This is a genomic window from Aliivibrio wodanis, assembly GCF_052920805.1.
In genome coordinates, this window is sequence record NZ_JBREXA010000001.1 from 519,043 (window position 1) to 749,728 (window position 230,686).

At 37.3% G+C, this 230,686-nt stretch carries 198 protein-coding genes, 2 tRNA genes and 6 pseudogenes (1 of these 206 cut by a window edge); 65 read left to right on the top strand and 141 right to left on the bottom strand.

Translation table 11 applies throughout. From position 1 onward, the window contains the following. Positions 1-1,850: 1,850 nt before the first annotated feature. From ACU5DF_RS02525 to ACU5DF_RS02540, 4 genes are all read right to left on the bottom strand, one after another. Positions 1,851-2,516, bottom strand: coding sequence for a hypothetical protein (locus ACU5DF_RS02525; RefSeq protein ID WP_446711649.1), 666 nt, complete (start codon positions 2,514-2,516; stop codon positions 1,851-1,853). Positions 2,517-2,651: 135 nt separating this feature from the next. Beyond that, positions 2,652-3,293 (bottom strand): hypothetical protein, encoded by a 642-nt coding sequence (locus tag ACU5DF_RS02530; RefSeq protein ID WP_446711650.1) that lies wholly within the window; start codon positions 3,291-3,293, stop codon positions 2,652-2,654. Between the two features lie 142 nt (positions 3,294-3,435). Beyond that, on the bottom strand, positions 3,436-3,972 hold the full coding sequence (locus tag ACU5DF_RS02535; RefSeq protein WP_446711651.1) for a nucleotidyltransferase family protein: 537 nt from the start codon (positions 3,970-3,972) through the stop codon (positions 3,436-3,438). Between the two features lie 137 nt (positions 3,973-4,109). Next, a complete protein-coding gene (locus ACU5DF_RS02540; RefSeq protein ID WP_446711652.1) occupies positions 4,110-4,670 on the bottom strand; it encodes a hypothetical protein in 561 nt (186 codons plus the stop codon). Between the two features lie 279 nt (positions 4,671-4,949). Here ACU5DF_RS02540 and ACU5DF_RS02545 point away from each other — a divergent pair, with 279 nt between their 5' ends. Further along, a complete protein-coding gene (locus ACU5DF_RS02545) occupies positions 4,950-5,555 on the top strand; it encodes a hypothetical protein (RefSeq protein ID WP_446711653.1) in 606 nt (201 codons plus the stop codon). Positions 5,556-5,751: 196 nt separating this feature from the next. Here the strand turns inward: ACU5DF_RS02545 and ACU5DF_RS02550 are convergent, their stop codons facing one another. From ACU5DF_RS02550 to ACU5DF_RS02575, 6 genes are all read right to left on the bottom strand, one after another. Then, on the bottom strand, positions 5,752-6,606 hold the full coding sequence (locus ACU5DF_RS02550; protein ID WP_446711654.1) for a hypothetical protein: 855 nt from the start codon (positions 6,604-6,606) through the stop codon (positions 5,752-5,754). A 734-nt stretch (positions 6,607-7,340) separates the two neighbouring features. Further along, on the bottom strand, positions 7,341-7,817 hold the full coding sequence (locus ACU5DF_RS02555) for an HAD family hydrolase (RefSeq protein ID WP_446711601.1): 477 nt from the start codon (positions 7,815-7,817) through the stop codon (positions 7,341-7,343). Positions 7,818-8,537: 720 nt separating this feature from the next. Continuing rightward, complete coding sequence (locus ACU5DF_RS02560) at positions 8,538-9,233, bottom strand: hypothetical protein (RefSeq protein WP_446711655.1); 696 nt, start codon at positions 9,231-9,233, stop codon at positions 8,538-8,540. A gap of 154 nt (positions 9,234-9,387) precedes the next feature. Continuing rightward, positions 9,388-10,131 carry a carbon-nitrogen hydrolase family protein gene (locus ACU5DF_RS02565; RefSeq protein WP_446711656.1) on the bottom strand — a complete coding sequence of 248 codons (744 nt, stop codon included), beginning with the start codon at positions 10,129-10,131 and terminating at the stop codon, positions 9,388-9,390. Between the two features lie 154 nt (positions 10,132-10,285). Beyond that, entirely contained in the window at positions 10,286-11,077 is a 792-nt protein-coding gene (locus tag ACU5DF_RS02570) for an FRG domain-containing protein (RefSeq protein ID WP_446711657.1), read from the bottom strand. Positions 11,078-11,804: 727 nt separating this feature from the next. After that, complete coding sequence (locus ACU5DF_RS02575; protein WP_069582157.1) at positions 11,805-12,251, bottom strand: hypothetical protein; 447 nt, start codon at positions 12,249-12,251, stop codon at positions 11,805-11,807. Positions 12,252-14,008: 1,757 nt separating this feature from the next. On the opposite strand from ACU5DF_RS02575, the gene ACU5DF_RS02580 reads away from it, so the two are divergent. Beyond that, positions 14,009-14,965, top strand: a complete 957-nt coding sequence (locus ACU5DF_RS02580) for an IS30 family transposase (protein WP_446711658.1) — start codon at positions 14,009-14,011, stop codon at positions 14,963-14,965. Here ACU5DF_RS02580 and ACU5DF_RS02585 read toward each other — a convergent pair. The 37 genes from ACU5DF_RS02585 to ACU5DF_RS02765 form a co-directional block, all read right to left on the bottom strand. Then, positions 14,955-16,082 carry a DNA/RNA helicase domain-containing protein gene (locus ACU5DF_RS02585; RefSeq protein WP_446711659.1) on the bottom strand — a complete coding sequence of 376 codons (1,128 nt, stop codon included), beginning with the start codon at positions 16,080-16,082 and terminating at the stop codon, positions 14,955-14,957. The two genes, ACU5DF_RS02580 and ACU5DF_RS02585, sit on opposite strands and share 11 nt — an antisense overlap. A gap of 231 nt (positions 16,083-16,313) precedes the next feature. Continuing rightward, positions 16,314-17,228 (bottom strand): hypothetical protein, encoded by a 915-nt coding sequence (locus tag ACU5DF_RS02590; RefSeq protein WP_446711660.1) that lies wholly within the window; start codon positions 17,226-17,228, stop codon positions 16,314-16,316. A gap of 812 nt (positions 17,229-18,040) precedes the next feature. Further along, positions 18,041-18,418: a hypothetical protein gene (locus tag ACU5DF_RS02595; protein WP_446711661.1), complete on the bottom strand. Its 378-nt coding sequence runs from the start codon at positions 18,416-18,418 to the stop codon at positions 18,041-18,043. 177 nt (positions 18,419-18,595) lie between these two features. After that, positions 18,596-18,937, bottom strand: coding sequence for a hypothetical protein (locus ACU5DF_RS02600; protein WP_446711662.1), 342 nt, complete (start codon positions 18,935-18,937; stop codon positions 18,596-18,598). Between the two features lie 169 nt (positions 18,938-19,106). Further along, complete coding sequence (locus tag ACU5DF_RS02605; RefSeq protein ID WP_446711663.1) at positions 19,107-19,589, bottom strand: tetratricopeptide repeat protein; 483 nt, start codon at positions 19,587-19,589, stop codon at positions 19,107-19,109. A gap of 232 nt (positions 19,590-19,821) precedes the next feature. After that, the gene (locus ACU5DF_RS02610; protein ID WP_446711664.1) at positions 19,822-20,040 is read right to left on the bottom strand and encodes a hypothetical protein; all 219 of its coding nucleotides are present in this window, start codon (positions 20,038-20,040) and stop codon (positions 19,822-19,824) included. A 249-nt stretch (positions 20,041-20,289) separates the two neighbouring features. Then, positions 20,290-20,820, bottom strand: coding sequence for a GNAT family N-acetyltransferase (locus ACU5DF_RS02615; protein ID WP_012551863.1), 531 nt, complete (start codon positions 20,818-20,820; stop codon positions 20,290-20,292). Then, positions 20,817-21,086, bottom strand: a complete 270-nt coding sequence (locus ACU5DF_RS02620) for a type II toxin-antitoxin system TacA family antitoxin (RefSeq protein ID WP_005423939.1) — start codon at positions 21,084-21,086, stop codon at positions 20,817-20,819. The genes ACU5DF_RS02615 and ACU5DF_RS02620 overlap by 4 nt, the downstream gene beginning before the upstream one ends. A gap of 245 nt (positions 21,087-21,331) precedes the next feature. Next, on the bottom strand, positions 21,332-21,742 hold the full coding sequence (locus tag ACU5DF_RS02625) for a VOC family protein (RefSeq protein WP_446711665.1): 411 nt from the start codon (positions 21,740-21,742) through the stop codon (positions 21,332-21,334). Between the two features lie 190 nt (positions 21,743-21,932). Beyond that, complete coding sequence (locus tag ACU5DF_RS02630; protein ID WP_446711666.1) at positions 21,933-22,970, bottom strand: hypothetical protein; 1,038 nt, start codon at positions 22,968-22,970, stop codon at positions 21,933-21,935. Between the two features lie 155 nt (positions 22,971-23,125). Beyond that, positions 23,126-23,590, bottom strand: a complete 465-nt coding sequence (locus tag ACU5DF_RS02635) for an ASCH domain-containing protein (RefSeq protein WP_446711667.1) — start codon at positions 23,588-23,590, stop codon at positions 23,126-23,128. A 154-nt stretch (positions 23,591-23,744) separates the two neighbouring features. Continuing rightward, positions 23,745-24,047, bottom strand: coding sequence for a helix-turn-helix domain-containing protein (locus tag ACU5DF_RS02640; protein ID WP_017020976.1), 303 nt, complete (start codon positions 24,045-24,047; stop codon positions 23,745-23,747). A 4-nt stretch (positions 24,048-24,051) separates the two neighbouring features. Then, positions 24,052-24,396 (bottom strand): type II toxin-antitoxin system RelE/ParE family toxin, encoded by a 345-nt coding sequence (locus ACU5DF_RS02645; RefSeq protein WP_017020975.1) that lies wholly within the window; start codon positions 24,394-24,396, stop codon positions 24,052-24,054. 199 nt (positions 24,397-24,595) lie between these two features. Beyond that, positions 24,596-24,874: a hypothetical protein gene (locus ACU5DF_RS02650; protein ID WP_446711668.1), complete on the bottom strand. Its 279-nt coding sequence runs from the start codon at positions 24,872-24,874 to the stop codon at positions 24,596-24,598. Positions 24,875-24,923: 49 nt separating this feature from the next. Next, positions 24,924-25,148, bottom strand: coding sequence for a hypothetical protein (locus ACU5DF_RS02655; protein ID WP_446711669.1), 225 nt, complete (start codon positions 25,146-25,148; stop codon positions 24,924-24,926). 156 nt (positions 25,149-25,304) lie between these two features. Beyond that, positions 25,305-26,387, bottom strand: a complete 1,083-nt coding sequence (locus ACU5DF_RS02660) for a PIN domain-containing protein (protein WP_446711670.1) — start codon at positions 26,385-26,387, stop codon at positions 25,305-25,307. Then, positions 26,384-27,561, bottom strand: a protein-coding gene (locus tag ACU5DF_RS02665; protein WP_446711485.1) for an IS3 family transposase whose coding sequence is annotated in 2 segments (ribosomal slippage) — positions 26,384-27,294 and positions 27,294-27,561 — 1,179 coding nt in all. Because the reading frame shifts where the segments join, the coding sequence is not laid out codon by codon here. Before ACU5DF_RS02665 ends, ACU5DF_RS02660 begins: the two co-directional genes overlap by 4 nt. 378 nt (positions 27,562-27,939) lie before the next feature. Continuing rightward, entirely contained in the window at positions 27,940-28,356 is a 417-nt protein-coding gene (locus ACU5DF_RS02670; RefSeq protein WP_446711671.1) for a PD-(D/E)XK nuclease superfamily protein, read from the bottom strand. A 12-nt stretch (positions 28,357-28,368) separates the two neighbouring features. Then, positions 28,369-28,578, bottom strand: coding sequence for a DUF3892 domain-containing protein (locus ACU5DF_RS02675; RefSeq protein ID WP_446711672.1), 210 nt, complete (start codon positions 28,576-28,578; stop codon positions 28,369-28,371). A gap of 232 nt (positions 28,579-28,810) precedes the next feature. Continuing rightward, entirely contained in the window at positions 28,811-29,623 is an 813-nt protein-coding gene (locus tag ACU5DF_RS02680) for an abortive infection family protein (RefSeq protein WP_446711673.1), read from the bottom strand. A 133-nt stretch (positions 29,624-29,756) separates the two neighbouring features. Then, positions 29,757-30,227 carry a GNAT family N-acetyltransferase gene (locus ACU5DF_RS02685; RefSeq protein WP_065611809.1) on the bottom strand — a complete coding sequence of 157 codons (471 nt, stop codon included), beginning with the start codon at positions 30,225-30,227 and terminating at the stop codon, positions 29,757-29,759. Positions 30,228-30,370: 143 nt separating this feature from the next. Beyond that, the gene (locus tag ACU5DF_RS02690; protein WP_105063943.1) at positions 30,371-30,946 is read right to left on the bottom strand and encodes a class I SAM-dependent methyltransferase; all 576 of its coding nucleotides are present in this window, start codon (positions 30,944-30,946) and stop codon (positions 30,371-30,373) included. Between the two features lie 138 nt (positions 30,947-31,084). Next, positions 31,085-31,687, bottom strand: coding sequence for a putative adenosine monophosphate-protein transferase Fic (locus ACU5DF_RS02695; RefSeq protein WP_446711674.1), 603 nt, complete (start codon positions 31,685-31,687; stop codon positions 31,085-31,087). Continuing rightward, on the bottom strand, positions 31,680-32,135 hold the full coding sequence (locus tag ACU5DF_RS02700; RefSeq protein WP_446711675.1) for a YhfG family protein: 456 nt from the start codon (positions 32,133-32,135) through the stop codon (positions 31,680-31,682). Before ACU5DF_RS02700 ends, ACU5DF_RS02695 begins: the two co-directional genes overlap by 8 nt. 777 nt (positions 32,136-32,912) lie before the next feature. After that, a complete protein-coding gene (locus tag ACU5DF_RS02705; RefSeq protein WP_446711609.1) occupies positions 32,913-33,449 on the bottom strand; it encodes a hypothetical protein in 537 nt (178 codons plus the stop codon). Between the two features lie 156 nt (positions 33,450-33,605). Next, the gene (locus ACU5DF_RS02710) at positions 33,606-34,121 is read right to left on the bottom strand and encodes a ClbS/DfsB family four-helix bundle protein (protein WP_446711676.1); all 516 of its coding nucleotides are present in this window, start codon (positions 34,119-34,121) and stop codon (positions 33,606-33,608) included. A 144-nt stretch (positions 34,122-34,265) separates the two neighbouring features. After that, positions 34,266-34,955: a hypothetical protein gene (locus ACU5DF_RS02715; protein ID WP_446711677.1), complete on the bottom strand. Its 690-nt coding sequence runs from the start codon at positions 34,953-34,955 to the stop codon at positions 34,266-34,268. A 152-nt stretch (positions 34,956-35,107) separates the two neighbouring features. Continuing rightward, positions 35,108-35,572 carry an ASCH domain-containing protein gene (locus tag ACU5DF_RS02720; protein WP_446711678.1) on the bottom strand — a complete coding sequence of 155 codons (465 nt, stop codon included), beginning with the start codon at positions 35,570-35,572 and terminating at the stop codon, positions 35,108-35,110. Positions 35,573-35,730: 158 nt separating this feature from the next. Further along, a complete protein-coding gene (locus ACU5DF_RS02725) occupies positions 35,731-36,141 on the bottom strand; it encodes a VOC family protein (RefSeq protein ID WP_446708297.1) in 411 nt (136 codons plus the stop codon). A gap of 769 nt (positions 36,142-36,910) precedes the next feature. Then, a complete protein-coding gene (locus ACU5DF_RS02730; RefSeq protein ID WP_446711679.1) occupies positions 36,911-37,198 on the bottom strand; it encodes a type II toxin-antitoxin system RelE family toxin in 288 nt (95 codons plus the stop codon). After that, positions 37,188-37,439 (bottom strand): type II toxin-antitoxin system Phd/YefM family antitoxin, encoded by a 252-nt coding sequence (locus tag ACU5DF_RS02735; protein WP_045103946.1) that lies wholly within the window; start codon positions 37,437-37,439, stop codon positions 37,188-37,190. The genes ACU5DF_RS02730 and ACU5DF_RS02735 overlap by 11 nt, the downstream gene beginning before the upstream one ends. 779 nt (positions 37,440-38,218) lie before the next feature. Next, complete coding sequence (locus ACU5DF_RS02740; protein WP_446711592.1) at positions 38,219-38,647, bottom strand: helix-turn-helix domain-containing protein; 429 nt, start codon at positions 38,645-38,647, stop codon at positions 38,219-38,221. Continuing rightward, on the bottom strand, positions 38,644-38,955 hold the full coding sequence (locus tag ACU5DF_RS02745; protein WP_045103960.1) for a type II toxin-antitoxin system HigB family toxin: 312 nt from the start codon (positions 38,953-38,955) through the stop codon (positions 38,644-38,646). The genes ACU5DF_RS02740 and ACU5DF_RS02745 overlap by 4 nt, the downstream gene beginning before the upstream one ends. 206 nt (positions 38,956-39,161) lie before the next feature. Then, entirely contained in the window at positions 39,162-40,994 is a 1,833-nt protein-coding gene (locus tag ACU5DF_RS02750) for an ATP-dependent nuclease (RefSeq protein WP_446711680.1), read from the bottom strand. A 1,316-nt stretch (positions 40,995-42,310) separates the two neighbouring features. Further along, a complete protein-coding gene (locus tag ACU5DF_RS02755) occupies positions 42,311-42,847 on the bottom strand; it encodes a nucleotidyltransferase family protein (RefSeq protein WP_446711681.1) in 537 nt (178 codons plus the stop codon). Positions 42,848-42,980: 133 nt separating this feature from the next. Then, entirely contained in the window at positions 42,981-43,730 is a 750-nt protein-coding gene (locus ACU5DF_RS02760) for a GNAT family N-acetyltransferase (RefSeq protein WP_446711682.1), read from the bottom strand. A gap of 153 nt (positions 43,731-43,883) precedes the next feature. Next, positions 43,884-44,354, bottom strand: coding sequence for a GNAT family N-acetyltransferase (locus tag ACU5DF_RS02765; protein ID WP_065611809.1), 471 nt, complete (start codon positions 44,352-44,354; stop codon positions 43,884-43,886). Positions 44,355-44,954: 600 nt separating this feature from the next. On the opposite strand from ACU5DF_RS02765, the gene ACU5DF_RS02770 reads away from it, so the two are divergent. Continuing rightward, the gene (locus ACU5DF_RS02770; RefSeq protein WP_446711606.1) at positions 44,955-45,911 is read left to right on the top strand and encodes an IS30 family transposase; all 957 of its coding nucleotides are present in this window, start codon (positions 44,955-44,957) and stop codon (positions 45,909-45,911) included. On the opposite strand, the gene ACU5DF_RS02775 is transcribed toward ACU5DF_RS02770, so the two are convergent. From ACU5DF_RS02775 to ACU5DF_RS02880, 22 genes are all read right to left on the bottom strand, one after another. Next, positions 45,873-46,367, bottom strand: coding sequence for a hypothetical protein (locus tag ACU5DF_RS02775; protein ID WP_446711683.1), 495 nt, complete (start codon positions 46,365-46,367; stop codon positions 45,873-45,875). The genes ACU5DF_RS02770 and ACU5DF_RS02775 overlap by 39 nt on opposite strands. A 174-nt stretch (positions 46,368-46,541) precedes the next feature. Beyond that, entirely contained in the window at positions 46,542-46,997 is a 456-nt protein-coding gene (locus ACU5DF_RS02780) for a GNAT family N-acetyltransferase (protein ID WP_446711684.1), read from the bottom strand. Between the two features lie 169 nt (positions 46,998-47,166). Further along, positions 47,167-47,448: a hypothetical protein gene (locus tag ACU5DF_RS02785; protein ID WP_446711685.1), complete on the bottom strand. Its 282-nt coding sequence runs from the start codon at positions 47,446-47,448 to the stop codon at positions 47,167-47,169. A 17-nt stretch (positions 47,449-47,465) separates the two neighbouring features. Continuing rightward, the gene (locus ACU5DF_RS02790) at positions 47,466-47,768 is read right to left on the bottom strand and encodes a hypothetical protein (RefSeq protein WP_446711686.1); all 303 of its coding nucleotides are present in this window, start codon (positions 47,766-47,768) and stop codon (positions 47,466-47,468) included. Positions 47,769-47,962: 194 nt separating this feature from the next. Then, on the bottom strand, positions 47,963-48,883 hold the full coding sequence (locus ACU5DF_RS02795; protein ID WP_446711687.1) for a hypothetical protein: 921 nt from the start codon (positions 48,881-48,883) through the stop codon (positions 47,963-47,965). A 1,309-nt stretch (positions 48,884-50,192) separates the two neighbouring features. Then, positions 50,193-50,657 (bottom strand): ASCH domain-containing protein, encoded by a 465-nt coding sequence (locus ACU5DF_RS02800; RefSeq protein WP_446711688.1) that lies wholly within the window; start codon positions 50,655-50,657, stop codon positions 50,193-50,195. Between the two features lie 145 nt (positions 50,658-50,802). Further along, positions 50,803-51,279, bottom strand: coding sequence for an HAD family hydrolase (locus ACU5DF_RS02805; protein WP_105063936.1), 477 nt, complete (start codon positions 51,277-51,279; stop codon positions 50,803-50,805). A gap of 141 nt (positions 51,280-51,420) precedes the next feature. Then, entirely contained in the window at positions 51,421-52,074 is a 654-nt protein-coding gene (locus tag ACU5DF_RS02810; protein WP_130046448.1) for a hypothetical protein, read from the bottom strand. Positions 52,075-52,296: 222 nt separating this feature from the next. Next, the gene (locus ACU5DF_RS02815; RefSeq protein ID WP_446711689.1) at positions 52,297-53,043 is read right to left on the bottom strand and encodes an SLATT domain-containing protein; all 747 of its coding nucleotides are present in this window, start codon (positions 53,041-53,043) and stop codon (positions 52,297-52,299) included. 221 nt (positions 53,044-53,264) lie between these two features. Continuing rightward, positions 53,265-54,329: a hypothetical protein gene (locus ACU5DF_RS02820; RefSeq protein WP_446711690.1), complete on the bottom strand. Its 1,065-nt coding sequence runs from the start codon at positions 54,327-54,329 to the stop codon at positions 53,265-53,267. A gap of 254 nt (positions 54,330-54,583) precedes the next feature. Next, positions 54,584-54,934, bottom strand: a complete 351-nt coding sequence (locus ACU5DF_RS02825) for a hypothetical protein (RefSeq protein WP_023604650.1) — start codon at positions 54,932-54,934, stop codon at positions 54,584-54,586. Positions 54,935-55,107: 173 nt separating this feature from the next. Continuing rightward, positions 55,108-55,563 (bottom strand): GNAT family N-acetyltransferase, encoded by a 456-nt coding sequence (locus ACU5DF_RS02830; RefSeq protein WP_023604652.1) that lies wholly within the window; start codon positions 55,561-55,563, stop codon positions 55,108-55,110. A 189-nt stretch (positions 55,564-55,752) separates the two neighbouring features. Then, positions 55,753-56,967 carry a serine/threonine-protein kinase gene (locus ACU5DF_RS02835; protein WP_446711691.1) on the bottom strand — a complete coding sequence of 405 codons (1,215 nt, stop codon included), beginning with the start codon at positions 56,965-56,967 and terminating at the stop codon, positions 55,753-55,755. Positions 56,968-57,114: 147 nt separating this feature from the next. Then, positions 57,115-57,762: a hypothetical protein gene (locus ACU5DF_RS02840; protein ID WP_446711692.1), complete on the bottom strand. Its 648-nt coding sequence runs from the start codon at positions 57,760-57,762 to the stop codon at positions 57,115-57,117. Between the two features lie 910 nt (positions 57,763-58,672). Then, entirely contained in the window at positions 58,673-59,818 is a 1,146-nt protein-coding gene (locus ACU5DF_RS02845; RefSeq protein ID WP_446711599.1) for an IS91 family transposase, read from the bottom strand. Between the two features lie 207 nt (positions 59,819-60,025). Next, positions 60,026-60,754, bottom strand: coding sequence for a hypothetical protein (locus ACU5DF_RS02850; protein ID WP_446711693.1), 729 nt, complete (start codon positions 60,752-60,754; stop codon positions 60,026-60,028). 134 nt (positions 60,755-60,888) lie between these two features. After that, positions 60,889-61,497 (bottom strand): FRG domain-containing protein, encoded by a 609-nt coding sequence (locus ACU5DF_RS02855; protein ID WP_446712468.1) that lies wholly within the window; start codon positions 61,495-61,497, stop codon positions 60,889-60,891. 229 nt (positions 61,498-61,726) lie between these two features. Next, positions 61,727-62,464: a phospholipase D-like domain-containing protein gene (locus tag ACU5DF_RS02860; protein ID WP_446711694.1), complete on the bottom strand. Its 738-nt coding sequence runs from the start codon at positions 62,462-62,464 to the stop codon at positions 61,727-61,729. 147 nt (positions 62,465-62,611) lie between these two features. Continuing rightward, positions 62,612-62,836, bottom strand: a complete 225-nt coding sequence (locus ACU5DF_RS02865; RefSeq protein ID WP_107295918.1) for a DUF2188 domain-containing protein — start codon at positions 62,834-62,836, stop codon at positions 62,612-62,614. A gap of 2 nt (positions 62,837-62,838) precedes the next feature. Further along, positions 62,839-62,976 (bottom strand): zinc ribbon-containing protein, encoded by a 138-nt coding sequence (locus ACU5DF_RS02870; RefSeq protein WP_446711695.1) that lies wholly within the window; start codon positions 62,974-62,976, stop codon positions 62,839-62,841. Positions 62,977-63,275: 299 nt separating this feature from the next. Further along, positions 63,276-63,512 (bottom strand): hypothetical protein, encoded by a 237-nt coding sequence (locus tag ACU5DF_RS02875; RefSeq protein ID WP_446711696.1) that lies wholly within the window; start codon positions 63,510-63,512, stop codon positions 63,276-63,278. 394 nt (positions 63,513-63,906) lie between these two features. Beyond that, positions 63,907-65,052 (bottom strand): IS91 family transposase, encoded by a 1,146-nt coding sequence (locus ACU5DF_RS02880; RefSeq protein ID WP_446711599.1) that lies wholly within the window; start codon positions 65,050-65,052, stop codon positions 63,907-63,909. A gap of 292 nt (positions 65,053-65,344) precedes the next feature. Between ACU5DF_RS02880 and ACU5DF_RS02885 the strand changes: the two genes are divergently transcribed. Together ACU5DF_RS02885 and ACU5DF_RS02890 are read left to right on the top strand one after the other, a co-directional pair. Beyond that, positions 65,345-65,641 (top strand): hypothetical protein, encoded by a 297-nt coding sequence (locus ACU5DF_RS02885; RefSeq protein WP_446711697.1) that lies wholly within the window; start codon positions 65,345-65,347, stop codon positions 65,639-65,641. A gap of 314 nt (positions 65,642-65,955) precedes the next feature. Further along, positions 65,956-66,939, top strand: coding sequence for an integron integrase (locus tag ACU5DF_RS02890; protein ID WP_446711698.1), 984 nt, complete (start codon positions 65,956-65,958; stop codon positions 66,937-66,939). Between the two features lie 7 nt (positions 66,940-66,946). Here ACU5DF_RS02890 and ACU5DF_RS02895 read toward each other — a convergent pair whose 3' ends face one another. Genes ACU5DF_RS02895 through ACU5DF_RS02905 form a run of 3 tightly spaced genes read right to left on the bottom strand, consistent with a single transcriptional unit; the run spans position 66,947 to position 68,394 of the window. Continuing rightward, the gene (locus tag ACU5DF_RS02895; protein WP_099047783.1) at positions 66,947-67,120 is read right to left on the bottom strand and encodes a hypothetical protein; all 174 of its coding nucleotides are present in this window, start codon (positions 67,118-67,120) and stop codon (positions 66,947-66,949) included. A 2-nt stretch (positions 67,121-67,122) separates the two neighbouring features. Continuing rightward, positions 67,123-67,947, bottom strand: coding sequence for an HDOD domain-containing protein (locus ACU5DF_RS02900; protein ID WP_045103810.1), 825 nt, complete (start codon positions 67,945-67,947; stop codon positions 67,123-67,125). 21 nt (positions 67,948-67,968) lie between these two features. Next, a complete protein-coding gene (locus ACU5DF_RS02905; protein WP_045103809.1) occupies positions 67,969-68,394 on the bottom strand; it encodes a hotdog fold thioesterase in 426 nt (141 codons plus the stop codon). A gap of 146 nt (positions 68,395-68,540) precedes the next feature. Here ACU5DF_RS02905 and ACU5DF_RS02910 point away from each other — a divergent pair, with 146 nt between their 5' ends. Continuing rightward, a complete protein-coding gene (locus tag ACU5DF_RS02910; RefSeq protein WP_045103808.1) occupies positions 68,541-69,248 on the top strand; it encodes a DUF445 domain-containing protein in 708 nt (235 codons plus the stop codon). Between the two features lie 79 nt (positions 69,249-69,327). Here ACU5DF_RS02910 and ACU5DF_RS02915 read toward each other — a convergent pair whose 3' ends face one another. After that, a complete protein-coding gene (locus ACU5DF_RS02915; RefSeq protein WP_045103807.1) occupies positions 69,328-69,528 on the bottom strand; it encodes a hypothetical protein in 201 nt (66 codons plus the stop codon). Between the two features lie 78 nt (positions 69,529-69,606). Continuing rightward, positions 69,607-71,517, bottom strand: coding sequence for a methyl-accepting chemotaxis protein (locus ACU5DF_RS02920; protein ID WP_446711699.1), 1,911 nt, complete (start codon positions 71,515-71,517; stop codon positions 69,607-69,609). 193 nt (positions 71,518-71,710) lie between these two features. Here ACU5DF_RS02920 and ACU5DF_RS02925 point away from each other — a divergent pair, with 193 nt between their 5' ends. From ACU5DF_RS02925 to tkt, 8 genes are all read left to right on the top strand, one after another. Continuing rightward, positions 71,711-72,667, top strand: coding sequence for an AAA family ATPase (locus ACU5DF_RS02925; RefSeq protein ID WP_446711700.1), 957 nt, complete (start codon positions 71,711-71,713; stop codon positions 72,665-72,667). Between the two features lie 15 nt (positions 72,668-72,682). After that, positions 72,683-73,654 carry a DUF58 domain-containing protein gene (locus ACU5DF_RS02930; protein WP_446711701.1) on the top strand — a complete coding sequence of 324 codons (972 nt, stop codon included), beginning with the start codon at positions 72,683-72,685 and terminating at the stop codon, positions 73,652-73,654. Beyond that, positions 73,654-74,184, top strand: a complete 531-nt coding sequence (locus ACU5DF_RS02935; RefSeq protein ID WP_446711702.1) for a DUF4381 domain-containing protein — start codon at positions 73,654-73,656, stop codon at positions 74,182-74,184. Before ACU5DF_RS02930 ends, ACU5DF_RS02935 begins: the two co-directional genes overlap by 1 nt. After that, the gene (locus tag ACU5DF_RS02940; RefSeq protein ID WP_446711703.1) at positions 74,177-75,142 is read left to right on the top strand and encodes a vWA domain-containing protein; all 966 of its coding nucleotides are present in this window, start codon (positions 74,177-74,179) and stop codon (positions 75,140-75,142) included. Before ACU5DF_RS02935 ends, ACU5DF_RS02940 begins: the two co-directional genes overlap by 8 nt. Next, complete coding sequence (locus ACU5DF_RS02945; RefSeq protein WP_446711704.1) at positions 75,135-77,030, top strand: vWA domain-containing protein; 1,896 nt, start codon at positions 75,135-75,137, stop codon at positions 77,028-77,030. The genes ACU5DF_RS02940 and ACU5DF_RS02945 overlap by 8 nt, the downstream gene beginning before the upstream one ends. Positions 77,031-77,095: 65 nt before the next feature. Then, positions 77,096-78,727, top strand: coding sequence for a BatD family protein (locus ACU5DF_RS02950; RefSeq protein ID WP_446711705.1), 1,632 nt, complete (start codon positions 77,096-77,098; stop codon positions 78,725-78,727). Between the two features lie 394 nt (positions 78,728-79,121). Continuing rightward, complete coding sequence (gene tal / locus ACU5DF_RS02955) at positions 79,122-80,072, top strand: transaldolase (protein ID WP_446711706.1); 951 nt, start codon at positions 79,122-79,124, stop codon at positions 80,070-80,072. A gap of 204 nt (positions 80,073-80,276) precedes the next feature. Then, positions 80,277-82,268 (top strand): transketolase, encoded by a 1,992-nt coding sequence (tkt, locus tag ACU5DF_RS02960; RefSeq protein ID WP_446711707.1) that lies wholly within the window; start codon positions 80,277-80,279, stop codon positions 82,266-82,268. Positions 82,269-82,414: 146 nt separating this feature from the next. On the opposite strand, the gene ACU5DF_RS02965 is transcribed toward tkt, so the two are convergent. Next, positions 82,415-83,197, bottom strand: a complete 783-nt coding sequence (locus ACU5DF_RS02965) for a helix-turn-helix domain-containing protein (protein WP_446711708.1) — start codon at positions 83,195-83,197, stop codon at positions 82,415-82,417. 253 nt (positions 83,198-83,450) lie between these two features. Between ACU5DF_RS02965 and ACU5DF_RS02970 the strand changes: the two genes are divergently transcribed. The 5 genes and pseudogenes from ACU5DF_RS02970 (at position 83,451) to ACU5DF_RS02990 (ending at position 91,624) form a co-directional block, all read left to right on the top strand. Next, on the top strand, positions 83,451-84,320 hold the full coding sequence (locus ACU5DF_RS02970; protein WP_446711709.1) for a hypothetical protein: 870 nt from the start codon (positions 83,451-83,453) through the stop codon (positions 84,318-84,320). A gap of 51 nt (positions 84,321-84,371) precedes the next feature. Then, positions 84,372-88,457, top strand: coding sequence for a zinc metalloprotease (locus ACU5DF_RS02975; RefSeq protein WP_446711710.1), 4,086 nt, complete (start codon positions 84,372-84,374; stop codon positions 88,455-88,457). 96 nt (positions 88,458-88,553) lie between these two features. Next, positions 88,554-89,060 carry a helix-turn-helix domain-containing protein gene (locus ACU5DF_RS02980; RefSeq protein WP_446711711.1) on the top strand — a complete coding sequence of 169 codons (507 nt, stop codon included), beginning with the start codon at positions 88,554-88,556 and terminating at the stop codon, positions 89,058-89,060. Then, a pseudogene (locus tag ACU5DF_RS02985) lies at positions 89,024-89,902 on the top strand (IS3 family transposase); the annotation flags it as partial. The gene ACU5DF_RS02980 and the pseudogene ACU5DF_RS02985, both read left to right, overlap by 37 nt. 544 nt (positions 89,903-90,446) lie before the next feature. Beyond that, a protein-coding gene (locus ACU5DF_RS02990; protein WP_446711485.1) for an IS3 family transposase occupies positions 90,447-91,624 on the top strand; the annotation gives its coding sequence in 2 pieces (ribosomal slippage) (positions 90,447-90,714 and positions 90,714-91,624; 1,179 coding nt in all). A 126-nt stretch (positions 91,625-91,750) separates the two neighbouring features. Here ACU5DF_RS02990 and ACU5DF_RS02995 read toward each other — a convergent pair. From ACU5DF_RS02995 to ACU5DF_RS03005, 3 genes are read right to left on the bottom strand one after another with little or no spacing between them, the layout of a single operon-like run. Then, entirely contained in the window at positions 91,751-92,197 is a 447-nt protein-coding gene (locus tag ACU5DF_RS02995) for a hypothetical protein (protein ID WP_446711712.1), read from the bottom strand. Further along, on the bottom strand, positions 92,198-92,515 hold the full coding sequence (locus ACU5DF_RS03000) for an STAS-like domain-containing protein (RefSeq protein WP_446711713.1): 318 nt from the start codon (positions 92,513-92,515) through the stop codon (positions 92,198-92,200). It lies immediately after the preceding gene. Then, the gene (locus ACU5DF_RS03005) at positions 92,512-93,636 is read right to left on the bottom strand and encodes a hypothetical protein (protein ID WP_446711714.1); all 1,125 of its coding nucleotides are present in this window, start codon (positions 93,634-93,636) and stop codon (positions 92,512-92,514) included. The genes ACU5DF_RS03000 and ACU5DF_RS03005 overlap by 4 nt, the downstream gene beginning before the upstream one ends. Positions 93,637-93,850: 214 nt before the next feature. Here ACU5DF_RS03005 and ACU5DF_RS03010 point away from each other — a divergent pair. Further along, positions 93,851-94,544: pseudogene (locus ACU5DF_RS03010) on the top strand (phage integrase); the annotation flags it as partial. Between the two features lie 160 nt (positions 94,545-94,704). Here the strand turns inward: ACU5DF_RS03010 and ACU5DF_RS03015 are convergent. After that, positions 94,705-95,748 carry a GMP reductase gene (locus tag ACU5DF_RS03015; RefSeq protein WP_446711715.1) on the bottom strand — a complete coding sequence of 348 codons (1,044 nt, stop codon included), beginning with the start codon at positions 95,746-95,748 and terminating at the stop codon, positions 94,705-94,707. Between the two features lie 461 nt (positions 95,749-96,209). Between ACU5DF_RS03015 and ACU5DF_RS03020 the strand changes: the two are divergent. Next, a pseudogene (locus tag ACU5DF_RS03020) lies at positions 96,210-97,515 on the top strand (inosine/guanosine kinase). An 86-nt stretch (positions 97,516-97,601) separates the two neighbouring features. Here the strand turns inward: ACU5DF_RS03020 and ACU5DF_RS03025 are convergent. Then, positions 97,602-97,880 (bottom strand): peptidylprolyl isomerase, encoded by a 279-nt coding sequence (locus ACU5DF_RS03025; protein WP_045103769.1) that lies wholly within the window; start codon positions 97,878-97,880, stop codon positions 97,602-97,604. Between the two features lie 142 nt (positions 97,881-98,022). Here ACU5DF_RS03025 and ACU5DF_RS03030 point away from each other — a divergent pair, with 142 nt between their 5' ends. Continuing rightward, entirely contained in the window at positions 98,023-98,922 is a 900-nt protein-coding gene (locus ACU5DF_RS03030) for a chemotaxis protein (RefSeq protein WP_045103768.1), read from the top strand. Positions 98,923-99,018: 96 nt separating this feature from the next. Here ACU5DF_RS03030 and ACU5DF_RS03035 read toward each other — a convergent pair whose 3' ends face one another. The 3 genes from ACU5DF_RS03035 to ACU5DF_RS03045 form a co-directional block, all read right to left on the bottom strand. Further along, positions 99,019-99,702 carry a MaoC family dehydratase gene (locus ACU5DF_RS03035; protein WP_045103767.1) on the bottom strand — a complete coding sequence of 228 codons (684 nt, stop codon included), beginning with the start codon at positions 99,700-99,702 and terminating at the stop codon, positions 99,019-99,021. Positions 99,703-100,042: 340 nt separating this feature from the next. Further along, positions 100,043-101,161: a glycine cleavage system aminomethyltransferase GcvT gene (gcvT, locus tag ACU5DF_RS03040; RefSeq protein WP_446711716.1), complete on the bottom strand. Its 1,119-nt coding sequence runs from the start codon at positions 101,159-101,161 to the stop codon at positions 100,043-100,045. A 97-nt stretch (positions 101,162-101,258) separates the two neighbouring features. After that, the gene (locus tag ACU5DF_RS03045; protein ID WP_446712469.1) at positions 101,259-101,867 is read right to left on the bottom strand and encodes a helix-turn-helix domain-containing protein; all 609 of its coding nucleotides are present in this window, start codon (positions 101,865-101,867) and stop codon (positions 101,259-101,261) included. A gap of 344 nt (positions 101,868-102,211) precedes the next feature. Here ACU5DF_RS03045 and gcvH point away from each other — a divergent pair, with 344 nt between their 5' ends. Then, positions 102,212-102,592, top strand: coding sequence for a glycine cleavage system protein GcvH (gene gcvH, locus ACU5DF_RS03050; protein WP_045103764.1), 381 nt, complete (start codon positions 102,212-102,214; stop codon positions 102,590-102,592). A 23-nt stretch (positions 102,593-102,615) separates the two neighbouring features. Further along, positions 102,616-105,483: an aminomethyl-transferring glycine dehydrogenase gene (gene gcvP, locus ACU5DF_RS03055; RefSeq protein ID WP_446711717.1), complete on the top strand. Its 2,868-nt coding sequence runs from the start codon at positions 102,616-102,618 to the stop codon at positions 105,481-105,483. 264 nt (positions 105,484-105,747) lie between these two features. Here gcvP and ACU5DF_RS03060 read toward each other — a convergent pair whose 3' ends face one another. From ACU5DF_RS03060 to ACU5DF_RS03085, 6 genes are all read right to left on the bottom strand, one after another. After that, complete coding sequence (locus ACU5DF_RS03060) at positions 105,748-106,416, bottom strand: YjfK family protein (RefSeq protein ID WP_446711718.1); 669 nt, start codon at positions 106,414-106,416, stop codon at positions 105,748-105,750. A gap of 30 nt (positions 106,417-106,446) precedes the next feature. Continuing rightward, positions 106,447-107,130: a PspA/IM30 family protein gene (locus ACU5DF_RS03065; protein WP_045103762.1), complete on the bottom strand. Its 684-nt coding sequence runs from the start codon at positions 107,128-107,130 to the stop codon at positions 106,447-106,449. A 2-nt stretch (positions 107,131-107,132) separates the two neighbouring features. Then, complete coding sequence (locus ACU5DF_RS03070; protein WP_446711719.1) at positions 107,133-107,528, bottom strand: DUF2170 family protein; 396 nt, start codon at positions 107,526-107,528, stop codon at positions 107,133-107,135. Between the two features lie 80 nt (positions 107,529-107,608). Further along, positions 107,609-108,778: a glutathionylspermidine synthase family protein gene (locus tag ACU5DF_RS03075; protein WP_446711720.1), complete on the bottom strand. Its 1,170-nt coding sequence runs from the start codon at positions 108,776-108,778 to the stop codon at positions 107,609-107,611. Continuing rightward, on the bottom strand, positions 108,779-109,588 hold the full coding sequence (locus ACU5DF_RS03080) for a DUF1190 domain-containing protein (RefSeq protein WP_446711721.1): 810 nt from the start codon (positions 109,586-109,588) through the stop codon (positions 108,779-108,781). It lies immediately after the preceding gene. A 6-nt stretch (positions 109,589-109,594) separates the two neighbouring features. Next, on the bottom strand, positions 109,595-110,011 hold the full coding sequence (locus tag ACU5DF_RS03085) for a DUF350 domain-containing protein (protein ID WP_045103758.1): 417 nt from the start codon (positions 110,009-110,011) through the stop codon (positions 109,595-109,597). Positions 110,012-110,404: 393 nt separating this feature from the next. Here ACU5DF_RS03085 and ACU5DF_RS03090 point away from each other — a divergent pair, with 393 nt between their 5' ends. Both ACU5DF_RS03090 and pbpC read left to right on the top strand, forming a co-directional pair. Beyond that, complete coding sequence (locus tag ACU5DF_RS03090) at positions 110,405-115,192, top strand: alpha-2-macroglobulin family protein (protein ID WP_446711722.1); 4,788 nt, start codon at positions 110,405-110,407, stop codon at positions 115,190-115,192. Between the two features lie 31 nt (positions 115,193-115,223). After that, positions 115,224-117,425 carry a penicillin-binding protein 1C gene (gene pbpC, locus ACU5DF_RS03095; protein ID WP_446711723.1) on the top strand — a complete coding sequence of 734 codons (2,202 nt, stop codon included), beginning with the start codon at positions 115,224-115,226 and terminating at the stop codon, positions 117,423-117,425. A 30-nt stretch (positions 117,426-117,455) separates the two neighbouring features. Here pbpC and ACU5DF_RS03100 read toward each other — a convergent pair whose 3' ends face one another. Then, positions 117,456-118,556: a carbohydrate porin gene (locus ACU5DF_RS03100; RefSeq protein WP_446711724.1), complete on the bottom strand. Its 1,101-nt coding sequence runs from the start codon at positions 118,554-118,556 to the stop codon at positions 117,456-117,458. Between the two features lie 357 nt (positions 118,557-118,913). Here ACU5DF_RS03100 and ACU5DF_RS03105 point away from each other — a divergent pair, with 357 nt between their 5' ends. Both ACU5DF_RS03105 and ACU5DF_RS03110 read left to right on the top strand, forming a co-directional pair. After that, positions 118,914-120,899: a methyl-accepting chemotaxis protein gene (locus tag ACU5DF_RS03105; protein WP_446711725.1), complete on the top strand. Its 1,986-nt coding sequence runs from the start codon at positions 118,914-118,916 to the stop codon at positions 120,897-120,899. Positions 120,900-121,345: 446 nt separating this feature from the next. Continuing rightward, a complete protein-coding gene (locus tag ACU5DF_RS03110) occupies positions 121,346-122,671 on the top strand; it encodes a hypothetical protein (protein ID WP_446711726.1) in 1,326 nt (441 codons plus the stop codon). A gap of 223 nt (positions 122,672-122,894) precedes the next feature. Here ACU5DF_RS03110 and ACU5DF_RS03115 read toward each other — a convergent pair whose 3' ends face one another. The 3 genes from ACU5DF_RS03115 to ACU5DF_RS03125 form a co-directional block, all read right to left on the bottom strand. Further along, the gene (locus tag ACU5DF_RS03115) at positions 122,895-123,767 is read right to left on the bottom strand and encodes an EamA family transporter (RefSeq protein ID WP_446711727.1); all 873 of its coding nucleotides are present in this window, start codon (positions 123,765-123,767) and stop codon (positions 122,895-122,897) included. Positions 123,768-124,020: 253 nt separating this feature from the next. Beyond that, positions 124,021-124,095: transfer RNA gene (locus tag ACU5DF_RS03120), tRNA-Gly, on the bottom strand. A gap of 138 nt (positions 124,096-124,233) precedes the next feature. Beyond that, the gene (locus tag ACU5DF_RS03125; protein WP_045103752.1) at positions 124,234-124,434 is read right to left on the bottom strand and encodes an alternative ribosome-rescue factor A; all 201 of its coding nucleotides are present in this window, start codon (positions 124,432-124,434) and stop codon (positions 124,234-124,236) included. Positions 124,435-124,629: 195 nt separating this feature from the next. On the opposite strand from ACU5DF_RS03125, the gene pyrC reads away from it, so the two are divergent. Both pyrC and ACU5DF_RS03135 read left to right on the top strand, forming a co-directional pair. Beyond that, a complete protein-coding gene (pyrC, locus tag ACU5DF_RS03130; protein ID WP_045103751.1) occupies positions 124,630-125,658 on the top strand; it encodes a dihydroorotase in 1,029 nt (342 codons plus the stop codon). Positions 125,659-126,092: 434 nt separating this feature from the next. Beyond that, positions 126,093-126,419, top strand: coding sequence for a hypothetical protein (locus ACU5DF_RS03135; RefSeq protein WP_446711728.1), 327 nt, complete (start codon positions 126,093-126,095; stop codon positions 126,417-126,419). Between the two features lie 98 nt (positions 126,420-126,517). Here ACU5DF_RS03135 and ACU5DF_RS03140 read toward each other — a convergent pair whose 3' ends face one another. Together ACU5DF_RS03140 and ACU5DF_RS03145 are read right to left on the bottom strand one after the other, a co-directional pair. After that, positions 126,518-126,739 (bottom strand): DUF3820 family protein, encoded by a 222-nt coding sequence (locus tag ACU5DF_RS03140; RefSeq protein ID WP_446711729.1) that lies wholly within the window; start codon positions 126,737-126,739, stop codon positions 126,518-126,520. Then, positions 126,729-127,256, bottom strand: a complete 528-nt coding sequence (locus ACU5DF_RS03145) for an NUDIX hydrolase (protein ID WP_446711730.1) — start codon at positions 127,254-127,256, stop codon at positions 126,729-126,731. Before ACU5DF_RS03145 ends, ACU5DF_RS03140 begins: the two co-directional genes overlap by 11 nt. Before the next feature lie 221 nt (positions 127,257-127,477). Between ACU5DF_RS03145 and ACU5DF_RS03150 the strand changes: the two genes are divergently transcribed. From ACU5DF_RS03150 to ACU5DF_RS03185, 8 genes are all read left to right on the top strand, one after another. After that, complete coding sequence (locus tag ACU5DF_RS03150) at positions 127,478-127,933, top strand: c-type cytochrome (RefSeq protein ID WP_446711731.1); 456 nt, start codon at positions 127,478-127,480, stop codon at positions 127,931-127,933. Between the two features lie 14 nt (positions 127,934-127,947). Then, a complete protein-coding gene (locus ACU5DF_RS03155) occupies positions 127,948-128,598 on the top strand; it encodes a cytochrome b/b6 domain-containing protein (RefSeq protein WP_446711732.1) in 651 nt (216 codons plus the stop codon). A 17-nt stretch (positions 128,599-128,615) separates the two neighbouring features. Next, positions 128,616-129,689 (top strand): mechanosensitive ion channel family protein, encoded by a 1,074-nt coding sequence (locus ACU5DF_RS03160; protein WP_446711733.1) that lies wholly within the window; start codon positions 128,616-128,618, stop codon positions 129,687-129,689. A gap of 303 nt (positions 129,690-129,992) precedes the next feature. After that, positions 129,993-130,703, top strand: coding sequence for a purine-nucleoside phosphorylase (gene deoD, locus ACU5DF_RS03165; RefSeq protein ID WP_045103745.1), 711 nt, complete (start codon positions 129,993-129,995; stop codon positions 130,701-130,703). A gap of 54 nt (positions 130,704-130,757) precedes the next feature. Then, positions 130,758-132,227: a transposase gene (locus ACU5DF_RS03170; RefSeq protein WP_446711734.1), complete on the top strand. Its 1,470-nt coding sequence runs from the start codon at positions 130,758-130,760 to the stop codon at positions 132,225-132,227. Between the two features lie 8 nt (positions 132,228-132,235). After that, on the top strand, positions 132,236-133,216 hold the full coding sequence (locus ACU5DF_RS03175; RefSeq protein WP_045103743.1) for a sugar-binding transcriptional regulator: 981 nt from the start codon (positions 132,236-132,238) through the stop codon (positions 133,214-133,216). Positions 133,217-133,350: 134 nt separating this feature from the next. Continuing rightward, positions 133,351-134,817: an ATP-dependent transcriptional regulator gene (locus tag ACU5DF_RS03180; RefSeq protein WP_446711735.1), complete on the top strand. Its 1,467-nt coding sequence runs from the start codon at positions 133,351-133,353 to the stop codon at positions 134,815-134,817. Next, positions 134,810-136,393 carry a GGDEF domain-containing protein gene (locus tag ACU5DF_RS03185; RefSeq protein ID WP_446711736.1) on the top strand — a complete coding sequence of 528 codons (1,584 nt, stop codon included), beginning with the start codon at positions 134,810-134,812 and terminating at the stop codon, positions 136,391-136,393. Before ACU5DF_RS03180 ends, ACU5DF_RS03185 begins: the two co-directional genes overlap by 8 nt. 108 nt (positions 136,394-136,501) lie before the next feature. Here ACU5DF_RS03185 and ACU5DF_RS03190 read toward each other — a convergent pair whose 3' ends face one another. From ACU5DF_RS03190 to ACU5DF_RS03200, 3 genes are all read right to left on the bottom strand, one after another. Next, entirely contained in the window at positions 136,502-136,660 is a 159-nt protein-coding gene (locus ACU5DF_RS03190; protein ID WP_446711737.1) for a hypothetical protein, read from the bottom strand. A 191-nt stretch (positions 136,661-136,851) separates the two neighbouring features. After that, complete coding sequence (locus ACU5DF_RS03195) at positions 136,852-137,109, bottom strand: hypothetical protein (protein WP_446711738.1); 258 nt, start codon at positions 137,107-137,109, stop codon at positions 136,852-136,854. Positions 137,110-137,504: 395 nt separating this feature from the next. Next, positions 137,505-139,247, bottom strand: a complete 1,743-nt coding sequence (locus ACU5DF_RS03200) for a bifunctional metallophosphatase/5'-nucleotidase (RefSeq protein ID WP_446711739.1) — start codon at positions 139,245-139,247, stop codon at positions 137,505-137,507. A 117-nt stretch (positions 139,248-139,364) separates the two neighbouring features. Here ACU5DF_RS03200 and ACU5DF_RS03205 point away from each other — a divergent pair, with 117 nt between their 5' ends. Together ACU5DF_RS03205 and ACU5DF_RS03210 are read left to right on the top strand one after the other, a co-directional pair. After that, entirely contained in the window at positions 139,365-141,743 is a 2,379-nt protein-coding gene (locus ACU5DF_RS03205; protein ID WP_446711740.1) for an EAL domain-containing protein, read from the top strand. An 83-nt stretch (positions 141,744-141,826) separates the two neighbouring features. After that, entirely contained in the window at positions 141,827-143,455 is a 1,629-nt protein-coding gene (locus tag ACU5DF_RS03210) for an ATP-dependent endonuclease (RefSeq protein ID WP_446711741.1), read from the top strand. A gap of 58 nt (positions 143,456-143,513) precedes the next feature. Here ACU5DF_RS03210 and ACU5DF_RS03215 read toward each other — a convergent pair whose 3' ends face one another. After that, entirely contained in the window at positions 143,514-145,487 is a 1,974-nt protein-coding gene (locus tag ACU5DF_RS03215) for a methyl-accepting chemotaxis protein (protein ID WP_446711742.1), read from the bottom strand. Between the two features lie 146 nt (positions 145,488-145,633). Further along, the gene (aroG, locus tag ACU5DF_RS03220; RefSeq protein WP_446711743.1) at positions 145,634-146,686 is read right to left on the bottom strand and encodes a 3-deoxy-7-phosphoheptulonate synthase AroG; all 1,053 of its coding nucleotides are present in this window, start codon (positions 146,684-146,686) and stop codon (positions 145,634-145,636) included. 252 nt (positions 146,687-146,938) lie between these two features. Here aroG and ACU5DF_RS03225 point away from each other — a divergent pair, with 252 nt between their 5' ends. From ACU5DF_RS03225 to ACU5DF_RS03240, 4 genes and pseudogenes are all read left to right on the top strand, one after another. Next, entirely contained in the window at positions 146,939-147,685 is a 747-nt protein-coding gene (locus tag ACU5DF_RS03225) for an amino acid ABC transporter ATP-binding protein (protein ID WP_446711744.1), read from the top strand. A 4-nt stretch (positions 147,686-147,689) separates the two neighbouring features. Next, positions 147,690-148,484: an amino acid ABC transporter permease gene (locus ACU5DF_RS03230; protein WP_446711745.1), complete on the top strand. Its 795-nt coding sequence runs from the start codon at positions 147,690-147,692 to the stop codon at positions 148,482-148,484. Positions 148,485-148,577: 93 nt separating this feature from the next. After that, a pseudogene (locus ACU5DF_RS03235) lies at positions 148,578-149,309 on the top strand (transporter substrate-binding domain-containing protein); the annotation flags it as partial. 5 nt (positions 149,310-149,314) lie between these two features. After that, positions 149,315-150,190 (top strand): amino acid ABC transporter permease, encoded by an 876-nt coding sequence (locus tag ACU5DF_RS03240; RefSeq protein ID WP_446711746.1) that lies wholly within the window; start codon positions 149,315-149,317, stop codon positions 150,188-150,190. Between the two features lie 147 nt (positions 150,191-150,337). Here ACU5DF_RS03240 and ACU5DF_RS03245 read toward each other — a convergent pair whose 3' ends face one another. The 4 genes from ACU5DF_RS03245 to ACU5DF_RS03260 form a co-directional block, all read right to left on the bottom strand. Next, a complete protein-coding gene (locus tag ACU5DF_RS03245; protein ID WP_446711747.1) occupies positions 150,338-152,203 on the bottom strand; it encodes a methyl-accepting chemotaxis protein in 1,866 nt (621 codons plus the stop codon). A 202-nt stretch (positions 152,204-152,405) separates the two neighbouring features. Continuing rightward, positions 152,406-154,268, bottom strand: a complete 1,863-nt coding sequence (locus tag ACU5DF_RS03250; protein ID WP_446711748.1) for a methyl-accepting chemotaxis protein — start codon at positions 154,266-154,268, stop codon at positions 152,406-152,408. Positions 154,269-154,491: 223 nt separating this feature from the next. Then, positions 154,492-155,172 (bottom strand): hypothetical protein, encoded by a 681-nt coding sequence (locus tag ACU5DF_RS03255; protein ID WP_446711749.1) that lies wholly within the window; start codon positions 155,170-155,172, stop codon positions 154,492-154,494. Between the two features lie 95 nt (positions 155,173-155,267). Next, complete coding sequence (locus ACU5DF_RS03260; RefSeq protein ID WP_446711750.1) at positions 155,268-156,173, bottom strand: LysR substrate-binding domain-containing protein; 906 nt, start codon at positions 156,171-156,173, stop codon at positions 155,268-155,270. A 203-nt stretch (positions 156,174-156,376) separates the two neighbouring features. Between ACU5DF_RS03260 and focA the strand changes: the two genes are divergently transcribed. After that, a complete protein-coding gene (gene focA / locus ACU5DF_RS03265; protein WP_446711751.1) occupies positions 156,377-157,846 on the top strand; it encodes a formate transporter FocA in 1,470 nt (489 codons plus the stop codon). Positions 157,847-157,959: 113 nt separating this feature from the next. On the opposite strand, the gene ACU5DF_RS03270 is transcribed toward focA, so the two are convergent. The 3 genes from ACU5DF_RS03270 to ACU5DF_RS03280 are packed head-to-tail and all read right to left on the bottom strand — an operon-like array spanning position 157,960 to position 161,070. Then, positions 157,960-158,370: a type 2 periplasmic-binding domain-containing protein gene (locus ACU5DF_RS03270; RefSeq protein ID WP_446711752.1), complete on the bottom strand. Its 411-nt coding sequence runs from the start codon at positions 158,368-158,370 to the stop codon at positions 157,960-157,962. Positions 158,371-158,381: 11 nt separating this feature from the next. Continuing rightward, entirely contained in the window at positions 158,382-159,545 is a 1,164-nt protein-coding gene (locus tag ACU5DF_RS03275) for a hypothetical protein (RefSeq protein ID WP_446711753.1), read from the bottom strand. 58 nt (positions 159,546-159,603) lie between these two features. Further along, complete coding sequence (locus ACU5DF_RS03280) at positions 159,604-161,070, bottom strand: methyl-accepting chemotaxis protein (RefSeq protein ID WP_446712470.1); 1,467 nt, start codon at positions 161,068-161,070, stop codon at positions 159,604-159,606. Between the two features lie 381 nt (positions 161,071-161,451). On the opposite strand from ACU5DF_RS03280, the gene ACU5DF_RS03285 reads away from it, so the two are divergent. Together ACU5DF_RS03285 and ACU5DF_RS03290 are read left to right on the top strand one after the other, a co-directional pair. Continuing rightward, complete coding sequence (locus ACU5DF_RS03285) at positions 161,452-162,510, top strand: diguanylate cyclase domain-containing protein (protein ID WP_446711754.1); 1,059 nt, start codon at positions 161,452-161,454, stop codon at positions 162,508-162,510. Further along, the gene (locus ACU5DF_RS03290) at positions 162,473-163,075 is read left to right on the top strand and encodes an EAL domain-containing protein (protein WP_446711755.1); all 603 of its coding nucleotides are present in this window, start codon (positions 162,473-162,475) and stop codon (positions 163,073-163,075) included. The genes ACU5DF_RS03285 and ACU5DF_RS03290 overlap by 38 nt, the downstream gene beginning before the upstream one ends. Positions 163,076-163,143: 68 nt before the next feature. Here the strand turns inward: ACU5DF_RS03290 and speG are convergent, their stop codons facing one another. Together speG and ACU5DF_RS03300 are read right to left on the bottom strand one after the other, a co-directional pair. After that, positions 163,144-163,680, bottom strand: a complete 537-nt coding sequence (gene speG / locus ACU5DF_RS03295) for a spermidine N1-acetyltransferase (protein ID WP_446711756.1) — start codon at positions 163,678-163,680, stop codon at positions 163,144-163,146. 273 nt (positions 163,681-163,953) lie between these two features. Beyond that, on the bottom strand, positions 163,954-165,879 hold the full coding sequence (locus ACU5DF_RS03300; protein WP_446711757.1) for a DEAD/DEAH box helicase: 1,926 nt from the start codon (positions 165,877-165,879) through the stop codon (positions 163,954-163,956). 326 nt (positions 165,880-166,205) lie between these two features. Between ACU5DF_RS03300 and ACU5DF_RS03305 the strand changes: the two genes are divergently transcribed. Beyond that, on the top strand, positions 166,206-168,266 hold the full coding sequence (locus tag ACU5DF_RS03305) for an exoribonuclease II (RefSeq protein ID WP_446711758.1): 2,061 nt from the start codon (positions 166,206-166,208) through the stop codon (positions 168,264-168,266). 109 nt (positions 168,267-168,375) lie between these two features. Here the strand turns inward: ACU5DF_RS03305 and ACU5DF_RS03310 are convergent, their stop codons facing one another. After that, a complete protein-coding gene (locus ACU5DF_RS03310) occupies positions 168,376-168,738 on the bottom strand; it encodes a late competence development ComFB family protein (RefSeq protein ID WP_446711759.1) in 363 nt (120 codons plus the stop codon). 148 nt (positions 168,739-168,886) lie between these two features. Here ACU5DF_RS03310 and ACU5DF_RS03315 point away from each other — a divergent pair, with 148 nt between their 5' ends. From ACU5DF_RS03315 to ACU5DF_RS03335, 5 genes and pseudogenes are all read left to right on the top strand, one after another. Beyond that, positions 168,887-170,119, top strand: a complete 1,233-nt coding sequence (locus tag ACU5DF_RS03315; protein ID WP_045103721.1) for a GGDEF domain-containing protein — start codon at positions 168,887-168,889, stop codon at positions 170,117-170,119. A gap of 173 nt (positions 170,120-170,292) precedes the next feature. After that, the gene (locus ACU5DF_RS03320) at positions 170,293-170,673 is read left to right on the top strand and encodes a DUF3302 domain-containing protein (protein WP_446711760.1); all 381 of its coding nucleotides are present in this window, start codon (positions 170,293-170,295) and stop codon (positions 170,671-170,673) included. Further along, positions 170,673-171,803: an HlyD family secretion protein gene (locus ACU5DF_RS03325; RefSeq protein ID WP_446711761.1), complete on the top strand. Its 1,131-nt coding sequence runs from the start codon at positions 170,673-170,675 to the stop codon at positions 171,801-171,803. Before ACU5DF_RS03320 ends, ACU5DF_RS03325 begins: the two co-directional genes overlap by 1 nt. Before the next feature lie 190 nt (positions 171,804-171,993). After that, positions 171,994-173,599, top strand: a pseudogene (locus tag ACU5DF_RS03330) (BCCT family transporter). A 328-nt stretch (positions 173,600-173,927) separates the two neighbouring features. Then, complete coding sequence (locus ACU5DF_RS03335; RefSeq protein WP_446711762.1) at positions 173,928-176,054, top strand: methyl-accepting chemotaxis protein; 2,127 nt, start codon at positions 173,928-173,930, stop codon at positions 176,052-176,054. Between the two features lie 83 nt (positions 176,055-176,137). Here the strand turns inward: ACU5DF_RS03335 and ACU5DF_RS03340 are convergent, their stop codons facing one another. From ACU5DF_RS03340 to ACU5DF_RS03350, 3 genes are all read right to left on the bottom strand, one after another. Beyond that, positions 176,138-177,394: a DEAD/DEAH box helicase gene (locus ACU5DF_RS03340; protein ID WP_446711763.1), complete on the bottom strand. Its 1,257-nt coding sequence runs from the start codon at positions 177,392-177,394 to the stop codon at positions 176,138-176,140. 124 nt (positions 177,395-177,518) lie between these two features. Then, complete coding sequence (locus ACU5DF_RS03345) at positions 177,519-180,689, bottom strand: HD domain-containing phosphohydrolase (protein WP_446711764.1); 3,171 nt, start codon at positions 180,687-180,689, stop codon at positions 177,519-177,521. A gap of 138 nt (positions 180,690-180,827) precedes the next feature. Further along, on the bottom strand, positions 180,828-183,998 hold the full coding sequence (locus ACU5DF_RS03350) for an HD domain-containing phosphohydrolase (RefSeq protein ID WP_446711765.1): 3,171 nt from the start codon (positions 183,996-183,998) through the stop codon (positions 180,828-180,830). Between the two features lie 287 nt (positions 183,999-184,285). On the opposite strand from ACU5DF_RS03350, the gene ACU5DF_RS03355 reads away from it, so the two are divergent. Then, positions 184,286-184,376, top strand: a tRNA-Ser gene (locus tag ACU5DF_RS03355). A 202-nt stretch (positions 184,377-184,578) separates the two neighbouring features. Here ACU5DF_RS03355 and ACU5DF_RS03360 read toward each other — a convergent pair. The 11 genes from ACU5DF_RS03360 to ACU5DF_RS03410 form a co-directional block, all read right to left on the bottom strand. Continuing rightward, positions 184,579-186,447 (bottom strand): GmrSD restriction endonuclease domain-containing protein, encoded by a 1,869-nt coding sequence (locus ACU5DF_RS03360; protein ID WP_446711766.1) that lies wholly within the window; start codon positions 186,445-186,447, stop codon positions 184,579-184,581. After that, positions 186,440-187,765: a DUF262 domain-containing protein gene (locus ACU5DF_RS03365; RefSeq protein WP_446711767.1), complete on the bottom strand. Its 1,326-nt coding sequence runs from the start codon at positions 187,763-187,765 to the stop codon at positions 186,440-186,442. Before ACU5DF_RS03365 ends, ACU5DF_RS03360 begins: the two co-directional genes overlap by 8 nt. Positions 187,766-187,855: 90 nt before the next feature. Further along, positions 187,856-189,604, bottom strand: a complete 1,749-nt coding sequence (locus tag ACU5DF_RS03370; RefSeq protein ID WP_446711768.1) for a restriction endonuclease subunit S — start codon at positions 189,602-189,604, stop codon at positions 187,856-187,858. Further along, entirely contained in the window at positions 189,604-191,100 is a 1,497-nt protein-coding gene (locus tag ACU5DF_RS03375; protein ID WP_446711769.1) for an N-6 DNA methylase, read from the bottom strand. Before ACU5DF_RS03375 ends, ACU5DF_RS03370 begins: the two co-directional genes overlap by 1 nt. A 90-nt stretch (positions 191,101-191,190) precedes the next feature. Next, positions 191,191-192,183, bottom strand: coding sequence for an Abi family protein (locus ACU5DF_RS03380; RefSeq protein WP_446711770.1), 993 nt, complete (start codon positions 192,181-192,183; stop codon positions 191,191-191,193). Between the two features lie 176 nt (positions 192,184-192,359). Beyond that, positions 192,360-194,807 (bottom strand): EcoAI/FtnUII family type I restriction enzme subunit R, encoded by a 2,448-nt coding sequence (hsdR, locus tag ACU5DF_RS03385; protein WP_446711771.1) that lies wholly within the window; start codon positions 194,805-194,807, stop codon positions 192,360-192,362. Between the two features lie 248 nt (positions 194,808-195,055). Further along, on the bottom strand, positions 195,056-196,321 hold the full coding sequence (locus ACU5DF_RS03390; protein WP_446711772.1) for a mechanosensitive ion channel family protein: 1,266 nt from the start codon (positions 196,319-196,321) through the stop codon (positions 195,056-195,058). 173 nt (positions 196,322-196,494) lie between these two features. Beyond that, the gene (locus tag ACU5DF_RS03395) at positions 196,495-198,924 is read right to left on the bottom strand and encodes a GH92 family glycosyl hydrolase (RefSeq protein WP_446711773.1); all 2,430 of its coding nucleotides are present in this window, start codon (positions 198,922-198,924) and stop codon (positions 196,495-196,497) included. 55 nt (positions 198,925-198,979) lie between these two features. Then, a complete protein-coding gene (locus ACU5DF_RS03400; protein WP_446711774.1) occupies positions 198,980-200,380 on the bottom strand; it encodes a PTS fructose transporter subunit IIBC in 1,401 nt (466 codons plus the stop codon). Positions 200,381-200,403: 23 nt separating this feature from the next. Next, entirely contained in the window at positions 200,404-200,835 is a 432-nt protein-coding gene (locus ACU5DF_RS03405) for a PTS sugar transporter subunit IIA (RefSeq protein WP_446711775.1), read from the bottom strand. A gap of 522 nt (positions 200,836-201,357) precedes the next feature. Further along, a complete protein-coding gene (locus ACU5DF_RS03410) occupies positions 201,358-202,212 on the bottom strand; it encodes a helix-turn-helix transcriptional regulator (RefSeq protein ID WP_446711776.1) in 855 nt (284 codons plus the stop codon). Between the two features lie 299 nt (positions 202,213-202,511). On the opposite strand from ACU5DF_RS03410, the gene ACU5DF_RS03415 reads away from it, so the two are divergent. Both ACU5DF_RS03415 and manA read left to right on the top strand, forming a co-directional pair. Then, on the top strand, positions 202,512-204,413 hold the full coding sequence (locus ACU5DF_RS03415; RefSeq protein ID WP_446711777.1) for a PTS fructose transporter subunit IIABC: 1,902 nt from the start codon (positions 202,512-202,514) through the stop codon (positions 204,411-204,413). Positions 204,414-204,509: 96 nt separating this feature from the next. Beyond that, positions 204,510-205,709 (top strand): mannose-6-phosphate isomerase, class I, encoded by a 1,200-nt coding sequence (manA, locus tag ACU5DF_RS03420; RefSeq protein ID WP_446711778.1) that lies wholly within the window; start codon positions 204,510-204,512, stop codon positions 205,707-205,709. Between the two features lie 80 nt (positions 205,710-205,789). Here manA and ACU5DF_RS03425 read toward each other — a convergent pair whose 3' ends face one another. Beyond that, entirely contained in the window at positions 205,790-206,575 is a 786-nt protein-coding gene (locus ACU5DF_RS03425; RefSeq protein WP_446711779.1) for a PTS sugar transporter subunit IIA, read from the bottom strand. Further along, positions 206,575-206,874 carry a PTS fructose transporter subunit IIB gene (locus tag ACU5DF_RS03430; protein WP_446711780.1) on the bottom strand — a complete coding sequence of 100 codons (300 nt, stop codon included), beginning with the start codon at positions 206,872-206,874 and terminating at the stop codon, positions 206,575-206,577. The genes ACU5DF_RS03425 and ACU5DF_RS03430 overlap by 1 nt, the downstream gene beginning before the upstream one ends. A gap of 247 nt (positions 206,875-207,121) precedes the next feature. On the opposite strand from ACU5DF_RS03430, the gene ACU5DF_RS03435 reads away from it, so the two are divergent. After that, entirely contained in the window at positions 207,122-209,011 is a 1,890-nt protein-coding gene (locus ACU5DF_RS03435) for a fructose-specific PTS transporter subunit EIIC (RefSeq protein WP_446712471.1), read from the top strand. Positions 209,012-209,019: 8 nt separating this feature from the next. Here ACU5DF_RS03435 and ACU5DF_RS03440 read toward each other — a convergent pair whose 3' ends face one another. The 5 genes from ACU5DF_RS03440 to ACU5DF_RS03460 all read right to left on the bottom strand — a co-directional run bounded on the left by ACU5DF_RS03440 (position 209,020) and on the right by ACU5DF_RS03460 (position 215,638). Continuing rightward, positions 209,020-210,021 carry a hypothetical protein gene (locus tag ACU5DF_RS03440; RefSeq protein WP_446711781.1) on the bottom strand — a complete coding sequence of 334 codons (1,002 nt, stop codon included), beginning with the start codon at positions 210,019-210,021 and terminating at the stop codon, positions 209,020-209,022. Then, entirely contained in the window at positions 210,021-210,572 is a 552-nt protein-coding gene (locus ACU5DF_RS03445; protein WP_446711782.1) for a hypothetical protein, read from the bottom strand. Before ACU5DF_RS03445 ends, ACU5DF_RS03440 begins: the two co-directional genes overlap by 1 nt. Positions 210,573-210,582: 10 nt before the next feature. Beyond that, on the bottom strand, positions 210,583-211,890 hold the full coding sequence (locus ACU5DF_RS03450; protein WP_446711783.1) for an anaerobic sulfatase maturase: 1,308 nt from the start codon (positions 211,888-211,890) through the stop codon (positions 210,583-210,585). 223 nt (positions 211,891-212,113) lie between these two features. Then, a complete protein-coding gene (locus ACU5DF_RS03455; protein WP_446711784.1) occupies positions 212,114-213,985 on the bottom strand; it encodes a methyl-accepting chemotaxis protein in 1,872 nt (623 codons plus the stop codon). A gap of 75 nt (positions 213,986-214,060) precedes the next feature. Continuing rightward, entirely contained in the window at positions 214,061-215,638 is a 1,578-nt protein-coding gene (locus ACU5DF_RS03460) for an arylsulfatase (protein ID WP_446711785.1), read from the bottom strand. Positions 215,639-215,903: 265 nt separating this feature from the next. On the opposite strand from ACU5DF_RS03460, the gene ACU5DF_RS03465 reads away from it, so the two are divergent. The 4 genes from ACU5DF_RS03465 to ACU5DF_RS03480 all read left to right on the top strand — a co-directional run bounded on the left by ACU5DF_RS03465 (position 215,904) and on the right by ACU5DF_RS03480 (position 219,765). Beyond that, the gene (locus tag ACU5DF_RS03465; RefSeq protein ID WP_446711786.1) at positions 215,904-216,683 is read left to right on the top strand and encodes a response regulator transcription factor; all 780 of its coding nucleotides are present in this window, start codon (positions 215,904-215,906) and stop codon (positions 216,681-216,683) included. Positions 216,684-216,845: 162 nt separating this feature from the next. Next, positions 216,846-217,169 carry an MFS transporter gene (locus ACU5DF_RS03470; protein WP_446711787.1) on the top strand — a complete coding sequence of 108 codons (324 nt, stop codon included), beginning with the start codon at positions 216,846-216,848 and terminating at the stop codon, positions 217,167-217,169. A 2-nt stretch (positions 217,170-217,171) separates the two neighbouring features. Continuing rightward, on the top strand, positions 217,172-218,395 hold the full coding sequence (locus ACU5DF_RS03475; RefSeq protein ID WP_446711788.1) for an HlyD family secretion protein: 1,224 nt from the start codon (positions 217,172-217,174) through the stop codon (positions 218,393-218,395). A gap of 212 nt (positions 218,396-218,607) precedes the next feature. Beyond that, on the top strand, positions 218,608-219,765 hold the full coding sequence (locus ACU5DF_RS03480; protein WP_446711789.1) for an OmpP1/FadL family transporter: 1,158 nt from the start codon (positions 218,608-218,610) through the stop codon (positions 219,763-219,765). A gap of 60 nt (positions 219,766-219,825) precedes the next feature. Here the strand turns inward: ACU5DF_RS03480 and ACU5DF_RS03485 are convergent, their stop codons facing one another. Together ACU5DF_RS03485 and ACU5DF_RS03490 are read right to left on the bottom strand one after the other, a co-directional pair. Beyond that, positions 219,826-220,452, bottom strand: coding sequence for a hypothetical protein (locus tag ACU5DF_RS03485; protein ID WP_446711790.1), 627 nt, complete (start codon positions 220,450-220,452; stop codon positions 219,826-219,828). Positions 220,453-220,468: 16 nt separating this feature from the next. After that, positions 220,469-220,618, bottom strand: coding sequence for a hypothetical protein (locus tag ACU5DF_RS03490; RefSeq protein WP_446711791.1), 150 nt, complete (start codon positions 220,616-220,618; stop codon positions 220,469-220,471). A gap of 137 nt (positions 220,619-220,755) precedes the next feature. Between ACU5DF_RS03490 and ACU5DF_RS03495 the strand changes: the two genes are divergently transcribed. The 3 genes from ACU5DF_RS03495 to ACU5DF_RS03505 all read left to right on the top strand — a co-directional run bounded on the left by ACU5DF_RS03495 (position 220,756) and on the right by ACU5DF_RS03505 (position 222,744). After that, complete coding sequence (locus tag ACU5DF_RS03495; RefSeq protein WP_446711792.1) at positions 220,756-221,718, top strand: LysR family transcriptional regulator; 963 nt, start codon at positions 220,756-220,758, stop codon at positions 221,716-221,718. 86 nt (positions 221,719-221,804) lie between these two features. Further along, the gene (locus ACU5DF_RS03500) at positions 221,805-222,479 is read left to right on the top strand and encodes a DUF3187 family protein (RefSeq protein ID WP_446711793.1); all 675 of its coding nucleotides are present in this window, start codon (positions 221,805-221,807) and stop codon (positions 222,477-222,479) included. Next, the gene (locus ACU5DF_RS03505; protein WP_446711794.1) at positions 222,460-222,744 is read left to right on the top strand and encodes a DUF3187 family protein; all 285 of its coding nucleotides are present in this window, start codon (positions 222,460-222,462) and stop codon (positions 222,742-222,744) included. Before ACU5DF_RS03500 ends, ACU5DF_RS03505 begins: the two co-directional genes overlap by 20 nt. Before the next feature lie 10 nt (positions 222,745-222,754). Here the strand turns inward: ACU5DF_RS03505 and ACU5DF_RS03510 are convergent, their stop codons facing one another. The 8 genes and pseudogenes from ACU5DF_RS03510 to ACU5DF_RS03545 all read right to left on the bottom strand — a co-directional run bounded on the left by ACU5DF_RS03510 (position 222,755) and on the right by ACU5DF_RS03545 (position 230,070). Further along, positions 222,755-223,657: a histone deacetylase family protein gene (locus ACU5DF_RS03510; protein ID WP_446711795.1), complete on the bottom strand. Its 903-nt coding sequence runs from the start codon at positions 223,655-223,657 to the stop codon at positions 222,755-222,757. 91 nt (positions 223,658-223,748) lie between these two features. Further along, the gene (brnQ, locus tag ACU5DF_RS03515) at positions 223,749-225,065 is read right to left on the bottom strand and encodes a branched-chain amino acid transport system II carrier protein (protein WP_446711796.1); all 1,317 of its coding nucleotides are present in this window, start codon (positions 225,063-225,065) and stop codon (positions 223,749-223,751) included. A gap of 327 nt (positions 225,066-225,392) precedes the next feature. Then, the gene (locus ACU5DF_RS03520) at positions 225,393-226,889 is read right to left on the bottom strand and encodes a serine hydrolase domain-containing protein (protein WP_446711797.1); all 1,497 of its coding nucleotides are present in this window, start codon (positions 226,887-226,889) and stop codon (positions 225,393-225,395) included. Between the two features lie 275 nt (positions 226,890-227,164). Continuing rightward, a complete protein-coding gene (locus ACU5DF_RS03525; protein ID WP_446711798.1) occupies positions 227,165-227,701 on the bottom strand; it encodes a DUF924 family protein in 537 nt (178 codons plus the stop codon). 33 nt (positions 227,702-227,734) lie between these two features. Next, positions 227,735-228,497, bottom strand: a pseudogene (locus tag ACU5DF_RS03530) (ribonuclease H1 domain-containing protein). A 13-nt stretch (positions 228,498-228,510) separates the two neighbouring features. Further along, positions 228,511-228,936 (bottom strand): GNAT family N-acetyltransferase, encoded by a 426-nt coding sequence (locus tag ACU5DF_RS03535; protein WP_446711799.1) that lies wholly within the window; start codon positions 228,934-228,936, stop codon positions 228,511-228,513. 63 nt (positions 228,937-228,999) lie between these two features. Further along, positions 229,000-229,500: a GNAT family N-acetyltransferase gene (locus ACU5DF_RS03540; protein ID WP_446711800.1), complete on the bottom strand. Its 501-nt coding sequence runs from the start codon at positions 229,498-229,500 to the stop codon at positions 229,000-229,002. 162 nt (positions 229,501-229,662) lie between these two features. After that, a complete protein-coding gene (locus ACU5DF_RS03545; RefSeq protein ID WP_446711801.1) occupies positions 229,663-230,070 on the bottom strand; it encodes a DUF6010 family protein in 408 nt (135 codons plus the stop codon). Positions 230,071-230,510: 440 nt separating this feature from the next. Between ACU5DF_RS03545 and ACU5DF_RS03550 the strand changes: the two genes are divergently transcribed. Then, positions 230,511-230,686: the 5' portion of a hypothetical protein gene (locus tag ACU5DF_RS03550; protein ID WP_446711802.1), read on the top strand. 88 nt of this gene lie beyond the right edge of the window; 176 of the gene's 264 nt are visible here — the first part of the coding sequence; its start codon is at positions 230,511-230,513; its stop codon lies beyond the right edge, outside the window.

The following is a 230,686-nucleotide window of genomic DNA, read 5'->3' on the forward strand; positions in this document are numbered from 1 at the left end:
TTTTTCGCTTTGTACAGTTAACGCCGCAATAACACGTGCGAAAGACCGACTTACAAAACCAATTATACTCTAAACCGCGAATGCCGAGTGTAATAGCATCGTGTTGATTGCTTTGTTATACGAGCCTTGCTTTCGCTCCGATTAACTTGGTAAAGAACTGATTTACCAAGATTTACTGTAAACTGAGTTTAATTAGACTGGCTCAATTAAGCGAGCAAAATATCCAATCAACAGTAATAACTGTGAAACGAAACAATCCCTTTTTCTTACACCATTTGAACGATTTGGTTTCAGCCAGTTTGGAACTGATAAACCAAATATCATTGCCACAATTTGGATTGAAAATTCTACGAGGAAAACACTAATGCTGACTAAAATGAGGTATAACCAAAGAACAATTGAAGCGTAAATTAGCTGCTGAAACGCCTGAATTTAGGGCAATAATAGCTCAATGCCGAACCTGATAAAACGAACACAAAAAGGAAACAAAGAAGAAGGAAAACCACCCTACTTTCACGCCTAAAAAACTAATGGTTCAATCGCTAAACTGAACCAAAAAACTGCATTCTCAGAGTTCGTATAACGCTGGCATAACACGTTTATTACCATGCAAACCAACCTGAATTAACCACCTTAATCACAAAACCCAAGGCAAACCCAGAACGCCGAATGTAATAAATCGTGTTGATGCGATTGTTGTGCGTGCTTACTTTCGGCTTGGCTAGCTTGGTAAAGAACTGTCCTGCCAAGATTTTCTAAGCTCTGATTCTAATTTACCGAGAGTAATTAAGCGAACAAAATGTTCTTAAAATGCGAGATAAAGTAAATGGAAAGCAGATACATTTCCCACGCCATTTGAACGGCTTGGTTTCAACAAATTTGGCACTGATAAACCAAATATCCTAACCACAATTGGGATTGAAAATGCTGAGAGGAAACACTGATGCAGACTAAAATGAGGCATAACCAAAGAACAATTGAAGCGTAAAAATGCCTCTGAAACGCCTGAACTTGTGGAAATAAGGGCTAATTTGCCGAACCTGATGAAATGGAAAGCAAAAGGCAACAAAGAAGAAATTTACGCTTACTAAGCCGAAACTACGAAAGCCGCGATCCTTTTGATGAACCGTGCAAAAAATTTCGGACTCAGTACGCACAACGCTGGCATAACACGTTTATTACCATGCAGACCAACCTGAATTTTACCACCTTAATCACGAAACCCAAGGCAAACCCAGAACGCCGAATGTAATAAATCGTGTTGATGCGATTGTTGTGCGTGCTTACTTTCGGCTTGGCTGACTTGGAAAAGAACTGCCCTGCCAAGATTTTCTAAGCCCTAATTCTAATTTACCAATAGTAATTAAGCGAACAAAATGTTCTTAAATTGCGAGATAAAGTGAATGGAAAACAGATACATTTTTTACGCCATTTGAACGACTTAGTTTCAGCAGATTTGGAACTGATAAACCAAATATCCTTGCCACAATTGGGATTGAAAATGCTACGAGCAAAACACTGATGCAGAATAAAATGAGGCATAACCAAATAACAATTGAAGCGTAAATTAGCCTCTGAAACGCCTGAACTTAGGTAAATAAGGGCTAATTTGCCGAACCTGATAATACGAAAACCAAAAGGCAACAAAGAAGAAATTTACGCTTACTAAGCCGAAACTACGAAAGCCGCGATCCTTTTGATGAACCGTGCAAAAAATTTCGGACTCAGTACGCACAACGCCTGCATAACACGTTTACTACTATGCAATTATACTCAAAATTGACGCCTTAAAACGAGAAACACCCGACAACCTGAGATGCCGAGTGTAGTAAATCGTGTTGATGCATTTGTTATAAATCTCTTTTAAATAGAAACTTAAAATAAAATTCACGGGCAGCCATGTTGGTAATATCCAAGTTACCATTACATAACTCGGCTTTAGCCATGTCGATTGCATTAAAAACTAGCTCTTTGAGTTTTTGGAGATTTATCAACGTGAGATATGGGGTTAGATCATTTTGATATTGCCCATTCCATGGAGTAGCAGGGAAAGTTAAAAGGTTGGTTGCAGTTGGATCTGTTCTAAAGATTACATGAGTTCGACCGTTTTGACTATGGCTAATCAAGCTACCATCATGCAGTAAACCATTACGTAACGTAACTAAAGATTCAATTTCAGCTCTATTACAGTTCGAGAAATAGCTCAGTGCTCGTTTTATACCATTTTGATAGGTACAGTTCTGCTGTTGAATAGCATACAAATTACCTAATTGATCCAATATCGAGAAAGATACCATCATTGGTACATATTGATTAGTCCGCACATTGTTAAACGAAGCTGACAAGGATTCTTTAAGGTCGTATAAGCTAGAACTCACCCAACCGTCCTTTACACGATGTCGCGCGTATCTTACATCTAAATGAAAGTAAGCCAGTTCAGTTAACGATAATTGGCTTACGAATTTTAACTCAAAATACTCATCTTGCTCTATAGGGCTCATTTGATTATATAACACGATACCTCCGAGATTTATAACGCCTGCATAACACGTTTGCTACGATACAGGCTTAGCTGAATTTTACTGCCTTAATCACTGAAACTAAAGGCAAACTGACAACGCCGAGTGTAGCAAATCGTGTTGATGCATTTGTTAGTTGCGTACTTGAATTGTACTTTCAAACTCTGACACTTTTAGTGACAACTCAGAAATTAACCTTGGTTGCAAGATTCGGATACCACTTTGATTTGAAAAGCCAATTCTCATATGTGGATCTCGAAATTGAACATACATGGATACAATTTTCTCGCGTTTAGACTTTATATCGTTGTACGCTATCCGCCTTTTCTCATCGCTATCATGATAAAACTCATACTTGTCGTATAACCTCTCAAAATCCGACCATGCTTGCCTTTCATTATCGTAGAAATGACCTACATTCGCCGAAATAACATTAGCTGTATATAAACCAGCCTCGGTTGAAATTTCTTTGAACAATAATTGAGCATCCCTATCCCACTTCCTGAGAGATAATTTTAAATCAACAGCGGCGTCACTTATCTTTGGTTTTAGCCAATCATGTCTTGCCAGCATCAAGAAACCTAAAGTTGCTAGCGTCACCACCGCTGAAACCATATTAGAAATGGCTATTAACATAGTAAGTGCGTTTGTTACTCCAGTACCATCAAAATATGGCCATGCTCCACCGTATACATAACCAGCCCCGAGAGCTGCTACCATCGATAATAACCAAACGATCAAAATTATCGCGTATTCTATTCTAATTTTTCTCACAAATTCTCCACGTAAATAAGCAACTAACGCCGCAATAACACGTTTACTACGACACAGACTTAGCTGAATTTTACCGCCTTAATCACTGAAACTAAAGACAAACCCACAACGCCGAATGTAGTAAATCGTGTTGATTGCTTTGTTATAACGCAGTTCTCAATTTAGACCAATGACCTAGCCAACCTTTCGACGTTACACGGTCACTGAAGATTTCTAAAGAACGCTTAGGATTATGTGTAACCTGCAAATTAAACAACGATTCAAAGCCAAAAGCAGAAATACATTCGTATTTACCATTGTCTAATTTTCGTATGGCTACCGCTGTTTCTTTTTCTGGCCAATAACTCATTGCATCGATAATACTTAAATACGGTTTATCGCCATTTCGTTTGTGCATAATTGCTTGATTACGCACTTCCAAATTCAATTCTGGCATCAATGCAGAAAGCTGAGATTCGATTATTTTGTAGTTTTCAGGATTAGATTCAGTTTCATCGAAATAAACAACATCAACGTCATTCAAAGGCGTAAATACTGATTTCTGATGCAAATGGTCCCACACCAAATTTCGGACGAAACCAGCGGCTAAATAGCAATGAGGTAAATTGAGTTGTAGAACACAATCAAGAGCCTTAACTCTCAATTCATCTTTCTCAATTAATGTGATGATTCTATCCATATCCACCCTGCGTTATAACGCCTGCATAACACGTTTGCTACTATGCAGATTAAGCTCAAATTTACCACTAAATACGGTAAACCAAAAGAAACCTAGAATGCCGAATGTAGCAAATCGTGTTGATGCATTTGTTATATTTAATTTCCATTGAAAAACTCATAGAAGAACTTCTCTATGATATTGCAAGCATATTCTGAAAAACCTCTTTTTAGTATTATCTTGTATCCAACGAGTTCGATGTAACTAGAATGCCTAATATAACCGAGCAATGCAGTGTTACCGCTTTTTACAACGCCATTATTATGAACAAGAGCATTTCTTATCTGCTGGATTTTTTCAATCTCTTTCCACGTAGGATTTTGCGCAGGAAAATTTAGCTTTAAAACTTTTACTAAATAGATTCTGGCTCTTTCGATTAAGTTCGTGCTCACTAAATCAGTTAATACAATATCACTATCGCTGTATCTTGAGCCTGCCTGACACAGAAAATTAAGACTATTCTCTAAAGTCAAGTAAAGACTAATTAAGCTAGATGTTCGCTGGAGTTGAGGGAATGTATGCTTAGTTTGTTCGATTCTGAAACGTTCCGACTCCAGAAAATCATCTTTTTCCATATAAGACATCCCAGCCACTTCTGAATTCAGCTGAGAATCAAGATCTACGGTCTCTTGAGCTAAATAATCCTCAATTTTCAACATCAACGCTCTTTGATGCTGAAGATTAATCTCTATATGTATCTGTTCAAATATGAATTTTCTCACGGAACCTCTTATTAAATATAACGCCTGCATAACACGTTTGCTACGATACAGACCTAGCTGAATTTTACTACCTTAATCACTGAAACTAAAGGCAAACTGACAATGCCGAGTGTAGCAAATCGTGTTGATGCGATTGTTAAGCTGCAAATACCCACTTGAATATCAGCCCAAATGGTATGCCATACCCATAATTCAATTTGTTTAGGAAATTATGCCATGAGCTTTTTTGCATCACTAGCCGCAGAACTTGTAACTAACGTTTTATCTGATGAAAAAACTAGAAACGATTTGATTCAAGGTAGTAAAAATATTTTTGCTTCAATTTTTGATGAAGATGAAAATGGTGAACTAGATGAAGGTGAATTAGATAATTACATATATGCTGAATTATGTGATATAGCAATGCTAGGTCATGTAGCTCTAATCTCAAGCGAACCAAGTCAATTTATTGAAGACTATGCTATTGGAAGCATAGATGGAAAGCTTGATGATGACGGTACCTTTACTAGCACTTTTATTGAAAATAATGGCCTATCAGGTAGAAAATTGAAAAAAATGCTTAGTGAAGCGTTTGATGAACCTGACTCTATCAACGATATTGTAGAATTTTCAGAACATTTTGAACTTGAAGAACATTACTATCGTATGGCATCTAGATTGGTTATGTTTAATGCTATTGACCGTGACGAGTTAAATTCAGATGAAACGGCTTTCCTTAATCAAACAGCTAAATCATTTGGATTATCAAGATTAGAAGTTAGCTCAATAAATAGAGAATTACTCTTAGAAGCTAAAGAATGGAAAAAAGAAAACGAAGTATAAACCACCTCTGATAAAGGCTAGTAAATTAACTAGCCTTTGCGGCTTAACGCCTGCATAACACGTTTGCTACCATGCAGATTAAGCCCAAATTTACCACTTAATACGGTAAACTCAAAGAAACCTAGAATGCCGAATGTAGCAAATCGTGTTGATGCATTTGTTATGTTTCTTTTCAGCCACCGATTACCATGAAGTTTTATTTCCAATAGCACATAGGATCTTTTTGTCCCCATAATGCATGATTTATAACTCGATATGACCCATTCCCATGACTAGTTATCATTTTTTTAATAGCTTCAGGCATTTCAGATAAATACTTTTCTTCTTGGAAAAATAAGGCGTTACTAGTGCTTGTTACTTGATTTGAAAATAAAGTGATATAGGTATCCTCACCATTGCCCTCTTTATTATTAGAGTAAACAAAAGAATCAAAACCATTATTTAAAGCCCATGATTTAAGTTTAAACGTAAAATCCAGCCAAACAATTTCTTGATATTGAGCTTGATTAAAATCCTCTCCGACTGCTTTTGAGCGGAATTTCCGTTTTTTAAACTCCGCTTCAAAAAACTTATTACCTAGATATCGACGCTTAATATTCTTAATATCTTTTAGAGACATAATACTTAATATCTGCGGCGGATAAATAACCGAAGAAAATGGGTAAAAAAGCTTTTGAATATCTTCGGTCTGGGATGAAGTTAGTTGCTTTGTATCCACAACTTGTGGCCCAGCACTACCAATTGGATCATCCCCCCATAAATCAAGCAATCTGAGGGGGTTCTTAACTGCAATAGAATACTCCGAAATAGAAAATGTTTTCGCATAATCACAGAAAGATAGCAAATGCTCATTAAGCGTTTGAGATGCAATAATTTTACCTTTTCGATCGTGTACATTTACTGAAAGATCAGGGTTAAACGAACACATGGCTTGATGGGCAAACATCCCTTCAATTCTCTCAGCAGCAGCTACTGATGATATACCTAAGTGCTTTAGAATAAAGCTTCTATTTTTGACATTTATTCTGTCAGCATTGTAAACATTAACCATAAAACCTCTAATACCAAAATTAATTGAACTACATATTGAATAGAAAAAGCAACATAACGCCGCAATAACACGTGCGAAAGACCAACTTACAAAACCAATTATACTTCAAACCGCGAATGCCGAATGTAAATAGCATCGTGTTGATTGCTTTGTTATACGAGCCTTGCTTTCGCTCCGATAAACTTGGTAAAGAACTGATTTACCAAGATTTGCTGTAAAACGATTTTAATTAGACTAGTTCAATTAAGCGAGCAAAATATCATTTCAACGGCAATAACTGTGAAACGAAACAATCCCTTTTTCTTACACCATTTGTACGAATTGGTTTCAGCAAGTTTGGAACTGATAAACCAAATATCCTAACCACAATTGGGATTGAAAATGCTGAGAGCAAAACACTGATGCAGACTAAAATGAGGTATAACCAAAGAACAATTGAAGCGTAAATTAGCCGCTGAAACGCCTGAATTTGGGGCAATAATCGTTCAATGCCGAACCTGATGAAACGAATACCAAAAGGCAACAAAGAAAAAGGAAAACCACCCTACTTTCACACCTAAAAAAACTAATGGTTCAATCGCTGAACTGAACCAAAAAACTGCATTCTCAGAGTTCGTATAACGCCTGCATAACACGTTTGCTACTATGCAGACTAAGCCTAAATTTACCACTTAATATAGTAAACTCAAAGAAACCTTGAATGCCGAATGTAGCAAATCGTGTTGATGCGATTGTTATATGCTTAACTCATGAAGCTGAGAGATCGTTCTAAAATTGGAGTGACTTTCTTTTTCCAAACCTCGATAGTTAAACCAAACCGCATTTAAACCAGCCTCAATCGCTGAAATAACGTCTTTTTCAAGTGAATCACCAACCATTGTAAGTTGACTAGGTTCAACACCTAACTTATTCGCTATTCTTTGATAAAATTCAGAACTGTTTTTTGATAAACCAAGATTTGATTTACAGAAATAGCCTGAAATGAATTGAGACAACCCGACTCGTTCAAATGCCAATTCAATATCCTGAACACTGGAATCATCAGCACCAGTTGCAACATAAAGTAAATGTCCTTTTTGGGATAACGAAGCTAACATTTCAGAAGCACCATCTACGGCCTGAACTGTTTCCCAATCACACATTTTTCCTAGAGTATTTGGAAAGTCGACCATTAAAGTGTCACCCCAATCGAACAGATAAGCTTTTTTCATAATGCCTCCTTGCATATAACGCCTGCATAACACGTTTGCTACGATACAGACTTAGCTGAATTTTAACGCCTTAATCACTGAAACTAAAGGCAAACTGACAACGCCGAATGTAGCAAATCGTGTTGATGCATTTGTTACACGATCTTTGTCAACGCTTCCATTAACTTGGTAAAGAATTGATTTACCAAGATTTACTGTAAATTGAGTTTAATTAGACTGGCTCAATTAAGCGAGCAAAATATCATTTCAACGGCAATAACTGTGAAACGAAACAATCCTTTTTCTTACACCATTTGTACAACATGGTTTCAGCCAGTTTTGAGCTGATAAACCAAATATCCCAACAACAATTGGGATTGAAAATGCTGTGAGCAAAACACTGATGCAAACTGAAATGAGGCAAAACAAAGAACAATTGAAGCCTGAATTGGTTTCTGAAACCCATGAACTTTTGGCAATAATGGTCAATTGCCGAACCTGCTAAAACGAATATTAAAAGGCAACCAAGAAAAAGGAAATCCAGCCTACTTTCACGCCTAAAAAACTAACGGCTCAATCGCTGAACTGAGCCAAAAAACTGCGATCTTAGAGTTCGTGTAACGCCTGCATAACACGTTTGCTACCATGCAGGCCTAGCTGAATTTTAATGCCTTAATCACTGAAACTAAAGGCAAACCGACAATGCCGAGTGTAGCAAATCGTGTTGATGCATTTGTTATGTCACGATATCTGAATTTTTCCCAATTTGTTCAGTGCACTATGTAATAGACTAATTGCTGATTCAGATAATTCAATTGATGCGACTGTTGATGATTTCAAATCACCTATTATTTTAGGGAACCTAGTTTCCATGTCTTTTTCGAAATCTTGATATGTGTCGTAGTCGCCAAGTTCGGTAAATACATTTTGATAATCATCAGAATGGAAGTCTGACCTTTCGTTTATAACCGCAATGGCTTTCGTATATTGCTCTTCAGCTCTAAATGCTTCAAACAAATCTAGCTCATTGGTCAAAATTAGGAATGAAAGGCTATCGTAGTTAATATTACCTTCGGTCATTTCTATATGTTGCAACGGTTTCATTTTGTACCAAGAATGGAAGTCGTGCTTCCATTCTTTTAAATGCCCGTTATAAAGCTCCTTCATTCGATGCAACTTTCTATTCAAAACAAAACGAGCTAGCATCAGGCTAGTTTCATTATTTTTTCTTTCTCTTTCGGCATCTAGCCTTCGATTGAACCTAAATGCCAATAGTGCACCAAGCATTACGCCAAGTACGTTTGTAGCAAAACTCAAAAAGTAATCCCACGTTTTTGGAATCACTGCATTTTGGATAGCCAAGGACGAAAAATACCATAAAGCAAGTAACAACAAGCCAAATAATGCACCATAGATATAGTCTCTATAATCTTTCACACTTTCTCCTAGTGACATAACGCCTGCATAACACGTTTGCTACGATACAGACTTACCTGAATTTTACTGCCTTAATCACTGAAACTAAAGGCAAACTGACAACGCCAAGTGTAGCAAATCGTGTTGATGCATTTGTTATAACACTTACGCCTACTTATCTAATTACTAACTCGTGAGTAGTTGTATCGAATACGCCAATACAATTTTTATCGAAGGGCAATTGAGCAATAATATCACCATGACTTGAGATTACCTTACTACCACCTAACCCATTATCATTGGGGTTATTCAAAGAATTAGGCCAATTACATTGAATAACCATAGCAGAAAGTGATTGAGCTATCTTTTTTGAACCCGCGTCATAATTTGTACTTTCATCATTTATTGACGATTCAGCTTCCCCAATATAACTTGGCCATAGAATGTAAGATAGCGATTGACTTGATAATTGCTCAATAACCCAATTAACATCGCTTGCCTCACGGCACAAATAAGAACTGAACGTTCCTAGTGGATGTTCCAAAACACTACGTTTATCGCCAGATTCAAAAAATGTGCACTCACTTGGAGTTAGCCCTACTTTTCGCCAAACTATCGCTAAAGTGCCCTGCTTATTTATAGCAGCATACGCATTATAAACCTTATTATTTTCATTTAATGGGTAGCCGATAAAAACCAATGTATGTGATAGTTGGCATTGAATTGAAATTTCATTCAGTGCATTTTCGACCAAATGCTGCTGTGCCTGATTTTTAATATCTCGATGGAAGCCAGTAATTGCCAGTTCAGGAAACACAAGAACATCCAAATCATGATTCTTGGTAACGATATTACAAATCGTTTTTGTGTTCCCCTCAACAGTCCAATCCATGGGCATTTGAGCTATACCTACTTTCAACGAGTACCTCACTAACTATAAAAAATGAACCAGTGTTATAACGCCTGCATAACACGTTTATTACTATGCCAACCAACCTGAATTAACCGCCTTAATCACAAAACCCAAGACAAACCCAGAACGCCGAGTGTAATAAATCGTGTTGATGCGATTGTTAGCCTACTTTATCCGCGAATACTCTCATAATTCTTTTTGATAGAGCACCCAAATCTTGATAAATATGATCTTCTCTAATTCCAATAGTAAATAATGATTCTTGAATATTCTTTCGAGTATTTTTTCCATTAATTTCAATTTTCACCATTTGATCTGTAGTCTGAGAATCAATCATATACTTATCAATTGGTTTACTTATATCGCCATGAACAGTAAAGCCACCCTGCTGAGATGCTATACGCTTATTACTAGGCCTTACAAACAAAGCAATTGGTTCGTCGGGTAACTCACTTTCTTCCGACTTTAAAGGAATTGGTAAATAACGATCTAGCTCAAAAACATTTATATCTTCTAAGTTTTCAGAAAATATCATATTTTCTGCCCCCTGAGTAACCTCATTAAATATATGAGGATTTAACACCCATACAACCCTTCTCTCTCTTTCTTCATCTTGCTCAAGGGCAAAAAATAACGCTGTAAGTGGAGATAAAGACCAATCTAATAATCTTGTAGGCAAACCATAATGTTGCATTAATGCATACGTTTCAAAACTAGTAAGTTGACTTATATCTTGATATAAAACACTACCAGATAAAAATTCATCAACCATATCACGGTGAACTTCTTCATCTATATTTCGCCATTTAATTCCCGGAACTAATTCATAGCTATCGTCTGATATACCTCTGTACCATACATCAGAAGAATGACAGTCAAAGGTTTTTGACACCCTTTCTACAACTTCAATATATTCACTTAATGTTTTAACTTCTATTGTTTCTATAGACAAGTTCTATTCCTCAAAATCTAAACCACTGCTTGTGGGCTAACGCCGCAATAACACGTGCGAACGCCTTAATAACCAAACCAATTACACTCCAAACCGCGAATGCCGAATGTAAATAGCATCGTGTTGATTGCTTTGTTATACGAGCCTTGCTTTCGCTCCAATTAACTTGGTAAAGAACTGATTTACCAAGATTTGCTGTAAAACGATTCTAATTAGACTGGCTCAATTAAGCGAGCAAAATATCCATTCACCGCCAATAACTGTGAAACGAAACAATCCTTTTTTCTTACACCATTTGTACGACTTGGTTTCAGCCAGTTTGGAACTGATAAACCAAATATCCTAACCACAATTGGGATTGAACATGCTGAGAGCAAAACACTAATGCAGGCTAAAATGAGGCATAACCAAAGAACAATTGAAGCGTAAATTAGCCGCTGAAACGCCTGAATTTAGGGCAATAATAGCTCAATGCCGAACCTGATGAAACGAACACCAAAAGGCAACAAAGAAAAAGGAAAACCACCCTACTTTCACACCTAAAAAGCTAATGGTTCAATCGCTAAACTGAACCAAAAAACTGCATTCTCAGAGTTCGTATAACGCCGCAATAACACGTTTATTACTACGACGACTTAGCTGAATTTCACTGCCTTAAACACTGAAACCAAAGGCAAACCTACAACGCCGAATGTAATAAATCGTGTTGATTGCTTTGTTATAACGATTACGCTGTAGCTTCCATTTTACCTACCACTTTGATTAACACTCTTGGTATTGCTGATTGATTTAAACTACCTGCGTCGAAAACATGAGATTTGACACTTTGAAATAAACAATGAAAATCACTCTGTTTAGTGAAAATTACGCGAGGTAAATTATATCCCTTCTCGTTAAATTGGTCTGCTGTAATATCAATAAGGTAGCCATCACAAATAAGCCATGCATGAGATTGATTTGGGTTATCTCCAAGCCCAACACCACAAACATAGGTTGAACTTTTATTATGATACTTACTTATATAAAGAGCCAATAAATCTGTGGCATCTCCGCAACAACCTCTTGGAAATCCAGAAGAATGATAAAAACTAGACATTGAATCAAAATCTGACTTTTCAAATGAATCTAAAACATCACGGATCGTATTAATTTCTAATTTTAATTGTTCATCCATTAGGAGCCTCCTTACTCAAACAACGTTATAACGCCGCAATAACACGTGCGAACGCCTTAATTACCAAACCAATTACACTCCAAACCGCGAATGCCGAGTGTAAATAGCATCGTGTTGATTGCTTTGTTATACGAGCCTTACTTTCGCTCCGTTTAAATTGGTAAAGAACTGATTTACCAAGATTTACTGTAAACTGAGTTTAATTAGACTGGCTCAATTAAGCGAGCAAAATATCATTTCAACGACAATAACTGTGAAACGAAACAATCCTTTTTTCTTACACCATTTGTACGATTTGGTTTCAACAAGTTTGGAACTGATAAACCAAATATCCTAACCACAATTGGGATTGAAAATTCTACGAGGAAAACACTGATACAGGCTAAAATGAGGCATAACCAAAGAACAATTGAAGCGTAAATTAGTTTCTGAAACGCCTGAATTTGGGGCAATAATAGTTCAATGCCGAACCTGATGAAACGAACAGCAAAAGGCAACAAAGAAAAAGGAAAACCACCCTACTTTCACACCTAAAAAACTAATGGTTCAATCGCAGGACTGAACCAAAAAACTGCATTCTCAGAGTTCGTATAACGCTGGCATAACACGTTTATTACCATGCAGACCAACCTGAATTTTACCGCCTGAATCACTAAACCCAAGACAAACCCAGAACGCCGAATGTAATAAATCGTGTTGATGCGATTGTTGTGCGTGCTTACTTTCGGCTTGGCCAACTTGGTAAAGAACTGCCCTGCCAAGATTTTCTAAGCCCTGATTCTAATTTACCGGTAGTAATTAAGCGAACAAAATGTTCTTAAATTGCGAGATAAAGTGAATGGAAAACAGATATATTTTTCACTCCATTTGAACGACTTGATTTCAGCCAGTTTGGAACTGATAAACTAAATATCCTTGCCACAATTGGGATTGACTATGCTACGAGCAAAACACTGATGCAAACTAAAATGAGGCATAGCCAAAGAACAATTGAAGCGTGAAATAGCTTCTGAAACGCCTGAACTTGGGGAAATAAGGGCTAATTTGCCGAACCTGATGAAATGGAAACCAAAAGGCAACAAAGAAGAAAAGAACGCTTACTAAGCCGAAACTACGAAAGCCGCGATCCTTTTGATGAACCGTGCAAAAAATTTCGGACTCAGTACGCACAACGCCGCAATAACACGTTTATTACTACGACGACTTAGCTGAATTTTACTGCCTTAAACACCGAAACCAAAGACAAACCTACAACGCCGAATGTAATAAATCGTGTTGATTGCTTTGTTAGTTGCCTTTAGCGCCTAGCTCAAAATAGATAAACATCTATTCAGCACTTGTTTATTTCCTATTATTACCAACTTTAACCTCTTTCTAGTGCGAGTGATATTTTGAAATAGCATCTTGACTGAATCATAGTAAGTCCTAGATTTATAAGTCAACATACCATTAATGTCGTAAGAGAAATACTCATCGATAACAACAGCAACATTATCGAATTCTTGACCAATTACTTTATGAGAACTTTTGCTATACACGTCTGAATATGATTCATGATGCTCTTTATTATATTGTGATGGTGTTAGCCTCAGAACTTCCCATCCTTCATTACCAATTAATCGGATATAATCTTTAACAGTGGGTAAATCAGTAAAGTAATCCCTAGATCCCAAGAATAACCGACACACTTTGGTATAGATTAGAGAGTCAGTTGCCTATAAGCTTCAAGCTCTCACACAATCAACTAAGGTAATCCCATGGGACACCAATATAAGCAACTGACACTGGGTGAAAGATACCAGATCGAAGCTTGGAATACACACAGTATTTCTGCTCGTGAAATAGGACAAAAATTAAAACGGAGCAACGGCTCCATTTCAAGGGAGTTACGACGTTGTCCTGCTGGAAGTTATTGTGCCGAGCAAGCGCATAGGCATGCTTTTCAAAAAAGAACACTTTCAATTAAGCACACAAAATGCAACAAAAAGAATAAGAAAATAATTCAAATATACCTGCAACTTGGTTGGAGTCCCGAGCAGATATCTGGACGAATGCGTAAAGAAAAAATAGAAAATACAATATGTTGCAGTACGATTTACAATATAGTCAAAAGAGAGTGTTGGCAAAGGATGCTTGCTCGAAAAGGTAAAAAATACAAACAGCGTAAAGGTGTAGAAGCTGGCGCAAGACTAATTCCCAACCGCACTGATATCTCTCTTCGGCCTACTATTGTTGACGATAACTCAGAGATTGGTCACTGGGAAGGTGATACTGTTTATGGTCAAGATGGGTATTTAGTCACGATGGTAGAGCGAGTATCTAAGCTATTAGTTACCTGCAAAGTACGTAGCAAGTCCAAAAAAGCAGTCACTCGTGGGATAAATCGCATGATGAAGCCCTTTAAAGGGCTTTGCAAAACAATCACATTTGATAATGGCGGAGAGTTTGCGGGTCATGCTAAGATAGCTAAGCATCTGAGCTGTGACATTTATTTTGCTAAACCTTACCATTCCTGGCAACGAGGTTTGAATGAAAATACCAATGGTTTACTAAGGCGTTTTTTCCCAAAGGGAATGGCCATTGGAGAACTTGCTGCAAAAGAGATTAAACAGGCAGAGTTTTTGATTAATTCGAGACCTAGAAAGGCATTAAATTTTCTGAGTCCGAGTGAGTTTTTAAACGGTAAGCGTGTGTCGGTTATTGTTACGATCTAGCATCAAAGTCGACATTACCACAATTTTCAAAAGCAACATCTGTCCTTCTACTATTAAATAATACTTTGATAAAGCTAGCTATTTCCTTGTTTGTTCTTATTTTATCCGACAGTTTAAACTTAACAATACCACTGATAGCATTGATTTTACTTTCAATATCCGCTAATCGCTCCTTAGTAGATAGAGTTTGTTGCTTATCATACGAAAGTATACAAGATGTATTACTAGCTCTTGCATCAATAACTAGTTGTTCTAATTGATTAACATATATTCTTTGCGTTTCATCAATTACAACCAAATCTACATTAGATAGGTCATAGTTTCTAAAGCTCTTAATTGGAATAATATTCCAACCTAATTGAATTAACCTATGGTGCCCTTCATTTAATTGCCCGCAATGTACTATTAACGTACTCTTGTTATTTTTCAAACACTTAACTACATCATATGTCAAAAGTGTTTTACCAGTTCCAGGGCCACCATTAATTGAAATAAATGCCGCAATGTCTTTAGTAACTAGACTGACAACTTGTGTTCTAATATCCTCTTGCTGATTAGTAAGAAAATACTGACTATTAATAAATTTCTCCGTAGAGTTAAACGGAGAAACCAAATAATCAGATGGATTAAATAAAGAGTCAGGATTATCAAGACTCATTAGATTCTGATTAGTTAACAATTGTGTCAACAAAGAAAAATCCACTACTTCCAATTCATCATTATTATCAAGTTTATAAAGTTCGTTCTTTTGGACGACATATGTAAAATTATGTACAACCTTATTAATGTGGCTTAGATAATATTTATTTCTTACTAATTGTGTTTTAATTTTATCTTCTGTACTGTTACTTTTTAGTTCGATATTTATAGTGTAATTACTACCAAATCTAAGTAAATCAAACTCTTTACTAATATGCTGTATTTTATACCCTACATAGAAGTTATTAAATATATTAACGAAAGGTAGTATTTCATGCATGTTTAATGCTAAATGTCTAAGATCATCAACCTCATTATTTTTGATGTCTATACCGTAATGTTTGATATAAGCGCTATATTCAGTAGGCTCAAGGTTCGAATGGGCTTGGACAAGAGATATTATGTTTATACTTTTCATTATATTATACCTAGCGATTGACATTGCATTCAATTTAAACCGATGAAACTTTATAGTCCATCATTTTAGGGGTTACACTTCGCGAAATTTTCAGTTGGCAACTAACGCCTGCATAACACGTTTACTACTATGCAATCATACTTAATATTAACGCCTTAAAACGAGAAACACCCGGCAAACTGAGATGCCGAGTGTAGTAAATCGTGTTGATGCATTTGTTATACGCAATAATCATAATTTCTTAATTAGTTCCCCAATTATTGGTCTATATTTATTAGATATTGATGCATATGTTCCCCATTCATTAAGCATTATAAATGGCTTCTTATCTTCACCCCATTCAACAGCACCATAGAACATAATGAATCTTCCAAGGCAAGTTTCGTTAAAACCTTTTCGCTCATCCCATTCTTTATTTGTATACAAATATAAACTCTTGCCATTATTACATTCAATTTTTGTTCTATTACTCAAGGCTTGTCTATGAAAAGATAACATCTTGCCATAAAATAATTTTGGGTTATTACTAATATTTCTTTTAATTAATTTTGTATAATACAAAAGATCTTTTAATGGTAAAGTTACAGACATATTGGGGAATGTGAAACCAACATTTAACAACTTATCTATATTCCAACATATAAATTGCACAGTTTCGATATTGGAACCTTTTTTAACTTTGTTACCCATATAACGAGGTAAAGGAACCTCACTTATATCCCCTTCTGGGTCGTGATTTACGCCATCATAAGTAATTTGTTTGTTGCTATCCATTAACTTTTCTGGCGGAACTTCAGCCCATGATTTTACTGTTTTAAATTGTAGATCTTCTTCAGTTTCACTAGTCAATTCATCATTAAGGTAATTTAAGCCTTGTTTTTTGATTGTATGATAGGGACACGGTATATGTTTGAAACTTGGTAAGTGTTTGTAATGTGCTTTTTGATTTTTTTTATTTATATTTTTTTTGCTTGGTGATCTCGATAAAGGAGTAAAGCACTTAGGGCAATAAATAGATCCTTGCATAAACTGTTTATAATCTTCAGGAGTCACATCAGATGAGCCAACTTTTAATAAAATTTCATTCGTACCATACCTCCACTGACTATTAAAAATTGCATACGTAATACTTGATTTTCCGCCCATATTATCCTCATATATACAGACCAATTCTTTGATTAAATTACCACTTAAAAGTATAGCAAACTGTAGCCTAGATCAATTAATGATAACCTGAATATAAAATTGCGTATAACGCTGGCATAACACGTTTATTACTATACAAACCAACCTGAATTTTACCGCCTTAATCACAAAACCTAAGACAAACCCAGAACGCCGAATGTAATAAATCGTGTTGATGCGATTGTTGTGCGTGCTTACTTTCGGCTTGGCTAGCTTGATAAAGAACTGCCCTGCCAACATTTTCTAATGTCCTGATTCTAATTTACCGATAGCAATTAAGCGAACAAAATGTTCTTAAATTGCGAGATAAAGTAAATGGAAAACAGATACATTTTTTACACCATTTGAACGGCTTGGTTTCAGCAAGTTTGGAACTGATAAACCAAATATCCTTGCCACAACTGGGATTGAAAATACTACGGGGAAAACACTGATGCAGGCTAAAATGAGGCATAACCAAAGAACCATTGAAGCGTAAAATAGCTTCTGAAACGCCTGAAATTAGGGAAATAAAGGCTAGTTTGCCGAACCTGATGATACGAAAGCAAAAAGGCAACAAAGAAGAAAGGAACGCTTACTAAGCCGAAACTACAAAAGCCACGATCCTATTGACGAACCGTGCAAAAAATTTCGGACTCAGTACGCACAACGCCGCAATAACACGTTTATTACTACGACGATTTAGCTGAATTTTACTGCCTTAAACACCAAAACCAAAGACAAACCTACAACGCCGAATGTAATAAATCGTGTTGATTGCTTTGTTATACCAATTATTCCAACAAGTACGTTGGTGGTTCCATCATCAATGATTCCACAACTTCAAATGCAGCTTGTTTCTCTGAAAATGTAGCCTCTTCTGCCATACCTCGTAGGATAGTGTCTCTTTCTGCCGCAGATACAATTACCGTGGGGAAAATTGCGTCCAAAATAGTAGAAGAAAACATGTATCCACTAGACTTTTTTATATAATAGAAATCATATAGTTTCGCAAGAGTTAACAATTCTTTCACTGCGGAACCCAATCGGTTCTTTACTGCAAATCCATTTAAGCGAGCATAGTCCCCCATTGTCATTAAATTAGGTGAACCTCTTTCACTTTCAATTACTTGCCCAAATTCATCCCAACTAATAAACTTAATTCTATTCATAATATTCCTTATTTAAAGTTATCCGATTATTGGTATAACGCCTGCATAACACGTTTGCTACGATACAGACCTAGTTAAATTTTAACGCCTTAATCACTGAAACTAAAGACAAACTGACAACGCCGAGTGTAGCAAATCGTGTTGATGCATTTGTTATGTGCTAATTTTAGCTCCGAGCTACTCTTCAAATAGATCCATTTCTTGGTTAACGAAATCCATTATTTGATCATAGGTAAACTCATCTATTTTCCCTGCTATCACGAAACAAATTAGATAAGATGATACGAAATGGAACTTATAATGAAGTTTAGAGTTAGGATTATATAACCTATCAGACTTAACCTGTTCATCAATTTCATGATTCATAGCCTCAAACAATGAGCTATTATTCATATGATTGCGCTTTGAGTAGAAAAGTGATGCTAACTGATATAGATTTTCTTGTGGTATATCGTCATTTGAAATAGCTTTCAGTGCTTCACTTAATGCTTCTTTTACCTCTATTAGCCACTTTTCCATATATCATTTCTCCATACTTTCCTAATTTGCACATAACGCCTGCATAACACGTTTGCTACGATACAGACCTAGCTGAATTTTACTACCTTAATCACTGAAACTAAAGGCAAACTGACAACGCCGAGTGTAGCAAATCGTGTTGATGCATTTGTTATAAGCGTCTTTCGTCTTACCACTTTTTATCCAAATCCTTCGCATACAATAAAATAGCTCGCTGATATTCTTTAATTGCATCACTATTTGTTGTTGAAATTAAAAGTTCAAGTAACAAAGAAGTGGCTTCTCTATGCCGACCTAAATTATATAAACACATGGCGTAAAAAGGTTTTACTTCTATTGAATCTGGGTATTCAATCATCGTTTGTTCGAAATAACTCAATGCTTCAGAGTAATTACCAAGACTTCGATAAGTACTAGCTAAGCCAAATAAAGCATCAAAGCGTTCTATTGACGACAACGTACCTGTTAACGATAATAAATAATGCTCAATAGCTTCTTGCTCTTTACCTTCATTATCATATGACCAAGCTATATGTAGGAGAGCTTTCGCTGCGTAGTTTTCATTTTTTAATAACGTTTTCAGCAAAGTACGAGATTCTTGATACTTAGCTTCTTTTCGTAAATCAGTTGCTTGTTTGATAGTTGCTTCCATAATTCCCTCTAAGCTTATAACGCCTGCATAACACGTTTACTACTATGCAATCATACTTGAAATTGACGCCTTAAAACGAGAAACACTCGGCAAACTGAGATTGCCGAGTGTAGTAAATCGTGTTGATGCATTTGTTATGTTTTGATTATCAGCAAATTGAAATGACAAACTCTGCTAATTTGTCTTAATACTTAGTATTAATTATCTTCATTTTTAACCGTAAAATATTTAGTTAAATAACTAAATGCACATGCTTTCCACCAGCCTTGATAATTCTAAGCAGACTATCTGTAGATTTACCCTCTAAATTTCTAAATGTAACAACGTTGCCAGCTAAGGTAGCTACTTTGGCTATTCTAAGAATGCTTTCTGTCGATTTCCCTTTAGCGTCAACACTTAAATTTCCACCAGCCTTTACAAGTCGCATTATACTTTCCGTTGATTTACTCATAAGTTCCTCCTAAGAACAAATATAAAAACTAATAACGCTTATTCGTTACCCCTAAAGAGTTAGGGCGAGTGCTGTAATTTTCAACCCATACAGTACGATTCTTGTGAAAAACATAACGCCGCAATAACACGTTTACTACGACACAGACTTAGCTGAATTTTATCGCCTTAATCACTGAAATTAAAGACAAACCTAGAACGCCGAATGTAGTAAATCGTGTTGATTGCTTTGTTATATTCACTCTTACGTCTAAGTGAATAACTGACCGACTGTTTTCATTGGAATGAACATTCTTACACGACCATTGATTTCACAAAGAACCTCGAAACCATATTTTGCGTAGAATGACTCCGCTTGTTCAGTTAAACAATCAACAACAATGGCATAAGCTCTCATGTGAGAGTTAATTTCCCAAAGATATTCTAGGGCTTTGATTAAGCTAACTTTACCTAACCCGCTCCCATGAAATTCTTTATGGACTGCCAGTTGAGCTAAAAGAAAAACAGGGATTGGATAGCGCGGTAATTTTTTAGCCATCGCTTGTGGCAACGTATCACGGCTAATTGAACTTGGTGCGATACTATAAAACGAACAAATTGGATATTTTTGATTTGGCAGTGGCACAGAAGCAGGCAAAACCATAGTGCGGCTGATACCTGCTTGCATATGTTTAGCTGCTTGAGTTTGGATAAAATCATTTAACTCTTTTTCACCGCAGTCAAATGATGCTCTATCGTGTTGTGATTTATCCAATTCTTTGAAAGTCTTGGAATAACTCACTTAAACTCACCACTTTTAGTAAATGCAGCGGCTTCAAGTAATGCTTTATTCGGAGCTTTAGCCTCGTCACAAGCAATCATGAATTGGTCAAATACATTTGCTTCAACAGTGATACTTTCATGCTCAGAAATCACCTGTGTTGAATCTTCGTCCATTAAACGAACAACATATTCAGTTAAGCTTTTTAAACCAAGCAAAGCTGATGCCTTCTCAGCCTTAGCTTTGATTTCTTCATCCAAGCGGATATCAAGTCTTGCAGTAGCCATAAAACCTCCAATCGTACGGAGTAATTCCGTAATTAACCTGAGTATAAGATTTAAACAACCAAAGTGCAACTTGTACGGAGTTAGTACGGATTTAATTTTTAAGCTTTGTGAATATAACGCCTGCATAACACGTTTGCTACCATGCAGATTAAGCCTAAATTTACCACTTAATACAGTAAACTCAAAGAAACCTAGAATGCCGAATGTAGCAAATCGTGTTGATGCATTTGTTATATGCTACAGACTTAGTTAGCTTGATTTAACTGCAATAAGTCCCATTTTGTACCGTATAAGTCTTTAAATACAACAACTGTGCCGTATTCTTCAACACGTGGCTCTTCAGTAAACTCGACACCTTGAGCTTTCATAAACTCATAGTCACGCCAGAAATCATTAGTTTGAAGAAATAAGAAAACACGACCGCCAGCTTGATTGCCAACTGATTTTAATTGGTCATCATTACTTGCTTGAGCCAATAGCAAATTTGTTCCTGTTGAATTAGGTGGAGATATTTGAACCCAACGTTTACCACCGCCTAAATCAGTATCTTCGACAAGCTCAAATTGTAGTTTTTGGGTATAAAATTCAATTGCATCATCATAATTTTCAACAACTAAGGCGATGTTACCAATTCTTTGTTCGATGGGCTTATTCATTTCTGGCTCACTACAGTTCAAAAGTAGAATTCTACCCTATTTAGCTCATAAACTCATTTTTGCATATAACGCCTGCATAACACGTTTGCTACTATGCAGACCTAGCTGAATTTTACTGCCTTAATCACTGAAACTAAAGGCAAACCGACAACGCCGAGTGTAGCAAATCGTGTTGATGCATTTGTTATATTTACTTATCATATTCCCAATATGTGGTCCGTGAAACCAAAGAGCCATCATTATGATCCGACTCTAATGTTTTAGTCTCCAAATTGTAAACATTATGAGTAACCTCATAGGAATCTAATTCCTCTTCACTTAATGGATGTTCTGCGAATGGATTATAATAAATATGCAAACCATCTAAATGCGTTTCTTCATACACTCGTTTTTCAGATAATTGATCAATATAACCAAACCAACCATCACCACACTTATAGCGTCTTGATGATACGGTACAGTTATTAGTAAAGTCACTTTGAACTAATGCCTTACTAAATGTTGCTGTCGTTGAAAAAATGACAGCACTAATCTCTTTGAATTTATCGCTAGTAAAAATACCAAGATCTAATTTAGTACCATTTTCTTTTTGCACCTTATCAACTTTTACATTTGAAAATGTAACATTTCCATTTGAATCATTACCATCTATTTTTGGAGCATCACAACCATACAATACTCGATTTATTGCTTGATTATTTTGCCGAGCAAAACCCGGTTGCTCAAATGGTGCAATCGCTAAAATAAAAGGATTACCTTTAACGTGTGATTCTTTCCCGTAATTTTTTAGATACTTTTTATATTTAAAATCAATTGCATTCAACATTCTAATTGATGCATATTCTAGTATCTCATTTCTTGGTTTATTTAAATGTTTGCGTAATACTTCATTAGAAGCCCATTCTGGTTCGTCTTTTTCAGCATGATTGGCTGTAACGGCTTCAATATTTAAGTAGCTTCCCTTTAAGGTTTTAACAGTAAAATCTGGGCTAGCTTGTGAAAAATCAACTTGCATCCCATATTCTTTAAAACATTGATACAAATACAATTCCCAAAACGATGAGTTAAATGTCGTTTGAAATTCTTCAACTAACTTCTCATCTCTATCGACAAAACCTTCAGCCCAAGAATTAATCGTCGCTCGTATAGCCTTTGATGAATTTAGTTGAAGAATTTTAAAATGAGGATGAAGTCTATCCTCAGAAAATATAGGTGTAAAAAGATCCACAAATAATACCTCTTAATTTAATTGTAAATATAACGCCTGCATAACACGTTTGCTACCATGCAGATTAAGCCTAAATTTACCACTTAATACGGTAAACCCAAAGAAACCTAGAATGCCGAATGTAGCAAATCGTGTTGATGCATTTGTTATATTGCCTATTGATAAACGACATGAAATCGTTCCAATACAAGAACCATGTCCTCACTAGGCTCAATATTAAACTCTAAACATTCAGCACCAAAGAAACGCCAATGAGCTTCACGCCACCATGTTAATGAACGGTCGCCCTCGCCTTCTGCATGAGCGAACTCAGCCGTAACTTCGTTATATTGACACATTTCAACTGAATCAATTTCAATGATACAAATTGGTTTTCCATTCCAATCAACAACCACTTGTAAATGACCAACGGTTGGCATTGGTTCTTCACCTGATTCATACCAAATATTTAAGCTACAAGTTGCTGTCTTTTGACCAATTCGGATTAATTCCGCACATAAATTGGCATTATGCTCATCAGCACAGAAATAGTCTGAACTAAATGATTGATACTTGTTACGCTCAATTTCAGAAAGTGAGCTTAGATACTGATCCAAGTAGATTTGAGACTGTTCTTCCATGAAATCCTCTTAACTATTTTCGCAATATAACGCCTGCATAACACGTTTACTACTATGCAATTATACTTAAAATTGACGCCTTAAAACGAGAAATACCCGACAACCTGAGATGCCGAGTGTAGTAAATCGTGTTGATGCATTTGTTATAAGTACATCACACCGCAAAACCAAAGTGACTACCATCTGACATTTCAACATCAAGACGTAACTTGCCACCCGTTGCTTCAATATATTTTTTTAGTGATGACAATTTAATATCTTGCCCTACTTTTTCCATACCAGAAATAGTCGGTTGTTTTACACCCATAGCTAGAGCTAATTCATTCTGAGTTAAAGCCGCTCTTTCACGTAACTCTGCTAAATGAATGTTTAATAACATTTCTGTTGCCAATTCTTGAGCTTGAGCAACAACTTCTGGCTTTTCATTCGCCATTATTTCTTGAAGTGTACGAGCCATATTATTACCCTCTATTATTCAAATGAGCTTGAAATTCTTGATCTGCTATTGGGATCATCTGTTTGTAAAAACGTTTTTCATTACCGCCTTTGTTACCAGCACATAATAAAATACCTTTACGCTCAGGATCGAAAGCAAAAAATGCTCTCAATGGATCACCGTTACTTTGAACACGAAGCTCTTTCATATTTGTAAACTTCGAGCCATAAACAGTATCAGCGTAAGGTCTAGAAAGATGCGGACCTTTATTTTGAAGTAACAACATACCTGCGATCACATTTGCACGTTCTGAATCGTTTAGTGAATCAAACCATTCATCAAATGTATCCGTAGTAATAACTTCCCACATAATAACTCCCTACAACCTTAATATAGGCTACATATTATATAGGATCAAACCTATGATCAAGTATTGATGCAAATTTGTACTTATAACGCCTGCATAACACGTTTGCTACCATGCAAATTAAGCCCAAATTTACCACTAAACACGGTAAACCCAAAGAAACCTAGAATGCCGAATGTAGCAAATCGTGTTGATGCGATTGTTAGGCGATACTTTCAAAACCAGTTGTACGTAAAAGTTCCCAGAAGGATTGATGAAGTGACTTTAAAGATTCACGTAATACGTCTAAACTAACATTATTTTCAAGCTCAATAATAGCACAACCTTCGCTTTCAATTGCTTCCTTAACAATTTCAAAATTATTAATTTCTTCTACAAATGCAGATACATAAGAATCGTAATTTTCGTTCTCCGGCATAAATGGGCAATCAATGCCAATATCTGATTCATTAATCGGTCTTAAGCCTAACTTATATTTCATTTTATTACCTTGTAATCTATTTAAGTATTAAGAAGATAGTTGATCTAATTTACAAAAGTGTACATTCTGAATATTTCAACTTCAAACTTTTCTCTATCGATATTCGAACTTCATCTTTTGTCATTCCTATTTCTGCGGAAGAACAGTTTATTTTCCGACCTTTATCCAGTGCTTCGCATACCCGAGCTGTAATATTGGTGTCATCATTCATTGGTCCGGAAATAGAAAATTTTCCCTGTTCAATGTCTGTTACTACTACATAAAATGACTTCATATATACCTCTATGATAAAAATTTACGATTTCGCCTAACGCCTGCATAACACGTTTACTACTATACAATTATACTTAAAATTGACGCCTTAAAATGAGAAACACCCGACAACCTGAGATGCCGAGTGTAGTAAATCGTGTTGATGCATTTGTTAGCTTTATCTAAGCAACACGTCATCAATACGAATTTGTTCAACACTTTCATCTGTTAAATTAAGAACACCACTACCTGTAAAGTATGTTCTCGGATACCTGTACACAAACGTAATATCATCGTCAATTTCAACAGCAGAGCCGATAAATACTTCATTTATACCTGACTTATTTACAATATAATCGCTAGTATTTAGCGAAAACTCTAATGTACAACGTCTTAAATTAAAAGAATATTCAAATGCTATCTTGTCATCATCAATTTTGAAACACCTAAAAACTGATGGATCTTCCATCCCTTCCCAAACCTCAAACCGTGAAGACTTCATAATATCAAGATAATCAGTTCTCCAATTAGAATCAGAAAATATTTCTTTTATCGTATTAATTTCTAGATTATTCATAAAGCTAGTAGCAAAACTTTCGAATTCCTCTTCAATAATTTCGCCATATCTTTCCTCTAATTCATCGCTATCTTCATGAACAAAACCATGTAATGCTTCATTTACATTTTCCCCAATAAATAATTTTAGTGAATTATATGCTTTAAAGTTATTGTTTAAGCTTAATTCTTCGAGATCGTCCAACAGATCTTTATGAAGTTCGAAATTCTCGCCATTTTTAACAAAAAAATCTGAAGAATTATTTGTTATTAACACGATGTCGTCTGGCACTGTATTTTCTGACAAATAATTTATCAAAGAATGCCAAATAACAGCATCACGATAACCTTTTTCATTTTCTCTAAAAGGTCGTTTTATAAGGATAGCTTTTTTAACTAGCTTTTCATTATCGACACTTTCACATGAAATTGTTCTAAAATTAGGGAAGTTGTTACGAATAATTGTTTCAAAATCATAAGAATCACTTGGGAGTTGACTCATATCAATGGTGAAATGTGACTCTGTAAACTGGCCTACTTTACTTGCTAAATGCTCCAACTCTTTTTTTGTTTTTTCTAATTCTCTTTTAAACTTATTTTCAGTCTCTTTTATAACAACGTCAGAAACAAGTAAGGTACAATCAGTGTTTAACACATAATTTGAAAGAAGCTGAAAGTGAGCACCTCTAAGCATTGTAGTGGTCAAGTAAAACTGGCCACCGTTTTATATTCTAACCAATATTGTTGCTCTGCAAGGTTAGGTGGTAATCCATCATTGTGCTGATGAGGCCTGATATTACTGAAGTAACCAATTATATATTTGGTTATTGAATGTTTTGCTTCAGCAAAACTTTTATATCCATTCTTAGGAACCCATTCACTTTTTAAACTTCTAAAGAATCTTTCCATTGGACTATTATCCCAGCAATTACCACGACGACTCATGCTTTGAGTTATTTGATATTGCCATAATTTTTGCCTGAACTTTAAACTTGTATAGTGGCAACCTTGATCGCTATGGAACATGACATTTGATGGTTTTCCTCGTAATTCATACGCTATTGAAAGTGCTTTCGCTGTAAGGTTACTATCAGGTGAAAGTGACAATGACCAACCAATCGGTTTTCGTGAAAATAGGTCAATAACAACAGCTAAATAAGCCCACCTTGTACCAATCCAAATGTAAGTGACATCACCACACCAAATTTGATTTGGTTGCTTAACGTCAAATTGTCGTTTCAATAAATTAGGGGCAATAATACTCTCATGATCCGCTTTCTTATAATTATGCTTCGGTATTTGCGTGCTTACTAAATTAAGCAATTTCATTAACTTAGTCGCACGATAGCGGCTAAGTGGTATCCCTCTTTGGGATACCATTTTTGCTATACTTCTCGCCCCAGCAGAGCCATTACTAATGCGATGTACTTCTTTAACTTCTGAGTATAGCTCTAATAATTCACCGTCAATATTTCTTGGTTTTGCCTTCCAATACTTATAACTACTCCGATGAATACCAAAGGTTTCACAAAGAATGCTTATACTGTGGCTCTGCCTGAGTTTATCTATTAATGCGAATTGTTCAGTGAGTCTGACATCAACAGAGCCGTAGCCTTTTTTAGTATTTCATTATGCTCCTCGAGACGAGCAAGTTTCTTTTTTAACTCGCGAATTTCTATTTGTTCGGGAGTGATGGGAGATGCCGCTGGCATCACTCCACTTAACTCATCTTTTAGCTGCTGAACCCACTTAGTCATCGCGGATTTACTTACGTTCATAACCTGGGAAGCTTCAGTAATTGAGTATCCTTGCTCAATGACTAACTGAGCGGCTTCTAACTTGTATGTTGCGCTATAGTTCTTTCTTGGACGTTTTGTCATTATGTACACCTATTTAATTCTGAAATGATTATATCATTTCTAATTAGGTGGCCAAATTCACTATGCCACTACACATCCAATTATTAAAAAATATGTTTGTATCAATAAAAATTTTCATAACACCTCTTTAAGAGAAATTTCCACAAAAGTAAGGATAGAGCTAACGCCTGCATAACACGTTTGCTACCATGCAAATTGAGCCTAAATTTACCACTTAATACGGTAAACTCAAAGAAACCTAGAATGCCGAGTGTAGCAAATCGTGTTGATGCGATTGTTAGCTTGATTTTTCTTATAGCTAGGCTTAACGGGTATACTTATTTATATATAAAGTGGATTCAAATATAAATTAAATCCACTTAGTTAAAGTATGTTAGATTATACTAACTCTCCAGCGGTTATATCAGCCAAAAAGTCTTCTAGTGTATTAACGTCCATTGCTAATAATTTCGGCGCTTGCTTTTTTTGACCATTCAAAAAATCAATTGCACGCCTAACTAACTTATCTCCGCCACATACTACCCAATAACGCTCATAGTCAGTACGAGCAGCATCTAGAACGGTATAACCTAATTTTTCAATTGCAGTGCCACCAACTTCTTGCCATTTGGCCATAACTTGAATACGTTCAGTCGCTGTATACAAGATAAAATGTGCAGTATCATTTTTATCATCAATTAAACTAGGATACTTAATTGAACGTTGGTAAGTCATTGGATGTTGATTGCTTGATTGAGCAAAGCCATAGCTTTCTATGATATTAGTAATATCACTTAATAGATCATTTCTAGACATTCTAACCTCACATTACTTATTCACGTTATTAGAGTTTTGTGAGTCAGGATTTGCACGCACATAATCTTCACCATTAATATGAACAACATGATGCCTTGGATGTTGTCCATTACGTGTTTCCTGAACTAGAGTCCCACGATTCACAACTCCTCGGCCAGCAATTGTGTACGAATCATTTTCACCGTTACTACCATCATTATTACCACGAATGTTCTTAGCCATAAAAACCTCAACTGATTTAAAAGTGAGACAACCATAGTCTCACAAATAGATATGGTGTTAATTTGTACCAAAATCAAGATGAGATGTAACTTTTGATGAAAAATTGAGCTAACGCCTGCATAACACGTTTGCTACCATGCAGATTAAGCCTAAATTTACCACTTAATACGGTAAACCAAAAGAAATCTAGAACGCCGAATGTAGCAAATCGTGTTGATGCGATTGTTAGGTGTTATTCACCCATTTTTTCCATAATAAATGTCACTACACTATGAGCTACATTTACAGCTAAACGAGCTTCCGATACTGAGATTTGAGGCGGGGAAATCCCTCTCCCATGAGCAGAACCTATATGTGATCTAAACGCACCTACTCCATCAATAATTGATGTTATACCTGTTAATATTTTATTTTGGTCATCGCTCAGTTGTACATCTGAATTTAAAGCCAAATCTTGTCGGACAGTTTTCCATAAAGGAGCAATGTTCATTTTCCTTGGCATTTCCAGTGAACGAGTTTCAATATAATATTTTAAAACAGCCTCGATAATTGAACTAGCAGCTGTAACTGATGCATGAGGATCAGTATTTATATTACGTAAAGCACGCTCAAACTCTTTTTCAACGGAAGAAAAATCACCTGCTTTTAGGTATTGCTCTAGTGTTTTTGTTATAACCGTCGAACCGGATTTTACAATATAACCATTCGTCTGATAGGTAAGCTGATTCTTTTCTAACGAGCTAATAATCCTAGCCTTACCTTCTTTTAATTCATCGACCTCATTAGCAAACAATGATCTAGATGTAACTTCAGCGTCCATGTAAGCCTGAATAACACCGCCAAGAACAATAAAACCGTCAACCGCAGGGTCGTCATTGCATCTTCGCAACCAAGCTGCACATTTTTTCTCACAGTTACCTTCAGGTACATCTCCAGGTGCACCAAACTCCATAAACAAACTTTCTATTTTGCTATGACTGTAATAATGTTTAGCAATAACACTAGAAACAGCCCCTATAACTGAATTAGGGATAATATTTTTCACATTTCCTCCTTTACACCTAACGCCTGCATAACACGTTTGCTACCATGCAGATTAAGCCTAAATTTACCACTTAACGCGGTAAACTCAAAGAAACCTAGAATGCCGAATGTAGCAAATCGTGTTGATGCATTTGTTATGAGAATGTCTCACCCAGTGTGCACGACATAAATTGGCTGTGTGGATCTGGTTTGTAATCGGCAAAGGGATCACAATATTGAAAACCAAATTTTTCATAGAGATTACGAGCTGGTTTGAAGAACTCTTGTGAACCGGTTTCCAAGCTAATTTTCTTATAACCCCTATCCGATGAAACATTTAATACATGATTGAGAAGAAGCGTACCTACACCCAAATTTCGCGCATGATTAGAGGTTCTCATTGATTTCAGTTCCGCATGGTTTGAATCCAATTCCTTAATTGCTGCACAACCTAATAACTGCTCACCTTTCCAGCAGCTAAAGAACGTAATCTCAGGTACTTTTAGAGCGCTGACATCTAATGCGTGCACACTTTCAGGAGGAGACGTTGCATACATATCTTCCAGGTGTTCTTTTAATAACTGAACAACTTCACCGCCATTCAAATCATCTATTTTGATATCCATATTTAAAATTATCCCTTAATTCTCATAACGCCGCAATAACACGTTTACTACGACACAGACTTAGTTGAATTTTACTGCCTTAATCACTGAAACTAAAGACAAACCTACAACGCCGAATGTAGTAAATCGTGTTGATTGCTTTGTTATATGATTTTTCTAACCACTACGTGACAAGCTTTACTATTATGCCCTGTCATCGTTTGATTATTAACAATAATAGACTTTTCTAGTACAGACCCATCAACTATATTTTCAATTTCAGCTTGAGATCCGTGCCACATTGGAACCCCAACACCAGAAGTAAAAAAAACACTTTCATCAGAGCAAAATTCAGCTAAATAAATGACTCCATTTGGTTTTAAAATTCTTAGTAGCTCAGAAACAACATTTACCCTAGCTTGCTCTTCTGGAATGCACGTAAAAACGGCACATGTAACAATAGCATCAAAGGAAGAATCAGAAAAAGGAAGCGGTGAACCTTTTGAGTAGTTCAGCTCTAGATGCGGGAATTCATTGTTCCCACGATTAATCATTTCCAATGAAGAATCAACACCACAAATACTTTTATAACCTAAGTCATAGAGCTCATTAGTTACTCTTCCATACCCACAACCAAAATCAAGAACTTGGCTAGAATATGGAACTGTATTAATAAGTAACTCGCTGATTAATTGAAGATTAAACTCAACGTTACCAGCAACATCATCCCAATTACTCAAAGATTTCTCCTTAAATCATATAACGCCTGCATAACACGTTTGCTACGATACAGACCTAGCTGACTTTTACTGCCTTAATCACTAAAACTAAAGGCAAACTGACAACGCCGAGTGTAGCAAATCGTGTTGATGCGATTGTTAACTGCGCTTTTCAGCTTTAGTTACACAAACAGAAAACAGCTCTTTCATTGGCACATAATTACAATGATAACCATGGATATTTGCAGATACCCATTGCTCAGACGTAATGCCAAAAAAATTAATATTGTAACCACAATTAATTGCAATGTACTCAAACAACAAACGCTGAGCACGACCATTACCTTCTCGAAATGGATGTAGAACGTTAATGTCGCAATAATACTCAGCTAATTTAGTTAGAAATTCATCGTATGAAAGGTCAACTAAATACTTATCTTTTTCTAACATTGAAAACAGATTATTCGCTTCTTTTTCAATCCTAGCTACATTACAGAAACGTGTATTTCCCTTTGAAATATCAATCGTTCTTAGTTCGCCTGCCCATTCAAATAGATCGGAGAACAAAATGTGATGAATTGAACGCAGGTAGCTGAAATCGTAAGGAGGTAATTGAAACTCCACATACATTGCAGCTAACGTTGTTAAATCACGTTCAGCAGCCTCTAATACTGCTTCATTGCTGATATTGAGCTTATTAACAAGAACCGTACTATTTTCGTAAGTATAAGGATCTTGAGTTGTCCCATATTTATCAACCATTGAGCGCCTCTAACGAATTTACGTTTGAGTATTTGTTTAACAGAATTTGACGTTGTTCTTCTTTGTCGAGTGATAAGTCGAAACCACTGGCAACATAATGTCCCTCTAAACGCATACTTTCTTTAAAGTTATCCATTTTGACTTGCTCGAAATAGGCATGTTTTTCTTCGTAAGAAGAAAGCATTGAATTACTTGGCATAACTAAATCAATGTCATTAAGTTGAGATTGAATCGCTTTCCCTGACTCAAAAACGCCCCAGCTATTAATAGAAAAACGGAAGGTTCGCCCTTGGCGCTCTCTTTCAATATTTAAGCCTAAATTTTCAACTAATGAGTTAACTACGGATTGTACTTTACGTTCAGAGATCCCAGTTGCAGCCACGATAGCTTGAGTATTTGGAGATTCCAATCGTGTCATTGCAGCTAAAACTAATAATTCGTACTTCATGCTTACCTCGCACATTTATGCGGAAATAATATTAGTCTACTACTCAAAGAGAATGATTACCATATTTGAAAGCTAAATTAACAAAGAAGCAGTTAACGCTGGCATAACACGTTTATTACCATGCAGACCAACCTGAATTTTACCGCCTTAATCACTAAACCCAAGGCAAACCCAGAACGCCGAATGTAATAAATCGTGTTGATGCGATTGTTGTGCGTGCTTACTTTCGGCTTGGTCAACTTGGTAAAGAACTGCCCTGCCAAGATTTTCTAAGCCCTGATTCTAATTTACCGATAGCAATTAAGCGAACAAAATGTTCTTAAATTGCGAGATAAAGTAAATGGAAGACAGATACATTTTTTACGCCATTTGAACGGCTTGGTTTCAGCTAGTTTGGAACTGATAAACCAAATATCCTAACCACAATTGGGATTGGAAATGCTGCGAGCAAAACACTGATGCAAACTAAAATGAGGCATAACCAAAGAACAATTGAAGCGTAAAATAGCCGCTGAAACGCCTGAACTTAGGGAAATAAGGGCTAATTTGCCGAACCTGATAATACGGAAACCAAAAGGCAATAAAGAAGAAAGGAATGCTTACTAAGCCGAAACTACAAAAGCCTCGATCCTATTGACGAACCGTGCAAAAAATTTCGGACTCAGTACGCACAACGCCGCAATAACACGTGCGAAAGACCGACTAACAAAACCAATTATACTCTAAACCGCGAATGCCGAATGTAAATAGCATCGTGTTGATTGCTTTGTTATGTGCTTATGTAGACATATTCCACATTATTGCACAAACACCAAGTACCCAGCTAAAAGAAGTTAGTGTTCTCAAAACTAGCTGGTAATTATATTCATTGTCTCTTTTGTCATAGTGATCAACCACTATCGAAATTAGAGATAAGCCAAAACAAATAAAAGCCCCAAGCATAATCAACGCAGATTCATCTTTTAGTAAAACACCATCACTTCTCTTACCCGGTATATACAACCCATTCACGTAAACTCCGTATACACCATATAAAAAGAATAATAATGCTATTGATATAAAAGTTATTCTCAAATGTTTCGGTAATTCATTAGGTTTGTAATTTTTACCTGGAATAAACCTTAACTCCTTACCGTATCCATCAATATAATTATTATTTTTCAATACAAAGATAACTGTTCTTTCTTCTTCCTTTGTATAATAACCAGTACCAATTCTTGAAAATAACTTTTTGGCCGCTTGCTTTGATACTTCCAATCGCCCAGAATATAAAATCTGTCTTTGTTCTACATAAATAAACAATGAACTTAGCATGTTAACTTTCCATATTTTTTGCACATAACGCCTGCATAACACGTTTGCTACGATACAGACTTAACTGAATTTTACCGCCTTAATCACTGAAACTAAAGGCAAACTGACAACGCCGAGTGTAGCAAATCGTGTTGATGCATTTGTTATGTGAATTGCCTAATTGATCCCATGAGTCTTTTTAAAGCGTCTTACTTTTGTTCTCATATTTTTCATTGGTGACGACGTATTAAATTGGATCATTCGTCCTAACGTCCATTGCTCATACCACAGGATTTCATATAAAGCATAATTATCAAGGCTATTAATTAGATCTAAAATTTCTTTAGTTGTCGATTTAAACTCAAGCTGTAAATCAACGAAATCCCAATCTTTATAATGAGCTTGGAAGCTTTGAGCTAATTCACCTAGTTGATTCCATTTATAACCGGTTTCAGGGAAATCTACAGGCTTTCCATCTGATTTTAGCTGATACCATTTAAGAACAAGCTTACCCCAACCTATTAAATATGAAAGAGTATCGCAAACACTAACTTTTGTATTTTTTACGTTTCCTTCAATTTCCAAATCACGAGATAACTCCAATGGAATAGATTGATAATCAACTAATAATTTAGATGAAATAGAGCTAATCGCATCAACTAACTCATCTTTATTTTTTGGGACTGAGGACATTTTAGACTCCATTCACATAACGCCGCAATAACACGTTTATTACTACGACGCCTTAGCCGAATTTTACTGCCTTAAACACCTAAACCAAAGACAAACCTACAACGCCGAATGTAATAAATCGTGTTGATTGCTTTGTTATACAAATTACAGCTCATTCTTCAGGTTGAAGTAACTGAACGTTTTCTCAAGAGTAAAGGTTAGAGCACCATTTTTAGTAAGTAATCCTACTCTGTCGCCATTCCTAACAATGATGATGCCAGTATACTCAACGCCATTAACTGAAACCGATATACATTTGTTATTCCAATAAAGATTATCTTTTACGCATAATTGCTTATAGTTACCCATTTGTTTTTGAGCTACCGCCTCTCCATGCTCAAATGCGATTGAGGGAAGAAAAACCCAAATAAGGACAAAAAGACTGAATAGCCAAACTGCTACCATAAATGCATATGAGCCAATCATAGAAATGAATAAATTGTCTTTTAAAGATTTTTCACTGTTAGTTTTTTCAATTTCTATGTCATTGCTAGATCTAGGGTAGTACATGCTAAATAAGACACTAAAAAATAAAACAATTGCTATCATAATAAACTGTAAGGGACTTATTCCAAGAACTCCTAAAAATTTTGTTCCTAGGTCTTGGCTAGCAAAGTAAGCCCATAAAGCAGTATCCCCCCAATCAATCGGAAATAAATAGTATTCAAGGCCGTGGCCTTCAATAAAGCCTTCATAATATCCTAAGCCGTATAACTGTACTGCCTTCGCAAACAAACCTGTACCAAAAATAGCTAATAAAGTTGCCTTTATTGAAGCAAATACCTCTAACTTCATTATTTCCTCATTATTCCAATTTGTATAACGCCTGCATAACACGTTTGCTACGATACAGACTTAGCTGAATTTTACTGCCTTAATCACTGAAAATAAAGACAAACTGACAACGCCGAGTGTAGCAAATCGTGTTGATGCATTTGTTATATTGCCTATTGATAAACGACATGAAATCGTTCCAATACAAGAACCATGTTCTCATTAGGCTGAATATTTAACTCTGAACATTCAGCAGCAAAGAAACGCCAATGAGCTTCACGCCACCATTTTAATGAACGGTCGCCCTCACCTTCTGCATGAGCAAACTCAGCCGTCACTTCGTTATATTTACACGTTTCAACTGAATCAATTTCAATGATACAAATTGGTTTCCTATTCCAATCAACGACCACTTGCAAGTGACCAACGGTTGGCATTGGTTCTTCACCAGTTTCGTACCAAAAATTTAAACTACAAGTCGCTGTCTTTTGACCAATTCGGATTAATTCAGCACATAAATTGGCATTATGCTCATCAGAACAGAAATAGTCTGAACTGAATGATTGATACTTGTTACGCTCAATTTCAGAAAGTGAGCTTAGATACTGATCCAAGTAGAGTTGAGACTGTTCTTCCATGAAATCCTCTTAACTATTTTCGCAATATAACGCCTGCATAACACGTTTACTACTATGCAATTATACTTAAAATTGACGCCTTAAAACGAGAAACACCCGACAACCTGAGATGCCGAGTGTAGTAAATCGTGTTGATGCGATTGTTATATGCTACAGACTTAGTTAGCTTGATTTAGCTGCAACAAGTCCCATTTTGTACCGTATAAGTCTTTAAATACAACAACTGTACCGTACTCTTCAATACGCGGCTCTTCAGTAAATTCGACACCTTGAGCTTTCATAAACTCATAGTCACGCCAGAAGTCATTGGTTTGAAGAAATAAGAAAACACGACCACCCGCTTGATTGCCAACTGATTTTAATTGATCTTCATTACTTGCTTGAGCCAATAGTAAATTTGTACCCGTTGAATTAGGTGGAGATATTTGAACCCAACGCTTACCACCGCCTAAATCCGTATCTTCGATAAGCTCAAATTGAAGTTTTTTAGTATAAAATTCAATTGCATCATCATAATTTTCAACAACTAAGGCGATGTTACCAATTCTTTGTTCGATGGGCTTATTCATTTGTGGCTCACTACAGTTCAAAAGTGGAATTCTACCCTATTTAGCTCATAAACTCATTTTTGCATATAACGCTGGCATAACACGTTTATTACCATGCAGACCAACCTGAATTAACCGCCTTAATCACGAAACCCAAGGCAAACCCAGAACGCCGAGTGTAATAAATCGTGTTGATGCGATTGTTGTGCGTGCTTACTTTCGGCTTGGCTAGCTTGGTAAAGAACTGCCCTACCAAGATTTTCTAAGCCCTGATTCTAATTTACCGATAGCAATTAAGCGAACAAAATATCCTTAAATTGCGAGATAAAGTAAATGGAAAACAGATACATTTTTTACACCATTTGAACGGCTTGGTTTCAGCTAGTTTGGAACTAATAAACCAAATATCCTAACCACAATTGGGATTGAAAATGCTGCGAATAAAACACTGATACAAACTAAAATGAGGCATAACCAAAGAACCATTGAAGCGTAAAATAGCCTCTGAAACGCCTGAATTTAGGGAAATAAGGGAAAATTTGCCGAACCTGATGAAATGAAAACCAAAAGGCAACAAAGAAGAAATTTACGCTTACTAGGCCGAAACTACGAAAGCCTCGGCTCTATTGATGAACCGTGCAAAAAATTTCGGACTCAGTACGCACAACGCCTGCATAACACGTTTGCTACCATGCAGACCTAGCTGAACTTTACTGCCTTAATCACTGAAACTAAAGGCAAACTGACAACGCCGAGTGTAGCAAATCGTGTTGATGCATTTGTTATACGGCTAACTATAGCGCGAGGCTAACTTCTTATAAACTGCATCTTTGTCCCTTTTACCAATAGCTAGGACATAAACAACAATTTCATCATCAATGACTTCATAAGCTAAACGATAGCCTGCTGTACGTAATTTGATTTTATAGACTGAATCATAACCGCGTAATTTTGATGCCGGTACATGAGGATTTTCGAGACGCTCAATTAACTTCTTTTTAAACTGGCTTTTGATCGGCGGAGCTAATTTGCTCCACTCTTTTTGTGCTGCCGGTAGGAATTTTAATTTATAAGTCATCGATATTTACTTCCACAGCATCTGATAAATCAAGTCTGCGGCTTTCAACAAGCTGAGATAGCTCGTAATCATCTAACATATCCATTAGAAATTCGTAAGTTTCAGCAGGAACTAGGTAAGCCGCTGGTTTATTGTGATTTAAAATAGCTATAGCAGAGCCATCAGCTTCGTTCAAAAGAGCTGTAGGATTTTTCTTTAACTCTGAAATACTTGCTGAACAATCAGCTAGAACTTGTCTCATAACGCCACCAAATTAGTATTAAATTAAGAGCTAATTTTAGACCTTTTTAATGTGAACTGCTACTTTTTTCTTTTTGCCGTATAACGCCTGCATAACACGTTTGCTACTATACAGACCTAGCTGAATTTTAACGCCTTAATCACTGAAACTAAAGGCAAACTGACAACGCCGAATGTAGCAAATCGTGTTGATGCATTTGTTACACGATCTTTGTCAACGCTTCTATTAACTTGGTAAAGAATTGATTTACCAAGATTTACTGTAAACTGAGTTTAATTAGACTGGCTCAATTAAGCGAGCAACATATCCAATCAACAGCAATAACTGTGAAACGAAACAATCCTTTTTCTTACTCCATTTGTACGACTTGGTTTCAGCCAGTTTGGTGCTGATAAACCAAATATCCTCGCCACAATTGGGATTGAAATATTGAAAGTAAAACACTGACGCAGGATAAAATGAGGCAAAATCATGAACAATTGAAGCCTGAATTGGTTTCTGAAACCCATGAACTTTTGGTAATAATAGTCAATTGCCGAACCTGATGAAATGAAAACTAAAAGGCAACAAAGAAAAAGGAAATCCACCCTACTTTTACGCCTAAAAAACTAACGACTCAATCGCTGAACTGAGCCAAAAAACTGCGATCTTAGAGTTCGTGTAACGCCGCAATAACACGTTTACTACGACACAGACTTAACTGAATTTTACCGCCTTAATCACTGAAATTAAAGGCAAACCCACAACGCCGAATGTAGTAAATCGTGTTGATTGCTTTGTTAAACGCAGCCAAAAAACAATGCAGGGCTGATATTATATTTAGATGAAATGGCTTGAATATGCTCTTTTGTTAGTTTGCGAGAACCGTTAAGGATCATTGAAACCAAGCTTTTACCACCAATTACATCTTTTAGGTCATCAGCTTTAAGTTGATATTGATCCATTAATACACGCAGTGTTGCTACTCCATCATCTAAATTCTCAATACGAGCATTAAACTCTGCAAATTCATCTGCACGCTCTTCCCAGCGCTCAATAGATACTTCCAAAACCTCAATTAATGGTTTGTAAATATCGTATTCTTCAATAAGATCTTCCATTAACTCCAAGGCTTCAGCATATTCTTCCTCTGTTGAAATATGACCAACAAAACTAGCCATTGAAAATAATTGTAATGCTGTTGATTTAACTTGATTAAAATTTTTCATTTCGACTCCTTTGCGTATTTGGCGCATAACTTGTCATATTCAGCGTGAGGAACAATATGCTTAACAAACATTCTATTATCTCGAAATTCGATAAAGGTCATTAATCGTAAATTATTCCCACCGATATCAAGAACATACCATTTATCTTTATACTTAAAGTTATCTAAGCTTGGGTAAACATTTTTCATATCCAGTGGATTTGAAAAGTTATTATTTTTTAATGATTTATATAGCGCATCAATTGCCGCAGCATCATTCGGATATTTTTTCGCTGCATCACTAAATGGTTTTCTTGATATTACGTGCATAAACACCTCTAAGTTCACTATATGTGAATATAGCACCTACAAACCAAGTTCACAAGCTGTGAATTTACAAAGAAGCGTTTAACGCCTGCATAACACGTTTGCTACCATGCAGATTAAGTTCAAATTTACCACTTAACACGGTAAACCTAAAGAAACCTACGATGCCGAATGTAGCAAATCGTGTTGATGCATTTGTTATATCACATCTATTGTGGTTCTAGGATTGTTATGGATTCCAGACGTTGGGTCACAGCATCTGACAGTTCTGATATATCACTCCACGGCATAGCCCCTGAAGGCAACTCAACGCCATTTATTTGCAGTATTCCATCAAGCAATTGTTTAACTAACTGATACTTTTCTTCATCTGCTTTTAGGTTATTCATACAGTTTTCTGGCTTGTCACTAGCAACTGTTTCAGAAAAATAAGCATCTTCAAAATTCACTATAGATGCAACAACTCGCGCATGCTCCACCATTTGGTCTGAAATCTTTGTGTTATTAGTCCATGCTGGATTTGCCATTATGAAACTATCGTAAACTACAGCACCATCGACACTTTTCTTTTTATTTTTTCTTTTAGATAGGCACGTTTGAACATCGGTATCATGCAGAACATAATATTTATTCTTGAAATGATTAAGTACTTTCATCATAGAAGCAACGGTAACCTTACCTCGAGCCCTAATGATATTTAAATCGTGATATTCATTATTGCCTTCACTAAGTTCCTTGGCTTTGATGTAATTAAACGCAGAGTATTCTGTATCTCCTTCAACCACCAATGTTCTGCCACCAAAAAATGCTTGCGAAATATGAGAGTCAAACAAATTCATTAGCTTTAAGTTCTCTTTGTCATCCTCATCGAGTTGAGCTTCATCTGGACGATACAAAGTTGTAGTTTGTATTGCATTATATTCATCTTTGTCTACGCGAATGACTGTCGTGTGATCCTTAGTCAAGTCAATAAAGTTTGGAGAATGAGTTGCGATCATAACTTGCCAATTTTCACTATCTGGCAATGAATAAAGTACATCTCGTGCATTCTCTATAGCTGTTGGATGTAAGCTAACCTCAGGCTCATCTAAAAGTAGTACATGGGCTGTATTTTGCCCCAGTGACTCATGTTGTGACTTTGCTTTTGCAGTAACTTTCTTAGCTTTCATTCCTTTATCAGCTAGTAACTTGAGAATTGTCCAAAGTGCAGTTCTTCGACTACCACTACCTTGTTTTTCTAATGGAAATTTCTCACCACCTATTGAGCCCATTTCAACGTTGAACTCATCACCGAGTAAAGTGATTGATATTGGAGTACTGCTCTCTGGAGAGGATATTTTCAGCTCATGATTAGGGAATATTTTTCCAATGATTTCATTTGCGCTAACTTCAAGAGCGCTAACATTTTCTCGTTGAGACACTTTAGTTTGATCTCTTAATGACTTTAGGTCAGCTAGCACAGACTCATACTTAGTGAGCTCGTCTTCTTCGTTTTCTTTGTAGCTCTTGATATTGTTCTCTAATAGACTTTTAAGTAATGACTTAATCGCTAGTGCTTGAACTTCAGGATCATCAAATGTGTTTACACGGTGGGGTTTAGGTCTTTTAGATTTAGCTAAATTGTTCATCCCCCATGGCATCGTTTCATCATCGCCATTCTGAGCCCAACGCCCAAGGCTAACGTTGTGGCCAACTCTTGTTGGCTCGCGGTTGGTAGCATTCCAAATCCATTTTTCTTTAATTAAAATACTTCCATCTTCTTGTACATCACACCATTCATCACCCGGCTTATTTTCTTCTGTACACACCGTATGAACATGGATTTCTGGGTGATTGTCAGCTGCGACTTGCTTATTGTGAAAATCATCTTGCTCAAGCTTTAGAGAATCTGTTACCGCTTCATACGCACGAAGTATTGTGCTTTTACCAGCATTATTAGCTCCTACTAAAACAACAATATCATCAATCTCGACTTCTAATTGCTGACTCCCTATACACCCAAAATTCTTAATAACTAGCTTTTTAATTTTTGGAACTGACATGAATTACCTCGATTGTTATTATTTTTCGCCAAGTGATATAACGCCTGCATAACACGTTTGCTACTATACAGACCTAGCTGAATTTTAACGCCTTAATCACTGAAACTAAAGGCAAACTGACAACGCCGAATGTAGCAAATCGTGTTGATGCATTTGTTACACGATCTTTGTCAACGCTTCTATTAACTTGGTAAAGAATTGATTTACCAAGATTTACTGTAAACTGAGTTTAATTAGACTGGCTCAATTAAGCGAGCAACATATCCAATCAACAGCAATAACTGTGAAACGAAACAATCCTTTTTCTTACTCCATTTGTACGACTTGGTTTCAGCCAGTTTGGTGCTGATAAACCAAATATCCTCGCCACAATTGGGATTGAAATATTGAAAGTAAAACACTGACGCAGGATAAAATGAGGCAAAATCATGAACAATTGAAGCCTGAATTGGTTTCTGAAACCCATGAACTTTTGGTAATAATAGTCAATTGCCGAACCTGATGAAATGAAAACTAAAAGGCAACAAAGAAAAAGGAAATCCACCCTACTTTTACGCCTAAAAAACTAACGACTCAATCGCTGAACTGAGCCAAAAAACTGCGATCTTAGAGTTCGTGTAACGCCTGCATAACACGTTTGCTACGATACAGACTTAACTGAATTTTACTGCCTTAATCACTGAAATTAAAGACAAACTGACAACGCCGAGTGTAGCAAATCGTGTTGATGCATTTGTTACACGATCTTTGTCAACGCTTCTATTAACTTGGTAAAGAATTGATTTACCAAGATTTACTGTAAACTGAGTTTAATTAGACTGGCTCAATTAAGCGAGCAAAATATCCAATCAACAGCAATAACTGTGAAACGAAATAATCCTTTTTCTTACACCATTTGTACGACTTGGTTTCAGCAACTTTTTAGCTGAAAAACCAAATATCCTAACCACAATTGGGATTGAAAATGCTGAGAGGAAAACACTGATGCAGATTAAAATGAGGCATAACCAAAGAACAATTGAAGCGTAAATTAGTCGCTGAAACGCCTGAATTTGGGGCAATAATAGTTCAATGCCAAACCTGATGAAACGAACATCAAAAGGGAACAAAGAAAAAGGAAAACCACCCTACTTTCACGCCTAAAAAATTAACGGCTCAATCGCTGAACTGAGCCAAAAAACTGCGATCTTAGAGTTCGTGTAACGCCGCAATAACACGTTTGCTACGATGCAGATTAAGCTCAAATTTACCACTTAATACGGTAAACTCAAAGAAACCTAGAATGCCGAATGTAGCAAATCGTGTTGATGCATTTGTTATAACGCAGTTCTCAATTTAAACCAATGACTCAGCCAACCTTTCGACGTTACACGGTCACTGAAAATTTCTAAAGAACGCTTCGGATTATGTGTAATCTGCAAATTAAACAACGATTCAAAGCCAAAAGCAGAAATACATTCATATTTACCATTTCCTAATTTTCGTATGGCTACCGCTGTTTCTTTTTCTGGCCAATAACTCATTGCGTCGATAATACTTAAATACGGTTTATCACCATTTCTTTTGTGCATGATTGCTTGATTACGCACTTCCCAGTTCAATTCTGGCATCAATACAGAAAGCTGAGATTCGATTAGTTTGTAGTTTTCAGGATTAGATTCAGTTTCATCGAAATAAATAACATCAACGTCATTCAAAGGCGTTGATACTGATTTCTGATGCAAATGATCCCACACCAAATTTCGGACGAAACCAGCAGCTAAATAGCAATGAGGTAAATTGAGTTGTAGAACACAATCAAGAGCCTTAACTCTCAATCCATCTTTCTCAATTAATGTGATGATTCTATTCATATCCACCCTGCGTTATAACGCCTGCATAACACGTTTGCTACGAGACAGACCTAGCTGAATTTTACTACCTTAATCACTGAAACTAAAGGCAAACTGACAACGCCGAGTGTAGCAAATCGTGTTGATGCATTTGTTAACTGTGTTCAAAAGTATATGGCGTAGTTTTCGTAATAAATTGAAAACCATGCTTTTCTATAATTGGCTTACTCATATTGGAAGCATCAATAATTAAATATTGAACATCACGTTTCATAGCATCATCAATTCGCTTATGTAAAAGATTCGAGTAATAGCCTTTACCTCTATATTCCTTGAGTGTACTACCGCCCCAAATCCCTGCAAATGGACTATTTGAGGTATAAACAATCCATCCTGACGCAACTGGTAATGCGCTTTCGTAAACTACATATATCGTTAAATCATCTGGTGCTAATTTTTTCGCATTGATAAGTTGAGCTAATTGCCCACTAAAATCCCCGCCCCATACTTGTTCTTGTACAGAAATAGCATCTTTTATCCCTTGTTCATCAATTACTTCTACACATACGTTATTATTAATACTCACCATAGGTAAAGTATTTAAACTAAGAGCCATAAAGGATTCAGATTCACCCTTTTCAAACCCATGAGATATCAATTTTTCACCAATATTAATTGGTAAATCTGTATCATAAGTTTTCCATTCAAACGACAAACCAAGCTCAGTAAAGTAAGTAATTTCACTTTCAATGGCCCTGTCTACATTTTCATCATTCAGTTCAGAGAATGAGATAAAACTACCATATTGGGTATCTGAAACAAATTTCACCAACTCAGGCGTAACAATTTTTGTATAACCACCAAGAGAGCTTCCCTTTCGTTCGTATTTATTATAAATACGCATAACTTCCTGTATATTCATATTTCCCTCGAAACAGTTAACGCCTGCATAACACGTTTGCTACGATACAGACTTAGCTGAATTTTAACGCCTTAATCACTGAAACTAAAGGCAAACTGACAACGCAGAATGTAGCAAATCGTGTTGATGCATTTGTTATGAGAATGTCTCACCCAGTGTGCACGACATAAATTGGCTGTGTGGATCTGGTTTGTAATCGGCAAAGGGATCACAATATTGAAAACCAAATTTTTCATAGAGATTACGAGCTGGTTTGAAGAACTCTTGTGAACCGGTTTCCAAGCTAATTTTCTTATAACCCCTATCCGATGAAACATTTAATACATGATTGAGAAGAAGCGTACCTACACCCAAATTTCGCGCATGATTAGAGGTTCTCATTGATTTCAGTTCCGCATGGTTTGAATCCAATTCCTTAATTGCTGCACAACCTAATAACTGCTCACCTTTCCAGCAGCTAAAGAACGTAATTTCAGGTACTTTTAGAGCGCTGACATCTAATGCGTGCACACTTTCAGGAGGAGACGTTGCATACATATCTTCCAGGTGTTCTTTTAATAACTGAACAACTTCACCGCCATTCAAATCATCTATTTTGATATCCATATTTAAAATTATCCCTTAATTCTCATAACGCCTGCATAACACGTTTACTACTATACAATCATACTTGAAATTGACGCCTTAAAACGAGAAACACCCAGCAAACTGAGATGCCGAGTGTAGTAAATCGTGTTGATGCATTTGTTATATGCCTGCACTCACCTAAGCAATGATTCAAAAAACTCAGATATGATAGAAAACCTAGCTGAAAAAACACAATAAATGAACAATGACAAATTCAACATAACAGGAATAGACAAGTCAAATGTATCTTTATTACTTAGCAACAAGGTAAAGTAGTTTCTAATAGTACGAATTCCAATTAAAAGCCTAAACCATACACTTTTAATTTTACGAGATACAAAAATTGGTTCTTCATCATCAACAACAAATAGAGACATCCCCCATTTATCTTGTATTTCTTTTTTTCTGAGGGTTATCTCATCAATAGTATACTGAGGATGTTCGGAATAAACTATCTCGCCAAAAGAGTAATCTCTAGTAAATCCTAGATCCCAAGAATAACCGACACACTTTGGTATAGATTAGAGAGTCAGTTGCCTATAAGCTTCAAGCTCTCACACAATCAACTAAGGTAACCACATGGGACACCAATATAAGCAACTGACACTAAGTGAAAGATACCAGATTGAAGCTTGGAATACACATAGTATTTCTGCTCGGGAAATAGGACAAAAATTAAAACGGAGCAATGGCTCCATTTCAAGGGAATTACGACGCTGTCCTGTTGGAAGTTATTCTGCCGAGCAAGCGCATAAACATGCTTTTCAAAAAAGAACACTTTCAATTAAGCACACAAAGTGTGGCCAAAAGAATAAGAAAATAATTCAAATATACCTACAACTTGGTTGGAGCCCAGAGCAAATATCTGGACGAATGCATAAAGAAAAAATAGAAAATACAATATGTTGCAGTACTATTTACAATGTAGTTAAAAGAGAGCATTGGCAAAGAATGCTTGCTCGAAAAGGTAAAAAATACAAACAGCGTAAAGGTGTAGAAGCTGGAGCAAGACTAATTCCCAACCGTGCTGATATCTCTCTCCGGCCTGCTATTGTTGACGATAACTCAGAAATTGGCCACTGGGAAGGTGATACTGTTTATGGTCAAGATGGGTATTTAGTCACTATGGTAGAGCGAGTATCTAAGCTATTAGTTACTTGCAAAGTACGTAGCAAGTCTAAAAAAGCAGTCACTCGTGGGATAAATCGCATGATGAAGCCCTTTAAAGAACTTTGCAAAACAATCACATTTGATAATGGCGGAGAGTTTGCAGGTCATGCTAAGATAGCTAAGCATCTGAACTGTGAAATTTATTTTGCTAAACCTTACCATTCCTGGCAACGAGGTTTGAATGAAAATACCAATGGTTTACTAAGGCGTTTTTTCCCAAAGGGAATGGCCATTGGAGAACTTGCTGCAAAAGAGGTTAAACAGGCAGAGTTTTTGATTAATTCGAGACCTAGAAAGGCATTAAATTTTCTGAGTCCGAGTGAGTTTTTAAGCGGTAAGCGTGTGTCGGTTATTGTTACGATCTAGCAATTTAATTTCAAAATTAGCCATTAGTTCAGCTCCTTGAGAACCGTATTCTTCACCATAATCAAAATGTTTAATTAAAATACTAGGTAATGATTCCGAATCATCTAAAACCTCTATTTGATGGCTTAGATTTTTTGCATAAATCGTATTATCTATGAAAGACTTCCCAGCAGAACTTTTTAAAAATAGACAAATAGCCCTAAAATACGACTCTTTAAATGGACGAATATTGTGAAGCATATATCTGTATATTGTAAAAGTGACAAGCCCCCAATATAAATATGAAAACCTGTCAGTATTCGGAAAGTTTATTGATGGCAACCAAGGAATCGCTATCTCAGTACTTGTTAAGTCAACTCCAACAACGGTATGAATCAGGCCAATACAAAATAATGTAAGTAGCCCTTTAGAAGAGTTTGTAAATGTAGGGTCTGTGATTTTATCAATTGGATTCATATAATTACTTCTACTTTATGGGACAATGGCATATAACGCCTGCATAACACGTTTGCTACAATGCATACTTAGCTGAATTTTAACGCCTTAATCACTAAAACTAAAGGCAAACTGACAACGCCGAGTGTAGCAAATCGTGTTGATGCATTTGTTATATTTTTATCTAACCTAGTGCTAGAAACTTAAAATCAATTCTCGTTCACGACCATCGATAAGGCTACCTGATAATCGAAAACCCAAACTTTCATAGAACCCTAATGGGCTATTTTCACTTGAAACAATACTCGTTGTTAATTGCGATGTTCCAAATTGATTTTTTAACTCAATCAATAACAGCTCAATTGAGCGCTTACCTAATCCAAAACCTTGATACTTTGCATCAATCATAAAACGCCAGAGATAATACTTATTTTTATTTGGTTTGGCATCAACCATAACGAAACCAATGGCTATATCATTAAGATAAATACCTTTGAACCAAGCACTTTCAGAAAATGAAGCTTCAGCAATAGAAATGGCATTTGAATCTACATGATTAACCTGCTCAGGTTTAACTGAAAGTAAGCATACAGCATAAAAGCTATCCTTAGTTAAATCTCGTAAATTCAAACTGTTAGTATCAATTTTCATAAGTAATCCATTACCATTTCAAAATTTCGTGGAAAAATATAACGCCGCAATAACACGTTTACTACGACATAGACTTAGCTGAATTTTAACGCCTTAATCACTGAAACTAAAGGCAAACCTACAGTGCCGAATGTAGTAAATCGTGTTGATTGCTTTGTTATGTGCATTATTAGCTATTTAGAAATCCTATAATTGCATATATAAAGTAGATAGCAATTACTAAAACAGCAATGACTACTGCAATATTCACTATCCAATGAGAAAGTAAAGGGCTGATAACACTAACAGCAAAACCAATTACAGCGATAAAGGCTGAGACTACTAGATATGACAATGGATGTTTTTTTAAGAAACCAATTCTTTGCCACCCTACAACCATATACTCATTAATAATAGAAATAAGCCCTAATACAACTAAAAAAGCCACTACATAACCTAAAATAGCTAACATGATAACCTCTTAAATTCTTACCACTTAGGCTTCTTTACTTTGCTTGTAAAACCTAGAAACTTTCCAACTGTAGATAGTGGACCGAGTTGGCTTGTACAATCTGGGCAGTAAAAGTCGTCCCATATATCTCCCCAGCGAGCTAAATCATCACAGCCTGGGCTATAACAGACCAACACTTGTTTATCACAACTTTTCTCACCACAGCGATAAATGTTCCTCCGAGGAGGTACATTTCTTTCAGCAAGATAAGCATGCGTTTGTTTCTTACACCAAGGACACTCACCTTTAGGTAAAATATCTTCATCAGAACTATTTTTCATAGGATCACCAAAATAAACCAGAACACATAGAAAATAGCATACTATAAGTTATTTTGCACGCTTAGGCACATAACGCCTGCATAACACGTTTGCTACGATACAGACCTAGCCGAATTTTAACGCCTTAATCACTGAAACTAAAGGCAAACTGACAACGCCGAGTGTAGCAAATCGTGTTGATGCATTTGTTATGTTTATGTATCCACCCGAATGTCACCACAAATAAGATAACGATATACTGATATTAAAGCGTCAAAAAGGTCGTAACAATCATCAGCTACTACAGGAGCATGAGGAAACTCTCCAAACCTTGATGAAGGATGAAATGCCATTATTCGTCTTTCATAGTAATCTTGAAAATACCTTTCTGGACCATCAATATCAAATACATTTGATATGTATTGAGATGCGTCCTTTGATGATGGACTTGGATTTCCACATTCTTTTAATTTTCGTTGAACTAATGAAAATGATGCGTCCATTGATATGAAAGTTGAATTAATTGCTTCTTCAAGAAGATATGAGTAACACATTAACATTGAGCTTCTCAGCAATGTTGCTAATGCTCGCATTAATAAATTATCAAGAATATTGATCTCAACATATATGTTATTTTGAATAGTCTTATTAATACTCTTTTCTATAAACCTGTAATTCACTTTTTTATCAAAATCAGGGAGCTTAATAGAACTATGTACATGATAAGGGTTTTGAGTAACAAACTTGTTACCTTTATGTTCATGTTCCATATCTTGAGCACTAAAGGCAGATCTAAATAATGAATAAACAGATTTAATGCAATCTTCACTGACATTTATCGTATTTAGTTTGATGTAATGAACATTTGGGTGAGGATGGAATAAATACATACCTTGGTCATTACTAAGCAGAATAGATGACAGAAGTTTAATTTCATTTAGATTAAGCCAAGCCACCTCTGAATATTCTATTTCGACGCTGTCAATTGGCGTCAAAATAAAGCATAAATCCGAACCAAAATATGCAATAGAATCACTATGTATTAACACATCCTTTGGATACAGACCTAAAGGAGAAAGCAATCTAACTGTATGAGTGGCTAAATTCCTATTTTGATACTCTAACTCTTCAAACACGTAATTCTCCAAAATAAACATAACGCCTGCATAACACGTTTGCTACCATGCAGATTAAGTCTAAATTTACCACTTAACACTGTAAACTCAAAGAAAACTAGAATGCCGAATGTAGCAAATCGTGTTGATGCATTTGTTACACGATCTTTGTCAATGCTTCCATTAACTTGGTAAAGAATTGATTTACCAAGATTTACTGTAAACTGAGTTTAATTAGACTGGCTCAATTAAGCGAGCAAAATATCCAATCAACAGCAATAACTGTGAAACGAAACAATCCTTTTTCTTACACCATTTGTACGACCTGGTTTCAGCCAGTTTTTAGCTGAAAAACCAAATATCCTCGCCACAATTTGGATTGAAAATATTGCGAGTAAAACACTGATGCAGGATAAAATGAGGCAAAACCATGAACAATTGAAGCGTGAATTGGTTTCTGAAATCCATGAACTTTTGGCAATAATGGTCAATTGCCGAACCTGATGAAACGAATATTGAAAGGCAACAAAGAAAAAGGAAATCCACCCTACTTTCACGCCTAAAAAACTAACGGCTCAATCGCTGAACTGAGCCAAAAAACTGCAATCTTGAGAGTTCGTGTAACGCCTGCATAACACGTTTGCTACGATACAGACTTACCTGAATTTTACTGCCTTAACCACTGAAACTAAAGACAAACTGACAACGCCGAGTGTAGCAAATCGTGTTGATGCATTTGTTACACGATCTTTGTCAACGCTTCCATTAACTTGGTAAAGAATTGATTTGCCAAGATTTACTGTAAACTGAGTTTAATTAGACTCGCCAAATTAAGCGAGCAAAATATCCAATCAGCGACAATAACTGTGAAATGAAACAATCCCTTTTTCTTACACTATTTGTACGATTTGGTTTCAGCAAGTTTTGAGCTGATAAACCAAATATCCTCGCCCAATTGGGATTGAAAATACTACGAGCAAAACACTGATGCAAACTTAAATGAGGCATAACCAAAGAATAATTGAAGCGTAAATTAGCCGCTGAAACGCCTGAATTTAGGACAATAATAGTTCAATGCCGAACCTGACGAAATGAAAACCAAAAGGTAACAAAGAAAAAGGAAATCCACCCTACTTTCACGCCTAAAAAATTAACGGTTCAATCGCTGAACTGAGCCAAAAAACTGCGTTCTTAGAGTTCGTGTAACGCCGCAATAACACGTTTATTACTACGACGACTTAGCTGAATTTTACCGCCTTAAACACCTAAACCAAAGACAAACCTACAACGCCGAATGTAATAAATCGTGTTGATTGCTTTGTTATATTGCCTATTGATAAACGACATGAAATCGTTCCAATACAAGAACCATGTCCTCATTAGGCTTAATATTTAACTCTGAACATTCAGCAGCAAAGAAACTCCAATGAGCTTCACGCCACCATTTTAATGAACGGTCGCCCTCGCCTTCTGCATGAGCAAACTCAGCCGTAACTTCGTTATATTTACACGTTTCAACTGAATCAATTTCAATGATACAAATTGGTTTCCCATTCCAATCAACGACTACTTGTAAATGACCAACGGTTGGCATTGGTTCTTCACCAGATTCATACCAAACATTTAAGCTACAAGTTGCTGTCTTTTGACCAATTCGGATTAATTCTGCGCATAAATTGGCATTATGCTCATCAGCACAGAAATAGTCTGAACTGAATGATTGATACTTTTCACGTTCAATTTCAGAAAGTGAGCTTAGATACTGATCCAAGTAGATTTGAGACTGTTCTTCCATGAAATCCTCTTAACTATTTTCGCAATATAACGCCTGCATAACACGTTTGCTACGATGCAGACTTAGCTGAATTTTAACGCCTTAATCACTGAAACTAAAGGCAAACTGACAACGCCGAATGTAGCAAATCGTGTTGATGCATTTGTTATATGCTTAACTCATGAAGCTGAGAGATCGTCCTAAAATTGGAATGACTTTCTTTTTCCAAACCTCGATGGTTAAACCAAATCGCATTTAAACCAGCCTCTATCGCTGAAATAACGTCTTTTTCAAGTGAGTCACCAACCATTGTAAGTTGACTCGGTTCAGCACCTAACTTATTCGCTATTCTTTGATAAAATTCAGAACTGCCTTTTGATAAACCAAGATTTGATTTACAGAAATAGCCTGAAATGAATTGAGACAACCCGACTCGTTCAAATGCCAACTCAATATCCTGAACACTGGAATCATCAGCACCAGTTGCCACATAAAGCAAATGTCCTTTCTGAGATAACGAAGCTAACATTTCCGAAGCACCATCTACGGCTTGAACGGTTTCCCAATCACACATTTTTCCTGGAGCATTTGGAAAGTCGACCATTAAAGTGTCACCCCAATCGAACAGATAAGCTTTTCTCATAATGCCTCCTTGCATATAACGCCTGCATAACACGTTTGCTACTATGCAGATTAAGCCTAAATTTACCACTTAATGCGGTAAACCAAAAGAAACCTAGAACGCCGAATGTAGCAAATCGTGTTGATGCGATTGTTAGCTGTATTAATAGTACCACTTTACTCTTGAAACATTAGTAACTTGATTATCTATTAGCTTGATAGCTGCTCTTATATCGACGGTTCTTGTCATTGTAATGATAGCAATTGCGCCAAGTATTAAAGCGACTAACAATATGAAAAGCATCCAAACAATATTGAACGTAATAAAATGTACTTCAAACAATTCATTTACTTTAAAGTAATCAAAAACACCTAATATTAAGGTCAATGATGACACTGACGTTATTATATACAACGCTAAACTTTTAATTTGATACGAATACCTTTCTACTTTTTGTTTTCTTTTTGAACGATACTTCTCTTTAAGATCAAACCTTCCTGAGCTAATTTCGAGATATTTTTTTCCATCCTTGAACAACTCAATCGACTCTGATGGATTCAACTGAGTAAGAAGCGTCTCTATTATTTCAAATTTCACTTTAACCTTAAAAATTGAATAAAATAGATGTTCAACAACAAGGCGGTTAGCTATGTTAGATGGACTCGCCATACATGAATGCAGTAACTCAATATTACGAATTTTGAAATATCGTCCGGAATAAAGCCGCTCACTTAAATATTGTAATATCGGTAATATACTAACCAAAAATGCTATTAATGCGACATAGTCAAAATGCTGCATGAAACCTTCGAACATTATTAACTTCCCTTAATATAGCTAACGCCTGCATAACACGTTTACTACCAAACAATTATACTCAAAATTGACTCCCTAAAACGAGAAACACCCGACAACCTGAGATGCCGAGTGTAGTAAATCGTGTTGATGCATTTGTTAGCTGTATTTAAAAGTTTACACGATAATGCTAAATATCCGCTATAATAGACTAGAACAAAACTGACTAACTCAGATTAGTAACTACTGCTTAGGAGTTACATTTTCAATAACCTTATTGGCCTCTTGAGAGAGCACGCTTGTGAATATCTCCGTTACCCCTAAAATATCTGCAATAAAAGCAATTTCAAACAAAATCATCAATGTAGGTATAATATATGGCAATGAATAAAGCAAATATGCCTTGCCCAAAGTAAATACCCTTATAATCCCCGTCAAATCGAAGTCAGAACGAGACTCTAAGATAGTAAAAAGATAGTCAGCACGTCGATGATTTTCTGGTTCTGTTGAAATAACATGATAATCAGCGTGATATTTTTCTAGATCAACACTTATCCCCCCCATTTCCAATTCATTGATATCTCGCCTTAACTTTCGAATCAGTTCCTTTAACTGAATACCACATTCATCTAAAGACTCAGCGCGTAATTCATATTTCGCGGTGCCATTTACAACAGAATAAACAAGTACTGCAACAGCCAAGAAAATTTGAATGATACTAAGCACTGAATTGCTATAAGGTAGCGGTAAGCCTGAGCTTTGATACAAAGGGATGAAAATCAAACCCAAAGATAGAAATGTCGTAGTTAAAAAAGAATAACTACTTACACCTTTAAGCCTATCTGCGGCATTGAAGCGACACTTACTAGTAACTCTGATACTCTTTAATAGTTTTTTTGCTGGTTCTTTTTCTTGAGCTTCTAGCGGTTGCATGGAAAAAAACCAACGAAATGGCTTAATAATACAAACTGTAAAGAATTCGTCTAACAAACTGATAACCTTATTGAATTTAGTATTCATTAATTATATCAGCACAATGAATGCATTGAAATCCACTTATACAGCTAACGCCTGCATAACACGTTTGCTACTATGCAGATCAAGCCTAAATTTACCACTTAACACGGTGAACTCAAAGAAACCTAGAATGCCGAATGTAGCAAATCGTGTTGATGCATTTGTTATGTGCAAATCACCAACTACCATTTTAACTATTTTTGTGGAAATAATTCGAAAAGAATAACTTCTAACGATGACAACTCTAATAAGAAGGTGTTCTTTTGAGTTGTTTTTAATAGAATGGAATCATGTCCAGATAGATGACTATACCTTTTATCTAAGTGCTGTCCAAAAGACTCCTCAAGTCTAATTAAACACTCCTCTAACAAAGTAACTTCCTTTGCCAGAATTTCTAACAAAGTAAAATATTTTGCCAATATAACTGTCATTTTAGTCAATACAAGTTCACGCATAGCTCTAATAGTTTCCTTTTGCTGTGGTGAGTTATGACTAGATACATTATAAATAGAATATTGACTTTCAAAGTCAGCTTTTATTCCATCAAGACTATCAATATTAGTGTTTATGATTTTTCTTATGTTGCTTGAATGTAATTCTCTACAAAAATTACCAATACACTCATTGATGATAACTTGATCGTAATCCTTTTTGTTTTCTTTAAATTCAGGACTCGATATTATTTTTTGAGAAAAAACACCTAAGTCTAAGCTAATTTCAAGCTTACTTGTAACATCTTGTTTAGATAAACATAAATAGTGAAACAGTTGATACAAGTCTTGAGCACCAAGTTTATGTATCTCGTTAGTTATTTTTGACGTAAAAATGTGACTATTGGAAACATGGCGTTCTTTTTTGAACATTTTTAACCAACTTGAAAATACTTGATCTTCTTTTTTGGTTTTATATGCTATTTCTAGTAGCTGATAAATGGTGTTGAATTCATTAGACTTATCAACACGATGCTGGCTTAATATAAATATTAATCCATTATATTTATCTATTTGATTGTTAGCTTCAACTGTTTCTTCTTTTCGGTCAAGATTATCCTGACGTTTACTAAGTTTAGAGTTTTGATATATAAGTAAAATCAATGTAACAAAACCACTTATCGACGCTAACCAAGTGCCATAGTTACCAAATTCACTTGTTGTTGTAAAAAATGACTCGGTTAAGGCTTGATCTGAAAACCGACCGAGAAAAAAGAAACCAAATAAAATACCAACAACACCACACAAAAAGCTAACCAGATATAGCACTACAACCTCAACTCAAAATACAATCAACCAAAGACTCTTATATTAAAGCAACCTATAAGTACAACCAAATGATTATTCTAGCAAGGTTAACGTTCACAATTAGCACATAACGCCGCAATAACACGTTTGCTACGGCACAGACTTAGCTGAATTTTACCGCCTTAATCACTGAAACTAAAGGCAAACCGACAACGCCGAATGTAGTAAATCGTGTTGATTGCTTTGTTATACCCGTACTAAAATCGCCCTCAAAACTAGGAAGTAACCAATAATAAAATACTACCTAAGAATGCTGGTATTCCTGAGATAAACATAACCAAACCAAACTGATAATTCAGCCTTTTTTGTTCATGAAAATCAGACTCAAAATCATGATTAGAAACCATTTTCATTGTTTTATTTGAAGCTGGGTCTTGCGCCCAATTACGACTTTGGCTATTTCCATCCCAAGTTAATCTAGCTATTCCCCAGATAATAATCACGATAAAGAATAGAAAATCCATCAAACTTGTTGAGTTGAAAAAGGCTACATATTTGGAAAGAATGAATACGATTAAAGCCGCTAATAGATTAGTAATAACAACCACTTTCAACAGATTTAGCATAGATATTCTTCCTCAATTGACCTTTTAGGGTATAACGCCTGCATAACACGTTTGCTACGATACAGACCTAGCTGAATTTTAACGCCTTAATCACTGAAATTAAAGGCAAACTGACAACGCCGAGTGTAGCAAATCGTGTTGATGCATTTGTTATATTTTTATCTAACCTAGTGCTAGAAACTTAAAATCAACTCTCGTTCACGACCATCGATAAGGCTACCTGATAATCGAAAACCTAAACTTTCATAGAACCTTAATGGGCTATTTTCACTTGAAACAACACTCGTTGTTAATTTCGATGCTCCAAATTGATTTTTTAACTCAATCAATAACAGCTCAATTGAACGCTTACCTAATCCAAAACCTTGATACTTTGCATCAATCATAAAACGCCAGAGATAATACTTATTTTCATTTGGTTTGACATCAACCATAACGAAACCAATGGCTATATCGTTAAGATAAATACCTTTGAACCAAGCACTTTCAGAAAATGAAGCTTCAGCAATAGAAATGGCATTTGAATCTACATGATTAACCTGCTCAGGTTTAACTGAAAGTAAGCATACTGCATAAAAGCTATCCTTAGTTAAATCTCGTAAATTCAAACTGTTAGTATCAATTTCCATAAGTAATCCATTACCATTTCAAAATTTCGTGGAAAAATATAACGCCTGCATAACACGTTTGCTACCATGTAGATTAAGCTCAAATTTACCACTTAATACGGTAAAATCAAAGAAACCTGGAATGCCGAATGTAGCAAATCGTGTTGATGCGATTGTTAGTATCGCAACTTGAAGAGCTAATTTTAATCGCTAAAACGGAATATCATCATCAAATTCCTGTTGAGGTATAACTTTTGCCTGTTGCCCCCAAACTGGCTGCACGACTTGTTGTGGTAACTGAAGTACTTTACTTTTACATTTTTTGCATCCCTCACTTGTACTTTTACCCATATCAAATTTTGTCAAATAGGAACCACATTTTTCACATTCAGGAACTTTAAATAACTCCTCACCACAACCTCCGCAATATGGTGTATTTGCTATAGGGTAACCGCAAACACATTGATAAATTAATTTATTCCCACAAGCGGTACAGTGAATATCAGTACATTCCTCGATAAAATAAGCTCCTTTATAGTACCCATTCTCAGACCATTCAGCATGAGAGCATTTTTGATTATTACAAAGAGCTTTACTTGGGTGATTATTAATTGACTGACTTATACCTGAGCAGCTTTGCAATTCGCGAAGGAATTCACTTGCGCTAGAATAACGATCTTCCTTTTTATATTCACATGCTTTCGTTATTACTTTTTTAAGAGTAAAAGAAACTGAAAATTCAGGTTTATCAAACATCAATATCGATGGAACACCAGTTAATAATTTACATAAAACAAATCCAAGTGAATAAATATCAGAGCATTCATCAACATTTTTCATATTTTGGCCTTGCTCTGGTGACATATATTCAGCAGAGCCTAAATGATCACCAGTTCTAGTTGAACGAGTAAAATTTTTCACGCCCAACGATGAAAAACCAATCGAAAAATCAATTAAGTAAGCATGACCTGATTTAGAAAGCATTATATTCGACGGTTTTATATCTCTATGGATAATGCCTTTAGAGTGCACAAGAGCTAAAGCTTCTAAGATTTGGCAGGCAATATTGATCACTTGCTCTTGTTTTAATGCCCCATTTTTATAAATATAATCTTCAAGATTTGAACCATCAATATATTCCATCACTGTATATGGAATTGTCCGCTCACCATCGATGATTTCACCATTAGTTAATACATATGGAATAGATGGATGTTGAATTTCAGCAAGAATAAATGCTTCTCTTTTAAACCTTTTGCGAAGATCTTCATTATTTATATTAAAAATGCTATCAAAAAATTTGACGGCAACAAATCGTTCAAGTGAATATTGGCGTGCTTTTTTAGTCTTACCCGATAACCCAGAACCTATATCTTCAAGCAATTCAAATCCATGTCGCTTTAGATGATTTTTATAAATACTCAATTTCTACCTCTGGATTAATTTTGCGATACTAACGCCGCAATAACACGTTTACTACGACACAGACTTAGCTGAATTTTACCGCCTTAATCACTGAAACTAAAGGCAAACCTAGAACGCCGAATGTAGTAAATCGTGTTGATTGCTTTGTTAAATTTCTACGTGCTTTAGTGTATATCTAAAATCTGCCGCAGTTTTCCAACCAAGTAACTCAATAAAATGGGTAGCTAGATTCTGTGGTAAATGCTGCCCATTGTAAAAATCAAGATGAACGTTTGGTTTATATAAATGCTTATTTTCAATTAATTTATGAATAATTTCCTTTGTAGGTCTACGTAAATTCTCACCTTCCTCTAGGTGATTATAATGATTTCTACCTGCATAAATAATTAATCCCGAAGGAATATCTCGAATTAATTCACCAACAGCAAGCTTATTGACTTTAGGTGTAAAATTAGAAAAATGAAGACATTCCTTTTCATTTTCAGAATACAATTCAAAACCTTTGCATGCTATTTGAAGCAAAGAGCCATCAATTATGGATAATGCAAATTGCTCATTAGCTAAAGCTTCTAAGGCTTGAGATGACCTAGTGAAATGTTCTTTTATTGCCGGTTTATTTTCCCAAACATTCCTATCTCTATCAACCACATCTCTAGGGTTATGCCTATTAAAACAAAATATTGGAGGAAGCGATTCTGTAAATAATTGGCCTATTAGCTCTTGATAATCCATACGAGCTTCAAGCAACCTAATCACCGCGCTATCTACTGCGTCTAAATATGTATTTATTGTCATATATTCTCACCTAGAAATTTAACGCTGGCATAACACGTTTATTACTATGCAAACCGACCTGAATTAACCGCCTTAATCACAAAACTAAAGGCAAACCCAGAACGCCGAATGTAATAAATCGTGTTGATGCGATTGTTGTGCGTGCTTACTTTCGGCTTGGCAAACTTGGTAAAGAACTGCCCTGCCAAGATTTTCTATGCCCTGATTCTAATTTACCGGTAGTAATTAAGCGAACAAAATGTTCTTAAATTGCGAGATAAAGTGAATGGAAATCAGATACATTTTTTACACCATTTGAACGATTTGATTTCAGCAAGTTTGGAGCTGATAAACTAAATACACTCGCCACAATTGGGATTGAAAATGCTGTGAGGAAAACACTGATGCAAACTAAAATGAGGCATAACCAAAGAACAATTGAAGCGTAAAATAGCTTCTGAAACGCCTGAACTTAGGGAAATAAGGGCTAATTTGCCGAACCTGATAATACGAAAACCAAAAGGCAACAAAGAAGAAAGGAACGCTTACTAAGCCAAAACTACGAAGGCCGCGATCCTTTTGATGAACCGTACAAAAAATTTCGGACTCAGTACGCACAACGCCTAGAATAATGCGTGCAAACGACGGATTAATAGCGCTAAATATACTTTAAACCGCGAATGCCGAAGGTTACAGCATCGCATTGATTCGATTGTTAAATTTGCCGATTGTGATGTGGTTGCAGCAGCTGTTAAATTTTCCGAGCAAGCCTGCGCCGATGTCTTTGTGATTTCTATATACTAAAACAAGAAAAAACACACTTTTCACAATCTAAAAAAACATCCCATTTCAAGCATATAAACCAACTAACACACGATAACTGGAACAGCTTGCAGCAGCAAGCTTTCTACACGAAATAGAATAATCCCTATCACATTTTCGATGAAAAAATAAATTCACCGTTTATCACTCTGAATCGAGCTAATACCGTAACCTTGCCTCCGCATTCATCGCAACATGGCACTTGCCCTTTGCTTTCCGCGTATTCTCGCCATAATAAAGGACTAATGTCCTTTATCCGCTCTTGGCCAAGATACTGTCGAGCTTTATTCAACCTCTCTCTACATCGATTATGATACAAACCAACAAAGTGATATTGCTGTTTTTTCGGTATCGCTATATGACTCAATATACGCTCAATAAATTGATTAGGCTTTAGCCTAAGCATTTCTGTTTTCTTTGTTTGATGAGACTTATACCTAACTCGCACTTCCTTGCTTGATACATGCATAATTTGACTGTTTTTTATGGCTCCGCCACGGACATATCTCGCTAAATATTTAACGACTCCAGCGCCATGGGAATACGGTTTGGTACAATGAACTACCCAATCAAAAACGCCCCATTTATTAAAAAGATTAAGTATATTTTGCTTAGAAAGTGATTCAGGGTAATTTAACTCTCCTTTATTCATTGCTGCGCGTAGCGCTGCAATGAACTTACCGCGAAAGAGCTTCATCATAACTCTTGCAGGAAATAGAATACTTTTTTGGGGCTCAACCCAACCGTCATTGCCTAATCCACCATGGGTAACCAAACAATGAATATGAGGATGGAAAGTTAGGTTTCGGGCCCAAGTATGTAGGGCCAAAACACACCCAACCTTAGCACCTAGAAATCGCTCATCCGCGCTTAATATTTGAATCGTTTTACGAACAGAATCAAACAGTGTTTGCTGACATAACGCCCTATTATATCTCCATATTTCATGTAACTCATGCGGAAGAGTAAATACCCAATGATGATGAGAAGTATCTAAAATAAACGAATCTACTTTTTTAAGCCATTGCTCTCTTTTGAGAGCACCACACTGTGGGCAACTTCGATGCCCACAGCTGTTGTACCAATAACCATTGAGATGACCATTATCACAATACAGCGCATGACCTCCCATCGACGAAGTTCGACAAGATGAAAGCCGACTGATCCCCTTAAGTTGATATAAAGGTAGTCGATGGTTCTTCGAATATGATTCAAACCTTTTTTGCAAAAAGGTTTGAACTGTATGTTTACTCATACAGTAAACATAGTAAATCTAACCAGAAAGGAGATGTTTAAGAAGGAGAATTACGAGGCAGCGCACTCTTCGAGCTTGCTCGGCAGATTTAACGCCTGCATAACACGTTTGCTACGAAACAGACTTAGCTGAATTTTAACGCCTTAATCACTGAAACTAAAGGCAAACTGACGACGCCGAGTGTAGCAAATCGTGTTGATGCGATTGTTAGTAGCTTATATCACAGAACACTGCCAAATCTTCTTTTATAGAATCATCAAGATACTTTCGAGGAGCAATGAATTCCTTTTGGTTTTCCTGAAATTTCCGAGAACGAAAATAATGAATCCAATTTGATGTAGAATAGCGAGAGCCAAGTCCCATTAAAGGTAATAAAAACTCAGGTTCTTTAACTTTAACAAAATGCTGCAAACGAAGTTCCACTTTATCGTGATAATGGCCTTCAATAATTTTCATTAAAACTTTAGCCGCAGAAGCTTGAGTAGTTTTATTACCAATAACCCCAGAATTTTTAAGTGTTAGAATTCTCAAATCAGTATAAAAATACTCAATATCTAGAACAGTGTCCCTAACCGTAAATATTTTTAAAATAACGCCGCCACTAATTCCCGTTCCGTCCATACCTCCCCAAAAAGAAACATCATTAATCTCATGTTCAGTTGGTCTTAACAGCCCCTTACTAACAAACCAACTTTTAGTTGTAGCTTCTGAATTCTTAGATTTAACTTGAAGCTTCTTGGAAACCATCTCAGTATCCAAAATCAAATCGTAGCCGTTATGATCAACATCTACCTCATATGCCATTAAATATGAACCATCAATTGCAGCTGCGAGTTGCAAATCAAAGGTTAGACGCTTCATTAACAAAGATTCTCGACCTTTTGTATGTCGTGGTTCTGACATAAATTCACTTAACCGATTAGGGAATACGTCCATTATGACCTCCTGAGCTACTAACGCCTGCATAACACGTTTACTACTATGCAATTATACTTAAAATTGACGCCTTAAAATGAGAAACACCCGACAACCTGAGATGCCGAGTGTAGTAAATCGTGTTGATGCATTTGTTATGTGAATTTTTGATTTATATATGCACACAACCCTGATAAATCAGGAAACAAAGTACTCTTATTTATCCCACATCGGTCTAAATTTTCTAATAAGTTCTTTTTGATTTCTTTCGGAATACGATATTCCAATAAATTAGAATCTTCAAGTTCCTCTAACGGAATAAACCTTTGTTGCTCTTCATCGTAATTGTGTAGAGTGAACCAACCATGCTGAGCTGTAACACGTTCATTGGAAAAACTAGGTTGGTAAATACACACATGAGGTTGCTCAAATGGTGATTTAGATTTATCCGGTAATGCTCCAAAATCTGCTGAAAATAAATAAACATATGAATCTTCATCAATACTATTGTCACAAGCAAACCAAAGTGCGACTAAAGGGTTTGAAGTCCAATCTAAACATCTTGTTTTTAAATCAAAATGTTGTGCTTTAATTAATAAATTCCATTCATTGTGATCATTTTCAGATAACTTGCTAGAACCAAGTAATAATAATTGCTCTAGCATTTTTTTTTCATTGCCTGTTGTATTCACATGACTATCTTTACGAGCAATACTAGGTAAAAGATTACGATACTTTTGTTTGCCCCCGAAATAGAACTTTATTCCCCATCAAAGGAGCAATTTCCATTGCAGAAACATATTCACCAAAGCTTCTAATATCTATAACACTAATCATTAATTTTACCTGTAACTTAAGGATTCCACTTATTCACATAACGCCTGCATAACACGTTTGCTACTATGCAAACCAAGCTGAATTTTAACGCCTTAATCACTGAAACTAAAGGCAAACTGACAACGCCGAGTGTAGCAAATCGTGTTGATGCATTTGTTATACGAATTTATACTGTTGAACTAACTTTATAAACTCTTGGGAATAATCATCTGCTAGCTTGGTGCTGTATGATATATTTAGAGTTTCTCTATTACTTGTTGCAGCTCGATTCGTCCAATTATATGAACCTTGCAGAACTACCCTAAAATCAACTATACAAAACTTATGGTGCATTAATTGCCTTTTGGGATCAACTGCTATGAGTTCTATAAATGGATTTAGATAATTACCGATACGATCATTCTTTGAATCTTTGCTCATAACTACACGAACATTAAGCCCTTGCTTTACTTTTTTCACTAGTGCATCAGCTAGATCTCTATCAGTAAACCAAGCAACCGCAACCCAAATAGAAAATTTTGCAGATTCAATTACTTCTAAAAGCTTTTCTTTGTGACCTATAAAATACTGTTCTGAAAGCAAGTCTTCACTCCGATAAAATCCAGATTCAGGATTATCAGCGATTTCATATAGATGATCGATTAATGCAAATACACTTGTTTTTAGTTCTCGAGCCTCCCACATATGGCGTACATTCGTATTGATATTATCTGCATCAGCAAGTAACGCTGCATTGGGAACACGCTTTACACTGTACAAAAATCGATTAACAACCTGAACAAAGTCTCTAACGTGACTTTCTTGAACATTTAAAAAATCATCTTCGCTACAGCTATCAAAAGGAAATTCAACGACTTCATTTGCTAGGTTAAAAATTTTCTGATCTATTTTCATACTCATCACTTATTTTATTCGTATAACGCCTGCATAACACGTTTACTACTATGCAATTATACTTAAAATTGACGCCTTAAAATGAGAAACACCCGACAACCTGAGATGCCGAGTGTAGTAAATCGTGTTGATGCGATTGTTAAGTGTTTATCCCTTAGGTGGATATGGATCATTCCCATGACTATCTTTGATAGCTATTTTACCGTCTTTATTATGAATCACTAATTCTGATTGTTGATTCTGGCTAATTGTTCTTGCACGATCAACTGCTTCTTTTTTAGTGCCAAAATGACCTGAAGATCGTTGTCCTCCACTCTGTTTAATATCCCAACCACCTTCAGCATTTGAAACTACATGAGTACTTTTTGTCATTGCTAACCCTTTCTATATTCAGTATGAGCACATTTAGGGCAAGGAGGAAGTGTGTCGGAGTGATCATCTAAATCGACTCTTTGACCACATTTCTTACAATAGTAAGTACCTTTACCAGGTTTTTCACCAGTTGTTGCCATAATTTAATTCTCCGTATTTAAATTAATAATATTAACCACATTAAAATAGCGGTTAATATTATTATGCGCTTAAATATAGATTGGTTTTGAGATGGAAGTCTTAGAACTAAACAGACACTTAACGCCTGCATAACACGTTTGCTACGATACAGACCTAGCTGAATTTTACTGCCTTAATCACTGAAACTAAAGACAAACTGGCAACGCCGAGTGTAGCAAATCGTGTTGATGCATTTGTTATAAGCACATACTGAACGTGTAATTTAAGCTTAAATCTTTACCAATTACAAAAATTCGGTTCATAAACGTAATGATACTTCATTCAATAATGTGGCCGTGTATGCATCCCAATCAACACCTTTACCTTCAACAAAATACTCAACTAATTGTTCTTTCAAATCGTGATCAGCTTCAGGCAGCATCGCATCGATAAAATCTAATAACTCTTGCTCACGATATATTAAAGGAAAGCCTTCAGATTTAAAATATTCAATTTTTTCTACGATATCTTTATGTTTTGTATGTGATAATTTCATATTCTGCTCAATGCTATATCAAAAGGTATTTTTAACTCGAATTCATTTTTCTGGCAAGTTTAAATGCAATTGGGTGCTTATAACGCCTAGAATAATGCGTGCAAACGACGGATTAATAGCGCTAAATATACTTTAAACCGCGAATGCCGAAGGTTACAGCATCGCATTGATTCGATTGTTAAATTTGCCGATTGTGATGTGGTTGCAGCAGCTGTTAAATTTTCCGAGCAAGCCTGCGCCGATGTCTTTGTGATTTCTATATACTAAAACAAGAAAAAACACACTTTTCACAATCTAAAAAAACATCCCATTTCAAGCATATAAACCAACTAACACACGATAACTGGAACAGCTTGCAGCAGCAAGCTTTCTACACGAAATAGAATAATCCCTATCACATTTTCGATGAAAAAATAAATTCACCGTTTATCACTCTGAATCGAGCTAATACCGTAACCTTGCCTCCGCATTCATCGCAACATGGCACTTGCCCTTTGCTTTCCGCGTATTCTCGCCATAATAAAGGACTAATGTCCTTTATCCGCTCTTGGCCAAGATACTGTCGAGCTTTATTCAACCTCTCTCTACATCGATTATGATACAAACCAACAAAGTGATATTGCTGTTTTTTCGGTATCGCTATATGACTCAATATACGCTCAATAAATTGATTAGGCTTTAGCCTAAGCATTTCTGTTTTCTTTGTTTGATGAGACTTATACCTAACTCGCACTTCCTTGCTTGATACATGCATAATTTGACTGTTTTTTATGGCTCCGCCACGGACATATCTCGCTAAATATTTAACGACTCCAGCGCCATGGGAATACGGTTTGGTACAATGAACTACCCAATCAAAAACGCCCCATTTATTAAAAAGATTAAGTATATTTTGCTTAGAAAGTGATTCAGGGTAATTTAACTCTCCTTTATTCATTGCTGCGCGTAGCGCTGCAATGAACTTACCGCGAAAGAGCTTCATCATAACTCTTGCAGGAAATAGAATACTTTTTTGGGGCTCAACCCAACCGTCATTGCCTAATCCACCATGGGTAACCAAACAATGAATATGAGGATGGAAAGTTAGGTTTCGGGCCCAAGTATGTAGGGCCAAAACACACCCAACCTTAGCACCTAGAAATCGCTCATCCGCGCTTAATATTTGAATCGTTTTACGAACAGAATCAAACAGTGTTTGCTGACATAACGCCCTATTATATCTCCATATTTCATGTAACTCATGCGGAAGAGTAAATACCCAATGATGATGAGAAGTATCTAAAATAAACGAATCTACTTTTTTAAGCCATTGCTCTCTTTTGAGAGCACCACACTGTGGGCAACTTCGATGCCCACAGCTGTTGTACCAATAACCATTGAGATGACCATTATCACAATACAGCGCATGACCTCCCATCGACGAAGTTCGACAAGATGAAAGCCGACTGATCCCCTTAAGTTGATATAAAGGTAGTCGATGGTTCTTCGAATATGATTCAAACCTTTTTTGCAAAAAGGTTTGAACTGTATGTTTACTCATACAGTAAACATAGTAAATCTAACCAGAAAGGAGATGTTTAAGAAGGAGAATTACGAGGCAGCGCACTCTTCGAGCTTGCTCGGCAGATTTAACGCCTGCATAACACGTTTACTACTATACAGATCAAGCTGAATTTTACCGCCATAAACACCGAAACTAAAGACAAACCTACAATGCCGAATGTAGTAAATCGTGTTGATGCGATTGTTATGTTGCATAGTTAAAATGTAAGTATCTACGAAATTGGAACCTGTTATAATGCGCGCCTCAACATTTTCATTAAAGAGTTCCTATGCGAGATTTCATAAACGGTATCTTTTGGTTAACTAGTATTGCTTATGGTGCAACCATCTTTTCGGTGCCATATGTCGGTGTCTATTTAACCTATGTTGCAGTTCCTATTATTGTTATTTCAGGTTTAATTTTATGGCTAACTCGAAACAGTAAAGTCGATGTAAATGCATTACGATCTCAAATAAACCATCTTGAACAGACATTGGATACTGTTATAGAGCAATCTCACATTTTATCTCAAGAAAATACAAAACTACGTGAAGAAATGGAAGAACTCAAGAAAACAGCTCTTTAAACAGCTACCCACGGCAACATAACATTTTATTGTACCTACCAAATTCGTAATTTCTACCGAATATATCTCAATACCTATAATTCACGATATTTTACTTAAAAACCAATACACTAACAGTTAAATCTCATATAACCTTAACTAAATATATCGAAGTAGTTCGTATATCCCATTTTTTATACATATTTTATGTAACTGATTCATTTAACAATTCCATTAATTTTATAGACTCATTACAAATATACGAACTAACATTGCTACGTCAACTTAATCGATTACAATTTAATCACATTCACTCAAAACATTAATCATTGCTTATGGATATCCCTATAAATATAAAACCAAACTCTCAACGTTTCATTGATAAAATACGTATTTTTATGCGCTCGAGGTTATTAGCTTACAACACTGAAAAACAATATATCTACTGGATAGGATGCTTCATTCGCCATAATAATTACAGTTCAAAAGAAGATATAAATGCCTTCGACATCCCTGATTATCTCGATCATCTTGTCGTAAAACAAAATGTTTCTCCAAATACTCAGAAAGTAGCACTCAATGCACTTATTTTTCTTTGTCGAGAATTCTTGCAACAATCAGTTGCCCATTTAGACTTTAAACGATCCAAAAAAGCCACAAAGTTACCAACTGTCTTTACTCATAGTGAAGCCGTCTCTGTAATAAATGAACTAACTCATCCAATAAAATTAATCGCACAACTCATGTATGGTAGTGGACTACGAATTAACGAAGCGTTAAAACTTAGGGTTGATGATATCGATCTAATCCATAAAATCATCACCGTACGTAATGGAAAGGGAAATAAGGACCGAACAACAATTTTACCTGAAAGTATAATTCCAGAGCTTAAAACTCAACTAGCCTTTGTAAAGCAGCAACACAAAATGGATGCCATCAATGGCGATGATGAAGTTTACCTTCCCTTTGCGATTGCAGAAAAATACCCCAACCGCGCAAGGAGTTATGGTTGGCAATATCTATTTCCATCGAAACAATTAAGTAAAGATCCACGTTCAGGGAAACGTCGTCGCCACCACATATTAGATCGAAGTGTTCAAAAGCAAGTAACGAAAGCTATTAAAAATGTTGATATCGATAAAAAGGCCAGCAGTCATACCTTCCGGCACAGCTTTGCAACAAGAATTTTAGAACGAGGTGGAGATCTACGAACAATACAAGAGTTACTGGGTCATTCTGATATCAAAACAACCCAGATTTACACACATGTTATTGGTTTACACTTCTCAGGAACAAAAAGTCCACTTGATTTTGATTAAATCATGACTACATTTCATATTGGCGATGCTTTAGTGAATAAAAGATAGCTTTTATCGCTTTCGCCAAAAAAAACACAGCAAGTACAACAAAAAGTTTGCTGACCATAAAATCTGTAATTAAATAAGAAACAATAACACAAAACGCACCAATAAGTGCCGATAGCATCCACTCTTTTTGCATGCTTAAATCACCAATCGAGCCATTTCAGCACCCGCACCTCTGACTGCCTCAATATGCTCTATAATCGAAGTATCTACTTGTAATATCTCAGCTTCAATTTGTTCAGATAACCATACAGATTTAGCATCCATAGTCGATAAGCTATCCCAATCACGATTAATCGCGTTAGCTAAACGTACTGTAGCTGCTAATGGCGAGTAAATATTATCGACTTTAGGCTCAAACTGCTCAGAAATCGCAAAAACTAACTCTTCAGAAAAAGACCAGCTCTCTGCTAATTTAGCACCAAGATCAGCACTGTCTGTACCAATAGTTGAACGCTGCGCAATTACTTTAGATATACCCGCTTCTATTTTTTCAAAAATAGTCGGTACTTGCTCTGCCATAACAGTGTAAATCATCAAGTCACCGATATTATGCAACATGCCTGCTGTAAATGCGGAGTTCGGATTAACATCACAGCTTTGTGCAATCGCTTTACTTAATACAGCGACTTCAAATGTCTCTTGCCAAAACTCTTCTAGATCAATAACTTCAACATAAGGGAATGCACTTACCAAAGAAGAGGCTATAATTAATGTCTTTAATGGTTCTAAACCTAATCGTACAACCGCTTGATCAACTGAAGAAACGCCCTTACCACGAGAAAAATGCGCAGAGTTAGCCAAACGAATAACACGAGCACTAACTACTTGTTCCATAGAAATAGTACGAGCAAGTTCTTGCAACTCTACTTCGGGATCATTTACCAGCTCCATCATTTCTCGGATCACTTTAGGGATCCTTGGTAGCTCATGAGCGTGGCTTAAAATTTCATTCTGTTCCATGTTCTTCTCCACAACGAGTCATTACTTTTTTTGTTTCATCACTGCAACAGTAAAGCGGCAGGTACAAACTAAACGTTCTCGTTGATCTTTAATATCAATTAGCCAAACCTGAGTAGTTGCACCTAAATGCATTGGTTTTGCTGTAGCGTAAACAGTACCTTTTCGTACTGCTCGAATATGATTAGCATTAATATCTAACCCGACACAATATTTTGTTTCATCAACACACCAATTAGCCGCAATAGAAGCAACAGATTCAGCCAATGCAACAGAAGCTCCTCCGTGTAGCATTCCTAATGGTTGATGAACTACTGAGCTTACAGGCATTGATGCGGTAATGGAATCCTCATTATAGTGACAATACTCAATATTTAATGCTTCCATCAATGTATTTCGTGATGTGGCGTTTAATATTGCCAAATCCATCGGACGCTTCCAAATACTCATCATCTACCTCTAATGTGCTAACTTACTTGTGTCTGAGCTCAGTTTACACTCAACAAAGCAGATCAAAAACACATTTTCACTTGTTGTCTGCTTTTAGTAGCTGATAAACTTCGCAAAATTTTTATTCTCTATTTCGTAGGCTTGATATGTTAAATAAAAGCATGATCACTAATCTAATCTCACTACTCTTGTTAGCTGTTGGTTATTATATGCAACAAAATATACTGTACTCTATTGGCTTATTTGCTTTTTCTGGCGCATTAACAAACTGGCTTGCTATTCATATGTTATTTGAGAAGGTTCCTGGCTTATATGGCTCTGGTGTTATTCCTGCTCGATTTGAAGAGTTTAAAGCAAGTATCAAGCATTTAATGATGGAACAATTTTTCACAAAATCAAACGTAGATAAATTTCTGTCTAAAGAGATGGCTTCGGCAACCAATATCAATCTTGAGCCTGTAATTGAGAAAATAGATCTCTCTCCTGCCTTTGACTCTTTAGTTGAAGTGATCATGAACTCTCAATTTGGTGGCATGTTAGCAATGATGGGCGGCAGTGAAGCGATTCAACCAATGCGTGAACCTTTTATTGAAAAGATGAAAATATCGATCACTGAAATCAGTCAACAAGATCAGTTTAAGAACGCACTAAAAGAAGAATTAGAAAGCCCTGAGATGATGGATGATATTCAAGTCACTATCGAGGAGATCATTGACCAACGTTTGAACGAGCTTACACCTAAGTTAGTCAAAGAGATGGTTCAGGATATGATTAAAAAACATCTTGGATGGCTTGTTGTTTGGGGCGGTATCTTTGGTGGTGTGATTGGTCTTCTATCTACTCTAGTACAGTAATTCCAAACTACAAATATAAAAATGCCAGCAGTTCAATTAAAGTGCTGGCATTTTATTAGATAAAACATACATTCAACAATTAGTGAATTGGCGCTTCATCGTCTGTATTGAATTTACCAAAATGCGCTTCAAGAATTTCAGGTGTCAATTCACCCGCTTCTTCAAGGCGCTTAAGCTCTGCAACAATGGCTTTTTGCTCTTCAATTGAAGGCAGTGCCACTTCTGGTTTATCTGATTCTTGTTGAACCATGTCTTGTAAATCTTTTTCAACATCACTCATGATTATTTTCCAATTCATTAAAACAATTGAGGCGATTCTACAAGAGATCGCCTCAAAAGGTAAACCTAAAGCCGCAAGTTATACTTTAAATGCACCAACTAATTGATCTAATCGCTGTGAAAGTGCATTCAATTGCTGGCTTGAATCTGCCAACTCTTGTGCTGTAGCCGTGGTTAACTCATTAATACCATTGATCTCTTCAATATTTTGATTAATGGTGTACACCACGGTTGATTGCTCTTCTGTTGCGGTTGCTACTTGCGTATTCATGTCTGAAATATCAGTAATACTTAATGCGATACCTGCTAGAACGTCCGTTGCCGTGTCTGCTGATTTAACACCACGAGCGGTTACTGCATGACTTGCTTCCATTGCGGTTACGGCATTTTTTGCTTCGGTTTGCAGTTGATCAATCATTTTCTGAATTTCATCAGTAGATTCAGACGTACGACTTGCTAGTTGGCGAACTTCATCAGCCACCACAGCAAATCCTCGACCATGCTCACCTGCACGTGCAGCTTCAATCGCCGCATTCAGTGCTAACAAATTCGTTTGGTCAGAAATACCACGAATAACATCAAGGATAGAACCGATATCCTGTGTGGTACCAGCAAGCTGTTCAACAACATGACTCACTTGAACCAAGTCACCTTCAAGTTGCATAATAGCATCACGAGATTCAATTACCGTTTGACGTCCATTTTGTGTACTACCTTCGGCATTACTTGCTGATTGGGCAGCACTCGCGGCGTTAGAGGCGATCTCATGGATGGTTGAACCCATTTGGTTGATAGCAGTTACCACTTGCAGAGTTTGATCACGTTGCATTTCACTATTATCACGAGTCGATGTTGCTTTTAATGCGACATGCTCAGCTGTTGTATGCAGTACATGACCAGTTTCAACCACTTCTGATACAGTGTTGTGAATTTTCTCTACAAAGCTGTTAAAGCCTTTTGAAAGCTCTGCAATTTCATCATTGCCTTTAATTTCGATACGATGAGTTAAGTCTCCCTCACCTTCACCTAATTCACGAAAACGGCAAGCTAGTTCGTTTATCTTGCTAGTAATAGAACCCGCACCCCAAATTGCTAACGTAATAAAGATAGCAATAATCACCATGATTGACATGATGATTTCTTCTGTTGAACTATGTAAGCTTTCAAATACTTCATCTACAGGCACTTCAGCAACGATGAACCACTCCATTGACGGAATGTAATGCGATGCAATAAAGATCTCTTGACCATCTTTCATTATACGGCTCAAGTTAAATTCTTGCTTAGTAAGTAATGCCGATGCCTCAGCGCCAACCACATCACGAATAGATTGCTTACCCATAATACTGTTATTTTTATGGATTTTGATGTCACCATTACCATCCATTAAATAAACAAAGCCTGTTTTTTCAATCGTAAAACCATTTAACAATGACACCATATCATCAAGCGATTTAGAAAAACCAGCCATTGCAGTACCATTTAATTGCTGAAAATTCACAAACAGTTTCACATCACCATTTTGTTCTGTGAATACATTCAGCATACGCTCAGGGCCGCTTTGGGTAAAACCAAAGAACCAACCATCTTGCTGCTGAGTTAACTGACGTAAAAATCCATCTTGATTCCAATAATTCGCATTATTACGGTTAGCTACTGACGCATCATTCAATTGGTGTTGTTGCTTTAATTGCTTAAGTTGTGCAATAAGAATAGTTTGATCTTCCGGAGAGATTGTTGGGTCAGAAATGGCGTCAATGATGAAAGGGTTATTTGCCATTTGTTCAGCAGCAGAAGAAATCACAGCGACTTCAGCATCGACCTCTCCCCCAATTTGTTTAAGAATAGTTGGTAGTTCAAGGGTGGTTAACCGCTCATCTAAAGTTTCGAAAGCTTTGGTTTGGGCAACAATACCCACAAGTGAAGTAGATGCAATAATCGCAATCACGATCCCTGCAACCAGTTTTTGTTTTATTGTTAGATTTATCATATTAATTCCACAGATTTAAATAGACATTTTATGTATCGATAATAAGCATAATAGCTTTAATAAATAGTTACAAATTTATTCATCATTTAGATAGTTGAATTATCTCAATTAACCCTCACTTATTAAGGAACTAATGTGATTTTCATCAGTCACAAAGAAATAATTACTAAGTAATCCAGAAAATGGGTGATATATGCCAGCGTTAAAAATCCAACAGTTACAAACTTATCTTGAATCTCAAGTCATTGGTCAACCTGCGCTTGTTAAGCAGTTATTGATTGCTTTGCTTGCCGATGGTCATATTTTAGTTGAAGGCCCCCCGGGCTTGGCTAAGACTCGCGCAGTAAAAATCCTTGCTGACTCTATCGAAGGAGATTTCCACCGCATTCAATTCACGCCAGATCTATTGCCTTCAGACTTAACGGGAACGGATATTTATCGCCAAGAAACTGGAGAATTTACCTTCCAGCCGGGTCCTATTTTTAACTCATTGGTTTTAGCTGATGAGATCAACCGTGCGCCAGCCAAAGTACAAGCCGCAATGTTAGAAGCGATGGCCGAAAAACAAATTTCAGCGGGTCGTAAAACGTACCAATTACCTGATCTTTTCTTGGTAATGGCAACACAGAACCCGATTGAACAAGAAGGGACATACCCTCTACCAGAAGCGCAACTTGACCGTTTCTTAATGCATTTGGATGTTGATTACCCAGGCGCAGAAGATGAATTAGCTATCCTGCGTTTAAACCGTGGTGAAGCTTTAGGTGAGCAAGCAGTAAAACCTCAGCCCCTAGCGCAAAGTGAAATTTTTGCCGCGCGTAAAGAAGTGCTGTCTATTTATATGGCACCTGAGATTGAGCAATACATTATCCGCATTACGATGGCAACCCGTAAGCCAGAGCAATATTGCCCTGAGTTAGCTAAACAATTAGAGATGGGCGTGAGTCCTCGTGCCACATTAGCGCTTGATCGCTGTGCTCGCGCTCATGCATGGTTAGCAGGTCGTGATTTTGTTAGTCCTGAAGATGTGCAAGCGATGGCCTACCCTGTTTTACGTCACCGTCTGTTATTGAGTTTCCAAGCGCAAGCAGAAGGCACAACGGCAAATAAAGTGGTTGAACGATTATTACAAATGGTTGCGGCTTCTTAGTCGTAAAATAAAGTTATGAATAAGATGACTCTCTCACTACCACCACACAGTAATGGCGTAACATTGTCACTTAATGAATTGGTTCACTATAAGAATCATTCATTACAGTGGCTACCGCCTGCACAATCGGTGTGGTCAAAAATGAATGGCAGCCACCAAAGCCGACAAAAAGGTCGCGGTATGGATTTCTCAGAAGTACGTCAATACCAACCGGGCGATGATATTCGCTCGATTGATTGGCGCGTTACTGCACGTACAGGCAAAACCCACACTAAACTCTACAGTGAAGAGCGTGAGCAACCGACCATGCTCTTTGTCGATGTCAGTGACACCATGCGTTTTGGGTCTCAACTGCTGTTTAAATCAGTTCAGGCCGCGCATTTTGCTAGCCTACTCAGTTGGATAACGTTGACCGCAAAAGATCGTGTCGGTGGAATTATCTTTGATGGTATTTCAACGCTCGATTGCAAGCCCTCTTCTCGCCAGAAGGTAGTGTTACAATTTCTTCAAAAAATCATTGAGAAACATAACACCAATAGTAACTCTGAACCTCAGGATACAGCGCAACAAGTCAGCTCGTTTGTTAAAGGGTTAAGCCAGTTGCAGCGTTTATGTCCTAAAGGCAGTGAGATTGTGATTATCAGCGATTTTTATGCTCTGACCGATGAGTGTAAGGCGATCTTCAGTCAGCTAAGTAAACATAATCGTATTCAATTTGTGATGATAAGTGATCCTCTAGAGCAAGGCTCAACGCGTTTTAATGGTTCTGAATATGTATCAGACAACAAGCGTTCTGCGTGGCTTGATTTCTCTTCATCGTCTACAAAAAAAGCGTTAGAACAACAAGCCAATCTTCATAAAGCGTATGTACAGAATATGGCGATGCAGCTGGGGATTAAATTACACAGTTTGTCTTCAGGCTTGCCACTATTATCGCAACTGACGTCTTCACAAGATCCATCACAACAAGATAAAGGAGTCATGTAATGTCTTTATCTTCAGCCCAACAAGCACCAGCAAGTAACATATTGCCATTGGCGGATATTCATTTACCTGCTGCGCCATCGTGGGGATTATCTCTACAAGGTTATGGTTTGGTTATTGGGTTACTACTACTTACTGCAGCTATTGTGTGGTTTATTCTCCGTAAGCGAAAACAAGGTGCACTTAAGCGTTTGGCACTCAAGCAATTAGCGAACTTAGCACCACAACAAACCAGTGACATTGCGCGATTATTAAAACAAGCGGCATTGAGTCATTTCCCTCGTGAACGCATTGCCTCACTTCATGGTTTAGCGTGGTGGCATTTTGTTGAACAACAGCTACCTGTGAAAAAACAAGCCAATGTCCATTTCTCATCTCGTTCTGACATGTTAGAACAAGCTTTGTATGGACAGCAGCCTTTATCAGAAACCAATCAACAACGTTTCTATGATGATGTGCGTTATTGGTTATCTCATGCTTTGCCTGCAAAAAAAGTAACAATGGCAACAACACAAGGAAATCAAAATGCTTGAATTCGTTTGGTGGTGGGCATGGTTTTTACTGCCTATTCCCTTCCTGTTTTACTTTTTTGTGCCTGAAAAAGACGTAGGTACAGCGATTCATCTTCCTCGACTGCCAGAGCAAGGGGAATATAAGCAACCGAATAAACGCATTAATATCGGTTTATTGTCTGTCGCTTGGCTGTTATTGATTACCGCGTTAGCTCGTCCGGTGTGGTATGGCGATCCGGTTGATATTCAGCCTGAACACCGTGACATGATGTTAGTGGTCGATTTGTCTGGCTCAATGGCGGAAGAAGACATGAAAACCGAGAATGGGGATTTTGTTGATCGCTTAACCGCGGTTAAAAAAGTCGTGTCTGATTTTATTGACGAGCGTAAAGGCGATCGTCTTGGTTTAGTACTGTTTGGTGATCACGCTTATCTACAAACCCCGCTCACCTTTGATAGAAAAACAGTTGAAGAACAACTGGATCGTACTGTCCTAGGCTTAGTTGGGCAAATGACCGCAATGGGTGAAGGCTTAGGGTTAGCTACCAAAACCTTTATCGAAAGCAATGCCCCGCAACGAACCATTATTTTATTAAGTGATGGCGGCAATACTGCCGGTGTATTAGAGCCATTAGAAGCAGCGCAACTTGCCAAAGACAATAACGCCAAGATTTATACGGTTGGTATTGGGGCTGGTGAAATGCAGGTTCGTGGTTTCTTTGGTAATCAAACCGTCAATACCGCGCGTGATTTGGATGAGAAAACCTTGACTGAAATCGCAACAATGACGGGCGGGCAATATTTCCGCGCACGTAACGCCGATGAGTTAGCGCAGATCTACCAAACCATCGACAAACTAGAGCCCATTACTCAAGCAACACAAACGTGGCGACCACATGAAGAGTGGTTCCGCTATCCGTTAATGGGATATCTATTTTTCTTCTTTATTATTGTGGGAGTAAGAAAGCGTCATGGCTAATTTTACTTTTCTATATCCACTGTGGTTCTTAGCCCTTATCCCTCTTGGGATATTGGTGCTTATTCAACGTAAAAACAAAAACACCACAGGGTTGATCGCTCCGCACATTGCCAAACAATTGGGAATGACTCAAAAAACACAAGGCAATGGCTTTACCCTTGGACTTGTATTAGCGTGGTTATGTGTGACTACCGCCCTCGCGGGGCCAAGTTTTGGTTATAAAGACTCACCGAGTTTTCAGCTCTCTGGTGCGCGAGTACTCGTGATGGATATGTCTCGATCAGTGTATGCGACCGACGTAAAACCTAATCGCCTAACCCAGGAGAAATACAAAGCGAAAGATCTACTGCCCTATTGGAAAGAAGGCATGACTGGCTTAGTTGCTTATGGCGCTGACAGTTACTTAGTGAGCCCACTAACTGAAGATAGCCAAACGCTCAATAACTTAATCACTAACCTATCACCAGAGATCATGCCTTATAAAGGTAAAGGCAGTAACTTGTTAGCCGCGGTTGAACAAAGTATTGAGATGATGAAAAAATCAGGCCATCAACAAGGTGACATTATTGTTTTGACTGATGGGATCTCAAATCAACAGCTAGATAAAGTGATAAGCCGCGTTAAAGGCACCAAATGGCGTATCAGTTTATTAGGTATAGGAACTAAAAATGGCGCTCCAATTGAATTGCCTTCTGGTCAGTTGTTAACAAACGCTTCAGGTAAAACGGTTGTGGCGACTTTAGATTCCGATCCTCTAGTAACACTGGCGCAAGCAACCAATGGTGTGGCTCAGCTTATTCAATCGGATAACAGTGATATTGAAACTATTGCTCGCTTAACTAAAACGCCATTAGAGCAAGTAACACAAAACAGTGATACACAAGTGAACAGTCGTGCCAATCATGGCTATTGGCTACTCTTCCCATTAGTGTTGTTTTCATTGCTGTCTTTTAGAAAAGGAATGTTCTTAGCATTATTGTTGGTGTTATTGCCTGTCGATAAGTCCATGGCAAGTACTGATATATCAAGCCACTTACTTTCTGATGATTACACAGCGCATCAACAATTTGAGCAAAAGGACTATAAGGCAGCAAGCGAGCAGTTCAAATCCAAACAATGGAAAGGAGCCGCTCAATATAAGGCGGGAGATTATAAAGGGGCTATTGAGAGCCTAACGGGTCTTGAAGATACTCAATCACAATATAATCTTGCTAATGCCTTGGCGCAAAATGGTCAACTGGAAGAAGCAAAAGAGAAGTATGAGTCTTTATTAAAAACTGCCCCTGATATGAAAGATGCGAAGAAGAATCTTGATGTCGTCAATAAAGCGCTAGAGCAAAAACAGCAACAGCAACAGCAACAGCAACAGCAAGACGATAAGAATAAACAATCGGATCAAAATAAAGACGACAAGCAAGATAAAAAACAGGATAAACAAAACCAAGAGAATAAAGATAGCAAAGAAGGCTCTGAGCAATCTTCAGATTCAAAAGACTCACCATCTCAAGATCCACAGCAGGATCAGCAGAAAAATGAATCTCAATCTGATGATAAAGCAGAGTCTGATAAACAAGATAAGTCAGAGGCTTCTTCTCAAGAACAGCAACAAAAAGATCAAGCTAAAAAGGAACAAGAGAAGAAAGACAAAGAGCAAGCCGCACAAGCTCGTGATGAGAAAGATAAGCAACCTAAATCGGACGAAGAAAAAGAGCGACAAGCTCAAATGCAATCACAACAAGCAAAAGCCGACAGTGACGCAATTAAAACCGATCCTCGTTTACAAAAGTTAGAACAATCAGGCGCAAAAGAAGATGAACTGCTGCGTGCCCTATTGTATCTCCAAGCAAAACAACAAGAAGCACCACAAGCTTCTGAGAATGAATGGTAATTTAAATGAGTATAAGACAAACCAGTCCCTACTCTACTGTAAAGAGTTCGACAATGAAGGTTTCTATGAAAAAGACAGCGCTAATAAAAAAAGTGTTCCTATTCGCTACCTTATGCGTTAGTGGTATTTCGGCAAGTTACGCGCAAGCCATTGCGACAGTGAGTAAAAACCAGATCACTGAAAACGAAGTGATTCAATTAATGGTCTCTGTTGATAAAAATGCAGATCAAAGCAAGTTCGACCCAAGCCAACTCGCGCCTGATTTTCGCAGTGGCCAAGTCAGCTTTGGCAGCTCTCGCTCATTAATCAATGGTGATTATAATGTACAGAGCCAGTGGACTGTAACTATTACTCCAACCAAAATGGGCACGTTAACCATTCCTAGTATGAATGTCGCTGGTGAGCAAACTAACCCAATAACGATTCGTGTGACTAAAGACGCGACCGCGCCAAAAAGCAGCGATGTCATTAAAGTAAGCGGCTCGCTAACTAAAGATGAATTGTATGAAGGTGAGACCGCTCAATTTGATGCCAAAATTGCTATCTTTGCCGATATTCGTCGTTTAAAAGATCCTAACATCATCACGCCGCAAGGTACTGGTATTGAGTTCTCCCCTATTGGTGAAAGCAAACAGTATCAAACCGTGATTGATGGCTTGCAAGCTACTGTCGTTGAACAAGCTTTCAGCGTCAGTGCAAGCCAAGCAGGTAAATTACATTTTGATGGCTTAGCCTTCACTGGAGGATTAGTGCAAACCGAACGTTATGGTCGCAGCACGAAACTGATCCCATTAAACATCAATCCTAAACAGTATCAATTAATGGTACTAGCAAAACCTGCTGATTTCACAGGGACTTGGTTACCGACTACGGATTTAAAACTAGGACAACAATGGCTAGTTGATGGGAAGCCATTATCTGATACTACAATAGAAGCAGGTACTGCCATTACTCGTCAAATAACGCTAATGATGGCTGATGTCCCACCAGAGAAATTACCAAAGCTTGATATTGATTATCCTAAGTCAGTTCGTATGTACGATGAGAAACCTGTAATAGGTAAAGATAGCCAAGGCAATAGCGTGATGACAATTAAACAAGTGATCATTCCTCATAGCAGTGGTTCGGTAAAATTACCTGCGGTTTCAATTCAATGGTGGAACAGTAAAACACGACAATCTGAAGTAGCAAAATTAGATTCATTGGCACTAACGGTGACACCAAGCACTCAAATTAGTGAGCAAAAGATCGACCACCAATCAAATGCGCAGACAGAAACCATAGAAAAACGTGAAGTTGATCATGGTTTTTGGCCATATACAACGCTAGTTTTTGCTCTTTTGTGGTTATTGACTGCTTTTGGTTGGTGGTCAAGTCGTGCAAACGCTCATAAGGGAAGCACGCTACATAATAATCGTCCAAAGGTATTAAACAATGACAGTAAAGCGTTAATTATTGCATTAAATAATAACAATACAATTTTTGCTCATCAGATCTTAGCAGACCATAATCAGCAGTGGATGCAGCAAGGTATTGATGTTGTTAGAGTTAAAGAGTTAATCACTCAACTAAGCCAGCAACAATATGCTGAAAATAAGGGTGATTACTCTACAAAACAAATCATTAGTACTATAGAAAAGATACTTAAAGTACCTACTTATTTTCCTACTCACAACGCTGAACTTGAAAGATTATAACGGTTTTTATTTTCAGTTATATTAATTAAATAGGGATGGCACGCTCTCAATACCATCCCTATTTTTATCTTGCTCAAACACAATTTTCTATTTTCCAAATCTAACTCTACGTCTTGCTCTACCTACTCTGCTTTATTCTCCATAAAAATTAAGCCAATGCTCATTTTAGTTAATGGTTTGCGCAAACGATCCCCCTCAAATATTCACATGAAAATCCAGCAATTCTCACACTATTGTCGATTTACCATTGACATATTGGTCAGAAAACTCAATTATCACCCTATCAAATGTTCACTACCATCGCATTTGCTCAGTATCATCTGAAACGGTGGCAGCGAGACGAACTTTAAATGAAGATGCTTATACAAGCATGTGATCAGTAAGGGTAAGTAGTATGACAACTAAATTAGAACAACTTCGTAAACTAACAACAGTAGTAGCAGACACTGGTGATATTGAAGCAATCGCAAAATACACTCCAGAAGATGCAACCACTAACCCTTCTCTAATTTTAAAAGCAGCTCAAATCGCAGAATACGCTCCACTGATTGATGCTTCTATTGAATACGCAAAAGCGCAAAGCACTGACAAAGCACAACAAGTTCAAGATACGTGCGACATGCTTGCTGTTAGCATCGGTAAAGAAATCCTTAAAGTCGTTCCAGGTCGTATCTCTACTGAAGTAGACGCTTGTCTTTCTTACGACACTGAAGGCAGCATTGCAAAAGCGCGCCAACTTATCAAAATGTACAACGATGCTGGTATTACTAACGATCGTATTCTTATTAAACTGGCGTCAACGTGGGAAGGTATCCGCGCTGCTGAAGTTTTAGAAAAAGAAGGCATCAACTGTAACCTAACGCTTCTATTCTCTTTCGCTCAAGCGCGTGCATGTGCTGAAGCTGGCGTGTTCTTAATCTCTCCTTTTGTTGGTCGCATCATGGACTGGTATAAAGCAAAAGAAGGTCGTGATTTTGAAGCAAGTGAAGATCCAGGTGTTATCTCTGTTGCTGGTATCTACAACTACTACAAAGAACATGGCTACAACACGGTAGTAATGGGCGCAAGCTTCCGTAACATCGGTGAGATCCTTGAGCTTGCGGGTTGTGACCGTCTAACTATCAGCCCTAACCTACTTCAAGAGCTTGAAGAAGCAACTGGCGAAGTGGTTGAAAAACTGATTGATACTAACGGCAATAAAGAACGTCCTGCAGCTATGACTCACGCTGAGTTCTTATGGGATCACAACCAAGACCCAATGGCTGTTGAGAAACTGGCTGAAGGCATCCGTAACTTTGCGGTTGACCAAGGTAAGCTAGAAGACATGATCGCTGCTAAGCTATAAAACTAGAAACTAGAAACTAGAAACTAGAACGCTTCGCTACTATAAGAGCAAAAGCAATCACGTTATAAGTAACACTCTCAACGTGCGTATTCCATGCTCTTATAGTTTCTAGAAGCGAAGCGTCTATAGTTTCTAGCTCATCACCATATTCAAATCGGGTTGAACCTCTCAACCCTTCATTTTCAAATATTCGAGTTAATCATTATGAATCGTAAACATTTAGCAAATGCTATTCGTGCTCTAAGCATGGACGGCGTACAACAAGCAAACTCTGGTCACCCTGGCGCACCAATGGGCATGGCTGACATCGCTGAAGTTCTTTGGCGTTCACACCTAAACCATAACCCTGCAAACCCTGAGTGGGCTGATCGCGACCGTTTTATTCTTTCTAACGGTCACGGCTCTATGCTGATTTATTCTCTGCTTCACCTAGCAGGTTATGAATTACCAATTGAAGAGCTGAGAAACTTCCGTCAACTGCATTCAAAAACTCCAGGTCACCCTGAGTACGGTTACGCACCGGGTATCGAAACAACAACAGGTCCATTAGGCCAAGGCATCACCAATGCCGTTGGTATGGCAATGGCTGAAAAAGCACTTGCTGCACAGTTCAACAAAGAAGGTCACGACATCGTTGACCACTACACTTATGCATTCATGGGTGATGGTTGTCTGATGGAAGGTATCTCTCACGAGTCATGCTCTCTAGCAGGTACATTAGGTCTTGGTAAGCTGGTTGCTTTCTGGGATGACAACGGTATCTCTATCGATGGTGAAGTGGAAGGTTGGTTCTCTGACGACACACCTAAACGTTTTGAAGCATACGGCTGGCACGTAATTCCGGCTGTAGATGGTCACGATGCTGATGCAATCAATGCAGCAATCATCGCAGCTAAAGCAGATCCTCGCCCTACTCTGATTTGTACTAAAACTATCATTGGTTTTGGTTCTCCAAACAAACAAGGTACACATGACTGTCACGGTGCTCCACTAGGCGCTGAAGAAATTAAAGCAGCGAAAGCACAATTAGGTTGGGAGCACGACGCATTTGAAATTCCGCAAGAAGTTTACGCAGAATGGGACGCGAAAGAAGCAGGCGCAACTAAGGAAGCGTCGTGGAACGAGAAATTTGCAGCTTATGAAGCAGCATACCCAGAGCTTGCAGCCGAGTTTACTCGCCGCGTAAACGGTGATTTACCAAAAGAGTGGGAAGAAAAAGCATCGGCAATCATTGCTGATCTTCAAGCTAACCCTGCAAACATCGCATCACGTAAGGCATCTCAAAATGCACTAGAAGCATTTGGTGCTATGCTACCTGAGTTTATGGGCGGCTCTGCTGACCTTGCACCTTCTAACCTAACTATGTGGTCTGGTTCTAAGTCGCTTGAAGCTACTGACTTCTCTGGTAACTACATTCACTACGGTGTGCGTGAATTTGGTATGACAGCTATCATGAACGGTATCGCTCTGCACGGTGGTTTCGTACCATACGGCGCAACGTTCCTAATGTTCATGGAATACGCTCGTAACGCTATGCGTATGGCTGCTCTGATGAAAATTCAGAATATCCAAGTCTACACACACGATTCTATCGGTCTTGGCGAAGATGGTCCTACTCACCAACCGGTTGAGCAAGTCGCTTCTCTACGTCTAACACCAAACATGAGCACATGGCGTCCATGTGACCAAGTTGAATCTGCAGTTGCTTGGAAACTAGCAATTGAACGTCGTGATGGTCCATCAGCACTTATCTTCTCTCGTCAAAATCTTGCACAACAAGAGCGTGATGCAGAGCAAGTGGCTAACATCGCTAAAGGTGGCTACATTCTTAAAGATTGTGAAGGCCAACCTGAGCTTATTTTCATTGCTACTGGTTCTGAAGTTCAATTAGCGGTTGAAGCGGCAGCTCAACTAACAGCAGAAGGCAAAGCGGTACGTGTTGTATCAATGCCAGCAACTGATGCATTTGATAAGCAAGATGAAGCTTACCGTGAATCAGTACTTCCATCAGCAGTAACAAAGCGTGTTGCTATTGAAGCGGGCATTGCTGACTTCTGGTTCAAGTATGTTGGTTTAAACGGCAAGATCATCGGTATGACAACGTTTGGCGAATCAGCACCAGCTGACGAGCTATTCAAAATGTTTGGTTTCACTACTGAAAATGCAGTGAAAACAGCAAAAGAGCTTTTAGCTTAATTGTTAATACTCAAGCCAGAGTCTTAAATATCTAAAACTCTGGTAACAAAAAAGCCTCATCTTCGTTTCATTGAAGATGAGGCTTTTTTAGATCTCTAATTCTATATATCTTGAACTCTGTCTAAATATTATTATTTTAAATGAAATTATTTATCTAAATCATTATTTATTGATTCATATAGCTCTTTTAAAAGAGTTGAATCTATATTAATCAAGCCATCAGAGAGATGTATATAATTACCTTTAGTCACATTTAGTAAAATATTCTTTCTAATACTTTCACTATCTTTAGATTCTTTATTTTGAAAATGAAAATGCTGAACTTTTTCATAGACCATTTCTGATATTTGATCTATTTGCTCTTGTGTTAAACAAACACGAGACATTCCTACTTCAGGTCTAGATACTTGCTCTAACACTTCAACTCGTAATTTCTCGGTAAATAGGCTGTCTAACTTAGAACCTTCAAAGAAGGTGTAATATGGTGGCGTAAGAAAGAAGGGAACCCCATCAGAGCGCAATTCTAAAATCCCCATTATTTCTAATGATCTCAAATAGATATAAACACTTTGTTCGGTTAAATCATTCTCTAACGCAACCTCATCAATGGGACGCCCTTTCACATGTATTTCGTAGAAAAAATCGTACAAGTATGGATGATTAAAAAAAACCTCATCCAACACCTCTGTACGAGTTCCCTCTTCACGATTATAGATATCTTTCGCAATTTGAGACAACTCTTCTAGACTTGTATTTAATACTGTTGCATATTCCATTAATTTATCGATACCAATCGAATTACTATGAAAATGGCGCTTCAATGTTGATATTGGTACATTTACTTTTAATGACAATTCATTATAAGTAAGATCATTTTCTTTTAATTTCACACGTAATGCATTTAATAATAAACTCGCACAAAATCCCATAACTACTTCCTTGCTATTACTTCATTTTTAAGCTTCAACGTTACTTTATATCATTCTTAATTACCAGTTCAGTTTCACTTTTTGACGTCAATGAACTCACAATTTAAAACCAAACTATCAACAGAACTATAAACTATTGCAGAGAATTGCATCAAAGGTTACAAATATGTTGCAACGTCAATATTGTGACGAATAATAAAAAGAACGCTATCTTGCTCATGATGAGTATTTACCATTAACATGGAAGTCATTTATGCGTACCAGAACATTTACAAAGTCAATGCTATCTAGCTTTATTGCTTGTACTTTTGCACTAGCACAATATGCGCACGCAGAAGACAATAGTGATACAGAAGCAGTAGAAAAAATAGAAGCAACAGAAAATAGTGACACAGAAATCGAGAGTAATTGGAGTGGCTCATTATCTCTTGGTTATGATAGTAACTTTTTCTCATCATCAGATTATCGTTCAAGCCGAGCGATCTCTACGCATGGTTCTCTCTATTACTCTATTGCTGATAACTACTCCCTTTATGCGAGCACCGGGGGTTATCGTACCTTACAAAGAGCAGAAGGCTTTTACTCTACAGACACTGTTGTAGGTTTATCGCGTTCATCATTATTTACTTTTGGTGAAACTGGGAAAGTATCAATCAGTGGGCAATTCTCATTACCTACATCAGAGTCATCACAAGACGCTCATTTAAACACAGCATTTCGGGTACAAACTCCAATCTCGTTCAAACTTGCTGATGTCGGCATTACCGTCGCACCAAGAATAAGAAAAAACTTTCATGAATATACGACTTCACCATCAGGTAATGTCAATACCTCGTGGGGTCTCTCTCTTCTCCTTGCTGCTAACTATTCTTATGGTGATGCATTCTTCTCTGCATCAGCATTAGGTGGAACAACCGTAAATTATAACAACCGTTGGGCAGATGGATACAGTTACGGAGGCAGCCTTAGCTCAGGCTATAACCTAAGTGATGCACTCTCTATTTCATTAACACTTGCAACATCAGGTCTTTACACAGATGCAGCCCAAGGCACATTAGGAAGCTTCGATCTCTTTGATGATGCGAAAGCAACCTATTCACTTGGCATGACTTACTCCTTTTAGGGATATAAAAAATACTAATCTACATAAGTAGAACAACAGGATGTGAACAATATGATATTTAGAAAACTTTCTTTAGCCGCGGCGATTACCGCTACTTTAGCTGGCTGTGCGCCAGATGAACAAGAGTATGATGCTCTGGATAAGGACCTTACGGAAGTTCAGGTTCAAGATCTTCGCCTTGATGGACGTTGGTTTTATGCACCAACTACAGGTGCAGCACCTCGCTTTGCCGTTACCCAATTTCCATTTCTACAGGGCATGGGACGCTACGTTGAATTATGTTTCTCTAATGAGGGGCTAGAGGTTCGTGGTTATGATAATAATAACCCTGAGCTAGTACTTCCAAAAGACAAGCAAGGTTTCTGTTTACCTCAAGATGAAAACAACATAGGCTCTGATGATCAGGTAAACTTCCCCCACGTAATGACTATTCCTGGTAGCTACGCAAAATACCAGTGTCGTGAAGATAGCTACGGCGACTGTACAAATGTTGAAGAAAAAGATTCTGATCCAAACCTTGATAATACTACCTTTAGACAGAATACTCACTTCACTCCAGATCCAGCATCAACTCTTGTTAGTGACCTAAATTGGGATGAATTATACGGAACAAAAGATGGTCTAAACCCTCAAGGGGATCCAGAAGTTATCTCATGGGATTTCGATCCTGTTAGCGGTGTTTTGAACTTTGAATTAGAGCAAACCTTTGCAATCGACTTTGATAAGCTATCACGCTATATGGATTGGTCTGCAATGGAAGAAGAGATGGCGAAAGGCTCATTTAAAGCTCGCTTCTTCTACTCATTGGTTCATGAAAGTCATTTAGCATCTGAAGATTATCAACCAATTTTATATCCTGTTAATGATGAAAATGATATCGGTTTCTTCACGACGACAACAAAGAAAAAAGATCCAATTACTAACAAGTATGATTCAGTTACCTATTTAAATCGTTTTAATCCAAATAAAGAAACAATCAAATACTACTTGTCAGATAACTTTTTTGAAGAGAAAAATAAGCTCTTCTTAGACTCAACGATTAATACAATCAACAAAATGAACGATACATTGCGCTTACTTGAGCCTAATTCAAGTAAACCTATGTTAGAGATTGCGAATAAAAGCGAAGCCCTTGGTATCCATGCCGGTGATTTGCGCTATAACGTAATCAACCTTGTTGATGAGCCTCTAGATAATGGTTTATTAGGTTATGGGCCATCTATTGCGAGCCCTGTTACTGGGGAAATCATCAAAGCGCACGTAAACCAATACGCAGGGGTTGCCCGTACTGGTGTTCCTTATTATTGGGACAACATGGCTCGTTTATACAACCGTGGTCAACTAGAGCTTAACGGTCTTGATTCTGACGCTACTCCAAGTGTAGCTTCTCGTGTAGAGCTACAAACCAATAAGAATGTATCTGAAAATCTACAAGCGAATCACTCTGAGCATAATCATGCAACGACCTCTGTAAGCGAGCAAGATGTAGTTCAATTTTTAGCACAACAAAGTCTACAAAATAAATTGAAAACAGCACCAACACAACTTGGTGATGTGCATGATGAAATGGGATTAGAAGAAATTGTACGTGCTGAAGAAGAACGTATCGCTTTCTGGAGTGAAAATAACGTCTACCCTATCGAAGCATCGTGGGTGTCTTCATCAAGTAAAGCGGTAATTGACAACTTACCACTGACTGATGAAGGTTACTTCACAAACATTACCGATCCTGAAACAGGAGTAGTCACAAAAACGCTAAAACCATGGGCTCTACTGCCTGATAACCTACAAGCTATTGCAGCAGATGCGATTACAGTAACAACTTATGCAAATACACTAGTTCACGAACTTGGTCATAACGTAGGTTTACGTCATAACTTTAAAGGCTCAAATGATATTGATAACTACTTATCAAAAGAGCAATCTAAACTTCTTGGATTAAGTAATGTTCCTGCATATAGCTCAACAATGGATTACGCACCAAGCATGCTTGATGAGATCCCAACATGGGGCCTATACGATCTAGCTGCATTTAAATTTGCTTACGCTCGTAAACTTGATCTTGTTGAAGCTTCACCTATGAGTACCGAACAGCAAGCAGCTGAAGGTGGTGAAGCCGCTTATGCTGATTCATTCTACAGCAAATATGGAGCAACAGCAGAAAACGAATCTCTTATGGTTTGTGCTGAGCAATCACCAGTACTTGATGACCAAGGGCAGCCAACAGGTCAATCAAACTATACTTGTGACTTCTCTCGTTTAGATACAGCGGCACTTAATGGTGATCCTCTTGCTGAACACGGTGTACTTTACTATCTAGATGACATTCTTGGTTTTACTCGTAAAGCTTATGGTTTCTGTACCGATGGTAACGTTTCTTTAAACAGTGATTGTAACCGTTTTGATGAAGGGACTAACCTACAAGAAATTGCAACCTATAAATGGCAGCAGTATCTTGACAGTTACGACTCTAGAAATGCGGGATTATACCGTGACGGTACTTACAACTCTGATTACCCTTCATATATCATTCGTCGATTCAGAGAAATGAATACGATTCGTGACATGATTGAAGATAATGAGCGTATTGATCAGTTGTTCCATGACTATGGTGATGCCTCTTCATCAGATAAACCAACTGAGTTCTTACATCAAATAGCTTCAAACCCAAGTACTTGTGTTTACTCTGAAGATCGCGAATTAACGGCGAGTAATTCATGGTTATGTGATTATGCGTATGGCTCTAAAAAAGCATCAGAGTTTTTCTTAGATGTTTTAAGAACTCCTGAATCTCAGTGTATTATTACTGACCGAACTGGTGCAATGCGTAGTATTTCTCTTGGTGAGACGTTAAGTGCTCAAAGCTATAAGATCCCAAGTGATTACGATATTACACGTGCTGATTGTTTTGATGATGTAGCAAAACCAATTATCGAATCATTACACGGAGCTACTGCTATCCACGCAAGCTCAATTAACTCTAAGTTCTTAAACTCAGTAGGCTCATTTGACCCTGCAAACCCATACTCAAATGCAGTTTCGATACTTGGTATGTGGCCTGATAAAGGCTTGGCAAGTTACCAGTTAGCTCGTCGTTATTCATTACGTTACACAGATGAAGGCGCGTTTGCTTCACTACTAGACTTACCGGGTGTGAAGGCAGAATACGATGCAATCATGGCTCATTTAGTTGCCAAAGAGCCACTTGTTAATGCTGTAGATTTTGTAGACAGCACAGGTGCAGCTTATGAACCAACGATTGATGTAAACTTACATGTCACTCAACTGGTTGAGGCATTGCCACCACTGCCACGAGGTATCTTAAACTTTTATGGTTTAACTACATCAGCACGTACAGACATGTCAAACATGATCTTATCAATGGGTACAAAGCAAATGGTAACGGCAGATTACATTTTTGCTGAAACAGCACTGAAGCAAAGAAACAGCTTATCTAAGCAACTTGACCGTTATAACCTATTACAAGGAGATGCATTCAACGTTTCTTTAGAGGGTATTAGCTACAAAATCAATAAAGATAATGTACTAGCAAATCGTGTTGCTTCTAAGTTGTTTACTAGTGATGGATATGATGCAAAAGTAGCACTAGATAACACAACTAGTGACGCTCTTGATAGTATCTTAGTCGCATGGCAACCTGTTGCAGGCTATAAGTCTACGTTCCATACACCAATCCTAGCTCTTGATGCTCCTTTAGTTGAAGTTATTGTAAATTCATATAAAGCACAATTAACCTCAGGAGCAGTAGATGTAAGCGATGGCTTAAGTAATGATGAGTTTAATATCGTAATTAGTGGTGTATTAGCTCAAGATGGTGTTGTTTATGATAGCGTAAGCGGTACGGTAACTTACAATAATGGTAAGGTTCACCAAACTAGTGATGTAATTAATATTATTGATTATACTATGGCATATGTAAACGCTGGTTTAGATACGACACTACTTGCTGTTAGTTATGATTTCTATAACGGCTACACTAATGCAGATGCGTCAAATAAATTTGCATGGAGCCTTTCTCATGGAATGATTAAAGCATACCTTTCAGGTGATTACACAAATATGGTTGGCGAGCACTACGATACACTTCGTAAGCTACCAGTTAAAAACGTGTACTAATTTTTAGAACCTGAAAATAATCACGCAATGAACAAAGCCAGCTTAATTTGAACTGACCCCCAATAATTGGACAACCAATTACTGAGGGTCTTTTTTATGTCCAAATATAGTCGTGAGCTAAAACTAATTATTGCTAAGCAGTGCTTAGTTAGTCGTACATCAATTCAATTATCTAAAGAATATTCGATATCTGCTCGTCAGATACGATATTGGACTCAAGTATTTTCTATCCATGGTAAAAACTCATTTTTACCAACTACACATGCCGATAATGCCAAAACAAAATTACAAGCATTGAAATTAATGTGGACTAACAGTTGGTCTCTCACTCACACTAGTGCAGTATTAAACTTATCCTCCCCTGGCACGCTATCAGTCTGGCTTAAAACATATAATGAAGCGGGGTTTAAGGGACTCAAGAATAGCAATATAGGAAGGCCTTCAATGAAATCATTATCCAATACTACACAAAAATCAGATGACGAAATGACCATTGAAGAGCTAAGAGAAGAGTTAAGTTATTTACGAACAGAGAATGCTGTTCTAAAAAAGTTCGAAGAGCTGAAACAGAAAAAACGCCAACAAACAAAGAAAAAGCGTTAATTGTTTTAGCTCTCAAAGCTAATTACCCTTTAAAATATTTACTTCGTATCACCAGTTTGGCAAAAAGTGTCTTCTATTATCAGGCTCAAATAAGTAGAAGGCCTGATACTTATGAGCATGAGTTAGAGATGATTGAGTCTATCTACCATGAACATAAAGGACGTTATGGCTATCGACGGATCCATTTAGCTATGCGAAGAAAAGGTGTAGAGCTGAATCATAAAACAGTACAAAGGCTGATGGCGCAACTAAACCTAAAATCTATAGTAAGACCCAAAAAATATCGTTCTTATCGAGGAGAGGTGGGTAAATCAGTCCCAAATGTACTTGAAAGGGATTTTAGTGCTACGAAACCAGATGAGAAATGGGTAACCGATGTAACAGAATTTAAAGTTAACGGACAAAAAGTTTACCTATCGCCAGTGGTTGATTTATTCAATCAAGAAGTTATCGCTTATAAAGTGACAAAGAATGCACGTTTACCGCTAGTCACGGATATGCTTAAAGAAGCAATAGGCAAACTAAGTAAGGGCTCGAAGCCAATTTTACACAGTGATCAAGGTTGGCAATATCGACATAAGACTTATCAACAGGAACTTGTAAAGCATAGGCTTCAACAAAGTATGTCTAGAAAAGGAAACTGCTTAGATAATGCAGTAGCTGAAAATTTCTTTGGTTTACTTAAAACTGAAATGTATCATGGATACATCTTCAAGGATGCAGATGAGTTAATAGAAAAGATCGAAGAATATATCGAGTATTACAATACGAAGCGGATTAAGGTAAAACTAAAAGGCCTGACTCCGATAGAATATCGAAACCAGGCCTTACAAGCCGCTTAACTAAAATGTCCAACTTAACGGGGTCACTTCAATTGCTGGCTTTTTTTGTTTTATGTCGCAGGAAGATTAAAGCTGCATTTCAATCAAATTTGCTAATAGAGTTTCACGAGGCTTTTTTATTTCTTAATGATAAATAATCCTTATCGTTGCTAGTTTTTAAGCGTACGAACAGTAATTTCAGAATATTTGGAATACTCCTGATACGTCATAAATGGAACTGGAACAACGACTTGAAATGACAAAGGGTTATTCATGGTGGTATCCTTTTGGGTTACTGAATACTTATTAATGCTAACAAAAACCGTGACATCTCATTTCATGATCTTCCAGAAAAAGCACTTGAAGAAAAAGAACAAGATATAGGTAAAATTTTAGATACTATGGTGGTTCGTTCTTCCGATATAAAAGATGAACGTAAATTCTTTGAAACTGATTCAGGGGCAATTAAAGATAAAGTGAAGTTTTGTGATATGTAGTGGCATAGTGAATTTGGCCACCTAATTAGAAATGATATAATCATTTCAGAATTAAATAGGTGTACATAATGACAAAACGTCCAAGAAAGAACTATAGCGCAACATACAAGTTAGAAGCCGCTCAGTTAGTCATTGAGCAAGGATACTCAATTACTGAAGCTTCCCAGGTTATGAACGTAAGTAAATCCGCGATGACTAAGTGGGTTCAGCAGCTAAAAGATGAGTTAAGTGGAGTGATGCCAGCGGCATCTCCCATCACTCCCGAACAAATAGAAATTCGCGAGTTAAAAAAGAAACTTGCTCGTCTCGAGGAGCATAATGAAATACTAAAAAAGGCTACGGCTCTGTTGATGTCAGACTCACTGAACAATTCGCATTAATAGATAAACTCAGGCAGAGCCACAGTATAAGCATTCTTTGTGAAACCTTTGGTATTCATCGGAGTAGTTATAAGTATTGGAAGGCAAAACCAAGAAATATTGACGGTGAATTATTAGAGCTATACTCAGAAGTTAAAGAAGTACATCGCATTAGTAATGGCTCTGCTGGGGCGAGAAGTATAGCAAAAATGGTATCCCAAAGAGGGATACCACTTAGCCGCTATCGTGCGACTAAGTTAATGAAATTGCTTAATTTAGTAAGCACGCAAATACCGAAGCATAATTATAAGAAAGCGGATCATGAGAGTATTATTGCCCCTAATTTATTGAAACGACAATTTGACGTTAAGCAACCAAATCAAATTTGGTGTGGTGATGTCACTTACATTTGGATTGGTACAAGGTGGGCTTATTTAGCTGTTGTTATTGACCTATTTTCACGAAAACCGATTGGTTGGTCATTGTCACTTTCACCTGATAGTAACCTTACAGCGAAAGCACTTTCAATAGCGTATGAATTACGAGGAAAACCATCAAATGTCATGTTCCATAGCGATCAAGGTTGCCACTATACAAGTTTAAAGTTCAGGCAAAAATTATGGCAATATCAAATAACTCAAAGCATGAGTCGTCGTGGTAATTGCTGGGATAATAGTCCAATGGAAAGATTCTTTAGAAGTTTAAAAAGTGAATGGGTTCCTAAGAATGGATATAAAAGTTTTGCTGAAGCAAAACATTCAATAACCAAATATATAATTGGTTACTTCAGTAATATCAGGCCTCATCAGCACAATGATGGATTACCACCTAACCTTGCAGAGCAACAATATTGGTTAGAATATAAAACGGTGGCCAGTTTTACTTGACCACTACAATACTGCTGTTTTTATCATGCAAGAAGATAAAGACTGGGAGCGAACTCCAGAGCTTGAAGCTCTCTGCGACACTCTATGGTCATTTGTCGAGAGAAGTAATTAAGTGATATAAAAAAATTAGAATTTTTTATCATATTTATCTAAAAATTTTTCAGATAATCCAATAATTCGACCTGCTGTAATATTTTTCTTTCGAAGATTCGTATTTTGATCATTAGTTAATAACTGGCGTAGATCTCTCATAAGTATGGGATCTACCGAAGGGTAAGATGAGTCAACTTTTCTAATCCTTTTTATCAAAAAATTAATTTTTGATATTAAGGCAACTCTTTTTTGATAACTGTCTGTAATTGCTTCATCCGTTAGCCACTCATCACTAATATGGATCATTAACTCATCAAATACATCTTCAATCTTATCGATCAAGCGATTAACTTCAGAATTCTTTGCTTGACTCTTTGTCCGTTGGTCTTGTGAGCGACTAGCATATAGCCAGCCACTAACAGCAACGATAACATTGATAACTGCTATAATAATCTTTGTAATATCAAAATCATCAGGCACTTAGCTTTTCCCTAAAGCATCATCAATATATTCATGAATTTCTAAAATTAAACTCGGATCATCTTCAGAAATTAAATTATTTCTTACAAATAAAACTTTGTCTCTACTGATTTTAGCTCTAATCAATCCACCAAAAACTTCTTCTAAAAAAGAAGAACCAAAGCCAAAAACTCCATCTAAATTAACTATTACATCATTTTCTGCCAAAGCAGGAATAAGAATAGTATCTCGAAATTCTTCACCACTGTAGTCACCAAGTTTAATAAATCTTGGACCAGGGAAAGCTGAAAAATCTTGAACGTTTATAGTTTTAGTCATTTAGTTGTACCATCGTTTAACTTTATACTCCAACCCGTAACAGTGCCTTTAATTGACACGTCATTATCAAAGCTCCGTTCTTGTGTCTTTGCTGTATCTGAAGATGTTTTAAAAGTATAAGTACCTCTATTTGAAAGCACTTGCAGCGTTGAATTAGGTGTACATTCAACAATGGCCCTTAAATCTTGACCACCTTTACCTCTAAATTCTTCAGCTGTTCTTGTCTTTTTCACAAACAGAGATGCTTGAATATAATCAGAATCTTTCGTAAATGTTCGTTCTAGTCGATTCCCTAAACGAGTAATCATACTAGGTGATTGTGTCCTTGGTAGAGTATAAGGAATTCCGACACCTAAGTCACATACTATTACAACTAAGTGGCCATCAACAACTGCTGATAAAGACCACCATTTCTTATAAGTTTTCTTTGTATCATTACAGAATTTATCATCATACCCATGTTCAACACTATTGCACATTGCTTCTAAAGCTGGGCGATATAATTCACCCTTACTTACAACTTCTTTAGGTAATGATTGAAGCATCTCTCCAAGAACAGCACTTTCAACCGACTCTCCGGATGTAACTTGCCAGCAATCAACATGATTTAATTTCTTATACTTAGGGCTAGCGACTCCAATCAGTTTAAAAAAACCAACTTGGCTAAGTACACTTGAAACAACTGATATACCATTATTACCATTTTGAATATAGGGCACTGTAGGTGGATAAATCACTTTATATTTAGTTTCTGGATATTGAGATTTTAACTTATCAACAGTTGCAAGTAATAATGCACAAGCTCCAGCAGTTATGGCTCCAGAATTCCTAAAGCAAATACAAACCACGGCCCCTTTTGATGCCCTAGTTTTTTCTTCTAGATCTTCAATAAAGTGCATCGTCTTTATATGATTCTGCTTCTTATATATACATATAAGGTTAGGAGCAATAACCTTAAGTACTTGTTTATACTTAGGTTTTTTGGGCGGTTTTTTCTTTGCATAAGAGTTTTTACGAGCAGCACCATCTCTTTCACAGCGAGCTAAGTTAGAATGATAATTTTTTCTAGAAGCTCTAGCCAAAAGAACTTTTTTACTTTTATTGTTATTGTTATTGCGCAAATACCACCTCCTAAATGATCGCATCATCTTAGCTTATATTTCTATATACTGCACTATTTCTTGTTTAATAATCATGATGTTAAACATTGCTTTTCACTGCTCACCTTCACACTCTATATAAAAACAGTATAAAGGTATTTTCATGGCTATCCGCAATTTAAAAGACAATTCAAAGAAACCTTGATTATGTGAGTGCTACCCTACTGGCCGCGAAAGTAAACGTATGGCTGGTGAAATTATCTTTGTAGATAGTAAATGGCAAAAAGGCGCACCAAGTATTTCAACATTAAATTCTGAATTGGCACGTTTTAAAGCGGTATTTGAAAAACTTAAAGAACCTGGGCGAATGGAAAGGTCCAAACCCATTAGAAAGCATTAAGCCATTTCGTGATCACGAAAGACCAATGAGCTTTTTAGCAAAAGAAGAGATCGCCCTACTTCTTGAAAAAGTATCTGAACACAAACGCCAAGATATGCTGAAGATAGTAAAGGTGTGTTTAGCTACTGGTGCGCGTTGGAATGAAGCAGCACAATTAACTGGTAATCAACTTTCTAAATTCAAGATCACTTATACCAATACAAAGAATAAGAAAATTCGCTCTGTTCCCATCACTGAAGAGTTGTATAACGAAATCCATAAACCAACATCGGGTAAGCTATTTGAAGAGTGCTATACCCCTTTTTGCTACATTTTAAAGCATAAAATAGGTATTGATTTACCAGCTGGTCAAGCCTCTCACGTTTTACGCCATTCTTTTGCAAGTCACTTTATGATGAACGGTGGAAACATATTAGTTTTACGTGACATTCTTGGTCATGCAGATATCCAAATGACCATGCGTTATGCTCATTTTGCACCTGATCACCTAACTGATGCGATAGCAAAGAACCCTCTCTCAAATTTATAGTTTATGCACTTTTATGATTAAAGAGTGCATATTCACTTTTAACCAGAAGATAAAAACAAAATAACTGTCGCCACTTTGTCGCCATTTTTCATTTTTAGGCCAAAAAAAAGGCCGCTAAATGCGACCTTTCATTATTCGGTTTTTCCGAGGTATCGAGTTATCACTCTTTACCGTAAACGTTGTTCTCTTGCTCTTGTACTCGGATGAAAGTAGTACGCTTAGTTAGCTCTTTAAGCTGCGCCGCGCCTACGTATGTACAAGTTGAACGTACACCGCCAAGGATGTCAGAAATCGTTGTATGAACTGAACCACGGAATGGTAATAGTACGGTTTTTCCTTCAGCTGCACGGTACTTAGCAACACCACCTGAGTGCTTGTCCATCGCGCTTTGTGAAGACATTCCGTAGAATTTCATGAATTGCTTACCGTCTTGCTCGATAACTTCGCCGCCTGACTCTTCATGACCTGCTAGCATACCGCCAAGCATTACGAAATCAGCACCGCCGCCGAACGCTTTAGAAACGTCACCAGCACATGAACAACCGCCGTCACCAATGATACGACCACCAAGGCCGTGTGCTGCGTCCGCACATTCAATGATTGCAGAAAGTTGTGGGTAACCAACACCTGTTTTAACACGTGTAGTACATACAGAACCAGGGCCGATACCTACTTTAACGATATCTGCACCAGCTAGGATAAGCTCTTCAACCATATCACCAGTAACAACGTTACCAGCAGAAATTACTTTGTCTGGGAATTGTGCACGTACTTTTTCTACGTATTGAACTAAATGCTCAGAATAACCGTTTGCGATATCAACACAAATAAAGATCAAGTCATCAGTTAATGCCATGATGTCTTTTGTCTTTTGGAAATCAGCGTCAGAAGTACCAGTAGAAACCATTGCATTTTTAAGAACAGATGCATCGTTCTCTTTTACAAAACCAGCCCAATCTTCAACCGTATAGTGCTTATGAATCGCAGTCATTACACCGTGCTCAGAAAGTGCTTTTGCCATAGCAAAGCTACCAACAGAATCCATATTAGCTGCAATTACAGGTGTACCAGACCATTGACGACCACTGTGTTTAAATGTAAAATCGCGGGTTAATTCGACTTGAGAGCGACTTTTCAGTGTTGAACGCTTAGGACGAAATAGTACATCTTTGAAGCCTAACTTTAATTCTTGTTCGATACGCATGATAAATTCCTCGTATTATCGATAATGGCTCTACTATCTCTTGTTGCCTTTGGCAGAAGGCAGTTAACAAACCAAGATGGCAGGCACAAAAAAACCGGGGCGCTGGCAGGCGCTCCGGTTTTCAGTATTATAGGGCCGGAAACTTATTCTGCAAGCCTGATAATTCATTTTTTTTATGATACTATTGATAAATCTGCAAACAAAAGCCAACAAACAGAACGTTTCACCTACATTCAGAACACAATCAGCATATAACTCTAATTTAAAACATAAAACCCACTTTTTATACGGGCTGGCATACTACCGGTAAAATCACTTTTTAAAGAAAGGTAAACGTTTGCGGTAATCGATTGAGAAGCTTGGGTGATCTATATCTCATTTTTTTAATCGATTGATGAATGTTAATGAAAAAACTTGTGATATAATCTCGGAAAATTCACTTATTAACTGATCTTTAATTCATGAAGTTTCCTGGCCAACGTAAGTCTAAACACTATTTTCCTGTTCACACTCGCGATCCATTAGTGAATCAAATCAAACAAACCCCTAAGCTTGAGCGCACCCACCTTATTGGTGTTGGTCAAACTATCGTCGATATCGAAGCTAAAGTTGATGATGATTTCCTAGCGCGCCACCAATTAAGTAAAGGTCATTCATTGGTTCTTGAAGAATCGAAAGCAGAAGCCTTATATAAAGAACTGTTTGAAAGAAACTTGATCAGTCATGAGTATCCTGGCGATACGATTGGTAACACCCTTCATAATTACTCTGTTCTCGCAGACAGCAAGTCTATTCTGCTTGGTGTAATGAGTGAAAATATCAAAATCGGTTCTTACGCTTATCGTTACCTATGTAACACAACAAGCCGAATGGACTTAGATCACCTACAACCAGTTCAAGGCCCTATCGGTCGTTGTTACACCTTGATCTCTGAAGATGGCGAACGTACGTTTGCGATCAATGAAGGTGACATGAACCAACTGTGCCCTGCTCACGTTCCTGAGCACATTTTTGAAAAAGCCTCTGCATTAGTGATTTCTTCTTACCTTGTTCGTGGTAAAGAAGGCGATCCTATGATGGATGCAGTTCAAAAAGCAATTGATTGTGCAAAATCTCATAACGTCCCTGTAGTTCTTACTTTAGGCACTAAGTACGTTATTGAAGGTAAAGCAGAATGGTGGCAAACGTTCCTAAAAGAAAATGTAACCGTTGTTGCGATGAACGAAGGAAGAAGCCGAAGCTCTTACTGGTGAGAAAGATCCCCTACTAGCAGCAGATAAAGCGTTAGAATGGGTAGATTTAGTACTTTGTACTGCTGGTCCAGTAGGTTTATACATGGCTGGCTTTACAGAAGAAAGCATTAAACGCGAAACTGATAAGCCACTTCTTCCGGGTAATATTCCTGAATTCAACCGTTTTGAATACAGTCGTCCGATGATGAAAGCACAGTGTACTAAGCCAATTAAAGTGTCTTCTCACATTGCCCCTTATATGGGTGGCCCAATGGAGATTAAAAACACCAATGGCGCTGGTGATGCAGCTTTATCTGCTCTTCTTCATGATATGGCAGCTAACCACTACCATAAAGAAAACGTACCAAACTCAAGTAAGCACGATGCTGACTATTTAACTTACTCTTCTTTCTCTCAAATTTGTAAGTACTCAAACCGTGCAAGCTACGAAGTATTAACTCAACACTCTCCACGTTTATCTAAATCAATGCCAGAGCGTGAAGATTGCTTAGAAGAAGCCTATTGGGAGCGTTAAGCTACTTGGCTTTATTCTATAAATAATAAAAATCCGACGTTATGCGTCGGATTTTTATTATTTATACTGTTTTTTAAGGTTATAACTTAAGTGCGGTAAAGCACCTTAACCACATGCCAACCAAATTTAGTTTTCACTAGGTGTGGGACCAATGTTTCACCACTAAAGCACACTTTATCAAACTGTGGTACCATTTGACCTTTCTTAAATTCACCTAAATCGCCGCCTTTTTTACCAGAAGGACAACTTGAATATTTCTTTGCTAATACGTGAAATTTAGCACCTTTTTTAAGCTGCTGAATAATATCTTCTGCTTGTTCTTTATGCTTAACAAGAATGTGTAGCGCTGCTGCAGTGCTAGCCATGAATACCTCAAAATGATCCTAGATAAATTTTCTCTAATTATATCGTTTATTCTGCCTCAATTGATAGCCTCTCCTTTAAAAATTGTCTCAAAAAAACTACAATGAGTTTATAAAAAATAAATACTTTACAAGGCCATTACTTATGAAAAGCAAAGCGAACCAATCACAAGGAATGCTGCTATTTAAACTGACCCTCACGCAACGCTTTGCCATCGGTACTTTAAAAGTTCGTGAGATAGTTCCTTTTCAAACTTTAACTGCTATTCCTTATTCTCACCATCATGTATTAGGAACAGCAACTATTAGGAACATGGCAATTCCAATTATCGATATGTCAGCAGCCGTTGGATTTAGACCTCTTCAAGAAGAAGAATTAAAAAGCTGTTATATCATCATTACCGATTGTATGCGTACAGTGGTGGGTTTTGCTATCAGAAGCATTGATAAAATCATGGAGTGTGACTGGAAAGCAATTGAGCCTTCACCTGAAACGGCAGGAGCAAATGTCTTTGTTACTGGGATCACTCGCTTTGAAGATAACATTGTTCAATTATTAGATGTTGAATTACTTTTATCTAAAATTTATCCTGAAGACACTTCTAATTTATATCCTATATTAGCCGATGTCGAAAGAGAGAAGCTTAAAGCCCTAAATATTTTACTTGTTGATGATTCATTTGTTGCACGTAAACAGCTGTCAACAGCACTAGATAGCATAAATATCCCCTATAGTGTAGCAACTAATGGGCTAGATGGTTATGAAATGCTAAAGGCAGCTTCTGACAAAGGAGCTCCTTTTAATATTGTCGTTAGTGATATTGAAATGCCAGGATTAGATGGTTATGAATTAGCCTTTGAAATTCAAAATGACACTAAATTAAAAGATGCTTATATTATTCTTCATACCTCTCTATCAAGTGAGATATGTGTTGAACAAGCTCATCAAGTAGGAGCCCATGAAGCATTAACCAAATTTGAGGCTACTGAACTGGTTCAAGCAATGCTTAGAGGTGCAAACCATAATAATAAACAGTTGGCTTAATAATTTATGATACAAAAAATGGCGCGTTACCTATAAAGGTAACGCGCCATTTTGTATCTCTAAATTCAGAGTATAAACTCTTAATAAAACAGAAACTTAAAAGTATAATCGAATGACAGACACTGCAACACAACCTGGGCGTCGACATTTCTCTATCTCAACTTTTACTTCTGTTTCAATTTCTAAACCACGCTTGATCGGTGTTACCGACATTAATGTACTTCTTGCTCTAATTCTCTTACCTGCTTTAACAGGGTATGGAAAACGAACTTTGTTCAAGCCATAGTTCACGGTCATTTTAGCCGTAGGGAAAAGTAAATTGTCACTTCCCACATTATCTGTCAGTTTCGACAACATAGACAGCGTTAAAAATCCATGAGCAATCGGCGTTTTAAACGGTGATTCCGCAGATGCTCTTTCTGGATCAGTGTGAATCCACTGCATATCTTCAGTAACAGCACCAAAATTATTAATGCGTTCTTGATCCATCATTGCCCAATCGCCAACGTGGATTTCTTCGCCCAAACGAGCAGTTAATTCTTCAAATACAGCTTGAGTATCTAAGTTCATTTCAATTGGCTCAGGTTGAACAACCTCGTTCTGCTGTCCATTAGCAGTTCGTTTGTGCTCTTTAACCCACGAAATAATGTGAATATTGTTGGCTTTATTTAAAAATTCAATCCAGTAATCTTTAATGGTTGGTGACATCCAGTCTTTTAATTCAAACGGATGTTTAGCCAGATATTCACGCTTATGCTTTAGAAAATCGACAACCTTCATAAAAAACCTTATTTGATATCTAATCGTAAAAACAATGCTTAAGTGCCAGAATCATAATTGTGTTACAGGTCACGTTTTTTTGCAAATACTTTCCGAGCATACACACGTTCGCCGAATGGCAATAAAACAATTAAATTCAATTAGATATCAGGATATGCACAGTGTTCAATTAATTTCAAAAATCAGACCTATCTTCAATTTTAGAACAAGAAATCACCACCAACACTTTTTTCAGGAACAAAAAAAAGAGCATAAATATATGCTCTTTTCATCTTATTCATTCATTTATACCAATATGATTAATTAACTTATTAGTTCTACATTAATCTCTGGCTATAAATTAACCTCTGTAATAACGCTGCGGTACGAATGGCATTTTTTCTACTGTCATTGCGAGCTTTTTACCACGAACTTCAGCGAATACTTCGGTACCAATAATCGCCAAATCCGTTCTTACATAGCCCATAGATACCGGTTTACCCGCTGTCGGTCCTGCTGTACCAGAGGTTACAATACCAATTTCATTATCAGCGGCATCAAATAACTTACAACCTTCACGCACTGGCGCTTTACTTTGACCCACTAAACCAACACGTTTACGATTCACATCTTTAGTTTCGATTTGCTTTAAGATGATATCTGCGCCTGGGAAGCCACCTGCACGCTCACCGTCTGCACGACGATTTTTGCTGATACCCCATAGTAAACTTGCTTCTACTGGCGTTGTTGTTGTATCTAAATCATGCCCGTATAAACATAAACCACATTCAAGACGCAGCGAATCTCGCGCCCCAAGACCAATCCACTCCACTTCTTCAAATGACGTTAATGCTGTTGCAAGCTCTGCGGCTTTATCATTTGGCACTGAGATTTCATAACCATCTTCACCAGTGTAACCAGAACGGCTGATGTAGCACTCGATACCATTGATATCAATAACAGCCGTATCCATAAACAGCATAGAAGCAACCGATGGCTGAAGTCGTGATAATACGTCCGCCGCTTGAGGGCCTTGTAATGCTAATAAAGCGCGATCTTCAATCACTTCAAGCTCAACGCCTTCCGGAAGGTTCGCTTGTAGATGAGCAATATCTTGTTCTTTACACGCAGCATTCACAACGACAAATAGGTGATCGCCAAAATTAGCCACCATTAAGTCATCCATAATACCGCCCACATCATTAGTAAAGAATGCATAGCGTTGTTTCTGAGAAGGAAGATCAATAATATCAACAGGCACTAGTGCTTCTAGCGCAGCGGCTGCACCATCACCTTTTAATCGAAGTTGTCCCATGTGCGATACATCAAACAGACCAGCAGCATCACGTGTGTGAAGGTGTTCTTTTTTTACGCCTAATGGATACTGAACAGGCATTTCATAACCTGCAAATGGCACCATTTTTGCGCCAGCAGCGACATGCATATCAAAAAGAGCAGTTTTGTTTAGTTGTTCTGACATTCTTCTTTCTCCATTTGCCTGATATTGGCTAAGTGTGTCGGTTATTCTTGGGATCTAGGTTTCTAATAAAATAGTGGATTGTGCTTTCAGCTACGCATTACTTTGCCGTAACCCAGAGGATATGAGCGTCTTCCTCACTAATCGATATAAGTACGTGTCCCATACTTGCATCGTAATAAACACTGTCCCCTATTGCTAAATTAACTGGCTCGTAGAATTCGCTGTAAAAACAGACTTCACCTTCTAGAACCAATAAAAATTCTTCTCCATCATGACGCACCCATTCAGCATAAGCATTAAAGTCTCTCGCACGAATACGACTCTTAAATGGCATCATCCTTTTATTGGACAATTGAGTTGCTAACAATTCATGCTCATAAGTGGCCGTTGGGTGAGGCTTACCTTGTTGTGAAAGCGTAATATCTCGACGCCCTACCGCCCCTTTTTGTTTTGGCGGCTCAAATATTTGAGGTATCGCGATATCTAACCCACTTGCGAGTTTTTGTAATGCTTGAAATGTGGGTGAGATCTGTTCGTTTTCTATTTTTGAAAGCGTTGAACGCGCAAGCCCCGTTCGCTTACTTGCCTCTTCAAGAGTGAGTCCAAGTTGAATACGAATGTCTTTTAATCTTTTCCCAAGATCAAGCGGAGCAATCGGTTGCTCTTCGTTATTCTTCTCTATTTTGACGACTTTTGCTTCTGCCATTACATTTTGAGGTTTACTCAAACGGCGCTCCTTGCTCATTAAGTATTCAATCTACCTTTGTAATACTCATCTTATCGGCGGGAAATTGCGAGAGAAAAAGCAACAAGAATGCTGAAAGAGTGCGCTAGGTAACAAAACGGGAAACAAAGTTTCTTATTGGAAACTTGATGGTTGAATGTTGCATTTCACACTTGTATGTTTAGCTAATGTAATGTGATGGTCGTTATTAATACAGATAACACCTCGTTGATCTCTACTTAATATAATTTCGCTTAATACTAATTTTGCTACAAGCATTTGGCTAAAAGCCATTTACTAAAAACAATTCACACTGGAGAAGTATCATGGAAAAAGATCTTAAATTTACAGCAAGCCACGAATGGGTACGTGAAAATGGCGACGGCACTGTAACGGTTGGTATCTCAAACCACGCTCAAGGCCTACTTGGTGATGTTGTATTTGTTGATTTACCTGACGTTGATGATGAAGTAACTGCTGGAGAAAACTTCTCTTTGGTTGAATCTGTTAAAGCGGCTTCAGACATCTATGCGCCTGTTTCTGGTGTGATTGTTGAAATTAATGAAGAACTTGAAGACAGCCCAGAGCTTGTTAATGAAGAACCATATGAAGGCGGTTGGATTGCTAAAATCAAACTGTCTGATGAAGGTCAATTAGAAAGCCTAATTCCTGGCGATCAATACCTTGAAAGCATCGAAGAAGAATAAAAATAATATAAAGGATTAAGATCATGAGTCAGCTTCTTCAACAATTAGGCACGGATAACGAGTTTATTCGTCGCCACAATGGTCCCGCTTCTTCACAGCATCAACATATGCTCAATACGGTTGGCGCTGAAACACTAGAAAAATTAATCGAAGAAACCGTACCAAGCTCAATTCGTTTACCTCAGCCAATGCAGTTACCTCACGGCCTTTCTGAAAATGCCATGCTTGCTGAGTTAAAACAGATCGCTCAACAAAACACGCTCAATACAAGCTACATCGGCCAAGGTTATTACAATACGCACACACCTAATGTAATTTTACGTAATGTATTAGAAAACCCAGGCTGGTATACCGCATATACACCTTACCAACCTGAGATATCTCAAGGTCGTTTAGAAGCTCTGCTAAACTACCAACAGATGGTGATGGATTTAACTGGTCTTGATATTGCAAACGCCTCTCTGCTTGATGAAGCTACAGCAGCAGCAGAAGCAATGACGCTGTGTAAACGCGGTGGAAAGAGCAAGAGTAATATCTTCTTTGTGGCAGACGATGTTCACCCACAAACACTAGCTGTAATTAAAACTCGTGCGGAGTTCATCGGTTTTGATGTTGTTGTTGATACTGACTCAAATTTAGATTCACATGATGTGTTTGGCGCTCTACTTCAATACCCTGGCACAACGGGTGAAGTAAAAGATTTATCAACATTGATTGAACAAGCTCAGGCGAAAAAAACCTTAGTTGTTGTTGCCACTGACCTTCTTGCTTCTGTGCTTCTTAAACCTGTTGGTGAAATGGGCGCAGATATTGCGATTGGTAGTGCTCAGCGCTTTGGCGTACCAATGGGATACGGCGGTCCGCACGCGGCATTCATGGCAACGCGTGAGAAGTTAAAACGCTCAATGCCTGGACGTATTATTGGTGTCTCGGTTGATTCAAAAGGCAACCAAGCACTGCGTATGGCAATGCAAACACGTGAGCAGCACATTCGTCGTGAGAAAGCGACATCAAACATTTGTACTGCACAAGCATTGCTAGCAAACATGGCCTCTTTCTACGCGGTATATCACGGTCCAGAAGGATTAAAAACCATTGCTCGTCGTGTACATCACTTCACAGCCATCGTTGCAAAAGCATTGCAATCTGCAGGGTTTGAATTAACACATCAGAGTTTCTTTGATACGTTAACGGTTAAGACTGAGCAACAGACAGATATTCTTTATACCAAAGCATTAGCAGCAAGCATCAATTTACGTAAATTTGATACTGAACTTGGTATTAGCTTTGATGAAACCACCACGGTTTCTGACTTAGTTGCACTACTAACAGTATTTGGTGTTGATAATGCAGAGTGTGATACGCTTTCTAATGAAGTTGGTGCAGATGAGTTTGCCGCTATCCCTGAAGCGTGTCGTCGTACTTCTTCATTCTTAACACACCCAGTGTTCAACACGCACCACAGCGAAACACAAATGCTGCGTTACTTGAAAAAACTGGAGAACAAAGATTTCTCATTAACTCACGGTATGATCCCACTGGGCTCATGTACGATGAAGTTAAACGCTGTGGCAGAAATGCTTCCGGTAACATGGCCTGAGTTTGGGGGTATTCACCCATTCGCACCACTTAACCAAGCGGCTGGCTATACGACGTTAGCCACATCTCTAAAATCGATGCTTTGTGAAATAACAGGCTACGATGAATTCTCGCTACAGCCTAACTCTGGTGCTTCTGGTGAATATGCAGGCTTAATTGCGATTCAACGTTACCACCAAAGCCGTGGTGAAGGTCAACGTAATGTATGTCTAATTCCAAGCTCAGCGCACGGGACTAACCCAGCAACGGCATCAATGGTGTCAATGAAAGTTGTTGTGGTGAAATGTGATGACAACGGTAACATCGACATGATCGATTTAGCTGAAAAAATCGCAAAACACCAAGAAAACCTATCAAGCATCATGATCACTTACCCTTCTACACACGGTGTATATGAAGAGCAAGTACGCGAAGTATGCGACATGGTTCATGAAGCAGGCGGTCAAGTTTACCTTGATGGTGCTAACATGAATGCACAGGTTGGTTTAACAAGCCCTGGTTTCATTGGTTCTGATGTCTCTCACCTAAACTTACACAAAACTTTCTGTATTCCACATGGTGGCGGTGGTCCGGGTATGGGCCCTATCGGTGTTAAATCTCACCTAGCGCCTTTCCTACCTGGTCACTCAGAAAACGGTGTTCAAGGTTCAGATTATGCAGTTTCTGCAGCGGATCTAGGCAGTGCCTCTATTCTTCCTATCTCATGGGCATACATTGCTATGATGGGTGAAATGGGCCTAACTGAAGCGACTAAAGTGGCGATCTTAAATGCGAACTACGTAATGGAGCGCTTACGTCCTCACTACCCTGTTTTATACCGTGGTACGAATGGTCGTATTGCTCACGAATGTATTATTGATATCCGCCCGCTTAAAGAAGCAACAGGGATCAGTGAAGAAGACATTGCGAAACGTTTAATGGACTTTGGATTCCATGCGCCAACCATGTCGTTCCCAGTAGCGGGCACGTTAATGATTGAGCCAACAGAATCTGAAGACTTGGCAGAGCTTGATCGCTTCTGTGATGCAATGATTGCGATTCGTGAAGAGATGAACAAGGTTCAACAAGGCGAATGGTCACTGGACAACAACCCACTAGTAAATGCACCGCATACTCAAGTGGATCTAATGTCTGATGAGTGGGATCACCCATACACTCGTGAAGTGGCGTGTTTCCCATCAACTCAAGCAAAAGCCTCTAAATACTGGCCAACAGTTAACCGTGTGGATAATGTATTTGGTGACCGTAATTTAATTTGTTCTTGTCCGAGCATTGAGAATTACGAAGAGTAACCCTCTAGTAAGGCCCAGTTTATAGATACAATAAAGGCAAGCCAATTGGTTTGCCTTTCTCATTTAAAGCATTACTGCGTTATTATACCAATTCCAGTAATTCTCTAGTCATTATTACTGGTTAAATCACATAATAGCTTCGTTAAAAATTATTTAAGTAGAATAACTACTTATCAGAATTTTTGCCTTGCTCTTAAGTGGTTTTCCTGCGTAATAAATAGACCATTTAATTAATGGCAATGGTATTATGATAAGACTTTAAAGTTAACCAATCACTTTAAAATCTGTTTGAGAAAGATCAAAAGCAGTACTAAGACTTACACAACGCTGGTATTGATTAAATTCTATTTTTTCTTCAGCGATAACAAATAGAGTCTCAAAAAGGTCTTCATTAATTTCACGCTCATAAAGCATAATAAACTGATCTAATTCGCTTTTCGGCTTGTCTTTTGTCCAGATAGTCTCAGTCATAGAAACTGGCTCATTATTATCCCAAGCTTTGTAAAACTCTTGAGAATCTAAATCCCAAGTATCTCTCACTAATTTATTATTTAGATAATTTTCCCATTCCGTTTGATTACTTATCGGTAACGTGTCGTAGTAATAGACCAACTTAACCTCTTCAACTCCTAGCTCTTCTGTTCCGTATTGCATTATTTGAATAAAGCCATCGTCATCCGTATAAAAACGCAATATCCGATTATTATCACCTAACTTAATTTCACCCACCGCTTGAATAAATTGCGTCGGTGCTGCGCCCTCAATAGTAAGTTCATCTTCTATCAATTGTAACTTCAATTTATCAAGTTCAATCGCACCACCTAAGCGTAACCCTAAAGCTTCAGGAATAACTTCTTCAATCTCTTTTTCTTTTTTAAACCAACCAAACATAATTTTACTCACATTAAAAAAGGCCATTGTTACAATGGCCATTTCATATAAACTACGCTTAAAATCTAAAGGTTACTTACCTAAGATTCTAGCAAGTTCATCTTCTGCAGAACTTCCATTTTTAGAAATACCCGCTTCTGCTAGCTTTTTATCTAATGAATCAGAAGACGACTCTTCATCTAGCTCTTGTGATGCTTCTAATTTAGCCGCAGTTTCAACTTGGCGTTGTTTAATACGATCCAGCGAATCCATTGCTGTATGCATTTTGTTATTACTACCAATGTTTGTTGAAGCTACCGTCATTTGCGCTTTTTGAACGGCTTCTGTTGCCTTAACAACATCAATTTGCTGCTCTAATTGACGCAATCTATCTTTTGCTTCACTGATTTTTTGCTTCATTGTTCCTTCTGAAGACAAAAATGTATCTAAAAACTGCTGCTCTACGTTTTGTTCATTACGTAAAGATGCCACGCGTTGTGCACATTCAAGAGCCAGCTCTTGTTGGCCTTTTTCCATCGCTTTACGAGCATGTTCTTCATACTCTGTAATACCACTATTAAAGCCATTTACTTTTTGCTGTGCTAATTTTCGTTTTGCAATAATACCAATTAATGCAGCATCAGAACGCTTAAGCTCTTCTTTTGCTTCACGAATTTCTTGCTCTAAAATACGAAATGCTTGATGATCAACAACAGCTTCTGCTGCATCATTGGCACCACCTTTAATCGCGGTTACTAATTTTTTCCAAACGCTCATAATTAAATCTCTTTTAGGTAAGATTGGTAAATATCTAAGAAGCCTTCCACATTATTAAATAATGTTGTGATCTCAATGTGAATACTTTCTTCAACAGAATGTGAAGATAAGGCACCAAATGCAACATAATAATTTCCTTGGTCAATCTGATTGATACCAATCGTTGATAACGGAAATAACTTATGAGTTTTCAAAATAAAGGCATTTAACCCTGTAATATCAGAAACACTCTCTTCAGAAAATAGAATAATCTCTACTAGGATTTGCTCTCCAGAAATAGCAAGAAAAGCTTCAACACCATCATTATTGGTAATTAAAATTGTATTATCATTTTCTTTAACATCCCAAAGCGGATCTTTACTTAATGCTTTGGTCAGTTCTGTAATATTCCATATCATACTATTACCTTAATTTAATTATTTATTCCAATGTATACATTCATTAACTATGCAGCAAGTTGCATCCTTAATTTTCATATCTAACCGTGAATAATATGTGGTACAAATAGAGCGGTGTCTTCTGTAATAAGCGTTGAACTCTCACGCACCGACATACCACCAGCTACTTTACCTATTACCCAACTTCCAATAACTGTAGAGCCACAACCTAAATTAGCTAGTGGGGCATACTCTTGAACAATAAACCCTTCTTCACCATAAGGACCATCACTTTTTTCAAGCTGAACTCCATTTTTCCAAATTTCAATATTACTCCCCTCACGACTAAAAATGGGTTTTTTAACTTTTGAAGTCATCAAAGCGACTTCTTCATCAGTATCAAAATATGCAGGAAGAATATAAGGACAATCCGGAAATAGTTTCCAGAGAATAGGTAATAACGCTTTATTAGATAAAATTGACTTCCATGCTGGCTCAAGCCACATTACATTTGCTTCTTCGAGATAGGCACCAAACTCTTCACGAAGCATAAACTCCCAAGGATAAAGCTTAAACATATTTACAATCGTTCGGCCTTCATCATCTAAAAACGTATGATCATAACTTAGCTCTATTGCTTCAACATCCATAACGTGGACCTCGAAACCTGCATCTATTGCACAATCAGCAAGATATTCAATGGTTCTTAAATCTTCTTCTGAATCAGTACACGCTGCAAAATGAAATAAATTGGAACGTAGATTCTTATCACTCTTAATTAATTTAAAGCGGTCAATTAATAACTCATCGACTAAATTAAATTGATCGGAATCTTTAGGCAAGTTTACGTTATCAACGTGTTGCTTTAACCAATCCCATTGAATTACAGAGCATTCAAATAATGACGTTGGAGTATCAGCATTGTACTCTAAGAGCTTAGGAGGGTGGATGCCATTCCAAGCAAAGTCCATTCTCCCATATAAATATTGCTCTTTGTTATTCCACGATGATTTGACAAAGTTTTGTGCTGATTCTGGAATTTGAAAAAGCTCCCACAGCTCATTATCAATCACATAGCCAACAGCCTTGAGACACAACTCATGCACCAATTCTGTCGCTTTATCAATTTCATCAATTTGAGCAGCATTGAAGCGATAATGCCGACCTTCGCACCAATAAGGTATATTTTCATCTACTTGATAAAAATTAAAATCGAACTCAAGCATGCGCTCTTGCCAATTTAAACGAGGCGCATTATCAACCAATAACATTTAACCACCCCAACTCGATTTTGAACGTGATGTACTACCAAAACCCTTCACTGATTTACTACTACTAAATGAAATGTTCTTAGCACTTTTCGTTTTGCTTAATTTACTATCTTCAAACTTAGGCTTTTTATATTTAACCACTTTTGAGGGTGTTGTTGTATTATGCAGATAACCATAACTATAATAATTTCGATGATCATCCCAATTATTATACGTTATCACACCTACACTATCGTTGTAATAACTGCCTGAACTGTGTTTTTTAAGGTATTCCTTTTCTAACATCGCCCCTTTTGGTAAATCAACCTTTGCATCATTTGCTAAGTTATATTTTCCAATATAATAGTTACGATAATTCTTATCAGTAAACATTAAGTAAGTAAATTTTGAACTACGTGGATTTGTTGATAGATACACAGGTTCAACAAACATTTTGTAGCTGTCTTTATTCTTATTAATTTGAGAATGACTCATTATCCAACCAAAATTATTCGGTTGATATTTTTTCTTGTCATTTAGTTGGCAGACACCAAATCCAAACTCATCAAAACATTCTTTCTCTGTTCTATATTCAAAACTTGCTTCTTGGGCTTTCTTTTCGGCAATTTGATAGGCTGATATACACTCTGCTTCATTAAAACGAGCGTCTTTTTTACAATCGCCTACACTTTCAAAAAAATAAATACTGTCATCATCACTACAGCCGCTAACACCTGCTGCTACTGCCATTAACGTTAATGGCTTCAAGTACATTGAATGAGGTTTTAAATGCTTATTAACTTCAACTTGACCTTTACGTACACTCATCATCTATCCTTAATACGTTAAGCCTGCGGCATTTAACAGACCAATCGAAATAGAAAATGCAGCCGTTATAATCGCCGCTGGAATTTCATTATCCTTAATACGTGAAACGAGATCTTTTAGTAACGTTACTCGCAATAACCAAAAGCCAAACACTTGAGCAATGGCCGCAATAACACCCCAAATGATGAAATCACTAAACCCAACAGAATTACTTGACGCAGAAGCAATAGCAATAGCATAACCAATTAATGCACCTGATAGCGTAATTGCAGCCGCACTGTTCTTTTCTTCTCGAATAAGCCTTAATTCATCATAAGGGGTAGAAAATAAGTACACGAATTTAAACCCAACTAAAAAGACAATGCTGGCGAAAAAATAGCCTAAAAAAAGCAATAAACCAGATACATTAATATATTCGTTAACCATAAGTTCCTCTTTTAAATAAAAATATTGTAAATACGCTGCATTTGTATCAAAAAAAATATAATTTTACAATTACTGTACTTAATTTTCAGTCTGATTTTACTAATAGACTTTTTTTAAATTAGCCACTTATCATAAAAATAACATTCAAATAGAAACAAAGAACAACAAATCTAGAATAATTAATCTATATTTAATTAAAAGAATTTTTTAAATTAATAAGAAAATATATACTATTCATCGCAATTCATTATTGCATTACCAATGAACTTACAGGACGAAGTGCTATTAAGTTGGCAGGGTAATAATCACACTAGATATTATGGATAAATATAGCTATCATTTCTCTTATGAAGATTTTATCTTTTCATCCTTACCAAAGAGCTAATATTAACAATGAAAATATTGATTCGTTTATTCCTTTTTTTAGTTTTCATTCCTCTTCAAGTGTCAGCTTCGATACTAAATACTGCTGAGCCTCATATTACATACCTTGGTAGCTATACACATAACAATTCACCCGCATTCATTATCCAATTTTCAGATTTAGCACCTAATCTTGATTTAATCAGCATTAGTGACACAAAAACGAAAAACATACTTCCTAATAACTGGATATTAAATAACAGTAAAACAGCACTAATTTATACTGATATTGATGTAGGTAAGCACTATACCATTACATTAAATGAACCTCTTAGATATAAGAAAAAAGTAAACCATGATGTCATTGTCTACGAGAAAGAACCTTCTGTTGAAGTGGTTGGCCGTGGTCCAATAGTCCCTATTTTTGGAAAACGTACACTGCCAATTTCAACCATGAACGTTGAGCAAGTTTCTGTTGAAGTTTTAAAAGTCACAGATCCTGCGATGCTACTAAATAGCGCACATTATTCAGAATCTCCAGGACGATGGGATCTTAGACAATTAACAAAAGCCACCACTCCTATAACGCACTTAAATTTTGATATTCTTAAAACAGAAAAAAATACATCACAATATACAGAGCTTTTACTTCCAAAATCTTTAGAGAGTGGTTGGTACTTACTCGCAATCAAACCTACAGGTAACTTTGATTACAATAGTGAAAAAGTCCTACAAGTTGCCTTAACCGATATTGGTATTCAAGCCAAAGTATTCCCTAATTCCCTCTCTGTTCAGCTATCTTCTCTATCAAATTCAGCTCCAATACAACAGGCTTCAGTAAGCATTTACCATAAAGATGGAAAGCAAACAGTACTTGGTCAAGTTGAAGACAGTTTAGGTAATTTTTCCTATACCGTTAAGCAAGGTGATATCTTATCTGTTAAAGAAGGAAAACAAGTTAGCTACCTTCCTTTACGTGAACTGCCTTTAGATCTTTCAGATTACGCAGTATCTGGTCGTCAGTATCAAGATATCGAAGTATTCTCTTACTCAAACCGAGACTTATTTCGTCCGGGTGAACAACTGCCTTTAAATTTATTGTTACGTAACAATGATGGCCAATTAGTTCAAGACATCAATAACCTTTTTATTGAATACATTAAACCTGACCAAACCGTTGCTCGTAGTCGATGGCTAAAACAAAAAGAGGTTAAAGGTTATTATCAAGATAAATATCAAATACCCGCTAATGCTCCAATGGGAAAGTGGACTGCACAAATTAAATTACATAAAGACGCAAAAAAGCCGATTGGGCAATTCGTATTTAATGTGAATGAGTTTGTTCCAGAGCGAATGGATCTTACCGTCGATTTAGCCAAGAAGATCACACCTAATGCAAAACAGGTCGCTGTCAATTTACACGGAAAATATCTATTTGGGGCTCCTGCCTCTAAAAATACGATCAAGATCAGTAGCCATTACCAGCCTACTCATTATTTTGATACCCCTTACCGCGATTATTACGTAGGCGAGTCATTCTCCATTTCTAGTTGGAATGATGTTCCTAGTGTTAACGACATTACATTAGATAATAATGGCCAACACACCTTATCACTCCCTTTACTTAAACCATCATTAATGAAATCTCCTGTTAATGCTCGTTTTACTTTTGAGTTACTTGAAACCGGAGGCGCTACGATTTCACGCAGCCAAAAACGTCAGCTTTGGTCAGATAAACCCATTGCAGGTATAAAATCACCAAGTGATGAGATTGACTCTTATTCTGATGTTTTATTTGAATTTGCCTTATTAACAGCTTCTGGAGATGCACTTATTTCTGGTGAGATTAATTACACACTAGAACGTAACATGGGTGGTTATTACTGGGTTTATAATGAAAGCTCAGGGTGGTCAATCCGTGGAGACAATGAATGGCGACCTGTTAGTTCTGAAAGGATCACAACAGAAGCTGGTAAAACCTCCCCTATCTCTCTTAACGTTGAATGGGGTCGCTACCGTATAACCTTAACTACTAAAGATGGCGTAACGACTCGCTTGCCATTTTGGGCAGGTTGGAGCAAAGATTCAACAACACAACCAGTGAAACCAAATCAATTATCTATTACTTTAGATAAAAAGCGCTATCAAGCTGGTGATGACGTTGCTGTAACTATTTTTAGTAAACAAGCTGGACAATTACAGCTAAATCTAGATGCAAATAAGACATTACAAAGTCAGATCCATAACGTTACCTCAGGTAAGAATACGTTTATCATGGCGATTAATAAAGAGATTGATCGTCACGATCTTTACCTTACCGCAACCTTGGTTAGCACACCTGGCTCTACGGGAGATAAATCAAAAACACGTCTCCCTCAACGATTTTTTGCTATTGCTCCCGTATTATTGGATCGCAGTGATCGCGTTCTGCCTGTGACGATCGAACACAATGAGAAACTACTGCCATTAGAAACAGCAAGTATAAAAGTAAAACTTGATAAACCAACAACAGAACCAACCTGGGTAACCGTCTCATTGGTGGATAGAGGGATTATAAATTTAGCTAATTATCATATTCCTCAAGTCGCACCTTGGTTCTTTGAACACCGACGCTACCAAGGGGATGTCATCGATCTTTATTCTCACTTTTATCAAACTCGACCAGATTCATTTATGACACCTCATCGCTATGGTGGTGATCAAGAGATGAGCCTAAATATCAATAATGATGAATTAGTAGAAAGCAAAACCATTACTATGATGTCTGAACTTGTGCAGTTTGATCATAACGGTGAAGCGATGGTTTCTTTTGATCTTCCCGATTACAATGGACAAGCTCAAATCGTTGCTATGGCATTTAATAGTAATCAGTTTGGTCAAGCAGAAAGTAACGTAACCATTGCAGCTCCTATTGTTGCAGAGCTGTCCATACCTCGATTTTTATCTCCAACAGATACAAGCCAAACTTATGTAGAAGTGTTTAATACTTCAGGGCTTTCTCAAACTATCACCACAAGCGTAACCGTTGATTCTCAATTAAACTTAAAAGGTGACAATTCGTTTACTATCAACTTAAAAGATGGCGAGCGCCATGGACAGTCTATTGTTTTTGATATTAAACCAATTACAGGAGCAAACGCTTCTACTACCCTCTCTTTGCATATATCGTCTGTTGATGAAGCAGGACAAACATACCAACAAACCCGTGAGTGGACTATCCCAATTAGAAGCCCACAACCCGTAATTAGCCAAAGAGAGTTAATCACATTAAGCACAAAAAATGACAAGAAAAATGCTCATGAATACCAGTTAATGAATGCTTTATGGCGAGACTACCTCCCTACAAACGATCTAACGGCTTTAGTCAGCTATTCACGCTCACCACAACTTAATATTAGTGATTATGCAGATGGTTTATTCAAATATCCTTATGGTTGTGCGGAGCAAACCACCAGTAAAGGAATGCCATGGCTATTAAATGATGCTTCTCTTACTCCATTTAAAAATTCAGTTCGAGATCAGCTTACAGATAAAGAGTTAGTGGAAGAATCTATTGCACATTTATCAACAATGCAAAAAGCCAATGGTAGCTTCTCATTATGGAGTAAATTTGGTGATAGTGACTCATGGCTAAGTATGTATGTGACTGAATATTTATTAATGGCAAATCAAGCTTTTCCTGATTCAGTACCAGCACAAATGCTTACTCTCACTAAGAATAATTTACGTAATTATATTGGTAAACAAAATGTGGTATCTCCAAGTCATTTCTATTCATTATGGCTAGGTGCAAAACAAGGGCTTGTTAATAACAGTCATTTACACAGTGCCGATAGAGCAATTGCAGCTAATAAAAACACGCATATATCTCGTCTCTCTTATGCACATATTGGTGGTGCTTATCTATTAAATGGTCGACAACGTTCAGGAGAGTATTTTTTAAATAAAGTGCTGACAGAAGCACAAGAGAAAAACCTCACCTCACACGAATATGAATACGGCAGTGAATTAAGAGATTTTGCGTTAACTATTACTATTCTAAATGATGTAGAACGTGTAATAAAACTTAGCAATAAGATGACCATCTTAAAAAATCGTCTAGCTATCGCTGCGATGGAGCTAGCTAACAAGAGAAACTATTTAAGTACTCAAGAGAGAATAGCTCTGATACGTGCAGGTATTGCATTAAGTCAGCACACACATGATCTTGTAGAACTTAGTATCAAAGATCAAAAGCAAGTGGCTAAAATTAGCGAAAAAGGCATTAATCAAAAACAACTTAACGCAGGTACAGTAATAACAAACACTGGTACTCAATCTGTCTTTTTACAAGTAGCAACCTCTGGACTAGTAAAAGAAGGGATGATTAAATCAACTCTAGACTTTAAAGAAGCAAGCCGTACTTATCGCTTTGAAAATGGAAAAGCTTACAATGGTGAGCCGTTAAAAGTGGGAGAAAAACTTATTGTTTCTGTAAATTACAAGCTTGATCAGCCAGTTCCCTTAGCGTTACTTGTGGAGTTTATACCAACTGGTTTTGTATTAGAAAACCCTGAATACACCAACAGTAATCAGATTATTAGCGCCGCTAAACTAGAGAAAAATAGCCAATGGTCCATGCTTGAATATCGCAATGACCGCTTAATTGCTTCTGCAGATCTCCAAAAGAATAGTATGTACGTCATTAATTATGTCTTACGAGCAGAAACTCCAGGGCTCTCTGTAATCCCTGCGTTATTTATTGAAGAAATGTATCAACCACAGAATATGATTTACAAACCATTCTCTGGCTTTACACATATTCAAATCATTCAATAAACACGTCTTAATGAAATCTATTTATTTGAGAATGTCTACTGTATTTCAGCAGCATTCTCTTTTTCATTGGAGCAGTAGAGCGATCATCATTATCGCTCTTTCTCTCACGGCTATTTTTTTTATCGCGAATTACCTCTCTCCACTAGATCTTAAACAACGCTTAGATAATGCAACAACGGTATACAGCAAAAATGGAGAGGTTCTACGACAATTTGCCAACTCAAAAGGCACCTATCGATTACCTATTACGCATATTGAGAAAGATGGGAAAATCATCCGCCCTATTTCTTCAGATTATTTAATTGCCTTATTAGAATATGAAGATAAGTACTTCTATTTCCATCCCGGCGTTAATCCATTATCTCTTGCAAGGGCTTTAGTGCAGCACGCCTTTTATGGTGAAATTATCTCTGGTGGTTCAACCCTTACCATGCAAGTTGCACGTATGTTTTATCCTTACAAACGTTCCTATTGGGGTAAAATTGAACAAATATTTCGAGCTATGCAAATTGAATTACATTTTAGCAAAGAGGATATTTTAGATCTCTATTTAACTCATACGCCGATGGGCGGCAATATTGAGGGGGTAGAATCCGCTTCTCGACGATACTTTGGCAAATCAGCCAATGAGCTAAGTACAACTGAAGCCATTCTTTTGGTTGTCTTGCCACAAAGACCAAGTGCAACTCGTCCAGACCGATACCCTGAGCGAGCATTAACAGCACGTAATAAAGTCTTAGTTCGAGCTCAACAAGCCCTTAAGATATCAGATCAAGACCTGCAAGACTTGATCACTGCTCCCTTAGAGGCAAAGCGTTATTATCAAGGTAACATGACGCCATTATTAGCTCGTCATTTAACGTCCGCAAAGCCACAACAACGCACCTTTCATACCTTTATTGAACATACCCTTCAATACAGTATTGATAAGCTTATTCTACAAACTGCATTACAGTGGCCAAGTCGCTTATCTAGTGCCATTATTGTAATGGATAATACAACGGGTAATGTCATTGCCTATAAAGGTTCTGCCGACTTCTCAAGTTTTGAACGCTATGGACATGTAAACATGGCACTAGCTATTCGCTCTCCAGGCTCTACATTAAAGCCATTCATATACGGCTTAGCATTAGATCAAAATATCGTACATAGCGGCAGTTTATTAATGGATATCCCCCACTCTTATGGTAATTATCAGCCTCAAAATTTTAATCGTTATTTTAGTGGTCCAATACGCTTAGATACCGCTTTACAGCTCTCCAAAAATGCTCCTGTTGTTCAAGTTTTGAACCACTTAGGTGCAGATAGCTTTATTACCTTGTTAAAGAAAACCAAACTAACGTTTGAAATACAAGACCCCAATTTAACCATTGCTCTTGGTGGTATTGGCACTAATTTAACTAGCCTTGTTAGCTTGTACTCTTCACTTGCTCGACAAGGAGAAACTATCCATCCAAAATATACTTCCTCATACAACACACAAGAAGCTAAAATACTGTCACCAGAAGCAAGTTGGATTATATTTGATACCTTATCTAAGATCCCACCACCGAGTCGCTTTAGTGCTGCACACCATAGAAAAATTGCTTGGAAAACAGGAACAAGCTATGGATTTAGAGACGCCTGGTCAATTGGCGTAAGTGCTCAATATACCGTTGGTGTATGGGTTGGGCGTCCCGATGGGGCTCCTAATGTAGGAAAAACGGGAGCGAAACAAGCAGCACCTATTATGTTTGATATTTTTGATTTACTGCCACCAGAATCAATGAATGTAACTAAACCAAAACTTGTTAAACAACAAACCACGTGTTGGCCAAGTGGCTTGCTATCCTCTCAGGTTAATTCTCAAGATTGTTTATTACCACAACCTGCATTTGTTATTGATAACCAAGCACCACCCACACTAAGAATGCAAGAAAACTATACTAATTTACACCAATGGCCTAATCCGTTACTGCAATGGTCACAAGCTCAGAATATTTCATTAGCATCTAAAATAAAAACTAATACAACGCAAATTAAAATAGTAACCCCTGAGAATAGCACTCAGTACTTCCCTTATTTAGGTCAAAAGCTTTCATTAAAATCAAACCATAGCTCTGTTAATTGGTTTTTAAATGATTCGCCTTTAGCACAACCTGAGATCAAATTTGATCAACTAAAAACAGGCCGCTACCAAATCACAGCCTGCAATACACAGTGTGATACCGTCACTATTAAAGTATTTAAATAGGAGCTAACAACAAATTTGTTCCTAAGCCACCTAAATACTAATCACCCCACGAACTCCAAATATCCACGCATCATCATTATTTAAGTTAAAAGGTAAACCATTTAGATATTGAATATTTGGTGTGATCGATAATGGACCAAAATCTGCTTTATAGTAAAATTCTGTATTCATCACCTCATCCACTGGAGCATTCGGTTTAGCCCAGCCTAATGCGACTCCTAACGTTCCTTCACCTAAGCCAAGGTAACCAGTCCCCATTACAACTGAAGATTTATAAAGATTTTCAGGCCCTTCAGACACACCTACTCGTAGGAATGGCATCCAATTGTCTGTCAAATAGATTGCTGATAGATTCGCACCATAATTCTCAGTAGGGCGAGCGGCTTTTCCATCACTATGCCATACAATTAAGTGAACATTTTGCACATAAAATACCTCTTTTGAAGGAATCCAACCGATTTCTACTGATTTAAAATAATGATTCTCATTTATGATGTTATCAATACCAGTAAATGGCTCTGTAGAGTCCGCTTTTGCATCAGAAAAACTAGCCAACGTATAGAAATTAGCTGACATCATATGTTTTACTGTCACTCCAAGTGTTGATTCATCAGGAATGGCTATCGCACCTGCCCCTGTACTGAACTGCACATTTGAAAATCCAGACCAAGGGTTACCCAAAGCATAGGTATCGATATAATCTGTACTGTCTAAAAATCCAACCATTAGCTCTGTATCTTGAGCGTTAAACTCCTGCCTCCAATACAAATTAGTCAACCGAAAACCAATATCGCTAAAAGCAGGCTGAATCAGCCCAAAGCCTCCTACATTACTCATCATAAAATCTTTAGGTGTAGCATCTGTGTAGCTATGCTTATGATCGAGTCTAAGTTGTAACTGCCCCGTATCCTGGTCACTCTCATCACGATAGCCCACCCAGTTAACTGTCATACGAGCAATACCAGAAAAAGCACCTTGATCTTTCCCCTCAATTACATCAGCTGAAGCTCCGCCATAAAAGAAATAATTTCCAGAAAATTTCAAGGGATCATTTTCTGTTGTTTTTAACTCCTCAGCATTTACTGTAAAAATAAATAGTAAGTAACAAAAAAGTGATTTCATATATTTCATAAATAGCATCCTTTCTATAAGTATAAGGGATAGGTTTAGATAGCACTTATAGAATGTGACTAAAAGAAGAAACAGTGTGACTAAATTATGATAAATAATATTTATATTTTAAAATACATGAACGAAATACAGCTCATATTAATAAGCAGTAATTAACCTTCTACTCTCAAGGCTAACCAATATAAATTACTTTAGCTAACCATAAGCAACAATGGTAACTTAACTTATTATTCTTATATCTGAACGCCATAAAAAACAGTTTATTTATTCGAATTTTTTTCTATGTGAAAACCAAAATATGTATTATTCTCTCGCCGAAATTTTCACATTGGTGAAAACATTAGGATCATAAGAACAATGCTGCAAAAGTCCCTTTCAAATTTAAAGACAAGATATCAAATATTAGTACCTGTTTTAGCGACTATCACCGTTATGATAATCGCCATCTATTTAGTAAACTCCAAATTAGAATCAACAAATCGTAATGTTCAAATATCCGATTACCGAAGTCTTCAGTTAAGCAATGTCTCTATCGCTGAGTCTAGATTGCTTTTCCTTAGACTAAGTGTCTCAGCAAGCTTTACTGACCTTGAATCACTAACATCCATCGACTTTGATGGAGTGACTTCTGAACTTCAATCTAACTTCACAAGTATGGTTAATCAACAACGAACGTTACAAGGCTTAGGAGCGGCAGTTAAATCACCAGAACAGCTTCAATCTGAAGTCAATGACATAATTTCACAACTTCACGATTATAAAAAATACGCCGATATTATCGTAGAACTTAATGATACAAAAAGTGATAAATGGGGAAATTCAATTTATTTAACAACACCTATTGAACAAGCAAATGAGTTAATATTGTCATCCTCATTAAGTGAAGAATCAAAGCTATACTGGGAGAAAATACTTCCTGAAGTTTATAGTAAAGCTGCCAGTATTGAGATCCAAATGACCTCATTGTTTAATGAAGATTTATATACTTCTGTCAGCAAAGCATCAAGAATTGATATTGTTCACCGAGAGTTCGAGGCTTTGTCTAAATTGATTGAACCATTAGAACATAAAGAAGCAAAAAATATTCTTGAAAATGCATTTAAAACACAATTAAACATGAACTCTATGCTTTGGACTGCTGTCAATAACATCAGTGAAAATAAAAGAGAATTAGTTGAACTTGGTAAAATAATTTATAAAGAGTTAAATGATGAGAGAACTCGATTAACAAAGATGAACGGTAAAATTTCAGAAGATAACATGCGACTAATATCTGAAAGCCAAAATCTATTGTTCATGGCAATAACCGTTACTATTATAATTTCATTACTGATTGGATTTATTATTGCTAAAATTGTGACTAAACCAATTTTAATTCTGCAAAAACAGATGTCAGATATATCCAATGGTCGTTTGGATTCACTAAACTATCAATCAAGTGATAATGAGATTGGTAAGCTGTGTACAAATACCGATAATACTGTTGTTCGTTTACAAAATATGATTGGTAGCTTGCGTAATGTAGGTGAAGAGGTTTCATCATCATCTACAGAGCTCGCCGCCATTATGGTACAAAGTGAAGCGAATGCATCTGATCAGAAATCACAAGTCGATTTGATTGCTACAGCAATTACGGAATTAGCTGCATCAGCAAATCAGGTAGATGCTTCAGCAAACCAAGCAGACATTACCGCTAAAGATGTACTGATGATGAGTCGCGGTGGAGCAAAATCTGCAGCCGAAGGGGTAAAATTAAGTCAAGATCTAGCACTTCAAATGGATGAAACATCATCTGAAGTGATGATATTGAAAGATCAGACAGATCGTATCAGTGAGGTTATTACCGTCATTGATTCTATCTCTGAACAAACTAATTTATTAGCACTTAATGCAGCTATTGAAGCGGCACGAGCTGGTGAAAGTGGCCGAGGATTTGCTGTTGTGGCTGATGAAGTTCGTGGACTAGCAGCTAAAACTCAACAATCAACCCAAAATATCCAGAATATTATTAATAATTTACAGAAAAAATCATTAAATGTTGTTGATTCTGTCAATCAATCAATAGAAATGATCCAGAAAACTGCTCAGATGAGCCTTGATACCAATAATCAGCTATTAAATATTTCTGATTCAATAGAACTTATCTCTCAAACTAATGCAGAAATGGCAACCGCAGCCAATGAGCAAAGCAGAGCAATTGAATCGATTAGTGAGAACGTTAATGTTATCACCGAAAGTATTAATCAAAATGTTGAAGGCATAAGAGAATCAGCTCAAGCAAGCCAATATTTATCTGAACTATCTGAAAATCAAAAAGAGCAATTATTATTCTTTAAAATATAAGTACGATATATCACCAAATTAGCTAGCCTGATATTCATAGCTTCAGGCTAGTTACTCCTAGATCCCTGCAATAACCATCACATTCTTATTCTTATTCTTATTCTTATTCTTATTCTATATTATTGCACAAGGCGTAGATTCATCGCCTTATGGCATTTGAGAGTGAACATCTACGTGTATTTTTCTTATCCATATTCATCTCTAGTGGCAAAATAACTCAAGCTCATAGAGGTATTCGGAACTATTAGACAGCGACAATATGGTTAATCAAACTATCGTATCATAACACCCCGTTGCAATATAACATGGTGACATACTGATAAACTTATAAAATGTTGCTAGGTAAAATGTATTAAATGTGTTTTTTGTAAGCTTACTACTACCCGCCTTCTACTTAAATAAGATATTATTTATAGACTACAGTACTGTTAATTACGAGAAGAAAAATGAAAAAAGACGATTTTAATGATATTTTTTCTGAAGAACCATTTGATGAAGATCTCTTTGAGACCAGTGCATCCTCTCAAGAAGTACAACCATTAAATACCACTCCCGATTGGGGTAATCTACAGGCCGGCTGTCCAGAGATCAGTCCTATTATCGTCGATGAGATCTGTAATTCTACTGGTGAGAGAGTGTCGAGTAAATGGTGTGATATTGAAGATATCCCTGAAGCATTTATTGGTAAATGGCGAATTATAGCTATCGAGAAAATAGCAACTGATATCATGTGGGCTAAATATTTAGACGCAGATCATTTTGCAAAAATCATTCAGCATCAAAAGGGAGAATCGATCCCTTATCAATATTCGCGCTCTCATTTATCACTCTCTGATGAAGAAAGAGAATATTTAATTAGTGACACGCTTCCTGCAAGTTACCAAGAGTTTCTTGATGCAGGAGTGGATGAGAAAGTGGCTTATAAATTTGCTCTGTATGAAAAGTTTGCATGCTATGGTCTGTATGAAGACACCACTCATTTTGTGTACCCTGAAGCTTCATCCAATCGCTTTGTTGAGTTTCCTATCCGCTCTTTAGTGACTCATGACATTATAGATTACAACATTATTTATTTTAAAGATGTAAAGACACTTCCTATTGGCCTAAACAATTTCATTATTGACTCAATACACAAAAATGAAAAGCCTTATTACACCCCTTTATTTATCGTAAATAGAGAAGCAGAAAACCATTATCGCCATAGCTATGATCCGTTCTACACGCAATCTTCAGTATTGATAAAACCACCACTATCCAACACTGAATATAACTGGAATAAGGTCGTTTTTCTAACCGATAAGCCGACTCACTTTAAGGTTGAAATAACATCGAGCAGTGCTAAAAACACATGGCAAGAGTTTGATGATGTGGCGTATATACCAAAAGAAGAAAGAGCCAATTTTACAGCCCAACTTCTTACAATAATGGCGACAAACCCTGTGTTTGCGGTAGCCCTAAATAAAGATGTTTTTTATCAATTAGAGGTTAAACCGCACCTACTGACAACGGATCAAGTGAATGAGTTTAATCATAATTTATGTAACCAGCATAAAAACTTCCCCTTTAAGGATCTCGAAAAAGAGGAGTTAGATTATCTACACAGTGAGCAACTGCCTGAAATCTATCATCGACTAATAAGTAAAGGGATACCCGACCCCCTCAGTTATCAATTTGCATTGTGTGCTAAGTTAATGAAGTATTCTTACTTTTTTGATGTATCTGGCGCTTACCAAAATGAAGATTACCCTTACCACAGAGCTAGGTGCCTCTAACACTGATACAATCATAAATGCGATAAAACGCTTTAATCATTGAAGATGTTTGACTAGATAGCAACAATAACCGACATACTCTTATTCTATATTAATGCACAAGGCGTAGATTCATACGCCTTGTGGACATTAAAACCCCTCTTCTCGCACAAGACTCAACATTTCAGCCGTATATTTGTTAATCTGAAGAAATTTTTTTTTATAAGCTTATTAAATATTTTGCTTATCGCATTACTAATACAGCGGCAATGGCTATTAGTATCAAGGCTACGATATCTTTACGCTTAATACCCTCTTTTAACCAGAAGAAGGAGATTAGCATGGTAAAAAATACTTCTACTTGTCCAAGTGTTTTTACAAGTGGCACCGTTTGTAAAGACATGGCACTAAACCAACCAAGTGAACCAATAAAGCTTGCGATACTGGTCATAATGACCAATTTAGGTTTTGTAAACATGGCCTTCAATGTCTTACGATCACTTAATAACATATAAGAAAGTAATAACACGGTTTGTAACAGAATAACCAACAGCAAAACCCAAGCTGCGCGGTGTGGAAAAGGCAGATCTAATGTAAGGCTCGCCTCCCTTATCCACAAAGAGGTCAAAGCAAAAGAAGTGCTACACGCAAGTCCAATCAATGCGGTTTTTAATGAGAGACTACGGAGCCCATTAGGACAGCTCAGCATAAAGACCGCAATGGCACCAACAATCACACCAACCCATCCCAATAATGACAATGACGTGCCAAAGAAAAGGACACCAAGAAAGGCAGCAACAGGTGCTTCACTTTTTGCAAGACCTGCTCCAATAGCGAAGTTTTTCTGCTTAAACAGCACCACCATTAAACCAGTGGCCACAATCTGCATAAGGGATGCACCAATAATGTAGAAGTAAGAATAGGTTGTAAAAACAGGAAGAGGAGCAGATTGATACCCGTACAAGATCAGCAGATAAATAGCAGCAAGCGGGCTCGCCCATAAAAAACGAGACAAGGTAACGCCAGTCACGTTCATCTCTTTACTTAAACGACTTTGAAACGCATTACGCCATGATTGGCTAAATGCTGCCAGTAAGGTAAATAGTATCCAGCTCACAGTAATCCTTTATAAATTATCCTTGTAGCCACATAGTACCTTAGCTGTTTTTAATTTGTTTGTTCTATTCATTTAGAAAATCATAAACACCTTTATAAGAAGCGTTCCAATCACTCTACGTAAAAGAAATACCTAATGTGGATAGTGATATTCTCAAACGCCGGATACGACAAAAAACACAACTAAGTGCTTAATTTTCAATAATTTTTGATTTTAAAACAGAAACAATCTCTTGAGGAGGTTAAAAAGAGATTGGAGCGTACAGCGGGAATCGAACCCGCATCATCAGCTTGGAAGGCTGAGGTAATAGCCATTATACGATGTACGCACATCGTCGAACGAGATAGATAATGCCACACTGAGCGCTGAGGTAAAGTTCTTTTTTCATTTCAATGAGTTGAACGATTGTTTTTTGTTCGATTGACGAGAAAATAGAGACAAAGATCACAAAACCCTATTCAAAAACCTATGCTGCTTTTGAATAGGGCTCTTTAAACCCTTTATATTTCTCTTTACGAGCGAAGCTCCCCTTTCCTTTTTTAGCTTTCATTACTCTTGTTGTAAATAATGGACTAGTAACAATTGCTTTTAAGGCGTTATCTTTAATTTTTCCTCTACCGTGTTCATATTCAGAAACAGGTAACACTTCTTTTTTACTTTTTTTCATAACTTCTCGCTATCGTCTTACTGTATAAATATCACACACATTGTCTTTTCTTTTACCTTTTAAGTCAAATTTGTTACTAATTTTTACTTTCTCCTATTTGTTTTAGTCATTTTGCTTTAGAATCCTTTCGCCTAAGCAAACGATTAACTCAATAAATTCTTAGGCTCTTATTTCTTTTTCTGGTGGGAGCAGCAAATGACAACTTTAACAATTACTCGTCCTGATGATTGGCATTTACATCTACGTGATGGTGACGTATTAACTGACACTGTACGTGATTCAGGCCGTTACAATGGCCGCGCATTAATTATGCCAAACCTAGTTCCACCAGTAACAACGACTGAGTTAGCCCTTAGTTATCGTGACCGCATTCAAGCTAAAAACCACTCTGATACCTTCTCTCCTATCATGTCTTTGTACCTAACAGAGAAAACAACATCAGAAGAGATCCGCAAAGCAAAAGCAACAGGTCATATCGTTGCTGCAAAATTATATCCTGCGGGCGCAACAACTAACTCTGACTCTGGTGTTAGTGATGTAAGTAAGGTTTACCCTATTTTAAAAACCATGCAAGAAGAAGGCATGTTATTGCTTATTCACGGCGAAGTAACAACTCACGACGTTGATATTTTTGACCGTGAGAAGACCTTCCTTGATACCGTGTTAGCGCCTATCGTTAATGATTTCCCTGAATTAAAAATCGTTCTTGAGCACATCACAACCAAAGATGCGGCGGATTTTGTTAAAAATGCAGGCCCAAACGTTGCGGCAACGATTACAGCTCATCACTTATTGTTTAACCGTAACCACATGCTTGTTGGCGGCATTAAGCCACACTTCTACTGTTTACCAATTCTAAAGCGTAATACGCATCAACAAGCGTTAATTGAAGCGGCAACAAGTGGTAATGCTAAATTCTTCATTGGTACTGACTCAGCGCCTCACGCTAAAGACAAAAAAGAAGCCGCTTGTGGTTGTGCTGGTTCTTACACTGCGCACGCTTCTATCGAGTTGTATGCAGAAGTGTTTGAGAATGAAGGCAAGTTAGAAAACCTAGAAGCATTTGCAAGCTTTAATGGTCCAGATTTTTATAATCTTCCTCGTAACACTGATACAATCACGTTAGTAAAAGAAGCGTGGATCGCGCCTGAAACGATGACATTTGGTAACGACTTTGTAGTTCCAATTCGAGCAGGTGAAGCAATTGAATGGCTAGTTAAATAAGTAACTAGTGAAATAAGTAACTAGTGAAATAACACATTAAACAAAAATGGGATGCTAAATTAGCATCCCATTTTTGTATAAATTGAATAACATCGCTGAATACCTAATATCAATTCCAATAAGTCTCTATACATTATGGTTAGTTAAATAGATCATATAACTAGTTGCATTGATATAATCAAATCTAGGAATAAAACTGGAAAATCAAGAGGATAAAAGTAGATTCAAAAAAAGCGGGCTATCAATGCCCGCATTAAAAAATTCTAAATTAGCGCATCCATGCAGCTGAGAACCATTACGAAACATAGAATAGCATTCTATATATAATTTACAAGCAATTTGTTATAAAAATTCAAATTAACGGTAATAGCTATTGCACTCAATATACGCTAAACGTAAAATGAAGTTCTTACATAATAAATAAGGTTTATAACATGATGATAAAAAAACACTTTTACGCCTTATTAGTGGCACTTATCTCATCAAATGCTGTCGCTGATATCGTTGCGACACCAGAAAATGAAGATATCTGTAAAGAGAAGTACGTCAAAGAAGTCTTTGATAATCAAGTACGATACAGTAATTCTCAAAATACACCTCAAGTTCGTAGAACTGCTGAACGCCACATTGATCGCTCTCGTGAGATTTATTATGAATCAGAAAGTTTCTGTGCTGCACTCAGCTATCTACGTAATGAAGCATCTGAAGATTTAACCGATGATTTTAAACGAGCAAAAGTCGGTGAGTCTCAATTTAAGTAGAAGTAGGCCCTCCTACTAAAATAGATAAGCATTACCAATACCATTAATTAGATAATCATTGGTATTGGTATAATAAATAACAGCTCCGTTTAGCTGAGCTAGATTTTATATTTTAAAGGTCGAATTACTTCGTCTAAGCCTTCAATCTTCATTGCTAAACATAATGCCATCAACTCCCCCAACTCTCCTTTTGGAAAACCATCTTTACGTTCAAACCATAAAAGATATTCTTCAGGAAGGTCAATCAAAACACGTCCAGCATATTTACCAAATGGCATTTTCATCTGAGTCAGCTTAAGTATTTGCTCTTTATTGAACATGTAACCGCTCTTTAACGATCAAATGCAATAAGAAAGTTTCACGCTCTATACTCATGCCTTTTTTCTCACTATGAGTAATAATATCTTCATTGTGCGCTATTGCTTCATGGATATTTATCCAGACTGGCTTCATACCATTACGGATCTCATAGCTTTCATAATTAGTATCACCAAGCTCTTTATCTGCATCACAGGTATAACAATACGAAATCATGTGCAATACATTACATTCATGCTTGTACCAAGGGCGAAACTCTTCATAGATGCCAAATGGCTCAATATTTGAAATATTTTTAGCGCCCGTCTCTTCTTCAATCTCTCGAACTAAACCTGCAATTACATCTTCACCATCATCAATACCACCACCTGGTAAAGAATAATCATGGTAACGCTCTGTATATAAGAGAAGGATATCCTCTCCTTTTAAGATAATTGCACGGGTTGCATTACGTTGAAGGATATTTTGATTATCTAGATGCTCTAGATCCGGATGCGTTGTAATATTTAAAATTCGCATAAAAACTGACAAACCTACTTGAAAAATAACTTGTCTATTATACGCAATTTACTCATAGATGCAGCAATCAAATCCCTCTGCTTTTTATAACACCCCTCTTTGAAATGTAAATTATGTGTAAATATTGCTCCGGCTGACTACCTCTTTTCTTAAACATTTCATATAATACTTATCTAAAATAATTACAATTGAAAATAACTACAATTCAAGGAAGTCTCAATATGAAAGCAATTCAATCACTGGTTATCGCTTCAACACTTCTCGCTTCAACATCAGTTTTAGCGCACACTTTTAATGAAGCCAATAAAGCCATTAAATATCGTCAAGCTGCTTTCACTATGATCGCTGGAAATGTCAGTGAAATGGGTGAAATGATAAAAGGAAAAACAGAGTGGAATGAGGCTACATTTTCTAAGCGTGCTGAGCAACTATCTCAACTCTCATTAATGCCATTAGACGCATTTGCCGTTGAAGGTTCTGATAAAGGAAAAACTAACGCATTACCTGAAGTGTGGAAAAACTTTTCTGATTTTGAAGCAAACTTTGTTCAATTTCAAAAAGACACGGCTAACTTAGCTAGTGTTTCTGAGACAGGTGATAAAGCCGCAATTCGTAAAGCATTTGGAAAAACAGTGAAAAATTGTAAAGCTTGCCATACTGATTACAAAGCTAAATAATTAAAAGGATAATAATGAAAATCTGGGACAGTTTTATCCGGGTTTATCATTGGAGCCAAGTGATCTTACTTGGCTCTCTTTGGTATACCGCTGAAGAAGGCTTAATGGAATGGCATTTCTCATTTGCTTATCTTCTAATGGCCTTTTTAATAACGCGAATTGTATGGGGCTTCATCGGCAGTGAGACTGCTAAATTCTCTCACTTTGTAACGACACCTAAAAAAGCGTTCAATTACTTAATCGCAATAAGAAATAGTAAGGTCTCACACTCCATCGGGCATAACCCTGCTGGTGGGTATATGGTGCTAGGATTATTTTCCTTACTCACATTTCAGTTACTCACTGGGCTATTCAGTAATGATGATATCCTCTCTGAAGGGCCACTAGCCTCTTTAGTAAGCTATGAAACCAGCAGCCTATTAACAAGCATACATCATCAAAGCTTTAATGTTCTTCTTGCCTTTATTGGACTGCATATTGCAGCAGTATTATTTTACCGTTTTAAAGGAATTAATTTACTATCACCGATGTTAACCGGTGTTGCTAAATTGACGGGAACAACACCAATAATGAAACATGTCATCATTGCATGGGGCATTTTTGCAGTCATATCATTATTTATATACTACCTTTGGGCAAATGAAGTGGTAAGCTATCTTTTTTAGAAATTAGAGACCTTTCAATGACATTCTTCCTAGATATATGGAATTCAATATTGGAATTTAAAGAGCACGATTGGGCACAAAATGTCATCGTGCTCTCTTTATTTAGTGCTTTTCTTTGGCTGTCATGGCGACTTATTGTAACTCGTCTTCATCGTATCGCAGCTAAAACAAAATTACCGTGGGATGATGCCGTTATTTCTGCAATCTCATCTCCTATCACATTAGTCATTTGGTTATGGCCTGCCAGCACCTCTTTAAAGATCATTCTCTCGAATCATACTCACTTAAGTACGTCATGGATAATAACCCTACAGATATTTATTCTTGTCTGGAGCTTTATTTGGTCGGCGTTACGCTTAACTACTTTGGTTGAGAAACAAGTACTTCTCAATCCGAAATATGATGAAACCACTATCCTTGCGGTAGGAAAAGTTATCCGGTTAATCTTTATCTCACTAGGTATCCTCTCTTTAATGCAAGGAATGGGATTAAGTTTATCAGGATTGCTCACTTTTGGTGGTGTTGGTGGCTTAGTCGTTGGTCTGGCGGCTAAAGATTTATTGTCCAATTTCTTCGGCGGTATGATGATCTATTTTGACCGCCCATTTAAAGTCGGCGATTGGATACGCTCTCCTGATCGCTCTTTAGAAGGAACAGTCGAATCTATTGGCTGGAGAATGACCATCATTCGCACTTTTGATAAGCGACCTCTTTATGTACCGAATTCCGTATTTAGTAGTATTGTGGTTGAAAATCCCTCAAGAATGCTAAATCGCCGCATTAAAGAAGATATTGGTATACGCTATAAAGATATTCATAGCATTGAGCTTATTGTAGATGACGTCAAAGCGATGTTAATTGCCCATAATGATATTGATTCTAATCAAACTTTAATTGTCAATTTTAATGGTTTTGGCCCCTCATCACTGGATTTATTAGTTTATACATTCACTAAAACAGTCAATTGGATTGAATACCATCATGTAAAACAAGATGTATTGATAAAAATTGGGAATATTATTACTCAACACGATGCTGAGATTGCATTCCCAACCCAAACATTGAAAGTAGAACAATTACCGATTAACTAAAAATTCAATAAATAAACCCTATTAAAGGCACCATACTTCTTGTGTGGTGCTTTTTTTATTTTTCTTGCCTCTATTTTGCCCTGTTTTTAAACGAAGTCACCTAAAGGTTGCGATTGCTCATTCAGTTTCAACAATATTAGTTATCAATAATAAAAATAATCAACAATCTGCGGTAAAATGTGACATAAATCTCATGACTCCTTAAAATATAAGCTTAGAATAGCTACATATCGAACAAGAACGTTCAACACATTTAGTTATACTGAATTTATATTTTAATTTGTTTATACCGGAGACCTTATTATGGCTACCCCACACATTAATGCACAAGCTGGTGATTTCGCAGAAACAGTTCTAATGCCAGGCGACCCATTACGCGCTAAATTCATCGCAGAAAACTTCTTAGAAGACGTAAAACAAGTATGTGATGTTCGTAACATGTTTGGTTACACCGGTACTTACAAAGGTAAAAAAGTTTCAGTTATGGGTCACGGTATGGGTATCCCATCTTGTTGTATCTATGTTCATGAACTAATTGCTGAATACGGCGTTAAAAATGTTATCCGTGTAGGTAGCTGTGGTGCTGTACATGATGACGTTAAGCTAATGGACGTTGTTATTGGCATGGGTGCATCTACTGACTCTAAAGTTAACCGTATCCGTTTTAATAACCATGATTTCGCTGCGATTGCTGATTTTGGCCTACTAGAAACAGCAGTAAGCCAAGCTCGTGAATTAAACGTACCTGTAAAAGTGGGTAACGTATTCTCAGCTGACCTTTTCTACTCTCCAGAAGCTGACCTTTTCGATAAAATGGAAAAATTAGGCATCCTTGGCGTTGATATGGAAGCTGCAGGTATCTATGGTGTTGCTGCTGATTTAGGCGCAAAAGCTCTAACTATTCTAACTGTTTCTGACCACATTAAACGTGGCGAGAAATTAAGCTCTGAAGATCGTCAAAAATCATTCAATGAAATGATGACTGTTGCTCTAGAGACAGCAATTAAACTGTAATTAAGTTTACGCCAGTATTTATTACTGGCGATTCAAATCTATAAGGGGTGTTAAGTGCCGACTGAAAAACTGCCGTTGGCTGCTAAAGGGTTACAACTCAATTTTTGTAAAACATTGGCGTGTGACAATTTTGGTAATAGCGATGAACAACATTATTTAGTTCAACGCACTAACCCTAAGCGACCTGCATTAGTTTGCCGGAAATGTGGTGCTTTTCCTCCCTTAATCAACAATAGTGAAGTGTTAAATGAACTTTCTCGTCAGCGTACGGTTCAATCACACTCATTACCTTCTTGTAATAATTCAACTTGTGACCATTTTGGCCTAGATGTCTTAACACATCGAGAGCTTTATCATGCCTTCGGTTACAGTGGTGATCGTCAGCGTTATCGTTGCAAAGCTTGTGCATCAACTTTTGTCGATAAATGGTCTGGTGAAAACCAAAAAAGTCTTATTCAGCAAAAGATTTTAGGTTTTTTATTTACCGGATACTCGGTACGTGAAATTTGCCGTCGTCTACATATAAATCCTAAAACCTTTTACGATCATATTAATCAAATCGCAAATCGTTGCCGTCGTCATATGTCATTATTTGATACTCGACTTCAACACGATAGAACAGAAATTCAACTTGCTTCCAATGCAACCTCATTACAGCCACTCAGTAATAATGGGGTTTTCTGGTATACCACAGCAGAAATGAACTCTGGCTATGTGATTGCTCAACATATTAATTATTCGGAATGTGATACCCCAGGTATACAACTAGATCATGACCCCTTCTATGATAATGCACAGTTTCTATCTAATTCATTTATTAGTGAGGCAAATTCACAGCCTGTAGAAACTGAACAATCTATTTTCAAGCGAGTGGATAATAAATATCAAGAGATTTTGGCACGAGCAAATGTTGAAGATCCACTAGGCAATTATGTCACTCTAAATTATCCATCAAAAGGGGCATTGATCCGACCTCCTTATACTTCATATGCACATTTTTTAGAAATACAACAAGCGTTTTCACATTGTGATTCTATTGAAATTTATATGCCTCAAGAACCAATGTTGCGCTCTGCTGCAATGTCGGTTTTCTTACAGCGCATTAAAGATAACAGCATTGACTTATTATACGTAACTCAAGATCCTATGTTTCCAACCGAACAAAGCGGTGAAAAAATAGACATTCATTTAGTGGGTTGGTGGCGTGATCGCTGGGCTTTTACTGAAGTAAATGGACTGCATAAAGGGATCTGTCATCTTAATGATGCTGAGAAAAATGAAATATATTGGTTGAAACGCGCCTCAGCGACTAAAGCCCAAGAATATCAAAATCGCTTTTATACGCAATTTACTAGTTTAGTTGACGAGCCAAGACGAAAACTTCGCCCAGCCAGTTTACTTCCACTACTCGATATATTCAGAGCATGGCATAATCTCTGCCATCAGGATAAACTTGGCACAACACCAGCGCAAAAGTTAGGATTAATATCAAAACCAATAACTCTTGCTGAATTATTAAGTTAGGACTAACTATGACTCAACTCCCTTCTCAAGATCAAACTGAAAACACAGATATGCTTACTGAAATTGCTATTCTTTATTACCAAGAAGGGGCAACTCAAGAAGAAATCTCAAAAAAATTTGGTTTATCTCGTGCCAAAGTAGGTCGAATGCTAAGAAAAGCACGAGAAGAAGGTATTGTTGAAATTACAGTAAAATTTCACCCTGTTTATAGTGCCCAGCTTGAACAAAAATTAGTTGAAACGTTTAACTTAAAACGTGCTTTGATCTCACTCGATCAACCTAATACTGATGAGCAACGAAAACAAGTCGCAGCATTAGTTAGTTCTTATCTTAATAATAACTTACAAGATGATATGGTTGTAGCAGTAGGTCAAGGTCAAAATGTCGCTGCTATTGCTGATCATGCTGGCATAGTATCTCACCGTAACGCTCGATTCGTCTCTGCAATTGGAGGCACACATCGCAGTGGTGATATAATCAATGCTGACCATATTTGTCGTCGACTTGCTAAAAAGTACGGCGGTAATAGTGAGACATTATATGCACCTGCCTATGTAAATGATCCTAACCTTCGCTCTGCATTTATGGAGCACACGACGATAAAAGAAACATTAAACCAAGCACGTAAAGCTGAATTTGCATTAGTGGGTATTGGTGATATGGATGAAAATAGCCATATGGTAAAATTAGGTTTCTTTACTCCTAAAGAGTTTGTTGAAGCTCGATTGAACGATGGTATTGTTGGGGATATCGGTGGTTTCGACTTCTTTAAATTAGATGGTACTAATGCTGATACCTTAATGCGTGGTCGTGTTATTGGCTTAGAAATGGAAGATTTACGTCAAATATCCAATGTCATCGCAATGGCAAGCGAAAGCCGAAAAGCCCTATCAATTATGGGAGCTTTACGTACAGGTGTTATCGATGTTCTTGCGACCAGTGTAAGTTGTGCAATGGCCCTGCTCAATCTTGCTGAAAATAATAATTAATCAACAAGTTATACCTACCTAAACTACGAATTTCACTTCCTTTCATTTAAGTTGATCGCATATCTACAAAATTGTTAGTGACACTTATATTGCATTCAGATTATATTGATTTAATGCATTAAGGAAGGATATCTGTGGATAAATCTAAAAATAAAATCATTTCTGACCTGAAAACATTAGAGAAATTTGTTGAAAATAATAGTGAAGAGGTTAAGAAAAAAGCGAAACAAACCTTACTATTGTCTGAAAAAATACACTTCAAATACGGCATAGCATACTCAAAGTTAATTATTACTCAAACTCATTGGCACTTAATGGAATATCAAGCTGGCCTTAAAGTTGCTAAAGATATATTAAGCAGCTATCAGGATCTTGAGGATGATGAACTGCTTCCCAGTATTTTGCACGCTTTAGCCCTGCATTCCTGGGGACAAGCAAAGCTTTTTTCTGCACAACAATATTGGATTCAAGCACTCGAACAATCCCTATTACTTGATAATAATAAAATCGAAGTTGAGTCTTTGATTGGCCTTGGAAATATTTGGCGCATGACCAACAACCTTCATGAAGCAAATTCGACTCACCATATTGCAGCCAAAAGAGCGATTCTTTATCGGATCCCGAATTTAGAAGCAAAAGCTTATATCTTACAGGCATGGGATAATTATTTGCTAGAAAATTATCAAGCCATGCTACCTATCCTAGATAAAGCTGAAAAGCTATTAACCCATAATACCAATTTAACTTGGCAAGCAGAAGTTTATGACTTTAAAGGTTTAGCACTTTTAGGACTTAACAACCTTAATGCTGCCTATAAATGCTGTAGCTTTGCTAGTCAACTGGCAAAGCAAAATAATCTTGTTTGGATGAATGCTCACTCCTCTATAAGCCTAGCCCGAATAGCTACAGCTCAATCAAATTATTCAGATGCTTATGAGTTACTCACTCAAGCTGAAGTAATCGCACAACAATTTGATAAAGGTGAGCTAAGATCTCAAATTTGTTTAGAACAATCTCGTATTGCTGAATGCACACAAGATTATGAACATGCTCTATATGCTTATAAAAGATACCGTCAATATCAAATTATGCTATTGCAAGAGCAATCTAGCAGCCTAAATAAAGACAAAATAAGTGCATCTAAAGAGCAGCTTGAAATCAGAGCAAAAAAACTTATCCAACGAATTAAAATACAAATAGATAACCATAGTATATCGTCATTAAGCTATTTAGTTAGAAATGATAAGTGGTTTCAAAATGTTGAAGCACTATCTTTATCAACAATAGAGCAAAAATATCAAATAGTGGTTATCAATGAAGAATCTATTGAAAAGTTAAATACTCTGATGGTATTGATTCACCAATACTGTAAAGATGGTGATCAAGTAACACAGCTAAATAAAAATACTATTACCTTACTAGTACAAGAATCTAAAGTTGAAACCTTAAAAATAGTCAATTCCTTAACGGCATTGTTCTCGACTTATCCCTGGCATCGCTATTCATTCACATCAACAAGACCGTCAGTTAGCTTCATGAGTCTTAATGAGTTTTTACATGACTCTCCATTCAATTTACTCATCGAGACATTATATGAATAGCCTATTAAATAAAATCGCCAAATATGATATAGATTTAATGAAGCTAAACTCTCAACAATGTTTAGATTTTTGGCTAATAGTTGCAGAACATCTAACAGAAAATGATGCTGAAAAAGCTTATGCATTATTGATGTGCTCTGAATACACAGTTGAATTTAATCAAACAGAAAAAAGCATTCAATATTTACAACAAGCATTATTATTATTATCACTGCCCAAAGATGTTGATATTATACTTAATATTTATTCGGCATTAAGCTATCGCTATACCGATACTGGTAATTACACCAAAGCACTAGAGCATTTACACTCTCTATTTACCTTAGCCGTTGAACATGGCGACTGTGAGTTTTATGTGCAAGCTATTTTGGGAGTTGGCAACCTTTGCTCTATTTATGGTGACCACCTAAAAGCACTTCGTTATTATCAAAAACTCGAGTCATTGAGCTCAACAATTCAAAGTAATAATCTAGCTCTACGTTATCGTTTATACACTATTGCTTGTCTACTAGAGCTAAATCGATTATCTAAAGCAAAAGACTTATTAGAAGAATGTAAGGAGTTAAAATACGTTTCAGACGACCCTCAACTGTCTTTTCAAGTCATGCTGTATTCTGCAAAGTTATTGCGTTTACAAAATAAACCTCAAGCAGCGCTTGAGCAACTGGTTATCTATCGTAAAGAAAACCCTGATCAACACTCATTCCCTTGGCTAAACAAGTTATTTGCAATAGAAGCTTCTTACTGCCTAATTAAGCTACAACGTGGAGAGATCGCTGACGTACTTATATCTCATCAACTAAAGCGAACTAAAAAGTATTCTCAAGGTTATTATATACGCCAACTATTAGAAGTTAAAAGTGATGCCCTAGCCTGCTTTAAAAACTTTTCAGGTGCACTTGAGTGTGAAAAAGAAGCCCAGAAACTAACCGTAAATATTATTAAAAACTTCCCTATTAATGATCTTGGAGGAAATTTTTTAAGACGTTTAACGCGTTTAGAGCTGCAACTACGATTGAATATTTCTGAATCAGAAAATCTAAAACTAAAAGAAGTATCAGATCAGCAAAAAGACACAGTGGCTAAATTACAACAAGATGTCTTTCATGACAGTTTAACGCAGCTTTATAATCGTCGTTGGTTTGAATCAACATTTTTAAAAGAAATCGTACCATCAGTTAATAACTACCAACTTTTAGTCATTGATATTGATGATTTTAAGTCGATTAATGATGAATATTCTCACTTAACAGGTGATGTAGTTCTAAAGCTAATAGGAAAGATACTACAACAAAGTAGATCTTCTAAAGATTATATCGTTCGCTATGGTGGTGAAGAGTTTATACTTATTATTCCTTCAGATGATATACAAGTAGGAAAAACAACAGCAGAAAAATGTCGATTAGCTATCGCTAACTTTGATTGGAAAGATACCTTAGATGAAAGAACAATTACCGTTAGCATTGGCCTCACTGTACATAAGAAGCAAGAAGATTATAAAGCCACTTTTTTACGAGCAGATAAAGCACTTTATCAAGCAAAGCGTTCTGGAAAGAATAAAGTCTGTGTTTATTAAAATATCATCTTAATTAGATCCATGCTTAGATCACCTAATTACGATATTCACATACGCAAAAAAGCCATTAAATTTTAATGGCTTTCTTATATTTCGTATTTAATTTTATTAAGCTGCTAATTCTTTTTTATATTGAGAACCGTTCACTTCTACTGGCCAACCAAGCTCTGCATATTCTGTCGCTAAACGCATTGCAATATCTCGAGATACTGTTGCTGTTGTCCAAGGCCCAAAGCCCATAACTTGATATTTAAGTTCCATTATCATAACTATTCCCCCCGAATTAATATGGGTTCAATTTACCACGCTCATTATTTATAAATTACCAATAAAGGTCTTATACTTTCAAATTTAGCTCAATAAGACATTTTTCTTACATAATTGCAATATTTGCTACATTTATGACCCATACAAAAAAACCAGCACTAAGGCTGGCTTTCATTACTTAATTCAAGTTATTAGTTATACAAACCAAGATCTTTTCTTAAGTGGTCAGATAGTTCTGAAGTGTAATGAGTTGATGTTACCTGGCCTTTGCCAAATAAAACATCAACTAAATGAGCAACCAATCCTTTGATTGTTACTGAATAGGCCTTCTTTTCCAAAGAAGAAGTAGCGATAGAATTAATGTTCATTGCTGCTTGTGCCATGATTGCCTCACTTAATATGTCATTTCGTTTTGATGCAGAAATAATATAACTAATTTTTCTGTACAAAAAATGACTTTTTCTCGGAAGTAATATTAGTTTTTATAATGTATGTGTTACATAAAACTACAAGCACAAATATTGAATATAAAATCACAATTGATTGATTATTTGAATAAATAATCAATTTAACACAAATTTAACGTTTCAGCATGACTATTTATTTTTTCAATTAATACATAAGGCCCCCTTTCTATGTTAAAAGAGGGCCTTATCTAATTATCTCAACACCACAAATTAGTAGGGCTAATCTTAACTCGCAAATGGGACAAAGTAAGCAATCACTGCCCAAGCAAATACCCAACTCACTGCTAATAATTTATCAGACCAATCGCTATCCATAATACACCTATAAACTTAACTGTATGACTCATCTCATATAAATCAAAGCAAACTCTATGCCACTAAATAACTACCTTGGTATTTTTAAGATATTGGTTCAAGTATGAAGTAGGCATAGTTAAATTAGGATAGTGTTGCAAGTAATCAATAAAACAATCAGCCATAGAAAATGGAGTGTTTATAATAGCTGTTTCTCGATTTAATAATGGAGCATAGCCCTCCTTGCCTTTTATGGTGTAAGCTGTTGATGTACCAAAGTAAATCTGCTCATCTTGTATATTTTTCCAACCAACAATATGGCTATAAATACTAAATTCAGTCAGACGTTGGCCACTAGGTTTACTTGCTTCGTAGCAATAGCGTAATTGTGATACATATGGAAAACTTCCTGAGCCACTACCAATTACACCATTACTCGTCGCATTATCAATCGCACCTTCTATTGCCGCTTTAAGGTATTTGCCTTTAATACTGTATATGACAATAGGAATAGAAAAAGGCAAGACACTTCCGGCAATGTCTGCATAGGTAATTTCGCCTTGGTTTAATCCAGAACGAACCCCCCCAGCATTATGCATTGCAAATTGAACTCTATGATCAATTTGATGCGCTTTAGAATAAAAGGATTCAACAACCCAGGGAGCAATATCACTCTGCCCTTTTTCATCAGGGATCCTACGGTGGGATAAATCAACTAAACAATGCCCAATCACCTGCTGCGATAGCTCCTCCACTTCTTGTCGGTACTTGTCGATAAGTAACGCTTCAATCTTAGGATCTTTTCGACAGAAAACTACACCTTCAAAAGATCTTAACTGCATGACGATATCAGATAAACTATGCTCTTCAATTGTATGAATACAAGCCTTATCTTGATAAGCAATATCATCCGTAAGTAATAAATTACGTCCATTAAAACGAATAAGACGGCCATCGTTAGCGTACTCTAAATCGCAGTAACCTAGCGCCAATGCATGACAACCTGACTGAACGATATACGTTCCATTAATTTTCTCACCATACGCTTCTCTAGACTCTAGGCCTATCTCAGTGAAATCACCTTGTAGGACATGACTATGACCACCAATAATTAAATCAACACCTGATATGGCTTCTGCTAACTGTTTATCAACCTCATAGCCAAGATGACTAATAATAATTACATTAGAGATCCCTTTTTTATTAGTTAGATAATCAATCGTGCTTTTTGCTGTTTCAATTGCTTTTAAAAATGGTGTATCTAAATCTGGACTCGCTAATATCTCCATTTTATCTGTTGTTAAACCAAAAATAGCGATATCTATATTACCAACCTGTTTCAGCATATAATTAGCAATATTCCTATCACGATCATAATCTAAAATTCTTGGTTGGTGCTTTAAGTTATGCCCTTTACTTGGGTCTTCCTGGCTGAGATCCCAGTTTCCCATTAAGATAGGAAAATGCGTATTTTCAATAAATTCACAGACCAATTCATTACCTAAATCGAACTCATGATTACCTAGCACCATCCCATCTAATGCCAACTGGTTCAATAAATCTGCATTGGCTTTTCCTTTATATAAAGAAAAATACAGCGTTCCTTGAAAGCAATCACCTGCATGAAAAAATAAAGTTTCACAACCTTGCTCTTTTGCTTCATTTTTTAATAAGGTAGCTTGATGAAAAACGCGTGAAAAACCACCACATTTAAGGTAGTATTTTCCTACTGAAGTATGCTTTAGTGCTATAACTGATTCATCAAAGTAAGAGTGCGTATCATTAATATGCATTACTCTTAATGTATTGCTCTTCTCAACTATCATTTTTTTCCTTACTAGAGCAATTTACTCAAGTTCACACTTACAAAATAACATCTTGTATTTGACTTCATAATATTACAGAATAGAAAACGTTATGAGAGAGTTACTTAAGGCTAAGTTATGAAACTACCTTCTAAAATACATTCTATAAGTAAAAGCATTAATACAAAGTTATTAGTCTTTTTATTACCGACTGTATTCGCTCCCCTCGCTTTAGTTGCCTTTCTCTCAATCACGACTATTCATCAACAGGCAGAACGAGCACATCAAGAAAAAACACACTTAATACAAGAACTTATTAAGTCAGAACTTAATGAGATGAAACAAGATATTAAGTCTAAAATAAAAATGTTAGTTACTCATTCTGATGTACGGCAAACACTAACTAATGAATTTAGCACTCCAGCTTCTCATCAGCAAACTGTTAGTTTATTGAAAAATATCGTCATGCTTGACGATCAAATCTTAGAGATCCAACTAAGCTCGCCACGACTTCATGTTGAGACCAAGTTTACGCAGTTTAGTAATGACTATCTATCCAACGACTATGTAAATAGCTTTTTAGAGAGCATCCCTTCTAACTCCACTTATTCGATGAAATTTTATTGGAGTGAGGTTAGCCAGCAATATCAAATGGTCTTTGCTCAAAAACTTCCTAATACCGACTATTTAACCAATAAGTTATCCTCTTGGGTTATCTTTCGCTTTTCATTCCATAACATCTATGCGCGTTTAAACAAGATATCAGAACTGCATGATATGTCATTTATGATAACAAACCAAAATTTACATCCTATCTATCAGAGCTTATCTTTAAGTCAACTCAACTTGGATAAAGACATATTCAATAAAACTGAATTTACGATAGATAATATTGAGTATCTTGCCTCGCATTATACGCTTTCAACCAATTTTTTATTGCACAGTTTTATCAAAAAAAATAGATTTTATGGCCATTTAGATGAGATAAAACTATTAACTAGTTTTACTATCCTTTTCTCTTGTTTTTTTATCATCATTTTTGCATATTATCTTGTTTCAAGATTGATTATTAAGCCAATTAATCAACTACAGCATAAAATAAAGAAAAGTGAATCAGGTGATATGCTTGAGTTTAATTGCATAACTAGCTGTGGTGAGATAAGTGATCTGCATAACAGCTACGCTTCAACAATTAAATCTTTAGCAGAAGCGAAGCAGAGCTTAAGTGAGATCGCTTACTATGATCATCTAACCTCTTTAAAAAATAAATCTGCATTTACTAAACATTTACATCAAGCACTTCAAGAACCAGCACAAGAGTTGGCTTCTATTTTTATCGAGATCAGCAACTTGCGTGTAGTTAACCAAACATATGGTTATAACATTGGTGATGAGTTTTTAATTTCTATTAGCCATACGTTAACCGCTCAGATAGAGAACCCAGATATTTCTGTCTACCGTATCGGTAATAACGTATTTGGTATTCTCTATTTACATGATCCTTGTGGCGAGCGAGCGAAAGCATTTAGTAAAAAATTAATATCCGTATTAAACTCGTCTCATATGGTATCAAAGTTAAAGATCCAGGCGAATGCTTATACTAGTATTGCATTAGGTTTTGCTTTTGAAGATCCCATTCATGTTTTTGAGCGTATTGAGTATGCCAAAGAGAAAGCATTAAACTCTCCTCAAAAATATGTTTTTTTTGATACAGACTTAAATAGACAGTTTAAGCGTCAATCTGACATTCGTAAATCATTGATCCCTGCGATTAATCGCAAAGATTTCACGATTAACTACCAACCTTTCTATCATATTGATACAAAAGAAATCGCTGGATGCGAAGCTCTTATACGTTGGACTCACCCCTCTCTTGGTTTTATTGGTCCAGATGAGTTTATCCCAATAGCTGAGAAGTTAGGGCTTATTTTTGATATTGACTTAATTGTAGCAGATCTGGTTTGTCACTATATCTCACAATTGCCAACAAAATTAATGCGTGAAATAAAGTTCTGTATTAATGCCTCTGCATCTGAGCTAGGTAATATTCATTACCCTAAAAACCTTATCTCTATTTTAGATAAGTATGATATATCACCAATGAATATTGAGATCGAGTTTACTGAAACAGCCTTTATTGAAATTAATAAAGAGAGTCAATCTATTGTGAATGAACTACGTTCTTTAGGTTTATCCATTGCTTTAGATGATTTTGGAACAGGATTTACCTCACTCAACCAATTGGTTAGACTAAATATTGATAAAGTAAAAATTGACCGAGAACATACTATGCTGCTACTTAAGCAAGACAGTTCTTTTGTTGATCTTATTATTAATATTGGTGAGCAATTTCACTTCAGTATTACCGCTGAAGGAATTGAAGAAGAGTGCCAATGGAACTACTTGCAGCAAAGAGGTTGTACTTACGGGCAAGGATACTTTATGTCTAAGCCATTAACAGAGAAGAATTTTACAGCGCTTCTTAATGAAAGCCAGCCTATATTAATGTCAATATAATCTATAATTGTGACACCTCTAATGCTTTACTTGACTCAGTTACTATATAGTTATTTATACAAGTATCTGATGAGGAAGCACTTATGCTCTTAGAACGAATTGAAGTTTCTGGTTTTCGAGGCATCAAACGCTTATCCCTTTCTTTTGAGCAATTAACCACGTTAATTGGTGAAAACACTTGGGGTAAATCGTCTCTTCTTGATGCTATTTCAATTGCATTACCTGTATCCGGAAAGCTTCATCAATTTACATTAAAAGATTTTCATCAAGACCATTCCATTTCTTACGCTCAAGATCAACATATTCAAATCATTATTACTTGGCAAACTACAGAAAAAAAAGAACACAAAGCTGGCCGCTATAGAAAATTATCAAGTTTATGGCAATCCAATCCTTGTGATCATACTCAGCGTATTTATTATCGGATCAGTGCAACTAACAATGAAGGTAAAATTACGTCATCACACTCCTTTCTTGATCATAACGGAAACGTACTTCGCTATCATAAAATAGAGAAATTAGTTACAGAACTAATCCGTTTACACCCTGTTATTCGGATCCGCGATTCACGCAGGGTAAGCCAACAAGACCCTCCCTCAACTCTCTCTAATGACAGAATTGAACGACGGATAAATAATACATGCCGCCGTCTTATTACCGCTCCTGGTCAGGTAAATAGTGGTGAGATAAAAAGTGCACTGCGTTCAATGCAATCACTAATCGAACACTACTTCTCTTTTAAGCACCACAAACGCGATACGCCACATAAAATCCATGATGATCTCTTTTTTGGGCAGAAGAATGAAGGCGTCTCTTTAACTCAATTTATAAGTAAAAATAAACAAGCAAAACTACTACTGCTTGGTTTACTAAATACCTATTTAAAAGCTAAAGGTCCAAACACCCTTAAACAATCAGCTAGGCCTTTGATGATCATTGAAGATCCCGAAGGTAGATTGCACCCAACTCAGTTAATTCAAGCGTGGACATTACTTAATCATATTCCAATGCAAAAAATTTTAACTACAAATAGCAGTGAATTACTAAGTGCAGTTCCTTTGTGCTCCATTCGTCGATTAGTCAGAGAATCAGGCTCAACATCTAGCTACTCTATTTCTCCGACCTGTTTATCCCAAGATGATTTACGTCGCATTACCTTTCATATTCGATTTCAACGCTCAAACGCTTTATTTGCGCGTTGTTGGTTATTAGTTGAAGGGGAAACAGAAGTCTGGCTATTTAATGAAATGGCACGGATTTTAGGCTATAACCTAGCAGCGGAAGGGATCCAAATTATTGAATTTGCTCAATCTGGTTTAAAGTCTTTGATTAAAATAGCTAAAGCTTTTCACATTGAATGGCATGTTGTCACTGATGGTGATCCTGCAGGTAAAAAATATGCTTTTGCTGTTAAATCTCAACTAGATAATGAACACCATCGTCATCGTTTAACCGAATTGCCTCATAAAGATATTGAGCATTATTTATACCATCATGGGTTTGAAGCTCTCTTTAGAGAACTGTCAAATATTGCAGTAGACCAACCTGTACCTCCTAAAAAGATCATAATAAAAACACTTAAGAAATACGCCAAACCTGATGTCGCATTAGCGATTGTTCAATATAGTGAAGAGCAGGGCCCTGATAGTATTCCTTTGCTGCTTCGCTGGACTTTAAAACGAGTAGTTACTATGGCTAAGGGACAGAATTAAAATAAAAGGGCGATAATCTTATCGCCCTTTTTAACTATTAACTATTAACAGTTAGTTTTTAAGTTCTGAATTGAGAAACTAATAAAGATAGCTCACCGGCAACAGTACCCATTTTTATGGAATTCTCTTTCGCTCGTTGCGACACATCATCGACCATAGCCGCATCATTATGAATTTGCTGAATATGACGATTAATATCTTCTGCAACCTGATGTTGCTCTTCTGCCGCAGTTGCTATCTGAGTGTTCATGTCATGAATATTAGTTACAGCACGAGAAATTCCTACAAAATTTTCACTCACCGCTTCAGTAATTTCAACCGTTTGTTGTGAAGCATGTAAACTGTCACTCATCTTCTCTGAGACACCTTGAGTTCGTTGAACTAAACGTTGCAATAACTCATTAATCTCTTCTGTAGAATCAGATGTACGTTTTGCTAATGCTCGAACTTCATCCGCCACAACAGCAAAGCCTCGACCTTGCTCACCTGCTCGTGCTGCTTCAATTGCTGCATTTAATGCCAGTAAATTAGTTTGTTCAGCAATACCACGGATCGCATTTAAGATGTCGGTAATACCTTGACTATCTTGCTCTAATTCAACAATAGATTTTGCTGAATCTTGCATAATATCAGATAAGCGAACGACACTTTGTACTGCATTATTAATTCGTTCTTGACCTTCTGTTACTAGGTTTTGGCCATCTTCAGCAGAGGTTGCTGCCACACTACAAGAATGAGAAACTTCATTCGCGGTAGCCACCATTTCATTAAATGCTGTCGATACCATTTCAACTGCTTGGTTTTGTCTCTCGGCTACATCTGACATATCTTGAGAAACTGAGATTGCTCGCTCAGAAGAAACTTGCATTTCCTTACCAGCGTCTGATATTTGAACTACTAATGTACGGATTGAACTTAAAAATTCATTAAAGTATTGTGATAATTTACCTGTTTCATCTTGAGAGCGAACATGGAGTGTTTTAGTCAGATCCCCTTCACCAGTTGCAATCTCATTTAAACTATCAGCAACATTAACTAAAGGTTTACTAATCACATTTGCAAAATGCATTGCACCAAAGATCAAAAATACAATTAACGCACTAACAATAAGCAAAATCGTAGTAATAACACTTTGAGTTTGGCTCATTACTTCAATTTTACTAATTAAGCCAATAAATTTCCAACCTAACCTATCAGAAACATACACATTAGCTTCAAATTCTTGACCATCAATTTCTATTTCAACTAAACCAGATTGAGTCGCCGCCAATTTTTGATAAGATGAATTTAATGTATTAATCTTTTTAAAATTATTATCTGGGTATTTTGAATCAACTAATATGTTTCCAGTATCTTCAACTAACATGAGATAACCAGACTCACCCAATTTAATGTCTTTTACTAGATTAGTTAATCCTTTTAAAGACACATCAGCAGCAACAACAGTACTATCGCGACCCAATGTTGAGCTTGTTGACAACACTGTACTAATAATTACAGCATCATCTGCAGCCCAATAATAAGCATCTGTTAGCTGCACTTGGCCTTTTGAAGACTGTGCTTTTTGAAACCAAGGTCGCTGACGAGGGTCATAATTCGCAGGGTTTGAACCAGCAGGCCATTGAATATAACCACCTTCAATCGTCCCCATATAAACATAGGAATAATTAGAATGAGATTGACCAATGCGATCAAAATCGTCAAAAATTTCTTTTTCAATCGTGTTATTTTCTTGTGGTGACATTCGTTTGGCAGGGCTATTAACATAAGACGTAATTATTTCATTAGCATTATGTACAGAGGGCAAAGTCGCCATCATTCTTACGTTATCTTCTAAGGCATCAAAATAAAGCCCCATTGCATTATCGACTTGACGCATTTCACGGGTACTTGTATCAACAAACTCAGCTAACGCCTGCGTATTTAATGTATTAACAATAAAAGTGGTCACAATAGCTACTGGTATCGTAGCTGCTAATAACAAGCTGATTAATAATTTTTTCCGGATACTTAAATTGATGAGCCATTTCATATACGATTACCAAGTTTATTAACAATTATATAAACATTCTAGCACATCACTTAAGGAATGCCATACCAAAAATGTGCAAAAAAAACCAATACTCGTGAAAGTATTGGCTATTAACTAACTTATATGGACTATATGTTCATATTTAATTATCGGTTACGACGAGCGCTCACTGCATCTGCCAATTGACGAAGTACGATTTCAGTATCATCCCAACCAATACAAGCGTCCGTGATAGACTGACCATAAGTTTCCACTTTGCCATTCACAAGATCTTGACGACCTTCGACTAGGTGACTTTCAATCATCACACCAAACACCGCGTCTTCACCACCTGCAATTTGACCACACACGTCATCAGAAACTACCATCTGACGTTTAAAGTCTTTTGAGCTGTTTGCGTGGCTAAAATCGATCATTACTTTTTCTGGTAATCCAGAAGCGGCAAGCTGCTCTTTCACTGGCTTAACGTGCTCAGCGCTGTAGTTTGGCTCTTTACCACCACGAAGAATGATATGACAATCAGGGTTGCCGGCTGTCTCAATGATCGCAGAGTGACCATATTTAGTCACAGATAAAAAGTGATGAGATGAACCTGCTGAACGAATCGCATCGGTTGCGATCTTAATGTTGCCATCGGTGCCGTTCTTAAATCCTACAGGACAAGACAGGCCTGAAGACAATTCACGGTGGACTTGTGATTCGGTTGTACGTGCACCAATCGCACCCCAACTGATTAAATCACCCATGTATTGCGGAGTGATCATATCTAAAAATTCACCCGCCGTCGGTAGCCCCATGTCAGTAAGATCAAGAAGCAGTTTACGACCAATACGAAGACCATCATTTAACTTAAATGAGTCATCCATATACGGGTCATTAATTAAGCCTTTCCAACCAACGGTAGTACGTGGTTTTTCAAAGTACACACGCATAACAACTTCAAGACGATCGCCTAATTCATCACGTAATGTATTAAGTTTAGCACCGTACTCTAACGCAGCTTTAGTATCATGAATTGAACATGGTCCAATAATAACAAGAAGACGATCATCGTCACCTTGTAAAATATTGTGGATAGCTTGACGAGATTCAAATACGGTTTTTGCCGCAACCTCAGTCGCTGGGAATTTTTCTAAAACAGCCACTGGCGGTAATAGTTCTTTTACTTTGTTAATTCTTACATCATCAGTTTGATACATTGCTATGCTTCCATTTATTTATGCAGCTTATACTCTATATTCTGCATTTTTATTCTCCATACTGTTAACGTAACGTGTCTTGTGATGTTGTGCAATGGTTAATTTAATATAAATTCTATCTCACCCTATATTTGACCTTAAGCACACATAAGCACTAATTTTGGTTAAAAATAAATCAACTACTGAATTATCACTTTTCTAGCTTTATGAATATGTTACAGTAAGTTTAGTAACTAAGTGCTAGGATGAATTGTGACTAATAATAATACAAAGAGACCCAATATCATTAGCTTTGAAACTGTTGATAAATACTACGGTCAATTTCACGCATTAAAAAACATCAACCTCACGATTCACGAAGGTGAAAAAGTCGTGATTTGTGGCCCATCAGGTTCTGGTAAATCTACCTTAATCCGGTGCATTAATGCGCTAGAATCAATTCAAAATGGTACTCTGACTCTCTTTAATCAGCCTCTCTCTTCTAAACAATTGATGAAGGGCCAAGTGGGAATGGTTTTCCAACATTTCAATTTATTTCCGCACTTAACGGTATTAGAAAACCTAACCCTTGCACCAATCAAAACTTTAAAACTGTCAAAACAAGAAGCTACACAACGAGCGCTAACTTATTTACAACGAGTCAACATAGCAGAACAAGTAAATAAGTACCCCTCTCAACTCTCTGGTGGGCAACAGCAACGTGTCGCTATTGCTCGTTCACTCTGTATGGAACCTCAAGTTTTATTGTTCGATGAACCCACGTCTGCTCTTGATCCTGAAATGATCAGTGAAGTATTAGATGTAATGTCGGATCTTGCTAAAGACGGCATGACGATGGTATGTGTAACTCATGAAATGGGGTTTGCAAAAAAAGTGGCCGATAGAGTGGTCTTTATGGATGAGGGGGAAATTGTGGAGATCGCAGAGCCTCTCGCATTTTTTGATAATCCACAACATCAACGTACTCAACATTTCTTAAATCAGATTTTAAGCTATTAATATTATGCGTCGTTTAACCGCCATTTTATCCCCTGTTTTTTCTGCCCTCTTACAAATATCTTTATTAGGTTTAGCCTTGTATTGGATATTAGACAGTGGCGCACAAGCCATGAACTACCAATGGCAATGGGATCGCGTGCCTGATTATCTGTTTTTCTATGAGGATGGTGAATGGTTCCCTGCCGAACTTATCGAGGGATTATTCGTTACGCTAAACATTTCGGCCATGAGTGCTATTGCTACACTCTTTATTGCACTGATTACTGCGCTGCTACGTCTGTCTGATTCTATTGTCGGGCGAAGTATTGCTACTTTTTATATTGAAGTAATAAGAAACACCCCACTATTAGTGCAAATCTACTTATTGTATTTTGTATTTGGTCCTTTTTTAGGATTAGAGAGAACGACTACGGCAATTCTTGCACTCGCCTTATTTCAAGGGGCGTATACCGCTGAGATCTTACGCTCTGGTCTAGTCAATTTACCCAAAGGCCAGTTAGAAGCGTGTAAAACCTTAGGCTTATCGCCATTCAATAGTTATCGCTATGTCGTCTTACCGCAAGTGATCAGAAATACACTGCCTTCTTTAACTAATGAATTAGTCTCTTTAGTTAAAAACTCTTCTATAGTCAGTGTGATGGCCATTTTTGATTTAACGACTGAAGGCCGAAATATTGTCTCAGAGACGGCGATGCCATTTGAGATTTGGTTCAGCGTCGCTGCCATTTATTTAATTATCACGTTAACACTTTCTGGGCTATCCGCTTGGTTAGAGCATAGAATGCATAATGCACATTAAGGGAGAAACATACGCATGAAGCAATTACTACTGTCATTTCTTAGCCTGAGCTTACTGTTTAGTAGCTCGGTATTTTCAGCACCCTCATCAGATAGCACACCAAATGTGGATAAAATTAAAGATCGAGGCACACTTAAAGTCGGTTTAAGCACTTTTGTTCCTTGGGCAATGAGAAATAAACAAGGTGATCTTATTGGTTTTGAAGTTGATGTCGCTAAGCGTTTAGCCAAAGATTCTGGTTTAAACATTGAATTTATTCCAACGGCTTGGGATGGCATTATTCCATCTCTTATCTCTGGTAAATTTGATGTAATCATCGGTGGCTTAACAATTACTGATGAACGATCTAAAAGTGTTCTATTCACTATTCCTTATTCTCATTCTGGCGTTCAAGTTGCCGCCAATAAGAAGATGACGGAAGGTTTTACTCGCGAACAATTTAACTCTCGCCGTGTAAAATTTGCCGCTCGTCGTGGTTCAGTAACTGTTGCTGCAATTAAAGCGCATTTTCCAAAAGCTAAAGTGCTTCAGTTTGATGATGATGCACAGGCATTCCAAGAAGTATTAAACGGTAATGCTCACGCGGTTGCGGCTTCTACACCAAAACCTGAATTCGACAGCATCAAATACTCTGATATCTTATATTTACCGTTTGAAGAACGCCTATCTCAAGGCAACGAAGCCTTTGCAGTACGTCTTGGTGAAGAAGATAAAAAAGCCTACTTTGATGAGTGGATAAAAGCTCGTACTGAAGATGGCTGGCTAAAAGAGCGTTATGATTATTGGTTTACTAGCCTAGATTGGCAATCACAAACAGCGAACTAAGCACTATGCAGCAAAGCGTTTCTTTAAAATTAAATCGATTAGATTGGACATTACTGGCTATTATTGCCAGTTTTGTTCTTTGGTTATGGGTAAAAGAGAGCGGTAGCCTTGCTTATCATTGGCAGTGGTCTCGTGCTCTTGAGTTATTATTCACTCGTAAATCAGATGGTTCATTGCCGTATTTTTTTGATGGGGTATTTTCAACATTACGATTAACATTTTGGGGAATGCTCTTTGCTCTCGTGTTTGGTGTTCTACTTGGCTTGGGGCGCCGCTCACCACTGGCTGTTATTCGAGCGATATCAAATAGCTATATTCAACTTATTCGCAATATTCCGCCGTTAGTGTTTATTTTTATCTTCTACTTTTTCATTGCGAATCAACTCGTTCCCCTATTCGGTCTTGAGTCACTACTTCGAGAGCACAATGGCGACATTAATGCCGTACAGTCTTTTTTATTTGGTTCTGCTAATTTATGGGAAAACTTAATTGCGGGGGTACTTTGTATCGGTATGATTTCAGCGGCCTATATTGGTGAAGTTGTTCGTTCTGGTTTAGATGCAATTCCTCAAGGGCAACATGAAGCAGCAAGAAGCTTAGGATTATCAACCTGGGATCGCTATCGCTATATTATTGCCCCTCAGGTATTTAAAGTGATTATCCCTTCTTTAGCTGGGCAGTGTATTTCTTTAGTTAAAGACTCTTCCATTATTTCACTTATCTCTATACAAGAGCTCACCTTTGTCGGTACTGAGATTGCAAACTCAAGTGGTATGATATTTGAGATCTGGATTGTTGTGGCACTTTGCTATTTTATCCTATGCTTTGGCTTGTCTCGTCTTTTTGCTTATTGGGAAAGAGATAACGTAATAAATCAATAATATATTTGGTTATACCAATACAAATAAGCGTGTGAGTCCTTACACCATACGACAGTCATAAAAAAGCTCAGGGTCATACCTGAGCTTTTTATTATGTCTATTTTATTCTAAATACGGTATCAGTTATATTGATACTGAAAGTAGTAATTACACTGTAAACTTATTCATGATTCTTTCTTGGCTTTCAACTAACTCTACTTGTTGATTAATCGCCACACCAGCCCCATGTGCCATTTCATGAACTTGTGTCGATAAATCTTTAATATTTACCGTCTTACCATTTATCTCTTCAGCTACATGGCTTTGCTCTTCCGCTGCGGAAGCTATGTGGATATTCATATCATTAATTTGCTGTATTGTCTCACGAATTTGAGCCAGCGCATCGGCCGTTTGCTGTGCTTTAGTCACCGTTGATTCAGCACGTTGTTGACTGCTTGACATGGCAGATGAGACTCTCGACGCGCCTGATTGCAGTTGTTCAATCATGGTTGCGATTTCAGTGGTTGATTGCTGAGTACGTTGCGCTAATGTTCTTACTTCATCAGCAACAACAGCAAAGCCTCGGCCAGCTTCTCCTGCTCGTGCTGACTCTATCGCAGCATTCAACGCCAATAAGTTGGTTTGCTCTGCAATATCATTAATTACACGCAGTATGGTTCCTATTCCATCCGTTGCTTTCTCTAGCGATTCAACTTCAGTAACAGCTTTATCTATATCATTCGAAAGCTCAGTGATCTCACTCGTCGATTGAGTAACTACTGTCATACCATTTTCAGTTGCATTATCAGCTTGCTTTGCAAACTCCGCCGCTTGTTGAACGTTATTAGCAACATCGACAGAAGTCGCAGCCATTTGATTCATTGCCGTCGCTAACTGTTCAAGTTCCATCATTTGTGTATTCATCGCATTTACTGAGCTTTGCGCACCAGATGAGATATCTTGTGTGCCACTTAATAATTGATGACTTAATGCTTTTGTCTCAGTAACTTGATTTTGCAAGTTTTCAATAAATTGGTTAAAACCACGCGCTAATGGCGCAAACTCTGGGTCTATTTTAGTATCTAAACGCTGAGTTAAATCGGCTTCACCTGAAGCAACATTATTAATCGCCTCATTAAGAGTTTGTACTGGCTTTATTAAGCGAGAAAGAACTACTGACATGATAATAATCGCAATAACAATGGCAATTATTGAATAGAAGATTGAGCTCGTACGCAGTTCATTAATCTGCTCAAACACTTTATTTTGATCTAATACCACACCAACAGACCAAGTTTGACCTTGTATATCTGTAAAGTTAACTGTGTGTGGTGAACCATCTAAATCAATGGTTTGCATACTTGAGTTTTGATTAACCTGAGGCAAAAATTCATTAAATGACTTACCGTTATAATCACTATTTGGGTGAGCAATAACCGTTCCATCTTGATCCACAATAAATAGATAACCAGCACCAAACAGTTCGACTTGGTTTACCAAATCCGCAAGGCCTCCAAGACTTAAATCAAAAAATATAGCTCCGTTGAAACGACCATTTTCTTTAACCTCTGTACCAATAGAGATCAATATCTGTTTAGTTGCTGCATCTTCATAAGGAGCTGTAATAATAGTTTTTCTTTCTTGCTTAGCCGCTTTATACCAACTACGCGTTCTTGGATCGTAACCTACAGGGTTCCAAGAAGGATCATTACTGATAAAATCACGTCCATCTTCAAAACCAATACCGGCAAGAATAAAGGAGTCTTTTATTTGTTGCTGCTTCAATACCATTTTAATTGAGCTTGGTGTGGGATCTTCTGAAATCATTGCAGTTGCATACTCTGCCAATTTAATTTTACCTGACAGCTCTGCTGTCACGGTATTTCTGACTCCATCGACTATCTCTAAAATGCTTAACTCAACTTGTTGCTCCACTTCTTTTTTCATGGTTAAGTATTGAACAATACTCAATATTGATAATGTACATAGCAAAATGATTGAAAATACTGTAATTATTTTGTGTCGAAACTTCATAGACACTCTCCATTTGTCATAAGAACCCTTTACTTAGACACAAAAAAATAACATCTACAATTTAATAATAAAGATAACATTAATCGTTTTGTAATCACGATCTCATTTATAATAAAAAACAGCCACTCTTTGGTAATTAGTGGCTGCTTTTATTCTATTTATTTAGGGAAGCTTTACTTAATTTAATAAATTAATTAAGCACTTACACCGTAAATTTGTTCATTATCCTTTCTTGGCTTTCAACTAAACTGACTTGCTCATTAATTGCTACCCCTACCCCCTGCGCAGCCTTATGAACCAATATTGATAAGTCTTTAATATTTACCGTTTGACCATTTATCTCTTCCGCTACATGACTTTGCTCTTCTGCTGCGGAAGCTATATGAATATTCATATCATTAATTTGCTGTATCGTTTCTCTAATCTGAGATAGAGCTTCTGCCGTTTGCTGTGCTTTTGCTACCGTTGATTCTGCACGTTGCTGGCTACTTGACATTGAGCTAGATACACGCGAGGCTCCAGATTGTAACTGCTCAATCATACTTGCTATTTCTGTCGTTGATTGCTGAGTTCGCTGCGCTAATGTTCTTACTTCATCAGCAACAACCGCAAACCCACGTCCTGCTTCACCAGCTCGTGCTGATTCGATCGCAGCATTTAATGCTAATAAGTTCGTTTGTTCAGCTATATCATTAATAACACGTAAAATAGTCCCTATTCCATCCGTAGCTTTCTCTAATGATTCAACTTCATGCACAGCCTGATCAATATTACTAGATAATTCACCAATTTCATCTGTTGTTTCACGTACGACATTCATTCCATTTTCAGTTGCATCATCCGCTTGTTTAGCATATTCAGCCGCACTTTGGACGTTACCTGCAACATCAACTGACGTCGCTGCCATTTCATTCATTGCTGTTGCTAATTGCTCTAACTCCATCATTTGCGTATTCATTGCATTAGCAGACTCTTGTGCTCCTGATGATATTTGATGTGTTCCCTGAATTAACTGCTGACTTAGGTTTTTAGTTTCAGTTACTTGGTTCTGTAAGTTCTCGATAAATTGATTAAAACCACGAGCTAAAGGAGCAAATTCAGCATCAATATTTGTATCTAAACGTTGAGTTAAATCCGCTTCTCCTGAAGCAACATTATCAATAGCCTCATTAAGAACTTGCACCGGTTGTATCAATTTCGATATAAAAATCAGCATTAATATGATCGCTATAATGACGGCTAACGCTGAATATAATAATGAAGAATCTCTTAACTCAACAACACTCTCAAAAATTTTCTCTTCGTTTAATACAACTCCGATAGACCATGTTTGGCCATCAATTGCTGTAAAGGTTACATTATATGGTGAATCATTCATTTCTATTGTTTGTGTGCCTGATTGCAACTGTACATTAGGCAGAAATTCATTATACGATTTGCCATTATATTTGCTCTCTGGATGCGCAATTACAGTACCATCTTGATCAACAATAAAAAGGTAGCCAGCATCAAACAACTCAACTTGATTAACTAAATCAGCTAATACACCTAAACTTAAATCAAAAAATAAAGATCCTTTAAATTGGCCGTTTTCTTCGACTGTGGTAGCAATAGATATGAGGATATCTTTTGTTGCGGCATCTTCATAAGGGGCTGTAATAAATGTTTTTCTTAATTGCTTTGAGTCTATATACCAACCTCTTGCCCTTGGATCATAATCTGTTGGTCTCCAAGAAGGATCATTACCTAAAAAACTCCCATCTTCAAACCCTATACCAACTAAAAGAAACAGCTGTTTCAGTTCGGGTTGACTCAGTATTGAGGTAATTTCTTCCGAACTATCATTAGTGTCAATTAAGCCAGTAACATAATCTGCCAACATCACCTTTCCTGCCAACTCGGCACTCACGGTGCTACGTACACCATCGACAACTTCTAAAATACTTGAATTAACCTGCTGTTCAACTTCTTGCTTCATATTCAGATATTGAAGCATACTTAGCATTCCCAGAGTACATGTCATGACCACAGAAAATGCAGCAATAACCTTATGTCGAAACTTCATAGCTACCGTCCATATTTAGCAAAAGATTCTTACATTATGGCACAAATTTTAACAATTAAAGCTTAATAACAAACAAGACATTAAATTTTTGTAAGCATCATCTCATTAATATCGTATAAAAAAACAGCTACCCAAGAAGAATAGCTGCTTTTAAAATATTATAATCTGCTTAATTTAAGAGCGAAGTCTTATCTATTTAACACTCGATGTGATTAGAATTAATTCAACTAATCTGCTGAATTTCTTCTAATCGCGTAGTATTAATAGTAAATACTCTAAAAATAAAAATGGTATTCATCATAGAAAGTATGACTTCTAAAATAGAAAAAATAAAAGACAACACTGGAGAGCTCAATCCTAAAAGACCTAAGGCATATTCAGATACCCAAACCAATCCTGTAGTCAAACCAAAGATAATGACTAGGCCTTTAAACAGAAGCCAGTAATTATCTTTGGTATCATTCCATCCTAATTTAATTGCATCCGTACTGCTTTCTTTATAAAGAACACAATAAATCTCAGTAAATGAAAAGCGCGCCATTAAATATAAACCAGGTAAAATCAGTGCAATAAAGCCGGTAAGTACAGCTAAACCTAGAATAATGTTCATGAGTACAAATGAAAACCATGTTTTGGCTGGTATTTGATATAACTGGCTAAATGGGACATGGCGACCATCAAATGAATAAGCGATATAGTACAGAATTGCCCCTTTATAGAATGGATAGATAGTTAGAATAAACAACATGTAAATAAAAAACTTACCTGAGCCATCCTCTTCATTAAAACTTAATGCTATTCCATTAGTAATTAATGCAAATGGCAAAACAAGTATACAGAAAGCAATAAAATGCGTTTTGAAGTAATTGAAGCTATCCATCAATAAAACTGATAAGGCTGGCATCTCTTTTTATCCCTAAATAATATAAGTCATGATTGTCTGTTCACGAGAATAGCAAATAACCAAGAAACTAAGAAGCCGATTTTTATAAAGAATGTTTAACGAATAACATTATGGTTCTTTATCATTCTAATTCCTTCTCGTCGAATACAACTACTTATTGGATTTTGATCCATACTGGCACGCCAAATAAACGAGAGTGTACGTTCCATATTTAATTCAGGAACATTTAAGGCAACCAATTCACCTCGCTCAATATACTTAACGACATCTAAATACGGTAAACAGCTTAAATATTGACCATTCGCGACTAACGTTCTCAGTACAGGAACATGTTCATACTCACGCCATACATCTAAATCCGGGATTTTGTCATGTATCGCACTATCAAAAATGGTTCTTGTTCCTGCTCCATGTTCACGTAGTACCCATTTAGCTTGCTCTAGCTGAGCTAAACTGACAGTTTCATGCTTTGCAAAAGGGTGGTGTGCCGCAGCTACAATAATCAAATGGTCTTTACAAAGCACTTCTTGATGAATTCGGTTATCATCACACCGACCCTCAATAATACCGAGTTCATATTTGTAATCTAACACGCCATTAATGATCCCTGAGGTATTCTTAACCCCTAAAGATATTCGAATTTCTGGAAAATCATTATCAATATTACTGATAAGGTTTGGAACCAAATGTTCTGCTGCAGTTTGACTTGCACCAAGTGACAATTCACCACTGATTAAATGCTGATCATAAAAGCCCAATTCTATCTGTTGTGCATCATGAATTAGTTTTTTCGCTTTAGGGCGAAGCCATACGCCCCAATGGGTTAACGCCATTCGCTTACCATTACGTTCAAATAACGACCGCCCTAACATTTTTTCTAATTGCGATAAGGACATACTGGTTGCTGATTGAGTTAACGATAATAACTCAGCCGCCTGACTGACGCTTCCTGTCGTTGCTACCGCATCAAAAACTGCCAACTGCTTTAATGAATATCGCATAACTATCTCTTTTATAAGAATTTATTTTCAACGAATCATACCATTTAAAACGCATCAATAAAACTGATATAGAACTTAAAAACAATCAATTTTACCTTAGGTTAATTTATCCATAATCTAAATGGGCTCAAGCAGAACAGGAATGAACACTACGCTTGAGTTTAATAATTGTTTATTTATCACTAATAACTTAAGGAGGACAAATGAGCGCTAATCTCAGTCCAAATACAAGTGGACAATTTAATCCCAGCGAAATGATGGATCAAGCGGCTTATTACGCTTTAGCTAAATCAAAGAAGCCAACAAGTATGGTGATTGGCTTAGCTGTTATGGCTGGTGTATTCATCGGGATCGCTTTCATTTTCTATATCACTGTAACTACTGGGAATGCACAAACAGGCTGGGGAATTAGTCGCTTTGCTGGAGGCTTAGCATTTAGCTTAGGGTTGATACTGGTTGTAATTGGTGGCGGTGAGCTTTTCACGAGTTCTGTACTTTCCGCTATTGCTGTTGCAAATAAGCAAATCAGTTTTGGAAAAATGTTAGGCATATGGGGCAAAGTTTATATCGGTAACTTTATCGGTGCGACATTATTACTAGCCTTAGTTGTTTCTGCCGGCATGTACCAAAACGATGGCGGTCAATGGGGACTCAATGCACTCAATATCGCACAACATAAACTGCATCATCAACCATTAGAAGCATTTGCTTTAGGTATTTTATGTAACTTATTGGTGTGTTTAGCAGTTTGGCTAACCTTCTGTTCTACCAATATGTTAACCAAAGCAATCATGGTTATTCTGCCTGTTGCTATGTTTGTTAGCAGTGGTTTTGAACACTGTGTTGCCAATATGTTCATGGTTCCATTAGGTATTGCCATTCAACAACTTGCACCGCCTGAATTCTGGCTTGCCGTTGGCGCATCACCAGAACAATACGCTGATCTAAATATCATTAACTTTATTACTGCCAACCTTATCCCTGTCACTCTTGGGAATATCGTCGGCGGTGCAGGACTGGTTGGTTTAGGTTACTGGACTATCTTCTCTCGCCCTCAACTAAATGCAGTACCAACATCACAAATTACCCCTCTTTTTACCGATTCAGACACAAAGGAAATAACTGAAATGAACGCGAATAAAACAGTAAATCAATTTATGGATATTAACGCTTACGTACTTCGCCCTGAAATGCCTGTTGAAGTTGCACTAGATAACTTATTAGAACGTCATCTTTCTGGTGCTATTGTTATCAACAGCCACAATGAAGTCGTCGGTTTCTTCTCTGAACACGATGTATTAGTTGAATTATGGTGTGAGGATTACTTACCAGAAAAAGGCCGCACTGTTGCTGACTTAATGAAAGCGGACATTACGAGTATTTCACCAAAAGATACCCTACTTCAATTGGCTGAGTTCTATGCGATTGATAAACCAACATTATACCCAACAACAGACATGGGTTATGCAACTAGCTACAGCACATTATCTGTCAATGATCGCGCTCGTGATATGCGTATAGCTAAACCACGCATCTTACCGGTAATTGAAGACAATAAATTTGTGGGTATCGTAACTCGTGGAGATGTAGTGGCTCAGTTACGTTCAATCTACGGCGAGCGTATGGAAGTGGTAAAAACACAAGAAGAAGAGATAGAAGCCGTTGTTGCTTAAGAGATAAGATTAGAAGATTAAAAATATAACAACGTTTTATGGCTAAAAAAGGGAGCTGATCATCAGCTCCCTTTATTTTTTATAATCCACTTACCCTAGATAAGATAAATCGATTAAAACTTATAAAGCACTTTTACTGCAGACGTTACATTAGCTTCTTCAGTATAACCAATCGCATCTGAGTTACTTGCTACTTCAGATACCATGCTGTCAAAGCTATCAACTTGAACTGGCGCTTCTGCTTTACCAGTAAACACCAAACGTGACCAAGCAGATTGCAATTGAGACTCACTGCGACCGGTTGCTAAGTCATGAAAAGCAACACGGTTATCATCACCATCTTCTAGTTCAACAATTTGAGCACTGTTACCATTGCTTAAACGTGTTTTTTTACCGAGAAACAGCTTTTTAACGTCTTTTTTCGATAACGCATCAACACCCGATGGATTACCAATCACAACCAGACCTGCTGATACATTCAATGAAAATAAAGCACCAAAACATAACGCTAATAAATTTTTCATATTCCTACTCCTTAGAATACAAAGTCAACGGTTGCTGAGTAGACAAACGTATCGTTTTCAATTGGTTGCATAGCAGCATCCATGTTATATGAGAACTTACCACCATGGGTGTCACCAAAATCAGCGTAGGTAACATCTAGCTTAAGTGCGACATTTTGAGCAAAATCCCAACGCGTACCTACCGAATAAGCCATAGATTCATAATCTAACCAAGACAGTTGAGGGTTCCCTTCACGTTTATTATTATCGGTTGTTTGGTTATGACTCACCATTACATACGGCATTACTGAACCAAAGCGGTATCCTGTTAATGCATAGGCAGCAAGCACATCCGTAAAGTCACCAGAGACCGTCGTTTGCGTCGCCTCTGCTAATAACATCAGGTCACCATCATCATATTGAAGACCCAACGCAATAAAGCTCGCGGTTTCGTCATCTATCGTTTGTGCTACGGGATTACCTGTATTACTAGTATCAAATTGAACTGCAGTTTGTGCCGTTATATAAGAAGTACGGAACGTCCAATCGTCATAGTATAAGTGCGCTGTTAAACCAAAGAACATATCAAGTTTGGTGTGACCAAAAGAAGAATCACGACCTTTAATTTCACTATTACCACCAAAAGGTTGCAGTAACAGTGTGCTTTCACCAATATCAAAAGGGATCAGCATATCTGCACCCGTGTATGATGACAGAATAATATTCTCATACATCTCTTGTGATGGGCGGATCATCGGGTAAGCATAACCTACATCAACATAATCAGAGAACATGAATAGAGGCGCTTTCATTTTACCCGCACGCGCTGTGAAACCATCAAAATCATAACTGATGTAAGCTGAATCAACATCAACTTCCCAATCGTAACGACCTGATGCGCTGATTTGCGTAACCACTTTTGCCTGATCATTCACTTTAAATTCAAATTGAAGACCTAAAATTGAATCAATATTCGTATCATAACGCTCATCAGTATAATGTGCATAACCTGCACCATTATTCGCTTTACCGACACCGACAGAACCAAAGCCGCTGATTTTAACGTTATCCGCCCAGCTTGATTCATTTTTCAAGCGTTTAACTTGTTTTTCTAGGTCCGTGATACGGTCAGAGTCTGCCGCAGATGCACTTCCCATAATTCCCATTAACGCAGCTGCTAAAAGTGTTTTCTTCATTACTTTCTATCCCTAAATTATAATTATGGTATTTCTTATTGTTATGTTTTTATACGTATTAACTCACCTTAAACTGGTTCGTCAACTCCGTTAAACTTGAGGTAATGGACTCGATATCATGTGACACAGAATCAACATTACTGACATTGGTTGCCGTGCCTTCCGCCATATTACGGATCTCAGCAACATAGCCTTGAATTTGGTGCGAGGTTAACTCTTGCTCTTCTGTCGCTGTCGCAATCATCTCGTTGCGCTGAGTAATTTGATTTACTTCACTTGTGATGCTTTGTAGTGACAATTCCGCAATTTTAGATTGTTGAACACACAACTCGGCTTTTTCACCACTGTTCGAAATAATACTTACCGCTTTCGTCGCTTGAGTTTGAAGCTGTTCTAATACCCTTTGGATCTCTTGTGTTGATGATTGCGTGCGTGACGCCAGTGTTCTTACTTCATCCGCAACAACCGCAAAACCGCGTCCTTGTTCACCTGCACGAGCAGATTCAATCGCCGCGTTCAACGCTAATAAGTTGGTTTGTTCAGCGATACTACTGATTGAGTCTAGAATTGAGCTCGCATCATGTGTATAGATATTAAGTTGCTTAATAACTTCTGACGCATTGTGAACTTCTTCAGTTAAGTCATGTACCGATTGAATGGTGTTTTGAACTTGGGCTTCGCCTTTTTTCGCTTCTTTGTTTGCGCTATTTGCCGCACTAGACGCGTCTGAAGCGTTATGTGAGATCTCTTTCACACTGGTAAATAATTCTTTAAGCGATAAAGTTACATCCTCAATGGCTTGATACTGTTTATTAGACAATTCTTTAGTGGTTTCACTGGCTGTAACCAAGGTGCCTGATACATTGCTTAGTTGACTAATGTTGGTTTTTGTTTGACTCACATTACTTTGCAATTTTTCAACAAACGTATTGAACCAATACACCAGATCAAACAACTCATCTTTTGTTTTATGAGTAATTCGCCCTGTTAAATCACCCTCACCTTCTGCAATGTCTTTCATCTTAAACGTGATGCGATTCAAGCTTATTTTAATATCTCGGCCAATCTTAAAGCCTGCAATAACGATAATAAACAAAGCTAACGCTCCAGCCGCTCTCATTAAATTATGGGCTTGCTTATTTTCTTCTGCCATTTGAGTTACTGAAATTTCAAACTCCATTTGGCGTTGGTCACTGAATGATTTTAAAGATTGCTTTAATTCATCCAATAATTGATTACTTTCAGAGGCAAGTGCTGACGCTTCTTTTAAAGACAACTCCTCCTCTATCATACCAAGCGCTATCCTATATGCTAGCTCAAAGTATTGAGAAGTTAATCTATTAGAATGCTGTATTTCATTAGACAAAGAAGGTTGAAGGTCAACCTGATATTTGAATGTATTGAGAATAGATTCAAATGTTTGTCTATTCATCTCAAGAAGCTCTTCATCGCCAATGGTCACGGCTAGATTAAATCGCTCAGATAACTGGTCTAATTGTACTTCGTTAATAGCCGCAGAGTTCATAACAGGATAATAAATTGCTTGTATATTAGCCACCTGATGTGAGTTCATCGCTAAAGCACTACCTGCTATATATAAGATACTAGCAAATCCAATAAAACTCATAAAAGTTAGGGCTATGATTTTTTGCTTGATTGTTAACGAAAACATTTTAATACCAAATGTTATAAATAGAAAACATAATCATAACAACTAGCAATAAACTTAACAATACTTCGTACTAATAAATGGGATTTACATTGAATTTTTGTGCGTAAACACTCAAATATACATGAAAGCAATCTAGCCAAACTAATTTAAAACAGGATAGGACGGCAAATATCCTTGCATACAGCAAGTAGTACTGTAAAATATTTGTTAACTACGCACCATTGAGTATTAATTTTGAATATACTTCCTATAATTTTAGTTTCTTTTGGCATCCTTTTTCTATGCTACAGTTGTCTTCCTGCATCTCAGATTTGTACCAGAACTAAAAATAAAGGATGGAAGGTATTACTAGGGTTAATTGGATTTTTTATTTTTGCTTACTCGGTTTTCCTATTTTACTTAATCTTTCAGCAAAGTTTATCTAGCGTTAACCTAGGTATTTCAGGGATTTTATGTAGTGGCAGTATTTTTGTTGTTGTTGTCATCAATTACAGCTTACAGTCCATCCGACAATTACATCAAATAGCAACAACTGAACGTTATAATGCCTTGCATGACTCCTTAACTCTACTTCCTAATAGAGTCTATTGTTTAGAGCAATTAAACCAAAAAATCAGTCTCAACCAACCTTTCTCTGTCATTACCTTTGATCTTCATAACTTTAAACAAATCAATGATGCAATGGGTCACTACTGCGGTGATGAATTGCTAGTTCAATTAAGCCAACGATTTAAAGACATTTTAACTGAACATTATTTTCTATCACGTATGGGCAGTGATGAATTTGTTGTTTTGTGCCCGCAACATTCAAATTCAGATATCCGAAAAATAATAGACAAGGTAGAATCCACTTTAGATAAACCTTTTAATATTCATGGTCATTGGATAATGAGCTCAATGTCTGCCGGAATAAGTATCTTTCCAACAGATTCACAAAGTGCAGATAAATTACTTCAACATTCAGATATAGCTATGTATAAAGCAAAAAAGATGGGACAAAGTTTCATGCTTTATCACCCAATGATGGATAATGATGTGAAACAAAAGCTAACGATTAGTAATTACTTAAAACCAGCACTAAGTAATAAAGAGTTTCGCCTTTTTTATCAGCCTCTTATCAATACGAAAAGCTCATTAACTCACGGTTATGAAGCTTTAATTCGTTGGCCTCAAAAGGATGGTTCTTTTATTCCACCCGACCTATTTATTCCTATAGCTGAACAATCAAATATAATTAAACAATTGACTCATTGGGATGTTGATTCAAGCATCAGAGGACTTAAAAGTATTTAACCATCACAATATTGATGCTTGTATTCATATCAATTTATCTGCCAAAGATTTATTGGAAAATGATTTAATTCTCCATCTTACTCATTTACTAGACAGTGGACGTATTCAAGCACACCAATTAGTCTTAGAAGTAACTGAAAGTGCAATGCTTACAGATTTGTCTGCTGCAAAAGAAAATGTGAGCCAACTGCAATCTTTAGGGTTCTCTATTAGCTTAGATGACTTTGGTACTGGGTTTTCTTCTCTTTCATTATTACGAGAATTTCCTATACATCAAATTAAGATAGACCGCTCTTTCATTATCGAGTTAGCTAATAATAAATTAGACCAAGCTATTGTTCGCTCAGCCATCGCTTTAGCTCATGGACTGGGCCATACTATCGTTGCTGAGAGAGTTGAAAATTCAGATTCAGTGGCCATTCTTAAAGGAATGAAGTGTGATTACCTTCAGGGGTATTACTTTCAGCGCCCACAATCAATCGAAAATATAATCAAATGGACAATCCAACATAACAATCAATACCAACAAAAAGACAATATTCACTCTATCTTTCAGCATGGTTAGTATATGAACTTGCTGGTATTGGAATAAGAACCGATTACCATACAACGGTAATCAGTTCTCAGATTTTTTTATTTATTGATTTTGTTATTTATCTTTTCAAGATATGTATTTTGAATAATATACATACGTTTAACATCGCTATAATCTCCATTTACAAAGATCTCTTTCACCAAGTGTCCTTCTTCCATAAAACCACATGTTTCATATAAATAAATAGCTTTCTCGTTATCTACTGCTACATGTAAATACACTTTATGAAGGTTTAAAATAGTAAATGCATAATTAAGTGCTTTGTGAATTAAACTCCTTGCATAACCATAGCCTTGAAAATCTGGTGCAATAATAATTTGAAACTCGGCATTACGATGAATTGAATTTATTTCAACTAACTCTACAAGCCCAATAGATTGTTGTCCTTCATTCTCAGCAATAAATCGCCGCTCGGTATTATCATGAATGTGCTTACGGAACAAATCTTCTAGCTCATAATAAGACTCATAAGGTTCTTCAAACCAATAAGACATAATAGAACGATTGTTATTTAATTGATGAATAAAACGAAGGTCAGTTTGCTCAAGAGCACGTAATCGAATTTGATTATCCATTTTGTTTTCCATTAACAAAAATTAGTAACTTCTCAGTAACCCTACTTAAGCATTACTGATTTTGAGAAAATACCATCATTTTATAAAAACGAAAACAACTATTTTAAGTCAATGATAATTATATTTACGCTAATAATTTTTCTACACTATATTCTAAACAATAGTCAGATTGTTAGTGAAATTGATATTACATTAGTATTAGAGCAACTGAAATAACAGGCATAAAAAAACCGAGCTACTTGAGCTCGGTTTTTATTATCAATAATCTATTGATTAGTCTTCGTTACGAGGTGTGCGTGGAGCACGGCTTGCGCCTGGAGCACGCTCGCCACGGTGACTGCCACGGTGATCACCACCTTTGTTGCGGTCAAAACGACGTTCGCCACCACGACCTGCACCAGCACCGCCTTCACGGTTACCACGGTAACCACCACGGCTGTTGCCGTTGCCGCCACGATTTTCATCACGACCAGCACCACCGCCAGTACGAGGACGACGATCAATTGTTAGGTCAACACCTTCAACAACAACCGCTTTCACTTCGTTTTGACGAATACGTAGTTGCTTAAGTTTGCTTGCAACGTCTGCAGACATTTTCTTAGGTAACTGTACATATGTGTGACCAGGAGCAAGTTTAATTGCACCGATAGCACCTTTAGTGAAGCCAAGTTCGTTAGCTAGAGCACCTACGATGTCTTTAACTTGAACGCCTTGCTCACGACCTACTTCTAGTTGGTATGTATCGAAATCAGCATTGTTATACTGACGACGCTCACCACGTTCTGGACGGTCACGACGATCACCACGCTCTGGACGGTCACCACGATCACTACGCTCTGGACGACGTTTAGCACGTTCCATTGCTGCGATCATTGGATCTGGACCTTTGTAGAATAAAGGACGCTTACCTTGTTGACGCTTAAGAAGCATTGCTGCGATTGTCGCGGCATCAACTTCTAGAGTCTCTTGAAGCTTAGTAATTAAGTCAGAGAATGCTTCTAGTGCAACGAATTCTTTGTCTGCTGCTAATTCAGCACCAAGAACCGCTAGACGAGCTTCTGCAACTTGATCGCGATGTGGAAGTTCAATCTCTTCCATAGACGATTTAGTTACACGTTCAATTGTACGAAGCATACGAATTTGGTTTGTGCGAACTAAAAGAATCGCTTTACCTTTACGTCCAGCACGACCTGTACGACCGATACGGTGGATGTAAGACTCAACATCGAATGGGATGTCGTAGTTAAATACGTGTGTAATACGAGGAACATCAAGACCACGAGCAACAACGTCAGTTGCAACTAGGATATCGATAACGCCACGTTTGATATGGTCAACAGTACGCTCACGTAGAGACTGAGGAATATCACCGTGAAGTGCAGCAGCTTTAAAGCCACGAGCAGATAACCAATCAGCTAGGCGCTCTGTATCTTGACGAGTACGTACGAATACGATTGACGCGTCAGTTTCTTCAGTTTCAAGAAGACGAGACATTGCTTCGTCTTTCTCTACGCCTTTAACGATCCAGAAGTTCTGTGCTACTTTGTCAACGGTGTGGTTAGAACCAGCAACATCAACACGAGCAGGATCACGTAGGTAACGGTCAACAATAGTCTTAACCATTGGAGGCATAGTTGCAGAAAATAGGATACGTTGAGCTGTATCTGGTGCTTTTTCAAGAATCCAAGTTACATCATCAACAAAACCCATTTTTAGCATTTCATCAGCTTCATCAAGGATGAACGTATGAACTTCGCTTAGGTTTAAACGGTCACGGTTAAGTAAATCTTTAACACGGCCAGGTGTACCAACGATGATATGAGCACCGCGGCTTAGAGCACGCATTTGATCAACGATAGAAGCACCACCGTAGATCTCTAAAACTTTAAGTCCCTTGATGTTACGACCAAGGTTCTTAACTTCAGCAGCAACCTGAATAGCAAGTTCACGCGTTGGAGCCATGATGATTGCTTGTGGGTTATGTTGCTTAAGGTTAATTTTGTTTAAAAGGGGCAAAGAGAAAGCAGCTGTTTTACCAGTACCTGTTTGAGCTTTACCAAGTGCATCACGACCAGCTAACAAAAGAGGAATAGACTCAGCTTGAATTGGCGTAGGTGCAATAAAGCCCATTTCGTCAAGTGCAGATAAGATAGTTTCTTCTAAAGCCAGTTGGCGGAATTCAGTAATAGTTTCTGACATTGGGATCCCAATAATTAACATATAAAAACGGTCCCATTTGCTCAGCAAGTTCCATACACACACACAAGCACTCGGGACAGGACGGTTTATCAACTTCATTTAAAATATAGAAGATGATTAACTCAGGGCGCGGATAATGCCTTAATACGTTAAGAATTACCAGAAAAAATTGAGCAACTTCACAAAATTAACCCTATTTTCTTATTTTTGGTAGTTTTTTGTACGTTACGCACGGTTTTTTCCATATTTAATCGGACTTTTGTAGTAATCAATTCAGGGCAATAGTAAAGTTAGCATGTTATTTCCCTTACTATGTATGAAGGCTTATGTTTCAAGATAACCCACTACTTGCTCAATTAAAGCAGCAGATACAAGAAAAACTCCCTAAAAAAGAAGGGACAGTAAAAGCAACTGACCGTGGTTTTGGTTTTTTAGAGTCCGACGATAAAAAGAAAAGTATTTTTATTCCACCAGCACAAATGAAGAAAGTGATGCATGGTGATAAAGTAGTGGCGTTAATCCGTACTGAAAATGATAAAGCACAAGCCGAGCCAGAACAATTGGTTGAACAATCAATCACTCGATTCATCGGCCGCATTCAAATGTTCAAAAAACGCTTGCAAGTAATGCCTGACCATCCAAGTTTGAAAAATGCCATCAAAGCAAAAGCTCGTAAAGGTGTAAATCCAGAAACCTTACAAGAAGGTGATTGGGTTGTTGCTGAATTAACTCAACATCCATTAAAAGGCGATCAAAGCTTTTTATGTGAAGTTACTCATAAGATCACTGACAGCGATGACAAGATCGCCCCATGGTGGGTGACTCTAGCACAAAATGATTTACCAAACTCTGAGCCTGAAGGCATAGATAATTGGGAAATCAAAGATGATGCAGATCTAGTTCGTATAGATATGACAGAAACGCCTTTCGTTACGATTGACGGTGAATCAACCAAAGACATGGATGATGCGCTATACATTAAAAAGCAAGAAGACGGTTCTTTTGAATTAACGATTGCGATTGCAGATCCAACCGCTTACATCACACCAGATGACAGCATGGATCAAGTCGCTCGTAAACGTGGCTATACTATTTACTTGCCAGGTCGCAATATTCCAATGTTGCCTCGTGATTTAAGCGATCAATTATGTTCACTTATCGAAAACGAAGAACGTCCAGCGATTTGTTGTACAGTAAAAGTAGCTACTGATGGCACTATTAATGAAGAGTCTATCAATTTCTTTGCTGCAACAATGAAATCTCACGCACGTTTAGCTTATGACAATGTATCTGATTTCTTAGAAACTGGCTCATGTGATAAATGGCAACCAACAGAAACGATCGCACAAGTGGTTACAGAGCTGCACGAATTTGCACAAGCACGCACCTTATGGCGTCAAACTCACGCAGTGATCTTCCCAGATCGTCCTGATTATCGTTTTGAGTTAAATGACGAAAATGATGTTGTTGCCATTCATGCTGATATGCGCCGTTGTGCAAACAAGCTAGTTGAAGAAGCAATGGTTACAGCAAATATCTGTGCTGGTAAAACACTTCGTAATACCTTTAACATGGGTGTATTTAATTCTCATGCTGGTATCAAATCAGATAAATTGAAAGATGTTGCTGAGATTGTCAACCAACTAGATAATGCAGAATTCACTGAAGAACACATTGCTACGTTAGAAGGCTTTAGTGAGCTACGTCGTCTTCTTGGAACTCAGCCGACTTCATACCTTGATGCTCGCATTCGTAAGTTCCAAACGTACAGCGAAACAGGTAACGAGCCATTACCCCACTATGCTATGGGCTTGGATATTTACGCGACATGGACATCTCCTATCCGTAAATACAGCGATATGATTAACCATCGTATGCTTAAAGCGCATATCTTAGGCAAAGAGCCTGTACAGCGTCCTGATGATATTGTTGGTGAAGAGTTGGCATTAAGCCGTCGTTACCATCGCATGGCTGAACGTAATGTAAGTGATTGGTTATACTGCCGAACGCTGATATCTGAAGTAGAAAAAGGTACTGAATTTACGGCAGAAATTTTTGATATTAATCGTGCAGGTATGCGCGTTCGTTTAATTGAAAATGGAGCAGCAGCATTTATTCCAGGTTCTTTAATTGTCGATAATAAAGAACGTATCGAATGCAGTGCGGAGCAGGGCTCTATTTCAATTGATAAGCATGAAACATTTAAATTGGGTGACCAACTTACTGTTATTTTAGCTGAAGTGAAGGAAGACACACGCAATATGGTAGCAAAACCATTACAAGCCTTCCCAGCTTTAATCAATGTAGAAGAAGAAGAAGATGTTAATCTTGAAGTTGAAATAATTGATACTGAAACCTCAATTAACACAGAAGAAAAAAGTGATTAATACCACAACACTTGCTCACTAAATAATAAAGCCCAGTAGAGAATGTACTGGGCTTTTTCATTTTAAACTGTTTACATGAATCAACTATATTAGGGTTTGTGGTTCATCTCTATAAATCCATTTTCAGATCACCAGAAAACGGGACTTCCTCATCTTCTAATTCAAAACGGTCTTTAGGCACGTATACAACAATATCTTCAAAATCATCATTACGTTGTCTTCTATCATTAAGGACCATTTTTTCTGCATTTTCAACAGCCGCTGCTACCATATTGTTATATTGTATAATTTTTTTCTGCGGCGTTCCCGCTAACATATCTAAGCTATAACGGATATAAAGTGTAGGAAGTTGATTCAAAGCGATACATTTCATGTCTGTAATTTGATCAAGCGTATAGATTTGATGAAAATCTAGCTCAATAAAACGCTTTCCAACCAGAACTTCCATATAATTATGAATGTTTGACTCCATAGAGATACCTTTACTTGTTGTTAATTCGATTAAGTACCGCTGATACCATATGCATAGAACAAAGTTATTGATAGAATAACAGCTTGTCCTGCTCATTCAGTGACATACTCTTTCTTTTTTTAGATTTATTAGGATTAGTTAAAAAACAATGTCTTTTAGCCTTCTGAGCCACCCATCACTTAAACTGCTATTGCCGATCATTATCGTTGTTTCTGTAATAACAGGCATGGATGGCATTATCCAACTATCCTCTGAAAATAAAGGATTCTCATACATCTTACCATACATAGTACTGTCAATTGTATTGATTTTAAGTCAGCCCTTTAACCAAGGGCGAGTTGGTATGATAGCGATAAGTATGGCAATTGCCTATTGGATCATTCAAGAACGATTGCAAGTACCGTTATCTCAAGGGACAACACGTATTGAGTTTACGCTAATTGCTTTCCTGCTACCGATCTCTATGATGGCGACCTTTATTTTCCCTGAGCGTCGTATTTTTTCAAAATATGGTGCTGGGTATGTTGGTATATTATTATTTATGTTCTTCTGGTGTTGGATCATTGTCTCTCATTTTGCAGAGACTGATATGAATCACATTTGGGAAACATACCTCCTTGCTATCCCTGAAATATCACCCTTACCTATTCTTATCGTCCTCTACAGCATAGTCATGTGTGGGCTTTCTGCCATTTTTGTTTTAACACGCAGTAATAGCACCGATTTAGCCTCTTATACTTGCTTACTCTATTCATCGCTGACTTTTGCTTTATTTAGTGTTGATTTTATTTCAAGTACCATGTTTTCAATTGCAGGGCTCTTACTGCTTTATTATATTATTTCAGCCAGTCATGAATTGGCTTTTATCGACCAACTTACAAGCATTCCCGGCCGTCGTGCACTAGAGTCAGAAATGAAGCACTTAGGCCGTCGTTACACTATTGCTATGCTAGATGTCGACCACTTTAAGAAATTTAATGATACCTACGGGCATGATACGGGTGATGACGTACTCAAATTAGTTGCAAGTATCATGGCTGAAACAGGTGGGAACGCTAAAGTATATCGTTATGGCGGTGAAGAATTTACCGTACTATTCAAAGGGAAAACCGCAGAGCAAAGCCTTGAGTACCTAGAAGAGCTGCGTGAAGATATTGCTAATTATGACTTGATTATCCGCGATTCTTCCACTCGCCCTAAAGATAAAAAAGAAGGACAAGCAAATCGTGGTAAAAGCAACATGACTAAGGTCGTTAACGTGACGATTAGTATCGGGGTTGCAGACAATTCCGAATTTAAAAAACCACAAGAAGTCATCAAAGCTTCAGATACTGCACTCTACCGAGCTAAAGATGGTGGGCGGAACTGCGTTAGCCTCTAACATTATGTATAAGTAGAAATGAATAACAATTTAAGCCAACATGAATTCATGTTGGCTTTTTTATTTTCCAATTAGATTATTTCTTGCGTATTCATCTAAGCAATGCGACACTCAAGTTACTAAAAAGTAACTGTTTTGTTACTAACTAAATAGTAAATTACAAGGATGCGTTTATGTTTTTAGATTACTTTGCTCTTGGGTTGTTAGTGTTTGTTGCTCTGGTTATTTTCTACGGGATCATTGTAATTCATGATATTCCATACGAAATTGCCCATAAGCGTGACCACCCACATTCAGATGCTATACACATTGCTGGCTGGGTTAGTTTATTTACGCTTCATGTTTTGTGGCCATTTCTTTGGATCTGGGCAACATTATGGCGTGAAGATCGTGGCTGGGGTTTTCATAAAATTGAAAACAATCAATTAGAACTACAAACTCGAGTTAACCATCTTAACGATCAAGTTGAGCTACTAACTGAAAAACTGTCTCAGCTAGAAGTGAATCAAGCAAAATCACCATCTAGTCAATCATCTCAAGAGGAGCAAGTATAATGGATTTATTGCTTATTCTTACTTATACCGCATTATGCATTGCGATCTTTAAGATCTTTAAGATCCCTTTAAACAAATGGACAGTTCCTACCGCTGGTCTTGGCGGGGTTATTTTAGTGGGTACACTCGTTTTATTAATGAACTATAACCACCCTTTCACTCAATTTGGTGGGCAATTTTATGTGACAACCCCTATTGTTCCTAGCGTTAAAGGTAAAGTAACTGAAGTTAATGTGATCCCTAACCAACCTGTTTCTGCTGGTGATATTTTATTTAAAATTGATGATATTCCATTTAAAGCAGAAGTCATTCGAAAACAAGCCTCATTAAGTGAAGCTGAACAAGCGGCCTTGCAACTGGAGTCTATCTATAAATCAGCTCAAGCTAATACGATTAAATCCGTTGCTGATAAAGATAAAGCGTATCGTGAGTTTAAGCGTTACGAAAAAGGTTATAAAAAAGGCGCATTCACAGCCCAACAACTTGATACCAGAAAACAGACTTACAAAGCAGCTAAAGCAACAGTAGAATCCATTCAAGCTCAAGAGCAACAAGCAAAACTGGCTTTAGAGTCTGAAATAAATGGGGAGAATACGACAGTCGCTCGTATGCGCGCTGAGTTAGAACAAGCACAGTTTAATCTAGATGAAACCATTGTTAGAGCACCAACAGATGGCTATGTAACACAAATGGCTCTTCGTCCTGGTATGATGGCTGTGCCTATTCCTCTTCGTCCTGTAATGACTTTTGTTCACACAGAAGATCAATATTTTGTTGGTGCTTTCCGTCAGAATTCGCTTCAACGTTTACAAAAAGGTTTCAAAGCTGAATTCTTATTCCGAGCGATTCCTGGCCGAGTATTTAAAGGCGAAGTTGTTGAAGTGATCCCCGCTATTGGTGAAGGTCAGATCCAAGCATCTGGCTCTCTACTTGGCACTAATGCAATCCGAACAAATGGACGAGCATTGGTAAAACTAAAACTAACTGATGATGTATCTGAGTTTCACTTACCTGCCGGCTCTAACGCAGAGATATCTGTTTATTCAGATAGCTTTGAACACGTTTCAATTATGCGTAAAGTATTAATTCGCATGAAGTCTTGGCAAAATTATCTATATTTAGATCATTAAAAAACATTAACCTTATAAAAACAGCACCTTAGAGAAATAAACTTTGGTGCTGTTTTTTTTACATTTTAAATAATTATTTTACTTAATTCTTAACTCTGATATTATTCGTCGCGAAAAAACGCTGTTCCTTAAATGTTAACAGCTTCTGATAGACTCCAATGGGAGCTATTAAATTTTTATGTGAGGACACATGAGTACTACGGATAAGTACAGCATTGACAGTACTGATTATGAGGTAGGCCAAGATAACGTACAAAAATGGGGGTTTGATATTCATAACCAAGTTTTTGGAATTAGCGCAGGCTCTATCATTTTATTTCTTACTGTGCTTCTTATTATGGATCCAACAGAAGCGAAATCCCTTCTAGACGGTGTTAAGTGGCAAATCATCAACAATTTTGATGGCCTATTTATGTGGTCTGGGAACATCTTCCTAATTTTCTGCTTAGCCCTAATTGTCTCACCCTTTGGTAAAATTCGAATTGGTGGTGATTCTGCAAAACCTGAACACTCTACTATCTCTTGGATGGCAATGCTTTTTGCTGCCGGGATGGGTATTGGATTAATGTTTTACGGTGTTGCAGAACCTGTAGCCTATTTTACAGACTGGTACGGCACTCCTCTTGGCGTTGAACCATTTACAGAAGAGGCAAAGAAACTTGCATTAGGTCGCAACTATGTACCACTGGGGTATTCACCCTTGGGCTATGTACGGTATCGTAGCTCTTTCATTAGCGTTCTTTACCTTTAACAAGGGCCTTCCTTTATCTATGCGTTCTGTTTTTTATCCTATTTTAGGTGACAGAACATGGGGTTGGTTCGGTCACATCATTGATATATTAACCGTTCTTGCAACCTTGTTTGGCCTAGCTACATCTCTTGGGCTAGGCGCACAGCAAGCTGCTGGTGGTATCAATCATGTATTTGGTACTGATGGCGGAGTTACCATGCAAATAGGAGTAATCGCATTTGTTACAATGCTTGCTATTATTTCTGTTATTCGTGGTATCGATGGTGGTGTAAAACTACTTAGCAATATTAATATGCTTGTAGCTGCAGCTTTACTTACTTTTGTTATTATTGCTGGATTTTCTTCAGTAATGGATGCACTACCACTTACTATCATGGGCTACATTGAAAATATCATTCCTTTAAGTAACCCACATGGTCGTGAAGATGAAACTTGGATGCATGGCTGGACAGTATTCTACTGGGCTTGGTGGATCTCTTGGTCTCCATTTGTAGGTATGTTCATTGCTCGAGTCTCTAAAGGCCGTACTGTTCGTCAGTTCCTATTATCTGTAATGATTATACCAACACTTGCAACGGCATTGTGGATGTCTTCATTTGGCGGTATTGCAATGGATCAGATCTCAAATAAAGTCGGTGAACTTGGTGCAAACGGTCTTGCTGATATTAATATGGCTCTATTTGATATGTACGACGCATTACCAATGAGTATGGTGTTATCTGTAATTTCTATTGTACTGATTATGGTGTTCTTCGTAACATCATCTGATTCAGGCTCACTAGTGATTGACAGTATTACAGCTGGCGGTAAAGTTGATGCGCCTGTTCCTCAGCGTATCTTCTGGGCTACTGTTGAGGGCTCTATCGCTGCCGTATTATTATGGGTTGGCGGTACAGAAGCAATGCAAGCACTGCAAGCTGGTACAGTCTCTACTGCATTACCTTTTACTCTGATACTTCTATTAATGTGTGTGAGTTTAGTCAAAGGATTCAGTACTGAGAAATTTGGTACCGTTCCTAAAACTGAAAAACAAAATATGGTTTAAAGCCATGAGGCTAAGTAGATAATACCAATCTATGTATAGCACCATTAGGTAATAAAGAAGCCCCAGTATGAGCTGTCTCATACTGGGGCTTCTTTCATTTTTCTCGTATATTTTTATTCATAAAATAATTTCATAGAACAATTATCAAAAATAAAATTAAATAAATTTTACAGATCTCTTTTCATCTAATATGCTTAAATTACTCGTTCTTACGATGAGTATGCTTAATAAAGTATCTAACCTGATCTCAATTATATAAATAACTGCTAGGAATTTATGCAACCAAGTTATAGAATGATTGACAGTATAATTTAAAAGAGCTTCAAATATGATCTTACATTCAATTCGCTGGAAAATAAGTTTAATAACTGGCTGTGTACTTTTGTTGGTTGCTGGCATCATGGCATTTGTTTCTATTCGCTCCAGCTTTACGACGCAACAACAAGTCAGTAACGAAGCGCTTAGCATTCTAACAAGTAAAGCAGAACAAACACTTTCACTTGCTGCGAAAAACCAAGCAAGTAAGGTACATAATGTTTTCAACAGTGCAAATGTTGATGCTCAAATCATATTGCATCAAATTTATGGTCTACAAGACCACTTTAACGAAAATGATATTGATTCAGATACTTTACGTGAAAGCTTAGTCACTCTATTGCATAAGCATACTGTACGTCTGCAAGATTATCTTGGTATTTATGTTGTTTTTGAGCCAAATAAATTAGATGGTGAAGATAAATTCTTTGCTAATTTTTCAGAGTATGGCAGTAATGAATCTGGTCGATTTAGTACGTATTATGCCCACGACAATAGTGAGATCGTCAGTGAGATTTTAATTGAAGATGATCTATTAGATACTGAATTAGAATCTAATGGTCACCCAGTTAATAGTTGGTATTCGTGTAGTATTACTTATAGTAGTGCGTGTATTCTTCAGCCTTATATCGATACTATTTCAGGTAAAGATCAGTTAATGACATCAGTCACTTTACCAATTTTAAAAAATAATAAAGCTATAGGTACTGTAGGGATCGACATAAAATTAGATCAAATTGCATCTTTTATTACTCAAGTTGATAACTATTTTGCTCAAGGCCAAGGCAGCGCTATTCTTGTTGATGAAGATGGTTATATTATTGCTGACGACTCGGGTCAACAAGGTATTAACGTCCGATTCGATTCTCGATATCCAAAACTGGCTCAATATTTAAGTAATAAGTCCGCCTTTTCACCGACATGGAGTGACGATAGCCTATCTATCGGTAGCGAAATTATACTTAATCAACATCAAACATGGACTCTTGTTTTGGATATTCCAAAATCTTATGTGCTTGCTGATGTTGGAAAGCTTGATTCAATTTCTGACCAACTAATGCGTGATAGCGGTAGAACCTTTATCCTAACCAGTATTTTAATCGTCAGCTTTTTTGGCTTTACAAGTAGTTGGTTTATTGGAGTAAGAATCGCCTCTCCTCTACAAAATCTTGCTCGTCGTTTTCAAGAAATTGCGAATGGTGATGGAGATTTAACTCAGCGACTTGAAAGTACACGAAAAGATGAATTAGGCGCTGTTGCTGATGGTTTTAACCTATTTCTTGAACGCTTACAAGGGACAATCTCACAACTTGTCACCCATGTAAATGACGCAGGATCTATGGCTAAAGAAACACAGAAACTATCACATAACAGTCACGATGAAATAGTAAAACAGGGTAATGAGGTTGATGCGGTTGCTACAGGCTCAGCACATCTGTCGAGTATTGCACAGCAGGTAGCAACTTATGCTAATGATGCCTCTATTGCTGTCGATGTTACTCAGGAAAGTGCTGAAAGCGGTAAGAGAGTAGTAGAAGAAACAGGACTAGCGATTTCACAATTAGCTCAGCAGATCTCTGAAAGTGTCCCTATTGCGAACCAACTAGCAAAAGATTCAGATAACATTGACTCAATATTACAAGTAATTCAACAAATTGCAGAGCAAACAAACTTACTTGCATTAAATGCAGCTATCGAAGCAGCAAGAGCTGGTGAAGGTGGGCGTGGTTTTGCTGTTGTTGCTGATGAAGTACGAGTGCTCGCAAGCCGAACACAAGAATCTATCGTGCAGATACAACAAGTGATTTCTACCTTACAATCAGGAACAAATAAAGTAGTTTCTGCTATTCAATCAGGCAATGATAAAGCAACTCAAGTTCATGAAATCTCTCAACAAGCAGAAGAAGCCTTAGAAGCGATTTTACGTGAAGTAGAGCAAATTCGCTCAATGAACTCTCAAATTACTGACTCAAGTTTAGAGCAACGAGATGTAGCACTACAATTAGATAGTTCAATTCAGCGTATCCGAGAAATTAGTACTGAATTAAATAGTGATGCCAAGGCGTCTTCAGAAATGAGTGAAGAGATGTCCCAATTATCTGAAAAACAGCAACAGTTAATAGGTAACTTTAAAGTATAATACCAATATACAAATGGCTCGCTTGAGAATGTATTCATTCTCAAGCGAGCCATTTGGCATCTATTTACGAATATTGGTATTAATTAACGCTTATTTTTACCACGGTTTGCATGAACTTTCATTTTTGCTTTCATTTTGCGTTTATCAGAAGAACGACCTCGACTTTGTCTAGGACGATCATCTCTCACTTGCGCATTTGGATCTGGTTCATAACCTTTCAACCACTCTTGGGGTAATCGTGAATCCAATAATGTTTCAATCGCTTTTAACAAGTACTCTTCATCTATACTCATTAATGAAATCGCTTTACCCGTATTCCCAGCACGACCAGTACGTCCAATACGGTGAACATAGTCTTCAGCTTTAAATGGCAATTCATAATTGATAACGCATTCTAATTGCTCAATATCAAGACCACGAGCAGCAACATCAGTAGCAATCAACGCACGGACTTTACCAGTTTTAAACTCTTCCAATGCACGTAGGCGCGCCCCTTGGCTCTTATCTCCATTAATAGAAGCGGCTTTAATACCATCTTTTTTCAGCTCTTTAACTAGATCATCAGAGCCTTGCTTCGTTTTAGTAAACACAAGAACTTGTTGCCAGTTACGTGAACCGATTAAATAAGCTAGTAATTCACTTTTACGATGCTTATCTACTGGATACACCATTTGCTCAACCGTATCTGCCGTACTATTTGTCGGTGTAACTTGAACTTCTTTTGGTTTATGTAACATATAGTAAGCAATTTCTCTTACTTTCTTGCTAAATGTCGCTGAGAAAAATAACGTTTGATGCTCTGCTGGCATTTTGCGCAAGATTTTTTTTATATCAGGGATAAAACCCATATCTAACATACGATCAGCTTCATCTAGTACCAAGTATTTAGCTTGATTTAGAGTGATCGTATCTATATGCACAAGATCTAATAATCGGCCTGGTGTTGCCACTAAAATATCAGCGCCACCCACTAAATTTTCTTTTTGCACATTAATGCTGGTACCACCATAAGCCACCACCACTTTCAACTCTGTATTTTTGGTATAGCTTACTAAACTATCAAAAACTTGCTGTGCTAATTCTCGTGTTGGTGTCAAAATTAAACTGCGAATAACTTTTGAATTAGCGCTACGCTGTTGTTGATTTTCAAGTAGACGTTGAATTAGAGGTAAGCCAAATGCGGCTGTTTTACCGGTACCTGTTTGTGCTCCTGCAAGTACATCATGCCCTTCTAATACGAGAGGTATAGCTTGTTCTTGAACAGCAGTCGCTTCTTTAAAACCCAACTCTGAAACGGTTTTAAGAAGTTGCTCAGATAACCCTAATGACGCAAATGACATGACGAACCTTTAAGTACTAAAATTTTTGCTGATTGTAGCAAATTAGTATTGGTTCCCCTAGTGGTAAGTTTCCTTACAGAACCCTCCACTAGGCATACCTATGTATTTCTTTCGTCCCTACAACTTAATCAATCATTAATGCTGCAATATCTACTTCGTCAATTTGCTCTGATTTTAAGTATTCCTTGGCGTAAGTTAGATAAGTTTTACTTTGTAAAAACAGATTAAAGACATTTTTATCGATATGTTCATCTAACGCCATATTACGCATAATTTTTAAAGATAAACTTATTGGTTTTGCTTTTTTATATGGTCTATCAGCAGCAGTTAAGGCTTCAAAAATATCAGAAAGCACCAAGATCCGTTCTGGTAGCGATAAATCATCTGCAGACAGTTTTCTTGGATAGCCTGTTCCCTTTAATGTTTCATGGTGAGTAGATGCATATCGCGGTACTCGTTGTAACTCAGGAGGGAAAGGAAGGCTATCAAGCATTTTAATAGTACTAATCATATGCTCATTAATTTTGAAACGGTCTTCGTTAGTTAAGGTACCGCGAGATATACATAAGTTATATATTTCCCCTAGGTTATACTGATGCTCAGGTACATCCATTTTAATACCAAACTTAGAGTCAATAACAAAATCGCGTTCTCGCTTAATAATATGCTCAGGCTTATCAGATAAAAGACTCTCTTTCATTGGATACTCTTGAGTAATGTTATTCAGTTTCAACTCTTCGATTGGAGATAAACCTAATGTATTATCAAAGTATCGATCCCACTGAATATTTGCAATATCACGAATTCGTTTCTGGTGCTCTTCACTCATGAATTCACCACCGACATTCGCTATTGCGACAAAGTTAAAGTCATCTTTTAACTTTTTCTGGATCTCATCTCGCTCAATACCCCAACGTTCTTGATTGTTTGGCTCTTCAGCCATTAATTTGTAATATGATATATCTGCATCACGCCATAATACTTCAAATCGCATACGGATCTCATGAATACGATTGTAATTTGTTTCTAATTTCGAACCTTTATCTACGATATGCTCAGGCGTTGTGATTTTTCCACAATCATGAAGCCAAGCTGCAATCCTAAACTCACGACGTTCATCATTATTTAAAAATTTAAATGATTTTATTCCATCAAGTTCAGATTCATGCGCAGCATTAGCTAACATCATAGCTAATTCAGGTACTCGGTTACAATGTCCAGCGGTGTACGGCGATTTATCATCGATTGCTTGTGCAATTAGTTGAATAAACGCTTCTACAAACTCTTCTTGCGTTTTTTCATGTTGTTTTAAGTCTTGTGCCATAGAAGCAATTGAAGCAGAAAGCTCCCAAACCTCTTTAATACGACTATCCACCTGCTTAACTTCATCATATTTTCTATTTTTTATTTTAATTGTTTCTTCTTCTAATTGACGAATAGGATTAACTATTGGAGCCCCAAATTTCCATGCTAAAGGTAATAACCCTCCCATTAAAACCATCGTAATTATTATAGATAGATATATCTTTTCAGTTACCTTTGAATAAATCAATTTCGATGGAATTACTACAGCAAAAAATTCATTATTATTAAGTTGACTAACAAAGAAATATTTTTCCTTACCATTAACTTCACGTTTAACCAACTTATTTTGTAGTGTTGATGCGTGGGCTAATTCAAACAATGCGAGATATGGAACAACGGTATCATTGTTACTTACTGATATTTCATCGATATTATACCATTTGTTTTCAAGTCTTTTTCTTTGCTCTAACGTAATACTCTCTATCGCTCTATTTATAATATTAACAATTTCAGTATCTTCTTGCTTCATCATTAAATGGAATACAGGAGAATACTCACCATCAAACCCTTCTATACCCTGATGTATTTTTAATCCCTCGATAAAATACTGCTTAATAGCATGCTGAATAATTAATGAAGGTTCAATAGCAGCAAATACTTTTCCTATATTAACCGCATACAATAATTCCTTTACTGTTGGATAAGTAACAATATCTATCTGGGGAAACTGTTTTTTAAGCATGGGAATAATGCTCCAGCCTTCCAACATTGCAATTTTTTTATCTTTTAATTCATCTATATTCTTAATATTATTAACACTTTCCTTAGTTACAATTGCAAATGGTAATTCATACAATGGCACACTCACTTGTTGAGTCGCTTCTCTCTCTTTAGTTTTCAATACTGAATGAAGTATGTCTAAGCTACCATCGTGATACCTTTCAACTAAATTAGACCAAGAGAATCCATTAATATATTCGAATTGTAATCCTGTTTTTTCAGAAATTATATTCATAAGGTCAATCGCATAACCTTGAGGCTTACCCGCAACGGTAAAATCAATTGGCCCCCATGACAATTGATTAGAAACCTTTAGTGAACGGCTTTTTTCTACTGTATTTTTTTCATTATCCGTTAATGTTAATGGCTCTATGTTTAACAGGGGTGAATATTGAGCAAGACCTTGATTAGAGGCTATAATATCGCCAGTTCTTTTATAAATAAATGCTTCTTGCTGAGTTTCACTAGCCTTACCTAATGATGAATTTAACATTGCATAAGAAATTGATGACAATACAATATCGACACCTAATACCTTATTTCTTTGTGGTATTTTAATTGAATACGTTTGTCCGGTTATCTTTAAATGTTGAAATAAATAAGGAGCAGACTTATATGCGTGGCCTTCTCCTGCTGATGAAAACCAAGGTCTCTGTGTCGGATAATAATTACTTTGTGATTCTTTCTTATAACGAAGTTTGAAGTCCTCTAGATAAAAATAATCATGCCTAACTCGTTTATCACCATCATTAAAGATTTTAATTAATACCCATCGGTCTCTATGTGTTGCTTCTATTTTTTCTCTTACAATAGAAGACGATTCCAAATTGATTAACTGATAAAAATCATCATTCTCTGAAGCAAAATACAAACTATAAAAGTGAGGGTTACTTTTCATGGCTTCTGCAAGAATTAAACGAATGTCTTCTTCAGATTTTTCGCCCTTAAACACGCTTGAGCTGCCCATTTGAGCCAATAAACGTGTCGTCGATATCGCATCTTGGTCTATATTTTGGATGTAACGGCTGACAGTCTTTGACATTGAAGAATAAGTAGTTAATGCATTCTCCGTTGCTATTTGCTTACTAAAATAAAACTGAAAACCAATTGCTATAGCCGCTGTTAATAACGTTGCGATAACAAACAAGCCACCTACAGTAAAGCGTATTGATACTCGCTTAGTATTAAAATCCTTTTTCTTACTCTTCATTATCATCCTAATAATATTTCCTAGCCACTAAACTATTAGTAGCACATCATACTCTAATATACCACAGTCTTAATTTATTTCGCAAAATAAGACTTATAGGCAATAAAAATCCATCCAATAAAATTTTTTATTCCGTCGTTAATCAACCATTAATGCTGCTATATCTACTTCATCAATTTGCTCTGATTGTAAATACGTTTCAGCGTAAACCAAATACGCTCCACTTTCTAAAAATAAATTAAACACTTCTTTATCGACATGATCATCAAGTACCATATTACGTATAATCTTGAGCGCTAAACTGATCGTTTTAGCTTTTTTATATGGTCGATCTGCTGCAGTGAGTGCCTCAAAAATATCAGATAGAACCAAGATACGCTCTGGAATAGAAAGGTCTTTCGCCATGAGTCTCCTTGGGTACCCCGTTCCTTTTAAAGTCTCATGGTGAGTAGAAGCATAGCGAGGCACGCGAGCTAGTTCCTGCGGAAATGGTAAGCTTTCTAACATTTTAATAGTGCTGATCATATGCTCATTAATTTTAAAGCGATCTTCAGGAGTCAAGGTACCACGCTTTATTGTTAAGTTATAAATCTCACCTAAATTATAAAGGCACTCAGGGACTTCCATTTTAATTCCAAACTTAGGGTCAATCATAAAATCACGCTCACGATTAATAATATGATTCGATTTATCACTTAGTAAGTACTCTTGTACTGGCAACGTTTCGTTATCACGTACTACTGATAAATCTTCAAGTGGAGATAAACCCACTTTATCATCAAAATAACGAGCCCACTTTTTCTCTGCTATTTGATGAATTCGAGCAATTTTATCATCACTCATGCATTCAGAGCCTACATTCGCCGCAGCTACAAATAAGAAATCGTCTTGTAGTTCATTTTGTGTTGACTCTAACTTAATTTTTAGTTTCGCCTTATCATTAGGATCAATAGATAACGCTTTCAAATATTTAATCTCTGCGTCTCTCCATAGCACTTCAAATCGCATACGTACTTCATGGATCCGATTATAATTGGCTTCCAATTTTGTTCCTTTATCAACAATATGCTCTGGTGTTGTAATTTTTCCACAGTCATGCAACCAAGCTGCAATTCTAAACTCTCGTCGTTCATCATCATTTTTAAATTTAAATGATTTAAATGCTTCGCTCGTTGACTCTTCTGCTGCTGAAACTAACAACATTCCTAATTCAGGAACACGATTACAATGTCCTGCGGTATAAGGGGATTTATCATCGATAGCTTGCGCGATTAGCTGAATAAAAGCCTCAACAAACTCTTCTTGCGCTTTTTCATACTTTTTAAGATCTTGAGCCATTAGAACCATAGATAATGACAATTCCCACACTTCTTTAATGCGAGTATCAACCTGCTGTACATTATCATAATCACGCGCTTTTATTTTTAGTGTTTGAGCCTCAAGTAAGCTTATAGGATTAACAATAGGGGAGCTAAAAATCCAAGCTAAAGGCGATAACATAGCCATTAAAAGTATGGTCACCGCTATCGAAAAATATATTTTTTGATTCACCTGATCAAAGACTAATTCACGAGGGATTACCACAGAGAACCACTCCCCCTTATTTAATTCCGATACAAAAAAATACTTCTCTTGACCATTAACACGGCGTTGAATTAAATGATTTTGAAGCTCAGGAGTCTTCGCAAGATCAATTAAAGGAAGATATGGAACAACATTATCTTCATCACTTCCTTTTTTATCACTGACATTATGCCATTTATCTATAAGTTGCTGCTTTTGTTCTTCTGAAATATTGGCTATGGCTTTATTCATTAAATTAATGATTGCAGCATCTTTTTTCTTCATCATGATATGAAACATAGGTACATTTTTATCATAAAAACCTTTCACATTATCCTGAAGTTGTAGCCCCTTAATAAAATATTGTTTCATTATATATTCGGCAATTAACCCTGTTTCAATAGCCGCATCGACTTCTCCATTAACTACTGCATTAAGTGAGTCTTTAATACTAGGATAAGGAATAACTTTCATATTTGGATAACGATCTTCAAGTGTCTTGATTATTCCCCAACCGGCTAAAATACCGATTTTTTTATTACTTAATTCATCAATATGTTGAATTTTAGGCTGGTTATCCTTGCTTAAGATCGTAAAAGGTAATTCATATAATGGTTGGCTCAATATTTGAGTCCGAGAGCGCTCTTTAGTCGCAACCACTGAATGAAGCACATCTATTTCTCCCTCATTATATTTTTCGACTAATTCAAGCCAAGAAAAGCCATTAATGTAATTGAATTTTAGCCCTGTCATGGATGAGATCATATTCAATAAGTCAATAGCGAAACCTTGAGGCTTCCCTGAGGCCATATAATCAACAGGTCCCCAATCTGCTTGATTCGATACTTTTAAAGCTCTTGTTTCATTAACTAACTGCTTCTCACCTGCTGTTAGTCTCATTAAGGGTATTTCTGTCATTTGGCTATCAAGACGTTGAGCACGATTTGATGCAATAGCTTCACCAGTACTCTTATAAATAAAGGCTTCTTGCTCTGTTTCTTCAGCCTTTCCTAATGAAGAATTACTTAAGGCATCTGAAATCGAAGATAAGACTATATCTAATCCCAAAACTTTATCACTATTGGGAATATGAATTGAATACGTTTGACCTGGTGTTTTTATATGGTGAAATAGATAAGGCTCTGTTTTAAGAGGTTTTTTATGGCCCGCGGTTGAATACCATGGTCGTTTCGTTGGATAATAGTTACTCATAGCTTCTTTTTTTAATCGAAGCGTAAAATCATCTTTAAAATAATATTGATGCTTAATACGTTGATCATCTTTTGTGAATACTTTAATAACTACCCAACGATCTTCTGGTGTAGCATTTATGTTTTTACGTACAATTGAAGATGATTCTAAGTTGAGTAATTGAAAGAAATTATCTTCAGGATCAGCAATATAGATACTATAAAAGTTGGAATGGTGTCTCATTGCTTCTGAAAATATTTGCAGTACTTCCGTTTCATTACTTACTAAATCGAAATTTCCCTTCCCACCAATTTTGGCAAGCAGCGAAGTTGTCGCTATAGCATCATCATCTATATTTTGAATAAAGCGTCTAACGGTTTGAGACATCTCTGCATACTGAGATAAAGTACTCTCTTTTGCTATCTCCTTACTAAAGTAACATTGAAAGCTAATCGCGATAAAGGCAGTCAATAATGTAGCTAAAATAAATAAGCCACCTACCGTAAATCGAATGGAAATCAGTCTAGCGCCAAAAGCGTTTACTCTATGCTTCATTCTATTTCCTTATGAGAACCAGAATCGTCCATTAACGAAACTACAACGATTCAATATGTTAGCTACATTTGAGTATAGTCGAAGAATTAAGGTTATTTTTAGAAATTTAAATTTCACAACAAGTGTAAACAGAGCGTTAATTTTATTGATATTTAGTAAGTAAAACTTTCCACCTCAAAATAATACGTATAAAAAACAAACATGCAGAATAAAAAATCGCCAAACGGACTTTTATTGCATTTTTATACTTTACACTAACGATGAATATACGTATTATTCACGGCATTGGAGGGATGGCTGAGTGGTCGAAAGCACCGATCTTGAAAACCGGCAACCGTTAATAGCGGTTCTAGGGTTCAAATCCCTATCCCTCCACCACATTCTAAGCCCTAGCAGAAATGCTGGGGCTTTTTTATTTTTGGGGCGGTATTAAGTCATCACATAGGATTGACTGAGACAATGCACCTTTTTCGTGCCCCAAGCTCGAGATAGTTTTACTTTGCGCGATACTGTTCGCCTACAGTTCAATAAGTGCGGACTACAAGTTCTCTACAATCACAAACAACTACAGCCCATCATCCTATGACGATAATCGTTGATATAGTACATTCAACATCTCTGTTTCGTGATGCTCAATATTACCCATACCAGCTGAAGTTCTTCCCCATTCTTGATAACTCATCATGAAGATTTGTTTTACACTTTCACTCTCTTTTTTATACTCAAAATACGTTTTTTTATCGGCAGGAGAATAATTGCTCAACTTGGAATTGGTGCTTGGTATTATTAAACATAAATTGCCAAAACGATCGACGAGATCCATCACTTCCTCTCCCCACGGATTGGTTTGTGGGAAATAATGCTCTACAGAAGTACGGTATGAGAATTGAAAATGTTCCGCACGTTTTCTGACATACCTTATATCCACACCACTTCCTTCGCCAAATGACTTATCATCACGCAACGCTTTCCACAGCAAGTAATCTAGGCGGTTAAATACAAAGTTTTTAACGGCAGTACCTTCATTAAGTGCTTCTTTGTTATCTTTATAATCTTCAAAGAAATATTCATCAGATAATGATTCTAATTGATTAATGTATAAATCTGCATCAATGCTCTGGCTATGATTATACTGAACAGTTAATGCCTTTAACGCAGCATTCAACCATCGTTTATATACCAAAGTAGGGTAAGAAACATGAAACATAGAAAGCAACATTTTCAATTGCTCCCCTTTTACCGAATCTTCAAATGAATTCACGTAACTAAAGGTAAGTGTTTTTTGATTACGATACGGTTTTAGCGTACTTAAACTCCAGCTCTCTTCATTTTCACGCTTAATAATATAGCGATCAAATAACATTCTTATTTTAAGTAAATCAACAATAAAGTCTTCTGCTGTAATGCTCTTACGGCTGATAGCACCATCAAAGGCTTTTAATAATTGCTTATCATCTAACGACACCTCTTCACTTGGCGCAACAATTTTTAGTACATGGAGTAAGAAGTTAGAAAAATTAATCACAGAGCCAAATGCACTGACTTTGCCTTCATTTTTCTCTGTTTTATTCAGCTCTGAGTAAAATTTACACCCTTTAATGATCGACGCTAAAGTATGCTTTTCCTCTTTCTTTTCTGAGGTTTTTTGCATGTTTTCACATAACACCTCAAACTTCGTAGGTAGCTGATTCCAATCAGATGAAAACACGTGATCACGGTATGCCGTTGAAACTCCAAGCTGAACATAACGAGTCATGTCTGCACAGGCATCCCAAATGGTTGCAAAGGCAAACTTCTTACTGCCATCAGCATCATTCGCTAATTCATTCATTAAGCGCGCTTTGAGTACTTCATGCTTTTCAAGTTGCTCGCCGCGATTATTCATAATTTCAAAGTAATGATTAAGATCGGTCTCTTTTGGTACCACCACTCGTAAAATCTGAACCTGATCTAATAGATACACACTGAATGTGTTTACATTTTCAGGCTGAATCGTGCTAACAATATATCGCTTTACAATATTGTAGGCTGAACGGATGGTGCTCTCTTCTGCTTCATCACTCTTATTATTAAATAGATTATCTAATGTGTGCGAGGATTTAGGACGACTATCAAACCCCAAGTTTAGATGGTCAATGGCATCAAGTGTGACTGAAAATTCATTTTTTAATACCGAAAGTATAATGCTAAGCGTGGTATGACGTTGCTGACCATCAATGGTTTCGAACAAATGAGGTTCACGTTGATCCGCCACTAAGCTGCCAATGTAATAAGCACTCTTTTTTTCGGTTGATTTCTTCGCTTCGTCCCAAATATCTTGCAGAAATTGCTCAATTTCAGCCTCACCCCATGCGTAATTACGTTGATAAATGGGAATGATATAGTGGTCTTGTTTGAATAATTCAGCCACCGACAAAGGGGTAATGCATTCTTTATTTTTATTAGTCATGGATGTGCCCTAGCTCTTTAAATTTGTCTTCTAATGATTCCACTTTTGTCGCGATCACTTTATTCAGCGGCGTAATCGAAAACGACAAAACATCATGAGGGTGCAACGCCTTTTTGATGGTACGAATTAAACTGTACTTTTCTGTTGCACAATTATCGATGGATTCAATCACCACACGCGATAAACTAAGGCGAACACGATAACTCCAGAAAAAGCACTTCCATGCCACTTGCTCTAACTCTGCATCACCAAACTTATCGTAATAATACATCACCGCACATTGGAACAGATTACGCACATAATGATCCCCCACTCTGTGTCGCCCGCCATAGTTGTTAAGCAATGCTTTCACCTCGGCGAGTTCGGGTTTATCTTCAATAAATAACTCTTTGTAAATTTGGGTGTAATGCTCGATGTATTCAAAGAATCGCTGTCCGTTGATCATCACTTGGTCAACCATAAAAGGATAACGGCGCTGCTGTTGATCCCATCCTCTTTGGCTGTCGCTGTTGTAGCTATCAACCAAATAGCTCATGGCTCTTAGTGGCTCGGCATAACGGTAAGTGGCATCTGATAAATTCACGCCCTTAAATACATCAATATGATGACGGGTGAAATATTTGCCTGATTCTCCATCACTCCAACGACGCAATCGAAACAACATATCACTCATAATGAAAGAGAGATTAGGCGTGGCATCATCAGGGCTAACCGCTTGCTCCCAACTGGCAACGGACGTCATTCTTTGCTGCTCGGTATTATGCTCCATCTCTCGCAGGTGAAAGGCTTTCAATAAATCGTATGGGGCTAAGGATTTGCCTCTCGCATTTTGGGAATCAAAAAACTGAAACGCTTCATTAAGATCATCCAACTGAACGTAAATTAGCTCACATTGGGTGAATACAAATTTAGCCAATGCGTGACGTGTCGAGCTATCCAGTTGCTTTAATCGGCTTTCAATAATGGCGGCATTGTGCTCTATGTTTTTAAGACTAATAGGAGATCCAAACGAATGCTCTAATAGGGTTAGAGATAATGACGCTTGGTCTTCTTCATTTAAAAAATGGCATAGTAAGGTTAAGGTGAGTAAACGTTGCTGCCCATCTACAATGCTGTATTGGTTTTTAGTCTCTTCATCATCATGAAACACCACAGTGCCTAGACGATAATGCGTTTTGTGGCGATGGTGAATAACATCATCAAGCAGTTGGTTTACGTGTTTCGCACTCCATTTGTAAGGGCGTTGATAATCGGGAATGCTTAATGGAAGTGCCAGTATCTTTTGTACTGATAACACTGCCATATTTTTAATAGCCATGTAAATTTACCTTTGTCGTTCTTATTTTATGTAAGGGTCTAGTCTAGATAGCACAACGCCAATCATGTGTGATGATTGGCGTTGGTTGGTTTAAAGCGCTTTGTCTATGATGGCGTCAGTGAGGTGTAGTTGAGTGGTTTGAGACTCTTTTAAGCGAGTTTTGAGTTGCTCACATATTTTAAAAAACGTATTGACTTTACATACAATTTTATCTTGCTCTTCTTTTGGTGGCAGAGCAACAATCAAGTTATTTATCTGCACTCTTGATACATTCTTCATAGAGCTACTTGTTCCCCCTGCAACTTCTGCATAGTAGTTTCGAGCAAAACCTGAATTATTAAACAAGTTAATATAATTAACCTCCAACGTTTCAGAAAAACGGAAGCGAATAATCTTGTCACTCATCATGAGCTTTTTAGGTGAACTAGGCGGGACAACAACAGCTTTGGCAACAAGTGCAGCTGTATTCGCTCTTGAAATCAAAAAGTCACCTGCTTTAACTTCAATTTGAGCTCTAGGTTCTAGTGAATTTGGTAACTCTTTATTTTCATCGGGATTATAAACACCCCATGTAACCGCACTAACCTTTAATACGCCCCACTTTCCAGCTTCTCTTGGTGTGCCTAAACATTTCGGACTCCAACCAGACTCCGAATTTAACGACAAATCAGCCACTCTACACCACTCCCACCCACTCGGCAGGTCAAACGGTTTCTCATCCTCAGTGATCTCTGGCAGTGCTTTTTGCTTCTTAATCTTCTTATCTTTGATTAATTGTGCTTTTTCTTCTGTAATTCGCTCTAACAGCTTCACCGCAGGTTCGTCATTTGGATCTTGTGGTACCAGCTTTCCCATTACAGCCAATTGCAGAATAGTTTGCTTTAATGTATCGATGCTTTTTTCTGTGGTAAACAAGGTATCAAAATGCTCACTGATACGCTGCCAGTTTTGCATTAACTCTTGTGCATTAGCACTTAATGTTAGTGTGTTTAATAACACCTCAACCAAGGTTTGATGTACTTCAATACTGGTTTCTGTTTGTTGCTCAAGTTGGTCGCAGAGTGACATAAGTTCGTCGACTTTTGCGACAATGCGGTGTTGTTCGCTTAATGATAAGCAGGGAACTAGTTTATGTTCGATATCTTTCTTGCTAAACCCATCCTGAGCCGATCTTGAAATTCCACCAAAATATGACTGCCCTAATGGGCTCTTAAGTAACAAATGTATAAACTCAGGTAAATAGGCTTCTAAATCATTATGAATTTTAATCAACGCTACATTATATGCCCCATCCTTTCCCCAAAAGACTTTTCCGACAGATGCTCCATATCGCCCAACCATAACATCCTGCTCTGTACAGAATTTAGAGGCTTTTTCTTTAGGGATATAAACAGGTTGTGGTTTCGGTCCTAAATCTCGAATTTGAATTAATTGGACATAACCCTCTTTTTTATTATCAGAAAAAAAACTTTTTGGAGGCTGCCCACCCCCACTAAAATCTAACAGATTAATGAAATGAGTCCACTCCCAACCAATAGGCAACTTTGATGATTCATTAGTCAAAATTTCTGGAAGTTCCTTTAGCGCCTTAATCTTCTTCTCTTTCACCAACTGCGCTTTTTCTTCCGCAATTCGCTCAAGCAAAACAGACGCAGGCTCATCCGTTGGATCTTGAGGCACTAACTTACCACGCACTGCTAACTCTAAAATCAGCTCACGCAGCTTTTTAATGCCATACAGCTCTATCTTCTTACTTGAACCACGACCAGAGGCTGATTTGGTTTTTACCGTCGATGTCCATACATCAATATTGTCAATTATTAAATGTTCAACAGACATTACTTATCCTCGCCTGTTGTGTTTGATGCCAATGCAGCGCCTAGAATATCTTTAAGCTGATTACGAAGCTGTGTGATCTCTTGTTGTTGCTGTTGGTAAGTTGCCAATAGCTCTTCTGGATCATGGCTTACTACTTCACCTTGATATGGATTTTTAATATCTAAGTTAAAGTTACGCTCAATGATCTCATCAATTGATACTTTCCATGCTTGGTTGTTCTCAGCACGGCTTGCAAAACCATCGGCTTCGTTGCCCCACCAATCTAGCTCGGTTTGGAACTCTTCAAACTTCATTGGTTTGGTTTTACTGTAGTTTTTCACGCCTGCTGGGTACGGATGCTCGTAGAACCACACATCCTTAGTTGGTGTGCCTTTAGTGAAAAACAGAATATTGGTTTTAATGCCTGTGTATGGGTTAAATACCCCATTAGGTAAACGCACGATGGTATGAAGGTTACACTCTTCGGTTAGCATTTTTTTGATTTTGGTTTTTACGCCTTCACCAAATAATGTGCCATCAGGCAGAACCACCGCAGCTCGGCCACCTTGTTTGCCATTTACAGGCGCAGCAAGCACTTCAATGATAAGTTGTAAGAACAGATCCGCCGTTTCACGGGTTTGCATTTCAGATGGGAAGTTCTTTTCTATTCCATCTTCTTCTGTGCCACCGAACGGAGGGTTAGTTACAATAACGTCAATCTCGTCATCCCAACTTGAAAGCGGTTTGTTTAGGGTATTACCGTGTTTGATTTGCACTGGTACTTCAATGCCATGCAGCATCATGTTGGTAGTACACAGTAAGTGCGGCAGTTGTTTTTTCTCTACCCCATGAATTTGCTTTTGCAGCGTTTCGTGATCGGTTGAGGTGTTTACGTAGTTCTCTTTTACATGATCAAACGAACACGCTAAGAAACCACCTGTACCACAAGCTGGGTCCATAATGGATTCACCCAATTTAGGATCAGCGACTTTTACAATAAACTTAGTAATCGCACGAGGGGTATAGAACTCGCCCGAATTACCTGCGCTTTGTAGATCTTTTAGAATTTGCTCGTAAATATCACCAAACAGATGGCGCTCACTAGAGTCTGTAAAATCAATTTCATTCAGTTTGTTGATCACTTGACGTAGTAACGTACCGTTCTTCATGTAGTTAAACGCATCGCTGAATGCTGATTTCACCACATAACCACGAGGATTAAGGTTGATTGGTGCTGTTAGGTTTTTAAGTTGCGGGAACAGTTTGTCGTTAACAAATTCAAGCAGTTCATCACCTGTGATGCCTTCGGCATTTTGCGCCCAATTACGCCATAAAAAGGCTTCTGGAATTGGCTCACGGTAGTCGTCCATTTCTAGCTCTAACTCTTCTTCTTGTACATCAAACACTTTTAAGAAAAGTAACCATGACATTTGCCCAAGACGCTGTGCATCGCCATCGATACCGGCATCTTTACGCATAATGTCTTGAATGGATTTAATAACTGAACTGATTGACATGTTTTTCTACTTTTAACTAACTGAAAATTGTAGAAGATTATAACGTAATTCGGAAGTTAGGATTAGTAGAGTCTGTCTTTTTAAGCGAATTTATTTCGTCGGTAGTCCCATAGATGATGGATGACAACCAGGTATTGTTGGAAATTCAGCAATTAGCAACTCCACCTCTTTCAACCAACATGAGCTTGGACCTATTTGTTCAATCAAAAACCACATCGCTCTAATTACGCCATATAAGCGAGTAAGCGTATTGTGATTACCTTTAATATCATCAAACATTTCATGAGAAGGTAAAGCCAGAATTTTTGAAGATGCTTGATTCCAAATTCGAGTATGGTGAGCACATCGGTTACGGAGAATATTCATTTCCATCAACCAAGATTGTAAAACATTCGTTTCTTTCTTATCTGTGATCCCTAAACGAGAACAAATACGCTGGCGATATTTATTATTAAGCATACCGTAATACTTAGACATGGTGCCGAAGTCCCAAGCCTCAATTACTACCCAAAAAGGCATTTCTTTATCATTACGCTTATGCCAAACAATGCAATCTTCGCGACTTCGTTCAATAAGTTTTCCATGCTTATTTTGCCACTCTTCCCATAAACTAGGTTTATGTCCACGCTTTTTTAAGAACTTTCCATTGATATAGTCAGGATCTTTCCACGCTAGTGGCTCTGGGATCTCTCGGCCTGTCCCTGCTTCTTTGGTTTTTCCTCTGCCTAGTTCATGGGCTATTACACTACGAACAAAGATTTCGATGCGCTCTAACCCATCTAACATGGCAATACGAAGTTTTTTATCAAGCAAATAGAGATTACAAACATCATTAAAATTTGTATTTGGCAAAAATTCATTAAGACGTTTAGGGTGCTTTAAATGAGGGCATTCAATCGCAGTCCCTTGCTCATCTCGCTCTATAACCCTTGCTGGATACCAAAAGCCACTTAATCGATAATAACCAACTTGAGCTAATTTTCTCTTCGCTCGTTCGCCATCTTCAATATGCATTCCTCGTTGAGATAGAATATCAACCAGTTCTTCATAGTGCTTGAATTCTTTTGGTGGGGTAAGTGCCATAACCATCCTTAGTTCCTAGGCTTACATTTCTTAGTGTCCATAAACGAGAACGCCCAGCCTTGACTCCAAAGTTATTTCTTAAGTAACTTCAAAGACAGGGGACTGGGCACTATTGGGTTTAGTATTATAGAAAATAACGCTCTAGTCAACCACAGGCTCTAATATTGCGAGTTAGATTAGGCGGATTGGTAAATCTCTTGTTCTAATTCACTTACCGCTTGTAAGTAACCATTTTTATCACCAAATCCTTTTTTGATGATCTCAAGAGGTCTACCCATTTCATCAAATGGTTTTACTTTAAGCACTTGGATATTTTCAATTTCTTGTACACCTTCATCGGCATATTTAACTAATAAATTGTCTAATACTTGTTGTGCCGTCTCTGAGTATTTCGTGAAGTAATTACGTTTTTTTACATTATCTGCACGCTCTTTACGCGTCAGTGGCGGTTGGTCATAAACCACATGACAAATGAGATCAAACGGGTCCATCTCTTTGCCGACTTCATCTTCTAGTGCTGACCAGATAATGCCCGCTAATTCTAGCTCTTTAATCACCGCTTCTTTACGGTCGGCCTCATTCCAACGTTTTACAAACGCATCTAATGAACTAAATTGCTTATGCATGGTTTTTCGAGTGTAATCTTTGAATGATTCTGTGACTAATTTTCCATCACTATCATAATATTGAACACGTTCTGCAACCTTACTGACACTTACACCAGATACGTGGTACTTCACCATTTTTGGTGTTTCTTCTTCCCACTCACCGTCGCCTTTTGGCTCATAAATACCTGTAGGATCATTTATCTCACCCGTTTGTTCTACTGATTCAGAACTAAAAGCATCACTTGATTCTTCAGTACTTTCCTCGGTTTCCATTTCTTCTAAATCAACGGTTTCATCTTCAATGATTTCAGGCGTGGTTTTAATCACCTTCTCTGGCGTTCCATCAAAACGTTCATCTGCAAACAACTCGGTCGCTTTTTTAAAATCAAGAATGGTGAACCACAGCTTGCCATAGCGATCATCAATACGAGTTCCACGACCAATAATTTGCTTAAACTTGGTCATAGACTTAATGTTTTGATCAAGCACGACCAATTTACAGGTCTTCGCATCAACGCCTGTTGTCATTAACTCTGAAGTTGTCGCTATCACTGGATATGCTTTTTTAGGGTTAATAAAGTTATCTAGCTGTCCTTTCCCTAACTCATCATCCCCCGTAATCTTCATTACGTATTTGTCATTTTTTGCCATTTGCTCAGGGTTAAGGTTGGCAATGGCTCTACGCATACGATCGGCATGATCAATATCGTTACAAAACACGATGGTTTTCGCCATTGGGTCTGTACGCTTTAAATAATCTGTTATTGTTTTAGCGACAAGCTCGGTACGCTCATCAATGATCATTGTGCGATCAAAGTCTTTTTGGTTATAAATACGGTCTTGAATTAACTCACCGTTATTATCAGTTTGATCTTTGATTGGTCGCCAACCTTGCAAATCAACATCTAAATCGACACGAACAACTTTATACGGCGCTAAAAATCCATCCTCTATCCCTTCTTTTAATGAGTAGGTATAGACTGGATCTCCAAAGTAATCGGAGTTGGAGACTTCATCGGTTTCTTTAGGGGTTGCGGTTAAGCCAACTTGCGCTGCTGATTTAAAGTATTCTAAAATTTCACGCCATGCGCTATCTTCTGCGGCACTACCACGATGACATTCGTCAATAATGATTAAATCAAAGAAATTAGGATCTACTTGTTTATAGGCTTTTTGACTTTCTTCTGGCCCTGTTAGTGCTTGATAAAGTGCCAAATGAATTTCAAAAGAGGGATCAACCGTTCGACCTGTAATTTTGGTCATTGCGGTACCAAAGGGTTGAAAATCATTAAGGCGAGTTTGGTCTACTAATATGTTTCGGTCAGCCAAGAAAAGAATGCGTTTTTTCGCTTTTGCTTTCCATAAACGCCAAATAATTTGAAAGGCGGTATAAGTTTTACCTGTACCTGTTGCCATTACCAGCAATGCTCGATCTTGACCTGCTGAAATGGCTTCTACTGTTTTATTAATAGCTTGTAATTGATAGTAACGAGGGGATTTACCACTGTCATCATCATAATAATCTTGAGTTATAATTGGCAGTTGAGCTTCGGTGTACCCTTTCCAGATACAGAATTTTTTCCATAACTCATCTGGACTTGGGAAATCTTCTAATCGAATTTGGCTTTCTAACTGATGTTCTTCAAAAGTGCCAAGTTTGGTTTTATCATGAAAAATATAACCGTCACCATTCGATGAGAAAATAAACGGTATATCCAATAAGCGAGCGTAATCTAACCCCTGTTGGATTCCTTTACCCACTTCATGTTTATTGGCTTTTGCCTCAACAACGGCTAATGGCATACTTGGTTTATGATAAAGCACGATATCTGCTTTTTTCACCGTTTGACGCATACCGACTTGACCACGAACGATTACTTTACCGTCTCGTAGCGCAACTTCTTGACGTATTTGACTCATGTCATCCCACCCAGCACTTTTGATGGATGGAATAATGAATTTTGTAATGATGTCTGTTTCGGTTAGATTTTTTTTATTTATTGAACCCGATGACATGGTTTCCCTCAACCTAGCTATAAACTGAACGACGTGGCGATTTTATCATAAATAGCTAACGAAAAATGTGGAATAATCAATAAAATTAATAAGTAAAAGGACAACATTAATTACAATCAGTAATAAATTTAACTTATATATGATCACTCTTTGTTGCTCTGATATCACTCGTAATCAACACACCAAAAGTGAGTTAGATTTGTTAGTTGATAGGTGTAGCATTAAAATTCCTATCCCTCCGCCACACTCTATTCCTTCGATTTACCTATCACTGATGCATCGTAACCACTAAGTGCTTGATAAGGGCGCAGACCAAATAATGGCATAATAGAATAAATATGGTCGAAGATATCGGCTTGTACGCCTTCGTAGAATACCCAGTCCGTATTGTTGGTAAACGCATAAATTTGTAGTGGTAAGCCTTCAGGAGTTGGTTCTAGCTGACGCACCATAAACATCATATAAGAATGAATGTCTTTATTAGTACGCAAGTAAGCGGCCAAGTAAGCACGGAAAATACCGACGTTCGTCATTTGTCGAATATTACCTAAATGAGGAATATCATCTAGCTCTTCATTAAAGGTGTCTATTTCTTTTGATTTCTCAAATAAGTACTCGCGTAAAATTCGAATGCCCTTGAGCGATTCAATTTCTTCATCTGTCATAAATCGAATTGAATTCACATCAATATTCACTGAGCGCTTAATACGTCTGCCGCCTGAATCAGACATTCCTTGCCAGTTAACAAAGGCATTTTGTACCAACGCATAAGCTGGGATCATACTCACCGTATTATCAAAGTTTCGTACTTTTACCGTGGTTAATGATATCTCCTCAACTGAACCGTTTGCTTTAAACGAATCCATTTCAATCCAATCATTCAAGCTGATCATACGGTTAGCGGATAGCTGAATACCGGCAACAAAACCCAAAATAGTGTCTTTAAATACCAACATAACAAATCCGGTTGCCACCCCTAATCCACTTAAGAAAATAACTGGGGACTCATTGGCTAAAATTGACATTGATACCAAAACACCGACAAAGAAGGTGAAAAGCTTAATTAGTTGAACAAAGCTCTTTATTGGCATTCGGCGAGTGATCCCTCTAACCGTTGCCACATCATTTAAGGCATCAAGTAATGAAAATAACATCCAAATAAAGATAACCAAAATTGAAATACTTAGCACTTTATCAACAACGCTTGAAACAACAGAGTAATTTTCAAGTGCAAGTGGTATCAGTAAATTCAGCACCATAATAGGTACAAGAAGGGTCAACTTTTCAAGAACTTTATACGTTGCGAAAGCTTCACCAAGGGTTTTGTTGGTTCGATGTAGAAGATTTCTGATGGTTCGAGCAATAATATGACGAGTCACAAGATCACAGATAATTGCCACACCAATAACCGCTATAATAAATACCACTGTAAGCTCTGCACCATAGGGATCGGTATTAATGCCAAGCGTACTTAATTTACTCACTATATAGTTACGAAGATGGTTTTCTATCAATTTCTTGCCCTTACTATTAAAAAGAATACAAATGGATACATAAAAACTGGATCTGATTTTATGCTCTTAAATTGTTTCTACAAACCTTAATTTACACACAAATTCTATTCATAATAAATAAAAAAAGCCTCTTAGGGGATTAAGAGGCTTTGTATTAGGAAGGTATTTTATATTTATTTAATATTGGCTTTCATTGCTTTTGATTTATCACCAGTCATTACAAAGTGTAATTTACCACCCGGTTTAATTTCTTCATGCTCAAAGGTATTAAATATATTTAACGGTTTTCCATTGATAGTCACTGATTTAATGTACATATTTTCTGAACTGTTATTTTCAGCCGTTACCGTAAACTCCCCTTTACCAATGTTCATCACCACTTTATCAAAAATTGGACGACCAATAGTATAAGTTGGATCTGTCGGGGTTACTTGATAGAAACCCATTGCTGACATGATATACCACGCCGACATTTGCCCCACATCTTCATTACCTATGATGCCATCTGCACGGTTTTTATAGAACTCTTTGTATACCTTATCTAAATACTCTTGTGCCTTATAAGACTCTTCAGTACGGTTATACAGGTAAATAACGTGATGAGATGGCTCATTACCATGAATATACTGACCAATGTAGCCTGTCATATCTTGGTGTTGATCACCTTCATTAGAGTTAGCCGCAAATAGGTTATTCAGTTTTTGATTAAGTCCTGCCGTGCCGCCCATAATTTCAGTGAGTTTATCCATGTCTTGCATAAACGACCATTGCCACTGCCATGCATTACCTTCTGTGAAATAGTAAGCATCTGCTTTATACGGGTCAAACTCTCCTGCTGCATATTTTAGAGCACAATTATCACCGTTTTCTTGAATTGTTGGTACAAAGAAACCAGTCTCTTTATCCCAATGATTCAATGAATAATATGAACGCTCGTTAAATTCAGCATACGCCCCCATATCACCTGCCACTTTCGCGATTTCACCAATCGTCCAATCGTAGTAAGAAAATTCTAGCGAGTAAGACACTGAATTCCAATTAGGGAAACGTACACATTGCTCTTTTTCATGATAACTCAACTGTCCTGCCATTACCGCTTGTAAAGTATGGTCTGGAATTTGTGGGAAGTCATAAGGTCGATAATACGCTGATTTTTTTGCGGCTTCGAGTGCATGTTTAGCATCGACTTCTAGCCCTTTAACTACCGCATCTCCAACAATTGCTGTCGATGGATAACCAATCATTGTACCTGTTTCTTTACCTCCGCCCTCCCATTTAGGAAGTAAACCAAACTCATCAGATTTACGCAGTAAGTCATTCGCATAATCTGTTGCACGTTGAGGCTTGATAATAGTTAACAATGGGTGAACTGCACGGAAACTATCCCACGTTGAATAAATTGAATAGTTCTTCGTTTTATCAGCTTTACGCTCTACGCCTAACATATCACGGTATGTACCATCAACATCTTGAAACTCAGCAGGGGCAATTAGTGCGTGATAAATACCTGTGTAGAAAATGGTCTTTTCATCGTCTGTACCACCTTCGACTTTGATAGTAGATAGCTCTTTCGCCCATAATTGTTCAGCGTTAGATTTTACTTTTTCAAAGTCATACGTTGGGGTCTCCGCTTTTAAGTTCTTTTCTGCTCCCTCCCAACTCACAGGAGATAAGCCAACTCGCATTTCAATTGGTGTATCGCCTTTACCAAAATCTAGGTAGGTGATTTGCTCTTTATTCGGCACATTAATAGATCCATATACCGCACCCATTTGCATTGAAGCCGCAGCTCCGCCATCACGAGCAATCATGGCACTAGCCACTGGCTGGCTAAACTTAGCGTAAAAGAAAATTTCTTGCCCCTGGAACCAACCCGTAGATTTGCGACGACCACGAAGCGTATACTCATCAACTAACTCGACACGATTTTGTAACGATTCACCGTTATTAGCCGCCAATGTATGAGCAAGGTCAATCTTAACTTTACGGTCTGCACCTTCAGCAAAGGTATAACGATGAATACCCACACGCGTTGTTGTTGTTAATTCAGCTTTAATCGCCCCTTCATTCAGTGTGACTGAATAATAACCTGCCGTAGCTTTTTCATTTTTCTTATCAAAGGTATTATTTTCACTGTCTGCATCATTTGAATAAGGCAGAACGAGAATATCCCCTAAATCTGTCGCTCCTGTTCCTGATAAATGGGTATGCGAGAAACCGTAGATATTTAAATCGGTATCAAAAATATCACCTTTTTCATAGTCACTTGCATCCCAATAACCAGAAGCGGAATGCCATGGGTTTTGTCCCGCTTCTGTATCTTGGTTTGTGCCTTTAAACGTATCTGGTGATAATTGAACCATACCAGAAGGAACCACCGCACCAGCAAAAGTATGGCCGCTTGCTGCGGTACCAATCATTGGATTTACAAACTTCAGTAGTGATTGGTCTACGACAATATCAGCACCATCTTGAGGGTGCTCCACATCAGGAACTTCAACCCCTGGAGTTTCAGGGTAATAGTTATTAATGGTTTCGTCGTTACAACCTGAAAGTGTTATCGCAATAGCAAAAGCAATCATTGTTGGTTTAAAAAGTTTCATGAGTTCATCCTTAATTTTAATAAAAAGCGCGATGTAATTACACCGCGCTTTAGTGTTAATTCATGTTATCTTGAATCAATGATAATGCTGTTTTCATTGCGCCTTTGGTTGAACATTCAACTTGACGAATATTGGTGAAACGCTCACCTTCTTTGACTGGAATATCGTGAGCAAGGATGATGAACTTAGCGTTCGCAACATCTTTTGCTGTCAGTTTATTCATTAGGCCATTAGAACCTTGAGTTTCAACTTTAATCTTGATACCTGCTGCTGCACCTGCTTTCTCTAGCGCTTTTGCCGCCATGAACGTGTGCGCCACACCTGAAGGACAACAAGTAACTGCAAGAACATCGTACTCGCCTTCACCAGCAACTGGTGCCACTGTTTGTGCTTGTACTGGTGTTGCTGCCACTGTTTCATCTTCTTCTACAACTGGTTTCCAGAAGCCAACGATAAGTGCTGTTGTTAATGAACCTAAAGCAATACCAACCACGTACATTGGGATGTTGCTAGATACCGGAGCGGTAATTAATCCACCCCAAGGAGCATGAAGTAACACATCAGTCATAAAGCCGAACACACAACCAACCATGCCACCAGCAACGATAGACGGAAGAACACGCATTGGGTCATTTGCTGCGAATGGAATAGCACCTTCAGAGATACCAATTGAACCCATGATTGCAGCGGCTTTACCTGCTTCTTGCTCTTCTTTAGAGAATTTCTTCTTGAACATAAAAGTAGCAAGTGCCATGCCTAGTGGTGGAGTACAAATTGCGATACCAACACCACCCATTAACCATGGTTGTGTGTTTACTTGTGTTTGAGCGAATAGTGTTGCTACTTTGTTGATTGGACCACCCATATCAAACGCCGTCATACCACCAAGAATCGCACCAAGCACTGCTTTAGAAGAACCTGCCATTGATGCAAGGAATTCGTTCATCGCAATCATGAAAGAAGAAATAGCTGCACCTAGGCCCCACATTACGATGCCCGCAGAGACTAATGTACCAACGAGAGGGTAAATAAAGTACACACCAAGCGCACTTAGATGAGCCGGAATAGGAAGCTTCTTAAGTTGAAGAACCACACCACCAGCGATAAAACCAGCAACGATACATCCAAGGAAACCACCACCTAAATCAGCCATAATGCCTGATGCAATAAATGCTGGCGCTAACGCTGGTTTATCTGCAATTGAGTAACCAATGAAGCCACCAAGAATGATAGGGAAAAGTACAAGGCCTTTGATCGCAATCGTAGAAATATCCGCTAAGATCCCCGTATCTGGTACAGCACCCTTACCTGTTGCCATTACCGCTAGAGCTAATAGAACCCCGCCAGCAACCACGAATGGAAGCATGTGAGACGTACCAAAAAGTAAATGACCTTTTAGTGTAGAAAGCGTTTTTTTCCAATCAGTTGGACTTTGCGTTGCAGTCATCGTTGACATAAGAAGTATTCCTAAAAGTGAAATTAATTAATCAATAGGTTTAAAATTTCTTGTTCCGTTGTCGCTTTTTGCATATCGGCAATTAAGTCATCACCGAATTTTTCAAATAACGCTTGTAGTGCATAAATGTGGTGATCACCGCTTTCTGGAGAGGCAATCATAAAAAATACGGTTGGTTGATCATCATCAGCACCGTATTCAATCGCTGTTTTTGCAACACCAATCGCAATTGCAGGTTCAATAACCGCGGCATTTTTAGTATGTGGATAAGCAATACCCATATCTGAAGTCACACACTGAGCTTCACGTTCATAAATACCCGCTAAAAATTTTTCTTTATTATCAATACGGTTATTTTTTAATAACATCTCAGCTAATTCAGAAAATACGCCATCTTTAGTCGTCGCTTCTAAATTCAGTTTAATTAAATTGGTGTTTACTAGTGTTGTGATCATTATATTTCCCTTAATAATAATTTTTACTTAATTCAAACTGCATTAAGTTGATGAGGGAATAATATGAATTAAACGACTTCTTGGTAAGTTGACATTTAAAGCATTTACTGGACTTTTGTACCCGAGAAATCAAACTGTGATGGCGATAACAAATCCACGACGATAACTGAACAAAAACCATTGACGCACTAAACCAATTACTTAAATCATATAAAAATCAGTAGAATATCTTATAACAAATAGCTTTTTGATTTATAAAAGTGGATAAGACACCAGAGGAAACAACTACGGGATCTGAATTGTGAACTAGACAACATTGCGAAAAGGAATAGAAAAGTGATGATTTAATCTGGTATTAAACACGAAAAATAGATGGGTTTACTTTATATTCCCTTTTCCATCGTTAATGAATGAACAATACAAAAGAAAGGGAAGTAAATAAAACAGATAATAACTAGAAAAATGACATTAAAACAAATGCCATTTATATTTTAGATTGATTACTTAGTATTAATAAACTAATTACTTAACCATGGCTCTATAATCTGATGGGGTATAACTAGTCTTCTTTTTAAATACACGATAAAAGTAGTTCACGTCTTGAAAACCACAACGTGTCGCCACTTCAGTTAAGCGGAAAGTATATTTCTTAAGCATAAATTTTGCACGTTCAATACGCACCCAAGTGATGTAATCCGCTAGCGTCATATGGCCCTGCTGTCTAAACATACGCGATAAGTGATTCGGTGAAATATTAAATCTGCTAGCTATGTTATTTCTATCAATACTACGGTGAAAGTTTTCCTGAATATAAATACAGATCCCTTGATAGAGATCTTCACTGCGCTTTTTCGGTGAGATCACCTCATTTGGCTCACCTAACATTGTTTTGCTATAACTCAACAACGCCAAAAGTAGATATTCATCAATCTGGTTTTTATTTGGTTCACGAGCGAGTGCATTTAAAGCTTCTAAAATATTGTCAATCGCATGACCTGTTCGAGTCTGAATACTGTACTTCTGCACATCATAGAAACCCTCTTCACCCTTGCGCTTACTCACTAAACTGAATCCCACTTGTCTGCGACCAAAAAGTAAACTAAGCACAGAGCAATCTTCACTCCAGTCGGGTTTATTCCAGCAGTTTGGTGGGATGTAGAGTGCATCTCCCGCCATGATTTTAACTTCAGTAATACCAATATCTGGATCTTCGATCTGATTTAGATACTCACCGCTGATCACTAACTCTAAACGAGGAAAGTTAACTTGATAACAACATGAGGGAGGCGTCACTTTATCGCCTGCAAACCAGATCTGATTGAAGCTTTCTCTTTCTGACAGTAGCGCCTCTAAAACAGTATTAAATACTAAACCCATGTTCATCACTTACTAAAATCAACCACACTTTTATCCACCAACCCCATCAAAATCAGGACGTTATTGATAAATAACCCATCAATAATCACACCAAAAACAACAAACTAAGTCATTATTTATTAAGTACTTTTTTGACTTGTGCATTATATCTTTTTGGTTTTATAAAAATCAGAGCTAAATCACACTTAGCTTTAGAGGATACAATAATCCAGTAAATGCATTTCTCGCACACTTACCAATAAACCTCATCAGAATCACACTATTCCCACACAAGACATTCACCCAAATGAGAATAACTTATGATTACTGACTTAATCAACGAACAGCTAATTTGCTTAGACCTTGCAGCAAAAACCAAAGACGACGTTTTTTCTGAAATGGCAGAACATCTTCTTCAACAAGGCCGAATCAATGACAAACAGGTATTTCTTAATGATATCTATGCAAGAGAAGAATTAGGAAATACAGGCTTTGAAGAAGGCGTCGCACTACCTCACGCGAAAAGCTCTGCGGTTATATCCCCAGCGGTAATGATTGGTGTTAGCAAGCAAGGCATTGAATACGGTGCAGAAGATGGATTACCGTCTAAGTTGTTCTTTATGATTGCCTCCCCTGAAAATGGTGCAGATCATCACATTGAAGTATTGGCTGAACTGTCTTGTAAATTAATTGAAGATGGATTTATTGAAAAATTCTTAGCGTCAACCTCACCAAAAATGGCGTTAGCACTGTTACTTGAAAAAACAGAAAACACCAACACAGGTGAAGCAAAGAATGGTTTCTTAATTGGTGTAACAGGTTGTCCAGCAGGTATTGCTCACACCTATCTAGCCTCTGAAGCACTAGAAAAAGGCGCGGCAGAATTAGGTTATACCATCAAGGTTGAAACTAACGGATCTATTGGTGTTAAAAACAGCCCTACCGCAGAAGAAATCGAAAAAGCAGAAGCAATTATTGTCGCGTGTGACAAGCAAGTAGATCTGACTCGCTTCGCAGGTAAAAAGCTAATCCAAACTAACGTTAAAGCACCAATTAAAGATGCAAAAGGCTTAATTACTCAATCTCTTACACAACCTCCTTTTGTTGCTGATGCTGCAAAATCAAGCTCAGAGAACAAAAGCAGCTCTTCTCAAACTCGCTCAGATATTTATCGTTACCTGATGAATGGCGTATCACACATGATCCCATTTGTGGTTACTGGCGGTTTATTAATTGCACTGGCATTAGCACTTGGTGGACAACCTACCGAAAGCGGCATGGCGATCCCACCGGGTAGCTTATGGAATAAAGTACTCGATGTCGGTGTTGTTGCCTTTACCTTAATGATCCCAATTCTTGCGGGTTACATTGCTTATGCGATTGCTGATCGCCCTGCACTTGCACCGGGTCTAATTGGTGGTTGGATTGCCAATAACGGTTCTTTCTATGGTGCTGAAGCCGGTACTGGTTTCATTGGCGCTATCATTGCCGGTTTGCTTGTTGGTTACTTTGTTAAGTTTATTGCCAACATCAACTACCACAAGTTCATTCAACCTCTTGTTCCTATCGTAATTGCACCGATTACGGGCTCATTATTCATCGCTTCATTATTCATTTTTGTTATTGGCGCACCCATTGCTGATTTAATGGACTCTCTAAACGTACTACTTACCAACATGAGTACAGGTAACGTCGTTCTACTGGGCATCGTTCTGGGTGGTATGGCAGGCTTTGATATGGGTGGTCCATTCAACAAAGTCGCCTTCCTATTCTCTGTTGGCATGATTGCAAGCGGTCAAACTCAATTTATGGGCGCAATGGCGTGTGCAATTCCTGTCGCTCCACTAGGTATGTCACTAGCAACGGTTATTGGTCGTAAATTCAACATCTTTGAAGAGTCTGAAATTGAAGCAGGTAAAGCTTCTGGTGCCATGGGTCTAGTCGGTATTTCTGAAGGTGCAATCCCATTCGCAGCACAAGATCCACTCTCTGTTATCCCTGCCAATATCCTTGGCTCTATGGTTGCTGCAGTCATGGCGTTCTCATTCGGCATTACTAATAGCGTTGCTCACGGTGGTCCTGTTGTTGCCCTACTGGGTGCAATGAATAAACCGGTATTAGCTCTGGCTTGTATGGCAGCAGGCGCAACGGTAACTGCATTGGTTTGTGTCTCTATCAAGAAAGCTCGCCAAGCGAAATCATTCTCTACCGCTGCGGCTTAATCTTCCCTATCTCCACTGTTTTCTTACTGGTAATACACAAAAAACCAAAGAAGAACCTCAGTGGAGACCATATTTTTTGATGACATCGAGTGCATTATGAATAAATCAACTCAACAATACTTCTACCCTATGACCAATGTAATTCAAGATTATGCATGGGGAAGTACGACTTCTATTGAAACCTTATTTGATATTAAAAACACCAGTCATAAACCTCAAGCTGAACTATGGATGGGCGCTCACCCCAATGGATGCTCTACCGTTATCATTAATGGTCAACCGATCTTATTATCTGACTTAATAAATCAAAACCAAGCAGCCTGTTTATCTTCACTAACTGCAGACCATTTTGGCGAACTGCCTTATTTATTCAAAGTGTTAGCTGCTGAAAAAGCATTGTCTATTCAGGTTCATCCTAATAAACAACAGGCTATGGCAGGTTATGATAAAGAGGAGCAATCTGGCGTTGCCCTTAATGCGTTTAATCGTAATTATAAAGACAACAATCACAAACCAGAATTGGTATACGCGTTAACACCTTACAAAGCGATGAATGGTTTTAGAGAATACCAAGAGATCATCAGTCTATTTAACCAAATGGCTCTGCCTTCTCTTGAAGAGATCCTTACAGCTTTTGAACAGCAACCAAACTCACAAGGATTAAAGTGTTTCTTTAAAGCAATCCTTTCATTAACTGATAACGCAAAAGAGTTAGCATTAACAGAGCTAGAAAACTTCGCCAGCAATAATAAACAAAATGATCTATTTGCTTTAATTGATGATTTATCAACTCAATACCCAAATGATATTGGTTTATTTACCCCATTAATTCTTAATGTCATTACTCTGCAACCGGGCGAAGCCATGTACTTAAATGCGTGCACTCCTCATGCTTACATTAATGGTACTGGGCTAGAAATAATGGCGAACTCAGATAATGTATTACGCGCAGGATTAACACCAAAATTCATGGATATTGATGAGCTTATGGATTGCACAGAGTTTGTTAGTATTCCCGCTGAATCATTGATTATGCAACCTAACATTATTAACGGTGGGATGAACTACCCTATTCCTGTGAGTGATTTTAAATTCTCTGTTTTTGCACCAGTAGACGAGCTGCCACTAGAAACACACAGTGCAGAGATCCTATTTGCAATTGATGGTGACATGACATTGAATCACTCAACAGGTGAAACCGTCAATGTACCGAAAGGACACTCTATTTTTGTTCCGGCTTACGCACATCAATACACACTAAAATCAAGTGGAAAAGTAGCGAGAGCATATAACTAACAATTAAATAAAATGGAATAGAATGGAATAGAATGGAATGATATACTGACTTAGCATTGTTGTTGAGTCAGCTTTTTTACTTATAACAACTGGCACATAGCGTATAGAATCAACGCCTGTAATCCCTTTGGTTGTCTTGTATTTACCAAACGTTGACTAAACTCCTCAGACAACATATTACGAGTTAAATAGGTCGCCGCCAATATCATAGGCTTGCTTGGTTTCTCAGGCAGAACCAATGCAATAATTAAATTTACTTCCCCCATTTTTGATGCCCAATCAACCGAATAATCACTACGAATGATCGCTATGGTTGGCTTCTCAACATAAGGAGAAATAACATGAGGTAAGGCGATTTGTTTTGCCATCGCGGTTGATGATCGCTCTTCTCGCTTTATCAAAGACAGCAACAATTCATCGGACTCTTGTGGGTAAATAAGCTGAGACAAGCCTTTTAAAATCTCGAATTTAGATAAGACGGCTTGTGCTTTGACGTAATGAAAATCAACTTCGCAATTAGGGGTTAATTGCGGACGGGTATTAACAATAGTTTCTGAGAAATCACACAGTTTATCAGAAGCAACAAAATCAAAGGTTGAAGCAAGTAAGTCAGTCAAAACAAAGTTAGCCCACTCCGCATCCATTCCTACCGTCACTAATTGGCAAAAATCTCCCGGCCTTAATCCTACTTTTAGTAAACCGAGTGGACTTGCTGCATCACTACTGAGGTTTTGAGTAATATTATCAATATAAACAAGGCTCTTAAACTTTTTAGCAAGTCGAGTAAGTTGACTCGCCACTTGAGGTGGCAAGCCTTGCTCATTTACAAAAAAGGTAATGCGATAGTCGATAATTGTCGACACCATTATGAAAGGTGTTTTCTCAAAATAGCATCGACATCAGTCAATATAGACTCAATACTGTATTGCTTAGTATTGATCCCTAAAAAACGACTCTTATTTTCAATTTCGATATCTGATGCAATGATGACAAGATCTGCATTCACAATATCAACAGGTGTGAGAACTTCTTCAACCCCCATTGCGCCTTGAGTTTCCACTTTGATTGACACTCCCAATTTCTCAGCCGCTTTTTTAAGCACATCTGCTGCCATGTAAGTATGTGCAATTCCGGTTGGACACGCTGTTACTGCCACAATTTTCATGATTTACTCTTAACTGGTAAAAATTCAAATCACTCAATGTATTCACAAGATATTAATTTGAATAACAATACATTGGCCATTTCTCTCTCATTTATCATAAAGTGCTTTCACATCAATTAATAAGGAGCAAACTCACACTTTGCCACAGAGGGTACAATAATCCAGTAAATGTCTTTTTTATCCAGTTATTAAAACTCAAAGATCCACTAACATGACTAACAAATTACCGATAGAAAATGGAATTGTTATGGATATCACCTCTCTTATTGATACTAATGTTATCTGCTTAGACCTGAAATCGACGTCTAAAGAAGACATTCTTGAAGAGATGGTAAATATATTAAACGATGCAGGAAAACTATCGAATAAACAACAATTTCTATCCGATGTATGGGCGCGAGAAGAGATCGGAAATACGGGTTTTGAAGATGGAATTGCGATCCCTCACGCAAAAAGTACTGCTGTCATTACTCCCTCTGTTGCTATTGGTATTAGTCGCACTGGTATTGATTACGGTGCTGAAGATGGCCAACCTTCGGACGTCTTTTTCATGCTTGCCTCTACTGATGGGGATGATAATCAACACATCGAAGCATTATCACAAATATCCATTCGATTAATTGAAGACGGCTTTACCGACAAGTTAAAAGCCGTACAAAATAAAGAAGAAGCTTTGGCGCTGTTTACTGATTCAGTTCAACCAGAAGAAGCACTTACTTCAACGACCGTAACTGAACCACAAACTGAAAAAAGTGAACTCTCTCGTGGTTTAGGTCGCGCAAAAGAACACCTACTCTTTGGCACCTCACACATGATCCCCTTTATTGTTGCAGGTGGGGTTTTACTCTCTCTATCTGTCATGATCTCAGGCCATGGTGCAGTACCCACCGAAGGGGTCTTGGCTGATATAGCACAAATGGGAATTGCCGGATTAACCTTATTTACCGTGGTGCTCGGCGGTTACATCGCTTATTCCATTGCTGATAAACCTGGATTGGCTCCGGGAATGATTGGCTCTTGGATAGCTGTTCAACAATACAATACGGGCTTTTTAGGTGCGATCATCATTGGTTTCTTTGCAGGGTTTGTTGTTCGTACATTAAAGAAAATTAAACTACCAGAAAGCATGACATCACTTGGTTCAATTTTCATCTATCCACTTATTGGGACCTTCATCACTTGCGCTGCCGTCATGTGGGTAATTGGTGCACCAATCGCTAATACCATGACACTATTAAATGAATGGCTTGCAAGTATGGCAGGCTCAGGAAAAGTGGTTTTAGGCGCAATTCTTGGCGCAATGGCTGCTTTTGATATGGGTGGGCCAATCAATAAAGTCGCGACTCTATTTGCTCAAACTCAAGTAAATACTCAACCTTGGTTAATGGGCGGTGTCGGCATTGCGATTTGTACTCCACCATTAGGCATGGCGTTAGCTACCTTCCTATCTCCTAAGAAATTCAAACGAGAAGAGCGTGAAGCTGGCAAAGCAGCAGGAATTATGGGGATGATAGGCATTACAGAAGGCGCTATTCCATTTGCAGCAGCCGATCCAGCTCGCGTGATTCCCGCTATTATTGCTGGTGGTATTGTTGGTAATGTTACTGGATTTGTATTCAACGTATTAAATCATGCGCCATGGGGCGGCTGGATTGTATTACCGGTTGTTGATGGGAAATTTGGCTATGTGCTTGGTACGTTACTTGGTGCATTAACCACTGCACTCATTGTTATTTCATTAAAGAGAAATGCCGTTGAAGATGAGGATAAAGAGATCCGTGAACTTATCTTAACTGCCGTAAAAAATGAAGGCGAAGCTGAGGTATTAGCGGTAACAGCCTGTCCATCGGGGGTTGCTCACACCTTCCTTGCAGCAAAGAGTTTAGAAAAAGCCGCACAACGATTAGGAATTAAAATAAAAGTAGAAACTCAAGGGGCTGATGGTATTAATAACCGCATTACCCCATTAGATATTAAGAACGCTAAATTGGTTATTTTTGCTCATGATGTAGCAATCAAAGAACCGCTTAGATTCGCAGGTAAACGTACTCTAGATATCAGCACTAAAGAAGCGATGTATAATGGTGAGGCGTTATTACAAACTAATGCAAGTTATCACCATTTATCAAAAATTTAGATTTAAAATCAATAACGCTGTGTTAGCTCAGTAACCACATATTCATGAGCCACTGTTTTTAGCAGCGACAAACAAGTGCTTGCGTCTTCTTTCGCCATTAATAACGTATCGCATTTTGCGTATAAATAACTAGGGTCTGGTTCAATGCTATACACATTCGTTAATACCTCAATGGCTTTATTTGGCTCTGCTTTTCTGATTGAAATAGCATAGGCATAACCCATTTTTGTATTATTTGGGGCATTATCATAAGCCATAAAAAAATGCCATGAGGATAACTCATTCAAGCCTAATTTATGATACGTAAAAGCAAGACGATAATGTAAGTTAGCATTCTTAGGGAAAGTGGCTAAGTGCTCCAGTAAAATGCGGTTTGCTTCCTCATATTCTTGATGATTACTTAAAACCTGAACATAGCCTAAGCTAATGCGAGGATCAGAGTATTGCTGATTAAGTCGCTGATACATATTTTTTGATTTCAATAAATCATTCTGAGCTGAGTAAAACCATGATCGTTCTAAATCTGCTTCTAATGTTTCAGGTAAATTCTGTAAATAAATATCGGCACTTTGCTCTAAATAGCTTTGATGGGTATCTGGCAAATCCTTCCAAATCGGCATTAAGGCTCTTACTGCTGCTGCTCTTACTGATTCAGAATGATCATCAAGCAGAGGAGATACTACGTCCCATTTTGCTCTTCCTTGCCACTGCTCTGCCGCTTGAACTGCCGCCAAACGAAGTTCTGATTCTGCCGAACGAGAAGCCCTCCCAACTGCTATAATCGCATTAGCCCCTGAAAAATGACCAAGTTCAATTGTTGCAGAGACACGCTGTGATATAGATAAATTTGTATTTTGAGAAGACTCAGACAAGTATTGTTCTTTCTCTTCAATAGAAATACCTTGCCAACTATCATTAGTCAGTTCTGCCTCGTCTGCGCGAGCAAACTCGACATAAAATATCAAACATAGTATTGGAACAAGTATTTTCAAAACGGGGGTTAGGTTCATCAACTTTCCTTTTCATCAAGAATAACCTGAGCTAACTCTTCAGTGCGGATCATTAACGAATGCAAAAGGTATACATGCTCTGTAGTTTCCATATCATGCATTACTAACCATTGATTTAATGCCGTTAGTGTATCGCTGTAATTCACATCACTGGTCATTCCATCTTTCAAATAACCCAGATCTTGTAACGCTGTAACCAACTCTGGGTAATTTATCTCTGGCATCATTAAATATTGTAATTCTTTGCTATTTACCATATTAAGTACATTGTAATTTGCTTTAACCATTTCATAGCTGGCTGTTACTTTCTCATAGCGTTCATTACAATCTTGATGACTCGGCTTTTGTTGGCAAAAATTAAATAATTGTGCAAATTCAGTATAACGACTACGTTTATTTTCATAAGCAAGCAAAATCATTTTTTCCACTTGCTCACTATCAAAAACGTACTCTGTTAGCACTTTTTCTTGAGCATAATTTTTACTTTGAGCATGGCTAATACCACTAAGTACGATTAAACCAAATAACATGGCCACTTGTATCACTCTCATCACATTAACCTTATTTCTTAAAATTTAGTTTCATTGCATCAGCATTAATTTGCTTATGTACCGGATACCCTATGGTTGCAACAACCATTGATATATAAGGGTCAATATGGCTAAAGAACTGTTTCCAACCTGCACATAAATAATTTAGCCCTGCATCACCTTCTAAAGTTTTAGTGAAGCGATTTTTAGGACATTCGCCATAACAAGCAAATTGATAGGTGCATTTACGGCACTGGCTTGGTAAGTCACCTTCTTTGGCTCTACCAAATTCTTCTTGTCCTAATGAAAACTGCATGTCTTCTAGATTTTCATCATTAATATTTCCCAGTTTATAATCTGGGTACACATAATGGTCGCACGCAAACACATCGCCGTTATGTTCAATGGCTAATCCTTTTCCGCACATAGGCGCAAGCGTACATAACGGATTAACTCGTCCCATCCATGTTTCAACACACGCTTCAAAATAAGGTACATTTACCTGTCCAATATCATTTTCTAACCATTCATCAAAAATTGTGGTTAAAAAAGTCCCCCATTGAGAAGGAGACACACACCAAGACTCTACAACAGAGTTTGGGTGACTCGGCTCTAATTCCGGCATCCCTTGAAATAGAATTTCATCATCAGTCCATTTTTGAGGTGCTGTATCACGGAAGGATTTTGGCTCAACGATGGGAATAAATTGCAGTTGAGGAGAGCGAATTTCATCTCTTAAAAAGCGATAAACTTCAAGCGGATTTGAGCCTGTTAAATTATTCACACAGGTTAATGTTGCAAACCTAACCTTATATTTATGTAGAATATCTACGCCTTTCATCGTTTGTTTAAATGTGCCACGACCAGAACGATTGGTGCGATAGGCATTGTGGATCATCTCAGGTCCATCAATACTTAAACCCACCAAAAAGTTATTCTTGCTTAAAAACTTGCCCCATTCATCAGTTAATAAAGTGCCATTGGTTTGTAGATTATTCTCAATGGTGACTCCTTTCGGGCAATATTTTTTCTGTAGCTTTACTACGTCTCTAAAAAAATTAACACCCAATAATGTTGGCTCTCCACCTTGCCAATGAAAGACTATTTCAGGGAAGTTTTGTTGTTCTATATAGGTTTTGATGTAGGTTTCTAACATCTCTTCAGACATTTGAGTACCACAGCCTTTTTCATGACCAAGCACTTCTTCTTTACTTAGGTAATAACAATAAGTGCAATCAATATTGCATGCAGAACCAATTGGTTTTGTCATGATATTCATTCTTTGAATAGGCTGAAGAGTTGAAGATGTGCAACCTAAATCTTGAGCTTGTGTAAACATACTAAACCTCGATATTGATATGCACACCTTGTGCTAACGATTTCCATAACTTAAAAAGCATTGCGTTTAAAAATCTATTATCGAGCGTTTACTTAGAAAGGTAATCAGTAAATCTACTGATTTTTAGTGAGAATAGGACATCCATGTCCACTGTTAAGCTTAAAATTATAGAAGGCAGTACACTATTAAAAGCTCAATATAGTTAAAGAAGACTAAGTACTTACTAAACAACAAATTGATTTAAAATATCATCTTGCTCTTTCACTTTTTTAGCTTGAGTTATCATTGTTTGGTTAGCGTGTTTCGCTCCTTCTGCAACCTGAGTCGATAACTCTTTAATCTTCACAGTATTACTGTTTATCTCTTCAGAAACCAAACTCTGCTGCTCTGCTGCCGCAGCAATATGCGTATTCATATCATTAATGCTTTGAATTGCCACTCTAATACTGTTCAACGCACCATCAGCGGCTTGTGCTTTATTTACCACTTCAACCGTCGTGTTTTTACTTTCCTGCATGGCAAGGGACACTGAGTTTGCACCAGATTGCAACTGCTCAATCATACTTCTAATCTCAGTGGTCGACTCTTGCGTTCGTTGTGCTAACGTTCGCACCTCATCAGCAACAACCGCAAAGCCGCGACCAGACTCACCCGCTCGGGCAGCTTCAATAGCCGCATTTAATGCTAGTAGATTAGTTTGTTCTGCAATACCAATAATCACTTTAAGTATGTTCTCAATATTATTTGTCGCATGTTCAAGACCCACAACTTCTTCTACCGCTTGGTCTATTCGCATCGATAATTCATGAATGGAAGCCGTGGTTTCAATCACTACAGATAATCCCTCTTCTGTCGCTTCATCTGCACCTTTTGCAGCAGATGATGCACTTTGAGCATTACTTGCCACCTCTGTTGCTGTCACGGCCATTTCATGCATCGCTGTAGCTAATTGTTCTAACTCTTCAAGCTGAGTGTTCACTGCGGTCACTGAGCTTTCAGTACTATTAAGAGTTATTTCCGTCCCCTGTAAAATATCTTTACTAATGCGTTTTGATTCCTGAATTTGCAATTGTAGGCTACCTGTAAAGGTATTAAATCCTTCGGCAAGATCTGCAAACTCTTTATCCGTATTGGTATCTAAACGTTTAGTTAAATCACCTTGACCTAAAGCAACGCCTTGAATTGCGTGATTAATAACACCAAGCGGGCGCATTAAAAACTTAATTAAAAAAGTAAGAATACCTATACTGAAAAATAGACTTACAAAAACACTAATCACCGCACTATCGCGCATATCATCCATCGCAGCAAAAGCAATATCTTCATTAATTACCGCCCCGATATACCAATTTTCTGATTCTTCTTTCGTGAAATGAACGAGGTAGTGCTTATCGTTTAACTCTAGATGTTGATTTCCTTCTTTTATTTCAACTGACGGCAAATATTGGCTAATATTTTCTCCGTTATATCTACTCTCAGGATGAGCAATCGTAGTTCCATCCGCTGCAACGATAAAAAGATGACCGGCATCAAATGGATTTACTTTATTTACCACCTTCGCTAATGAGTTTAAATTAACATCAAAAAATAAACTTCCTACAAATTGCTGATTAGTTCTTACTGGCATACCAATCGAGACTAGCACTTCCTTTGTTGATACATCGACATAAGGCGCGGTAATGATGAGAGCACCTGTAGATTTTGCTTTGGTATACCAAGGACGTTGACGAGGATCATAATCACTGCTCGGTGACCAATTATCATCATTTTCTATCACGTTACCACTATTTTCATAGCCTAACCCAACGGTAACGAACGTATTTTTCAGCGTGGATCTGTTGACTATCTCTTGAACTTTATCAACATTATATGGTTCTAATTCAATCAATTCTTGAGTTAACTGTACTAGCCCTTTCTTTTTTTCGATCTCAGACTCAACAGTATTTCTGACTCCTTTCACAATCTCTGACAGGCTAGAATCAATTAACTGCTCTACTTCATTTTTAGCCACTCGCAACTCTTGAAACGCTAATAAAGAGATGGTGATAACTAATAAGAGTGATGATGCGGCCGTAATTTTATAACTAAATCTCATGGTTTTTCCTACTTACTAAGCCCAACATAAATGCTGGGCTTAGATTTTTATTCAAATGTCTATTTTTTCGTTTAATTATTGGTATTGTGCACGCTGCCAAATATTCATTTTCTCAACCATCTGATCGATAGAGAATGAGCCCGGCACTTGGCGTGGTGGGAATTCTTGGAACGTTTGTAAGAACTGAGCTGTCGAAGCTGCACCTAAATACATATACGGTAAATGCTCGACATACCACTTCGTGTATTGACCTTCCTTATCTGCATTCTCATAAGGGTCTTGGCGTAAGTTGTACATTTTAGGCGCACGAAGCTCATCAAATGAACAGTTCCATGTTTCTAAACCATGGCAGTTATTTACACTGAACATGATTTTGTAATCACCAACACGAACGGCTGAGATATCACCAACATCCGTTGCATAGACATAGGTTTTACGAGGCCATGATGCTAAATTATGCTGAGTGGTTGCTTTGCCTGTTTCTAACGCTGGCAGTAGGTTATAACCATCTAAATGAACTTTATATTTTGTGCCATTTAGCGTTTTGCCTTTCTTTAAATCAGCAACAATATTTTTATCACCAGCAGCAGCTAAGAAGGTTGGAGCCCAATCATTATGTGCTGCCATTTCATTTACAAACGATCCTGCTGGGATCTTACCAGGCCAGCGCATCATTGCAGGAACACGGTGTCCGCCTTCCCAAGATGAGTTTTTCTCACCACGGAAACGTACTGTACCACCATCAGGCCAAGATAATTTTTCAGCTCCATTATCCGTGGTATAAGAAACAATGGTATTGTCTGCGATTTTCAGATCATCAAGTTTGTCTAGCAGCTCACCAACCATATTGTCGTGTTCTACTAACCCATCGCCGTAAATACCACCACGTTGAGATAATCCTTTAGATTCTTCTTTTAAGTGCGTCCACACATGCATACGTGTTGAGTTAAACCATACAAAGAAAGGCTTTTTCTCTTTATGTGCTTTATCAATAAAATCTAGGGCTGCTGATAAGAATTCTTCATCCACTGTCTCCATACGTTTGCGCGTTAATGGACCTGTATCTTCAATTTTTCCATCGGCGTATGAGTGAATGACACCGCGCGGTCCAAACTTCTTTTTAAACTCAGGGCTTTTTGGGTAATCAGGATGTTCAGGTTCTTCTTCTGCATTTAAGTGGTATAAATTACCGAAGAACTCATCAAAACCGTGCTTTGTTGGTAAATGTGAATCTAAGTCACCTAAATGGTTTTTACCAAACTGTCCTGTCATATACCCCTTATGCTTAAGCATCGTCGCAATGGTAGGGTCTTCTTTTCTCATACCTTGAGTCGCACCTGGCATACCCACTTTAGTAAGACCGGTTCGCATTGGGTGCTGACCAGTAATAAAAGCTGAGCGACCCGCAGTACATGAATTTTCTCCATAAAAATCAGTAAATAACACACCTTCATTTGCAATGCGGTCAATATTTGGTGTCCAATGACCCGCTTGCCCTTTTGTGTAGGCACTCAGATTATCCATACCAATATCATCGCCCCATATTGCTAGAATATTTGGACGGTTAGTATCAGTGGTTGCATAACTTGACATAGCGGTAGAGGCTAATGCAGCACCTATCGCTATTTGTAAAAAGGTTTTTTTATTAAACATAGAACAGACCTATAATAATTAGAAAGAATATGTTGGATACCTTTTTATTATTCGATCTTTACGCAAAGAGATAATCAGTAGAATTACTGCTTACGGTTTTAGACTCTAATATATCTATTTCCAGTCACGTTTTACGCAATAAAATACACAAACAGAAAATTTACTCTTGAATTACAAATCAACAACCAAAAATAAGATCAATTGACAACTAAACAACAATGCGACTATCTTGGTATTATAAAAATAATAGAGGGTTACACTTATTATGTTAGAAAAAAACACTGACTTTGAATCGTTACTTATTGAACAATCCAATACGCTGACATCCAGTAAACCCCAAGCATTTGAAGAAACGTTCACTATTCTAGCAAGCCAAGCATTAGAGTGGTTTAAACTCGATAGACTCACTCTTTTCCCTAACTCCATGATTTTACTTAATGATGGTAAAACCATTTCCGTTTCTCGTTCTAACGTTCCAGATCTGGATAAAAACCGTTTTGTAAAAGGGAATTACAAGGAATACCTATCGATCCTTAAATCTAAGCAACCTTGGCAAATATTTAATCAGCATGCGTTACAAACTCATAAACTCGATCCAATAAAAGAGCTTTTTGAAGAGGGTGTGAAGTGGCATGGGATCATCAGCTTGCAGCTCTTTGGCCAAACATGGGGGGCCCTTGCCTTCTCCCGCTTTGATACTAACGAAGTTGAGTTGTCGGAGCAGGAAATTAAACGATTAAAATTATTGTGTGATATGTGGTTATGTTATTGGCAGCACTCTATGGTTACTCGTAGCTTGCAATCAAACTTGACCGATATAGGGAGTAATGAGGGAGAAAAACTTCTACTCCTTAGCAAAAAGCAATGCTCCGTTTTATCACTATTAGCACGGGGACTCACTGCAAAGCAATGCGCTGATAAGCTATTTTTGAGCCCTAGAACCATTGAATCTCATAAATATCGTATGTTAGATCTCCTCAACCTTGATAATCATAACGATCTTATCCAATTTGCGTTACGTAATGGATTAGGGATTGATGATTAAAAGATAACACGACCAAACTCTCCCTTTTACGACCTTTTCTTTTTTAGCAGTATATTTACTGATTCATCCCCCCTTCTCTCTGCGTAATATCCACTCAATCGCTTCATTACCAATGAAGCGACTCTACCCTACTCTTTTTTATTTACATTTTTGGGAAGCGATATGAGTTTAATTACGATGCCTTTCGTTGATACAGGTTTTGATACTGGTCTTCACGTAGTTGCAACCATTGTACTGGTTGGTACGATTTTTGGCGCACTGTATGGTTTTTGGAAATTTCATGAACTGCCAATTCATCATGCAGATAAAAAGAAGCATGGTCAAATGGCACTTGTCACCACTCTTACCTGGATAGGATTTATCTGGCATTGGGTATGGGTAATAGCGGTCATTATTGCGTTTATTGATTCAGAAGAAACCATTCGCCGTATCAGAACTATTTGGAACGACAGTACACCACAACATCAACCAACCCGAGGAGAATAGTTATGTTAGAAGGATTAGCTGTTTGGGCGCTCTTTATTTATATACTCCGCTTGGTTGGTATTCCGTGGGGAAAACCCTTTAAAGTTTTTGCTTATGGCGGCGGCACTGCTTGGTTAATGTTCGTTTGGATTGGGTTAATCACGTGGGCACCTATGGATCTTTCTGGTGGCTCGGTTGTTCAATCACCACATATTCAATTACGTCCAGCCTCAACTCGCATCACTGGCAATATTGAAAAATTACATATCTCGCCTAACCAAGTAATTAAAGAGGGGCAAATAATCTATGAGATTAATAACGCACCTTTTGTTATTGCTCTTGATAAAGCCAAAGCACAATCTGTTATTGCACAAAAAGCGTATGACTCATCAATTCAAGATGTAAATATTGCGAAAACGAATCATGAAGCCGCACTTGAAGATGTTAAAATTATTAAAAGCCAAATTCAAACGGCAAAATACGACCTCGACTTAAATCTACGAACATTAAAACGTTATTTAGATCAAAATAATAAAGTAAAAAACACTATTACGGAAAGCGTGATTGATCAACAAAAAACGGTCGTTCTCATGGCTAAAAGTCAAATTGCCATACTCGCTTCACAACACGTTAAATCACTTATCACCGCAGAAAAAAACAAAAACCTACTCGATAAATCAGCCATTACCGTTACAAGTAAAAAGGCTGAACTAGACAATAAACAAGCCTCATTAGCACAAGCTAAGTGGGATTTATCTCAAACAAAAATACATGCTCCAACTGATGGTTATGTGACTAACTTTATGGCTCGTGAAGGCCAATTTGTTGGAGCGATGCCGCGCTTAAAAATGTATAGCAACGAAAAGTTTGTACTTATGCGCATCAACCATCAAGCGTTTAGAAATGTGCATGTCGGTCAAAAAGCCGAATTTGCAACAGCGATTTATCCAGGAAAAATTTTTTCTGCCCAAGTTGAAGGCATTGTTGAAGCGACAGGAGAATCTCAAGGTTCTCTATTAGCCCGCGAGACAAACGTTCGTGCAACAACAGGAAAAAATGTAAAAAACAAACACCACTTTGTCCGCTTAAAAATTAACGAGCCTGAAGGTTACGATATTCCAGTCGGAGCTGTTGGTTTAGCTTGGGTGAACGCAGAAAAGCCAATTCCATTTTTGAACTTCTTAAATGTTATTCGCGGCATCATTATCCGTATGAAAGCACAGATTTATTACATATACAGTATGTAGGTGAACTATGAAATATTTCCATCAACTTTGTGATTATATTGACCAAATACACCGAAAGAAAAGTCAACTAATACTGTTTCTTTTATTTTGTTTATTCGTTAATTACCGATAAAAATTATTTATTAATAACAACCATTTAATAGCAACCACTATTTAGCTGAATAATGCCACGCTAGAACCATGGCATATTCAGCTTGTTTTTTGGAAAAATTATGAAAAAGACACTACTAGCGTTACTTATTTTCTCTTCTTACTCACAAGCAAGCGGCTTACTGTTACAAGAAGCAGTAACAGCCAATGCAGGAACCGCCGGCGCAGGTGATGGCGTTTATACCAAAACAGCAACGGCAAACTGGACTAACCCTGCAACCATGTCTTATATGGGTGAGCAAAAAACGACAGTAAATCTAATGGTATTAGATCTCACCATGGATTATAACGACAATATAAATAATGATAATGGTGAAGCGCATACTGTCATGCCTTCTGCTGGCATTTTTCATGTTCGCCAACTCAGTGATACCCTTCACCTTGGCATGAATTTTGGTGTCGTTGGCGGTTCATCTATTGAATATGGTGATGATTGGGCAGGCGCTGCTTATTTAGACAAAGCCTTTATGTCTGGCATGCAGATCAACCCTAGTTTAAGCTATAAAATTAATGACAACTTATCTGTTGGTGTTGGTGCTCAATTCAGCTACGGCCTATTAGAAGTATCTACCTCTTCTCTTCAAACCAATTTAGATACAGATTGGGCCTATGGGTTTAATGCCGGAACCATGTACCAAGCAGAAAAATGGGCGCTAGGGCTAAGCTACCGTTCAAAAGTAACTCATGAGTTTGATGTAGAAGCGAGTACTGCTAATCGCGCTATCCCCCTTGGCACTGAATTACTTATCCCTACCCTCATTGATCTAAGCGGTAATTACAATCTAACCCCTCAACTCACTCTACTAGGCTCTGTTCAATACCACGGTTGGAGTGATTTTACTGACACGCCAATTTATACAGATTCGTTGTCTCCACAATCAATCGATCGTAATTGGGAAGATGTGTGGAAATTTGCCATTGGTGCAGATTATCAACTTAACGCTAAATGGGCATTAAAAGCAGGGTTTTCTTATGAAACCTCTCCACAAGACGATCCATCAATGCAGTGGGTAGATTTACCTGTAGGGGAGCAATATCGTTATTCAATGGGTGCAAGTACTTATTGGAATACAAACCGCATCGATTTCTTCTATGAATATGCGGATTTTGGCACTATGCCGATAGATCGTGACATTGGTCCAACTAACCTTGTTCTTCCTAATCTTGATGGTGAATTTGAAGGGCACATTCACTTTATTGGTATGAACATTACTTTCTAAGATAGATAAACTGATTGATGCAGTGCGTAGCTCCCTCCTACACACTGCATCATTTATCAATTAAAAACGGTAATCAATACCAACCGAAGCGGTGATTTCATCAGATTCTATTTCACCTCGTGAAGTATCGTTCAATTGAATAACATCGTATTTAAACTCGAACATGATGTTAATGGTTTTATCGCCCACTTTAGTTTTTATGCCTTGTAGCCACATTAGGTTAGCCACTTGCATATCGACACCACCATAAGACGAGCCTAGGTTTACATTAAACACCGAAAAGTGTGTGTCGTTCCAAGGGTGTAGGGCATATAAGTTAACCGAGCCAAGATGGGCTTCCTCTCCGCCCAATGCGGCAGCGATTTGACTAGAGGTTATTTTAGGAATTGGAGAACCAGCCATTCCGGTTGCAAGCTCTGCAATATCATCGGTTTTAAAGTCAACATAAGTATAGTTTAACGATGGGAAAAATAGCGTACCGTCATCATTTGATAGAGGCAACATATAACCTGTTGTGTACATCCCAGCAGCTTCATCTAGGTGATAAACATCAACATATACACCACCAAAACGATCAAAATGTGCAGCACGTAAACGCGCATTATGAGATTGAGTGTAATACTCGGCAAAACCAACCGTTTGAGAAATATCACTGGTTAATCCACTGGCTCCACCACCAGCAAGCAATTTTAGCTCACCTTGTTCATCCTGCGAACACCGCAGCTCGTGCACTACTGTTACGAGGATCGGCATCGTGATAGCCCTCTGCACCTTGCTCTTGAGCAAAACTTACGCCCGAAAAAAGTAAGCTTGAGGTTAACGCACCCACTGCGGTTTTTGTCATAAAATTCATAATGTCATCACTCTTATTTATATGGCTAGTCGCCGAATATTTACTGTGAAGACACTGTAATCATAGAGCGATTTACACGCTACTTATAGAAAATATAAGCAATGCTAATTCGGCTCAAAAACATCATGAGATACCCTATGTACCAGAAATATAATCAGCAACTTAATTTAAACTACCTCCGTATTTTTAATGCTATTTACATGACAAAAAGCACTAAAAAGGCGGCTCATATTCTCGGTATCTCGCAATCGGCAGTAAGCCAAACGTTAACTAAGATGCGTGCTTTTACTGAAGATAAGCTCTTTTATTCTATTGACGGCCAACTTGAACCTACTTACAGAGCAGATAAAATTGGCATGGGGCTAAATGAGCACCTAGCATTGTTAGATGACCGCTTGTGTGACCACTCTTTTTTTAATCCTGATACTTTTGATGGAGAACTTACGGTTGCTGTCTCTAGCTTATTTCTGGAAGCACTAGCAACAGAATTAACCACCAGTGTTATTTTTGACTCTTTCCCTAATGCCAAATTAAATATTACAACGTGGACAGATAAAACCATTGAAGATATCCAAAACGGTGCGGTACATATTGGCTTAAACTATTACCCTATTGATACCCCAAAATCTGTCCGCTCAGTGCCCGTTACCATTACATCACCCGTGTTAATCACTAGAAAAAACCACCCTTGGACTCAAACAGACAAACAAAAAGAAACCATTCATGGCTATCCTATTGGCGGCATGCTATTACCCGGATTAACCAATAATCATGCGATTCTAGAAAAGCACAACAAACAGAACTTCAACTTTAAATACCGCTCAGCAAGTATGTCCGTCTTAACCTGCCTTGCTGAAAATTCAGATATGATCGCCATCACTGAGGCTTTATCAGCTTCAATGTGCTGTAATAACGACAACATCGACATCATCAAAACTCAATGGCTTGATGACTTAATGCCGACTCAAATTCACCACGCTGTCTATTATTTAGAGCGGAACCATCAATTGCCACTTTATCGACATGCATGTGACACAATCAAAACGGTTATTTCAGAGAAGCTCGCCAGCATCGCAGCAAAAACGACCTTGGTTGCGTAGAGAGTCACCAAATACAGTACATTTACTCTAGGTATAGCGTTTTCAATGAATCAAAATACACGCTTACTTTCTTAGGCTTGTATTTCATGAAAAAGCATCTTTCTTTGTTGTTATTAACGTCCACCACGCTCTCTGTTAATGCAGCTCAACCTTTGTTTGTATCAGCACAATCTCCGATCCATTCAAATGTACTGTCATTACAGTTACGTGAAGCAGAAGCTATGCAACCTGGTCAATTTGAAGTAAAAACTTCGTACACCAAAGCGAGTATTTGGGCTGAAACGAGTGATTACTTCTTAGATTATTATCAAAATAATATTGACCTTGCTGTCGCTTATCAATTAACGCCATTAGTAAAAACGGAAGTTGGCTTTAAACGCATTACAGCAAAAAACAATGAATTAGATGAACTCACTAAGAATTTTCATGATTTTTTTGGTATTGGACAGAATGGCCGAGATGAAGTCGATGATGATCGCTTCTATATATCGATACCTAGTCTAGGTGTTCAGTATGATGACTTTGAAGGCGAAACGTTAACCAATGCTTTCTTTGTATATAGTGAGGTAGCTATTCTTCAAACCGCCTATCAAGCCGTTTCTGTTGGTGGCACTCTTTATTATAACAATGTCGACAGTGGCCCTTTTGCGCGCTCTAGTTTTGAGCAAGGTATCCAAATTAATTACAGCCTTCATCAATATGTACACCATTTCTATGCCTCTACTGGTTTAGTGCATAGAAATGGAGATATTTCGGGATGAGGTTTTAAACTCAAGCTCTGGTTTTTTAAGTATGGGTTACGAGTACCAATTTTTGCCTCAACACAGTGTGCTACTTGAATCACACAATTACAGTGGTTGGGCAAATGAAAATGACGATTTTTCAGAAACATCAAACGAAGTAGTTCTAGGTTATCGCTATACCTATGGAAGAGCTACTCTTGAAGCCGCTATGCATGAAAATGCCAGAAACATGGATAACAGTACAGATATCGCCTTCTCTCTTGGCTTACGAGTTGTAATCTAATATTCCAACCTTATATACAATCCAAAACAGCTCGAATTAACTGCATATGAGGTTCAACTAAATCTTGGTGATTGCTTCGATATCCTCCACCAACCACGCAGGCAATAGGAATGCCTTTTTGTTTAGTAAAAGATCTCATCCAAAGATCTCGTTGATATAGGCCTTCTGTCGATACATCCAAATAACCTAGCTCGTCATCGATATGGATATCCACCCCTGCATCATAAATAATCAAATCAGGTTGGTGGTGATTAATTGCCATTTCAACAACCTGCTGAAACGCCTCTAAAAACTCAGTATCTTGAGTGCCAATAGATAAGGGAACATCGTAATCAGACGTTGGCTTACGTGCAGGAAAGTTTTTATCGCAATGAAATGAGACCGTAATAATATCGTCTCTATCTGCACAAAGCGTTGCCGTTCCATCACCATGATGCACATCACTATCAATGATTAACACCTTATCAATATTGTCTTGCTGTAATGCGTGATGTGCCGCTATAACCAAATCATTAACTAAACAAAAGCCACTGCCAAAATCGTAATGCGCATGATGGTACCCACCACTTAAATGCACCGCAGCCCCGTATTCTAGTGCTTTGTCTACGGTTAAACAGGTTCCTGCGGTAGAGGTTAGTGTTCTTTGAATTAACGACTCACTCCACGGAAATCCAATACGTCGCATTTTAGCTGCCGGCAATATTCCAGAGACTAAAGCATCAATATAATTCTCTTCATGTACTTGTTTAATATCACTAACCGTTAATGCAGTAGGTTCAAAATAACCAAGCAGATAATCAGAATAACGAGATTGAATGGCTTCATACAAACGCTGATATTTTAGAATAGGATAACGATGGCCTTCAGGGAGATCTAATTGCGAATAAATTGGATGATAAATTAACGGCAACATGATCAAATAAGCCCTACTCTAGAAACAAAAAAAGAGCAGCTATTATGGCTGCTCTCTATCAATACACAAGAGGGAACTCCCTGTCTAAAACTTAATTGTTTATCGCCACACGCTTTGGCATTGCTTTACTGAAGGTTTTATTAACAAAGATAGTAATAAATACAGGAAGTAACCAAGAAGTATGAGAAGCATACAAGGGTAACCATTGCTCACAAAATGCGTTTATTCCCTCTGGCAATTTATCTAAAATATGCAGGGCATCAATCGTACCAAACAAAGTGGCAATACAAACTACCGTTGTGTGGCTCATTGAAGTCACAGGTTTGTCGGTGTTGGTTTTCTCTGGCAGTAAGATCATTGCAATAATAAGCGCAATAGCTATAGGACATAAGATCAGAATAGCAGGTAAACTCACTTCAATAATCGTCTCTAACCCTACATTGGAAATGATCGCCGTTAATACCATAATTACCGTTGCGCTTACTTTAAAGGTGATGCCGTAAGTATTCTTATAATACTCAGAGTTGGCATTGGTTAACCCAATCGTTGTGGTTAAACACGCCATTAAGGTGATTGCAGCTAATAAAAGCTGGCCTAATACACCAAACTCCCCCGCTGCATAACGCGTTAAGATCTCACCACCATTACTCGCACTTGGTGCAATCTCAGACGAAGTTGAGCCTAAATAGCCCATTGCTAAGTAACACAATGACATCAATACAGAGTAAATAACGGCGATACGTAGCGTGTAGTAAGAGATGGCTTTTTTACTCTCAACACCTTTGCTACGAATGGTTTGGATAATAACCCAACCAAACGCCACCGCTGCAATCGCATCTAGTGTCATGTAGCCTTGAATTAAGCCATTCACCGCAGGAGCTTGCTCGTAAATTTCAATCGCTTGGCTTGGAGAGCCCAAAGGATTTAATAATGCCGCAACAACTAATACCGTTAACATCGCAATCAATGCAGGTGTCATTACCTTACCGATATAATCAATTAACTTACCCGGTTTTAATGCCAAGCATAAGGTTAATGCACAGAATAAAGCGGAGAATAGCATTAAGCCATTACCAGAATAGAAAGGTTTAATCCCCATTTCATACGCAACGGTTACTGCGCGTGGTAAGACAAATGCAGGGCCTAATGTAGTTAACACTAAGAACCAAAATGAACGGTCCATCCATTTAGGAAGTGATGATGTCAGCTTATCAGCAGAAGATAAACGGCCTAATACGACCAAAGTGATAGCAGGTAACCCAACAGCAGTAAGCAGAAAGCCGCCAATAGCAATAAGCCAATTGTCGCCAGCTTGTTGTGCCATTAATGGTGGATAGATTAAGTTACCTGCACCGAGAAAGAGTGCAAATGTCATAAAGCCGATAGCGGCGAGATCTCTTCTGTTCAAACGACATACCTTTTATAAATTAAAACAGGGTGTCAATTTGGCTAGAAGATTATAAAGAAAGGTTCTTATCCGCCAGCCTAACTGACGAATAAAAAAATCGTCAGTATCAGTAAATGACAACGACGACAGAGACGAGTGCATAAGCATTACGCTTAGTAGCAGTGAGTAAACCTGCTTGATGTTGTTTGATGTCTGTAGACATAACTTACACACTCTAGAAAAAATAATTGTCTTTAAGCTAAAGGAATTACCGAGAATTGTAAAGCTTAATTATAAAATTGTTAATTATTACTCTGTTGGCATAATGACTTGAAGCACAAATTCTGGTTAATCCTCAAATTCAGGAATAACATGTGCACTCATAATTTTCCCAATAAGAGAAGGGAAATTAAAGTTAGAGGCGGTTTTAACAACAACTAAATTTAACTCTTTAATAATGACAATATCTTGCCCACCATAACCTTGTGCTAAAATTGCAGGGTATTTTTTACCGTTTACATAAAAGGTTGTATCCCACCAAAAATAACCATATTTTTTCCCTGTTAAATTTGTATCCATAATAGGCTCAGTTGATTCAATAAGATAATTTTTATCTACAAGTTGTTTACCATTCCAATTACCATCATTAAGCACGAGTTGTCCTATTTTCAACATATCTCTTGGCCTTAAAAAAGCACCACCAGCTACGTTTGTACGATCATCATTTTGCTTAAGCCAATAAGCATTCTTAAAACAGAGCGCCGAAAGTGGACCATTCTTAGCATAATCACTCATCGGTGATTGATTTGTTGCTTGGCTTATAACCTCTCCGACAACAGAAACAAAACCACCACTATAATTAAATCTATCACCTGGCTTTTCAATAAGAGACTGCTCAAGAGTAAATGCTACAGAGTCTTCGCTAAATATTTCTTTATAACGAATATTTTCAGGATTAGAGTAAGGGGTATCCCATTCATTCCAATGAAGTCCTGCCGACATAGTAAGAAGATTCTGTAATGTTATTTTTTCTCTTCCTCCATTAAGGTATTCTTTATAATTTGGTAGTAGCAGTGGAAGTGTTTGCTTTATATCCACTATTTTGTTTTCTTTAATAGCTAAGCCAACTAATAATGATGTTAAACTTTTACTTACTGATTGAATCATATGTGGCTCATCAGCATTCCATCCATTAAAGTAACGCTCTACAACTAATTTATCATCTTTCAAAATAAGTAAGCTATTAATATTCTTGTAAACATTTCTTCCAATTTCAATTTTAGAAATAAGCGTATCAATATTTTCATATGTATCAGTAACGTTATCTAATGAAGTGATCGGATAGCTATCCTTACAAACATCTACCTTTGAAGTACTAAAGTCTGCCATTTTCTTGTCTGAATTATATAGCACTGATATGAATTTTTCCTTTGGGATGTCTACACGTTCATATACTGAGTGAGAACCAAACAAGTTAACAATTTGTTTCTGATATTTTCCTTTAATTTTATCTTGAAAATACCCATTTATATCAATAGTAATATCTCTAGCCCTAAATTTACCATCATCATAAATAAATAATTCGACTGAACCAGAAGTTGCACTCCCAAAATATCGACCATTATGTTCTTTAATAAGAAGATAAGGTTTGCTCTCTGAATTCTCTCTATAAATACCACTATATGGGTCTATCTCCGAAGAAATAGATACTGAAGATAATGAACATAAGATAACAAACAACAGGTATATTCTAATTTTTGAAACACTAAATACTAATGAACTATACCTTAATGATAATAGATTTCGATTTAACACTGATAAAAAACTAACATCTGTAACCTTCATAATATATCCTTATATTACATTGCGTATCATTTATAAATATCACCCCTACGATTATTTACTTATCACTGTTAATTTATAATGATACATATCAAATTTAAGTTAATTAATAATCCCCGCAACATAAACCTTACATTGTAAATAGTTCTTTGGATGAGTAGATACGAGAAACATCTATATATACAGCCCTCTATATAATGAGATGTTCGGTTAATTCAATATACTATAAAAACACTCGATAAATAGATTATCGAGTGTATAAAACTCACATTATTAATTTAAAAGCTTGAATTTGGTTGCGTTAAGAACTCAATTTCTTCTTCTGTTGATTCTCGCCCTAAAATGGCATTTCTATGTGGGTAGCGACCAAAGCGATCAATAATGTCTTTGTGCTTATGCTCAAACTCTAAATTGTAGGTATTTCCTAGCTGCTCAAAAAGCGTCACCGCCTCGATATGAACATTTTTCGATTCACTGTGCATAAATGGCAGATACAAAAAGCTTCGCTCAGCTTGAGAAAGTTCAGTATCAAAGCCTTTTGATATCGCAAATTGAGCAAGAGCCAAAGACAAAGGATCACTAGCAAATGACTCAGGCGTATCACGATAAATATTACGAGAGAATTGATCTAAAAGAATGATTTCAGCAAGGCTGCCTAGTGCAGTTTCACGCCATTGAGATAACTCACCGGCCTGTGCTTGTCTATGCAGCGCACTAAAACGCGTCTTTATCACAGCATCAAGTTCTAAGTCTTTTTGCCACCACTGCTTTGGTTCAAGCTCGTTAAACCAAAAATTTATGACGTCCTGATACATATGCCCTTCCTTTTTAATTACAAAATCACAATTTTAACCTGCACGAAGCGCTAAAATTTTCTCTATATCATCTGTTTCTCTATAAAGAGTTAATTCTTTATCTTTAGACTCAATAGCAACAATCGACATTCTATCTGCGAGTTCATTGCCTTCAATACCAACGTGACCGTTAACATGAAAGACTTCGATCTTATTCGCGATCTCTTGATACAAAGCGTACATAGGTTTAATTATGTCTAAGTTTTTGATTTCACCGCTCGCTTTCGTCCAACCTTTCTTCGACCAGCCTTCCGCCCACTGAGTGATACTCTGTATCGCATACATAGAATCACAATAAATGGCAACTGAATAGCCTTTAGCAATCTTCTCTTTTGCCAATATAAAAGCCTGATATAAACCATTTAACTCAGCGGTATTATTTGTGCCAACCGCTTGGTAAATACCGTACCACAATTCACTTATCTTATTGTGTTCATAGACAGCAATACCGGCACCGGCTTCACCTGGATTAGGCACACTTGCCCCATCGGTGAAAATTTTGATATCAAATGACATCTCCGTAATTTGGTCTTGAGAAAGAGGTGTCTTTCTTGACCCTCCTGATTTCTTAGCCGAGGGCACAGTCGATGATTGAGTGCTAGTTTTATTCCCAAAAGCGGATTCAGCCTCCGTTAATGAAGGGAATGATTTATACTTCGCACCAGCAAACTTATCGACTTGGGCTTTACATTGAGCCCACGTTGTAAATATTCCAGTTTCACGACCTTTCCACACAAACATAATATTTTTGAGCCAATCTAATTCCCTTACTAACAATTTACGAATGAACTTTTCAGCACAAAATGATCATCATGCGTTTCTATGATCTTCCATTGTAGGTTTGAATACAATGCCGGTATATGGGTAAACACTAATAATTCTGATTCCGCCATTTCCATCACGACTTTTTCAGCCTGATTTATCAACTGTGAGCTAATACCTTGCTTACGATTTTCAGGGGTAACAAACACGCCATTAATCCAAACAGCCAGCTCTTGAGTTATTGGAGAGAGAAAACGAGTAAACACTAAACCACCAACTAATTTCCCATTATCTAAAGCAACAATTGGATTTGGGATTATCTTTCCCTCTTTGATGCTAGCTAAAGGCTCAACATCATCCCACTCAGCTTCAAACCATTGGTAAAGCTCAGTTAAATATAACGAATCACTTTCAACTGATTGAATTAAAATCATAATTACATCCTTGAATTATTTATTTACACCATCATCGTTTGTTAACTTCTACTACTGAAAAGCTTACAAGAACTTCTCAATTAGAGTTTCATCAATATAGACATCACCTACTTTTGCGTGCTTTTTAGCAATACCTACAACTTCGAAACCTTGCTTTACATAGGCAGCTAACGCTCGCTCATTGTCACCACGAACATAAGCAAATAATTTTTCGTACCCTTTTGCTTTCGCAACTTCAAATGTAGATTGAAACAGTTTTTTAGATACGCCTTGTCCTCTACTGTTACTACCAACAAATGTACCAATAATACCAACATGGTCAAAAGCTTTAGTGTATGACGCGAATGGCTCTACATTTTGAAAACCAATAACCTTAGAACCATCTTCGTTAACAGCTACAGTAAAAACGCCACGCTCAGGGAACTGTGCAATAAACTCTTTTTCTTCATCAACAGTAAATGTCGTATCTAATACAGTATACAAACCTTCAATAATGATTGGATTAAGGACATCTGTGATACCTTGAGCATCATTTATACTTACTTGTCGAACTACTAAACTCATGAAATTACACTCCTATTTAATCTGAATCTGTTTTACATGAGTTGAATTATTTCGGCAACAACTACCGTCTATATAACACGTTTACTACGAACAGATTAAGCCTAAATTTACCCATTAACATAGTAAAGCCAAAAAAGTCTAGAATGTAGTATTGATTGCTTGTTATGCGACTCTCTTAAATTTAGCCTGATAAACTAAATAAATAGCAACCGTTACATCAAAAGATAAGCAAGCAACTGCATACCATTTTGGTACAAATTCAGCACCAGCACCAAGTAGATGTAAATTGATATCCCATATAGGGTGAAGTATCCAACCAAGCGCTAAGACATAAACACCATACTTTTTAGATAGTAGATAAAACAGTCCATAAACTGCTACCCCTACAGCCTCGATTAAAACCCAAGTCACATTTGCGTATAATATTGCGAATATCACATAGATTATTGCGGCCACAATTAAAGCGATACCAAAAATTTTATTCTGTGATTTTTTTGACTGGCTTTGGCTAAACTTAATTAAAACTAAACTGCCAAAAAAACCAAGAATTAACCAAACTATTGTATCCATTACTCAATATTCCCCTTAAATCGCATAGCGCTAGCATAGCACGTTTGCTACCATGCAGATTAAGCTTAAATGTACCACTTATATACGGGAAAAAAGATACTTGGAATGCCATTAGCAATAACAGGCGGTCCAATTAATTGTGAGGTGTAGCAATTAATAATGAACCCGTGTACATTGCTGTTATATGCTTCTTTGGTTTTAACAATGTAACTGATTGATTTATTAGTTTATATCTTTAGCTATAGCTCGATAAAATAAGTATTTTTAATCGATGAAATGTAGGTTGTTGGTATAGTTTTCTTTTTAATTAATGGAGAACATTATGGCTAGCTGTTCAATGGATTTAAACTCATTTAAATATGATATTGATGAAAATCTTAAGCTTTTAAACCTTCCAACTACTGAAGAATGTAGTGTGAGCAGGGGCTCTTTCTTGGCTTATGATTGATCGAATTGATAAAGCAATAACGTTAGCAAGTAACTCTAGAGTTCCATTGTCAGCCGTTGCCCGTGCAGGAACTATTGGCGCTGGAGTTTATGCAGCATTTTGGGCTGGAGCTATAATTGGTAGTTCTGCGATGTTATTTTATAAAAATATGAGCTGTTCTTTATCGCA

Excerpts from the sequence above, each read along its gene's own strand:
- ACU5DF_RS03185 (WP_446711736.1), top strand. The coding sequence starts at position 134,810 with ATGAATAGCCTATTAAATAAAATCGCCAAATATGATATAGATTTAATG.
- ACU5DF_RS02925 (WP_446711700.1), top strand. The coding sequence starts at position 71,711 with ATGCCAGCGTTAAAAATCCAACAGTTACAAACTTATCTTGAATCTCAA.
- gcvT (WP_446711716.1), bottom strand. The coding sequence starts at position 101,161 with ATGTCAGAACAACTAAACAAAACTGCTCTTTTTGATATGCATGTCGCT.
- ACU5DF_RS03045 (WP_446712469.1), bottom strand. The coding sequence starts at position 101,867 with ATGGCAGAAGCAAAAGTCGTCAAAATAGAGAAGAATAACGAAGAGCAA.
- ACU5DF_RS03155 (WP_446711732.1), top strand. The coding sequence starts at position 127,948 with ATGAAAATCTGGGACAGTTTTATCCGGGTTTATCATTGGAGCCAAGTG.
- ACU5DF_RS03070 (WP_446711719.1), bottom strand. The coding sequence starts at position 107,528 with ATGATATGGAATATTACAGAACTGACCAAAGCATTAAGTAAAGATCCG.
- ACU5DF_RS03240 (WP_446711746.1), top strand. The coding sequence starts at position 149,315 with ATGCAGCAAAGCGTTTCTTTAAAATTAAATCGATTAGATTGGACATTA.
- ACU5DF_RS03325 (WP_446711761.1), top strand. The coding sequence starts at position 170,673 with ATGGATTTATTGCTTATTCTTACTTATACCGCATTATGCATTGCGATC.
- ACU5DF_RS03425 (WP_446711779.1), bottom strand. The coding sequence starts at position 206,575 with ATGGTGTCGACAATTATCGACTATCGCATTACCTTTTTTGTAAATGAG.
- ACU5DF_RS03190 (WP_446711737.1), bottom strand. The coding sequence starts at position 136,660 with ATGATAATGGAACTTAAATATCAAGTTATGGGCTTTGGGCCTTGGACA.
- ACU5DF_RS03400 (WP_446711774.1), bottom strand. The coding sequence starts at position 200,380 with ATGTCAACGATGACTGCAACGCAAAGTCCAACTGATTGGAAAAAAACG.
- ACU5DF_RS03060 (WP_446711718.1), bottom strand. The coding sequence starts at position 106,416 with ATGGCCATTGTAACAATGGCCTTTTTTAATGTGAGTAAAATTATGTTT.
- ACU5DF_RS03430 (WP_446711780.1), bottom strand. The coding sequence starts at position 206,874 with ATGAAAATTGTGGCAGTAACAGCGTGTCCAACCGGAATTGCACATACT.
- ACU5DF_RS03440 (WP_446711781.1), bottom strand. The coding sequence starts at position 210,021 with ATGAACCTAACCCCCGTTTTGAAAATACTTGTTCCAATACTATGTTTG.
- ACU5DF_RS02840 (WP_446711692.1), bottom strand. The coding sequence starts at position 57,762 with ATGACAATAAATACATATTTAGACGCAGTAGATAGCGCGGTGATTAGG.
- ACU5DF_RS02595 (WP_446711661.1), bottom strand. The coding sequence starts at position 18,418 with ATGAATAGAATTAAGTTTATTAGTTGGGATGAATTTGGGCAAGTAATT.
- ACU5DF_RS02850 (WP_446711693.1), bottom strand. The coding sequence starts at position 60,754 with ATGGACGTATTCCCTAATCGGTTAAGTGAATTTATGTCAGAACCACGA.
- ACU5DF_RS03415 (WP_446711777.1), top strand. The coding sequence starts at position 202,512 with ATGATTACTGACTTAATCAACGAACAGCTAATTTGCTTAGACCTTGCA.
- ACU5DF_RS02945 (WP_446711704.1), top strand. The coding sequence starts at position 75,135 with ATGGCTAATTTTACTTTTCTATATCCACTGTGGTTCTTAGCCCTTATC.
- ACU5DF_RS02980 (WP_446711711.1), top strand. The coding sequence starts at position 88,554 with ATGTCCAAATATAGTCGTGAGCTAAAACTAATTATTGCTAAGCAGTGC.
- ACU5DF_RS03260 (WP_446711750.1), bottom strand. The coding sequence starts at position 156,173 with ATGCGATATTCATTAAAGCAGTTGGCAGTTTTTGATGCGGTAGCAACG.
- tal (WP_446711706.1), top strand. The coding sequence starts at position 79,122 with ATGACAACTAAATTAGAACAACTTCGTAAACTAACAACAGTAGTAGCA.
- ACU5DF_RS02935 (WP_446711702.1), top strand. The coding sequence starts at position 73,654 with ATGTCTTTATCTTCAGCCCAACAAGCACCAGCAAGTAACATATTGCCA.
- ACU5DF_RS02580 (WP_446711658.1), top strand. The coding sequence starts at position 14,009 with ATGGGACACCAATATAAGCAACTGACACTGGGTGAAAGATACCAGATC.
- ACU5DF_RS02705 (WP_446711609.1), bottom strand. The coding sequence starts at position 33,449 with ATGCTAAGTTCATTGTTTATTTATGTAGAACAAAGACAGATTTTATAT.
- ACU5DF_RS02645 (WP_017020975.1), bottom strand. The coding sequence starts at position 24,396 with ATGTGGGAAGTTATTACTACGGATACATTTGATGAATGGTTTGATTCA.
- ACU5DF_RS03275 (WP_446711753.1), bottom strand. The coding sequence starts at position 159,545 with ATGAAGAAAACACTTTTAGCAGCTGCGTTAATGGGAATTATGGGAAGT.
- speG (WP_446711756.1), bottom strand. The coding sequence starts at position 163,680 with ATGGATAATCAAATTCGATTACGTGCTCTTGAGCAAACTGACCTTCGT.
- ACU5DF_RS03455 (WP_446711784.1), bottom strand. The coding sequence starts at position 213,985 with ATGAGATTTAGTTATAAAATTACGGCCGCATCATCACTCTTATTAGTT.
- ACU5DF_RS02825 (WP_023604650.1), bottom strand. The coding sequence starts at position 54,934 with ATGCTAAATCTGTTGAAAGTGGTTGTTATTACTAATCTATTAGCGGCT.
- ACU5DF_RS02670 (WP_446711671.1), bottom strand. The coding sequence starts at position 28,356 with ATGTCTAGAAATGATCTATTAAGTGATATTACTAATATCATAGAAAGC.
- ACU5DF_RS03080 (WP_446711721.1), bottom strand. The coding sequence starts at position 109,588 with ATGATGAGTGTACGTAAAGGTCAAGTTGAAGTTAATAAGCATTTAAAA.
- ACU5DF_RS03090 (WP_446711722.1), top strand. The coding sequence starts at position 110,405 with ATGAAAATATTGATTCGTTTATTCCTTTTTTTAGTTTTCATTCCTCTT.
- ACU5DF_RS02800 (WP_446711688.1), bottom strand. The coding sequence starts at position 50,657 with ATGGAAGAACAGTCTCAAATCTACTTGGATCAGTATCTAAGCTCACTT.
- pbpC (WP_446711723.1), top strand. The coding sequence starts at position 115,224 with ATGTCTACTGTATTTCAGCAGCATTCTCTTTTTCATTGGAGCAGTAGA.
- ACU5DF_RS03305 (WP_446711758.1), top strand. The coding sequence starts at position 166,206 with ATGTTTCAAGATAACCCACTACTTGCTCAATTAAAGCAGCAGATACAA.
- ACU5DF_RS03065 (WP_045103762.1), bottom strand. The coding sequence starts at position 107,130 with ATGAGCGTTTGGAAAAAATTAGTAACCGCGATTAAAGGTGGTGCCAAT.
- ACU5DF_RS03505 (WP_446711794.1), top strand. The coding sequence starts at position 222,460 with ATGGAGATATTTCGGGATGAGGTTTTAAACTCAAGCTCTGGTTTTTTA.
- ACU5DF_RS02845 (WP_446711599.1), bottom strand. The coding sequence starts at position 59,818 with ATGAGTAAACATACAGTTCAAACCTTTTTGCAAAAAAGGTTTGAATCA.
- ACU5DF_RS03215 (WP_446711742.1), bottom strand. The coding sequence starts at position 145,487 with ATGAAATGGCTCATCAATTTAAGTATCCGGAAAAAATTATTAATCAGC.
- ACU5DF_RS02755 (WP_446711681.1), bottom strand. The coding sequence starts at position 42,847 with ATGAATAGAATCATCACATTAATTGAGAAAGATGGATTGAGAGTTAAG.
- ACU5DF_RS03520 (WP_446711797.1), bottom strand. The coding sequence starts at position 226,889 with ATGAAGGTTACAGATGTTAGTTTTTTATCAGTGTTAAATCGAAATCTA.
- ACU5DF_RS02640 (WP_017020976.1), bottom strand. The coding sequence starts at position 24,047 with ATGGCTCGTACACTTCAAGAAATAATGGCGAATGAAAAGCCAGAAGTT.
- ACU5DF_RS03110 (WP_446711726.1), top strand. The coding sequence starts at position 121,346 with ATGAAAAAAGACGATTTTAATGATATTTTTTCTGAAGAACCATTTGAT.
- gcvH (WP_045103764.1), top strand. The coding sequence starts at position 102,212 with ATGGAAAAAGATCTTAAATTTACAGCAAGCCACGAATGGGTACGTGAA.
- ACU5DF_RS02975 (WP_446711710.1), top strand. The coding sequence starts at position 84,372 with ATGATATTTAGAAAACTTTCTTTAGCCGCGGCGATTACCGCTACTTTA.
- ACU5DF_RS03370 (WP_446711768.1), bottom strand. The coding sequence starts at position 189,604 with ATGTCTGTTGAACATTTAATAATTGACAATATTGATGTATGGACATCG.
- ACU5DF_RS03000 (WP_446711713.1), bottom strand. The coding sequence starts at position 92,515 with ATGACTAAAACTATAAACGTTCAAGATTTTTCAGCTTTCCCTGGTCCA.
- ACU5DF_RS02535 (WP_446711651.1), bottom strand. The coding sequence starts at position 3,972 with ATGGATAGAATCATCACATTAATTGAGAAAGATGAATTGAGAGTTAAG.
- ACU5DF_RS02775 (WP_446711683.1), bottom strand. The coding sequence starts at position 46,367 with ATGAATCCAATTGATAAAATCACAGACCCTACATTTACAAACTCTTCT.
- ACU5DF_RS02860 (WP_446711694.1), bottom strand. The coding sequence starts at position 62,464 with ATGAAAATAGATCAGAAAATTTTTAACCTAGCAAATGAAGTCGTTGAA.
- deoD (WP_045103745.1), top strand. The coding sequence starts at position 129,993 with ATGGCTACCCCACACATTAATGCACAAGCTGGTGATTTCGCAGAAACA.
- ACU5DF_RS03125 (WP_045103752.1), bottom strand. The coding sequence starts at position 124,434 with ATGAAAAAAAGTAAAAAAGAAGTGTTACCTGTTTCTGAATATGAACAC.
- ACU5DF_RS02905 (WP_045103809.1), bottom strand. The coding sequence starts at position 68,394 with ATGAGTATTTGGAAGCGTCCGATGGATTTGGCAATATTAAACGCCACA.
- ACU5DF_RS02620 (WP_005423939.1), bottom strand. The coding sequence starts at position 21,086 with ATGGCTACTGCAAGACTTGATATCCGCTTGGATGAAGAAATCAAAGCT.
- aroG (WP_446711743.1), bottom strand. The coding sequence starts at position 146,686 with ATGTATCAAACTGATGATGTAAGAATTAACAAAGTAAAAGAACTATTA.
- ACU5DF_RS03015 (WP_446711715.1), bottom strand. The coding sequence starts at position 95,748 with ATGCGTATCGAACAAGAATTAAAGTTAGGCTTCAAAGATGTACTATTT.
- ACU5DF_RS03075 (WP_446711720.1), bottom strand. The coding sequence starts at position 108,778 with ATGTTATTGGTTGATAATGCGCCTCGTTTAAATTGGCAAGAGCGCATG.
- ACU5DF_RS03545 (WP_446711801.1), bottom strand. The coding sequence starts at position 230,070 with ATGGATACAATAGTTTGGTTAATTCTTGGTTTTTTTGGCAGTTTAGTT.
- ACU5DF_RS02540 (WP_446711652.1), bottom strand. The coding sequence starts at position 4,670 with ATGTTGAAAATTGAGGATTATTTAGCTCAAGAGACCGTAGATCTTGAT.
- ACU5DF_RS02545 (WP_446711653.1), top strand. The coding sequence starts at position 4,950 with ATGAGCTTTTTTGCATCACTAGCCGCAGAACTTGTAACTAACGTTTTA.
- ACU5DF_RS02910 (WP_045103808.1), top strand. The coding sequence starts at position 68,541 with ATGTTAAATAAAAGCATGATCACTAATCTAATCTCACTACTCTTGTTA.
- ACU5DF_RS02655 (WP_446711669.1), bottom strand. The coding sequence starts at position 25,148 with ATGAAGTCATTTTATGTAGTAGTAACAGACATTGAACAGGGAAAATTT.
- ACU5DF_RS02605 (WP_446711663.1), bottom strand. The coding sequence starts at position 19,589 with ATGGAAGCAACTATCAAACAAGCAACTGATTTACGAAAAGAAGCTAAG.
- ACU5DF_RS03085 (WP_045103758.1), bottom strand. The coding sequence starts at position 110,011 with ATGGTTAACGAATATATTAATGTATCTGGTTTATTGCTTTTTTTAGGC.
- ACU5DF_RS03435 (WP_446712471.1), top strand. The coding sequence starts at position 207,122 with ATGGATATCACCTCTCTTATTGATACTAATGTTATCTGCTTAGACCTG.
- ACU5DF_RS02930 (WP_446711701.1), top strand. The coding sequence starts at position 72,683 with ATGAATAAGATGACTCTCTCACTACCACCACACAGTAATGGCGTAACA.
- ACU5DF_RS03270 (WP_446711752.1), bottom strand. The coding sequence starts at position 158,370 with ATGAAAAATTTATTAGCGTTATGTTTTGGTGCTTTATTTTCATTGAAT.
- ACU5DF_RS03395 (WP_446711773.1), bottom strand. The coding sequence starts at position 198,924 with ATGAAACTTTTTAAACCAACAATGATTGCTTTTGCTATTGCGATAACA.
- ACU5DF_RS02915 (WP_045103807.1), bottom strand. The coding sequence starts at position 69,528 with ATGAGTGATGTTGAAAAAGATTTACAAGACATGGTTCAACAAGAATCA.
- ACU5DF_RS03525 (WP_446711798.1), bottom strand. The coding sequence starts at position 227,701 with ATGTATCAGGACGTCATAAATTTTTGGTTTAACGAGCTTGAACCAAAG.
- ACU5DF_RS02675 (WP_446711672.1), bottom strand. The coding sequence starts at position 28,578 with ATGGCTAAGAACATTCGTGGTAATAATGATGGTAGTAACGGTGAAAAT.
- ACU5DF_RS03025 (WP_045103769.1), bottom strand. The coding sequence starts at position 97,880 with ATGGCTAGCACTGCAGCAGCGCTACACATTCTTGTTAAGCATAAAGAA.
- ACU5DF_RS02610 (WP_446711664.1), bottom strand. The coding sequence starts at position 20,040 with ATGAGTAAATCAACGGAAAGTATAATGCGACTTGTAAAGGCTGGTGGA.
- ACU5DF_RS02965 (WP_446711708.1), bottom strand. The coding sequence starts at position 83,197 with ATGGGATTTTGTGCGAGTTTATTATTAAATGCATTACGTGTGAAATTA.
- ACU5DF_RS02575 (WP_069582157.1), bottom strand. The coding sequence starts at position 12,251 with ATGGATGAACAATTAAAATTAGAAATTAATACGATCCGTGATGTTTTA.
- ACU5DF_RS03470 (WP_446711787.1), top strand. The coding sequence starts at position 216,846 with ATGAGTTTAATTACGATGCCTTTCGTTGATACAGGTTTTGATACTGGT.
- ACU5DF_RS02870 (WP_446711695.1), bottom strand. The coding sequence starts at position 62,976 with ATGGCAACAACTGGTGAAAAACCTGGTAAAGGTACTTACTATTGTAAG.
- ACU5DF_RS02715 (WP_446711677.1), bottom strand. The coding sequence starts at position 34,955 with ATGAAGTTAGAGGTATTTGCTTCAATAAAGGCAACTTTATTAGCTATT.
- ACU5DF_RS02710 (WP_446711676.1), bottom strand. The coding sequence starts at position 34,121 with ATGTCCTCAGTCCCAAAAAATAAAGATGAGTTAGTTGATGCGATTAGC.
- gcvP (WP_446711717.1), top strand. The coding sequence starts at position 102,616 with ATGAGTCAGCTTCTTCAACAATTAGGCACGGATAACGAGTTTATTCGT.
- ACU5DF_RS03175 (WP_045103743.1), top strand. The coding sequence starts at position 132,236 with ATGACTCAACTCCCTTCTCAAGATCAAACTGAAAACACAGATATGCTT.
- ACU5DF_RS02750 (WP_446711680.1), bottom strand. The coding sequence starts at position 40,994 with ATGTCAGTTCCAAAAATTAAAAAGCTAGTTATTAAGAATTTTGGGTGT.
- ACU5DF_RS03460 (WP_446711785.1), bottom strand. The coding sequence starts at position 215,638 with ATGTTTAATAAAAAAACCTTTTTACAAATAGCGATAGGTGCTGCATTA.
- ACU5DF_RS02745 (WP_045103960.1), bottom strand. The coding sequence starts at position 38,955 with ATGCACGTAATATCAAGAAAACCATTTAGTGATGCAGCGAAAAAATAT.
- ACU5DF_RS03255 (WP_446711749.1), bottom strand. The coding sequence starts at position 155,172 with ATGCCAGCCTTATCAGTTTTATTGATGGATAGCTTCAATTACTTCAAA.
- ACU5DF_RS02885 (WP_446711697.1), top strand. The coding sequence starts at position 65,345 with ATGCGAGATTTCATAAACGGTATCTTTTGGTTAACTAGTATTGCTTAT.
- ACU5DF_RS03230 (WP_446711745.1), top strand. The coding sequence starts at position 147,690 with ATGCGTCGTTTAACCGCCATTTTATCCCCTGTTTTTTCTGCCCTCTTA.
- ACU5DF_RS03310 (WP_446711759.1), bottom strand. The coding sequence starts at position 168,738 with ATGGAGTCAAACATTCATAATTATATGGAAGTTCTGGTTGGAAAGCGT.
- ACU5DF_RS03495 (WP_446711792.1), top strand. The coding sequence starts at position 220,756 with ATGTACCAGAAATATAATCAGCAACTTAATTTAAACTACCTCCGTATT.
- ACU5DF_RS02830 (WP_023604652.1), bottom strand. The coding sequence starts at position 55,563 with ATGGAAATTGATACTAACAGTTTGAATTTACGAGATTTAACTAAGGAT.
- ACU5DF_RS03250 (WP_446711748.1), bottom strand. The coding sequence starts at position 154,268 with ATGAAGTTTCGACATAAGGTTATTGCTGCATTTTCTGTGGTCATGACA.
- ACU5DF_RS02970 (WP_446711709.1), top strand. The coding sequence starts at position 83,451 with ATGCGTACCAGAACATTTACAAAGTCAATGCTATCTAGCTTTATTGCT.
- ACU5DF_RS03245 (WP_446711747.1), bottom strand. The coding sequence starts at position 152,203 with ATGAAGTTTCGACACAAAATAATTACAGTATTTTCAATCATTTTGCTA.
- ACU5DF_RS03210 (WP_446711741.1), top strand. The coding sequence starts at position 141,827 with ATGCTCTTAGAACGAATTGAAGTTTCTGGTTTTCGAGGCATCAAACGC.
- ACU5DF_RS02880 (WP_446711599.1), bottom strand. The coding sequence starts at position 65,052 with ATGAGTAAACATACAGTTCAAACCTTTTTGCAAAAAAGGTTTGAATCA.
- ACU5DF_RS03465 (WP_446711786.1), top strand. The coding sequence starts at position 215,904 with ATGTTAGAAAAAAACACTGACTTTGAATCGTTACTTATTGAACAATCC.
- ACU5DF_RS03375 (WP_446711769.1), bottom strand. The coding sequence starts at position 191,100 with ATGTCAATCAGTTCAGTTATTAAATCCATTCAAGACATTATGCGTAAA.
- ACU5DF_RS02635 (WP_446711667.1), bottom strand. The coding sequence starts at position 23,590 with ATGGAAGAACAGTCTCAAATCTACTTGGATCAGTATCTAAGCTCACTT.
- ACU5DF_RS02585 (WP_446711659.1), bottom strand. The coding sequence starts at position 16,082 with ATGAAAAGTATAAACATAATATCTCTTGTCCAAGCCCATTCGAACCTT.
- ACU5DF_RS02555 (WP_446711601.1), bottom strand. The coding sequence starts at position 7,817 with ATGAAAAAAGCTTATCTGTTCGATTGGGGTGACACTTTAATGGTCGAC.
- ACU5DF_RS02895 (WP_099047783.1), bottom strand. The coding sequence starts at position 67,120 with ATGCAAAAAGAGTGGATGCTATCGGCACTTATTGGTGCGTTTTGTGTT.
- ACU5DF_RS02770 (WP_446711606.1), top strand. The coding sequence starts at position 44,955 with ATGGGACACCAATATAAGCAACTGACACTAAGTGAAAGATACCAGATT.
- ACU5DF_RS03320 (WP_446711760.1), top strand. The coding sequence starts at position 170,293 with ATGTTTTTAGATTACTTTGCTCTTGGGTTGTTAGTGTTTGTTGCTCTG.
- ACU5DF_RS03105 (WP_446711725.1), top strand. The coding sequence starts at position 118,914 with ATGCTGCAAAAGTCCCTTTCAAATTTAAAGACAAGATATCAAATATTA.
- ACU5DF_RS03345 (WP_446711764.1), bottom strand. The coding sequence starts at position 180,689 with ATGAAGAGTAAGAAAAAGGATTTTAATACTAAGCGAGTATCAATACGC.
- ACU5DF_RS02920 (WP_446711699.1), bottom strand. The coding sequence starts at position 71,517 with ATGATAAATCTAACAATAAAACAAAAACTGGTTGCAGGGATCGTGATT.
- ACU5DF_RS02950 (WP_446711705.1), top strand. The coding sequence starts at position 77,096 with ATGAAAAAGACAGCGCTAATAAAAAAAGTGTTCCTATTCGCTACCTTA.
- ACU5DF_RS02865 (WP_107295918.1), bottom strand. The coding sequence starts at position 62,836 with ATGACAAAAAGTACTCATGTAGTTTCAAATGCTGAAGGTGGTTGGGAT.
- ACU5DF_RS02650 (WP_446711668.1), bottom strand. The coding sequence starts at position 24,874 with ATGAAATATAAGTTAGGCTTAAGACCGATTAATGAATCAGATATTGGC.
- ACU5DF_RS02890 (WP_446711698.1), top strand. The coding sequence starts at position 65,956 with ATGGATATCCCTATAAATATAAAACCAAACTCTCAACGTTTCATTGAT.
- ACU5DF_RS03340 (WP_446711763.1), bottom strand. The coding sequence starts at position 177,394 with ATGTCATTTGCGTCATTAGGGTTATCTGAGCAACTTCTTAAAACCGTT.
- ACU5DF_RS03480 (WP_446711789.1), top strand. The coding sequence starts at position 218,608 with ATGAAAAAGACACTACTAGCGTTACTTATTTTCTCTTCTTACTCACAA.
- ACU5DF_RS03360 (WP_446711766.1), bottom strand. The coding sequence starts at position 186,447 with ATGACTAATAAAAATAAAGAATGCATTACCCCTTTGTCGGTGGCTGAA.
- ACU5DF_RS02740 (WP_446711592.1), bottom strand. The coding sequence starts at position 38,647 with ATGAAAAATTTTAATCAAGTTAAATCAACAGCATTACAATTATTTTCA.
- pyrC (WP_045103751.1), top strand. The coding sequence starts at position 124,630 with ATGACAACTTTAACAATTACTCGTCCTGATGATTGGCATTTACATCTA.
- ACU5DF_RS03160 (WP_446711733.1), top strand. The coding sequence starts at position 128,616 with ATGACATTCTTCCTAGATATATGGAATTCAATATTGGAATTTAAAGAG.
- ACU5DF_RS03490 (WP_446711791.1), bottom strand. The coding sequence starts at position 220,618 with ATGAATTTTATGACAAAAACCGCAGTGGGTGCGTTAACCTCAAGCTTA.
- ACU5DF_RS03445 (WP_446711782.1), bottom strand. The coding sequence starts at position 210,572 with ATGAGAGTGATACAAGTGGCCATGTTATTTGGTTTAATCGTACTTAGT.
- ACU5DF_RS02550 (WP_446711654.1), bottom strand. The coding sequence starts at position 6,606 with ATGGTTAATGTTTACAATGCTGACAGAATAAATGTCAAAAATAGAAGC.
- ACU5DF_RS02720 (WP_446711678.1), bottom strand. The coding sequence starts at position 35,572 with ATGGAAGAACAGTCTCAACTCTACTTGGATCAGTATCTAAGCTCACTT.
- ACU5DF_RS03405 (WP_446711775.1), bottom strand. The coding sequence starts at position 200,835 with ATGATCACAACACTAGTAAACACCAATTTAATTAAACTGAATTTAGAA.
- ACU5DF_RS02765 (WP_065611809.1), bottom strand. The coding sequence starts at position 44,354 with ATGGATATCAAAATAGATGATTTGAATGGCGGTGAAGTTGTTCAGTTA.
- tkt (WP_446711707.1), top strand. The coding sequence starts at position 80,277 with ATGAATCGTAAACATTTAGCAAATGCTATTCGTGCTCTAAGCATGGAC.
- ACU5DF_RS03365 (WP_446711767.1), bottom strand. The coding sequence starts at position 187,765 with ATGGCTATTAAAAATATGGCAGTGTTATCAGTACAAAAGATACTGGCA.
- ACU5DF_RS03030 (WP_045103768.1), top strand. The coding sequence starts at position 98,023 with ATGAAAAGCAAAGCGAACCAATCACAAGGAATGCTGCTATTTAAACTG.
- ACU5DF_RS02940 (WP_446711703.1), top strand. The coding sequence starts at position 74,177 with ATGCTTGAATTCGTTTGGTGGTGGGCATGGTTTTTACTGCCTATTCCC.
- ACU5DF_RS02685 (WP_065611809.1), bottom strand. The coding sequence starts at position 30,227 with ATGGATATCAAAATAGATGATTTGAATGGCGGTGAAGTTGTTCAGTTA.
- ACU5DF_RS02600 (WP_446711662.1), bottom strand. The coding sequence starts at position 18,937 with ATGGAAAAGTGGCTAATAGAGGTAAAAGAAGCATTAAGTGAAGCACTG.
- focA (WP_446711751.1), top strand. The coding sequence starts at position 156,377 with ATGAGCGCTAATCTCAGTCCAAATACAAGTGGACAATTTAATCCCAGC.
- ACU5DF_RS03380 (WP_446711770.1), bottom strand. The coding sequence starts at position 192,183 with ATGGCACTTACCCCACCAAAAGAATTCAAGCACTATGAAGAACTGGTT.
- ACU5DF_RS02735 (WP_045103946.1), bottom strand. The coding sequence starts at position 37,439 with ATGAGACAAGTTCTAGCTGATTGTTCAGCAAGTATTTCAGAGTTAAAG.
- ACU5DF_RS02785 (WP_446711685.1), bottom strand. The coding sequence starts at position 47,448 with ATGTTAGCTATTTTAGGTTATGTAGTGGCTTTTTTAGTTGTATTAGGG.
- ACU5DF_RS02725 (WP_446708297.1), bottom strand. The coding sequence starts at position 36,141 with ATGAATAAGCCCATCGAACAAAGAATTGGTAACATCGCCTTAGTTGTT.
- ACU5DF_RS03540 (WP_446711800.1), bottom strand. The coding sequence starts at position 229,500 with ATGAGTTTAGTAGTTCGACAAGTAAGTATAAATGATGCTCAAGGTATC.
- ACU5DF_RS03410 (WP_446711776.1), bottom strand. The coding sequence starts at position 202,212 with ATGGGTTTAGTATTTAATACTGTTTTAGAGGCGCTACTGTCAGAAAGA.
- ACU5DF_RS03300 (WP_446711757.1), bottom strand. The coding sequence starts at position 165,879 with ATGTCAGAAACTATTACTGAATTCCGCCAACTGGCTTTAGAAGAAACT.
- ACU5DF_RS02625 (WP_446711665.1), bottom strand. The coding sequence starts at position 21,742 with ATGAATAAGCCCATCGAACAAAGAATTGGTAACATCGCCTTAGTTGTT.
- ACU5DF_RS02780 (WP_446711684.1), bottom strand. The coding sequence starts at position 46,997 with ATGAAAATTGATACTAACAGTTTGAATTTACGAGATTTAACTAAGGAT.
- ACU5DF_RS03035 (WP_045103767.1), bottom strand. The coding sequence starts at position 99,702 with ATGAAGGTTGTCGATTTTCTAAAGCATAAGCGTGAATATCTGGCTAAA.
- ACU5DF_RS03500 (WP_446711793.1), top strand. The coding sequence starts at position 221,805 with ATGAAAAAGCATCTTTCTTTGTTGTTATTAACGTCCACCACGCTCTCT.
- ACU5DF_RS02900 (WP_045103810.1), bottom strand. The coding sequence starts at position 67,947 with ATGGAACAGAATGAAATTTTAAGCCACGCTCATGAGCTACCAAGGATC.
- ACU5DF_RS03140 (WP_446711729.1), bottom strand. The coding sequence starts at position 126,739 with ATGTTCAATAAAGAGCAAATACTTAAGCTGACTCAGATGAAAATGCCA.
- ACU5DF_RS02810 (WP_130046448.1), bottom strand. The coding sequence starts at position 52,074 with ATGTTCGAAGGTTTCATGCAGCATTTTGACTATGTCGCATTAATAGCA.
- ACU5DF_RS03350 (WP_446711765.1), bottom strand. The coding sequence starts at position 183,998 with ATGAAGCATAGAGTAAACGCTTTTGGCGCTAGACTGATTTCCATTCGA.
- ACU5DF_RS03315 (WP_045103721.1), top strand. The coding sequence starts at position 168,887 with ATGTCTTTTAGCCTTCTGAGCCACCCATCACTTAAACTGCTATTGCCG.
- ACU5DF_RS02695 (WP_446711674.1), bottom strand. The coding sequence starts at position 31,687 with ATGGTTGATAAATATGGGACAACTCAAGATCCTTATACTTACGAAAAT.
- ACU5DF_RS02805 (WP_105063936.1), bottom strand. The coding sequence starts at position 51,279 with ATGAGAAAAGCTTATCTGTTCGATTGGGGTGACACTTTAATGGTCGAC.
- ACU5DF_RS03150 (WP_446711731.1), top strand. The coding sequence starts at position 127,478 with ATGAAAGCAATTCAATCACTGGTTATCGCTTCAACACTTCTCGCTTCA.
- ACU5DF_RS03135 (WP_446711728.1), top strand. The coding sequence starts at position 126,093 with ATGATGATAAAAAAACACTTTTACGCCTTATTAGTGGCACTTATCTCA.
- ACU5DF_RS02760 (WP_446711682.1), bottom strand. The coding sequence starts at position 43,730 with ATGCGTATTTATAATAAATACGAACGAAAGGGAAGCTCTCTTGGTGGT.
- ACU5DF_RS03290 (WP_446711755.1), top strand. The coding sequence starts at position 162,473 with ATGTTGATTCAAGCATCAGAGGACTTAAAAGTATTTAACCATCACAAT.
- ACU5DF_RS02590 (WP_446711660.1), bottom strand. The coding sequence starts at position 17,228 with ATGGGCGGAAAATCAAGTATTACGTATGCAATTTTTAATAGTCAGTGG.
- ACU5DF_RS02700 (WP_446711675.1), bottom strand. The coding sequence starts at position 32,135 with ATGAAGTACGAATTATTAGTTTTAGCTGCAATGACACGATTGGAATCT.
- ACU5DF_RS02730 (WP_446711679.1), bottom strand. The coding sequence starts at position 37,198 with ATGACTTATAAATTAAAATTCCTACCGGCAGCACAAAAAGAGTGGAGC.
- ACU5DF_RS03450 (WP_446711783.1), bottom strand. The coding sequence starts at position 211,890 with ATGTTTACACAAGCTCAAGATTTAGGTTGCACATCTTCAACTCTTCAG.
- ACU5DF_RS03510 (WP_446711795.1), bottom strand. The coding sequence starts at position 223,657 with ATGTTGCCGTTAATTTATCATCCAATTTATTCGCAATTAGATCTCCCT.
- ACU5DF_RS02790 (WP_446711686.1), bottom strand. The coding sequence starts at position 47,768 with ATGAAAAATAGTTCTGATGAAGATATTTTACCTAAAGGTGAGTGTCCT.
- ACU5DF_RS03100 (WP_446711724.1), bottom strand. The coding sequence starts at position 118,556 with ATGAAATATATGAAATCACTTTTTTGTTACTTACTATTTATTTTTACA.
- hsdR (WP_446711771.1), bottom strand. The coding sequence starts at position 194,807 with ATGTCATCGGGTTCAATAAATAAAAAAAATCTAACCGAAACAGACATC.
- ACU5DF_RS03200 (WP_446711739.1), bottom strand. The coding sequence starts at position 139,247 with ATGATAGTTGAGAAGAGCAATACATTAAGAGTAATGCATATTAATGAT.
- ACU5DF_RS02875 (WP_446711696.1), bottom strand. The coding sequence starts at position 63,512 with ATGAAATTATCACATACAAAACATAAAGATATCGTAGAAAAAATTGAA.
- ACU5DF_RS03205 (WP_446711740.1), top strand. The coding sequence starts at position 139,365 with ATGAAACTACCTTCTAAAATACATTCTATAAGTAAAAGCATTAATACA.
- ACU5DF_RS03335 (WP_446711762.1), top strand. The coding sequence starts at position 173,928 with ATGATCTTACATTCAATTCGCTGGAAAATAAGTTTAATAACTGGCTGT.
- ACU5DF_RS03535 (WP_446711799.1), bottom strand. The coding sequence starts at position 228,936 with ATGATTTTAATTCAATCAGTTGAAAGTGATTCGTTATATTTAACTGAG.
- ACU5DF_RS03280 (WP_446712470.1), bottom strand. The coding sequence starts at position 161,070 with ATGAACTCTGCGGCTATTAACGAAGTACAATTAGACCAGTTATCTGAG.
- ACU5DF_RS03475 (WP_446711788.1), top strand. The coding sequence starts at position 217,172 with ATGTTAGAAGGATTAGCTGTTTGGGCGCTCTTTATTTATATACTCCGC.
- manA (WP_446711778.1), top strand. The coding sequence starts at position 204,510 with ATGAATAAATCAACTCAACAATACTTCTACCCTATGACCAATGTAATT.
- ACU5DF_RS03145 (WP_446711730.1), bottom strand. The coding sequence starts at position 127,256 with ATGCGAATTTTAAATATTACAACGCATCCGGATCTAGAGCATCTAGAT.